This window comes from Ferrovibrio sp. GW821-FHT12B10, from assembly GCF_058807515.1.
This window is the reverse complement of the sequence record NZ_JBXAQT010000001.1, coordinates 2,553,662-2,776,907: the sequence shown is the minus strand read 5'-3', so window position 1 is coordinate 2,776,907 and position 223,246 is coordinate 2,553,662. Positions and strand designations below refer to the sequence as shown.

217 protein-coding genes, 3 tRNA genes, 1 other RNA gene and 1 riboswitch (2 of these 222 cut by a window edge) are annotated in these 223,246 nt (G+C 64.2%); of the genes, 108 read left to right on the top strand and 113 right to left on the bottom strand.

The window, feature by feature from the left end:
- Positions 1-75, top strand: the final stretch of a protein-coding gene (locus AC1RRT_RS14025; RefSeq protein WP_493014425.1) for an amidohydrolase family protein. The gene continues 774 nt to the left of window position 1, outside the view; only the last 75 of its 849 coding nucleotides appear in the window; its start codon lies off the left edge, out of view; the stop codon is at positions 73-75.
- Between the two features lie 266 nt (positions 76-341).
- On the top strand, positions 342-1,736 hold the full coding sequence (locus AC1RRT_RS14020; RefSeq protein ID WP_493014424.1) for a DEAD/DEAH box helicase: 1,395 nt from the start codon (positions 342-344) through the stop codon (positions 1,734-1,736).
- A 78-nt stretch (positions 1,737-1,814) separates the two neighbouring features.
- Here AC1RRT_RS14020 and pcaC read toward each other — a convergent pair whose 3' ends face one another.
- From pcaC to pcaH, 5 genes are read right to left on the bottom strand one after another with little or no spacing between them, the layout of a single operon-like run.
- Positions 1,815-2,210: a 4-carboxymuconolactone decarboxylase gene (gene pcaC / locus AC1RRT_RS14015; RefSeq protein ID WP_493014423.1), complete on the bottom strand. Its 396-nt coding sequence runs from the start codon at positions 2,208-2,210 to the stop codon at positions 1,815-1,817.
- A gap of 11 nt (positions 2,211-2,221) precedes the next feature.
- On the bottom strand, positions 2,222-3,004 hold the full coding sequence (gene pcaD / locus AC1RRT_RS14010; RefSeq protein WP_493014422.1) for a 3-oxoadipate enol-lactonase: 783 nt from the start codon (positions 3,002-3,004) through the stop codon (positions 2,222-2,224).
- A gap of 17 nt (positions 3,005-3,021) precedes the next feature.
- Positions 3,022-4,377: a 3-carboxy-cis,cis-muconate cycloisomerase gene (locus AC1RRT_RS14005; protein ID WP_493014421.1), complete on the bottom strand. Its 1,356-nt coding sequence runs from the start codon at positions 4,375-4,377 to the stop codon at positions 3,022-3,024.
- A gap of 28 nt (positions 4,378-4,405) precedes the next feature.
- Positions 4,406-4,978 (bottom strand): protocatechuate 3,4-dioxygenase subunit alpha, encoded by a 573-nt coding sequence (gene pcaG, locus AC1RRT_RS14000; protein ID WP_493014420.1) that lies wholly within the window; start codon positions 4,976-4,978, stop codon positions 4,406-4,408.
- 16 nt (positions 4,979-4,994) lie between these two features.
- Positions 4,995-5,699, bottom strand: a complete 705-nt coding sequence (gene pcaH / locus AC1RRT_RS13995) for a protocatechuate 3,4-dioxygenase subunit beta (RefSeq protein ID WP_493014419.1) — start codon at positions 5,697-5,699, stop codon at positions 4,995-4,997.
- 151 nt (positions 5,700-5,850) lie between these two features.
- Between pcaH and AC1RRT_RS13990 the strand changes: the two genes are divergently transcribed.
- Positions 5,851-6,618 carry an IclR family transcriptional regulator gene (locus tag AC1RRT_RS13990; protein ID WP_493014418.1) on the top strand — a complete coding sequence of 256 codons (768 nt, stop codon included), beginning with the start codon at positions 5,851-5,853 and terminating at the stop codon, positions 6,616-6,618.
- A gap of 57 nt (positions 6,619-6,675) precedes the next feature.
- A complete protein-coding gene (locus tag AC1RRT_RS13985) occupies positions 6,676-7,161 on the top strand; it encodes a MarR family winged helix-turn-helix transcriptional regulator (RefSeq protein ID WP_493014417.1) in 486 nt (161 codons plus the stop codon).
- Here the strand turns inward: AC1RRT_RS13985 and AC1RRT_RS13980 are convergent.
- From AC1RRT_RS13980 to AC1RRT_RS13960, 5 genes are all read right to left on the bottom strand, one after another.
- Positions 7,148-8,401 carry a thiolase family protein gene (locus tag AC1RRT_RS13980; RefSeq protein ID WP_493014416.1) on the bottom strand — a complete coding sequence of 418 codons (1,254 nt, stop codon included), beginning with the start codon at positions 8,399-8,401 and terminating at the stop codon, positions 7,148-7,150. The genes AC1RRT_RS13985 and AC1RRT_RS13980 overlap by 14 nt on opposite strands.
- Entirely contained in the window at positions 8,391-10,253 is a 1,863-nt protein-coding gene (locus AC1RRT_RS13975; protein WP_493014415.1) for a feruloyl-CoA synthase, read from the bottom strand. The genes AC1RRT_RS13980 and AC1RRT_RS13975 overlap by 11 nt, the downstream gene beginning before the upstream one ends.
- A gap of 109 nt (positions 10,254-10,362) precedes the next feature.
- The gene (locus AC1RRT_RS13970; RefSeq protein ID WP_493014414.1) at positions 10,363-11,178 is read right to left on the bottom strand and encodes a crotonase/enoyl-CoA hydratase family protein; all 816 of its coding nucleotides are present in this window, start codon (positions 11,176-11,178) and stop codon (positions 10,363-10,365) included.
- 326 nt (positions 11,179-11,504) lie between these two features.
- Positions 11,505-11,879, bottom strand: coding sequence for an HPF/RaiA family ribosome-associated protein (locus AC1RRT_RS13965; RefSeq protein WP_493014413.1), 375 nt, complete (start codon positions 11,877-11,879; stop codon positions 11,505-11,507).
- 2 nt (positions 11,880-11,881) lie between these two features.
- The gene (locus tag AC1RRT_RS13960; RefSeq protein WP_493014412.1) at positions 11,882-12,091 is read right to left on the bottom strand and encodes a hypothetical protein; all 210 of its coding nucleotides are present in this window, start codon (positions 12,089-12,091) and stop codon (positions 11,882-11,884) included.
- Positions 12,092-12,261: 170 nt separating this feature from the next.
- Here AC1RRT_RS13960 and AC1RRT_RS13955 point away from each other — a divergent pair, with 170 nt between their 5' ends.
- Positions 12,262-12,447 (top strand): CsbD family protein, encoded by a 186-nt coding sequence (locus AC1RRT_RS13955; protein WP_493014411.1) that lies wholly within the window; start codon positions 12,262-12,264, stop codon positions 12,445-12,447.
- Positions 12,448-12,520: 73 nt separating this feature from the next.
- Here AC1RRT_RS13955 and AC1RRT_RS13950 read toward each other — a convergent pair.
- Positions 12,521-12,607: transfer RNA gene (locus tag AC1RRT_RS13950), tRNA-Leu, on the bottom strand.
- Positions 12,608-12,777: 170 nt separating this feature from the next.
- On the opposite strand from AC1RRT_RS13950, the gene AC1RRT_RS13945 reads away from it, so the two are divergent.
- The 3 genes from AC1RRT_RS13945 to AC1RRT_RS13935 are packed head-to-tail and all read left to right on the top strand — an operon-like array spanning position 12,778 to position 14,394.
- Positions 12,778-13,359 carry a YqaA family protein gene (locus AC1RRT_RS13945; RefSeq protein ID WP_493014410.1) on the top strand — a complete coding sequence of 194 codons (582 nt, stop codon included), beginning with the start codon at positions 12,778-12,780 and terminating at the stop codon, positions 13,357-13,359.
- Between the two features lie 4 nt (positions 13,360-13,363).
- Positions 13,364-13,852, top strand: a complete 489-nt coding sequence (locus AC1RRT_RS13940) for a disulfide bond formation protein B (RefSeq protein ID WP_493014409.1) — start codon at positions 13,364-13,366, stop codon at positions 13,850-13,852.
- A complete protein-coding gene (locus AC1RRT_RS13935; RefSeq protein ID WP_493014408.1) occupies positions 13,852-14,394 on the top strand; it encodes a demethoxyubiquinone hydroxylase family protein in 543 nt (180 codons plus the stop codon). The genes AC1RRT_RS13940 and AC1RRT_RS13935 overlap by 1 nt, the downstream gene beginning before the upstream one ends.
- Before the next feature lie 11 nt (positions 14,395-14,405).
- Here AC1RRT_RS13935 and AC1RRT_RS13930 read toward each other — a convergent pair whose 3' ends face one another.
- The 3 genes from AC1RRT_RS13930 to AC1RRT_RS13920 form a co-directional block, all read right to left on the bottom strand.
- Positions 14,406-14,951, bottom strand: coding sequence for an HNH endonuclease (locus AC1RRT_RS13930; protein ID WP_492980330.1), 546 nt, complete (start codon positions 14,949-14,951; stop codon positions 14,406-14,408).
- Between the two features lie 111 nt (positions 14,952-15,062).
- Positions 15,063-15,773 (bottom strand): alpha/beta hydrolase, encoded by a 711-nt coding sequence (locus AC1RRT_RS13925; RefSeq protein ID WP_493014407.1) that lies wholly within the window; start codon positions 15,771-15,773, stop codon positions 15,063-15,065.
- Positions 15,770-16,465 (bottom strand): DNA-3-methyladenine glycosylase family protein, encoded by a 696-nt coding sequence (locus tag AC1RRT_RS13920; protein ID WP_493014406.1) that lies wholly within the window; start codon positions 16,463-16,465, stop codon positions 15,770-15,772. The genes AC1RRT_RS13925 and AC1RRT_RS13920 overlap by 4 nt, the downstream gene beginning before the upstream one ends.
- A 26-nt stretch (positions 16,466-16,491) precedes the next feature.
- On the opposite strand from AC1RRT_RS13920, the gene gluQRS reads away from it, so the two are divergent.
- A complete protein-coding gene (gene gluQRS, locus AC1RRT_RS13915; RefSeq protein WP_493014405.1) occupies positions 16,492-17,370 on the top strand; it encodes a tRNA glutamyl-Q(34) synthetase GluQRS in 879 nt (292 codons plus the stop codon).
- A gap of 60 nt (positions 17,371-17,430) precedes the next feature.
- Here gluQRS and AC1RRT_RS13910 read toward each other — a convergent pair whose 3' ends face one another.
- Positions 17,431-17,958, bottom strand: coding sequence for an acyloxyacyl hydrolase (locus tag AC1RRT_RS13910; protein ID WP_493014404.1), 528 nt, complete (start codon positions 17,956-17,958; stop codon positions 17,431-17,433).
- Positions 17,959-18,126: 168 nt separating this feature from the next.
- Between AC1RRT_RS13910 and AC1RRT_RS13905 the strand changes: the two genes are divergently transcribed.
- From AC1RRT_RS13905 to AC1RRT_RS13890, 4 genes are all read left to right on the top strand, one after another.
- A complete protein-coding gene (locus AC1RRT_RS13905; protein WP_493014403.1) occupies positions 18,127-18,828 on the top strand; it encodes a TIGR02117 family protein in 702 nt (233 codons plus the stop codon).
- 184 nt (positions 18,829-19,012) lie between these two features.
- On the top strand, positions 19,013-20,017 hold the full coding sequence (gene gap, locus AC1RRT_RS13900; protein WP_493014402.1) for a type I glyceraldehyde-3-phosphate dehydrogenase: 1,005 nt from the start codon (positions 19,013-19,015) through the stop codon (positions 20,015-20,017).
- Between the two features lie 13 nt (positions 20,018-20,030).
- Positions 20,031-21,239 (top strand): phosphoglycerate kinase, encoded by a 1,209-nt coding sequence (locus AC1RRT_RS13895; protein WP_493014401.1) that lies wholly within the window; start codon positions 20,031-20,033, stop codon positions 21,237-21,239.
- An 89-nt stretch (positions 21,240-21,328) separates the two neighbouring features.
- Positions 21,329-22,360: a class I fructose-bisphosphate aldolase gene (locus tag AC1RRT_RS13890; protein WP_493014400.1), complete on the top strand. Its 1,032-nt coding sequence runs from the start codon at positions 21,329-21,331 to the stop codon at positions 22,358-22,360.
- A 56-nt stretch (positions 22,361-22,416) separates the two neighbouring features.
- Here AC1RRT_RS13890 and AC1RRT_RS13885 read toward each other — a convergent pair whose 3' ends face one another.
- The 6 genes from AC1RRT_RS13885 to AC1RRT_RS13860 form a co-directional block, all read right to left on the bottom strand.
- Positions 22,417-23,553, bottom strand: a complete 1,137-nt coding sequence (locus AC1RRT_RS13885) for a M48 family metallopeptidase (protein WP_493014399.1) — start codon at positions 23,551-23,553, stop codon at positions 22,417-22,419.
- Complete coding sequence (locus tag AC1RRT_RS13880) at positions 23,546-24,820, bottom strand: DUF898 family protein (RefSeq protein WP_493014398.1); 1,275 nt, start codon at positions 24,818-24,820, stop codon at positions 23,546-23,548. The genes AC1RRT_RS13885 and AC1RRT_RS13880 overlap by 8 nt, the downstream gene beginning before the upstream one ends.
- Positions 24,821-24,956: 136 nt before the next feature.
- Positions 24,957-25,436: an Hsp20 family protein gene (locus AC1RRT_RS13875; RefSeq protein ID WP_493014397.1), complete on the bottom strand. Its 480-nt coding sequence runs from the start codon at positions 25,434-25,436 to the stop codon at positions 24,957-24,959.
- 216 nt (positions 25,437-25,652) lie between these two features.
- Positions 25,653-25,919, bottom strand: coding sequence for a hypothetical protein (locus tag AC1RRT_RS13870; RefSeq protein WP_493014396.1), 267 nt, complete (start codon positions 25,917-25,919; stop codon positions 25,653-25,655).
- 196 nt (positions 25,920-26,115) lie between these two features.
- Complete coding sequence (rpmE, locus tag AC1RRT_RS13865) at positions 26,116-26,343, bottom strand: 50S ribosomal protein L31 (RefSeq protein ID WP_493014395.1); 228 nt, start codon at positions 26,341-26,343, stop codon at positions 26,116-26,118.
- A gap of 141 nt (positions 26,344-26,484) precedes the next feature.
- The gene (locus tag AC1RRT_RS13860) at positions 26,485-27,882 is read right to left on the bottom strand and encodes a S1C family serine protease (protein ID WP_493014394.1); all 1,398 of its coding nucleotides are present in this window, start codon (positions 27,880-27,882) and stop codon (positions 26,485-26,487) included.
- Between the two features lie 193 nt (positions 27,883-28,075).
- Between AC1RRT_RS13860 and AC1RRT_RS13855 the strand changes: the two genes are divergently transcribed.
- Both AC1RRT_RS13855 and AC1RRT_RS13850 read left to right on the top strand, forming a co-directional pair.
- Positions 28,076-29,878 carry an ABC transporter transmembrane domain-containing protein gene (locus tag AC1RRT_RS13855; protein ID WP_493014393.1) on the top strand — a complete coding sequence of 601 codons (1,803 nt, stop codon included), beginning with the start codon at positions 28,076-28,078 and terminating at the stop codon, positions 29,876-29,878.
- On the top strand, positions 29,841-30,989 hold the full coding sequence (locus tag AC1RRT_RS13850; protein WP_493014392.1) for a hypothetical protein: 1,149 nt from the start codon (positions 29,841-29,843) through the stop codon (positions 30,987-30,989). Before AC1RRT_RS13855 ends, AC1RRT_RS13850 begins: the two co-directional genes overlap by 38 nt.
- Before the next feature lie 2 nt (positions 30,990-30,991).
- Here AC1RRT_RS13850 and AC1RRT_RS13845 read toward each other — a convergent pair whose 3' ends face one another.
- From AC1RRT_RS13845 to AC1RRT_RS13810, 8 genes are all read right to left on the bottom strand, one after another.
- Positions 30,992-31,468 (bottom strand): DUF3574 domain-containing protein, encoded by a 477-nt coding sequence (locus AC1RRT_RS13845; RefSeq protein WP_493014391.1) that lies wholly within the window; start codon positions 31,466-31,468, stop codon positions 30,992-30,994.
- 4 nt (positions 31,469-31,472) lie between these two features.
- The gene (locus AC1RRT_RS13840) at positions 31,473-32,543 is read right to left on the bottom strand and encodes a peptidoglycan -binding protein (protein ID WP_493014390.1); all 1,071 of its coding nucleotides are present in this window, start codon (positions 32,541-32,543) and stop codon (positions 31,473-31,475) included.
- Positions 32,544-32,550: 7 nt separating this feature from the next.
- Positions 32,551-33,699, bottom strand: coding sequence for a flagellar motor protein MotA (locus AC1RRT_RS13835; RefSeq protein WP_493014389.1), 1,149 nt, complete (start codon positions 33,697-33,699; stop codon positions 32,551-32,553).
- 168 nt (positions 33,700-33,867) lie between these two features.
- Complete coding sequence (locus tag AC1RRT_RS13830; RefSeq protein WP_493014388.1) at positions 33,868-34,863, bottom strand: OmpA family protein; 996 nt, start codon at positions 34,861-34,863, stop codon at positions 33,868-33,870.
- Positions 34,864-34,989: 126 nt separating this feature from the next.
- Positions 34,990-35,778: an inositol monophosphatase family protein gene (locus AC1RRT_RS13825; RefSeq protein ID WP_493014387.1), complete on the bottom strand. Its 789-nt coding sequence runs from the start codon at positions 35,776-35,778 to the stop codon at positions 34,990-34,992.
- Positions 35,779-35,810: 32 nt separating this feature from the next.
- Positions 35,811-36,482: a thiamine phosphate synthase gene (gene thiE, locus AC1RRT_RS13820; protein WP_493014386.1), complete on the bottom strand. Its 672-nt coding sequence runs from the start codon at positions 36,480-36,482 to the stop codon at positions 35,811-35,813.
- Between the two features lie 5 nt (positions 36,483-36,487).
- A complete protein-coding gene (locus tag AC1RRT_RS13815; protein ID WP_493014385.1) occupies positions 36,488-37,282 on the bottom strand; it encodes an alpha/beta fold hydrolase in 795 nt (264 codons plus the stop codon).
- Between the two features lie 11 nt (positions 37,283-37,293).
- Positions 37,294-38,607: an O-acetylhomoserine aminocarboxypropyltransferase gene (locus AC1RRT_RS13810; protein ID WP_493014384.1), complete on the bottom strand. Its 1,314-nt coding sequence runs from the start codon at positions 38,605-38,607 to the stop codon at positions 37,294-37,296.
- Positions 38,608-38,846: 239 nt separating this feature from the next.
- On the opposite strand from AC1RRT_RS13810, the gene AC1RRT_RS13805 reads away from it, so the two are divergent.
- Positions 38,847-39,479, top strand: coding sequence for a TetR/AcrR family transcriptional regulator (locus AC1RRT_RS13805; protein ID WP_493014383.1), 633 nt, complete (start codon positions 38,847-38,849; stop codon positions 39,477-39,479).
- A gap of 77 nt (positions 39,480-39,556) precedes the next feature.
- A complete protein-coding gene (locus tag AC1RRT_RS13800) occupies positions 39,557-40,006 on the top strand; it encodes a hypothetical protein (RefSeq protein ID WP_493014382.1) in 450 nt (149 codons plus the stop codon).
- Here the strand turns inward: AC1RRT_RS13800 and AC1RRT_RS13795 are convergent.
- Positions 39,996-40,172 (bottom strand): DUF1192 family protein, encoded by a 177-nt coding sequence (locus AC1RRT_RS13795; RefSeq protein WP_493014381.1) that lies wholly within the window; start codon positions 40,170-40,172, stop codon positions 39,996-39,998. The genes AC1RRT_RS13800 and AC1RRT_RS13795 overlap by 11 nt on opposite strands.
- Positions 40,173-40,321: 149 nt before the next feature.
- On the opposite strand from AC1RRT_RS13795, the gene AC1RRT_RS13790 reads away from it, so the two are divergent.
- The 8 genes from AC1RRT_RS13790 to AC1RRT_RS13755 all read left to right on the top strand — a co-directional run bounded on the left by AC1RRT_RS13790 (position 40,322) and on the right by AC1RRT_RS13755 (position 48,131).
- Positions 40,322-41,527: an MFS transporter gene (locus AC1RRT_RS13790; protein WP_493014380.1), complete on the top strand. Its 1,206-nt coding sequence runs from the start codon at positions 40,322-40,324 to the stop codon at positions 41,525-41,527.
- 72 nt (positions 41,528-41,599) lie between these two features.
- On the top strand, positions 41,600-42,595 hold the full coding sequence (locus AC1RRT_RS13785; protein WP_493014379.1) for an NAD(P)H-quinone oxidoreductase: 996 nt from the start codon (positions 41,600-41,602) through the stop codon (positions 42,593-42,595).
- Between the two features lie 152 nt (positions 42,596-42,747).
- A complete protein-coding gene (locus tag AC1RRT_RS13780) occupies positions 42,748-43,377 on the top strand; it encodes a cell cycle transcriptional regulator TrcR (protein WP_493014378.1) in 630 nt (209 codons plus the stop codon).
- 346 nt (positions 43,378-43,723) lie between these two features.
- Complete coding sequence (locus tag AC1RRT_RS13775) at positions 43,724-44,698, top strand: ABC transporter permease (protein ID WP_493014377.1); 975 nt, start codon at positions 43,724-43,726, stop codon at positions 44,696-44,698.
- The gene (locus AC1RRT_RS13770) at positions 44,695-45,630 is read left to right on the top strand and encodes an ABC transporter permease (protein WP_493014376.1); all 936 of its coding nucleotides are present in this window, start codon (positions 44,695-44,697) and stop codon (positions 45,628-45,630) included. Before AC1RRT_RS13775 ends, AC1RRT_RS13770 begins: the two co-directional genes overlap by 4 nt.
- Before the next feature lie 8 nt (positions 45,631-45,638).
- A complete protein-coding gene (locus AC1RRT_RS13765; protein ID WP_493014375.1) occupies positions 45,639-46,634 on the top strand; it encodes an ABC transporter ATP-binding protein in 996 nt (331 codons plus the stop codon).
- Positions 46,631-47,632 carry an ABC transporter ATP-binding protein gene (locus AC1RRT_RS13760; protein ID WP_493014374.1) on the top strand — a complete coding sequence of 334 codons (1,002 nt, stop codon included), beginning with the start codon at positions 46,631-46,633 and terminating at the stop codon, positions 47,630-47,632. The genes AC1RRT_RS13765 and AC1RRT_RS13760 overlap by 4 nt, the downstream gene beginning before the upstream one ends.
- 151 nt (positions 47,633-47,783) lie before the next feature.
- The gene (locus AC1RRT_RS13755) at positions 47,784-48,131 is read left to right on the top strand and encodes a hypothetical protein (RefSeq protein WP_493014373.1); all 348 of its coding nucleotides are present in this window, start codon (positions 47,784-47,786) and stop codon (positions 48,129-48,131) included.
- 4 nt (positions 48,132-48,135) lie between these two features.
- Here the strand turns inward: AC1RRT_RS13755 and AC1RRT_RS13750 are convergent, their stop codons facing one another.
- The 4 genes from AC1RRT_RS13750 to AC1RRT_RS13735 form a co-directional block, all read right to left on the bottom strand.
- Positions 48,136-51,222, bottom strand: a complete 3,087-nt coding sequence (locus AC1RRT_RS13750; protein WP_493014372.1) for an efflux RND transporter permease subunit — start codon at positions 51,220-51,222, stop codon at positions 48,136-48,138.
- The gene (locus AC1RRT_RS13745) at positions 51,219-52,364 is read right to left on the bottom strand and encodes an efflux RND transporter periplasmic adaptor subunit (RefSeq protein ID WP_493014371.1); all 1,146 of its coding nucleotides are present in this window, start codon (positions 52,362-52,364) and stop codon (positions 51,219-51,221) included. The genes AC1RRT_RS13750 and AC1RRT_RS13745 overlap by 4 nt, the downstream gene beginning before the upstream one ends.
- Before the next feature lie 75 nt (positions 52,365-52,439).
- On the bottom strand, positions 52,440-52,712 hold the full coding sequence (locus AC1RRT_RS13740) for a ribbon-helix-helix domain-containing protein (protein WP_493014370.1): 273 nt from the start codon (positions 52,710-52,712) through the stop codon (positions 52,440-52,442).
- 107 nt (positions 52,713-52,819) lie between these two features.
- Positions 52,820-54,022: a pyridoxal phosphate-dependent aminotransferase gene (locus AC1RRT_RS13735; RefSeq protein ID WP_493014369.1), complete on the bottom strand. Its 1,203-nt coding sequence runs from the start codon at positions 54,020-54,022 to the stop codon at positions 52,820-52,822.
- Between the two features lie 359 nt (positions 54,023-54,381).
- Between AC1RRT_RS13735 and AC1RRT_RS13730 the strand changes: the two genes are divergently transcribed.
- From AC1RRT_RS13730 to AC1RRT_RS13720, 3 genes are all read left to right on the top strand, one after another.
- Positions 54,382-55,419 (top strand): ABC transporter substrate-binding protein, encoded by a 1,038-nt coding sequence (locus AC1RRT_RS13730; RefSeq protein WP_493014368.1) that lies wholly within the window; start codon positions 54,382-54,384, stop codon positions 55,417-55,419.
- Between the two features lie 116 nt (positions 55,420-55,535).
- Positions 55,536-56,735, top strand: a complete 1,200-nt coding sequence (locus AC1RRT_RS13725) for an MFS transporter (RefSeq protein WP_493014367.1) — start codon at positions 55,536-55,538, stop codon at positions 56,733-56,735.
- On the top strand, positions 56,732-57,619 hold the full coding sequence (locus AC1RRT_RS13720; RefSeq protein WP_493014366.1) for a DMT family transporter: 888 nt from the start codon (positions 56,732-56,734) through the stop codon (positions 57,617-57,619). Before AC1RRT_RS13725 ends, AC1RRT_RS13720 begins: the two co-directional genes overlap by 4 nt.
- Positions 57,620-57,622: 3 nt before the next feature.
- Here the strand turns inward: AC1RRT_RS13720 and AC1RRT_RS13715 are convergent, their stop codons facing one another.
- The 3 genes from AC1RRT_RS13715 to AC1RRT_RS13705 form a co-directional block, all read right to left on the bottom strand.
- Positions 57,623-59,209, bottom strand: coding sequence for a class I SAM-dependent DNA methyltransferase (locus tag AC1RRT_RS13715; protein WP_493014365.1), 1,587 nt, complete (start codon positions 59,207-59,209; stop codon positions 57,623-57,625).
- Between the two features lie 20 nt (positions 59,210-59,229).
- Positions 59,230-60,912, bottom strand: coding sequence for an energy-dependent translational throttle protein EttA (ettA, locus tag AC1RRT_RS13710; RefSeq protein ID WP_493014364.1), 1,683 nt, complete (start codon positions 60,910-60,912; stop codon positions 59,230-59,232).
- A gap of 91 nt (positions 60,913-61,003) precedes the next feature.
- Positions 61,004-61,930 (bottom strand): histone deacetylase family protein, encoded by a 927-nt coding sequence (locus tag AC1RRT_RS13705; protein WP_493014363.1) that lies wholly within the window; start codon positions 61,928-61,930, stop codon positions 61,004-61,006.
- A gap of 217 nt (positions 61,931-62,147) precedes the next feature.
- Between AC1RRT_RS13705 and AC1RRT_RS13700 the strand changes: the two genes are divergently transcribed.
- The 3 genes from AC1RRT_RS13700 (at position 62,148) to AC1RRT_RS13690 (ending at position 66,966) form a co-directional block, all read left to right on the top strand.
- Positions 62,148-63,266, top strand: coding sequence for an efflux RND transporter periplasmic adaptor subunit (locus tag AC1RRT_RS13700; RefSeq protein ID WP_493014362.1), 1,119 nt, complete (start codon positions 62,148-62,150; stop codon positions 63,264-63,266).
- A gap of 24 nt (positions 63,267-63,290) precedes the next feature.
- Positions 63,291-66,428 carry an efflux RND transporter permease subunit gene (locus AC1RRT_RS13695; RefSeq protein WP_493014361.1) on the top strand — a complete coding sequence of 1,046 codons (3,138 nt, stop codon included), beginning with the start codon at positions 63,291-63,293 and terminating at the stop codon, positions 66,426-66,428.
- Positions 66,429-66,525: 97 nt separating this feature from the next.
- Positions 66,526-66,966 (top strand): hypothetical protein, encoded by a 441-nt coding sequence (locus AC1RRT_RS13690; RefSeq protein ID WP_493014360.1) that lies wholly within the window; start codon positions 66,526-66,528, stop codon positions 66,964-66,966.
- 3 nt (positions 66,967-66,969) lie between these two features.
- Here AC1RRT_RS13690 and AC1RRT_RS13685 read toward each other — a convergent pair whose 3' ends face one another.
- Positions 66,970-67,479: a response regulator gene (locus AC1RRT_RS13685; protein ID WP_493014359.1), complete on the bottom strand. Its 510-nt coding sequence runs from the start codon at positions 67,477-67,479 to the stop codon at positions 66,970-66,972.
- Between the two features lie 132 nt (positions 67,480-67,611).
- On the opposite strand from AC1RRT_RS13685, the gene AC1RRT_RS13680 reads away from it, so the two are divergent.
- The 5 genes from AC1RRT_RS13680 (at position 67,612) to AC1RRT_RS13660 (ending at position 71,571) form a co-directional block, all read left to right on the top strand.
- Positions 67,612-68,271: a flavin reductase family protein gene (locus tag AC1RRT_RS13680; protein ID WP_493014358.1), complete on the top strand. Its 660-nt coding sequence runs from the start codon at positions 67,612-67,614 to the stop codon at positions 68,269-68,271.
- A gap of 203 nt (positions 68,272-68,474) precedes the next feature.
- On the top strand, positions 68,475-69,689 hold the full coding sequence (hemA, locus tag AC1RRT_RS13675; protein WP_493014357.1) for a 5-aminolevulinate synthase: 1,215 nt from the start codon (positions 68,475-68,477) through the stop codon (positions 69,687-69,689).
- 100 nt (positions 69,690-69,789) lie between these two features.
- Entirely contained in the window at positions 69,790-70,281 is a 492-nt protein-coding gene (locus tag AC1RRT_RS13670) for a hypothetical protein (protein ID WP_493014356.1), read from the top strand.
- Between the two features lie 175 nt (positions 70,282-70,456).
- Positions 70,457-71,116 carry an OmpW/AlkL family protein gene (locus AC1RRT_RS13665; protein ID WP_493014355.1) on the top strand — a complete coding sequence of 220 codons (660 nt, stop codon included), beginning with the start codon at positions 70,457-70,459 and terminating at the stop codon, positions 71,114-71,116.
- Between the two features lie 146 nt (positions 71,117-71,262).
- Positions 71,263-71,571 (top strand): chorismate mutase, encoded by a 309-nt coding sequence (locus AC1RRT_RS13660; RefSeq protein ID WP_493014354.1) that lies wholly within the window; start codon positions 71,263-71,265, stop codon positions 71,569-71,571.
- Between the two features lie 58 nt (positions 71,572-71,629).
- On the opposite strand, the gene AC1RRT_RS13655 is transcribed toward AC1RRT_RS13660, so the two are convergent.
- The 8 genes from AC1RRT_RS13655 to AC1RRT_RS13620 all read right to left on the bottom strand — a co-directional run bounded on the left by AC1RRT_RS13655 (position 71,630) and on the right by AC1RRT_RS13620 (position 77,607).
- Positions 71,630-71,788, bottom strand: coding sequence for a DUF3309 family protein (locus tag AC1RRT_RS13655; protein WP_493014353.1), 159 nt, complete (start codon positions 71,786-71,788; stop codon positions 71,630-71,632).
- Between the two features lie 80 nt (positions 71,789-71,868).
- Entirely contained in the window at positions 71,869-72,078 is a 210-nt protein-coding gene (locus AC1RRT_RS13650) for a DUF3185 family protein (RefSeq protein ID WP_493014352.1), read from the bottom strand.
- 12 nt (positions 72,079-72,090) lie between these two features.
- The gene (locus AC1RRT_RS13645) at positions 72,091-72,414 is read right to left on the bottom strand and encodes a BON domain-containing protein (protein ID WP_492980274.1); all 324 of its coding nucleotides are present in this window, start codon (positions 72,412-72,414) and stop codon (positions 72,091-72,093) included.
- Positions 72,415-72,571: 157 nt separating this feature from the next.
- Positions 72,572-72,838 (bottom strand): YMGG-like glycine zipper-containing protein, encoded by a 267-nt coding sequence (locus tag AC1RRT_RS13640; protein ID WP_493014351.1) that lies wholly within the window; start codon positions 72,836-72,838, stop codon positions 72,572-72,574.
- 289 nt (positions 72,839-73,127) lie between these two features.
- Positions 73,128-73,970, bottom strand: coding sequence for an SDR family oxidoreductase (locus tag AC1RRT_RS13635; RefSeq protein ID WP_493014350.1), 843 nt, complete (start codon positions 73,968-73,970; stop codon positions 73,128-73,130).
- A gap of 69 nt (positions 73,971-74,039) precedes the next feature.
- Complete coding sequence (locus AC1RRT_RS13630) at positions 74,040-74,498, bottom strand: hypothetical protein (RefSeq protein ID WP_493014349.1); 459 nt, start codon at positions 74,496-74,498, stop codon at positions 74,040-74,042.
- Positions 74,499-74,566: 68 nt separating this feature from the next.
- On the bottom strand, positions 74,567-75,676 hold the full coding sequence (locus tag AC1RRT_RS13625; protein ID WP_493014348.1) for an MBL fold metallo-hydrolase: 1,110 nt from the start codon (positions 75,674-75,676) through the stop codon (positions 74,567-74,569).
- A gap of 137 nt (positions 75,677-75,813) precedes the next feature.
- Positions 75,814-77,607 carry an acyl-CoA dehydrogenase gene (locus tag AC1RRT_RS13620; RefSeq protein WP_493014347.1) on the bottom strand — a complete coding sequence of 598 codons (1,794 nt, stop codon included), beginning with the start codon at positions 77,605-77,607 and terminating at the stop codon, positions 75,814-75,816.
- A 99-nt stretch (positions 77,608-77,706) separates the two neighbouring features.
- On the opposite strand from AC1RRT_RS13620, the gene AC1RRT_RS13615 reads away from it, so the two are divergent.
- Positions 77,707-78,636 carry an L-threonylcarbamoyladenylate synthase gene (locus AC1RRT_RS13615; protein WP_493014346.1) on the top strand — a complete coding sequence of 310 codons (930 nt, stop codon included), beginning with the start codon at positions 77,707-77,709 and terminating at the stop codon, positions 78,634-78,636.
- A 40-nt stretch (positions 78,637-78,676) separates the two neighbouring features.
- On the top strand, positions 78,677-80,116 hold the full coding sequence (locus AC1RRT_RS13610; RefSeq protein WP_493014345.1) for an FAD-binding oxidoreductase: 1,440 nt from the start codon (positions 78,677-78,679) through the stop codon (positions 80,114-80,116).
- 18 nt (positions 80,117-80,134) lie between these two features.
- On the opposite strand, the gene AC1RRT_RS13605 is transcribed toward AC1RRT_RS13610, so the two are convergent.
- The 3 genes from AC1RRT_RS13605 to AC1RRT_RS13595 form a co-directional block, all read right to left on the bottom strand.
- Positions 80,135-81,997 (bottom strand): TRAP transporter permease, encoded by a 1,863-nt coding sequence (locus AC1RRT_RS13605; RefSeq protein WP_493014344.1) that lies wholly within the window; start codon positions 81,995-81,997, stop codon positions 80,135-80,137.
- An 81-nt stretch (positions 81,998-82,078) separates the two neighbouring features.
- Positions 82,079-83,032, bottom strand: coding sequence for a TAXI family TRAP transporter solute-binding subunit (locus tag AC1RRT_RS13600; protein WP_493014343.1), 954 nt, complete (start codon positions 83,030-83,032; stop codon positions 82,079-82,081).
- 69 nt (positions 83,033-83,101) lie between these two features.
- Entirely contained in the window at positions 83,102-83,563 is a 462-nt protein-coding gene (locus AC1RRT_RS13595; protein WP_493014342.1) for a DUF488 domain-containing protein, read from the bottom strand.
- 164 nt (positions 83,564-83,727) lie between these two features.
- Between AC1RRT_RS13595 and AC1RRT_RS13590 the strand changes: the two genes are divergently transcribed.
- The 3 genes from AC1RRT_RS13590 (at position 83,728) to AC1RRT_RS13580 (ending at position 89,265) form a co-directional block, all read left to right on the top strand.
- Positions 83,728-84,852, top strand: coding sequence for an efflux RND transporter periplasmic adaptor subunit (locus AC1RRT_RS13590; protein ID WP_493014341.1), 1,125 nt, complete (start codon positions 83,728-83,730; stop codon positions 84,850-84,852).
- A 21-nt stretch (positions 84,853-84,873) separates the two neighbouring features.
- The gene (locus AC1RRT_RS13585) at positions 84,874-88,017 is read left to right on the top strand and encodes an efflux RND transporter permease subunit (protein ID WP_493014340.1); all 3,144 of its coding nucleotides are present in this window, start codon (positions 84,874-84,876) and stop codon (positions 88,015-88,017) included.
- Positions 88,018-88,143: 126 nt separating this feature from the next.
- Positions 88,144-89,265: a DUF2855 family protein gene (locus tag AC1RRT_RS13580; RefSeq protein ID WP_493014339.1), complete on the top strand. Its 1,122-nt coding sequence runs from the start codon at positions 88,144-88,146 to the stop codon at positions 89,263-89,265.
- Positions 89,266-89,310: 45 nt separating this feature from the next.
- Here the strand turns inward: AC1RRT_RS13580 and hemW are convergent, their stop codons facing one another.
- From hemW to rph, 3 genes are read right to left on the bottom strand one after another with little or no spacing between them, the layout of a single operon-like run.
- A complete protein-coding gene (gene hemW / locus AC1RRT_RS13575; protein ID WP_493014338.1) occupies positions 89,311-90,498 on the bottom strand; it encodes a radical SAM family heme chaperone HemW in 1,188 nt (395 codons plus the stop codon).
- Entirely contained in the window at positions 90,482-91,096 is a 615-nt protein-coding gene (gene rdgB / locus AC1RRT_RS13570; RefSeq protein WP_493014337.1) for an RdgB/HAM1 family non-canonical purine NTP pyrophosphatase, read from the bottom strand. Before rdgB ends, hemW begins: the two co-directional genes overlap by 17 nt.
- A 2-nt stretch (positions 91,097-91,098) precedes the next feature.
- On the bottom strand, positions 91,099-91,815 hold the full coding sequence (gene rph / locus AC1RRT_RS13565; RefSeq protein ID WP_493014336.1) for a ribonuclease PH: 717 nt from the start codon (positions 91,813-91,815) through the stop codon (positions 91,099-91,101).
- A 169-nt stretch (positions 91,816-91,984) separates the two neighbouring features.
- Between rph and AC1RRT_RS13560 the strand changes: the two genes are divergently transcribed.
- Entirely contained in the window at positions 91,985-93,448 is a 1,464-nt protein-coding gene (locus AC1RRT_RS13560) for an alginate export family protein (RefSeq protein WP_493014335.1), read from the top strand.
- On the opposite strand, the gene ybaL is transcribed toward AC1RRT_RS13560, so the two are convergent.
- The 4 genes from ybaL to AC1RRT_RS13540 all read right to left on the bottom strand — a co-directional run bounded on the left by ybaL (position 93,439) and on the right by AC1RRT_RS13540 (position 98,369).
- Complete coding sequence (ybaL, locus tag AC1RRT_RS13555; protein ID WP_493014334.1) at positions 93,439-95,166, bottom strand: YbaL family putative K(+) efflux transporter; 1,728 nt, start codon at positions 95,164-95,166, stop codon at positions 93,439-93,441. The genes AC1RRT_RS13560 and ybaL overlap by 10 nt on opposite strands.
- A gap of 247 nt (positions 95,167-95,413) precedes the next feature.
- On the bottom strand, positions 95,414-95,899 hold the full coding sequence (locus tag AC1RRT_RS13550; RefSeq protein WP_493014332.1) for a P-loop nucleotide/nucleoside kinase family protein: 486 nt from the start codon (positions 95,897-95,899) through the stop codon (positions 95,414-95,416).
- A 7-nt stretch (positions 95,900-95,906) separates the two neighbouring features.
- The gene (gene thrS, locus AC1RRT_RS13545; protein WP_493014331.1) at positions 95,907-97,127 is read right to left on the bottom strand and encodes a threonine--tRNA ligase; all 1,221 of its coding nucleotides are present in this window, start codon (positions 97,125-97,127) and stop codon (positions 95,907-95,909) included.
- 342 nt (positions 97,128-97,469) lie between these two features.
- Positions 97,470-98,369, bottom strand: a complete 900-nt coding sequence (locus AC1RRT_RS13540; protein WP_493014330.1) for an AraC family transcriptional regulator — start codon at positions 98,367-98,369, stop codon at positions 97,470-97,472.
- Between the two features lie 115 nt (positions 98,370-98,484).
- On the opposite strand from AC1RRT_RS13540, the gene AC1RRT_RS13535 reads away from it, so the two are divergent.
- A complete protein-coding gene (locus AC1RRT_RS13535) occupies positions 98,485-98,847 on the top strand; it encodes a nuclear transport factor 2 family protein (protein WP_493014329.1) in 363 nt (120 codons plus the stop codon).
- 103 nt (positions 98,848-98,950) lie between these two features.
- On the opposite strand, the gene AC1RRT_RS13530 is transcribed toward AC1RRT_RS13535, so the two are convergent.
- The 3 genes from AC1RRT_RS13530 to AC1RRT_RS13520 form a co-directional block, all read right to left on the bottom strand.
- Positions 98,951-99,811 (bottom strand): alpha/beta fold hydrolase, encoded by an 861-nt coding sequence (locus AC1RRT_RS13530; protein WP_493014328.1) that lies wholly within the window; start codon positions 99,809-99,811, stop codon positions 98,951-98,953.
- 213 nt (positions 99,812-100,024) lie between these two features.
- Entirely contained in the window at positions 100,025-100,774 is a 750-nt protein-coding gene (locus AC1RRT_RS13525) for a substrate-binding domain-containing protein (RefSeq protein ID WP_493014327.1), read from the bottom strand.
- An 88-nt stretch (positions 100,775-100,862) separates the two neighbouring features.
- Positions 100,863-101,885 carry a polysaccharide deacetylase family protein gene (locus tag AC1RRT_RS13520; protein ID WP_493014326.1) on the bottom strand — a complete coding sequence of 341 codons (1,023 nt, stop codon included), beginning with the start codon at positions 101,883-101,885 and terminating at the stop codon, positions 100,863-100,865.
- Between the two features lie 95 nt (positions 101,886-101,980).
- Between AC1RRT_RS13520 and pyrF the strand changes: the two genes are divergently transcribed.
- From pyrF to AC1RRT_RS13490, 6 genes are read left to right on the top strand one after another with little or no spacing between them, the layout of a single operon-like run.
- The gene (pyrF, locus tag AC1RRT_RS13515; RefSeq protein ID WP_493014325.1) at positions 101,981-102,715 is read left to right on the top strand and encodes an orotidine-5'-phosphate decarboxylase; all 735 of its coding nucleotides are present in this window, start codon (positions 101,981-101,983) and stop codon (positions 102,713-102,715) included.
- A gap of 1 nt (position 102,716) precedes the next feature.
- A complete protein-coding gene (locus AC1RRT_RS13510; RefSeq protein ID WP_493014324.1) occupies positions 102,717-103,358 on the top strand; it encodes a phosphoribosylanthranilate isomerase in 642 nt (213 codons plus the stop codon).
- Positions 103,359-103,368: 10 nt separating this feature from the next.
- Positions 103,369-104,580, top strand: a complete 1,212-nt coding sequence (trpB, locus tag AC1RRT_RS13505; RefSeq protein WP_493014323.1) for a tryptophan synthase subunit beta — start codon at positions 103,369-103,371, stop codon at positions 104,578-104,580.
- The gene (gene trpA, locus AC1RRT_RS13500; protein WP_493014322.1) at positions 104,577-105,398 is read left to right on the top strand and encodes a tryptophan synthase subunit alpha; all 822 of its coding nucleotides are present in this window, start codon (positions 104,577-104,579) and stop codon (positions 105,396-105,398) included. Before trpB ends, trpA begins: the two co-directional genes overlap by 4 nt.
- A 14-nt stretch (positions 105,399-105,412) precedes the next feature.
- A complete protein-coding gene (gene accD, locus AC1RRT_RS13495) occupies positions 105,413-106,357 on the top strand; it encodes an acetyl-CoA carboxylase, carboxyltransferase subunit beta (RefSeq protein ID WP_493014321.1) in 945 nt (314 codons plus the stop codon).
- Positions 106,329-107,648 carry a bifunctional folylpolyglutamate synthase/dihydrofolate synthase gene (locus tag AC1RRT_RS13490; RefSeq protein ID WP_493014320.1) on the top strand — a complete coding sequence of 440 codons (1,320 nt, stop codon included), beginning with the start codon at positions 106,329-106,331 and terminating at the stop codon, positions 107,646-107,648. The genes accD and AC1RRT_RS13490 overlap by 29 nt, the downstream gene beginning before the upstream one ends.
- Here the strand turns inward: AC1RRT_RS13490 and trxA are convergent.
- Positions 107,645-107,968, bottom strand: coding sequence for a thioredoxin TrxA (trxA, locus tag AC1RRT_RS13485; RefSeq protein WP_144068820.1), 324 nt, complete (start codon positions 107,966-107,968; stop codon positions 107,645-107,647). The two genes, AC1RRT_RS13490 and trxA, sit on opposite strands and share 4 nt — an antisense overlap.
- A gap of 290 nt (positions 107,969-108,258) precedes the next feature.
- Here trxA and AC1RRT_RS13480 point away from each other — a divergent pair, with 290 nt between their 5' ends.
- Complete coding sequence (locus AC1RRT_RS13480; RefSeq protein ID WP_493014319.1) at positions 108,259-109,296, top strand: alpha/beta hydrolase family protein; 1,038 nt, start codon at positions 108,259-108,261, stop codon at positions 109,294-109,296.
- Positions 109,297-109,372: 76 nt separating this feature from the next.
- Here AC1RRT_RS13480 and AC1RRT_RS13475 read toward each other — a convergent pair whose 3' ends face one another.
- From AC1RRT_RS13475 to AC1RRT_RS13440, 8 genes are all read right to left on the bottom strand, one after another.
- Positions 109,373-109,879, bottom strand: coding sequence for a DUF4167 domain-containing protein (locus tag AC1RRT_RS13475; protein WP_493014318.1), 507 nt, complete (start codon positions 109,877-109,879; stop codon positions 109,373-109,375).
- Between the two features lie 269 nt (positions 109,880-110,148).
- Complete coding sequence (gene prmC / locus AC1RRT_RS13470; RefSeq protein ID WP_493014317.1) at positions 110,149-111,012, bottom strand: peptide chain release factor N(5)-glutamine methyltransferase; 864 nt, start codon at positions 111,010-111,012, stop codon at positions 110,149-110,151.
- The gene (gene prfA, locus AC1RRT_RS13465) at positions 111,005-112,096 is read right to left on the bottom strand and encodes a peptide chain release factor 1 (RefSeq protein ID WP_493014316.1); all 1,092 of its coding nucleotides are present in this window, start codon (positions 112,094-112,096) and stop codon (positions 111,005-111,007) included. The genes prmC and prfA overlap by 8 nt, the downstream gene beginning before the upstream one ends.
- 2 nt (positions 112,097-112,098) lie before the next feature.
- Positions 112,099-113,340 carry a histidine--tRNA ligase gene (gene hisS / locus AC1RRT_RS13460; RefSeq protein ID WP_493014315.1) on the bottom strand — a complete coding sequence of 414 codons (1,242 nt, stop codon included), beginning with the start codon at positions 113,338-113,340 and terminating at the stop codon, positions 112,099-112,101.
- 30 nt (positions 113,341-113,370) lie between these two features.
- Positions 113,371-114,504 (bottom strand): flavodoxin-dependent (E)-4-hydroxy-3-methylbut-2-enyl-diphosphate synthase, encoded by a 1,134-nt coding sequence (ispG, locus tag AC1RRT_RS13455; protein WP_493014314.1) that lies wholly within the window; start codon positions 114,502-114,504, stop codon positions 113,371-113,373.
- A gap of 105 nt (positions 114,505-114,609) precedes the next feature.
- Positions 114,610-115,689: a helix-turn-helix domain-containing protein gene (locus AC1RRT_RS13450; RefSeq protein ID WP_493014312.1), complete on the bottom strand. Its 1,080-nt coding sequence runs from the start codon at positions 115,687-115,689 to the stop codon at positions 114,610-114,612.
- A gap of 62 nt (positions 115,690-115,751) precedes the next feature.
- Positions 115,752-118,022, bottom strand: a complete 2,271-nt coding sequence (gene ptsP, locus AC1RRT_RS13445) for a phosphoenolpyruvate--protein phosphotransferase (RefSeq protein WP_493014310.1) — start codon at positions 118,020-118,022, stop codon at positions 115,752-115,754.
- A 66-nt stretch (positions 118,023-118,088) separates the two neighbouring features.
- Positions 118,089-119,309, bottom strand: a complete 1,221-nt coding sequence (locus AC1RRT_RS13440; RefSeq protein ID WP_493014309.1) for an aspartate kinase — start codon at positions 119,307-119,309, stop codon at positions 118,089-118,091.
- Between the two features lie 153 nt (positions 119,310-119,462).
- Between AC1RRT_RS13440 and ubiG the strand changes: the two genes are divergently transcribed.
- The gene (gene ubiG / locus AC1RRT_RS13435) at positions 119,463-120,206 is read left to right on the top strand and encodes a bifunctional 2-polyprenyl-6-hydroxyphenol methylase/3-demethylubiquinol 3-O-methyltransferase UbiG (protein ID WP_493014308.1); all 744 of its coding nucleotides are present in this window, start codon (positions 119,463-119,465) and stop codon (positions 120,204-120,206) included.
- Between the two features lie 8 nt (positions 120,207-120,214).
- On the opposite strand, the gene AC1RRT_RS13430 is transcribed toward ubiG, so the two are convergent.
- The gene (locus tag AC1RRT_RS13430; protein ID WP_493014307.1) at positions 120,215-120,634 is read right to left on the bottom strand and encodes a DUF1178 family protein; all 420 of its coding nucleotides are present in this window, start codon (positions 120,632-120,634) and stop codon (positions 120,215-120,217) included.
- Between the two features lie 157 nt (positions 120,635-120,791).
- Here AC1RRT_RS13430 and AC1RRT_RS13425 point away from each other — a divergent pair, with 157 nt between their 5' ends.
- From AC1RRT_RS13425 to AC1RRT_RS13415, 3 genes are all read left to right on the top strand, one after another.
- The gene (locus AC1RRT_RS13425; protein ID WP_493014306.1) at positions 120,792-121,229 is read left to right on the top strand and encodes a class I SAM-dependent methyltransferase; all 438 of its coding nucleotides are present in this window, start codon (positions 120,792-120,794) and stop codon (positions 121,227-121,229) included.
- Positions 121,226-121,780 (top strand): GNAT family N-acetyltransferase, encoded by a 555-nt coding sequence (locus AC1RRT_RS13420; protein WP_493014305.1) that lies wholly within the window; start codon positions 121,226-121,228, stop codon positions 121,778-121,780. Before AC1RRT_RS13425 ends, AC1RRT_RS13420 begins: the two co-directional genes overlap by 4 nt.
- Before the next feature lie 70 nt (positions 121,781-121,850).
- A complete protein-coding gene (locus AC1RRT_RS13415; RefSeq protein ID WP_493014304.1) occupies positions 121,851-122,681 on the top strand; it encodes an inositol monophosphatase family protein in 831 nt (276 codons plus the stop codon).
- Here AC1RRT_RS13415 and AC1RRT_RS13410 read toward each other — a convergent pair.
- From AC1RRT_RS13410 to AC1RRT_RS13400, 3 genes are read right to left on the bottom strand one after another with little or no spacing between them, the layout of a single operon-like run.
- Positions 122,639-123,490: a carbon-nitrogen hydrolase family protein gene (locus AC1RRT_RS13410; protein WP_493014303.1), complete on the bottom strand. Its 852-nt coding sequence runs from the start codon at positions 123,488-123,490 to the stop codon at positions 122,639-122,641. The genes AC1RRT_RS13415 and AC1RRT_RS13410 overlap by 43 nt on opposite strands.
- A 23-nt stretch (positions 123,491-123,513) precedes the next feature.
- Positions 123,514-123,771 carry a glutaredoxin 3 gene (gene grxC, locus AC1RRT_RS13405; protein WP_493014302.1) on the bottom strand — a complete coding sequence of 86 codons (258 nt, stop codon included), beginning with the start codon at positions 123,769-123,771 and terminating at the stop codon, positions 123,514-123,516.
- Between the two features lie 37 nt (positions 123,772-123,808).
- Positions 123,809-124,585: a double zinc ribbon domain-containing protein gene (locus AC1RRT_RS13400; RefSeq protein WP_493014301.1), complete on the bottom strand. Its 777-nt coding sequence runs from the start codon at positions 124,583-124,585 to the stop codon at positions 123,809-123,811.
- Between the two features lie 97 nt (positions 124,586-124,682).
- On the opposite strand from AC1RRT_RS13400, the gene AC1RRT_RS13395 reads away from it, so the two are divergent.
- The 5 genes from AC1RRT_RS13395 to AC1RRT_RS13375 all read left to right on the top strand — a co-directional run bounded on the left by AC1RRT_RS13395 (position 124,683) and on the right by AC1RRT_RS13375 (position 130,017).
- Positions 124,683-126,461 carry an acyclic terpene utilization AtuA family protein gene (locus tag AC1RRT_RS13395; protein WP_493014300.1) on the top strand — a complete coding sequence of 593 codons (1,779 nt, stop codon included), beginning with the start codon at positions 124,683-124,685 and terminating at the stop codon, positions 126,459-126,461.
- A 71-nt stretch (positions 126,462-126,532) separates the two neighbouring features.
- Positions 126,533-127,609 (top strand): bifunctional DNA-binding transcriptional regulator/O6-methylguanine-DNA methyltransferase Ada, encoded by a 1,077-nt coding sequence (gene ada / locus AC1RRT_RS13390; RefSeq protein ID WP_493014299.1) that lies wholly within the window; start codon positions 126,533-126,535, stop codon positions 127,607-127,609.
- Between the two features lie 153 nt (positions 127,610-127,762).
- Positions 127,763-128,242: a Dps family protein gene (locus AC1RRT_RS13385; RefSeq protein ID WP_492980217.1), complete on the top strand. Its 480-nt coding sequence runs from the start codon at positions 127,763-127,765 to the stop codon at positions 128,240-128,242.
- A gap of 131 nt (positions 128,243-128,373) precedes the next feature.
- The gene (msrP, locus tag AC1RRT_RS13380) at positions 128,374-129,339 is read left to right on the top strand and encodes a protein-methionine-sulfoxide reductase catalytic subunit MsrP (protein ID WP_493014298.1); all 966 of its coding nucleotides are present in this window, start codon (positions 128,374-128,376) and stop codon (positions 129,337-129,339) included.
- A 24-nt stretch (positions 129,340-129,363) separates the two neighbouring features.
- The gene (locus AC1RRT_RS13375; RefSeq protein WP_493014297.1) at positions 129,364-130,017 is read left to right on the top strand and encodes an HAD family hydrolase; all 654 of its coding nucleotides are present in this window, start codon (positions 129,364-129,366) and stop codon (positions 130,015-130,017) included.
- Between the two features lie 261 nt (positions 130,018-130,278).
- On the opposite strand, the gene AC1RRT_RS13370 is transcribed toward AC1RRT_RS13375, so the two are convergent.
- From AC1RRT_RS13370 to AC1RRT_RS13355, 4 genes are all read right to left on the bottom strand, one after another.
- Positions 130,279-132,468 (bottom strand): PAS domain-containing sensor histidine kinase, encoded by a 2,190-nt coding sequence (locus AC1RRT_RS13370; protein ID WP_493014296.1) that lies wholly within the window; start codon positions 132,466-132,468, stop codon positions 130,279-130,281.
- Positions 132,469-132,470: 2 nt separating this feature from the next.
- The gene (locus AC1RRT_RS13365; RefSeq protein WP_493014295.1) at positions 132,471-133,367 is read right to left on the bottom strand and encodes a LysR family transcriptional regulator; all 897 of its coding nucleotides are present in this window, start codon (positions 133,365-133,367) and stop codon (positions 132,471-132,473) included.
- Positions 133,368-133,408: 41 nt separating this feature from the next.
- Positions 133,409-134,374: a thioredoxin-disulfide reductase gene (trxB, locus tag AC1RRT_RS13360; protein WP_493014294.1), complete on the bottom strand. Its 966-nt coding sequence runs from the start codon at positions 134,372-134,374 to the stop codon at positions 133,409-133,411.
- Between the two features lie 204 nt (positions 134,375-134,578).
- Entirely contained in the window at positions 134,579-136,588 is a 2,010-nt protein-coding gene (locus tag AC1RRT_RS13355) for a hypothetical protein (protein ID WP_493014293.1), read from the bottom strand.
- 439 nt (positions 136,589-137,027) lie between these two features.
- Here AC1RRT_RS13355 and AC1RRT_RS13350 point away from each other — a divergent pair, with 439 nt between their 5' ends.
- Positions 137,028-137,525 (top strand): Lrp/AsnC family transcriptional regulator, encoded by a 498-nt coding sequence (locus AC1RRT_RS13350; protein ID WP_493014292.1) that lies wholly within the window; start codon positions 137,028-137,030, stop codon positions 137,523-137,525.
- A gap of 48 nt (positions 137,526-137,573) precedes the next feature.
- Here the strand turns inward: AC1RRT_RS13350 and AC1RRT_RS13345 are convergent.
- Positions 137,574-137,649, bottom strand: a tRNA-Glu gene (locus AC1RRT_RS13345).
- Between the two features lie 300 nt (positions 137,650-137,949).
- Between AC1RRT_RS13345 and AC1RRT_RS13340 the strand changes: the two genes are divergently transcribed.
- From AC1RRT_RS13340 to AC1RRT_RS13290, 11 genes are all read left to right on the top strand, one after another.
- Positions 137,950-138,024 (top strand) — tRNA-Gly (locus AC1RRT_RS13340).
- A 125-nt stretch (positions 138,025-138,149) separates the two neighbouring features.
- Complete coding sequence (locus AC1RRT_RS13335) at positions 138,150-138,989, top strand: transporter substrate-binding domain-containing protein (protein ID WP_493014291.1); 840 nt, start codon at positions 138,150-138,152, stop codon at positions 138,987-138,989.
- 2 nt (positions 138,990-138,991) lie between these two features.
- Positions 138,992-139,807: a transporter substrate-binding domain-containing protein gene (locus tag AC1RRT_RS13330; protein ID WP_493014290.1), complete on the top strand. Its 816-nt coding sequence runs from the start codon at positions 138,992-138,994 to the stop codon at positions 139,805-139,807.
- A 40-nt stretch (positions 139,808-139,847) separates the two neighbouring features.
- The gene (locus AC1RRT_RS13325; RefSeq protein ID WP_493014289.1) at positions 139,848-140,354 is read left to right on the top strand and encodes a TspO/MBR family protein; all 507 of its coding nucleotides are present in this window, start codon (positions 139,848-139,850) and stop codon (positions 140,352-140,354) included.
- A gap of 144 nt (positions 140,355-140,498) precedes the next feature.
- On the top strand, positions 140,499-141,671 hold the full coding sequence (locus AC1RRT_RS13320) for an extracellular solute-binding protein (protein ID WP_493014288.1): 1,173 nt from the start codon (positions 140,499-140,501) through the stop codon (positions 141,669-141,671).
- 60 nt (positions 141,672-141,731) lie between these two features.
- The gene (locus tag AC1RRT_RS13315; RefSeq protein ID WP_493014287.1) at positions 141,732-142,820 is read left to right on the top strand and encodes an ABC transporter ATP-binding protein; all 1,089 of its coding nucleotides are present in this window, start codon (positions 141,732-141,734) and stop codon (positions 142,818-142,820) included.
- 5 nt (positions 142,821-142,825) lie between these two features.
- Complete coding sequence (locus AC1RRT_RS13310; protein ID WP_493014286.1) at positions 142,826-143,845, top strand: ABC transporter permease; 1,020 nt, start codon at positions 142,826-142,828, stop codon at positions 143,843-143,845.
- On the top strand, positions 143,842-144,705 hold the full coding sequence (locus tag AC1RRT_RS13305) for an ABC transporter permease (RefSeq protein WP_493014285.1): 864 nt from the start codon (positions 143,842-143,844) through the stop codon (positions 144,703-144,705). The genes AC1RRT_RS13310 and AC1RRT_RS13305 overlap by 4 nt, the downstream gene beginning before the upstream one ends.
- Before the next feature lie 106 nt (positions 144,706-144,811).
- Positions 144,812-145,834: a heat-inducible transcriptional repressor HrcA gene (gene hrcA, locus AC1RRT_RS13300; protein ID WP_493014284.1), complete on the top strand. Its 1,023-nt coding sequence runs from the start codon at positions 144,812-144,814 to the stop codon at positions 145,832-145,834.
- Positions 145,835-145,932: 98 nt separating this feature from the next.
- The gene (grpE, locus tag AC1RRT_RS13295; protein ID WP_493014283.1) at positions 145,933-146,541 is read left to right on the top strand and encodes a nucleotide exchange factor GrpE; all 609 of its coding nucleotides are present in this window, start codon (positions 145,933-145,935) and stop codon (positions 146,539-146,541) included.
- A 163-nt stretch (positions 146,542-146,704) separates the two neighbouring features.
- Entirely contained in the window at positions 146,705-147,937 is a 1,233-nt protein-coding gene (locus tag AC1RRT_RS13290) for a sensor histidine kinase (RefSeq protein WP_493015176.1), read from the top strand.
- On the opposite strand, the gene AC1RRT_RS13285 is transcribed toward AC1RRT_RS13290, so the two are convergent.
- From AC1RRT_RS13285 to rarD, 3 genes are all read right to left on the bottom strand, one after another.
- Positions 147,891-148,523 (bottom strand): alpha-ketoglutarate-dependent dioxygenase AlkB family protein, encoded by a 633-nt coding sequence (locus AC1RRT_RS13285; protein WP_493014282.1) that lies wholly within the window; start codon positions 148,521-148,523, stop codon positions 147,891-147,893. The two genes, AC1RRT_RS13290 and AC1RRT_RS13285, sit on opposite strands and share 47 nt — an antisense overlap.
- 52 nt (positions 148,524-148,575) lie before the next feature.
- The gene (gene pncA / locus AC1RRT_RS13280) at positions 148,576-149,295 is read right to left on the bottom strand and encodes a bifunctional nicotinamidase/pyrazinamidase (protein ID WP_493014281.1); all 720 of its coding nucleotides are present in this window, start codon (positions 149,293-149,295) and stop codon (positions 148,576-148,578) included.
- 95 nt (positions 149,296-149,390) lie between these two features.
- Positions 149,391-150,365 carry an EamA family transporter RarD gene (rarD, locus tag AC1RRT_RS13275; RefSeq protein ID WP_493014280.1) on the bottom strand — a complete coding sequence of 325 codons (975 nt, stop codon included), beginning with the start codon at positions 150,363-150,365 and terminating at the stop codon, positions 149,391-149,393.
- A 208-nt stretch (positions 150,366-150,573) separates the two neighbouring features.
- Here rarD and dnaK point away from each other — a divergent pair, with 208 nt between their 5' ends.
- The 5 genes from dnaK to AC1RRT_RS13250 all read left to right on the top strand — a co-directional run bounded on the left by dnaK (position 150,574) and on the right by AC1RRT_RS13250 (position 156,078).
- Positions 150,574-152,523 carry a molecular chaperone DnaK gene (gene dnaK, locus AC1RRT_RS13270; RefSeq protein WP_493014279.1) on the top strand — a complete coding sequence of 650 codons (1,950 nt, stop codon included), beginning with the start codon at positions 150,574-150,576 and terminating at the stop codon, positions 152,521-152,523.
- Between the two features lie 105 nt (positions 152,524-152,628).
- Positions 152,629-153,783: a molecular chaperone DnaJ gene (gene dnaJ / locus AC1RRT_RS13265; protein ID WP_493014278.1), complete on the top strand. Its 1,155-nt coding sequence runs from the start codon at positions 152,629-152,631 to the stop codon at positions 153,781-153,783.
- 76 nt (positions 153,784-153,859) lie between these two features.
- Positions 153,860-154,672 carry a 4-hydroxy-tetrahydrodipicolinate reductase gene (gene dapB, locus AC1RRT_RS13260; protein WP_493014277.1) on the top strand — a complete coding sequence of 271 codons (813 nt, stop codon included), beginning with the start codon at positions 153,860-153,862 and terminating at the stop codon, positions 154,670-154,672.
- 90 nt (positions 154,673-154,762) lie between these two features.
- Positions 154,763-155,740, top strand: coding sequence for an alpha/beta hydrolase (locus AC1RRT_RS13255; RefSeq protein WP_493014276.1), 978 nt, complete (start codon positions 154,763-154,765; stop codon positions 155,738-155,740).
- Complete coding sequence (locus AC1RRT_RS13250; protein WP_493014275.1) at positions 155,737-156,078, top strand: antibiotic biosynthesis monooxygenase family protein; 342 nt, start codon at positions 155,737-155,739, stop codon at positions 156,076-156,078. The genes AC1RRT_RS13255 and AC1RRT_RS13250 overlap by 4 nt, the downstream gene beginning before the upstream one ends.
- A 1-nt stretch (position 156,079) precedes the next feature.
- On the opposite strand, the gene AC1RRT_RS13245 is transcribed toward AC1RRT_RS13250, so the two are convergent.
- Entirely contained in the window at positions 156,080-156,589 is a 510-nt protein-coding gene (locus AC1RRT_RS13245) for a DUF2244 domain-containing protein (protein WP_493014274.1), read from the bottom strand.
- Between the two features lie 133 nt (positions 156,590-156,722).
- Between AC1RRT_RS13245 and AC1RRT_RS13240 the strand changes: the two genes are divergently transcribed.
- From AC1RRT_RS13240 to AC1RRT_RS13230, 3 genes are all read left to right on the top strand, one after another.
- Positions 156,723-157,949 (top strand): threonine ammonia-lyase, encoded by a 1,227-nt coding sequence (locus AC1RRT_RS13240; RefSeq protein WP_493014273.1) that lies wholly within the window; start codon positions 156,723-156,725, stop codon positions 157,947-157,949.
- Positions 157,950-158,030: 81 nt separating this feature from the next.
- Complete coding sequence (locus AC1RRT_RS13235; RefSeq protein WP_493014272.1) at positions 158,031-158,792, top strand: glucose 1-dehydrogenase; 762 nt, start codon at positions 158,031-158,033, stop codon at positions 158,790-158,792.
- 97 nt (positions 158,793-158,889) lie between these two features.
- Positions 158,890-159,648: a glutamine amidotransferase-related protein gene (locus AC1RRT_RS13230; protein ID WP_493014271.1), complete on the top strand. Its 759-nt coding sequence runs from the start codon at positions 158,890-158,892 to the stop codon at positions 159,646-159,648.
- Here the strand turns inward: AC1RRT_RS13230 and AC1RRT_RS13225 are convergent.
- Positions 159,589-161,451, bottom strand: a complete 1,863-nt coding sequence (locus AC1RRT_RS13225; RefSeq protein WP_493014270.1) for an RsmB/NOP family class I SAM-dependent RNA methyltransferase — start codon at positions 161,449-161,451, stop codon at positions 159,589-159,591. The genes AC1RRT_RS13230 and AC1RRT_RS13225 overlap by 60 nt on opposite strands.
- Positions 161,452-161,583: 132 nt before the next feature.
- Here AC1RRT_RS13225 and AC1RRT_RS13220 point away from each other — a divergent pair, with 132 nt between their 5' ends.
- A complete protein-coding gene (locus AC1RRT_RS13220) occupies positions 161,584-162,366 on the top strand; it encodes a creatininase family protein (protein ID WP_493014269.1) in 783 nt (260 codons plus the stop codon).
- A 6-nt stretch (positions 162,367-162,372) separates the two neighbouring features.
- On the opposite strand, the gene AC1RRT_RS13215 is transcribed toward AC1RRT_RS13220, so the two are convergent.
- Positions 162,373-162,717, bottom strand: a complete 345-nt coding sequence (locus AC1RRT_RS13215; protein ID WP_493014268.1) for a hypothetical protein — start codon at positions 162,715-162,717, stop codon at positions 162,373-162,375.
- Between the two features lie 109 nt (positions 162,718-162,826).
- Positions 162,827-164,086 (bottom strand): imidazolonepropionase, encoded by a 1,260-nt coding sequence (gene hutI / locus AC1RRT_RS13210; protein ID WP_493014267.1) that lies wholly within the window; start codon positions 164,084-164,086, stop codon positions 162,827-162,829.
- Positions 164,087-164,157: 71 nt separating this feature from the next.
- On the opposite strand from hutI, the gene AC1RRT_RS13205 reads away from it, so the two are divergent.
- Positions 164,158-165,537, top strand: a complete 1,380-nt coding sequence (locus tag AC1RRT_RS13205) for a formimidoylglutamate deiminase (protein WP_493014266.1) — start codon at positions 164,158-164,160, stop codon at positions 165,535-165,537.
- On the opposite strand, the gene argE is transcribed toward AC1RRT_RS13205, so the two are convergent.
- From argE to epmA, 9 genes are all read right to left on the bottom strand, one after another.
- Entirely contained in the window at positions 165,514-166,719 is a 1,206-nt protein-coding gene (gene argE / locus AC1RRT_RS13200; RefSeq protein ID WP_493014265.1) for an acetylornithine deacetylase, read from the bottom strand. The two genes, AC1RRT_RS13205 and argE, sit on opposite strands and share 24 nt — an antisense overlap.
- A 69-nt stretch (positions 166,720-166,788) precedes the next feature.
- A complete protein-coding gene (folE, locus tag AC1RRT_RS13195) occupies positions 166,789-167,421 on the bottom strand; it encodes a GTP cyclohydrolase I FolE (protein ID WP_493014264.1) in 633 nt (210 codons plus the stop codon).
- An 18-nt stretch (positions 167,422-167,439) separates the two neighbouring features.
- On the bottom strand, positions 167,440-167,832 hold the full coding sequence (apaG, locus tag AC1RRT_RS13190; protein ID WP_492980183.1) for a Co2+/Mg2+ efflux protein ApaG: 393 nt from the start codon (positions 167,830-167,832) through the stop codon (positions 167,440-167,442).
- Between the two features lie 183 nt (positions 167,833-168,015).
- A complete protein-coding gene (locus AC1RRT_RS13185) occupies positions 168,016-169,050 on the bottom strand; it encodes an OmpA family protein (protein ID WP_493014263.1) in 1,035 nt (344 codons plus the stop codon).
- A gap of 160 nt (positions 169,051-169,210) precedes the next feature.
- Positions 169,211-170,425 carry an O-succinylhomoserine sulfhydrylase gene (gene metZ / locus AC1RRT_RS13180; RefSeq protein ID WP_493014262.1) on the bottom strand — a complete coding sequence of 405 codons (1,215 nt, stop codon included), beginning with the start codon at positions 170,423-170,425 and terminating at the stop codon, positions 169,211-169,213.
- Positions 170,426-170,505: 80 nt separating this feature from the next.
- A riboswitch (SAM riboswitch) is annotated at positions 170,506-170,587 on the bottom strand.
- A 111-nt stretch (positions 170,588-170,698) separates the two neighbouring features.
- Entirely contained in the window at positions 170,699-171,694 is a 996-nt protein-coding gene (locus tag AC1RRT_RS13175; protein ID WP_493014261.1) for a glycosyl hydrolase family 28-related protein, read from the bottom strand.
- A gap of 141 nt (positions 171,695-171,835) precedes the next feature.
- On the bottom strand, positions 171,836-173,170 hold the full coding sequence (locus AC1RRT_RS13170) for a Y-family DNA polymerase (protein WP_493014260.1): 1,335 nt from the start codon (positions 173,168-173,170) through the stop codon (positions 171,836-171,838).
- A 46-nt stretch (positions 173,171-173,216) separates the two neighbouring features.
- A complete protein-coding gene (locus AC1RRT_RS13165) occupies positions 173,217-173,885 on the bottom strand; it encodes an extensin-like domain-containing protein (protein ID WP_493014259.1) in 669 nt (222 codons plus the stop codon).
- Positions 173,864-174,928, bottom strand: a complete 1,065-nt coding sequence (gene epmA, locus AC1RRT_RS13160) for an EF-P lysine aminoacylase EpmA (RefSeq protein WP_493014258.1) — start codon at positions 174,926-174,928, stop codon at positions 173,864-173,866. Before epmA ends, AC1RRT_RS13165 begins: the two co-directional genes overlap by 22 nt.
- 150 nt (positions 174,929-175,078) lie before the next feature.
- On the opposite strand from epmA, the gene efp reads away from it, so the two are divergent.
- Together efp and AC1RRT_RS13150 are read left to right on the top strand one after the other, a co-directional pair.
- A complete protein-coding gene (gene efp / locus AC1RRT_RS13155) occupies positions 175,079-175,651 on the top strand; it encodes an elongation factor P (protein WP_493014257.1) in 573 nt (190 codons plus the stop codon).
- 232 nt (positions 175,652-175,883) lie between these two features.
- A complete protein-coding gene (locus AC1RRT_RS13150) occupies positions 175,884-176,366 on the top strand; it encodes a PAS domain-containing protein (protein WP_493014256.1) in 483 nt (160 codons plus the stop codon).
- A 4-nt stretch (positions 176,367-176,370) separates the two neighbouring features.
- Here the strand turns inward: AC1RRT_RS13150 and AC1RRT_RS13145 are convergent, their stop codons facing one another.
- Entirely contained in the window at positions 176,371-176,799 is a 429-nt protein-coding gene (locus AC1RRT_RS13145; protein ID WP_493014255.1) for a winged helix-turn-helix transcriptional regulator, read from the bottom strand.
- 309 nt (positions 176,800-177,108) lie between these two features.
- Between AC1RRT_RS13145 and AC1RRT_RS13140 the strand changes: the two genes are divergently transcribed.
- From AC1RRT_RS13140 to AC1RRT_RS13125, 4 genes are all read left to right on the top strand, one after another.
- Positions 177,109-177,570 carry a (2Fe-2S)-binding protein gene (locus AC1RRT_RS13140; protein WP_493014254.1) on the top strand — a complete coding sequence of 154 codons (462 nt, stop codon included), beginning with the start codon at positions 177,109-177,111 and terminating at the stop codon, positions 177,568-177,570.
- A gap of 2 nt (positions 177,571-177,572) precedes the next feature.
- Entirely contained in the window at positions 177,573-179,771 is a 2,199-nt protein-coding gene (locus AC1RRT_RS13135) for a xanthine dehydrogenase family protein molybdopterin-binding subunit (protein ID WP_493014253.1), read from the top strand.
- A gap of 144 nt (positions 179,772-179,915) precedes the next feature.
- A complete protein-coding gene (locus tag AC1RRT_RS13130) occupies positions 179,916-182,042 on the top strand; it encodes a TonB-dependent receptor family protein (RefSeq protein ID WP_493014252.1) in 2,127 nt (708 codons plus the stop codon).
- A 29-nt stretch (positions 182,043-182,071) separates the two neighbouring features.
- Positions 182,072-183,184, top strand: coding sequence for a PepSY-associated TM helix domain-containing protein (locus AC1RRT_RS13125; RefSeq protein ID WP_493014251.1), 1,113 nt, complete (start codon positions 182,072-182,074; stop codon positions 183,182-183,184).
- Here the strand turns inward: AC1RRT_RS13125 and AC1RRT_RS13120 are convergent.
- A complete protein-coding gene (locus AC1RRT_RS13120; RefSeq protein ID WP_493014250.1) occupies positions 183,171-185,432 on the bottom strand; it encodes a methyl-accepting chemotaxis protein in 2,262 nt (753 codons plus the stop codon). The genes AC1RRT_RS13125 and AC1RRT_RS13120 overlap by 14 nt on opposite strands.
- 277 nt (positions 185,433-185,709) lie before the next feature.
- Positions 185,710-186,915, bottom strand: coding sequence for an MFS transporter (locus tag AC1RRT_RS13115; protein WP_493014249.1), 1,206 nt, complete (start codon positions 186,913-186,915; stop codon positions 185,710-185,712).
- 205 nt (positions 186,916-187,120) lie between these two features.
- On the opposite strand from AC1RRT_RS13115, the gene AC1RRT_RS13110 reads away from it, so the two are divergent.
- From AC1RRT_RS13110 to xdhC, 5 genes are read left to right on the top strand one after another with little or no spacing between them, the layout of a single operon-like run.
- Entirely contained in the window at positions 187,121-187,915 is a 795-nt protein-coding gene (locus AC1RRT_RS13110) for an ABC transporter ATP-binding protein (protein WP_493014248.1), read from the top strand.
- Complete coding sequence (locus AC1RRT_RS13105) at positions 187,912-188,685, top strand: ABC transporter permease (protein WP_493014247.1); 774 nt, start codon at positions 187,912-187,914, stop codon at positions 188,683-188,685. Before AC1RRT_RS13110 ends, AC1RRT_RS13105 begins: the two co-directional genes overlap by 4 nt.
- Positions 188,686-188,723: 38 nt before the next feature.
- Positions 188,724-190,178, top strand: coding sequence for a xanthine dehydrogenase small subunit (gene xdhA / locus AC1RRT_RS13100; RefSeq protein WP_493014246.1), 1,455 nt, complete (start codon positions 188,724-188,726; stop codon positions 190,176-190,178).
- Positions 190,175-192,496 carry a xanthine dehydrogenase molybdopterin binding subunit gene (xdhB, locus tag AC1RRT_RS13095; RefSeq protein WP_493014245.1) on the top strand — a complete coding sequence of 774 codons (2,322 nt, stop codon included), beginning with the start codon at positions 190,175-190,177 and terminating at the stop codon, positions 192,494-192,496. The genes xdhA and xdhB overlap by 4 nt, the downstream gene beginning before the upstream one ends.
- Positions 192,493-193,293, top strand: coding sequence for a xanthine dehydrogenase accessory protein XdhC (gene xdhC, locus AC1RRT_RS13090; RefSeq protein WP_493014244.1), 801 nt, complete (start codon positions 192,493-192,495; stop codon positions 193,291-193,293). The genes xdhB and xdhC overlap by 4 nt, the downstream gene beginning before the upstream one ends.
- On the opposite strand, the gene AC1RRT_RS13085 is transcribed toward xdhC, so the two are convergent.
- Positions 193,290-194,552, bottom strand: a complete 1,263-nt coding sequence (locus AC1RRT_RS13085; RefSeq protein ID WP_493014243.1) for a DUF2336 domain-containing protein — start codon at positions 194,550-194,552, stop codon at positions 193,290-193,292. The two genes, xdhC and AC1RRT_RS13085, sit on opposite strands and share 4 nt — an antisense overlap.
- A complete protein-coding gene (locus AC1RRT_RS13080) occupies positions 194,549-195,823 on the bottom strand; it encodes a sensor domain-containing diguanylate cyclase (protein ID WP_493014242.1) in 1,275 nt (424 codons plus the stop codon). The genes AC1RRT_RS13085 and AC1RRT_RS13080 overlap by 4 nt, the downstream gene beginning before the upstream one ends.
- A gap of 166 nt (positions 195,824-195,989) precedes the next feature.
- Here AC1RRT_RS13080 and AC1RRT_RS13075 point away from each other — a divergent pair, with 166 nt between their 5' ends.
- From AC1RRT_RS13075 to AC1RRT_RS13035, 9 genes are all read left to right on the top strand, one after another.
- Positions 195,990-196,643, top strand: coding sequence for a pyrimidine 5'-nucleotidase (locus AC1RRT_RS13075; RefSeq protein ID WP_493014241.1), 654 nt, complete (start codon positions 195,990-195,992; stop codon positions 196,641-196,643).
- Positions 196,644-196,719: 76 nt separating this feature from the next.
- Entirely contained in the window at positions 196,720-197,574 is an 855-nt protein-coding gene (gene dapD, locus AC1RRT_RS13070) for a 2,3,4,5-tetrahydropyridine-2,6-dicarboxylate N-succinyltransferase (protein ID WP_493014240.1), read from the top strand.
- A 58-nt stretch (positions 197,575-197,632) separates the two neighbouring features.
- On the top strand, positions 197,633-198,229 hold the full coding sequence (locus AC1RRT_RS13065) for a response regulator transcription factor (protein WP_493014239.1): 597 nt from the start codon (positions 197,633-197,635) through the stop codon (positions 198,227-198,229).
- Between the two features lie 254 nt (positions 198,230-198,483).
- Entirely contained in the window at positions 198,484-199,083 is a 600-nt protein-coding gene (locus tag AC1RRT_RS13060) for a MarR family winged helix-turn-helix transcriptional regulator (protein WP_493014238.1), read from the top strand.
- A gap of 17 nt (positions 199,084-199,100) precedes the next feature.
- Positions 199,101-200,330 (top strand): ABC transporter substrate-binding protein, encoded by a 1,230-nt coding sequence (locus AC1RRT_RS13055; protein ID WP_493014237.1) that lies wholly within the window; start codon positions 199,101-199,103, stop codon positions 200,328-200,330.
- Between the two features lie 35 nt (positions 200,331-200,365).
- The gene (locus AC1RRT_RS13050) at positions 200,366-201,235 is read left to right on the top strand and encodes a branched-chain amino acid ABC transporter permease (protein WP_493014236.1); all 870 of its coding nucleotides are present in this window, start codon (positions 200,366-200,368) and stop codon (positions 201,233-201,235) included.
- A 13-nt stretch (positions 201,236-201,248) separates the two neighbouring features.
- Positions 201,249-202,250, top strand: coding sequence for a branched-chain amino acid ABC transporter permease (locus tag AC1RRT_RS13045; protein ID WP_493014235.1), 1,002 nt, complete (start codon positions 201,249-201,251; stop codon positions 202,248-202,250).
- Entirely contained in the window at positions 202,247-202,978 is a 732-nt protein-coding gene (locus tag AC1RRT_RS13040) for an ABC transporter ATP-binding protein (protein WP_493014234.1), read from the top strand. Before AC1RRT_RS13045 ends, AC1RRT_RS13040 begins: the two co-directional genes overlap by 4 nt.
- Positions 202,975-203,682: an ABC transporter ATP-binding protein gene (locus tag AC1RRT_RS13035; protein WP_493014233.1), complete on the top strand. Its 708-nt coding sequence runs from the start codon at positions 202,975-202,977 to the stop codon at positions 203,680-203,682. The genes AC1RRT_RS13040 and AC1RRT_RS13035 overlap by 4 nt, the downstream gene beginning before the upstream one ends.
- A gap of 62 nt (positions 203,683-203,744) precedes the next feature.
- Here the strand turns inward: AC1RRT_RS13035 and AC1RRT_RS13030 are convergent, their stop codons facing one another.
- The 3 genes from AC1RRT_RS13030 to ssrA form a co-directional block, all read right to left on the bottom strand.
- Positions 203,745-205,358, bottom strand: a complete 1,614-nt coding sequence (locus tag AC1RRT_RS13030; RefSeq protein WP_493014232.1) for a fumarate hydratase — start codon at positions 205,356-205,358, stop codon at positions 203,745-203,747.
- A 56-nt stretch (positions 205,359-205,414) separates the two neighbouring features.
- Positions 205,415-205,939 (bottom strand): SspB family protein, encoded by a 525-nt coding sequence (locus tag AC1RRT_RS13025; RefSeq protein ID WP_493014231.1) that lies wholly within the window; start codon positions 205,937-205,939, stop codon positions 205,415-205,417.
- Between the two features lie 132 nt (positions 205,940-206,071).
- Positions 206,072-206,430, bottom strand: a transfer-messenger RNA (tmRNA) gene (gene ssrA / locus AC1RRT_RS13020).
- Between the two features lie 130 nt (positions 206,431-206,560).
- Here ssrA and thyX point away from each other — a divergent pair.
- Complete coding sequence (gene thyX, locus AC1RRT_RS13015; protein WP_493014230.1) at positions 206,561-207,499, top strand: FAD-dependent thymidylate synthase; 939 nt, start codon at positions 206,561-206,563, stop codon at positions 207,497-207,499.
- A 13-nt stretch (positions 207,500-207,512) separates the two neighbouring features.
- Here thyX and AC1RRT_RS13010 read toward each other — a convergent pair whose 3' ends face one another.
- Positions 207,513-208,712, bottom strand: a complete 1,200-nt coding sequence (locus tag AC1RRT_RS13010; protein WP_493014229.1) for a Bcr/CflA family efflux MFS transporter — start codon at positions 208,710-208,712, stop codon at positions 207,513-207,515.
- A gap of 219 nt (positions 208,713-208,931) precedes the next feature.
- On the opposite strand from AC1RRT_RS13010, the gene AC1RRT_RS13005 reads away from it, so the two are divergent.
- The 5 genes from AC1RRT_RS13005 to ftsY all read left to right on the top strand — a co-directional run bounded on the left by AC1RRT_RS13005 (position 208,932) and on the right by ftsY (position 213,078).
- Positions 208,932-209,423, top strand: a complete 492-nt coding sequence (locus tag AC1RRT_RS13005; RefSeq protein ID WP_493014228.1) for a response regulator — start codon at positions 208,932-208,934, stop codon at positions 209,421-209,423.
- Between the two features lie 9 nt (positions 209,424-209,432).
- Entirely contained in the window at positions 209,433-209,933 is a 501-nt protein-coding gene (locus AC1RRT_RS13000; protein ID WP_493014227.1) for an Hpt domain-containing protein, read from the top strand.
- Between the two features lie 88 nt (positions 209,934-210,021).
- Complete coding sequence (gene dapF, locus AC1RRT_RS12995; RefSeq protein ID WP_493014226.1) at positions 210,022-210,876, top strand: diaminopimelate epimerase; 855 nt, start codon at positions 210,022-210,024, stop codon at positions 210,874-210,876.
- A gap of 4 nt (positions 210,877-210,880) precedes the next feature.
- Positions 210,881-212,146 (top strand): tRNA (N(6)-L-threonylcarbamoyladenosine(37)-C(2))-methylthiotransferase MtaB, encoded by a 1,266-nt coding sequence (gene mtaB, locus AC1RRT_RS12990; protein ID WP_493014225.1) that lies wholly within the window; start codon positions 210,881-210,883, stop codon positions 212,144-212,146.
- Positions 212,143-213,078, top strand: a complete 936-nt coding sequence (gene ftsY, locus AC1RRT_RS12985; RefSeq protein WP_493014224.1) for a signal recognition particle-docking protein FtsY — start codon at positions 212,143-212,145, stop codon at positions 213,076-213,078. The genes mtaB and ftsY overlap by 4 nt, the downstream gene beginning before the upstream one ends.
- Before the next feature lie 9 nt (positions 213,079-213,087).
- Here the strand turns inward: ftsY and AC1RRT_RS12980 are convergent, their stop codons facing one another.
- Entirely contained in the window at positions 213,088-213,627 is a 540-nt protein-coding gene (locus tag AC1RRT_RS12980; protein ID WP_493014223.1) for an NUDIX hydrolase, read from the bottom strand.
- 186 nt (positions 213,628-213,813) lie between these two features.
- On the opposite strand from AC1RRT_RS12980, the gene AC1RRT_RS12975 reads away from it, so the two are divergent.
- Positions 213,814-214,293, top strand: a complete 480-nt coding sequence (locus AC1RRT_RS12975) for a MarR family winged helix-turn-helix transcriptional regulator (RefSeq protein WP_493014222.1) — start codon at positions 213,814-213,816, stop codon at positions 214,291-214,293.
- Positions 214,294-214,306: 13 nt separating this feature from the next.
- Here AC1RRT_RS12975 and AC1RRT_RS12970 read toward each other — a convergent pair whose 3' ends face one another.
- The 10 genes from AC1RRT_RS12970 to ccmE all read right to left on the bottom strand — a co-directional run.
- Entirely contained in the window at positions 214,307-215,611 is a 1,305-nt protein-coding gene (locus tag AC1RRT_RS12970) for an FAD-dependent oxidoreductase (RefSeq protein WP_493014221.1), read from the bottom strand.
- 13 nt (positions 215,612-215,624) lie between these two features.
- A complete protein-coding gene (locus AC1RRT_RS12965) occupies positions 215,625-216,419 on the bottom strand; it encodes an ABC transporter permease (RefSeq protein ID WP_493014220.1) in 795 nt (264 codons plus the stop codon).
- On the bottom strand, positions 216,412-217,185 hold the full coding sequence (locus AC1RRT_RS12960; RefSeq protein WP_493014219.1) for an ABC transporter ATP-binding protein: 774 nt from the start codon (positions 217,183-217,185) through the stop codon (positions 216,412-216,414). Before AC1RRT_RS12960 ends, AC1RRT_RS12965 begins: the two co-directional genes overlap by 8 nt.
- A gap of 22 nt (positions 217,186-217,207) precedes the next feature.
- A complete protein-coding gene (locus tag AC1RRT_RS12955) occupies positions 217,208-218,242 on the bottom strand; it encodes an ABC transporter substrate-binding protein (protein WP_493014218.1) in 1,035 nt (344 codons plus the stop codon).
- A 123-nt stretch (positions 218,243-218,365) separates the two neighbouring features.
- Positions 218,366-218,653 carry a hypothetical protein gene (locus AC1RRT_RS12950; protein WP_493014217.1) on the bottom strand — a complete coding sequence of 96 codons (288 nt, stop codon included), beginning with the start codon at positions 218,651-218,653 and terminating at the stop codon, positions 218,366-218,368.
- Positions 218,654-218,765: 112 nt separating this feature from the next.
- Positions 218,766-220,148, bottom strand: a complete 1,383-nt coding sequence (gene ccmI, locus AC1RRT_RS12945) for a c-type cytochrome biogenesis protein CcmI (RefSeq protein WP_493014216.1) — start codon at positions 220,146-220,148, stop codon at positions 218,766-218,768.
- The gene (locus AC1RRT_RS12940) at positions 220,148-220,615 is read right to left on the bottom strand and encodes a cytochrome c-type biogenesis protein (protein ID WP_493014215.1); all 468 of its coding nucleotides are present in this window, start codon (positions 220,613-220,615) and stop codon (positions 220,148-220,150) included. The genes ccmI and AC1RRT_RS12940 overlap by 1 nt, the downstream gene beginning before the upstream one ends.
- Positions 220,609-221,163, bottom strand: a complete 555-nt coding sequence (locus tag AC1RRT_RS12935; protein ID WP_493014214.1) for a DsbE family thiol:disulfide interchange protein — start codon at positions 221,161-221,163, stop codon at positions 220,609-220,611. Before AC1RRT_RS12935 ends, AC1RRT_RS12940 begins: the two co-directional genes overlap by 7 nt.
- A 4-nt stretch (positions 221,164-221,167) precedes the next feature.
- Entirely contained in the window at positions 221,168-223,144 is a 1,977-nt protein-coding gene (locus AC1RRT_RS12930) for a heme lyase CcmF/NrfE family subunit (RefSeq protein WP_493014213.1), read from the bottom strand.
- Positions 223,141-223,246, bottom strand: partial view of a cytochrome c maturation protein CcmE gene (gene ccmE, locus AC1RRT_RS12925; protein ID WP_493014212.1) — the final stretch only. 371 nt of this gene lie beyond the right edge of the window; only the last 106 of its 477 coding nucleotides appear in the window; the start codon falls outside the window, past its right edge; the stop codon is at positions 223,141-223,143. Before ccmE ends, AC1RRT_RS12930 begins: the two co-directional genes overlap by 4 nt.

Here is a 223,246-nt window from a genome sequence, read left to right as displayed (position 1 = left end):
CTCGACTGGGCGCCCAATGAAGCCGACCGGAAGCGGATTTTCGTCGAGAATCCTGCTGAATTGTACGGTTTCTAGACATTATTGGTTATTTCCCTTGACGGCAGGCGCTGCAGACTCCATATAGCCCCTGCCGTTCGACCAATACTGCGTCGATAGCCTTTCGCGCCGGGCCGCGTGAACGAGGAGCGCTCCAACTGCTCTCTCGTCCTGCCAGCGCCTTCAGTTCTCTTCATATACGACCCAGGTCACGCGGGGCGTTTCATCGGTCCCCGCGTATGACCGTTGTGCTGCAGGCGATTCCCGCCCCGCGCCGTTGTACGCCTTGTTTCAAGGATTCTCCTTTGACTACTTTCAATGACCTTGGTCTCGACCAGGCCCTGCTCAACGCCATTGCCGCGGGCAAGTATACCCAGCCGACGCCGATCCAAGCGCAGGCCATTCCGCCGGTGATTGCCGGCCGCGACATTCTCGGCATCGCCCAGACCGGCACCGGCAAGACCGCTGCCTTCGCCCTGCCGATCCTGCAGCGCCTCGCTGCCGGCAACCGTCGTCCGGCACCCAAGACCTGCCGCGCCCTGATCCTCAGCCCCACCCGCGAGCTCGCCTCGCAGATCGCCGACAAGTTCCGCGCCTATGGCCGCGAGACCAAGCTGAATGTCGTTACCGTCTTCGGCGGCGTCGGCATGAACCCGCAGACCCAGGCGCTGGCGCGCGGCGTCGACATCCTCGTCGCCACGCCGGGCCGCCTGATCGACCACATGCAGCAGGGCAACCTGCGCCTCGACCAGGTCGAGACCGTGGTGCTGGACGAAGCCGACCAGATGCTGGATCTGGGCTTCGTGCATGCCATCAAGCGCATTTCGCAGGCCCTGCCGAAGGTGCGCCAGAGCCTGTTCTTCTCTGCCACCATGCCGCAGAACATCGCCCAGCTTGCCGCCGGCTTCCTGAAGGATCCGGTCAGGGTGGAAGTCACCCCAGTCGCCACCACGGCCGAGCGCGTCGAACAGCAGGTGATCTTCATCGAAGCCGAGCGCAAGCGCGCCCTGCTCGCCGAGATCATGGTTGATCCGGCCATCACCCGCGCCCTGGTCTTCACACGCACCAAGCATGGCGCCGACAAGGTCGCCCGCCATCTGGTCGGTAGCGGCGTGCCGGCCGCGGCCATCCATGGCAACAAGTCGCAGAGCCAGCGCGAGCGCGCCCTGGCCGATTTCAAGGCTGGCCGCGTCCGCGTCCTGGTCGCCACCGACATTGCCGCCCGCGGCATCGACGTCACCGGCGTCAGCCATGTGGTGAATTTCGAACTGCCGAATGTGCCGGAAAGCTATGTCCACCGCATCGGCCGCACCGCGCGCGCCGGCGCCGCCGGCCAGGCGATCTCGTTCTGTGCCCAGGACGAACGCCCTTACCTGCGCGACATCGAGCGCATCACCCGCCAGCGCATCGTCACGACCGATCGTCGTGGTGACGCCAAGCTGGGTGCGGCCACTGCTGCCGAACCAAAAGGCGAGAACCGCCCGCAGCAGCAGCGCCCGCATGGCCAGAACCGCAACAACCCGCGCGGCAACAACCAGCGTCGCAGCGAAGGCCAGCGTCACGGCGGCCAGCGCAGTGAGGGCGGCGGCGGTCAGCGCGACGGTCAGCGCCCGCAGCAGCAGAATCGCCCCAAGCAGGGCGGCCAGGGCCAGCGTCCCCGCCATAACGGCGGCCAGCAGGCCAAGGCGACCACGCACTGACCTCTGTTCGACATCCCTGATACGGAAACGGCGCCTTCATGGCGCCGTTTTCTTTTCCAGACCATGGAAGCGGCGCCCTCAGGTTTTCAGGCCGTCCTTCTCCATCTGGACGAAGACTTCCTCGGCCCAGTGGAAGGCGCTGTTGCCGGCCGGCACACCGCAATAGATCGCCGCCTGCATGATCACTTCCTTGATCTCGTCGCGCGTCATGCCGTTGTTGAACGCCGCCTTCACATGCAACTTGAACTCGTCGGGACGGTTCAACGCAATCATCATCGACAGCGTCATGCAGCTACGCGTCTTGCGCTCCAGACCCGGCCGGGTCCAGATCTCGCCCCAGGCATAACGGGTAATGAAATTCTGGAATTCCTCGTTGAAGGGCGTGATCTTGGCAATCGAACGGTCGACATGGGCATCGCCCAGAACCGAGCGTCGTACCTTCATGCCGGCGTCGTAACGCTGCTTGTCATCCATGGGGCATCTCCTCAGCCGGCCAGAAAGCCAGTCAGTTCCTTGGTGAAGTCGGCCACCACTTCCACATTGGACAGATGCGCGGCCGGCAGTTCGACATAACGGGCATTGGGAATCGTATCGGCCAGGATCTTGCCGTCGGCAGCCGGCGTCGGCACATCGTAAGTGCCGGCGATCACCAGCGTAGGCGCACGGATGGCGGCAACACTTTCACGCTGGTCCATGTCGCGCACCGCGCCACAGGCCAGACAATAGCCTTCCGGATCGGTGGACAGCAGCAGCGCCGAAACCTTTTCCACCACTGCAGGATTGGCCTTGATGAAAGGCTCGGTAAGCCAGCGCTGGATGCCGCCCGGCGTGATCGCGGCCATACCGCTCTTGCGCACCGTGGCGATGCGGTCATTCCAGACCTGCGACGTGCCGATCTTGGCCGCCGTGTTGCACAGCACCAGCTTGCTGAAGCGATCCGGCGCATGCACACCCAGCCACATGCCGGTCATGCCGCCCATCGACAAGCCACAGAACATCGCCTTCGGAATATCGAGATCGTCCATCAAAGCGATCACGTCCTTGCCCAGGCGATCCACCAGATACGGCGCCTTGGGGACCGAAGACTTACCATGGCCGCGCGTATCATAACGCAGCACGCGAAAGCGCTGCAGCAGCGCCGGCATTTGCGGATCCCACATGGTGTGATCTGTGCCGAGCGAATTCGACATCACCAGCACCGGCGCGTCCTCCGGGCCTTCCAGCCGGTAATGAATGGACACATCATCGTCGGTGGTGATCTGCGACATGGAACTCTCCTGAAACTTTACGGCTTGCGCGCCGCCAGCACGCGGTCGACCAGGCCGGTCGCGATACCGCTGTAGCCCAGCGGGTCGAACAGGCGGTCCAGCGCGGCGCGATCGATCTGCGCCATCACATCCTTGTCCTCGGCCAGCACATCACGCAGATGGCGCTTCGCGGACACAGCCTTCTTCGATGCAGCCTCGACCAGCTTATGTGCCTCGCCGCGACCAATCTTCACGCCCAGCGCCATGGTCACAGCCTCGGCCATGATCAGGCCATGGGTCGCATCCAGATTCTCGCGCATGCGCTCGGGCTGCACCTCCAAGCCGGCGATGGTGTCAGCCATCTGCTGCAAGGCGCCAGCCGTGATCTGTACCAGTTCCGGCAGCACGGTCCATTCCGCATGCCAGCCACCGAGGCCGCGCTCATGTTCCTGCGCCATGCCCGATAACAGGCTGCCGGCCAGATGCGGCGCACGGGTGGCGGCCGCCAGCACGCTGGCCGCCGTCACCGGGTTGCGCTTGTGCGGCATGGTCGACGAGCCGCCACGGCCCTCGCCGGCCGGCTCGAAAGCCTCGCCCACATCGGTCTGCATCAGCAGTGCGATATCGCGCGCCATCTTGCCCAATGTTCCAGTCAGCAGCGCCAGCACCGCTCCCAGTTCGACAATCCGGTCGCGCGCGCCATGCCAGGGCGCTGCCGGCAGGCCAAGCTTCAGATCGACAGCCAGAGCCTCGGCAACAACCAGGCCCTTATCGCCCAGCGCAGCCAACGTGCCGGCGGCGCCACCGAACTGCAGCACCAGCAGGCGCGGCTTCAATTCATTGAGGCGATCGCGGTGGCGCTCGACAGCGTCCAGCCAGCCTGCGGCCTTGAGGCCAAACGTGATAGGCAGTGCGTGCTGCAGCCAGGTGCGCCCCACCATCGGCGTTTCGCGGTGTTTCTTCACCAGAGCTGCCAGAGCAGCCGAAAGCCGCGCGAGATCGGCCTCGATCAGGCTGACGGCCTTGCGCAGCTGCAGTACCAGGCCGGTATCCATCGCATCCTGGCTGGTGGCACCCCAATGCACATAGCCTGCGGCATCCTTGTCCTTTGCCGCGACCTTCGCCGTCAGCGCCTTGACCAGGGGAATGGCAATATTGCCGGCACGGGCCGCAGCCTCTGCCAGGGCATCGAGATCATAAAGCCCGCCATCGCAGTGCGCCGCGATGGGTGCAGCCGCAGCCGCCGGGATCACGCCGGTCTGGGCCTCGGCACGCGCCAGCGCGGCCTCGAAATCCAGCATGCCCTGCAGATAGGCGCGGTCGGTGAAGACCGCGCCGATGGCCGTGCCGTGGAAAAGCGGACCCAGCAGGCCCGTCTTGCTGTTGTCTGTCATGGACGCATGTTGCTGAGCCGGAGCCAGATCAGCAATCGAAAAAGACGGTTTCCTGCGCACCCTGCATGTGAATGTCCCAGCGATACTCGGCCTTACCGGCGATTCGCTCGGCGACCAGGCTGGGCCGGCGGCCGGCATCCTCGATCAGGCCCAGCACCGGATCATTGGCATTGGCCGCCGTCTCATCCGAGAAATAGATGCGGGTATAGAGATGCCGCAGCATGCCACGCATGAACAGGCAGACCACGATATGCGGCGCCTGCTGACTGTTGCCGCCACCCGGCACGGTGCCCGGCTTCACGGTGGTGAAGCTGTAGCGGCCTTCCTTGTCGGTCGGCACGCGGCCAAAGCCGATGAACTTGCCGTCCAGCGACTTGGACTGGGTGTCTTCCGGATGGGCGTATTTTCCATCGGCATTGGCCTGCCAGAATTCCAGCAGGGCATCGGGGATCGGCTGGCCTTCGCCGTCGAAGACGCGGCCGGAAATCACGATCTTCTCACCCTTGGAAGCGTCCTTGGCGATATCAGCGATGGTAATGACGGTGAGGCCGAGATGCAGGTAAGGGCCGACCGTCTGTGAGGCAGTGGGAACGAGCGTCATTGAGGTTGGTCCGTGATCAGGCGTGGGCCGGCGTGGCGTCGCGGCCACGCAGAACGATATCCCAGCGATAGCCGAGGGCGAATTCGGGGATGGTGGTTTCCAAATCGAAGGTGGAAACCATGCTGTCGCGCGCGCGCTGGTCGGTCACGCAGTTGAAGATCGGATCGAGCGGCAGCAGCGGATCGCCCGGGAAATACATCTGCGTCACCAAGCGGGTCATGAAGCTGGGCCCGAACAGCGACAGATGGATATGCTGCGGACGCCAGGCATTGTGGTGATTGCGCCAGGGATAGGCGCCGGGCTTCACGGTGACGAAGCGGTAGCGGCCCTCGTCATCGGTGACGGTGCGGCCATAGCCAGTGAAATTCGGATCGAGCGGCGCATCATGCTGGTCCAGCGCATGGCGATAGCGGCCGCAGGCATTCGCCTGCCACAGTTCGATCAGCGTGCGCGGCACCGGCCTGCCAGCCTCATCCACAACCTTGCCCGACAGGATCATGCGCTCGCCCAGCGGCTCGGCGGCATGCTGTTTGGTCAGGTCATTGTCAGTCGGGCCGACCAGTTCATGGCCAAACAGCGGGCCAGTCACCTCGGAGAGGGTGTGCGGCAGCAGAATAAGCGGCTTGCCCGGGGCACGCTTGATCGAAGACTGATAGGGGGGATGCAGGTAATTGGGCTGGGTGCCGGCCGCCGGCCGCTTGTAGCCGTTGATCTGGGACATTCTGGTTTCCTCCTGACTCTTTGACCTTTTATAGCCGGTCGAGCCGCTTTTGGCGCTGACCCATGTCAAAGATTTCGACATTTCCTTGACTTAATGTGCGTATAACGCACAATAGTTTTATAAAGAAACATTACAGGGAGGTCGTTCAGCGATGTCAACGACCATCAATGCACGGGATTTTTCGACCTCGCTGGCGCGCGGCCTGCGGGTCATTACGGCGTTTGACCGCGACAATGACGAAATGACGCTCAGCGAAGTCGCCCGCCGTGCCGACATGACGCGTGCCGCCGCGCGCCGCTATCTGCTGACGCTGTGCGAACTCGGCTATGTCACCGGCGACGGCAAGTATTTCCGCCTCACCCCGCGCGTGCTGGAGCTCGGCTTCGCCTTCCTAACCTCAATGCATATCTGGGAACGCGCCCAGCCCTTCATGGAGCGGCTGACCGAGCAGGTGAACGAGTCCTGCTCGATCTCGGTGCTGGAAGGCAGCGACATCGTCTATGTAGCGCGCGTGCCGACCAAGCGCATCATGTCGGTGGCGCTGGGCATCGGCACTCGTCTGCCCGCCTACTGCACCTCGATGGGCCGCGTATTGCTGGCCGATCTGCGCCCCAGCGAGCTAGACCAGTATTTCACCGACACCACATTCGGCGCGCTGACACCACACACCATCATTGACCCGGAGCGCCTGCGCGCCGAAATCGGCGAAGCGCGTCGCGTCGGCTATGCCATGGTGGATCAGGAACTGGAGATCGGCCTGCGATCGATCGCCGTGCCGATTCGCAACCAGGCCGGCCGCGTGCTGGCGGCTATGAATGTCAGCGGCCATGCCACCCGCATCACGGCAGAGGAAATGCAGCAGCGCTACCTCTCGCCGCTGCTCTATGCCGCCGAGGGCATCCGGATGGCCCTGGCATGACAGACCGGCCCTGACCACAGCGATTGCCCCGGGCGATATTATTGTCTAAGCACAGATATGGCTTCGACCCGCCGCAAACCCGCGACCGTCCCGCTGCCGGCTGACACGGAGTCAGCCGTCGATCTTAGGTCGTTGCAGGACCTGCTCGGCTACCGTCTGCGGCGCGCCCAGCTTTCGGTGTTCCAGGATTTCCTGACCGTGATGAAGCCCTTCGACCTGCGGCCGGCGCAGTTCTCGGTACTGGCCATCATCGACGCCAATCCCGGCCTGAAGCAGTCACGCGTCAGCGAAGCGCTTGGGATCAACCGCGCCAATTTCGTCGCCCTGCTGGATGAGCTAGAGCAACGCAAGCTGGCCCGGCGCGAGCCGGCGCCTGATGACCGCCGCTCGAATGCGCTCTACCTGACACCGAAAGGCGAGACCTTCCTGAAGGACGCCTATCGTCGCCTGCTGACCCAGCACGAGAAGCGCATCGACGCCGTCCTCGGCGCCGATGACAAGCAACAGCTGCTCTCCCTGCTCGAAAAGCTCAGCGCGCTTTAGCGTCCGGATTCTCGATCAGCAGCGCAATGCCCTGGCCACCGCCGATGCAGGCGGATGCCACGCCGTAGCGCAGGCCCGAGCGTTTCAGTTCGCGTGCAACCGTCACCGAGAGACGAATGCCCGTAGCCGCAAGCGGATGCCCAATGGCGATGGCGCCGCCATTCACGTTCAGCTTCTCGCGTGGAATATTCAGCGCCCGCATGCAGGCCACCACCTGCGCGCCAAAGGCCTCGTTGATCTCGAAGCGGTCGATCTGATCGACGGTAATACCAGCCTTGGCGCAGAGCGCCTGGATCGCCGGCACCGGCCCGATGCCCATCACCTCGGGCTTCACGCCGATGCTGGCGCCCGCCACGATGCGGCCGAGCGGTGTCTTGCCCTTGGCCTTGAGATAACCGCCCGAGACCACGATGGCGGCGGCTGCGCCATCCACCACACCGGATGAATTGCCGCCAGTCTGCACGCCGCCGAAAGCCGGCCGGATCTTCGCCAGTGCCTCTACCGGCGAGGGGCGCACATGGGTGTCTTCGCTCACCTCGGGCGCCTTGCGGTTCATCTTGATGCCGCGGCTGTTGTAACCCGCCAGCGCGAATTCCTCGCTGCCGACGCTGGTGATCTCGCCCTTGAAGAATCCGTCTGTCTTCGCCTTCACGGCACGATCAAAGCTTTCGGCCGCATAGGCATCCACCTCTTCGCGGGTGATCTGGTATTCGCGCGCCAGATTCTCGGCTGTATCGCCCATCATGATGCCGGGTGCCGGATCGATCAGGGCTTCCCATAGGAAATCCTTGAATTCCACCTGCCCCATGCGGAAGCCATTGCGATGGGTGTAAGACGCCACTGGATTGCGGCTCATCGATTCCGCGCCAACCGCCAGGCCCGCGTCGGTCTGGCCCAGCATGATCTGGCCCGCCACCTGCATGATCGCCTCGATGCCGGTACCGCAGACCCGCTGCACCAGATGCGCCGGCACCTCGGTCGGCACGCCCGCGTAAAGCCCGATATGACGCGGCAGCATGTAGGCGTCGTAGGACGCCTGCGCCATGTTTCCAGCGACGACAGTGCCGATATCGGAAGCCGGCACATCGGCCTTCTTCAGGGCTTCGCGGGCAACCTTGATGCCCAGATCGATCGGCGAGATATCGGCCAGCGCGCCCATATAGTCGGCAAAGGGCGTGCGCACCCCATCCAGCAGCCAGATATCGGTGTAGCTTTGGGCAAGGCCGGGATTAGGCGACATGAGCGACTCTCTTGTTGGCAGTGATGACACGGTCTGAGGGGGAAGCGGCGTAAAGATCTTCGACCAGCGCCGCGCGATGGTTCAGCACGGCACGCTGATTGATTGAACCCTTGTCGGTGACTTCACCGACATCCAGCGAGGGCAGTTCGTCCAACAGCACCAAGCGCTCGATGCGGCTGGCGCTGCCGGTGGCCTGGGCGATGAAATCCGCCAGCAGGCGGGCGAAGGCCGCCCGCACCTGCGGCGCATGGGCCAGTTGCTCGACACCTGCATTGCCCGGCAGCTCCGGGCAGAGCGCGCGGCAGTTGTCGATATCGAGAATGACCAGCCCGGTCAGATGGTCGCGGTCATGGCCGGCGATCACTACGTCGCGCACATAAGGCGCGAAATGAGTGATGAATTTGCCGCGTAACGGTCCGACGCTGACCCAGGTGCCGCTGGTGAGCTTGAAGTCTTCCGAGATACGGCCATCGAACATGAGGCCCTTCTCGGGGATAGCCGGATCGAGGAAGCGCGCTGCGTCGCCCATCATGTAATAGCCGTCTTCGTCGAAAGCCTTGGCGCTGATCTCGGGCATATGCCAGTAGCCGGGAGTCACATTGGGTCCGCGCACCCGCACTTCCAGTTTCTGCCCGTTCGGCACCAGCTTGAGCTCCAGACCCGGCGCCGGCAGGCCGATGATCCCGGAACGATCGACCGGCCAGTTGGCGCAGAGCGCAAAGGGCGCGGTCTCGGTCGACCCCAGACCGCTGATGATCGGGATGCGCACGCCGATGGTCTCGACCGCAAGCTCTTCCAGCGCGGTCCAGACATGCTGCGGCAATGCAGCACCGGAGAAGAAGATCATTTGCAGTCGACTGAAAAACGTTTCGCGCAGCTGTCTGTCGGCGCGCAGGTATGGCACCAGCATCTCAAAGCCCTTAGGGACATTGAAATACACCGTGGGCGCGATCTCCTTGAGATTGCGCACCGTGCGCTCGATCAACGCTGGCACGGGCTTGCCGTCATCGATGTAGAGCGAGCCGCCGTTGTAAAGTGTAATACCGATATTGTGGTTGCCGCCGAAGGTGTGGTTCCAGGGCAGCCAGTCAATAAAGACCGGCTCGTCGGCAAAGACCGGGAGCGACTGCAGGATCATCTGCTGGTTGCTGCACAGCATGCGCTGAGTGTTGATCACACCCTTGGGCATGCCGGTAGAGCCGGAGGTGAACAGGAATTTCGCCACCGTATCGGGTCCGACCATATCATGCGCACGCTCGACGCCTTCCGTCGGCTCCACATTCAGCAGGCTTTCGAACATCGTGACCTTGCGGTCCGCAGGCTGATTGGCGGTGACCACAATCTCCACACCGGTCGGCACGGCGGAAGCCATCGCCTTGCCGAAACGCGCGCCATCCGCGGCAAAAACCAGACCCGGCTTCAGCAAATCAAGTACGTGGCGCAGCTTGGCGAAATCGGTCGAGACCAGCGCATAGGCCGGCGAGATCGCCGCCGAGGGCACGCCGACATATTGCGCGGCCAGCGCCAGTTGCAGATGCTCCAGATCATTGTCAGACAGAATGGCAATCGGGCGCTCAGCCGACAGGTTGCGGTCCAGCAGTGACTGCCCGATGGCGCGCACGCGATCAAGCAGATCGCCATAGGTCAGCCGGCGCCAGTCGCCATTGGCGTCACGCTGCGCCATGAAGGTGCGATCCGGCGCAACGCGAGCCCAATGCAGCAGCCGTTCGGTCAGCTTGTCGGGATAGGCATCCAGCGCTTCGGGCGAGCGCATCAGAATCGTGCCGTCAGGCAGGCGCGTCAGTTCGGTATCGGCGCGACCGTAGCGGACCTGACGATGCGGATGCGTCATACGCGTTCACTCCTCCCGAATGCCCCCTGCGAATGATGGCCGACCGCTTCCGGAAGCCGGCCCAGGGAATGGCCCGCTGCGGTACACGCAGTCGGGCCGGTCGTGATCTTCAGTCCTTACCGACCTTGCCGGCGCGCTTCTCCAGAAAATCCTTGATGCGCGCTTTCGCCTCCACATCGGCTTGGGCAATGGAAGAAATCATCGCCTCCATCATGTAGCCGGCCTCGGGCGAGCTGTCAGCGATACGCGGCAGCGCATGCATGACGGCAAAATTGGTCATCGGCGCATTGGCGGCGATCTTCCTCGCCAGATCCATCGCAGTCGCCATGCCCTGGCCTTCGCCGACTAGATAATGGGTCAGGCCGATACCGTGGCCTTCCTCGGCCTTGTAGACGCGGCCGGTCAGCATCATGTCCATCATGCGGGCCACGCCGATCAGCTTGGGGATGCGCACCGAGCCGCCGCCGCCGACGAAGATGCCGCGCTGGCCTTCCGGCAAGGCATAGAAAGTGCTGGGTTCGGCCACGCGGATATGGGTCGAGGCCGCCAGTTCGAGGCCGCCGCCGATCACTGCACCATGCAGCACCGAGATCACTGGCACCTTGCCGAACTGGATGTGGCGGAAAGCCTCATGCCACATGCGTGAATGGAACACGCCATCGGTGGATGACAGTTCCTGCGTCGCGCTCAGATCAAGGCCGGCCGAGAAATGCTCGCCCTCGCCGGCCAGCACCACGACCTTCACGCCATCCGGCGGACTGAGGAAAAAGGTCTGGAGCCCCAGAACCGTGGCGTTGTCCAAGGCGTTACGTTTTTCAGCCCGCTTCAAGGTCAGCACGGCGATATCGCCCTGCAGGCTCACACCCAGGGTGGGCGGCAGGCCGAATTCGGCAGTGGGACGACGGTCAACGGGATCGAGACGCATGGCGATTATCTTTTTTGTCCGGTCAAGAATTGTTATGAAGCATAACTATTTTACTTCCAATGGCAAGAGGAGTGAATCCCGGCCAGAAACCGTGCTGCCCCTGCGAAAGGCCCGGGCATGACCGTTCTGGGCACCGATATTCCCGGCCGGCTGGACAATCTGCGCTGGGGCCGTTTCCACACCCTGGTGGTCCTGGGCTGGGCATCACCTGGATTCTGGACGGGCTGGAAGTGAGACAGGCCGGCGCGATGCTGGTCGCCGGCATCGCGCCGGTGATCTAGGGTACGGCTGCGGAACGCAAGCCGTTGGAAGACGTGGCCCGGCCGCTAAGTGCTGTCGATTAGGCTGTTATCGGTCTGGGCCTTCACTGTGCCTTTCTGCACTGCCGCCGTCTCGCGCAACTGGCGCTCGACTGCACCGAAAACATGCGTGATGACGGCCCCCTGATCATGCTTGGCGTCACGCCGCGTTTCGCTGTCTTTCACGACAATGAGCGGACGACCGCCCACCTCGACCTCCACCGAGAGCGCAAGCGGCGGTTTGGCGCCACCCGCACTGCGATGCGGGATTTCAGCCACCACGCGGCAGCCGATGATGTTGGAATGAAACTGTTCAAGCCGGTTCAGGCGCTCAAGAATGGCACTCTCTAGCGCCGGTGAGCTGTCCATGTTGCGGAATACGATCTGCGGTGCGCGCTCCATGCTCAGCGATCCTGCTGGTAACCCTGATTATGCGTGTTCTGTCTGATATTGCCCTGTTGACCCACTTCGGAATGATCCTTCGCAGCCTGCGCTTTTTCCTGCTCTGCCAGATCATCCGAGCGACGACGACGGCGCAGGCGCGAATAATCGGTATCGGCGGATGACGAATCTTTTACGGACTGCGGTTTTCCGGGCTTAGCATGTTGTCCCATGACGCTCTCCTTTTCGTGTCATTAGGACAACCCGCAAAGAAAAGTGGAGTTCCAAAAACAAGATCGCAGAAAACAGCGGATAAGACCTGATGGCTGCGACAATCTGACCGGAACGCGCCCAGTGCGAGACCGTTGGTTATGGGTCACTGCAGCACATACAGGAGAGCATCATGGATAAGGATCGCATTGAAGGTACGGCCAAGCAGGTCAAGGGCGCTATCAAGGAAGGCGCTGGCAAACTGACCGGTGACGCCAAGCTGAAGACCGAAGGCAAGGTGGACCAGGTCGAAGGCAAGATCCAGAATGCCGTGGGCGGCGCGAAAGACGCGCTGCGCGACGCCAACAAGCGCCACTAAGCGCTGAATGCGAAAAAGCCGGGCACCCTTTCGGGTGTCCGGCTTTTTTCATGAGCGACTGCACGGATGAAGGTGGTGCCCCAGGCCGGACTTGAACCAGCACACCCTTGCGGATAACAGATTTTGAGTCTGTCGCGTCTACCAATTTCACCACTGGGGCCCGGCAGTCGGCGGCCGGATATTACCGAAGGCCCCGGCCGAATCAACCACCGGCCTGCCCGGAAAAATCCCCGAAAACATATCTTTGTCACGCAGTTGCGACCGGACAGCGCATGGACAAGGTGCGATGGCTCCGGCATACACGTAGCCCGTTCGGGAGAAATCCAAGCCGTGTTCCGCAGCCTTTATGACTGGACCATGCGTCAGGCCGCCCGCCCGCGGGCCGACCGCGCGCTGGCTGTGGTGTCCTTCCTGGAAAGCTCGATCTTTCCCATCCCGCCCGACGTGATGCTGATCCCGATGTGCCTGGCCAACCGCCAGCGCGCCTTCCAGTATGCGCTGATCTGCACCGTGGCCTCGGTGATCGGCGGCCTGTTCGGTTATGCCATCGGCTATTTCCTGATCGAGACGGTTGGCCGCTGGATCATCGATCTCTACGGCTATGGCGAAAAATGGCATGCCTTCGAAGCCGCCTATGACGAATGGGGCGTCTGGATCATCCTGATCAAGGGCCTGACCCCGATCCCTTACAAGATCGTCACCATCGCCAGTGGGGCAGCGCATTTCAGCTTGGGCGTCTTCATCATCGCCTCCATCATCACCCGCGGCATCCGGTTCTTCCTGGTTGCCGGCCTGCTGCGCCTCTATGGCGAGCCGATCCGGGATTTCATCGAGAGGCGCCTCAATATCCTCGGCATCATCTTTGTCGTTGTGTTGATTGGCGGCTTCGTCGTCGTACGCTATCTTTTCTGACACCATGATCCGCATTCTCGATCCGCTGCTTACCCCCGCTCGCTCCGGCCTGGTTGTCGCGCTGGCAGCCGGCGGCACGCTGGCGCTGGTCCTGGTTGCGCAGTACGGCTTCGGCCTGCCGCCCTGCGAGATGTGTCACTGGCAGCGCTGGCCGCATATCGCCGCCGTGGTTTTCGGCCTCGCCGCCCTGGTCCTGCCGCGCTGGCGTGTGCAGCTGCTGGCGCTGGCCGCCCTCAGCTTCACTATTACCGGCGGCATCGGCCTCTTCCATGCCGGCGTAGAATGGAAATGGTGGCAGGGCCTGACCAGTTGCAGCGGCGGCACCACCGCCACCTCGCTGGAAGACCTGCGCGCCCAGCTGCTGGCCGCACCGGTGGTGCGCTGCGACGAGGCGGCGATCCGCGTGCTCGGCCTCTCCATGGCCGGCTGGAATGCCCTGTGGTCGGCGGCCCTGGCCGTCTTCGCCCTGCTGGCCGTCAGGAGGGCTGCGTAATGCAGAAGCGACGCCTAGCCGGTGATCCCGATCCGCGCCAGCTGCTGGAACGCATCCTGCGTGTCGACCATGCCGGCGAATACGGCGCTAAGCGCATCTATGAAGGCCAGCTTTCGGTGCTGAAGGCGGCGCCGTCGACACCCACCATCCGCCATATGCTGGAGCAGGAGCTGACGCATCTGGATGCCTTCTCCCGCCTGCTGCCGCAGCGCCGCGTGCGCCCGACCCTACTCACACCGCTGTGGCATGTCGGCGGCTTCGCGCTGGGCGCCGCCACGGCCCTGATGGGTGAAAAGGCTGCTATGGCCTGCACCGAAGCGGTCGAGGAAGTGATCGACAGCCATTATGCGACACAGGTGGAAGCACTGGGCGAGGCTGAGCCCGAACTGCGCCAGACCATCGAGAAATTCCGCGCGGAGGAAATCGAGCATCGCGACACCGCGCGCGCCGAGGGCGCGGCCGAAGCGCCTGCCTATCCGTTGCTGTCGAAGGGCATCAAGGCGATCACCCGCGGCGCCATCTGGCTATCTGAGCGAGTTTAAACAGCGCGCCGTTACGGCTCCAGTTCGCTGTCCCAGTAGAGAAAATCGCGCCAGCTGTCGTGCAGGAAATTGGGTGGGAAGCCCCGCCCGTTGCGCTGCAACTCCTGTACCGTCGGCATATGCGGACGCATGCGCGGATGCATGTGGCAGTCATCGGGCATGCGCCCGCCCTTGGCCAGATTGCAGGGCGCGCAGGCCGCCACCACGTTGTCCCAGCGAGTCAAACCACCCCGCGAGCGCGGGACCACATGATCGAAAGTGAGTTCATGCCGGCTGCCGCAATACTGGCAGGAGAAGCGGTCACGCAAGAAAAGATTGAACCGGGTGAAGGCCGGCCGGCGCGCCGGCGCGATATAGCGCTTGAGCGCCACCACGCTGGGCAGGCGCATGCTGAAACTGGGAGAGCGGATTTCCTGTTCGTATTCCGACAGGATAGTGACACGGTCCATGCAGACCGCTTTGACCACTTCCTGCCACGGCCAGACCGATAGCGGGAAATATGAGAGCGGCTGGTAATCCGCATTCAGAACCAACGCTGGACAACTCTCTGGGGTCATCGTCTCCCTCAGGTCCGTACGCCGAATGTCATTACCATATGCGGGGTTACCGCATCATGACAACCACCTTATTTTGTAAGCCCGTCGGCCTATCCCCAGGGAACATGCCGATTACCTAGCGCCTGAAAAGCTTTCGGCGAGGAAGCGCCCGCCCAGGCCGAGGCCCTGCCCGTCGATGCCATGGCCCAGGCCGGGGCTGACATGGAAGCGGGCGGGACAGCCGGCATCACCCAGCGCCTTCAGCGCCGCGTGCATGGCCTCAATCGGCACGACCTCGTCGGCATCACCGTGAATCAACAGGATCGGCGGCCGGCCGCGAATCTGCTTCTCCAACCCCTCGCCGCCCAGCAGCGCGCCGGAATAGCCCAAGATTGCCGCCGGCGCCGGATCGCGGCGCAGGCCGACATGCAGCGCCATCATGGTGCCCTGGCTGAAGCCGACCAGCGCCAGATCGCCGGGCCCCAGATTATGCCGCTTCAGTTCGGCGTCCAGAAACTGCTCCAACGCCGGCGACGCCTGCTCCGCCGCCTTCTGCATGGTGGCGTAGATCCCGGCTGTGTATTTGGGATCGCGGCGCAGCAGGTTTGGATCGTAAGAGTCGAGCGCAAACCATTGCCGCCCGCCCATCATGCCGGGCGGAAAGCCTGGGATCATCGCCGGCGCATGCGGTGCGGCGAAAGCAACATCGGGCAGCAGGCCACTCCACTGCTTACCCAGATCGATCAGATCATTGCCATCGGCGCCATAGCCATGGATCAGCACGACCAGCTTGCGGGCTGGACCCTTGGCGGCTGGCAGGCGGGGGCCGTCAATCGTGGTCATGGCGGAGCCTTTGCGTTGACATGATCCGTGGTGAGGCGATTGCGCGCCACGGCATAATAGCGCCAGAGCAGGCGGGCGGCGACACCGCGATGCGGCCGCCAGTTCTCCGCCATGCGGTCCATCTTCTTCACATCCGGCCGTGTCTTCAGGCCAAAGACCTGCTTCACAGCTTCCTGCAACGCCACGTCATGGGCCGGCCAGATGTCCTCACGATCAAGTGCGAACATCAGGAAGATTTCCGCCGTCCATCGACCAATACCCTTCACTTCAGTCAGCATTGCCATCGCGGCATGATCATCGAGTTTCGGCAGCAGATCGAAATCGATGGCCTTGCTTTTCGCCGCCATCGCCATGTTGCGCACATACCGCACTTTGGGGCCGCTGAGGCCGCAGGCCCGGAGGCGCGCCTCGCTCAGCTTCAGCACGCGCTCGGCGCTGAACACGCCATTGGCGCGGCCCTGCACCACGGCCTCCAGCCGGCCCCAGACGGTATTGGCGGCCGCGACCGAAATCTGCTGCTCGATCACGATGCGGCACAGGGTGGCGAAATCGGCCGGCCTGCGCCGGTCGGTAATGAAACCGACCAGGGCATGCACATCCGTGAATTTCGGCTCGCGGGCGCAGAGCTGCGCCAGCGCCTGCTTGGTGCGCTTGCGGTTATCGGCCTTTGCGGCGGGGAGAGGCTTTGCCATAAGCTGCCTGCGGAGAGAATCGCTGCATGCAGTCTGACATCGTTACGCGCTGTGCGCCAAGCCCGACCGGCCATCTGCATCTTGGTCACGCCTATGCCGCCGGCATTGCCTTCCTGCGCGCGCAACAGGCGGGCGGACGCTTCCTGCTGCGCATCGAGGATATCGACGGCACGCGCTGCCGGCCGGAATTCACCGAGGCGATCCTGCAAGACCTGGCCTGGCTGGGCCTGCGCTGGGAACAGCCGGTCCGTCGACAGTCCCAGCATTTTGACGACTACGCCAGGGCACTCGATCAGTTGCGGACAGACAACCTGCTTTATCCCTGTTTCTGCACGCGCAAGCAGATCCAGGCCGAGATCAATGCAGCGGGCCAGGCGCCGCATGGTTTCGAGGGCGCGGTCTATCCCGGCACCTGCCGGCATCTTTCACCAGCCGAGCGAGAGGCGCGTATGGCGGCCGGCGCGGCCTATGCTCTGCGGTTGGACATGCAGGCTGCCTGTCGCCGCGCTGGACGCTGGCCACTGACCTGGCAGGACGAAACCGCCGGCGAGCAGATGGTGACGCCGGAGTTGCTGATCAACGGCTTTGGCGATGTGGTGCTGGCCCGCAAGGAGACCCCGGCCAGCTATCACCTTTGCGTCAGTCATGACGACGCACTGCAGAGCATTACGCTGGTCACGCGCGGCGAGGACCTGTTCGCCGCCACGCATCTGCACCGGCTGCTGCAGGCGCTGTTTGGCTGGCCGGTGCCGACCTATGCACATCATGCACTGCTGACCGATGACAGTGGCGAACGGCTGGCCAAGCGCAAGAACGCGCCCAGCCTTCGCGCGATGCGCGGCAGCGGCCTCAGCCCTGATGCGGTCTGGCGTCAGGCCGGCCTTGATCCGGCAGCTTTCACCTGAAAATAAAAAAAGGCGCGCCGGTCTACGGCACGCCCTGATCGTCGGCAGATGCCGAGAAGATTACTTCACGCCACCCAGCGGCAGCGAATAGGTGATGAAGGCCGTTTCGGTGCCAGGATTGCGGTCATAGATACTGGCATTCGACATGTGGCTGATGCCGATGCCAAGCCGCGACCGGTTGTCGAAGCGGTAGCTCAGTTCGAGCTGCGACTTGAATTCGATGGCGCCGCCCAGATCCTTGCCATCATCGCCCTTGTGATAGGCGCCCGGCGCAAAGCTGGGCGTCAGCACCCAGCGGCGGCCGAGATAGATATCGACCAGCACACCGGCATAACCGTACAGGGCACCTTCGCTGGTCCCCATCACGCCGATCAGCGGCTTGAAGATCCAGAACTTCTCGCCATGGCGATATTCGATCCGGCCCTCGAAGGCGTCGTGATCGTCGTGAAAATCATGATAGCCGGCGGTGAAGGTCAGGAAGGACGGATCACCGCTGCCCTCACCCGCCTGAACTGCGGACGAAGAAAACACCATCAGCGCGGCCACAAAGATGCCGGCCGCGAGCTGCAAGCACACAGAATGACGCATAATCCACATCCCCCGTCTGGCCGGCCGGATTGATCCGAACCTGGCAAAATTATCCTCTTCCACGGTCATACTAGCCAGAGAATCGTCGCATCGCCAAGGGGTTATCCGTCAAGGCCGGACCGCCGGGCATGCTGAATTCTCGCCACATTTCCAAGGCAAAAGACTGCCATGCGTTTCTTCCGCCGCCTCGCCGCCCTGTTCAGCCTGATCGTTCTCGCGGTGCCTGCCCTTTACGCCCTGGCCGTGCTGGGACTGGGGCTGTTGCCGGCGTCACATCGTGATCCCCTGCCCGACCAACCGAAGGTGCCGATCTATCTGGTATCCAACGGCTGGCATGTCTGGGTCGCCCTGCCGCTGCGGCAGGATGGTACCGACTGGAACGACTGGTTGGCATCCGATCAAGGCTCGGCAACCGACGGTGGGGTCGAGGCCCGGCACTATATCGCATTCGGCTGGGGTGACCGGGACTTCTATCTGAACACCCGGCGGCCGGTGGATTTCCGGCCCGACCTTGCCGCCGCCGCCCTTCTGGGCCGGGGCCCCGCCGCCATGCATGTCATGCGGATTGACCAGCCCGACATCGAATCGCCCCAGACCCGCCACCGCGTGCGCCGGCTGGAGGTCGATTCGCTGCAGTACCACGCCCTCGTCGCCTATATCCGGGCCGGCTTCAGCCCGGGGCCGGACGGCCGGCCGCGCCAGATTCCCGAGGCCGGTTTCGGCGCCGAGGATGCCTTTTACGAGGCCAGCGGCCGCTACAGTCCCTTCCGCACCTGCAACGAGTGGATCGGGGCCGGTTTACGCGCTGCCGGGCTCCCCACGGGCTGGTGGACGCCCCTACCCTTTGGCCTGATGCGGAGCCGGCCTTGACATCAAACTGTCACACTTCTCAACGACACCCGATTTTGCCTATTTCGGATGGGTTTTTGCCCCGTGATCAAGCCGTGCTCGCCTTGCGACTCAGCGTCAAAAACGGTAAACCCGGCCCCGAAAAAAGAGCGGTCGCGGGCACCCCGCCCGCCCCTCGTCACGCCATCCCACGGAGATCAGGAAAATGACGGTTCGGGTTGCGATTAACGGTTTCGGCCGCATCGGCCGCAATGTGCTGCGCGCGATTATCGAAAGCGGCCGCACGGATATCGAAGTGGTCGGCATCAACGACCTGGGTCCGGTGGAAACCAACGCCCACCTGTTCCGCTATGACAGCGTGCACGGCCGCTTCAACGGCAAGGTCACCGTCAACGGTGACAGCATCGATGTGGGCCGCGGCCCGATCAAGGTCAGCGCCGAGCGCGACCCGGCCAAGCTGCCATGGAAAGAGCTGAAGGTCGACATCGCGCTGGAATGCACCGGCATCTTCACCGACAAGGAAAAGGCCGCGCTGCATCTGACCGCCGGCGCCCGCAAGGTACTGGTCTCCGCGCCCGCGACCAATGCCGACCTCACCGTCGTCTACGGCGTGAACCACGACCAGCTCAAGCCCGAGCACACCATCGTTTCGAACGCCTCGTGCACCACCAACTGCCTGGCCCCTGTCGCCTTCGTGCTCGACGCCGCTGTCGGCATTGAGAAGGGCTACATGACCACGATCCACGCCTATACCGGCGACCAGCCGACGCTGGACACCATGCACAAGGATCTCTACCGCGGCCGCGCCGCGGCGCTGTCGATGATCCCGACCACCACCGGCGCCGCCAAGGCCGTCGGCCTGGTGCTGCCCCATCTGAAAGGCAAGCTGGACGGCTCGTCGATCCGCGTGCCGACCCCGAACGTGTCGCTGATCGACTTCAAGTTCATCGCCAAGAAGAACACCACGGTCGAAGAGATCAACGAAGCGGTCAAGCGCGCCGCGGGCAACCAGCTCAAGGGCATCCTCGACATCAACGACCAGCCGCTGGTCTCCAGCGACTTCAACCACAGCCCGGCCAGCTCGACCTTCGACCTGAAGCAGACCACGGTGATGGAAGGCAATCTGGTGCGCGTGCTGTCGTGGTACGACAACGAGTGGGGCTTCTCCAACCGCATGTCGGACACTGCGGTGGCGATGGCCAAGCTCTGAGCGGCCGCTAAGCATGCCGGAGTTCCGCACTCTCGATGACGTAAATGTCACCGGCAAGACCGTGCTGGTCCGCGTCGATCTGAACGTCCCGATGAAGGATGGCAAGATCACCGACGATCTGCGCATCAGCCGCATCCTGCCCACCCTGCACGAACTGTCGCGCAAGGGAGCCAAGGTTGTCGTGCTGTCGCATTTCGGTCGGCCCGACGGCAAGCCGGTGCCGGAAATGTCGCTCAAGCCGGTGGCGGCCGCACTCGCCACCGCGCTCGGCTCCTCGATCCCCTTTGCCGAAGACTGCGTCGGTGACAAGGCGAAGGAGGCGATCACCAGACTGAAGGCCGGCGGCGTCGTGCTGCTGGAGAATACCCGCTTCCATGCAGGCGAAGAGAAGAACGATCCGGCATTGGCCAAAGAAATGGCGGCGCTGGGCGACATTTATGTCAACGATGCCTTCTCCTGCGCCCATCGCGCCCATGTCTCGACCGAGGCATTGGCGCATCTGCTGCCAGCCTATGCCGGCCGCAACATGGAAGTGGAGCTGAAGCATCTGCAGGCCGCCCTGGAAAAGCCGGAGAAGCCGGTCGCCGCCGTGATCGGCGGCGCCAAGGTTTCGACCAAGCTGGAGCTGCTGGGCAACCTGCTAGGCAAGGTCGACAAGATCATCATCGGCGGCGGCATGGCGAACACCTTCCTGTTCGCCCAGGGCCGTGAAGTCGGTTCCAGCCTGTGCGAGAAGAACCTCGCCGACACCGCCCGCGACATCCTGCGCGATGCCGTGACGCGCGGCTGCGCCATCATCCTGCCCGATGACGTGGTGGTCGCGCGCGAATTCCGGCAGGGCGCCCCCAGCAAGGTGGTCCCGGCCGAACGCGTGCCGGCCGACCAGATGATCCTGGATATCGGCCCGGTGGCCGCGGCCCGCCTGGGCACCATCCTGGCCGATTGCAAAACATTGGTCTGGAATGGCCCGCTCGGCGCTTTTGAAACGCCGCCCTTCGATGCCGGCACCGTGACGGTGGCGCGTACCGCAGCGGCACTCACGGCATCGGGCCGCCTGCTCAGCGTGGCTGGCGGCGGCGACACCGTCGCGGCGCTCCGCCATGCCGGCGTGGCCGAGGAGTTTTCCTATGTTTCCACCGCCGGCGGCGCCTTCCTGGAATGGCTGGAAGGCAAGCCGCTGCCGGGCGTGGCCGCACTGTCGACCACGGTAGCCGCCAAGTGATTGCATGATAAAATCCGGCCCTGAGAACAACGGGGCCGGGTTTTTTCGTTTAAACGACCTGAAATTCAGACGTATCGGGAGCTGACACAATGAACCTCAAGGAACTCAACAAGATCGCCGTGGGCATGGTTGCGCCGGGCAAGGGCATCCTCGCCGCCGACGAAAGCACCAGCACGATCGAAAAGCGCCTCTCCAGCATCAACGTGCCGTCGACGGAAGAGAACCGTCGCGACTATCGCGAGATGCTGTTCACCACCGAGGGCGCCGAAAAGTACATCTCCGGCGTTATCCTCTATGACGAGACGCTGCGTCAGAAGGCCAAGGACGGCACGCCGCTGGTCGACATCCTGAACAAGCGCGGGGTCATCCCCGGCATCAAGGTCGACAAGGGCGTGCAGACGCTGGTCGGCAGCGATGGCGAAAAGATCACCGAAGGCCTGGATGGCCTGTCCAAGCGCATGGCCGAATACCACCAGCTCGGCGCCCGCTTCGCCAAGTGGCGCGCGGTGCTGAACATCGCCAACGGCAAGCCGAGCCGCCAGGCCCTGGTTGCCAATGCCGAGGCGCTGGCGCGCTATGCCGGCATCTGCCAGGCCAACAACATCGTGCCGATCGTCGAGCCGGAAATCCTGATGGATGGCGACCATGATCTGGCCACCAGCTTCGCCGCCAGCGAGCGCACCCTCCATACGGTGTTCGAATACCTTGCCATTCACAATGTACAGCTGGAAGGCATCATCCTGAAGCCGGGCATGGTGATCCAGGGCGAGCAGTGCAAGAAGGTGGCAAGCATCGACGAAGTCGCCGATGCCACCGTGCAGGTGCTCAAGCGCTGCGTGCCATCGGCCGTGCCGGGCATCGCTTTCCTCTCGGGCGGCCAGTCCGACGAGCTGGCCTCGGCGCATCTGGGCGCCATGAACGCCCGCCATCCGAACCTGCCTTGGGCGCTGACCTTCTCCTACGGCCGCGCTCTGCAGGCCTTCCCGCTGAAGCTCTGGGGCGGCAAGGCCGCCAACGTGCCGAACGCGCAGAAGGGCTATCTGCATCGCGCCCGCCTGAATGGCCTGGCCGCGCTAGGCAAGTACGAAGCCAAGCTTGAAAGCGAATTCAAGGCCGCTTAAGCAACCTCATCATTCCGCAGACGACGACGGCCCCGGTATCTCTACCGGGGCCGTTTTCATTTCCGGGCCGGTGCTGGCGTCCTGTGGACACCGCAGATGTCTTTCAGGGACTGCCACTGTGCCTTTGTCAGGACTGGCGCTGCCGGCCGTGCGGCGGCGGCGAAGGCGGTGGCGCGATCTGCGAGGGCCGGATGGGAACTGACAATGGCGAACAGCCTGTTCAGATCGCCTTTTTCCATCTCGGCCAGGCGGGCAAAGAAAGGCTGCGCGCCGGCAGGATCGACGTCGGCGCGCTGAAGCCGGTGAATGGCCAGCTGATCTGCCTGCCCCTCCATGTCACGAGTATAAACCGCATTCATCAAGCCTTCAGCCATGCCCACCGAGGCAAAACCTCCAACCGCATCTCCAAAGAACAGTCCGATTAGAAACCCCGCGGCACCGCGCTTCACCATGTCCGAAACATTATGCCGCGCCTCTATATGGCCGATCTCATGCGCAAGCGCGCCGGTCAACTCGCCTTCCCCTTCCACAAACTCGAGGAGGCCGCGCGTCACAATGATATACCCGCCCGGTAGCGCAAAGGCGTTGACCAGCGGAATATTCAGCACTTCCACTGTCAACGGCACCCGCACAGGCTGGGCTGCGGTCAGCCGCGTGACAATCTGGTCCAGGGCCACCTGGCCGGCGCTGGTGTTACAGACCAGCGGGCCATCTTCGGCTTTGCGGCCAATACCCAGCCATTGATGGACCGCCTGTTGGGTCTGCATCCCGAACTGCCGTTCCGACTCAACCGGTATATTCTCGGCAACGATATCAGCCGCCCATGGAATCAAGACAAACAGGCTAAGGGCAAACCCGATCACCGCCGCCACTGCCCAGGTCAGGACAGGACGAAGGCGCCAGCCATCATTCAGATCACGCTTTCTGAGATTGCCGCAACTAACCTCTACCGCGGCACGATGTTCCATCCCCAGCCGCAGACGCGCGAGTGAACCATCGTCGAGCCGCAGGCGGAAACTTCCATCGGGCGCCATCGACCCCAGACGCACCTGATCGCACGGCCAGCGCGCGACCAGCGTGCCGTCTTCTGCCAAGATATGCAGCGCGCGCGCATTGATATCAATCTCCACCCTGCGCGAGGAGGCCGTCTGACCGTCATTCCAGATGCCCTGCATCACGTTCAGCTCAGCCAATTCCGATATCGAAGCTGTCGGCCAACCCCTCACCCGATCTGTCGAGTCGCATGGCCGACTGCCGGACATCCCCCAGACGCTCCAGGCCAGATACCGATATGCCATCAATGATTCGGCGCAGGACTGGCACATGCACCAGCAACGTATTGAGCAGGCCGCTGGACATGTAAATCACGAGCATGACGGCGATCAAGGCAACGACTTTTCCGGTGCTGGGCGCTTCCTTCGGGAAACCCATTGCAAAACCAAGGGCGACAACAATGCCAATTAAGACAAGCAGCGCCAGCAGATAACTGAGGGCGATACGCCAGGTCAGTCGACCGGCCCGGAATGTCGCAGACAAATGAAGAAATCCGATGCTGGTCCCACCCACATACCAGCGCAGCCACCGGAAGCTGAAATAGATATATGCAATCGGCAACAGCAGCCATGGCAAGAGCACCAGAGTGGCGATGGCGATCCGGGCGCTGACTGAAAAGTCGCGTGTTGCCGCCGTAATCAATTCCCCGAAGTCGTTATCGATGCTGAATTCATTGCTGATGGCCCCCCTCACGCTGATCGCCAGCAGAACCAAAATCGGCACGGCATACGTCGCCCAGACGACCAGCCAGGGCGACAACAAGACTTTCGCCATGCCGTCAAATCGACCACGTTGATCGCCCCACAGGCTGTGCTCGATGCGATAGCGGGCAAGATTCTCCGAAGCCCAGGGGGCGCTCAGCCCTAGCGTCAGCAGAAAAATAACGGACCATACGGTATAACGGCCAACATAAACCCAGGTTGATCCATCCTGCGCCCCCCGGATACCGCGCCATACCGTGCGCGACAGGCGATACCGGCGGGCACGGTATTGTCCGGCCGCAATCAGCAGCGTAAGGGCAACGATATAAAAAACACTGAGCGTATTGAGCGCTGTTTCATTCCCAAGCAAAAAAGCCTGGGCGGCAGAGTAGACGATGGTAATTGGCACGAAGACCGCCATGACCACGAGAAAGCCGACAAACAGTTCGCTGCCTCGCCCGGTATATTCCAGCGGATCGTTATCGATGCTGACGGCAGACCAGAAATAGCGACGCAGGGCCGTACGCGCCCAGAATCGGTACAGACCCAGAGTAACCAGATTCAGCAAAGCATTCTTGATCAACAGCCAGGCTAGCCCGGCCTGCCCCTGGTACCGAAGCATCTGCGTGGCAGATGTGGAAGAAGAAACCGAATCAACCCACTCACCTTCCGCTATCCGCGGAAGGGACTCCACACCGCCTGTCATGCCAGCCCCCCAGAATCCCACCACTCGAATGCCAATATATTCCGTGGGAAATACCGCCCAGACAAGAAGAAAAGCCCGGACGGTTTCCCGTCCGGGCTTCTGTAGATTTCTATAGACGATGATGACTGCGGGACGGTTAGGCCGCCTTGGGCTGCGCCTCGATCACCGTACCGCTATTCGCAGCAGTGTTGATCTGGATCTGGCGCGGCTTCTTGGCTTCCGGCACCTCGCGCTTGAGCGCGATATGCAGCAGGCCGTCCTTCAGCTCGGCGCCGATCACCTTCACGGTATCGGCCAGCTCGAAACGGCGCTCGAAGGCCCGGCGTGCGATACCGCGATGCAGGTAGGAAATCTGCTCGCCTTCAGCCGATGGCTGTTCGCTCGCCTTGCCGGTGACGATCAGGCTGTTTTCCTTCGCCGTCACATCGAGTTCGTCCTGGCCGAAGCCGGCCACCGCCATGGTGATGCGGTAGGCGTCTTCGCCGCGCTTCTCGATATTGTACGGGGGATAGCTGGTCGCCGCCTCGTCGACGCGGTTGGCCAACTCGAACAGCCGGTTCACATGATCGAAACCGACACTGGAACGCAGCAGGGGGGAAAGATCGAAAGCACGCATGAGTCATCCTCCTTCAAGCGATGAGTCGTTTGCGCGGCCCGCCCAGAGGCAGGAGGCATTCCCGCGATAGCGCCGGGCCGCCGTGACGGCCGGACCTCATCCTTGAGCATCCGGCACGACGCAGAGGTAGGAAGCGCGCCGACACCGTTCAAGAGGATGGTGGAATGGAATTTTCAGGCCGGAAAACCGCCCAGGACTTTCTGGGGTGGCGCACAATTACCCGATAGAGATCGGATACCACTTGAAATCGCTCAGCGAGCGGCCGCGCAGGATATCGACCACATGCTTGGGGCCAACGAATTCCGGGGCCAGGCTGGGGCCCTGGGCGGCCAGGACCAGGGTGGAATTCTTAAACAGCGGTTTCATGGAGGCGAGCGACCGCCCCGCCATCTCGTCGGTGGCGATAGCCGAATAGGAGACATAGATCACTGTAATGATCTCGTCGCCGAGCTTGATCGAGGCAGATTGATAAACTTGGGCCATGGATGCGCTGTTATCGGGATGTTGGTTTCGCGCTTGATCAGCCTATAGGCGTAAGGCCTCCATGGTTAATGAAATATGGGGGTTCCTCAAATATGAGGCCGGCGCCCCGGAAAACCGCAGATACGAAAAAGGCGGCCTCGGGAAACCCGGGCCGCCTTCAGGCCGGATCGAAATCCGGCAAAAATCAGGATACGGCTTACTTCTTCAGGCCGAAGCTGCCGAACTTCTTCTTGAACTTGGCCACCTGACCGCCAGCCTCGTTCAGGCGGGCCGGGCCGCCGGTCCAGGCCGGATGTGAGGTCGAATCAATGTCGAGCATCAGGGTATCGCCGGGCTTACCCCAGGTCGAACGGGTGGTGTAGACGGTGCCGTCCGTCATCTGCACCTTGATCTCGTGGTAGTCGGGATGAATCTCGGCCTTCATGACAGTTCTCCTGGGCCTCCGCACGGAAAGCCCGCAAATTCCTCAATGGGCCGGCGTTATAACCAGAACCAGCCCCCCCTGCAAGCCTGAAGACCGGGCCGCCGAGACGTTAAAGAAAATATATATATAACAGTATGTTATCTACCGGTTAGCAGCGACCTTGCGGCGGCGCTCGAACTCGGCCGGATCGACGAGATCGAGTCCGAGTTTATCGAGCCCGTCCAGGATGGGGATAAACCCGTTCAGACTGGTGTTCAGCTTGTTCTCGTCGCCGGCCCAACCCAGCACCGCAATTCCCACTAGGTTACCTTGGCGGTCCAGCAGCGGCCCACCACTGTTGCCACCATGGATAGCGACATCAGCCTGGATCAGGTCATGCAGTTGGACCGGCGGACGCGCGGGACGGTAAGCGCTGATCACACCCCGCGTCACCGTCCAGCCAAGCTGTTTGGATTGCGGCGCACCGACGGCATAGACCTCTTCAGTCACCTTGGCTGGCGCCTCTCGGATCGGCAAAGCGGGATGTCGATCACCTTCGATCTTTATTAGCGCGACGTCGCGCGCGCCATGCCGCTGCAGCACTTCACCTGCTACAATCTGCCCTGACAGCATCCGTACCCGTACAAACCGTTCGGCGCCGACGACATGGCTGTTCGTCACAATCAGGCCATCTGCAGACACCAGGAAACCGGATCCATGTCCGCCGCTGTTCTCGATCAGCACCGTTGCATTGCGGATATGATCGATCCGTTGCGCGATAGGCTGATCGAAAAGCTTCTCCCGCAGCAGGCCGCGACGCGTGACCGATGAAACCGGGGCGCGCGATCCTGTCAGCGTTTCGCCGCGCCGCATAACCAGAGTGCGGAATTGTGGGTCCGCCGCGAGGCGATTCAAGGCATCGGCAAACACCAGCTGCATCGGTACGCCAGCGTCAACCGGCAGCACAACCTCGCTGTGATACAGCCCTTCGCCGACCCATTGTCCAATGATGGTCCGCCGCACCGGATCGTAAATCTGCCAATCTATGGTCATCCTTGCCGTTGCGCGCAGGCCAACCGTCTTTTCGGCGAACCGATCGCAGTTCAAGCGGCTTTCGAGATGAAAATCGACAATGCTTGCGCCGACCTGGATATCCGAACCGTTATCCTCCGCCTCCTGGAAAAGCCGGCCAGTCTCGTTCGGCACGCGATAGCCATGACCACTCATCACTTTTCGAAAAGTGTCCTGCCATTCGCGGGGACGATCCACATTCCTGCCGCCAGTGTGATAGACCGCGCCGCGCTTGATGTCGTGGCATGGACCATAACCGGTAGCGACACCGATTTCCTTCCCACGCGGAACATCAAACTGGATGCGCGTCAGCTGCAACAGAGGTTGGGAACCACCTCCATTCGCAGCGAAAGCCATTGGCTGCACGATTTCACCGCTTGCGAGGGTAACCGGCCTTGCTCCGATAACAGGTAGTTCGCCTGGTGGCGTGCTGGGTGAACAGCCCACGATCATGAGACTAAGTGCGGCAACGAAGGAAAACCGGTGCATTGCATGCCCCTGCTGCTACGGTGAATGCTGGCATAATAGAACATAAGTGGAAATTTAAAAGATCATATCAAGATCATACAAGTGCATGCGCCTGCGGCCCGTCACAAGGCTGCGCGGCGGTTCGGCACTCGCGTTGTGACGCGGGGAAGCGCCGTCTATAACCGACTGGTATCTCAAGCAAAGCGCAGAATCGATGTCGTCCTCCGCCACGTCCGACCCCAAGCGCGCCAACCTGAATGCGCTGGGACCGGTTTTCCGTTTCGTCGCGCCCTATCGCTGGATGGCCATCGGTGCCGTCGTCGCGCTTATTGTCGCGGCCGGTGCCGTGCTGGGCATAGGCCAGGCGATCCGCCGTGTGATCGATGTCGGCTTCGGCCATGGCAATGGCACTTATCTTGATCTCTATTTCGGCGCCCTCTTCGGTGTGGTGGCGGTTCTCGCGGTCGCCACCTTTGCGCGCTTCTACTGCGTCACCTGGCTGGGCGAACGCGTGGTGGCCGATATCCGCCGCGCCGTCTATGCCCATGTGCTGAAGCTGAGCCCGGCGTTCTTTGAATCGACCCGCACCGGCGAAGTGCTGTCGCGCCTGACCACCGATACCGAGCTGATCCAGTCGCTGATCGGCTCGTCGATCTCGGTGGCGCTGCGCAACCTGCTGCTGTTCCTGGGCAGCGCCGTGCTGCTGGTGATCACCTCGCCGCGCCTGACCATGCTGGTGGCGCTGGTGATTCCGCTGGTGGTCCTGCCGATCATCATTCTAGGCCGCCGTCTGCGTAAGCTGTCGCGTGAAAGTCAGGACCGCATCGCAGATCTCTCGGCCCAGGCCGGCGAAACGCTGAACGCCGTCACCACCGTGCAGGCCTATACCTACGAAAGCCGCGAGAGCGCCCGCTTTTCGGCCAACACTGAAGCCGCCTTCGCTACGGCTGCCCGCCGCATCCGGGCGCGAGCCTGGCTCACTGCGCTGGTGATGTTGCTGGTCTTCGGCGCAGTGAATGCCGTGATGTGGATCGGCGGCAAGGCCGTGTTCGCCGGCGAGATGTCGGGCGGCGAACTCAGCGCCTTTGTCTTCTATGCGATCATCGGCGCGTCCTCGGTGGGTGCGCTGTCGGAAATCTGGGGCGACGTACAGCGCGCAGCCGGTGCCGGGGAACGCCTCATGCAGCTGCTGGCCACCGAGCCGGGTATTCAGGCACCTGCCAATCCGCAACACTTGCCCGCCTTGCCGTCAGGCCGGCTGCAATTCGACGCCGTGCGTTTCCACTATCCCGCACGGCCGCAAACTCCGGCACTGGACGGCCTCAGCCTCGACATCAACGCTGGCGAAACCGTCGCCATCGTCGGACCGTCCGGCGCGGGCAAAACCACGCTGTTCCAGTTGCTGTTGCGCTTCTACGATCCCGATGCCGGCAAGATCCGCTTTGACGGCATCGACATCACCCAGCTCGATCCGGTGGCGCTGCGCCGCCATATCGGCCTGGTCGCGCAGGAGCCGGTGATCTTCGGCGCCAGCGTGGCCGAAAACATCCGCTACGGCCGACCGGAAGCCAGCGATGCCGACGTGCAGGCCGCCGCCGAGGCCGCCGCAGCCCATGGCTTCATCCAGGGGCTGCCGCAGGGGTACGACACTTACCTGGGTGAACGCGGCGTGCGGTTGTCGGGCGGCCAGCGCCAGCGCATCGCCATTGCGCGCGCGCTGCTGCGCGATCCGCCGGTGCTGCTACTGGACGAGGCGACCTCCTCGCTGGACGCGGAATCCGAACGCAAGGTGCAGACGGCGCTGGAGCGCCTGATGCAGGGCCGCACCACGCTGGTGATCGCGCATCGCCTGGCCACCGTGCAGAAGGCCGATCGCATCGTTGTCATGGACAATGGCCGCATCGTCGCCGCTGGCCGCCACGATACGCTGATGGCCGAGGATGGCCTCTATGCCCGCCTCGCCCGCCTGCAGTTCATGCATGGCCCAGATGCGGATGGAACTGCCGATGCCGCGTAGACGTCGCGACGAGAAACCGCTGCCAGGCCGCCTGCTGCGCTTCTGGTGGAAATTCGCGCTGGCCGGCCTGGTCGCCTATATCGGTTATACCGTCTGGATCGGCGGCGCATTTCGCAGCGCCGATGCCTTCACGGCCGGCCAGTGCCTCGCCGTCGACGCGCCACCGGGCCCCGAGGACATGGCCATGCTGCCGGGCGGCAGCGGCGTCATCGTCTCGAGTCAGGATCGTCGCGATCGCACGGCGCAGGGCGCGCTGTATCTCTATGATCTCGGTAGCCGTCCCGGGCGCTTCGTCAAGATCGACACGCCGCCCGCCATGCCCTTCCATCCGCATGGCCTCAGCCTGTTCGCCGCCGCCGACGGTCAGATGTTCCTGCAGGTGATCAACCATCGCAGCGCCGAGAAGCATACGGTGGAAATCTTCACCGTGCATGTGGTCGGTGCCGGCACGGCACCGGTCCTGCGGCATCGCGGCAGCGTGTCCAGCGACCTGTTCGTGCATCCCAATGGCATCGCCGCCACCGGTCCGGAAGCCTTCTATCTGACCAATGACCGCGGCACCGGCCCGCGCTGGATGCACATGGTGGAGAACCTGCTGCAGCTGGCGCGCTCCACCGTCGTCTATCACGATGGCCGTGGCGCGCGCGTGGTGGCCGATGGCATCGCCATGGCCAATGGCATCGAGGTGACGGCCGATGGCGGCACGGTGCTGGTCGGCTCGACCCTGTGGCGCATGGTACTCGCCTTCACCCGAGAGCCCAGCAGTGGCATGTTGCTGCGCAGCGGCAGCCTGGCTCTGCCCGGCGGCGCCGACAATATCCGCCGCGACGGCAACGGCGATCTCTGGGTCGCTGCCCACCCCAACGCCTTCGCCTTCATCGGCCACGCCATGAACGCCGAGAAGCAGAGCCCCAGCATGGTGCTGCGCCTGAGCCGTGATCCGCGCGGCATCGTGCGGACGGCGCAAGCCTTCGGCGATCCTGGCACACTGCTGTCAGGCGCCAGTGCAGCCGTGCAGCATGACGGCCGCCTGCTGATTGGCGCGATCTTCCAGCCGACGATCCTGGATTGCCAGCTGGATGCCGCGCAGCTGCGCGAGACGGAAGGTTGAGGCTAGAGTCGGAAGGCGCTGCACTGGTCGACGCGCAGCACACTCTCCTGGCGGAACCGGCTTTTGTAGTCGACGATGATATCGTGCAGCCTGCTGTTGCTCTCGCGGCTGCCGTGATGGGCGACGGTCAGGATATAGGCCGGCTCGCGCACCGTGTTGCCGTCCCGGGTTGAACGATAGAAGCCGTGACCGTCATGCACGGTGAAGCCGTCGGGAAAGCGCGAGATGATTGCGCTTTCGACAAAACCCTTCCATTCCGCCGCATCGACATGGGCGACATTGCCGTTCTCATTGATATGGGTGCCGAAATAAAGCTGCGAGGTCTGCTGGCGGCAGAGCGCCAACGGCGACAGCCAGACATAAATGCCGCCGGCGACAGTCACTGCCAGCGCCAGAATAGCGGCCGCCAGTGCGAAGATCGCCTTGGCCTGCAGCGCGCCCAGGCGTTCGCCGACTTTCAGGAAGGCTTCCTCGAACATCGGACTATCTTTCGGTCAGCTTCAACTCGATGCGTCGGTTGCGGCGGAAAGCGGTCTGGTCTTCGCGCGCATCCAGCGGCTGGAATTCGCCAAACCCCGTCGCAGCCAGACGTTCAACCGGAACGCCCTGGCTCGCCAGGAACTTCACCACCGAAATGGCGCGCGCGGCCGACAGTTCCCAATTGGAGGGGAACTGCGCTGTATTGATCGGCTGCTTGTCGGTATGACCGTCGACGCGCAGCACCCAGGGCAGGTCACCCGGAATCTTGCTGCTGATCTCGATCAGCGTCCTGGCCAGCTTGCCGATCTGCTCGCGGCCCTCAGGCTTCAGTTCGGCCGAACCGGAATCGAACAGCACTTCAGACTGAAACACGAAGCGATCGCCGACGATCTGGATGTCGCGCCGGTTGCCCAGCGCCTGACGCAGGCGGCCAAAGAACTCCGAACGATAGTTGGTCAGTTCGTCGACCTTGCGCGCCAGCGCGGCATTCAAGCGGCGGCCCAGATCGCTGACCTGCGCCTGATTGGCCTTATCCTTCTCTTCGCTTTCCTTGAGGATACGCTCGATCTGCGCCATCTGCTCACGCAGGGCCAGCAGCTGTCGGTTCAGCAGATCGACCTGGCTGCGCGCCTCGCTGGTCAGACGCTTTTCCTGGTCCAGCTGACCGGTGCTCGACACCAGCTTGCCCTGCAGGTCGACCACGATCTGCTGCTGCTCGGCCAGCTTCTTGTCGGCTTCGTCGGCGCGCGCCTGGCTGTCGGCCAGCACGGCAGCAAGCTGGTCGCGCTCCGCATTGGCGCTGGTCAATGTGGCCTGCAGGCTCGACAGGTCGAGCCGGAGCTGGGCGTTGTTGCGCTTCTCCAGCGAGAGCTGGTCGACCAAGCCCGCCAGTTCGCTGCGCAGGCCATCGATTGCCTTGTCGCGGCCGGAAATCGCATTGGCGAGGAAGAACTGCACCAGCATGAAGACCGCCAACACGAAGACGATGACCATCAGAAGTGTCGACAGGACATCGACATAGCCGGGCCATGGACCCGCGCTCTGGTGATCGTTGCGCCTGCGGCTGAGCGCCATGGCTCAATCAGCTCCGACGCTGGGTGTCGGCGGAGGCGGCAATCGTGCGCGACAGCAGCTTGATCTCCGAGCGCATCTCGTCGACCAGCTTGGCGCGGCCCTGGGCCGCATCATCGAGCAGGCGGCTGAGCAGGATGTCGATGTTGCGCAGATGGCCGCGGCTGGCGGAATCGAAGCCGCCGCTTTCAGTGCCCTGCGCCAGCTTGGCCATGATCGGCTTCATCTCAATCTGGTGTTCGGTCAGCTTGAGCAGCAGACCCTGCTCGGCCCGCATCTGCTCGGTCAGCAGGCTCAGCTTCTCGTTCAATTGCAGCAGCGCGGCGCCGCTCTGGCCGCGATTGTCTTCCGAGCGAGCCATTGTACGTTGAAGGTTGTCCAGGCTGTCGGCCGTCTGCTCGAGCAGCGCCTGCACATAGGCCGGCACCGACTGGTCGCCTTCCATCACCGCGCCGCCGCCGACGCGGGTGAAGCCGGCCAGCCATTCTTCCAGATCGTTGTAAAAGCGGTTCTGCGCCTGGCCGGCCTGCAGGTCGAGGAAGCCCAGCACCAGCGAACCGGCGAGGCCCAACATGGAGGCCGAGAAGGCCAGACCCATGCCGGTCAGCGGCGCTTCCAAGCCGCCCTTCAGTTTGCTGAACATCACATTGATGTCTTCACTGGCATTGAGCGACAGGCCATTGATGGTATCGCTGACGCCATTGATGGTTTCGAGCAGGCCCCAGAAGGTGCCGAGCAGGCCCAGGAACACCATCAGCCCGATGAAGTAGCGCGAGATGTCGCGTGATTCATCCAGACGCGAACCCACGGAATCCAGCAGCGCGCGCGTCGCCGCCGCCGATACCGAACTGCGCGGGCCGCGATTGGCCAACATACGCGACAGCGGCGCCAGAAGGTTGGAAGGCTCACCGATCTTGCCTGCGCCGGTGCCGCGCTGCGCCTGCTGCCAGGCTTCGACCCAGCTGGCTTCCTGACCGATCATCCAGACCTGACGGAAGGAATAAAGGATGCCCACCACCAGCACGAAGACGATCAGGCTGTTCAGCGCCAGATTGGCCATGAAGGCGCGCAGCAACGTGTTGTGCAGCAGCGCGATCACGACGCCGACGGCGACGAGGAACAGCATCATGCGAAACAGGAAACGGCCCGGCTTGGTCATGCAATCACCTTTCCGCATTTGCCGTATCGATGGAATACGGCATTTTCACGGCGTTCAGCGCGGAAATCGGCCACTCACCGCGAATCAAAACCCTGCCCTGCCATGATCGCCCAGGCTGAACAGCCGGATCAACCGCAGGATGGTGACGAAACTGGTTTTCAGGATGGCCTAGCGGCCGACCGATGAGACTTCGACCCGATCCGGCGAGCCGTCGCTGGGCGCGCCCAGGGCACGGACGTCGATGCGCGTCGAGCGGATGCCCTTGTCGATCAGATACTGCCGCACGGCCAGTGCGCGGGTGAGCGACAGGCGGCGCGCGCCGCTGCCGCCATCGCCGGCGCTGTTGGCCGCATAGGCGCGGATCTGCAGTCGGTCTTCGCCGGCGACATACTGCTGGGCCAGCGCATCGAGCCCCGCCAGGTTGGCGGGCAGGTCGCCTTGACCGGAGGCGAAGGCAATGGTGGTGACGCCGCCCGGCACGGTGCTGGGCGCAGGCGCCGGACGCGGCGCGACCGGTGCTGCGGCCATCTGCTGCGGAGCCGGGGCAGGCGCAGGCGGCGCAGCGGCAACCGGCGGTGGGGCCGGTGCGGGCGCAGGAACCGGTGTCGGAGCAGGCACGGGCGCTGCAGCCTGGGGTACGGGCGCGGGCGTCGGAGCAGGAGTCAGAGCCGGTGCAGCAGCCTGCGGAGCTGGCATCACTGGCAATGGCGCACCCGGCGCAGCGGCCTGCGGCATGACCGGAACCGCAGGAGCGGGAACAGGGACAGGAGCAGGCGCTGGCGCAGCGGCAACAGCAGCCGGCGGCGTTTCAGTCTTGGCGGCAGGCACCTTGGCGGCGGCCGCAACGGCCTGACGGGCCTGGGGCTTGCGCGGCTTGGCCGCCACGGCCTGACGGCCGGTCTCGCCGAGCAGCGGCTGCGGGCCAGACGGTTCGACGGGCAGCCGACGGGCCGTGGTCGCAGCAGCGCCGCGCGCGCCGGTCGCACCGAGCAACGGCGCGCCGCCGGGCGCAGCCATGCTACGGCTGCCGCCGAGCTGATCGAGAGCCTGAAGATTGATCTGGACGTTGCCGCTGCCGATCACGGTCTGCGCCTGAACAGGCACAGCCAGACCCAGAGCCAGCGAGACGGCAGCAAGCGAAAGCGGAACCGGCTTGGCGGCCATCGAATTATTCCCCCTAACCCCAGAGATGGCGGGAACGATAGCGGAGGCGGGCGAGTCCGACAACCCGGCAGTACACCCCGAAGGGGTATTTCACGGGGTTGGGAATGGTCCGGCCGACCGGACCGGTCAGGCCTTGATCAGCTTGCTGAGCGGGCCGTGCAGCACATCATTGGCAGCAACGATCCGGCCGGTCTCCAGCATCTTCTCGCCGCCAGTGAAATCGGTGACGGTGCCGCCAGCTTCACGCACCAACACGATGCCGGCCGCCATATCCCAGGGCTGCAGGCCGGTTTCCCAGAAGCCGTCGAAGCGGCCCGCGGCCACATAGGCGAGGTCCAGCGCGGCGGCGCCCATACGGCGGATACCGGCAACCTCGGCCATCACGGTGCCGACTTCCTTCAGGAAAGGCGCGTGGCCCGGCTTGCCGTGGAAGGGAATGCCGGTGCCGAACACGGCCTCGGGCAGCTTGCGACGCGCCGACACGCGGATGCGGCGCTCGTTCACATAGGCGCCCGCGCCCTTCTCGGCCCAGAAGAGTTCATCGCGCACGACATCGAGCACGATGCCGGCAATCAGTTCATCCTCGCGCTGCACGCCGATGGAGATGGCGAAATGCGGAATGCCGTGCAGGAAATTGGTGGTGCCGTCGAGCGGATCGATGATCCAGAAGCTCTTGCCGTCCTTGGCCTCGATGCGGCCGCCCTCTTCCATGACGAAGCCGAATTCAGGCCGCGCCTTGGCCAGCTCCTGCTGCAGAATCTTCTCGGCCTTGCGGTCGGCGGCGGACACGAAGTCAGCCGGACCCTTCTTCGAGACCTGCAGGTGCTCGACTTCGTTGAAATCGCGGGTCAGGCTGCGCTGCGCTTTACGCGCGGCGTTCGCCATCGCATTGATCAGGGCGGATCGCAGGGCCATGGGAAAGCTCTTTCGGAAAGGCGCGGAACCTATCAGCGGTTCCCGTGCTTGGCAATCGCTCCATTAAAGGCTTTCACAGCCGCCGCCGGGCCTTCCCGATGGCGCCAGACGCCCGCCGAAACCGCCAGGAAGTCAGCCCCGGCCTCGATTAACGGCGCGCAGTTCTCCACCGTGATGCCGCCGATGGCGACACAGGGGATTTCAAACAGTCCGGACCACCATTCCAGCAGTTCGGGCTCGGCCCGGGTCTTGGGCTGCTTGGTCTCGGTGGCATAGAAGGCACCGAAGGCGACGTAATCGGCTCCGGCCTCGCCGGCCTCCATCGCCAGATGCCGTGAATTGTGACAGGTTACGCCGACGATGCGATCCGGCCCCAGGATGCGGCGTGCCTCCTCATAGGGCGCGTCTTCCTGACCGACATGCACGCCATCGGCGCCCAGCTTGATCGCCAGATCCGGCCGATCGTTTATGAGCAAGGCGACATCATACTGATGACACACAGGCAGCAGCGCTTCCGCCGCATGGCGGAAGGCATGGTCGCCCGCCGTCTGCTCACCATCCTTCAGCCGCAGCTGCAGGCAGGCGACATCGCCGGCATCCAACGCCTTCTTCAGATCCTCGGCAAAGACCTTGGGTTCGATCACCGGCGGGGTGATCAGATACAGGCGCTGCACGGACGATGTGTTCTTTGGTGTTTTGGTCATTCCACTCAACCGGCAATAAAGCTTTTCAGGGCATCCAGCGTTTCGTCGGGACGCTCGCCCATCATCATATGGCCGCAGCCCGGCAGCACGTCGATGCGTCCCTGCTTGAATTCCTTGGCCCAGCCGCGAGCGGCGCGCAGCGGCGTCATCTGGTCGCGCTCGCCGGCAATGATCTGGGCCGGAAGATTGACGGCCGCGACCGCCTGCTTGCCGTTGTCATAGCCGTTGCAGACACGGAAGCCCAGCGCCAGCACATTGCGCGGCGCACGGTCGATTAGACGGATGCTGCCGCCCAGCAGATACGAACCCGGCACTTTGTTGCCGCCCATCTGGTTCTTCTTGGCGATCATCCAGTCATTCATCAGTTCCACGGCCGTGTAGGCCCCGCTGTCGGCCAGCGCCTGCAGGTCCGGATTGACCGTCATCGGATAGCCAAAGCCGAGCAGCGAAATCTTGCTGACGCGCGACGGATGGCGTGCAGCAGCTTCCAGTGAGATCAGCGCACCCATCGAATGACCCACCAGAGCCGCCTGCTGCACACCGGCCGCATCCAGCAGCTGCGGGATCCAGTCGGCGAAGGCGCCGACGCTGTCGGGCATCTCGCCTTCCGAGCGGCCGTTGCCCGGCAGGTCGATCGCCAGCACACCATAGCCGTGATAGGCGAACCAACGCGTCTGCAGCGCCCAGATCGTATGATCGCAGGCATTGCCGTGAATGAACACGACGCTGGGCTTGGTCTTGTCGAAATCCTTGCCACCGGTGGCAGCGAAAACCTTCTTGCCCGCTACATCAAGCCACATCGGTGCGCACCTTATTCCGCCGCCGCTTTCGCGGCCTTCTGAGCCGCGCGCAGTGCCTGGTTCAAATCGTCGATCAGGTCCTGGCTGTCTTCCAGACCGACCGACAGCCGCACCAGCTCCTCGCCGATGCCAGCGGCTTTCAGTTCGACAGCTGACATCTGCTGATGCGTGGTGCTGGCCGGATGGATCACCAGCGACTTGGCATCGCCGACATTGGCCAGATGCGAGAAGACCTGCAGCGCCTCGATCAGCACGCGACCGGCCTCGCGCCCGCCCTTCACGCCAAAGGAGAAGACCGCGCCGCAGCCCTTGGGCAGCAGCGTCTTCGCCAGCGCATGATCGGGATGCTCCGCCAGCTCCGGATACGAAACCCAGGCGACAGCCGGATGGCTTTTCAGGAAAGCCACCACCTTGCGGCTGTTCTCGACATGGCGCGCCATGCGCAGCGGCAGCGTCTCCACGCCCTGCAGCAGGTGGAAAGCATTGGTCGGCGACATGCAGGCGCCGAAATCGCGCAGACCCTCGGCCCGCGCCCGCATGATGAAGGCCGCCGGGCCGAACTCTTCGGCGAAATCGAGGCCGTGATAGCCGGCATAAGGCTCGGTCAGCGTCGGGAACTTGCCCGAGGCCTCCCAGTCGAAGCGGCCGGAATCGATCAGCGCGCCGCCGATGGCGACGCCATGCCCACCAAGGAACTTGGTCGCCGAATGCATGACCAGATCCGCGCCATGCTCAAAGCCCTTGAACAGGTACGGCGTGGCAAACGTGCAATCGAGCATCAGCGGCAAGCCCTCGTCATGCGCGATCTTCGCGACAGCCGGCACGTCGAGCACTTCCAGGCCCGGATTGCCGAGAATCTCGCCGAACACCAGCCGCGTCTCCGGCCTGATCGCGGCCTTCCATGCATTCATGTCGCGCGGATCGACGAAGGTCGTCGTGATGCCGAAGCGCGGCAGCGTATGGACGAGAATGTTGTAGCTGCCACCATAGATGTTGCGCGAGGCGACGATATGGCCGCCCTGCCCCATCAGCGTGGCGATGGCGAGATGCAGCGCCGCCTGGCCCGAACTGGTGCAGACCGCACCGACGCCGCCTTCCAGCGCAGCCAGACGCTCTTCCAGCACCGCAACGGTGGGATTGGAGATGCGAGAATAGATATGACCGCCGCGTTCGAGGTTGAACAGCGCGGCCGCATGGTCGGCATCGCGAAAAACGTAGGAGGTGGTCTGGTAGATCGGCACGGCGCGTGCGCCAGTGACCGGATCAGGCTGCTGGCCCGCATGCAGACTGAGGGTATCGAACCGCAGGAATTTCGCTTCCAGCATGGCGGCCTCCCGGGATTGTTATCTGTCCGGGTCCTTAATCCATGTGCGCCGGAGTGAAGTCAAGCCAGCCCCCCGGAAACCGCCAAATACGAAAAAAGAGGCCGCCGGACGGGCCGGCGGCCTGCAAAGTCATCAACAACAGGGAGGAAACTATGACCGGGACTAAATCCGACTGAGGCCAGTATGGCCGGGCCCACTTAAGATTTCATGAAGTGGCGGGCTTCCTGTATGGTCAGCCCATGACAAATCCCGCCGTCGTGTCACAGCCCCCGCCCGAGGCGGCTCCTGAAGGCCTGACCGGCCCCGTACAGGACCGGCTGCTGGACGCCGCGCTGACCTGTTTCCGGCGCCTGGGCGGCAAGCGAACCCGTATCGAAGACATCGCCGCCGAAGCCGGCATCGCCCGCACGGCGGTCTATCGCTACTACCCGAACAAGCGGGCCATCGTGGCCGCCCTAGCAACCCGCTGGCTGGCCGAGGACGAAACCCTGCTGGCTGCCATCGCGCGCGACCATGGACGTAGCCCGGCCGCGCGGCTGCAGGCTTTTCTGCTTGCCGACGCCGAATGCACGCGACGTTACTTAAGCGATCCCTGCCTGATCGAGGTGCTGGATGAAGTGGTGCTGCACCTGGGCGCGATCCTGCTGCAGCATCGCAATCACATCCGTCGTCATCTCACCGGCCTGCTGGCCGAAGGCAGCACCGCAGGCGCCTTCCGGGCCGAGCCGGCCGAGAAACTGGCCCTGGCCATCGACGACCTGATGAGCCGTTTCCACGACCCCCGTCTGGCCGCTGGGTTGGATAAAAGCGTATGGCGGGATCGGGCCACGGCGGCCGTCGACATGATCATGAGAACTGTCCGCGCACGCTGACCGGCTTTGACATATGACAATATATGTCATATGTCATTATTATGAACCCCATTCGGAAAATCATGATCCGTCGCGGCATGGCCATGCTGCTGGTCATCTCGGCTGCACTGGCCCGGCGCAGCGGGCTCAGGCTCCTGAGTTTTACCTGGTCGCGCCTGCTGGCCGCCCGGGCCATTGGCGCCAAGCGGATCGGGCCTGCCATCGACCTGCCCGGACTGGGGCTGGCCTGGCAGCGCGGCTTTCCGGCCGCCAAACAGGTCCCGGTCGAGCGGGTCACCACAGATACCGTCTATGCCCGGATCGAGACGCCCTGCCCGCTGCGCGGCAGCGGACAAACGGCGGCCTGTTGGCGGATGATGGAATACGACCGCGCGGTGGCCAAGGCGGCCGGCGGCCAGTTCATCGTACTGCAGAGCCAGGCCGAACCAGGCGTCACAACCTGTCGCGTCGCCCTGCGCTGGGCCGATGCGGCCAGCGAAGATCTGATGCCGGCGCATGTGCGCGCGCCGGAAAAACCTATTTCTTGAAAAAGGTATCGGCCGTCCCGCGCGCGGCCTGCTTTTGCTTGATCACACCACGGATGGTGACGATCTCGGCTTCCAGATCGGCGATGCGGCTTTCCAGGTCCTCGATCGACATGACATCGAATTTGGGCGGCGCCGGCTTGCGCGATTGTGCTTCATCCCAGTCCATGCCGTCCTCCCATACTGCGTCATGAAGGTCCACACAGTTTAAGGCTTTCTTGTCGCCGATCACAGTCTTGACCGGCAGGAACTGGATATACAGAACCCCTGTGCCGCCCTACTTATGGGCGACCTCCCCTTTATAAAAAAGCCTCCCCAATGACCGACTCCGCATTGTCTGCCCAGGTCAGGCCCGTGGCCATGACCGGCTTCCTGACGTTCATTTTCGCGGCCGGCACCGGCCTCACCGCCGCCAACCTGTATTACGCCCAGCCGCTGATCGGCCTGATTGCACCCGACATTGGCCTGAGCGACACCCTGGCCGGTTTCGTCGTCACCGTGACGCAGATCGGCTATGGCCTGGCGCTGCTGCTGATCGCGCCGCTGGGCGACAAACTGGAAAACCGCAGATTGGTGCTGGTCACCATGATCGCGGCAGCCATCGCGCTGACCGGCATGGCCTTCACCACCCATCCATTGCCGTTTCTCACCGCCGCGTTCCTCATCGGCCTGACATCCGTCGGTGCGCAGCTACTGGTCGCTTTCGCGGCGCAACTCGCCCCTGATCAGCGGCGTGGCCAGGTGATCGGCAACATCATGGCAGGTCTGATGCTGGGCATTCTGCTGGCGCGCCCGCTGTCGAGTACGCTGACCGATCTGTTCGGCTGGCGTGCCGTGTTCGAGATCATGGCCGCCGTCATGCTGCTGCTCGCGCTGCTGATGGCGTTGCTGCTGCCAAAGCGTCTGCCTTCCACGCATCTTTCGTATGGCGCGATCCTGCGTTCGATGATCGGACTGCTGCGCACCAACGCCGTGCTGCAGCGGCGCACCGCCTATCACATCCCGCTGTTCGCGGCCTTCAGCCTGTTCTGGACATCAGTCCCGCTATTGCTCGCTGGCCCGCAGTTCGGACTGAGCCAACAGGGCATTGCGCTCTTCGCGTTGTCGGGTGCGGCCGGCGCAATCGCCGCGCCGATTGCCGGACGCTGGGCCGATCGCGGCTGGATCCGCTTCTCCACTGGCTTCGCCATGACGCTGGTGCTGCTCAGCTTCCCGCTGGCCTGGTTCGCCGCAGAATGGCACTCGCTGCCGCTGCTGGCGATTGCCGGCGTGATGCTGGATTTCGGCGTACAGGCCAACCTCGTACCCGGCCAGCGGGCGCTGTTCTCGCAGGCGCCGGAAATCCGCAGCCGCCTGAACGGCCTGTTCATCGCCAGTTTCTTTTTCGGCGGCGCCGCCGGCTCGGTACTGGCCAGCGCCACCTATACCCATGGCGGCTGGCTCGGCACCATGGCCACCGGCGTGACGCTGCCGCTGCTATCGCTATTGTTCTTCGCTACCGAGTTTCGGCCGGGTAAGCGGTAAACCTGCGCACCGAGGACTCGACGGCGCGGCAGCATCGCCGTTAGATGACGCCAGCAAAAAAGAGGACTCGCCATGTTGCCGCAGCAGATGACCGTGATCGAGATCAGCCAGCCTGGCGGACCCGAGGTGCTGAAACCTGGGCAGCGTCCGCTGCCGCAAGTGGCGGCCGGCGAGGTTTTGATCAAGGTTGCGGCCGCCGGCGTGAATCGCCCCGACGTGCTGCAGCGCGCCGGCATGTATCCGCCGCCGCCCGGCGCGCCGGACTTCCCAGGCCTGGAAGTGGCGGGCGAGATCGCCGCTGTTGGAGCGGGCGTTCAGAGATGGAAGCTGGGCGACCAGGTCTGTGCGCTGGTGGCTGGCGGCGGCTATGCCACCTACTGCATCGCGCCGGCCGAGCAATGCCTGCCGGTGCCCAAAGGTCTCGACATGGCCGAGGCGGCTGCGCTGCCGGAGAACTGGTTCACCGTGTGGACCAACATCGCTGATCGCGGCCAACTCAAAGCCGGTGAAACCATCCTGATTCATGGCGGCGCGTCGGGCATCGGCGTCGCTGCGATCCAATTGGCGAAACTGTTGGGTGCGAAACGCATCTTCGCCACCGCTGGCACCGACGAGAAATGCCGCTTCTGCGAAAGCATTGGCGCCGAAAAGGCGATCAACTACAAAACCGAAGATTTCGCCACCCGCATCGGCGAACTCACTGACGGCAAGGGCGTCGACGTCATCCTCGACATGGTCGGCGGCAAGTATTTCGCCCCCAATGTGAAGAGCCTGGCCGAGGAAGGCCGGCTGGTGATCATCGCCGTGCAGGGCGGGCCCAAGGGCGAAGGCGACCTGAGCGTGCTGATGCGCAAACGCCTGACCGTTACCGGCTCGACACTGCGTCCCCGCCCGGTGGCCTTCAAGGGTGCCATCGCCCGGGCCCTGGAGGAGAAAGTCTGGCCGGCCTTCGCCGATGGCCGTCTGAAGGCCATCATTGACAGCCGCTTCCCCCTGGACCAGGCCGCCCAGGCCCATGCCCGGATCGACCATGGCGACCATGTCGGCAAAGTTTTGCTAACGATCTAATTAAAAACAATAACTTAGGTGGCATCGGGCGGTTGCACCGGCAAGCCGATGCACTATATTGTCGCGCGATTTCTTACAAAGCCCCGCGGGACGGGTCGCCCTGATCTTTTGCTGAATCGGGCGCGACCGCCCGGACCAATGAGGATTTAACCATGGCGTTGCCGTTGATGCCGAAAGCCACTGCCGTGTGGCTGATCGACAACACGAAGCTGACTTTCGACCAGATCGGCCGGTTCTGCGGCCTGCATCCTCTGGAAGTGAAGGGTATTGCCGACGGCGAAGTGGCGGTCGGCATCGTTGGCCTCGACCCGGTCGGCAACGGTCAGCTCGCGCCGGGCGAGATCGAGCGTTGCGAAGGCGATGCCTCCGCCGACCTGCGCCTGCTGGCACCGAGCGTGCCGCTGATGCGCCAGAAGACCAAGGGCGCGAAGTACACCCCGGTCTCCAAGCGCCAGGATCGCCCCGACGCCATCGCCTGGCTGCTCAAGTATCATCCGGAAGTGCCGACTGCGCAGATCCAGAAGCTGCTCGGCACCACCAAGGCGACGATCGATCGCGTGAAGAACCACACGCATCCGAATTACGCCAATATCAAGCCGCGCGATCCTGTCTATCTTGGCATCTGCAGCCAGACCGAGCTCGACCGTGTGCTGATCCTCGCGGCCAAGCGTCGCGACAACAAGGAAAAGCGCGAGGCGCGCGAAGCCCGGGCCAAGGCCCGCACCGAAGCGGCGCCCGCCGCCCCGCCGGAAGCGCCGGCGACCGGCACCAGCGACGAGTGAGATCAAAGGCTCTGGCATCCCCAGAGCCTTTTTCACATTGCCGTCAAGGCAACGCCGGGCGATAGGCTGCGAATCTGTCTGAACAGAGGGACGCCATCGCACCAAACCAATCCCGGCAATGGTCCGTGCGGCACAACCCATAATCTTTCTGCTTACTCGGCACGCAGCCTTTGCACGCTTGCCGGGCGGATCACCCGGGTCAGGGCATGTTGCCGCGTTATCGGGTCATTCACGCGAAAGCCTAGGCACTGAAACGGGATTCCGGTATAGGCTGACGTCAGGAGAGGCCGGAATAACGACCATGAATTGGCACCGGCAGAACAGGGTTTCGGGGCGTCTCTAACTCATGCTGGTTTTTATCATCAGACGACTGATGCAGGCGGCCCTCGTCATGGCCGTGATGTCGGTGCTGGTCTTCATCGGCATCTACATGATCGGTGATCCGCTCGCCATCCTGGTCAGCCCGGAAGCCACCGAGCTCGACAAGGAAGCCATCGCGCGCGCGCTCGGCCTCGACCGCCCCGTCTGGGAACAGTATCTCGCTTTCGTCTTCTCGGCGCTGAAGGGCGAATTCGGCAAATCCTTCGTCTTCGGCCAGCCCGCGATCAACCTGATCCTCGAGCGCCTGCCGGCGACGCTGGAACTCGCACTCATCGCCACTTTCCTCTCCGTCGTCATCGGTGTGCCGCTCGGCCTCTATGCCGGCTTGCGCCACCAGACCGTCACCGCTCGCGCCATCATGGCCGGTTCGGTGCTGGGCTTCTCGCTGCCGAACTTCTGGGTCGCGCTGATGCTGATCATGGTTTTCGCCGTGCAGTTCGGCTGGCTGCCGGCGTCCGGCCGCGGCCCCACCGTGGAAGTGCTGGGCATCCATGTCAGCTTCCTGACGCTGGCCGGTTGGAAATACCTGGCGCTGCCGGCACTGACGCTCGGCCTGTCGAAATGCGCGCTGATCATTCGCCTTGCCCGCGCTACCGCACGCGAGGTGATGCTGATGGATTACGTGAAATTCGCGCGCGCCAAGGGCTTGAACGAGACGCGCGTCATTGGCGTGCATATCCTGAAGAACATCATGGTGCCGATTGTCACCGTCACCGGCCTTGAACTCGGCAGCCTTATCGGCTTCGCCGTCATCACCGAGACGATCTTCTCCTGGCCCGGCACCGGCAAGTTGTTGATCGATTCCATCGTGCATCTCGACCGTCCGGTGGTCGTCGCCTACCTGATTGTCGTGGTCTTCCTGCTGGTGATGATCAGCCTGATCGTCGACATCCTCTACTCCGTGCTTGATCCGCGCGTGCGCCTGGGAGAGGTGAAATGAGCCAGGCTCCCGCCACTGCAACGCCAGTCACCGCCACGACCGGCGCGCCGCTCGCCAAGACCGAGGCGCCCTGGAAGCGCATCGTCGCCGACTTCGCCGAGAGCAAGCTGGCCATCCTGGGCCTGGTCCTGCTGGCCCTGTTCCTGCTCGCCGCCCTGCTGGCGCCGTACCTGTCGCCGCAGAACCCCTACGACCTCGCCATCCTCGACATCATGGATGCGCGCCAGCCGCCGGGCGAAAAGTCCGGCGACGGCTTTACCTTCATCCTGGGCAGCGACGGCCAGGGCCGCGACATGCTCAGCGCCATGCTCTACGGCCTGCGCATCAGCCTGGTCGTCGGCGTGGTCTCGGTGGTGGTCGCGCTCGCCATCGGCGCTGTCGCCGGCATGCTGGCCGCCTATAGCGGCGGCAAGATCGATGCCCTGATCATGCGCGTCGTCGACATCCAGCTGTCCTTCCCCGCCATCCTGATCGCGCTGATCCTGCTCGCGGTGCTGGGCAACGGCGTCGACAAGGTGATCATTGCGCTGATCGCCGTGCAGTGGGCCTATTTCGCTCGCGCCGCCCATGGCGCGGCGCTGGTCGAGCGCAACAAGGAATATATCGAGGCGGCGCGTTGCCTGGGTCTCAGCCGCACACGCATGCTGCTCAAGCACCTGCTGCCCAATTGCATGCCACCACTGATCGTCATCGCCACCATCAACATCGCCCGCGCCATCACGCTGGAAGCCACGCTGAGCTTCCTCGGCCTCGGTGTGCCGGTGACAGAACCCTCGCTCGGCATGCTGATCTCCAACGGCTTCGACTATCTGCTCAGCGGCGTCTACTGGATTTCGCTGTTCCCCGGCGTGGTACTCACGCTGGTCATCATCGCGATCAACCTGGTCGGTGACCAGCTGCGCGACGTGCTCAACCCCCGTCTCAAGCGCTGATCCAGTCCATGACCGCCACGCTCCAGGTCGAAAATCTCGAAACCCAGTTCCCGAGCCGTGACGGCATCGTCCGCGCAGTTGATGGCGTCAGCTTCTCTGTCGAGGCCGGTGAAATCCTCGGCCTGGTCGGCGAGTCCGGCTCCGGCAAGTCGATCACCGGCTTCTCGATCCTCGGCCTGATCGACCAGCCCGGCCGCATCGCCGCCGGCAGCATCAAGTTCAAGGGCGAGGAATTGACCACCGCCACGCCGGAGCGCCTGCGTGATCTGCGCGGCGCGCGCATCGCGATGATCTTCCAGGACCCGATGATGACGCTGAACCCGGTTCTGCGCGTCGACACCCAGATGATCGAGACCGTGCAAGCGCACGAGAAGGTCAGCGACAAGGCCGCCCGCGCCCGCTGCGTCGAGGCGCTGCAGGCCGTCGGCATCGCCGCGCCGGAAGATCGCCTGAAATCCTATCCGCACCAGTTCTCCGGCGGCATGCGCCAGCGTATCGCCATCGCGACCGCGCTGCTGCACAAGCCCGACCTGATCATCGCCGACGAACCGACCACGGCACTGGACGTCACCATCCAGGGGCAGATCCTCTACGAGATGCGCAAGCTCTGCCGCGATACCGGCACTGCGCTGGTCTGGATCACGCATGACCTCTCGGTCGTGGCCGGCCTGGCCGACCGCATCATGGTCATGTATGCCGGCAAGATTGTCGAAACCGGGCCGATCGCCACGGTAATCGAACGTCCGCAACATCCCTATACCCGCGGCCTGATCGGCTCGGTGCCCGGCGCGATGCCGCGCGGCAAGCGCCTGTTCCAGATCCCGGGCATGGCGCCCGCCCCGCTCAACCTGCCGCCGGGTTGCCGCTTCAAGGCCCGCTGCAGCCGCGCCGATGCGGTCTGCGACACCATGCCCGACCTCGTCGAGCTGCATCCGCAGCACAGCGCCCGCTGTCACCATCCCTTTGAAGCTAAGCCGCTGTCGCCGGCAGAGGTTGTGTCGTGAGCGCCGCCCCCATTCTCGAACTGAAAGCCGTCTCCAAGCGCTTCGTCTGGCGCCTGGATATCGCCGCCAAGATCGCCAACCTGTTCGGCGCCGGCATGAAGGAACGCGCCGTCCATGCGGTGAATCATGTCGACCTGTCCATCCAGGAAGGTGAGGTGGTCGGCTTGGTGGGCGAGAGCGGCTGCGGCAAGTCCACGCTCGGCCGCATTGTCGCCGGCATCCTGGACGCCACCGAGGGCACCATCAGCTATCGTGGCAAGGTCGTCGCTGACCGCAGCCAGGACGAGCAGCGCGCCTACAAGCTGGGTGTCCAGATGATCTTCCAGGACCCTTACGCTTCGCTCAACCCCCGCATGCGGGTGGAAGAGATCATCGGCGAGGCGCCGGTGGCGCACGGCCTGATCAAGCGCAACGAGATGGGCGCTTACGTCGAAAAGATCATGCTGCAGGTCGGTCTCGACCCACGCTATCGCCGCCGCTATCCGCACCAGTTCTCCGGCGGCCAGCGCCAGCGCATCGGCATCGCCCGCGCGCTCGCCGTGCAGCCGAAGTTCATTGTCTGCGATGAGGCCGTCGCCGCGCTCGACGTCTCGATCCAGGCACAGGTGCTGAACCTGTTCATGGACCTGCGCGAGCAGCTCGGCCTGACCTATCTGTTCATCAGCCACAATCTCTCGGTCGTCGAGCATATCTCCGACCGCGTGGTGATCATGTATCTGGGCCGCGTGGTGGAAAGCGCGCCGACCGAACAGCTGTTCGCCGCGCCGAACCATCCCTATACGCAGGCACTGCTGGCCGAGGCCCCCAAGCTGGTGGCTGAACGGCGCGACTACATGCCGGTGAAGGGCGAAATCCCCTCGCCGCTGAACCCGCCGCCGGGCTGCCATTTCCATCCGCGCTGCCCCCGGGCCTTCGACCGCTGCAGGACGGAAGTGCCTGCTTTGAAAGAGATTGCGCCCGGCCGCCTGTCGGCCTGCCATCTGAACGACGCCGCCTGACGGCCCGTTTTTTATCACGAGCCGGCCTTTTATCACGGCCGTGTCACGGCGGTTTATCGCCAAAAACGGAACTTTAAGACAAAGCCTCTAGTTTGGTCGTGTGAATGAAGCGTCTGCCCGACGCGGACGCGCACACCCAAAGGAGGCCGCCATGCGCAAGGCCGTCTTAACCAGTGCGTTCGTGTTCACAGCCACTCTGATCACCACCATGGCCGGCGCGCCGGCACAGGCACAGCAGCAGCCGATGCTTTGTGGCCTGCGTGACGAGATGGGCAAGATGCTGAACCAGCGGTTCGGCGAACAGCCGCAGGCTGCCGGCGTTGTCGGCGACCGCATCGTCGAGCTGCTGGTTTCGCAGACTGGCTCCTGGACGCTGCTGATCACCAGCACCGACGGCCGCGCCTGCGTGGTCACCGGCGGCGAGGATTGGACCGATCAGCCGGTCAACACGCCCAGCAAGGTGAAAGCCGATAAGGTCAACATCGAGTCGACCTTGTAAGCCTTCAGGCCTGAACCGGGCGCTTCACCCGGAACCAGGCGGCATAGAGCGCCGGCAGGAACAGCACCGTCAGCAACGTGGCGACCAACAGGCCGCCGATGATGGTGTAGGCCATCGGACCCCAGAAGTTGCTGGTCGACAGCGGAATCATGCCCAGGATGGCGGCCAGCGCCGTCAGGATGATCGGGCGGAAGCGGCGCAGGGTTGCATTGATAATCGCTTCCCACGGCGCCTCGCCCGCGCCGATATCCTGCTCGATCTGGTCCACCAGAATTACCGAGTTGCGCATGATCATGCCGGCGAGTGCGATGGCGCCCAGCATGGCGACGAAGCCGAAGGGCACGTGGAAGACCAGCAGGCCCAGCGTGACGCCGATCAGACCCAGCGGCGCGGTCAGCAGCACCAGCAGCATGCGCGACACCGATTGCAGCTGGATCATCAGCAGCGTCACCATGATCATGATCATCACCGGTACCACGGCGCCGATCGAGGCATTGGCCTTGGCGCTTTCCTCAATGGCACCCCCCATCGTGATGCGATAGTTCGGCGGCAGCTGCTTGCGCAACTCGTTCAGCTTCGGCTCGATCTGCAGCGACACCACCGGAGCCTGGATACCATCGACGATATCGGCACGCACCAGGATCACCGGCTGTCGGTCGCGCCGCCAGATGATGCCCTCTTCCAGCGCGTAGCGGATCTCGGCCACTTGGCTGAGCGGGACCGGGCGGGTGCTGTCGGCGCCGGCCACGTTCAGATCCTTGATACCAGTCAGGCTGAGGCGCTCGCCGGCCTCTGACCGTGCCACCACGTCGATCAGCTCGCGGCCTTCGCGGTACTGCGTCACGGTCATGCCGGAGACGATGGAGTTCATCGTGGTGGCCAGGTCCTGCGAGGAGATGCCCAGCAGGCGCGCCTTGGCCTGGTCGACATCCAGCAGAACCGCTTTCGACAGTTCGTTCCAGTCCAGATTGACGTCGCGCGTATTCGGATTGGTGCGCATCACGTCGGCGACCTGGAAGGCAATGCGGCGCACCTCCATCGGATCGGGGCCACTGACGCGGAACTGCACCGGGAAGCCGACCGGAGGACCGTTCTCCAGCCGGTTGACGCGACCGCGCAGCAGGGTGAAATCGTCCTGGAAAGCTTTGATCAGGCGGCTGCGCACGCGCTCGCGCTCTGGATCCCCCTTGGTCAGGATCACGACCTGGGCGAAATTCTCGTTGGGCAGCTGCACATCCAGCGGCAAGTAGAAACGCGGCGAGCCGCTGCCGATATAGGTCGTGTAATTCGCGATGTCCTTGTCGTCTTTCAACAGCGCTTCCAGTTTCAGCGCCTCCGTCTGGGTGGCGGCGATGGACGCGCCCTGCGGCAGGCGCAGGTCGACCATCAACTCGGGGCGGTTGGAAGACGGGAAGAACTGCTGCTGCACCAGGCCGAAACCGGCAACGCTGAACAGGAAGATTCCGGCCGTCGCGCCAATGACGATCCAGCGCCGCGCCACGCACCATTCCACCACCGGGCGGACGAAGCGGTAGACGCCGCGATGGTAGACATCCTCGCTATGGCCATGGCCGGCCTTCGGCGTCGGCAGCAGCGTATAGCCGATATAGGGCGTGAAGATCACCGCCACCACCCAGGAAACCAGCAACGAGATGGTGACTACGGCGAAGATCGAGAAAGTATATTCGCCGGCCGAAGATTTGGCGAAGCCGACCGGCACGAAACCGGCCGCCGTGATCAGGGTGCCGGTCAGCATCGGGAAGGCCGTGGTGGTATAGGCAAAGCTGGCGGCGCGGAAACGGTCGAAGCCCTGTTCCATCTTCACCTGCATCATCTCGACCGCGATGATGGCATCATCCACCAGCAGGCCGAGGGAGATGATCAGCGCGCCCAGCGAGATGCGGTGGAAGTCGATGCCGAATATCTGCATGCAGACAAAGGTGATCGCCAGCACCAGCGGAATGCAGAGCATGACCACCAGGCCGCTGCGCAGGCCGAGGCTGAGGAAGCTGACGCCCAAAACGATCACCACGGCTTCCAGCAGCACCTGCATGAATTCCGAGATCGAGCGCTGCACCACGGTCGGCTGGTCGGCCACCTTCTTCATCTCGATGCCGATCGGCATGTCGGCCTTGATCCGCGTCATGGCGGCATCGAGCTGCTTGCCCAGCTCGATCATGTTGCCGCCCTTGGCCATCGAGACCGAAAGCCCGATCACGTCCACGCCATTGAACCGCATATGCGCGGCAGGCGGATCGGCATAGTCGCGCTTGATCTCGGCGATATCGCCGAGCCGGATCAGCCGGCCATTGGCCTGGAAGGACAGCTCCTGCAGGGCACGCGCGGTCGAGAGATCGCCACTGACCCGGGTGGCGATGCGGTCGGATGCGGTCTGCACCACGCCCGACGCCGTCTGGCTGTTCTGCTGCTGGATCACACTGATGATCTGCTGCGGATTGATGCCCAGATTGGCCAGCTGCTTGTTCGAGAATTCGATGAAGATGCGTTCGGGCTGCACGCCCAGAAGGTCGGCCTTGCCCACGTCGCGGATGCGCAGCAGTTCCTCGCGCACGTCCTCCACATAGTCCTTCAACTCGCGATGGCTGAAGCCGTCGGCGCTGAAGGCATAGATAGTGCCGAAGGTGTCGCCGAATTCGTCGTTGAAATACGGGCCCTGCACGCCGGCCGGCAGGTTCTGCCGGATATCGCCGACCTTCTTGCGCACCTCATACCAGACACCGGCGACGGCCTTGGGCGGTGTGCTGTCGCGCAAGCTGACGAAAATGGTCGATTCCGCTGCCTTGGAATAGCTGCGCACATTGTCGAGATACGGCGTCTCCTGCAGCTTCTTCTCGATCTTGTCGGTGACCTGCTGCTCGACTTCGCGCGCCGTGGCACCCGGCCAGTTGGTGCGCACGATCATCACCTTGAAGGTGAAGTCCGGATCCTCGGCGCGGCCGAGCTGGACATAGGACATCGCGCCCGCCGCCAGCAACAGCACCATCAGGAACCCGATCAGGCTGCGATGGCGCAGCGCCCAGGCGGAAAGATTGAAACGGTCTTCCGGGCCGGCAGCCGCAGGCTGGCTCACGACTTGATCCCCGGCAGCATGTCCGCCGAAGAGGTTGCCTGCACCTCGGGCAGCAGACGCACGGTCTGGCCCGGGATCAGCTTGTGCACGCCAGCGGTGACCACCTTCTCGCCGGCCTTCAGGCCATCAGCCACCAGCACGGCCTTCTCGATATAGGCGGCGACGCGCACCGGGCGCAGCTCAACCTTACCCTGACCGCCATTGCCGTCGCTGCCGACATAGACCCAGACGGCCGGCTTGTCGCCATCCTGGTAGAGGGCGGCGAGCGGCAGTGCAACCACGCTGACATCGGCACGCCGCATGATCGCCACGGTCGCAGTCATGCCCAGCCGCATGCTGGGCGGCGCGGCCTGCACGCTCACCTTCACGGCATAGGTGCGGGTGGCTGGATCGGCGCCGGGCGCGATCTCGCGCACCACGCCGGTGTAATCCTTATCGGGCTGGGCCCAGAGGCTGATGGTGATTCCAGTGGCCTGACGCAATTCGTCCAGTCGGTTCTCGGCGACGTTGAACACCACTTCCTTCTCTTCCGGCCGCGCTAGCTTCATCACGGTCTGGCCCGAGGCCACCACCTGCCCGGACTCGACGCCGATCGCCGTGACGACGCCATCGGCATCGGCATGCAGCTCGGTGTAATCCATCTGGTTCTGCGCAACCCGCATCTGGGAACGCGCGCTGTCGAGCTGGGCTTCCGCAGTGTTGTAGGTGTTCTGGCGGCGATCCAGCTCGGCCTGGCTGATCACCTTGCTTTCGAACAGCTTCTTGTAGCGATTGAGTTCGGTCTGGGCCTGATTGAAGTTGGCTTGCGCGGCGCTCAGTTGGCCGCGGGCATTCTGGATGGCGAGGCGGGTATCTTCCGGATCGAGGCGGGCCAACACCGTGCCCTTCTTCACTTCCGAACCGATCTCGACATAGCGCGCGACGATTTTTCCACCGACGCGGAAGGCCATGTTGGTTTCGTAGCGGGCGCGGACTTCGCCGGTATAGCTCGAGCGGTTCTCGTAGATCTGCGGCGCGACGGTGGTGATGCGCACGGGGCGGATCGGTTCGGGCGGTGGCGCATCCTGACCGCAGGCGGCCAGCAGCAGCACGAGCACCAGGGCCGCAACCATGACCGAGAGTTTTGGGGAGTTCACACGCATCGCCGCCTCTTCTGCACACGGCCGGGCGGGAGTGCCTCTACACTGCGATGTCGATAGTCCCCCGAACGCCGTACGCTACTGTTCCTGCTTCCCTGCCGGCGGCACCGCTCTGTCGGCGGTATCCGTCGGTTTCAGCAGCCCGTCTTTCGCACGCTCCAGAACCCACACCCGGATCGCACTGGAAAGATTTCCGTTCCGCGCAGAGTCGATATCGCTGACCACCTGGTTGATGGTCTTGCCGTCGACGGCGGCCAGCACCTGTATCGCCTCCCAGAACGCCTGTTCCAGGGAGATGCTGGTGCGGTGTCCGCCAACTACGACGGAGCGTTTCTTTACCGTCGTCGGCATATCGAACCTGCCCGGCCGGAGGGCCGTGACCGAGGCTGCTTAGCATCGGGATATGTCCGCGCCAAGACAGCCTTCCCGGTCGGCGTGACGGCCGTCACCAGTTACCCTCAGGAAAGTTGGGCACAGAACTCCTGGATGCGGCCGCAGGCATCTTTCAGCGCTTCGGTTGACGTTGCGTAAGAGATGCGGAAATGCGGCGCCAGGCCGAAGGCTTCACCGAAGACGACGGCGACGCCCTTCTCTTCCAGCAGCGCATTGGCGAAATCGAGATCCGAGGTGATCTTCACGCCGCCCTTCGAGGTCTTGCCGATGGTACCGGCGCAGCTCGGGTAAACGTAGAAAGCACCTTCCGGCTTCGGGCAATGGATACCCTTGGCCTGGTTCAGCATGCTGACGACCAGGTCGCGGCGCTGCTTGAACACGGCGTTGTTCTTCGGGATGAAGTCCTGCGGACCGTTCAGCGCCTCGACGGCGGCAGCCTGGCTGATCGAGGACGGGTTCGAGGTCGACTGCGACTGCAGGTTCGACATCGCCTTGATCAGTTGCTGCGGACCAGCGGCATAGCCGATGCGCCAGCCGGTCATGCAATAGGCCTTTGACACGCCGTTCATGGTCAGCGTGCGCTCGTACAGCGCCGGCTCGACCTGGGCCGGGGTGGTGAAGACGAAATTGTCATAGACCAGATGCTCATACATGTCGTCGGTCAGGATCCAGACATGCGGATGGCGCACCAGCACATCGGTCAGCGCCTTCAGCTCGTCGCGCGTATAGGCGGCGCCCGAAGGATTGGACGGCGAGTTCAGGATTACCCACTTGGTCTTCGGCGTGATCGCCTTGTCCAGCGCTTCGGGGCGCAGCTTGAATCCGTCATCGGCCTTGCCGGTCACGAACACCGGCGTGCCGCCGGCGAAGTTGACGATATCGGGATAGCTGACCCAGTAGGGCGCCGGGATGATGACTTCATCGCCCGGATTCACAGTGGCCAGCAGCGCGTTGAACAGCACCTGCTTGCCGCCGGTGCCGACACTGACCTGCTCGGGCTTGTAGTCCAGGCTGTTTTCGCGCTTGAACTTGGCGACGATCGCCTGCTTCAGCGCCACGGTGCCGTCGACATCGGTATAGCGCGTCTCGCCGCGGTCGATCGCCGCCTTGGCGGCCTCGCGGATATTGGCCGGAGTCTCGAAATCGGGTTCGCCGGCGCCGAGGCCGATCACGTCGCGGCCGGCGGCCTTGAGCGCGCGGGCCTTCTGGGTGGCGGCAATGGTGGCGGACGGCTTGATGCGACCGAGAGCATCGGACAGGAACGGCATGACGATTGCGACTCCTAGGCGCGAAAACAGAGGGGAAAGGCGGGCGAACCATACGTCTGGCCTCTGGGCGGTGCAACATATCAACTTGTCACCAGACAATGTTTTGCCGCAAAACCGGGCAGCGCGGCGGCGGCTTGGGCAGCCAGCCTGCCCCTTCCCCCTGCGCATGGCTTTTCGAGCGGTTTTCGCCCCTGTCATCAGGACCTGTGGCTGGTCCCGGAATTGCATACAGATTGCCCTGGGCCTGTGTCCGATTCGCCCTTGGCGGGTGTGCAACCCAAGGCATAGACTGCCGGGCCTGCAACCGACCCGACTCGCAAAGATCGGCCAGGATTAACAGTTCTACGGGGAGACTACTGATGACCTTCGCGCGCAGCATGACCTTTGCGGCGGCCGGCCTTGCGCTGGCACTGGGAGCGACTGGGCTGGGGACCGCCGGCACGGCCGTGGCCCAGACCAAAGTGAAATTCACCCTCGATTGGGCCTTCCAGGGCCCGACCTCGGCCTTCCTGGTCGCCGAGCAGAAGGGGTACTACAAGGCCGAAGGCCTCGACATCACCATCGATGCGGGCCAGGGCTCGGCAGGCGCGCTGCAACGCGTCGCCACCGGCGCCTACGATATGGGCTTTGCCGATATCAACGCGCTGATCGAATACAACGTGAAGAACCCCGACGGCCAGGTGAAGGCCGTGATGATGGCCTATGATGCGCCGCCGTTCGGCGTCTATGCGCTGAAGTCGTCCGGTATCAAGTCGCCGAAGGACCTGGAAGGCAAGAAGCTCGGCGCGCCGGTCTTCGACGCCTCCTTCAAGCTCTTCCCGGCTTATGCCGCCAAGGTCGGCATCGACCGCAGCAAGGTGACCAACATCAATCTGACACCGCCGCTGCGCGAGCCCAGCCTGAAGAATGGCAGCGTCGACTTCATCAGCGGGCATTACTTCTCTTCGATCCTCGATCTGGAGAAGATCGGCGTGAAGGAAGACGAAATCATCGCCTTCCCCTATGCCGATGCCGGCATGGACTTCTATGGCAACGCCGTCGTGGCCTCGCCGAAGTTCATCAAGGAAAATCCGGCTGCCATAAAGGCGGTGGTCAAGGCGACCATCAAGGCCTGGAAGGAAATCGCCGCCGATCCGAACGTTGGCATCAAGGCGACCAAGACCCGCGACGGCCTGACCGACGAAGCGCTGGAAATGAAGCGCCTGAAGCTGTCGCTGGAGCGCAATGTCATCACCAAGTACGTCAAGGAGAACGGCTTCGGCGGCGTCGACATGGCCCGCCTGCAGCGCTCCTCCGATGCCGTGGCTGCGGCCACTGGCCTGGAGCGCGCGCCGAAGGCCAGCGAGCTGTTCGAGGAAGGCTTCCTACCGCCCAAGGCAGACCGCATGATGCCGTGATCGGCTGAGCAAAAGCTGATACAGTGAGGCGGCGGGGGAAACCCCGCCGCTTTCTTTTGTGCCCCGTCGACTCTGTATCCTTCTCGTCCGTCTTTCGCAGTTCGCCACTCATAACAATGACCGCATCCCCCCAGACCCGGACCAACTGGCAGGCGGTGTTCGCCGTTCTCGCAGCCGGCATCATCGTTTCCATGCAGATCGGCAAGCTGCCGCCGCTGCTGACCCAGCTACGCGCCGAATTCGGCCTTGATCTGGTTCTTGGCGGCCTGCTGGCCTCCTCTGTCAATCTGATCGGCGCCTCGCTCGGCATCATGGCCGGCTTCGCCAGCGACCGGATCGGCCGGCGCAGTGTCAGTCTTGGCCTGCTGATCGCAGCCTGCGGCAGCGTGCTGGGCGCTTTCGCGCCCGACGGTGCGGCCGGCACCATCCTGCTGCTCGTCGCCCGCCTGATCGAAGGCCTGGGCTTTGTGCTCACCGTGGTCTGCGGTCCTAGCCTGATCGCTGCCGCCAGTCTGCCGGCCCAGCGCAGCCTCGCGCTCGGCTTCTGGAGCAGCTACATGCCGCTCGGCGTGTCCGGCGGCCTGCTCGGCGCGCTGTTCGTCAATCTCGGTCTGGTCGACTGGCGCGGCCTGTGGCTAGTCATGGCCGGTATCCTCGTCATCGCCGCCATCGTCATCGACCGCCTCACCGTCGGCGCATCTCTCCCCAAGGGGCGCGGCTTCAGCGCGGCGGCAATCAAGCGCTCCGGCCCCTGGCTGCTGGCCGGCTGCTTTGCCTGCTACACCACGCAATGGTTCTCCATCGTCACCTGGATGCCGACCTACCTGCAGGATAGCGGCCTGATCGGCAGCACCGGCATCGCCATCGGCGTGGCCATGGTGGTGCTGGTCAATGCGGTCGGCACCACCACCTCGGCGGCACTGATGCATCGTGGCATGCCACACTGGGCCATTATCGCCACCGTCAGCCTCGGCATGGGCATCTTCGGCGTGCTGTGCTTCGCGCCCGACCTTCCGGTCCTGCTGCGCATCGCGCTCGCCATGGCCGCCAGCGGTTTCGGCGGCATGCTGCCGGCAGCCGTGCTGGCCAGCGTACCCGGACAGGCGCGCGAGCCAGGCGAGATCGCCACCGTGAACGGCATCGTCGTGCAGCTTCTCAATATCGGCTCTTTCATAGGCCCGCCGGCGCTGGCTGCCCTGGTCACCCATTTCGGCGGCTGGAGCGACGGGCGCTGGTTGCTGCTGGCGGCGGGCTGTATCGGCCTGCTGCTGGCGCTGGGCCTGCGCAGCCTGGACCGGCGAAAGGCCGTCGCATGAAAAGCAGGTTTGATCGCGGCGACGCCTATCTGCTGCTCACCGTCTTCATCTGGGGCAACACTTTCCCTACGGCGAAATACGTGCTGGGCGTCATGCCGCCCAACGTCTATGCCTCGACACGCTATATGCTGGCGGCATTGACGTTGATGGCGGTGCTGGCCTGGCGCGAAGGCATCAGGCTGCCGCAGCGCCGCGACCTGCTGGCGCTGATCGGCTTCGGCTTCCTCGGCATTACCCTGATGCAACTGCTGTGGACCAATGCGCTGTCACTCAGCACGGCCTCTAAAGGCGCCATTCTTGTTGCCACCTCCCCGATCTGGGCGATGATCTTCAGCAGCCTGCGCGGCCAGCGCCTGTCGCTGCTGGCCTGGGGTGGCGTGCTGCTGTCCTTCTGCGGCGTCTTCCTGGTGATCAACAACAGCCTGACCGCGATTACTGTCGGCGGTGGCCATGTCATCGGCGATCTGATGTTCGTGGTGGTCGCCTTCTGCTGGGCGCTCTATTCCGTGATGTCGCCACCCTATCTGGCGCGTCTGGGCGCGCTCTATGTCTCGGCCTGGTCGATGCTGTTCGGTGCGCTGCTGCTGATACCCACCATGGTCTGGGGCTGGAGCGACATGCGCTGGGACGCCTTGGGCACCGGCCATTGGGCCAGCTTCCTCTACACGGCAATCCTCGCCGGCGCGCTGGGCTATGTGTTCTGGTATGAGGGCATCCGGCGCATCGGCGTCGCCCGCTCGGTGGTCTATTCCTACCTGATCCCGGTCTTCGCCATGCTCAGCGCCGTGACATTCCTGGGAGAGCATATCTCAGCCGCGCAGCTGATCGGCGCGGCGGTGGTGATCACCGGCCTGGCGCTGACGCGGTTCAACGCAACGAAATAGAACTCAGCTCTCGGCCGCAAAGCAGAGCATCGCACTGCCGTCGGGCAGCGTCACGGCATCGACCGCCAGCACGAACAGACCTTCCGCCTTCGCCATCTCGCGCAGTTCGGCTTCCGTGCAGGCATTGGCCGGCAACAGGCCGATGAAGGCACCGGCCAGCGCCAGGGCGATCTTCACCGCCGAAAACAGCAGCGGCAGGTCGGACACCAGCGGCGCCAGGTCGGCTGCCAGGATCAGGTCGAAATGATCGGGACGGTTCTCGAGGAAGGGGATGATCTCTTCCGCATCGCTGTCATCGTAGATGCCGGCCTCGAAGGCGCGCCGACTGCGCGCCTCGTCGGGCGACACCATGTCCAGATGCTGCGCCATGCTGCGCAGGGTCAGGATATGCTGGCCCAGATGACCACCCAGATCGACAGCCCAGCCGACCGTGAAGCCCTCGCCGATGGTGCGTTGGGCGGCCGCCAGCACAGCTTCCGCCCCCGGTGAATCGAGGCCGGTGAGCAGCTGTTCGGTCGAAAGCGCGACTTCGGCGCCCGGCTCATTGGCAGCCAGCCGGCGTAGCGCGAAGACGAAGCCTTCGACCGGACGGTTCTCTTCCCGGCGCAGCACGGTCTCGTCCAGGCTGATCACGGCAAAGCCGGCTTCGGCGGCGCGTTTGCGCAGGTAAGCCTCGCCATGCTGGTAACGGCCGGTCTTGGTCGCGTGATAGCGCGCGCCGGTGCCGCGCTCGACGCTGGCGACGAAGAAGCCACCATCTTGCAGGCTGTCATGCACCGCGGTGAAGACCATGCGCAGATCACCGAAATACGACAGCACATCGGCCGCCAGAACCAGATCATAGGTCGCCTTGCGCTTTTGCAGCGTCGCGACGATCTCACCCACCATTAGAGTGTTGTAGCAGCCGCGCTCCCGCGCCTTCTCCACCATGCGCGAGGAGAGATCGACGCCATCCAGCCGCGCGCAGAGCTTGCGCACTTTAGGCCCTAGCAGGCCAGTGCCGCAGCCCAGATCGATGGCATGCTCCGCTATCGCCCCATCCAGCACGGCGCGCGTCGCCGCGGCCACCTGTTGCGGCGCCTTGTAGTCGAGCCAGTTGACCAGCTTGTCGTCGAAGCTGTCGGCGAAATTGTCGAACAGCTTTTCCACATAGGCCGCATCGGGCTGGTCGGGCGCAACGCCTGAGAGCACGGCGATCATGTGGCGAGCTTCGGCCTGCTCGGGCTGCACGGCCAACAGGCGGCGATAGGTCACCAGCGCATCGGCACGGCGGTCGAGCCGCACCTGCAGGCGCGCGACCGAATGCAGCAATGCAACGGAACCCGGATTGTCGTGGAGCGCCTGTTCCTGGCGCAGGAGCCGTGCGGCCAGGCTTTCATCCAGACGCAACTGCGCCAGCGCCGCATGCAACGGATCGACTGGCGCTTCGACCGCCACTGTCACAGGCTGCACCGGCACCTTCACGCCGCCCAGATGCATCAGCATGTCGCTGATGCCGCCAGCACCGGCGCGGGCGACCAGCGGCTGGCCCGCCGCCGGCGCGGCACCACCACCGGATTTTTTCTGGGCCCGTCGCTCTTTACGGTTCATGGCCGGTTCATCAAACCGGCTTAGCGCCGCTCGAGTGGCTTGTACTTGATACGGTGCGGCTGGTCGGCATCGGCGCCGAGGCGGCGCTTCTTGTCGGCCTCGTAATCCTGGTAGTTGCCCTCGAACCACTCGACGTGGCTGTCGCCTTCGAAGGCCATGATGTGGGTGGCGAGGCGATCGAGGAACCAGCGATCATGGCTGATGACGATGGCGCAGCCAGCAAAGGATTCCAGCGCCTCTTCCAGCGCACGCAGCGTATCGACATCGAGATCGTTGGTCGGTTCGTCGAGCAGCAGCACATTGGCGCCGGTCTTCAGCATCTTGGCCAGATGCAGACGGTTGCGCTCACCGCCCGACAGCATCCCGACCTTCTTCTGCTGGTCGGCGCCCTTGAAGTTGAACCACGAGCAGTAGGCACGGCTCGGCACGTCGCGCTTGCCCAGCGTGATCATGTCGTTGCCGTCGGAGATCTCCTCCCAGACGGTCTTCTTGTCATTCAGACTGTCACGGCTCTGGTCGACATAGCCGAGCTTGACGGATTCGCCCACGCGCAGTTCGCCCTGATCCGGCGGCTCACCACCAGTGAGCATGCGGAACAGCGTGGTCTTGCCGGCGCCGTTCGGGCCGATGATGCCGACGATGCCGCCCGGTGGCAGCTTGAAGTCGAGCTTGTCGATCAGCAGGCGGTCGCCAAAGCCCTTGGACAGGCCCTCTGCCTCGATCACCACATTGCCCAGGCGCGGACCAGCCGGGATGGTGATGGAAACGGCATCAGCAGCCTTGTCGTTCTGCTGCTGCAGCATCTCTTCATAGGCCTTGAGGCGGGCCTTGGATTTGGCCTGGCGCGCGCGCGGACTCTGGCGCACCCACTCCAGTTCCTGGGCCAGCGACTTGCGGCGGGAATCCTCTTCCTTGCCTTCCTGGGCCAGGCGCTTTTCCTTCTGCTCCAGCCAGGAAGAGTAATTGCCTTCCCACGGAATGCCCGAGCCACGATCGAGCTCGAGAATCCAGCCGGCGACATTGTCGAGGAAGTAGCGATCATGGGTGATCGCCACGACTGTGCCTTCGTATTCGTGCAGAAAGCGCTCGAGCCAGGCAACCGATTCCGCATCGAGATGGTTGGTCGGTTCGTCGAGCAGCAGCATGTCGGGCTTTGACAGCAGCAGACGGCACAGCGCCACGCGGCGCTTCTCACCGCCCGAGAGCTTGCTCACATCGGCGTCACCCGGCGGGCAGCGCAGCGCGTCCATGGCGATCTCGACATTGCGCTGGAGATCCCAGGCATTGGCGGCATCGATCTTTTCCTGCAGCTCCGCCTGCTCGGCGATCAGCGCATTCATTTCATCATCGTCGGTGACTTCGCCGAACTTCATCGAGACTTCCTCGAAGCGGTCCAGCAGCGCCTTGGTCTCGGCCACGCCTTCCATCACGTTGCCCAGCACATCCTTGGCCGGATCGAGCTGCGGCTCCTGCGGCAGGTAGCCGATCTTGACGCCATCGGCAGCCCAGGCCTCGCCGGTGAATTCCTTGTCCAGGCCCGCCATGATCTTCAGCAGGGTGGACTTGCCGGCGCCGTTGTTGCCCAGCACGCCGATCTTGGCGCCCGGCAGGAAGCTGAGCCAGATGCCCTTGAGGACCTGCTTGCCGCCCGGATAGGTCTTGGCCAGGTCCTTCATCACGTAAATGTACTGATACGACGCCATTTTTCGCTCCGGGCGTTGGAAGTCTAAATCCGGCCGAGTTGTACAGAAACGGGGCTGCCGGGGCAATCCCGGGGCCCCGCATAACAGGGGGTCAGGCCACCATCAGGGCCTTCACATGGGCCGCCGTGGCGCTGGCCAGCGCCCGCAGGTCGTAGCCGCCCTCCAGGGCCGACACCAGCCGACCTTTGGCCGTCCGGTCGGCCAGTGCCACGAGGCGTTCGGTTGCCCAGTAATAATCCTGGTCGGTGAATTGCAGCTGCGCCAGCGGATCCCTGACATGGGCATCGAAACCGGCCGAGATGATCACCAGCTCCGGCGCGAAAGCCTCCAGCTTCGACAGGATGCGTTCGAAGGCGATATGGAATTCACCCGAACCGGCGTAGGGCGGCAGCGGCACATTCACGATGTTGCCCGCCACGCCCTCCTCATGCGCCCGCCCAGTGCCTGGATAGAGCGGCATCTGATGCGTTGAGGCGTAAAAAAGATCGGGATCGGCAGCAAAAGCCGCCTGCGTGCCGTTGCCGTGATGTACGTCGAAATCGATCACCGCAATCCGCTTCAGACCCCAGCGGGCGCGCGCATGCAGAGCGCCGATGGCAACATTGTTGAAGAGACAGAAACCCATGGCCTGATCAGGTTCTGCATGGTGGCCCGGCGGGCGCACGGCGCAGAAGGCATTCCGCAGCTCGCCCTGCATCACCGCATCAATGGCGGCGCAGACGGCGCCGGCCGCCCGCAGCGCCGCCTCTCCCGAACCCGGCGAAACGATGGTATCGCCATCGATGGCGCTCAAGCCCCGTTCGGGGATGGCGCGCAGCAGACGGTCGACATAGTCGCCGGGATGGACACGCGCGATCTGCTCCGGCGTTGCTGGCGGCGCCTCGCGACGCTCCAGATAGGCAAACTCCTCCTCCTCCAGGCGCGACAGGATCATCTGCAGCCTTTCCGGGCATTCCGGATGGCCGTCTCCCGTATCATGGGAAAGGCAGGCGGCATGGGTGAACAGGCCGGTTACCAAATCAGCACCATGACCATCAATTCATCTCCTCCCAGCTGGCCCCGACACGACAATTTCAACTGAAACCGCAGGACCTTGCACCGACCCACGTATACAATAGATCATATGAGTGCCGAAATCAGCAGGACCGCCGTCAGGCGGCCCTGAAACGGCAGTTCCGGGGGATTTTACGGGGTGCGTCTGCAGGCGCCCCGTATGGACAGGGTGGTAGAGGGCAATGAAGCTTTGGGGTCAGGTCCTGGTGATCGGCGTGCTCGCGGCCGGCGGCGCGCTTGGTTATGCGTATCGTGACAGCCTGCCGTTCATCGGCGGGCAGGCGGCGCCCAAGGCGGCAGCCACCACACCGGCCATTCCGGTCGAGGCCGTGCCGGTCAGGCGCATGGACATCACCCGCACCATCGAGGCCGTGGGCACCGCCCAGGCCAATGAGGCGGTCGCCATCACCGCCAAGGCCACCGGCATGGTGGAGCGTCTGAACTTCCAGGAAGGCCAGCTTGTCAAGACCGGGGTCATCCTGGTCGAGCTGGAAGCAGCCGAAGGCGCCGCCAATATCGGCGCCCTGCGCGCTGCCCGTGACGGCGCCAAGCTGGCCTATGACCGCGCCAGGCAGTTGATCGAAACCAAGACCGTCGCCCAGGCCCGCCTGGACGAGTTGAGCAAGGCCTATGAGGGCGCCGAGGCCCGCCTGCGGGCCGAGCAGGCGAAATTCTCCGACAGCGTGATCAAGGCGCCGTTCGCCGGCAAGCTCGGCCTGCGCCGCGTCAGCCTCGGCGCGCTGGTGCGCCCGGGCGACATCATCACCACGCTGGACGACACCAGCGTGATCAAGCTGGAATTCGAAATTCCGGAAACTGTGCTGAGCGGCATCGCCATCGGCAACACGGTGAACGCCCGCGCCGCCGCCATGCCCGGCCGCAAGTTCGATGGTGTGGTCAGCACGGTGGACAGCCGCGTCGACCCCGCCACCCGAGCGGTACGCGTCCGTGCCCAGATCCCTAACGCTGACGACGTGCTGAAGCCCGGCATGTTCATGACCGTCTCGCTCAGCATGGGCAAAGTGCCCGACGCCATGATGGTGCCCGAGGAATCGCTGCTGGCCCAGGGCGGCGAACAGTTCGTCTTCATCATCCGCGACGGCAAGGCCACCCGCACCCGCGTCACCATCGGTCAGCGTCTGCCCGGTCTCGCCCAGATCACCAACGGCCTGCATGCCGATGACCAGGTCGCCGTCACCGGCCTGCAGCAGTTGCGCGACGGCTCGCGCGTGCGCCAGACCAATACGCAGTCGGGCGCTCCGCCGGTTTCCGGGGCCGCTCCCGCCAAATCCGCCAGCTAAGCCGCGCCGCACGGGAACGAAGCCATGGTCCTCTCCGACGTTTCGATCAAACGCCCGGTCTTCGCCACCGTGCTGTCGCTGGTGCTGGTGATCTTTGGCCTGTTCGCCCTGCGCGGCATGGCGGTGCGCGAATATCCCGATATCGATCCGCCGGCGGTGAACGTCACCACCATCTATCGCGGCGCCTCGGCCGAAATCATCGAAAGCAAGATCACCCAGGTGATCGAGGATTCGGTGGCCGGCATCGAGGGCATCCGTTCGATCACCTCGGCCAGTCGCGAGGAATCCAGCTCGATCAGCATCGAGTTCAACCTGACCCGCAATGTCGACGCCGCCGCCAACGACGTGCGCGACAAGGTCGGCCGCGTGCTCTCCAAACTGCCTGACGAAGCCGACCAGCCGATCATCGCCAAGACCGAGGCCGATGCCCGCCCGATCATCTACATCTCGCTGTTCTCTGAACGCCTGAACCTGCTTGAATTGACCGATTACGCCGACCGCTTCCTGGTCGACCAGATGTCGGTCATCGACGGCGTCGCCTCGGTGAACATCTACGGCGCACGCCGCTATTCCATGCGTGTTTATCTCGACCGCATGGCGATGGCCGCCCGCAACGTGACAGTGCAGGACATCGAAGAGGCGATCCGCCGCCAGAATGTCGAGCTGCCCTCGGGCCGCATCGAAAGCAACATGCGTGAGTTCACCGTGCGCGCCGAATCCGGCCTGCGCACCGCCGCCCAGTTCCGCAACATCGTGCTGCGCGAGCAGGACGGCTATCTGCTGCGCCTGGGCGAAGTAGCCAAGGTCGAACTCGGTGCCGAGGACGACCGCACCGAGCAGCGCGTCAACGGCACTACCGCCATTGGCCTTGGCATCATCCGCCAGTCCAAGGCCAATGCGATGGACATTTCCAACGGCGTCGCCGCCACCGTGGCGCGTCTGCAGGGCAGCCTGCCGACCGGCGTACGCATGGAAATGACTTACGACCAGTCGAAATTCATCAGCCAGTCGATCTACGAGGTGTTCCACGCCCTTACCGTCGCGCTGGCGCTGGTGATCGGCGTGATCTTCCTGTTCCTGCGCTCCTGGCGCGCCACGCTGATCCCGGCCGTCGCCATTCCGGTGTCGGTGATCGGCTCCTTCGTGGTGATCGGCGCGCTCGGCTATTCGATCAACGTGCTGACCCTGCTGGCGCTGGTGCTGGCCATCGGCCTGGTGGTCGACGACGCCATCGTGGTGCTGGAAAACATTCACCGCCGCATCGAGCTGGGCGAGCCGCCGCTCTTGGCCTCTTTACGCGGATCACGCCAGATCGGCTTCGCCGTCATCGCCACCACCGTGGTGCTGATCGCCGTCTTCGTGCCGATCTCGTTGATGGACGGCAATACCGGCCGCCTGTTCCGCGAATTCGGCATGTCCGTGGCTGCCGCCGTGCTGTTCTCGGGCTTCGTTGCGCTCACGCTGACGCCGATGATGTGTTCCAAGCTGCTGCATGACGCCAAGGAAGAAGGCCGATTCTATCATGTGACGGAGAAATTCTTCGTCGGCATGAGCAACGGCTACGGCCGCATCCTGCGCCTGTCGCTGGGCGCGCCGATGATGGTGCTGGCCATCGGCATCGCCGTGTCGGTCGCCGCTTTCCTGATGTTCAAGGTGCTGCCGCGCGAATTTGCGCCCACCGAAGACCGCGGTGTCTTCTTCGTCATCGTCGAAGGGCCCGAGGGCGCCTCCTACGACTATACCCGCAAGGCCGTGATCGCCATCGAACAGGCCCTCGACCCCTTCATCAAGTCCGGTGCGGTGACGGTCGTGCAGTCGAATGTCGCGCCGGCCTTCGGCGGCCGGCCCTCACCGGTCAATTCCGGCTTCATCGTCGTGCGCATGGCCGACTGGAACGACCGCAACGTCAAGCAGCAGGACGTCGCCCGCCAGGCCTTCCAGAAACTGCTGACCCTGACTTCCGTGCGCGCGGTCGTCGTCAATCCGCCCAGCCTCGGCCTGCCGGGTGCGCAGACCCCGGTGCGGTTCATCCTGGGCGGCGCCACCTATGCGCAGCTCGACGAATGGTCGGATCGCGTGATCGAGCGCGCCCTGCAGAACCCGAACCTGCTCGGCGTGAAGAAGAATTATCTGCCGACCCGTCCGGAGGTTCAGGTGCAGATCGACCGCGACCGCGCCGCCGATCTGGGCGTGCCGATTGAAACCGTCGGCCGCACCCTGGAAACCATGCTGGGTTCGCGCGAGGTGACCAACTTCCAGCGCGACGGCAAGCAGTACAAAGTGCTGGTGCAGGCGCCAGTAGAGCAGCGCGTCACGCCGAACGACATGAACAATATCTACGTGCGCGGCAGCAACACAGGTGGCAAGCTGGTGCCGCTGGCCAGCCTGGTGACGCTGAAGGAAGGCGCCAACGCGCGCGAGCTGAACCGCAATGACCGCCTGCGTTCGGTGATGATCGAGGCGTCCATGGTGCCCGGTTACACGCTGGGCCAGGCGCTGGACTATATGGACGGTGTCGCCGCCGAGGTGCTGCCGCCGGAGGTGCGCATTTCCTATGCCGGCCAGAGCCGCGAATACAAGGATTCCTCATCGGCCATCTTCGTCACCTTCGCGCTCGCGCTGATCGTGGTGTTCCTGGTACTGGCTGGCCAGTTCGAAAGCTGGATTCATCCGATCATCATTATCCTGTCGGTGCCGCTGGCGGTGACCGGTGCGTTGGCGGCCCTACTGCTGGCGGGCCAGACGCTGAATATCTACAGCCAGATCGGCATCATCATGCTGGTCGGCCTGATCGCCAAGAACGGCATCCTGATCGTGGAATTCGCCAACCAGCTGCGCGACGAGGGCCGCGATATCTACGAGGCCGCCGTCGAAGCCTCGATCGCCCGCCTGCGCCCGATTCTGATGACCACCATCGCCACCATCTTCGGTGCGGTGCCGCTGGCCTTCGCCCACGGCGCCGGTGCCGAGTCGCGCTCGGCGCTCGGCTGGGTCATCGTCGGCGGCATGACATTTGCCACGCTGCTCAGCCTGTTTGTGGTGCCGGTGCTGTATCTGCTGCTGGCGCGCTACACCAAGCCGGCCGGCTTCATTGCCCGCAAACTATCGGAGCTTGAGCAGCGTCCGGATGTGGATAACCCCAAGGCTTCCCCGGCGGAGTAACCCCCTCGTTAGGTCAGGTTATCAGTTGATAACCTAGACTCCGTGGGGGCGGGCCCTTCCTATACCGGGACCCGTTTCTTACCCGCCGCGACAGGCCATGAGCGATCTCGATTCTAAGAAAAGTACGTCCGATCAAGCATTTGGTGCGGCCGTCGCCAGCGCTCAGGCGGCTGTGGCCGGTCTGGCCGATCAGTATATCGGCTGGGTCACCGACGACCTGAAACGGTTGGATGTGGCCGTCGCCGCCGTCACCGATGGCCGCAACGAACCTGCGCTGCGCGAGGTTTATGGCGTCTCGCATGACATCAAGGGCCAGGGCAGCACCTTCGGCTATCCCCTGATCACCAATATCAGCCAACTCCTTTGCCGCTATGCCGAGGACGCGATCCATCACGGCAAGGTCGACCGCGATGTCATCGACGCCCATGTCGCTGCGCTGCGCACGGTGATCGACAATCGTATTCAGGGTCATGCTGGCGAGCTGGGCGAGGAAATCGTCGAGGCGCTGAAGGGCGCCGCCCAGAAGACCTTCGAGTAACTCTCAGCTCTTGTCCGCCGCGCGGCGGAACGGTCCGGCATAACCGGGGCGCAACTGCCGCCGCCGGTCAGGTCCGAAATAACGATCATTACGGATGAACTTGCGCGGTCGCTCGACGATCTCGCGCAGGCGTGTCTCCACCGCCTTGGGCGCCAGCGGCAGCACCAGGATTTCATGCACGCCGGCCTGCAGCGCCTGTCCCACGCGTTCCCGCGTGACGGTCTGCGTCACCAGTACGACCGGCAGGAAGGGACTGGGCGACGCGTCATCGCGCCGCAGACGCCGCACCAGGCTAAGGCCGTCTTCGCCCGCCAGCTCCCATCGGCACACCACGACATCGAAACCGGGCTCGTCCGGCTGCGCGCCGCTCAGCACCGTCCAGGCCTGCGTCACGCCCGGCACGAAACGGGCATCGCGGATTTTCAGGGTGGTCAGCAGACGCCGCCAGGTGATGATGACGGCGGGATCGGATTCGACGATCAACAGAGCCAGGCGGCTCAGGTCATACGGCATGCGATGATCACACGGCTGTAAACTTCACGCAGCATTGACGCCTTCTCTCTGGCCTGCCGATTGCCCCCGCACCGGCTTTGCATCACTCTATAGCGCACAATCCCCAGCCTGCGACAGAGCAGCGGAGCAGAAATGTCCACGACCACTCTTACCGGCACCGACATGCATTTCTACGATCCCGCCCTGGGACACGGGCTGGCGCATGATCCCTTCAAGGCTATCGTCGGACCGCGCCCGATCGGCTGGATTTCCTCGCGCGATGCGCAGGGTCGCGTCAATCTGGCACCCTACAGCTTTTTCAACGCGTTTTTCGATAAGCCGCCGATTGTCGCCTTCGGCAGCGCCGGCTGGAAGAACAGTGACAGCAACAAAGACAGCGTCAGCAATATCGAGGTGACCGGTGAATTCGTAGCCAACATGGTGACCAGGCCCCTGGCCGAAGCGATGAACAAGACCGCTGCCACGGTGCCGCATGACGTGGATGAATTCACCATCGCCGGCCTGACGCCCGCCCCTTGCCGGAAGGTGAAGGTCCCGCGTGTAGCCGAGAGCCCCACCGCACTGGAATGCAAACTGGTGCAGGTGCAGCAATTACAGGACCTGGATGGTAACAAGCTGGAAGGCTGGATGATTATCGGCCAGGTGGTCGGCGTGCATATCAACAAGGCCTATATCCGGGGTGACGGACTGTTCGACGCAGCTGCAGCACGGCCGATCATGCGATCGGGCTATATGGCCGATTACTTCGAAGCGACGCCGGACACGCTGTTCCGCATGACCCGCCCCAAATAAGGCCGGCTGAGGCAGCCTGAGAATCTGTCTCAGCTTCGCAATCCGGCCACTCAACTGACCGTGAACTGCGACAGCCTGCGACCCCTCGTCGCGCCCGGCCCCCTTCAGCCCCACTAGCCAGCCGGTCGGGCGAGACGCTAATATCCGGCATCAGCAACGATTTAGCCGGCAGGCTGTCCTTCCGGCGACCAGGCATCAGCCCCATGGATTACGAAGCCCTCTTCGGCCAGGCGGTCGAAACATTGCGCGCCGAGAAGCGCTATCGGGTGTTCACCGAACTGGCCCGCAACTGCGGCAGCTTCCCGGTGGCCGAGAACCATAGCGGCATCGGTCCGGCCAAGATCACCATGTGGTGCTCGAACGACTATCTCGCCATGGGCCAGAACCCGGTGGTGATCGAGGCCATGCAGCAAGCCGTCGCCCGCTTCGGCGCTGGCGCCGGCGGTACCCGCAACATCTCGGGCAACAGCCACGCCATCGTCGAGCTTGAGCACGAGCTCGCCGACCTGCACGGCAAGCAGGCCGCCCTGGTCTTCATGTCGGGCTATATCGCCAACCAGACATCACTGGCCACGCTGGCCAAGCTGATGCCCGGCTGCGTCATCCTCTCGGATGCCGACAACCACAATTCCATGATCGAAGGCATCCGCCATTCCGGCGTTGAGAAGAAGATCTGGCGCCATAACGATGTGGCGCATCTGGAAGAGCTGCTGGAAAGCATTCCGGCCGATCGGCCCAAGCTGATCGCCTTCGAGAGCGTCTACTCCATGGATGGCGACATCGCGCCCATCCATGCCATCTGCGACCTGGCCGACAAGTATAAGGCCATGACTTATCTGGACGAGGTTCATGCGGTCGGCCTGTACGGCAATCGCGGCGGCGGCATTGCCGACCGAGACGATGCCATGCACCGCATCCACATCATCCAGGGCACCCTGGGCAAGGCCTTCGGCGTCGTCGGCGGCTATATCGCTGGCAGCACCACCATGATCGATGCCGTGCGTTCCTATGCGCCCGGTTTCATCTTCTCCACCGCCATGCCGCCGGCTATCGCCGCCGCCGCTGCCGCCAGCGTGCGCTATCTCAAGCGCAGCCAGGTCGAACGCGCCCGTCACCAGGAACGCGCCGCCACACTGCGCCGCATGTTGATCAATGCCGGGCTGCCGGTGCTGGTCAACCAGAGTCATATTGTGCCGGTGATGATTGGCGATGCCGCCCTGTGCAAGGCGGCGTCCGACCTGCTGTTGTCCGAGCACGGCATCTATATCCAACCGATCAACTACCCGACCGTGCCGCGCGGCACTGAACGGCTGCGCATCACGCCGACACCGGTTCATACCGACGCCATGATGCAGGCGCTGACCACCGCCCTGCTCGATGTCTGGCAGCGTCTGGGGTTGCGCCGCCAGGCCGCCTGAACGATCCGCGGGTTTTTATCCCGGACTATCCCCCGATGTTACGGGATTTAAACCTTTATAAACGCTACCCCTATTAGTACCCATTCAGTACTAAAGGGCTATGACGCAGCAAATTTACAACCCACTGGCCGCCTTCGGCTTCACCGACCTCCATGTGCAGACATTGGCGGTGCGCTTGGCCGTGCCTCAATTCGTCTACGTCTCCGGCCCAGCCGGCGGCGGTAAGACCAAGGCGGCCCTGATGGTGGCGCTGACGTATTTCCAGGCGCAGAACCGCCCCTATCGCATCGATGGCCAGGACATGACCACGGCGCAGATCAAGCAGGCGGCGACCGAGCGCAACCACGGCATCATCTTCCATGACATGGCGTCGCCGCATGATTACATGCGGGCGGGCTATTGTGTCGACTGCCGCATGATCGCCATCGGCATCGCCTTTGACGGGCCGTCTGCCGGCGAAGCAGCCTATGCCCATCTGCTGGGCCACCTGCCCACACTGGTCATGCGCCAGGATGTCACCACGATCGGCGTCGACCGCATGGTGGATGACGCCGGTTACGAACGCTACAAAATCGACATCTACACCAGCTGAGCCGCGGCCGCCGGCCAGACTGCGCCCAGTTGTCGCAGGCAGGCCACATAACGGCCAGGTTTGATCCTGATCAACGGGCTTTGCGCTTCGGACTGTCACCATCCCGTCCACATCCTCCCCGGATGGGAACCGGCCTCGCTCCCGCGATGCCGTAGTGACAATGGAGCACAAGACCATGCCTATCGGCAAAACTCTCGCGACAGCGACCGCGACCTTTCTGATTCTCGCTGGCCTGGCTGCCACCGATGCCGCCGCCCAGCAACAGGGCAAGACCGCCGGCGACATCATGCTGCGCGGCCGGCTTATCAGCGTGGTGCCGGATGAAGATTCGACCGTCACCGTGATTGGCGGTAATGCCAATGCCAGCAATACCTGGACCGGCGAGGCCGACGTCTCATATTTCCTCACTGACAGCATTGCGCTGGAACTGATCGCAGCGACCACCAAGCACAAGATGTCAGTGCGCAACAGCAGTTCAGGTACCGTAGATCTGGGCGATGTGTGGCTGCTGCCGCCGACCCTGACCCTGCAATACCATTTCATGCCGAAGTCGGCGTTCAGCCCCTATGTGGGCGCCGGCGCCACCTATGCCGTCTTCTATAACGAGAAGACGGGGCCGGGCCTGCGCAGCGTCGAATATGACGACAGCTGGGGCTACGCCCTGCAGGCCGGTGTGGACTACAGCCTCGGCAATGGCTGGTACTTCAACGCCGATGTGAAAAAGATCTTCCTGAACACCGACGTCACGGTGCGCACCAATGCCGGCACGCTGATCAAGGCGGATGTCGATCTCGACCCCTGGGTCTTCGGCATCGGTGTGGGCTACAAGTTCTGAGACCGGAGGCTGCCGGGGCTCCCACCCTTACCCGGCAGATTCCCACCCCCGCCACACGGCGGGGGTTCTTTTTTGCGCCGATGCGGGTTGACCCGGGCGGGCACGGCAGCATCATGGGCCGGTCTCAGTCTTGGCAGGATCGCTTCATGTCGCCGTCTCCATCTCTCGCCGTGCATCCCGAACTGCAGCGCCTGCGCAACAGCATCGACAATATTGATGCCGCGCTGATCCATCTGCTGGCCGAGCGGTTCAACTGCACCCAGCAGGTCGGCCGCCTGAAAGCGACCGAGAAACTGCCGCCGGCCGATCCAGCCCGCGAGGCGCAGCAAATCGCACGCCTGCGCCAGCTGGCCGAAAGCGCCCGCCTCGATCCGGATTTCGCCGAGAAATTCCTCGCCTTCATCGTCAAGGAAGTGATCCGGCACCACGAGGCCATTGCCCAGGAGCATAAATAGCAAAACGGCGCGCAGCCTTCGCCGCGCGCCGTCTGTCAGGGCCAGGCTGTCAGGGCGGCTAGATGCGCCCCATCAGCAGCAATACGATCACGATGATCAAGACCAGGCCGATGCCGCCACTGGGGTAGTACCCCCAGCCGCTGCTGTGGGGCCATGTAGGCGCCGCGCCGATCAGCAGAATGATCAGGATGATAAGCAGAATGGTGCCAATGCCCATGAAGACCTCCAGTACGACTTAAAAACAAATGGATGAAATATGAACGCCGGGGCAGCGGACCGCCCCGGCGTTTTTCTTGATCAGGCCTTACGGCCCATCAGCAGCAGCACCAGGCCACCGAAAGCGGCGGCGCCGCCACCGACCAGGTACCACATGGTGCGGTCAGTATAGCGACCAGTGATAGTCTCGCTGATCTGATCCATCGGTGCATCGGACGCATTGAGTCCGAAACCCAGCAGGATCAGGCCGGCGATAAGCGCCATGGCGCCCAGGACACGTCCCATCGGCATGATGCGCAGCCTTTACTTCACAACCAGGTCGTTCTTCACCGCCTTCACGCCCTGCACGTTGCGGGCGATCTGTTCGGCGCGCGACTTGGAGGCGGCGGTATCGACGAAGCCGCTCAGCTGCACGGTGTCCTTGAAGGTCTCGACGCTGATCTGCGAGGCCTTGGTCACCGGATCATTGATCAGGTTGGCCTTCACCTTGGTGGTGATGGCGGCGGAATCGACATATTCGCCGGTCGATTCCTGCTTCGTGGTCGAGGAGCAGGCCGAGACGGCGACAGCGCCACCCAGCATCATCACGACGGCGAGGCTGCGGGAGAAATGCGAAAGCTTCAACATGGTGTCTTCCTTTTCTGCAATGAGACGGTGGTTAATAGAAATGGAGAAATATCAGCCAGTCAGAATCAGACCTGGGATGAGACCCGATCCGTCCGAAGCCATGACATCGACATCAGACGGACCGGGCGGCCTGCGGAGAAGTGACGGTGCGGCCCGTTTACTTCCACGCCGGCTTACCGAGATTGATCTGATCTTCATCGGTCAGTGCACCGGTGGCTGCACCGGCCGCGCCGCCGATCACGGCACCGCCCAGCGTATTGCCGGTCAGCGCGCCACCCACGGCACCCACGCCGGCACCGATGGCGCCGCCCGAAATGGCACGGTCAGACTTCGACTGACCGCAGGCGCCCAGCGCACCGCTGGCCGCGATCAACGCAACGGCCGCAGCCGCGCCCATAAGACGGTTCTTCGAGAGTTTGATCATGATTGCCTCCTTGGCATCGCCACAAGCACCGCAAGCGGAGCCATGCCGTGGCGTTTCCTAATAAACGGCTGGTTACGCGTGTGGTTCCGCCGTTACCGGATGCGAGCCATCCGATCAGTGCCATATGGGCGTCAAATGCGGCGACCAAGCGGTGAAAGCCGCTTAATCCCACAAATCTCACAGTGTGGGGCCCTGTTGCGAAAGGGCGTCACGAGTCGGCATCGGCAATCAGCCAAATCGGTGCGCCACCATGCAGCGCACCCTGCGTGACAAAAATGAAACTTAGTGCCTAAACGAAGAAATCGGGGATGAGGTCGGTCTCGGCGGTGCCCGGATAGCGATAACGCTCGAAATGCGTCAGGCCGGCGCCGCGCAGCACCTCGTCGTCGATGAAGAACTGCCCGGTCGCCTCGCGCGACGGCCTAGTCAGGATCACATGCGCCGCATCGGCCATGATCTCCACCTTGCGGCATTTCTTGCGCAGTTCCGGCCCGGTGATCACGTTCATCGCATCGGTGTCGATGGCGGTGCGCGGCCACAGCGCATTCACGGCAACGCCCTTCTTGCGGAATTCCCCGGCCATGCCCAGCACGCACATGCTCATGCCGAACTTGGCCATGGTGTAGGCCACATGCGGCTCGAACCAGCGCGCTTCCATGTTCAGCGGCGGCGACAGGTTGAGGATATGCGGATTGTCGGACTTGAACAGATACGGCAGTGCCTTCTGGCTGCACATGTAGGTGCCGCGGATATTGATCTGGTGCATCAGGTCGTAGCGCTTCATCGGCGTTTCCAGCGTGCCGGTGAGCGAGATGGCCGATGCGTTGTTGACCAGGATATCCAGCCCGCCGAAGGCCTCGGCCGCCTGCGCCATGGCCGCCTCGACCACCGCTTCCTCGCGCACGTCCACCACCAGCGGCAGCGCCCTACCACCGGCCTTCTCGATGGCCTCGGCGGCGGTATAGATGGTGCCGGCCAACTTGGGGTGGGGTTCGGTGGTCTTGGCCGCGATGGCGATGCTGGCGCCGTCCTTCGCCGCGCGGAGGGCGATGGCGAGGCCGATGCCGCGGCTGGCGCCGGTGATGAACAGCCGGCGGCCCTTGAGCGACCCGGTCTTGATGACTTCGGTCATGACGTCCCTCCCCTGAATTCTTTGCGCCATCCTAGCGCGATGGCGAACAGGGGCATAGACGGCTGCGGCTTAAGAGTTGGGCTTCTTCGCCGGGGTCTTCTTGGCTGCGACCCAGGTGCCGCCGCTGCGGGTGCACTGCTCGGCGATATTGGGCGCCGCGCCCTCATAGAAATAGGTCCTGATCGCGGCCTTTTCCGGAATCTGGCTCAGGTCGCCGGGCTCCTGGCCCTGCATGCGGCGGATATTGGCCTGGGCCGTGCGCAGCGTGGTGGTGCAGACGCCGACTTGGTTGGCCGGGCATTTCTGCAGCTTCTGCGGCGTGACGCTCATCTGTGAATTGGTGACGGGGCGGCACATGTTGTCCAGCGTGGACGTCGGCATCTCGGTCACCTCATGGCACTGCACCATCTTCGGGCCGCCCGAGGCGCTCAGGTCAATCGTCTGCTGGCAGGCCTGCGCCAGCACAGGAGATGACAAGGCGGCAAGGCCCAGGCCGATGATGACGGCCATGACGGAAACGGATTTCATACCGGATGTCCTTGAAATGAGAACGGGCGCTGAGCAAACCCTGACACTGAAATGCGGTGAATGTAAGGCTATTGCGCCGCTTCGGCGCTGGCATCCACCGTGTAGAACTCATACAGGCCGGCCGCATTCTCGCGGCGCTGGATGCGGCCGCTGCGCATCAGGTGATGCAGATGCGCCAGGGCTTCGCCGGCCGCCAGCGTCATATGGTCCTTCACATCGCGGCGGAACAGCAGCGGCAGCGTCTCGACCACCGTATGCGGCTTATTGGCCAGCGCCGTCACCAGCGCCTCCAGCCGCACGTCATGGTGCCTTTTGAGCATCGCCGTGCGCAGATGCACGCCGATGAAGGGATCGCCATGGGCGGGCAATACCAGCACATCGGCCGGCAGATGCGAGAACTTGTCGAGTGAGTCCAGATACTGGGTCAGCGGGCCGGCTTCCGGCTCGCCCGGATACACGCCGATATGCGGCGAGATGCGCGGCAGGATCTGGTCGCCCGAGATCAGGACATTCAGCGCCGGGCTGTAGAGGCAGGCATGTTCGGGCGAATGGCCGCGACCGACGATCACCTGCCAGTCATGGCCGCCGATCCGCAGCGGCTCGCCTTCCACGATGCGATGGAAGCTGCGCGGGATCGGCGACACCGCCTTGGCGAAGTTGCCAAAGCCGCGCGCCTTCAGCGCATCGAGCTGATCCTGGGTGAAGCCCAGCCGCTTGTAGAAGGCAATCACATCCTCGGGCACCTCGGGCGACTGCTCCAGCTCCAGCATGCGGCCAAAGCTCCACTCACCGAAGGTCATCCACAGCGGCGCATTGAAACGCTCATGCAGCCAGCCGGCCAGGCCCAGATGATCGGGATGGAAATGCGTGCAGAGCAGGCGCGTGATCGGCTTGCCCTTCAGATGGCTCTCCACCACCCGCTCCCAGATCGCCTGCAGCTTCGAGGAGCGCAGGCCGGTATCCACCAGGGTCCAGCCCTCGGTTTCCTCGATCAGCCAGAGATTGATGTAATCCAGACCCGGGATCGGCACCGGCATGCGCAGCCACAGCACACCGGGCCGCATCTCCATCACCTCGGCATCGCCCGGACGCCCGTTGCCCACGGCGGCAAAGGGGTAGGTCAGGCTGCCCTGATCGGAGACGGCGGTACCGTCGATATTAGGGGCGCTATCGGCCACGCGGCTGGTCCTGGTCTGGTATAGGGGGCTGTTTTCCCCAGTCTGCCGCTTACGTAAGCGGCAAACAAGCGAAGTCCAGCACTGACGTTACGTCAGCCCCGGATCAACACCGGTATCGGTGATGAATTAACAGTAACTTATGCCCGCAGCAGCTCCGGTGTCACCTCGGCCAGCACGGCACTGCCTTCGGTGGCGCCACGGCACAGGCCATCCACGCTGCTCAGCACTTGCTCCGCGAATAGCCGCGCCGAAACGATCTTGGCGGCATAGTAAGGATCGCTGCTGCCGCTCTTGATCTCGGCCTGCGCCGCCAGCGCCTGACGCGCCAGCAGCCACCCGCCCACCGTGGTGGCGAAGGCGCGCAGGAAGGGCGTGGCCCCGGCCAGCGCCGCCTCCGGGGTCTTGGCCACCTGGCCACCCATCCAGACGGATGCCTTGGTGAGCGACTTCAGCGCGCCATCGAGATTGGCCTGCATGCTGCCAAAGCTTTCGCCGGCCTTGGCAAGCTCGGTCACCGTGCCTGCGATCTGCGCGAACAGCGCCTTCACCGTCTCGCCGCCGTTCAGCGGCAGCTTGCGCATCACCAGGTCGATGGCCTGGATGCCGTTGGTGCCTTCGTAGATCGGCAGGATGCGGGCGTCGCGATAATGCTGGGCCGCACCGGTCTCCTCGATGAAGCCCATGCCGCCATGCAGCTGCAACCCCATCGAAGCGACTTCACAGCCGATATCCGTGGCCCAGGATTTCGACAGCGGTGTGAACAGCTCGACCATCGCCTTCCAGGCTTTGCGTTCGGCCTCGTCGGGATGGTGATGCGCGCGGTCGATGGCGGCGGCATTGAGGTAGATCAGGCCGCGGCAGGCCTCGGTCAGGCTGCGCATCAGCATCAGGGTGCGGCGCACGTCGGCATGCTCGATGATCGCCACATGCTGCTCGGCATTCATGCCGGGATGACGACCCTGCTTGCGCTGCTCGGCGTAATCCAGCGCCTGCTGGTAGGCACGCTCGGCGATCGCCAGGCCCTGGCAGCCCACCGAGAGGCGCGCGTTGTTCATCATGGTGAACATGCAGCGCATGCCCTGGTTTTCGGCGCCCAGCAGCCAGCCGACGCAGTCGTCATTGTCGCCGTAGCTCATGACGCAGGTCGGGCTGGCATGGATGCCCAGCTTGTGCTCCAGCGAGACGACGCGCAGGTCGTTGCGCTTGCCCGGCTTGCCATTGGCGTCGGGGATGAACTTGGGCACGATGAACAGCGAGATGCCCTTGGTGCCGGCCGGCGCATCCGGCAGGCGCGCCAGCACCAGATGCACGATGTTGTCGGCCATGTCGTGTTCGCCATAGGTGATGAAGATCTTCATCCCCTTGATCTTGTAGGTGCCGTCGCCCACCGGCACGGCCTTGGACTTCAACGCGCCGACATCCGAACCCGCCTGCGGCTCGGTCAGGTTCATCGAGCCGGTCCATTCGCCCGACACCATCTTGGGCAGATAGGTCGCTTTCTGCGCATCGGTGCCATGCGCGATGATCGCGTCGATGGCACCCTGCGTCAGCAAAGGGCACAGCGAGAATGACAGATTGGCCGCCTGCACCATCTCTTGCGCCGCCATGGTGACGGCCCAGGGCATGGCCCCGCCACCCATGTCTTCGGCAAACGGCATGCCGTTCCAGCCGCCATCCACGAATTTCTTGTAGGCATCGGCAAAACCCGGCGCGGTGCGCACCACGCCATTATCGACCTTGGCGCCATGCTGGTCGCCGCCGCGATTGAGCGGCGACAGCACGCCGGCGGCGAATTTCGCCGCCTCTTCCAGCACGGCCGCGACTGTCTCGCCATCGGCATTCTCCAGGCCAGGCAGCGTGGCCAGCTCGTCCAGGCCGGCGATCTGCTGCAGCGTGAAGCGCATGTCCTTGAGGGGGGCGGCGTAATCCATCTCGGGTCTCCCTGACCACACTGCTGTCGTTCTTACAGCAGGGATAATATGGTCCGGGATGCCTAGCAAGGCCGAGCCGCCTGCGCATAGACTATGCCCATGGTTGACATAACGATTTCAGAGGCTAGCGCGCGACTGCTGGCCGGCGAGGTGGTCGCGATCCCCACCGAAACCGTCTACGGACTGGCTGCCGACGCCACCAATGCGTCTGCGGTGGCGAAGATATTCGCCGCCAAGGGACGGCCGGATTTCAATCCGCTGATCAGCCATGTCGCCGATATCGCCCAGCTCGACGAACTTGTTCTGCTGGACGACCGCGCCCGCCTGCTGGCCAAAGCCTTCTGGCCCGGCGCGCTGACCCTGGTGCTGCCGCGCACGCCCAACTGCCCGGTCGCCGACAGCGTCTCGGCCGGCCTGCCCTCGCTGGCGCTGCGCATGCCGGCGCATCCACTGGCGCGCGACCTGCTGGCACGCGTCGCCCGTCCGGTCGCCGCACCGTCGGCGAACAAATCTGGCCATGTCTCACCCACCACGGCCCAGCATGTGCGCGACAGCCTCGGCCCGGAAATCGCGGTGCTGGATGGCGGCCCCTGCCCCATGGGTCTGGAATCCACCGTGGTCGGCCTGACCGGCCGCGAGGCCTTGCTGCTACGACCCGGCGGCGTGACGGCCGAGCAGATCGAGGCCGTGCTCGGTGAAAAGCTGGGCCTGCCGCAGGATGCGAAAATCCAGTCGCCCGGCATGCTGCTCAAGCATTACGCGCCGCGCCTGCCGGTGCGGCTGAATGCTGCCGCGCCGCAGGGCAAGGAAGGCCTGCTCAGCTTCGGCAGGCCGCCGGCCGGTTACGCCACGGTGTTCGCGTTGAGCGAAACCGGCGACCTGAATGAGGCCGCGGCCAAACTCTATGCGGGGTTGCATGCACTGGACCAGATCGCGGGACTGGAGGGCATTGCCGTGATGCCCATCCCACAGCACGGCCTCGGCCTTGCGATCAACGACCGCCTCGCCCGCGCCGCCAGAGGGCGGTAGAGGCGTGGACGCTGACTTTCAAAGCGCTAATATATTCGTCATGAACGCACCCATCGCCACCCCGCTTTCCGCCGCCCTGCTCGACCGCTTCAAGGCCATCGTCGGCCCCAAGGGCTGGGTCACCGATCCCGACATCCTGGCGCCGCATCTGCGCGAGCAGCGCGACCTCTATGTCGGCGCGTCGCCGATGCTGCTGCGTCCCGCCAATACGGAAGAAGTGGCCGCCATCATCAAGCTGGCGCGCGAGACCGGCACCAAACTGGTGCCGCAGGGCGGCAATACCGGCCTGGTCGGCGGCAACATCCCCTTCATGAGCAATGACGAGATCATCCTTTCATTGCAGCGCATGAACAAGATTCTCGCCATCGATCCGCTGAACGACACCATCACCGTGGAAGCAGGCTGCATCCTGAGCCAGGTGCAGCAGGCCGCCCGCGAGGTTGATCGCCTGTTCCCGCTCTCGATCGGGTCGGAAGGCAGTTGCACCATCGGCGGCAACCTATCCACCAATGCCGGCGGCAACGCGGTGCTGCGCTACGGCAACACGCGCGAACTGGCGCTGGGTCTGGAGGTCGTGCTGGCCGACGGGCAGATCTGGAACGGCCTCAAGGGCCTGCGCAAGGACAATACCGGTTATGCGCTGAAGGACCTGTTCATCGGCGGCGAAGGCACGCTCGGCATCATCACCGCCGCGGTGCTGAAGCTGCATCCCGCCCCCAAGGCGATGGCGACCTCCTTTACCGCCATTCCCAATCCCGCCGCCGCCATCGAGCTGCTGGCGATGTCCAAGTCCGCCACTGGCGGCCAGGTCACCGGCTTCGAGCTGATCTCGCGCATCTCACTGGACTTCGCGCTCAAGCACAATCCAGGTACCGTCGACCCGGTGGCCGAACGCCATCCCTGGTATGTGCTGATGGAATTCAGCTCGGGCCGCGATGACGGCACCATTGGCGAGACCATGGAAGCCATCCTGGCCGAAGGCTTTGAAAAGGGCCTGGTGCTGGATGCGGCGATTGCGCAATCCGATACCCAGCGCGCCGCCTTCTGGAAGCTGCGCGAGCTGCTGTCCAGTTCGCAGAAGCCTGAAGGCGGTTCGATCAAATGCGACATCTCGGTGCCGGTGTCGCTGATGCCGGAATTCATCGAGAAGGCCACGAAAGCCGTGGAGGCGCATCTCGACGGCATCCGCGTGGTAACCTTCGGCCATATCGGCGACGGCAACGTGCATTTCAATGCCTCGCAACCCGTCGGCTGGGACCGGCTTGAATACCTCAAGCACTGGGACGCCGTGCACACCATCGTGCATGACATCGCCACGGCGATGCGGGGTTCGATCTCGGCTGAACATGGCGTCGGACGCATGAAGATCGACGAGATTGTGCATTACAAATCACCGATAGAGATCGAGATGATGCGCAAGATCAAGCGCGCCTTCGACCCCGACAACATCCTGAATCCGGGCAAGGTGGTGAACCCGTAAAGGGTTCACCTGTCGCGTTTATTCGGTAGCCGGCGCCATCCGGTTGGGCTGCAGTTTCTGGCCGACCAGCACCACAACCAGTAACGCCACACCCACGGCATCGCCGATCCAGCCCGGCACCAGGGTCATCGCCAGCGCGCCGACGATCAGCATGACACGCTCGTAGCTGCGCAGATGCGTACGGAGAAAGCCGTGCAGGCCGGCCGCCAGCATGGCGATGCCGACCACCGCCGAAATGGTGGCATGCAGGATTTCAGTCCATTCGCCGATCATCAGCAGTGCCGGCTGGAACACGAACATGAACGGCACGATGAAGCCGGCGGCGCCGATCTTCACTGCCGCCCAGCCCGATTTCCACAAGTCGGATTTCGCCAGGCTCGCTGCGGCGTAGACCGCCAGCGCCACCGGCGGCGTGATGGCTGACAGGATGGCGAAGTAGAAGGCGAACATATGTGCGGCTGGCTCGATCACGCCCAACTTCATGATCGCCGGCACCATCAGCGATACCATGACGATATAAGCCGGCGTGGTCGGCATGCCCATGCCAAGAATGATTCCGGCCACGGCGGTGAGCACCAGCGCCAGCAGCAGGCTGTTCTGTGACAAGCCGATCAGCCAGTTGGTGAAGGTGAGGCCCAGTCCGGTCAGGGTGATCGAGCCGATCACCAGGCCGGCGCAGGCGCAAGCCATCGCCACGGACAGTGTATTGCGCGCACCGTCTTCCAACGCCTCGGGGATCAGGCCCCAATGCAGGCCTTCACGGGTGCTTGCGCGCAGCAGAGCGACGGGGAAGCAGGCCAGCGTGCCGGCCAGCGCGCAATAGGGCGCGGAATAGCCGGCGATCATGCCGCCCAGGATGATGGCGACCGGGATGAACAGATGGCCGCGCTCTTTCAGCACATTGAGCAAACGCGGCACTTCATGCTTGGGCAGGCCGACCAGGCCCTGCCGCTTGGCCTCAAAATGCACCGCGCCGAAGCAGGCGACGTAATAGAGGATCGACGGGATCAGCGCCCAGACCGTGACCTGGAAATAGCTGACCGCCAGAAACTCCGCCATCACGAAGGCGGCGGCGCCCATGATCGGCGGCATGATCTGGCCGCCGGTGGACGCCACGGCCTCGACGCCGGCGGCGAAATGCTTGGTGAAGCCCGAACGCTTCATAAGCGGAATGGTGATCGGCCCGTCGACCATCACATTGGCGACGGCAGAGCCCGAAATGGTGCCGAACAGCGAGGAAGACACCACCGAGACCTTGCCCGGTCCGCCCGCCTGCCGCCCGGTCAGCGCCAGTGCGAAGTCCATGAACAGCTTGCCGGTGCCGGTGCGCTCCATGACGCTGCCGAACACCACGAAGATCGTCACATAGGCGGCCGAGACCGCCAGCGTCGAGCCGAAGACGCCTTCCGTGGTCATGTAGAGCTGATCGAGCAGCGTCAGCGGATCGACCCGGGTGACGAACAGGGCGTGCCCCATGAAGACCAGCGCGGTGATCGGCAATGCCCAGCCGATGACGCGACGGGTGGCGTCCAGCACCACGATCACCAGTGCCAGGCCGGCAATGATATCGAGCGGCTTGAGATCGTCGATATAGATGATGCGGTTGATGAAATAGTCGTAGTCGATGAACAGATGTCCGAGCGCCAGTGTACCGCCAGCGAAGAACAGCGCATCCAGCCAGATGAAGCGCCGCTTGCCGTCTTTCACCTCGACAAAGGGATAGAGCAGGTAGACCAGCACCATGGCGAAGGCCAGATGGGTGCCGCGGAAGATCAGCGCCTGGGGCGGCCCCATGGCGATCACCCACATATGATACAGCGCCATGGTCACGCCGATCGGCATCACGATACGCCCGATCAGGGTCTGGGTCCTGCCGTCCATCTCACGTTCCCCCCGGAACACAAAAAAAGCACCGACGTTGCCTGTTGCGACAGGCAACGTCGGTCAGTCGCCTCAAAACAGTTACTTCAGCGCACCGACTTCGCGGTAATACTTGGCCGCGCCAGGATGGAAGGGCACGCCGATATCCTCGGCCATGTCTTTCACCGTCATCTTGGCCATCGCTTTGTTGATCGCCACCATGTCGGCCATCTGCGTCGCCATTGCCTTGGTGATGGCGTAGATCTTGTCCTCAGGCAGCTTGCACGACGCAATGAAATGCGCCGAATAGGCAATCGCCGGTACGTCCTTGTCCTGCTTGGGATAGGTGTTGGCGGGGATGGTGCCCTTCACATAGCCGGCATTGATTTTCTTCATCGCCGCGACTTCCGCATCCGACACCGGCACCAGCTTGACGCCACGTGAGGACGCCAGATCCATCACCGAGGCGGCTGGAATGGTGGTGCCCAGCGTGAAGATTTGAGCATGCCCGTCCTGCAGCAGGGCGGCTGCATCGTTATAGGAGGCCATGAAGTTGACCTTCGCCATGTCGGTATAGGACAGGCTGTTGGCCTTCAGGATATCCGCCGAGATGGCTTCCGCCGTATTGCCGCGGGTCTGCACCGCGATGCTCTTGCCCTTGGCATCCGCCACCTTATCGACCTTGGCATCAGCCAGCGCGACGATCTGGAAATACTGTGGATAGAGATTGGCGATCTGGCAGACATTGGTCGCCTTCTTGTCGAAAGGCGCACGGCCCTCCAGTGCGTCCACGGTGGAGGTCGAGTTGCCGAAGCCGAACTCGGCCTTGTTTTCCTCGATGCCCTTCACATTGGCGATACCCGCGCCCGGCAGGGTCTGCACGGTGCTGCCCGGCAATGCTTTTTCGAACATCGCCTTGAAGGTGCCGCCCATGGGCACCCAGACGCCGCCCTGCGGGCCAGTCATCAGTTTGTAGGTCTGGGCCTGCGCCCCGAAAGCCAGAACGCTCAGAACGGTCGCAACGCCAACGGCGCGCGTGAAGCTGCCATACTGCATGTGATCCTCCCTTTATGTAATTTTTATACGGGAAGTCTGCGTATGCGTTGTCCCAACGTCAAGCAGAGATCAGAACAGGCTGCCCTGTTTCGGATCCTGCTTCTGGAGCTGTTGCAGCGCGTCATGCGGCAGCAGCGCGCCGTCGCCCAGGATATGCGCAACATTCGCACCGCGCTGCAGCAGGGCCGGCGTCACCAGATGGGTGCGATGACATTGCCGCGGATCGCGCTCGGCGCACATCATCGCGATGGGCCGGGTCGCAGCCAGATCAAGGAGTTCGCCGATACCCGCGGCGAAAACCGGCTCCGGCGCCCGCGGCTTGCCGCCCAGCGCCGCCCCCAGCCAGCGATACTCGATCGCCGCCGCCTCCAGGCTGCGCCGCAGCGCCGCGCGGTTGAATTGCGAGGCGAAGCGCGAGGCCGGGGCCGAGCGGATATCGGCCAGCAACTCGATGCCATGTTGCTGCAGCAGGGCCACAAACTGCTCTGCCGTCTGGTTGGAATGACCGATGCTGAAGACCGTCAGGGCCAAGGCACGCTCTTGTGAGGGGTTACGAGAGTTTTTGTGATCAAAATTACAGTTACCTAAGGGTAACTACAGCATGGTTGGACGGGGGTGATCCGTTTTAATATATACGGGCCGGCCCCAAGGACAGAGCTGTGGGACAATCGCCGCCGGGGCCGTGGGGGATACAGATGAAGCGTAGCGTCAAGATTGGTGTCTCGGTCCTGGTGCTGGCCGTGCTGGCCGGGGGCGGCCTCTATGTTCTGAAGGGGCGCCAGCCGGCCAAGGCCGTGGCGACCGCCGAAACCGCCAGATTCGATGGCCTGGAATTCTCGCCCGCCGATCTGGTGCAGGCCAACCGCGCCAACCTGCGCCAGGTGGTGCGCCTGAGCGGCAGTCTGCAGCCGCTGAACCAGAGCATCGTGCGCGCTGAAGTCGCCGCCGTGGTGCAGGAGATCACCGTGCGGCGTGGCGAGCGCGTGAAGAAGGGCCAGCTGCTGGCCCGGCTCGACACCGCCGATCTCGCCGCCCGCCTGCGTGAAAAGCAGAGCAATCTCGACAGCGCAAAATCCGCGCTCAACCTCGCACAGATCAATCACCAGAAGACGGTCACGCTGACCCAGCGCGGCATCAAGTCGCAAACCGCGATGGACGAAGCCGAGAACACCCTGCGCAACACCCGCGCCACCGTTGCCGCCCAGGAGCAGCAGCTCACCATGGCGCGCAAGGCCGTGAACGACGCCGCCATCTACGCCCCCATCGACGGCCTGGTGGCCGACCGCCTGGTCAATCCGGGCGAGCGTGTTGCCGTCGACGGCAAGCTCTTCGCCATCGCCGACCTCGACAGCATCGAGGTGGAAGCGCTGGTGCCCGCGCGCGACGTGCCGCAACTCAAAGTGGGCCAGAAAGTGGCCCTGCATGTCGAAGGCTTCGGTGACCGCGTCTTCGAGGGGCAGATCGACCGCATCAATCCCACGGCGCAGACCGGCTCGCGTTCGATCGCGGTCTTCGTCCTGCTGCCCAATCCCAATCATGTGCTGCGCGGCGGCATGTTCGGCGCCGGCGATGCTGTGCTGGCCGAAGCCACCGGCATTGTCGCTCTGCCGCAGGAAGCCGTGCGCCAGGAAAACGGCGCCGCCGTCGTCTATGTGCTGAAGGACGGCCGCCTGCAGCGCCGCGCCGTCACCGTGGGGATCAGCGGCACCGCCGAAGGCCGTGTCGGCATTTCGTCGGGCGTCGAAGATGGTGAAACGGTGGTGGCAACCCCCGGCCTGCGCCTGAACGACGGGCTCGCCGCCCGTATTGCCGGCCGGTAAGCCAGAAAGAGGAGCCGCGCCATGTGGCTGACCCGCATCAGCGTCAACAATCCGGTCTTCGCCACCATGATGATGGCGTCGCTGCTGGTGGTAGGCCTGTTCGCCTATGTCAAACTCAGCGTCGAGCAGTTCCCCGACGTCGAATTCCCCATCGTCGTGGTCAGCACCGCCTATCCCGGCGCCACGCCCGAAAGCGTGGAAAGCGAAGTCTCCCGCCCCATCGAGGATGCGGTCAACACCATCAGCGGTGTCCGCACGCTGACCTCGCGCTCGCTGGAAGGCCGATCCAGCGTCATCATCGAGTTCGAGTTGACCGTGAACGCCATCGCGGCCGTGCAGGACGTGCGCGAAAAGATCGCGCAGGTCACCCCGCGCTTCCGCGACGAGATCAAGACGCCGGAAATCACCCGCTTCTCGCCCGACAGCCAGCCGGTTGCCTCGATCACCGTGCGCAGCGAGCGCCGCGACCTGCGCGAACTTACCACGCTGGCCGACCAGGTGGTGCTCAAGCGCCTGCAGACCGTGCGCGGCGTCGGCCAGGCTTTCATCGTCGGCGGCGTGAAGCGCCGCATCAACATCCTGCCCAATCCGGAAAAAATGCAGGCCTACGGCGTCGGGCTGGACCAGCTCGTCGCCGTGCTGAAGGCCGAGAACCAGCAGATCCCGCTGGGCACTCTGACCCGCCCGCAGACCGAAATGATCGTGCAGATCGAGGGCCGCGTCATCGATCCGCGCCGCTTGGGCGAACTGGTGATTGCCCGCCGGGGCAATACCTCGGTCACCGTTGCCGACATCGCTGTCGTGGAAGACGGCTCCGAGGAAAAGGATGCCGTCGCCATGTTCAACGGCGACCGCCAGCTGTCGATCAGCTTCATCAAGGTCCAGGGCTCCAACACGCTGGAAGTCATCACCGGCCTGAAGAAGGCCATGAAAGACCTGCAGGCCGACCTGCCGTCCGATATTTCCATGCAATTCATGCGCGATGACAGCCGCGCCATCCTGTCCTCGGTCAATGGCGTGCAGCGCACCCTGATCGAAGGCGCCATCCTCACCGTGCTGATCGTCTTCCTGTTCCTGAATTCCTGGCGCAGCACGGTGATCACCGGCCTCACATTGCCGATCGCTGTCATCGGTACGCTGGCGGCCGTGCATGCCGCCGGCTTCACGCTCAACAAGCTGACCTTGATGGCACTGTCGCTGGCCATCGGCATCCTGATCGACGATGCGATCGTCGTCCGGGAGAATATTACAAGACACGTCGCCATGGGCAAAAGCCACCGCCAGGCGGCACTGGACGGCACCAACGAGATCGGGCTGGCCGTGCTGGCCACCACCTTCTGCATCGTCGCCGTCTTCCTGCCCGTCGCCTTCATGGGCGGCATCATCGGCCGCTTCTTCCTGCAGTTCGGGATCACCGTCACGGTTGCGGTTCTGATCTCGCTGTTCGTATCCTTCACGCTCGACCCGATGCTCTCCAGCGTCTGGCACGACCCCGACAGCCAGCCCGACGCCAAGCGCGGACCGGTCGGTCGCATGGTCGGCCTGGTCGACAAGGGCATGGAGCGACTCGGCCGCGTCTATCGCCGCATCCTGGGCTGGAGCTTGCGCTGGCGCTGGGCCGTACTTGTGATCGCCGCCGTCAGCTTCTTCGGCAGTTTCGCGCTGTTGTCCAAGCTCGGCACCGAATTCCTGCCTGAACCGGACCTGTCGGAAATCCTGATCGAAATCACCACGCCGCCCGGCGCCGCGATCGAGTACAGCGAAGCCAAGCTGCGACAGGCGCAGGACGCGCTGAAGGAATTTCCCGAGGTCGAATATTCCTTCGGCTCGCTGAATGCCGGGCCGTTCTCGCGCCGTAATGTCGCCACGCTCTATGTGCGCTTCATCCCGATCGACCAGCGCAGCGTCACGCCGCAGCAGATGGCTGTGCAGTTCCGCAAACGCCTGGGGCAGATCGCCGGTATCGACAATATCAATATCGGCCTGCCCAATCTGGGCGGCGGCCTGAACAAGCCGATCATGATTGCGCTCAAGGGCCAGGACATCGCCCAGCTCGACAAGCTGTCGCAGGAAGCCATGGCGATCATGCGCACCGTGCCCGGTGTCGTCGATCTGGAATCCAGCCTGAAGGCCAACAAGCCCACCGTGGCGCTGGATGTCGATCGCGCACTGGCCGCCGATCTGGGCGTCAGCACCACTGCCATCGCCGCCACGCTGCGGCCGCTGCTGGCCGGCGAGGAAGCCGGCACCTGGAAGGCGCCGGATTCGGAAGACTACAACGTCTTTGTGCGCCTGCCGCGTGACGACCGCACCGGCATGCCGGACCTGAATCGCATCTATGTCGCCTCCACGCAGATGAATGCCGATGGCAACCCGAAGATGGTGGCGCTGTCGCAAGTTGTGAAGATCACGCCCTCGACGGGCTCGACCCAGATCAATCGCCGCGACCTGGCACGCGAGGTGCTGCTCACCGCAGCAACCGATGGCCGTCCGGTGGGCGAGGTCAGCCGCACCATCCAGGCCAAATTGGAAGAAATGACAATGCCGCCGGGCTACCGCTTCTGGTTCGGCGGCGCATCCAAGGACATGAAGGAATCGGCCGGCTACGCGGCAGCGGCCCTGCTTCTGGCGGTCATCTTCATCTACCTGATTCTCGCCTCGCAGTTCGGCAGCTTCCTCCAGCCTATCGCCATCATGGTGTCGCTGCCGCTGTCGCTGATCGGCGTGATTCTCGGCCTCTGGGCCTGGGGCTCGACGCTCAACATGTTCGCCATTATCGGCTTCATCATGCTGATGGGCCTGGTGACCAAGAACGCGATCCTGCTGATCGACTTCGTCAACCACGCCCGTCGCGAGGGGCTGTCGCGCACCGACGCCATCCTGGAGGCCGGCGAGATCCGCCTTCGCCCGATTATGATGACCACGCTGGCCATGATCTTCGGCATGCTGCCGCTGGCTTTCGCCATCGGCGAAGGCGCCAAGCAGACCGCCGGCATGGCCCATGCGGTGATCGGCGGCCTGATCTCGTCCACCCTGCTGACCCTGATAGTCACGCCGGTGATCTTCACCTATCTAGACGATCTCGGTGCCTGGGCCAATCGCAAGCTGAAATCCAGTCATGCCGATGTCGTTGATGACGCTGGGGTAAAGCATCCCGCCGAATAATCTGGCCGAGTAATCGGTCTAAAAACCGAACCTGAACCAGGCCTTCAGGTGCTTGTCACATACCCGTCGCCTGTCCATATCATGATTGGTCATATCATCATGGATCGATGAAAACGGGAGGACAGCATGGCGCAGACCACTGCCGCGACAAAAGCCGAAACCACCATCACCGTCTTCGAGGTCAACAAGCAGGACCTGACGAAGACCCGCACGGTCACCACCCGCCTCCGGCCCGATGACCTGAAGCCCGGCGAGATCCTCCTGAAGGTCGATAGCTTCGCCTTCACCACCAACAACATCACCTATGCCGGCCTGGGCGATAAAATGTCCTACTGGGGCTTCTTCCCTACCGGCGACGATGCCTGGGGCGTCATTCCGGTCTGGGGCTTTGGCGATGTGATCGCCTCCAATGCCGATGGTATCGCCGTGGATGAACGCATCTACGGCTATTTCCCCATGGCCAGCCATGCGGTGATGCAGCCGGCCAAGATCACCGACAACGCCTTCCGTGAATCCGCGCCGCATCGGCTCAAGCTGCCACCAGCCTACAACCACTATATGCGCGTCACCCGCGATCCGGCTTTTGCCGAGGATTTCGCAGCGCTCCAGGCCCTGCTGCGGCCACTGTATTTCACCTCCTTCCTGATCGACGACTTCCTCACTGAACAGCAGTTCTTTGGCGCGAAAACCCTGGTGATCTCCAGCGCCTCGGCCAAGACCGCATATGGCCTCGCTCATGAAGTCCACAAGCGCAAAACCGTCGAGGTGATCGGGTTGACCTCGGCTGGCAACCGCGCCTTCGTCGAAAGCCTGGGCTGCTATGACCGTGTGGTCGGCTATGAAGATCTCGCCAGCCTGCCGAAACAGCCAACCGTCTATGTCGATTTCGCCGGCAGCGGCGAGCTACGCCGCGCCGTGCACGAGCATTACGGCGACGACCTGACATACAGCTGCGCCGTCGGTCTGTCGCATGGCGATATGAATCCGCCCGGCGGCAAGGACCTGCCCGGTGCGAAGCCGATCTTCTTCTTCGCTCCCGACCAGGCCATCAAGCGCAGCAAGGAATGGGGCCCCGGCGGGCTGGAGATGAAGATGGCCTCGGCCTGGACCGATTTCCTGCCACTACTGCAGAGGAATCTCACCGTGCATCGCGGCAACAGCCTGTCCAATGTGGAAGCTGTCTACGCCACCATGCTGGCCGGCAAGGTCAACCCCAATGAAGGCCACATGCTGAGCCTGTGGGAGTGAGACCTCCTCCGTCATACCCGTGAAAGCGGGCATGACGATGATTGTTTACGCCAGCAGCTTTGCCAGCAATCCGTCGAGCACGGCGCGGCCGTCTTTCGTCGCGACGATCTTCTCTGGTGTGCGCTCCAACAGGCCGGCCTTTACCAGCGGCGCGCTGCGCTCAGCCGGCACCACTGCATCCAGATCGAGGCCGGTGGCGGCGCGGAAATTCTTGGCATAAACACCTTCGCTTAAACGCAACCCCATCATCAGGGCTTCCTCGGCGCGTTCGGCCTGGCTGACCGGCGTCTCGCTTTCGCGGCCATGACCGAGGCTTTCCACCTGTTCCAGCCAGGTCTCGGGCTTGCGTCGCGTCGTCGTGCCAGCCCAGTGTCCATGACGGAGAATGCGGCCATGGGCGCCCGGCCCGACGCCGATGTAATAGCCGCTGCGCCAATAGACCAGATTGTGCCGGCTCTCGCCGCCTGGTCTGGCATGATTGGAAATCTCATAGGCCGGCATGCCGGCGTCTTCCATGATCGCCTGCGTCACGTCATACAGCGCTGCCTGCGCATCGGCTTCCATCGGATGCAGCACGCCGCGCGCGACCGAGCCGGCAAAACCGGTATTGGGCTCGATGGTCAACGTGTAGAGCGAGAGATGGTCGCCGGCCAGCTTCAATGCCTCGGTCAGTTCGGCGCGCCAGCTTGCTTCGTCCTGCTCAGGCCGGGCATAGATCAGGTCGAAGCTGTAGCGCGGCACGGCCTTCTGCGCAGCCTCGATGGCGCGGCGCGCCTCGCCCGCATCATGGGCGCGGCCGAGGAATTTCAGCGCGGCGGCGTCGAAGCTCTGCACGCCAATCGACAGCCGGTTGATACCGGCCTGCGCGAAAGCGGCGAACTTGCCGGCCTCGGCCGAATTCGGATTGGCCTCCAGCGTGACTTCGGCGCCGGGCAATACCGTCCAGTGCCGCGCGATGCGCTCCAGGATCGCCGCCGCCGTCTCCGGCGGCATCAGCGAGGGCGTGCCGCCGCCGAAGAAGATGGAGGTGACAGTTTCGCCCCGGCCGATGCCAGCCTCGGCATAATGATCGAGCTCGGCCAAGTAGGCCGCCTGCCAGCGCTTCGCATCCACCTGCTCGCGCACATGGCTGTTGAAGTCGCAATAGGGACATTTCGAGACGCAGAAGGGCCAGTGCACATATAGGCCAAAGCCGCGCGGCGGAACCTGCGTGATGTCAGCCGAAGCAGGCATCGATCAGCTGCCGGAAGGCCAGCGCGCGATGACTGATCGCATGCTTCTCGGCCGCTGGCATCTCGCCGAAGGTGCGGGTCTCGTCGTCGCTGACGCGCGGCAGGAACATCGGATCGTAGCCAAAGCCATGCAGGCCGCGCGGCGGCCAGACCAGCTTGCCCTGGATGATGCCTTCAAAGCTTTCGACATGGCCATCGGGCCAGGCCAGGCTGAGCGCGCAGACGAACTGCGCCCCGAACGGCGGCTCGGCGCCCTTGTCCTGCACCGCGTTCCACACCTTTTCCATCGCCTTGCCGAAGTCTTTCGACGCCCCGGCCCAGCGCGCGGAGTAAATCCCCGGCGCGCCATCCAGCGCATCGACGCTCATGCCCGAGTCATCCGCCAAGGCGGGAAGCTGCGCGGCCGTCGCGGCCGCCAGCGCTTTAAGCTCGGCATTGGCAATAAACGTATCGCCGGTTTCTTCCGGTTCGGGCAGGCCCAGTTCGCCGGCCGAGATGGCGCGCACCCTGTAGGGCGCGATCAGGTCGCCGATCTCGCGCACCTTGCCCTGGTTATGGCTGGCGATGACCAGCGTGTCCCCAGAGAAACGGCGACGCATGCTTACTTCCCCACCGCCTGGCGCTGCAGGATCATGAGCTCGGCGACGCCCTTCTTGGCGAGCTGCAGCATCGACGTGAATTCGGCTTCCGAGAAGGGATGCTTCTCGGCGGTGCCCTGCACTTCGACGATGGCAGCTGTATCGGTCAGCACGAAATTGGCATCGGCCTGCGCCGTGCTGTCTTCCGGGTAATCCAGATCGAGTACCGGCACGCCATCGCACAGGCCGCAACTCACGGCGGCGACCTGGCCAATGAGGGGGATCTTGGGGATGGCGCCGTCCTTCAGAAGCTTGGCGAAGGCGAAATGCAGCGCCACCCAGCTGCCGGTGATGGCCGCGGTGCGCGTGCCGCCATCGGCCTGCAGCACGTCGCAGTCGAGACGGATCTGGCGTTCGCCAAAGCCGCTGAGATCGGTGACGGCGCGCAAGGAGCGGCCGACCAGGCGCTGGATTTCCTGGGTGCGGCCCGATTGCTTGCCGCGCGAGGCTTCACGGTCGGTGCGGGTATGGGTCGAGCGCGGCAGCATGCCGTATTCCGCCGTCACCCAGCCGCGGCCGGTGTTGCGCAGGAAGGGCGGCACCTTTTCCTCGACCGTGGCGGCGCACAGCACATGGGTCTCGCCGAACTTGATCAGGCAGGAGCCCTCGGCATATTTGGCAAAGCCCGCTTCGAGACGGACGGGGCGCAGCTGATCGGCGGTGCGGCCACTCGGGCGCATGGCGGTATTCCTTCGCGAATGACTCTGAAAAGCAGCGGCTTTTCTAGTGGAAATCAGGGTAGCCTACAAGCCATGCGCTTGAGCGGGCCGGCCCGATGCAATATCACCGAAGCATAACCGATGGTGCCCTGCCGGACCAGCAACCGGCCGCCGGAGGGGGGATTATCACATGCAGCACCCGCTTCGCCTGTTTACCGCAGCTTTGCTCTGTCTCGCCGCGCCCGCCGCCTGGGCGGCCGAGGATGACGCGCATGACAAGCCCGGCAAGACCTATGCGGTCGGCGATCTCGACATCACACTCAACCTGGATGCCGCCTTCGGGCTGTTCTCGGTCGCCAATGCGCAGAACGGTCTGGGCAGCCTGGGGCCGGGCGGCGGCAAGCGCCGCGGCGGCCGCGACTGGGCAGAAGGCTTCATCGCGCCCGGGCTGGCGCTCGACTATCACCTGAACGACACGACCTTCTACGGCAACCTGAAGCTGCTCGGCTCGGCCACGCGCGGCGAGGGCGAGGCGCAGCGCACCAGCGTGACCAGCCGCCGGCCCGAGGCACTCGCGCTGGATGAAGCCTATCTCGGCTGGAAGTCCGGCCTGGCCTTTGCCGCGCTCGGCGAGGATGCGGTCGATGTCTCGGCCGGTCGCCAGGGCTTCGTGGTCGGCGACGGCTTCCTCATTGCCGATGGCACGCTCGACAGCTTCCGGCGCGGCAATTACGTGATCGGCCCGCGCGCCGGCTTCGACCGCACGGCGATCGCGCGGCTGAACACCGAACCGGTGCGCGCCGATGTCTTCCGCCTGCGCAACGGCAGCGACCAGGATTTCCTGCGCGGTCAGGACGACGCCGCCACCAGCCTCTACGGCGGCAACGTCGAATGGTTCGGGTCGGCACACAAGGACCACGGCCGCGCCGAATACACCGAGCGGCTCTGGTATCTCGGCGCCACCGCGCTGAAGATCGACGATGCCGACCGTGCCGTGAACGCCAACCGCGATGGGCTCAATGTCTGGTCGGTGCGCTCGGGCGGCACGGTGCTGGCGCCGGTCAGCGACCTGTTCAAGGATGTCTCGCTTTACAGCGAATATGCGCGGCAGACGAACGATGTCGGCGCCACGAAAACCCGCGCCAATGCCTGGTATGTCGAACCGCAGTATCGCTTTGGCGATCTGCCGTGGACGCCACGCGTCAGCTATCGCTATGCGCATTTCAGCGGCGACGCCAACACAACTGATAACCGCAACACCGCCTGGGACACGCTGTTCATGGCCGGCGGCCCGCGCGGCTATGGCAGCTGGGACCAGGGCGAGATCTACCAGCGCTATGTCGGCACCAACACCAACCTCAACACCCATATGGTGCAGCTGAAACTGCAGCCGGCCGACGACCTCAGCCTCGGCGCGATCTACTACCGCCATTCCTACGACAAGCCCGATGGCGCCAACGGCGTCACCAGCGACCGCCTGCTGAACGAGATCGACGTCTTTGCCGTCTGGGATACGCCGTTGAAGGGCCTGAGCGTCAATGCCGTGCTGGGCGCGGCCAAGGCCGGCGACGGCCGCCGCCAGGCGCAGGGCACCACGGATGCCACCGACCGCACCACCTGGCTCGGTCAGTTCATTCTCGCCTATCAGTTCTGAGCGGGCGCCGGCAGCGTCTCGATCATTGCGCGCGCGATCTCGCGCTCGCCCATGATCACCGTACCGGCGCCATGTTCGACCAGATGATCGACCTCGGCATCGGCATGGGCGCGCGCCACGATACTTAAGGACGGATTCTCCGCCCGCGCCGCCTGCACGATGCGACCGGCCTCGAAGACATTGGGAATGGCGAGGATCAGTTGCCGGGCCTGCGCCAAATTGGCCGCCGCCAACATGTCGGCACGTGCCGCGTTGCCGACGATGACCTCGACGCCCTGCTTGTTCAGGGCACGCACCAGCGTCTCGGAATCCTCGATCACCAAGAAGGGCAGCTTGCGCTGCTGCAGCGCCGCGCCCACCAGGCTGCCGACCCGGCCATAGCCGATCAGCACCACATGGCCGGTCAGCGTCGTCTTCACCGGCACGATATCGGGATCGGCCGAGACCGCCGATGCCGTCACCTGCGGCGCGGCTGCCGTCTTGCCGCCATCCCTGCCCAGCTTCTGCTCCAGCCGGGGCTTGAGCTTGTCCAGCATCACGAAAAGCAGCGGGTTGAGCAGGATCGACAGGATGGCGCCGGCCAGGATCAGATCGCGGCCCTCTTCCGGCAGCAGCTTCAGCTCGGTGCCCAGTGCGGCCAGAATGAAGGAGAATTCGCCGATCTGCGCCAATGATGCCGAGATCAGCAGCGCCGTGCCCATCGGATGGCGGAAAGCCAGCACGATGAAAAAGGCCGCCAGTGACTTGCCGATCACGATGATCGCCACCGTGGCCAGCACCGGCAGCGGGTTGTGCAGCAGGATCGCCGGATCGAACAGCATGCCGACCGAGACGAAGAACAGCACGGCAAAAGCATCGCGCAAGGGCAGCGATTCATTCGCGGCCTCATGGCTGAGCGGCGACTCGCTCATCATCATGCCGGCGAAGAATGCGCCCAGCGCAAAGGACACGCCGAACAGCTTGGCGGCGCCGAAGGCGACACCGAGTGCGATCGCCAGCACGGCGAGGCGGAACAGTTCGCGCGAGCCGGTATGCACGATGTAATGCAATACCCAGGGAATGACGCGGCGGCCGACCACCACCATCAGCACCACGAAGGCCGCGACCTTGGCCAGCGTGACGCCGACCGTCTTCAGGATGTCGGCGGTCTGCGGTGCTGCCTGTCCTGCGCCCGCCGTTCCGGCATCTGGCATCATCAGACCGCTGAGCGCCGGCAGCAGCACCAGCGCCAGTACCATGGCCAGGTCTTCCACGATCAGCCAGCCGACGGCGATGCGTCCGCGATCGGTTTCCACCAGCCGGCGCTCCTGCATGGCGCGCAGCAGCACGACTGTCGATGCGACGGAGAGCGCTAGACCAAAAATGAAGCCGCCGCCCATGCCCCATCCCATCACCCAGGCGAGGCCCATGCCGAGCAGCGTGGCGACACCGATCTGCACCACCGCGCCGGGGATGGCGATCGCCTTCACCGACAGCAGGTCTTTCAGCGAGAAATGCAGGCCGACGCCGAACATCAGCAGAATGACGCCGATCTCCGCCAGCTCGTTGGCCAGGCCCTGATCGGCGACGAAGCCCGGGGTGAAGGGGCCGACGAACACACCCGCCAGCAGATAGCCCACCAGCGGAGAGACCCGCAGGCGATTGGCGATGGCGCCGAAGATGAAGGCGAGCACCAGGCCCATCACGATGGTGGCAATCAGCGGTGTGTGATGCGGCATCCTTCGGGAGCCCCCCTCATTTGATTATGACCTCTGCTCCTAAACTATGGCGCGCATCCCCGCAGTTCAACCGAACGTGCATGCGTTTATCGCGACGATCCACGCGAAAGCTGCGAACATCGCGGAACATTCACAATAAACGTCATCCCGGCTGAGCGTATGCGAGACCCGGGATCCCATTGCCTCTCGTCAAAAAATGAGACCCCGGATCAAGTCCGGGGGTGACGCCTTTTTTTGTGAATGCACTTCAGCTCGCGTGATACTTCACATCGAATCCTTCATCCGGCTGCGGCGCGAGGAAATGCGATGTGATCGCATCGAACTCGGCATCGTTTGCAGCGAAATCATGCTGGCCCGTGGCATTGCGCTGGCGCAGCCGCGCGCGGCAGACCTCGTCTGGCACATCGAGCACATGCAGCCGGTGTTGAGCGCCGCTGCGGTCGATGATCTCGCGCATCCAGGTCCGGCTGCTGCGGGTATTGGCGGGGAAATCGAGCACCACCGACAGGCCCGCTTGCAGCAGGGTCTCCACATGAGGCGCCATCACGGCGCGCAGTTGGCCGGCGCAGCGGACATAATCCGCCACGGTCCGGATCTCGCCCGGATACAACCGGGCCAGCCACCAGTCCTCGGCAATCGTCACCGTATCCGGCGCCGCGCCAAGCGTGGCCGCCAGCGTCGATTTGCCGGCAGCGATCTTGCCGCACAGGAGATGCAGGACGGGTGCAGACATCACTGCCTCACTTCACCGCATCGGGCCGCAGCCGGCGCGCCACGTCGTTGAGCGCCATCTCCTCCTGCTTGCCGCCACGCCAGCGCAGGAACACCGTGCCGCGCTCCATCTCGCGTTCACCAACCACGCCGACCAGCGGCACGCCCTGGTCATGCGCCTCGGCGATCTTGCGACCCAGCCGCTCCTGTCGGCTGTCGGCGACCGCGCGCAGGCCCTCGCGGCCCAGCGCCGCCACCGCCTTGCGGGCATAGCCTTCCTGCGCCGAGGTGACATTGGCGATCACGATCTGCTCGGGCGCCAGCCACAGCGGCAGCGCGCCGCGGTAATGCTCCAGCAGCATGCCGATGAAACGCTCCATGCTGCCCAGCACGGCGTGATGGATCAGCACGGGGCGCCTGCGGCTGCCGTCGCTGGCCACATAGCTGACATCCAGCCTTTCGGGCAGCACGAAGTCGAGTTGCACCGTACCGCACTGCCAGGAGCGGTCATGGCTGTCGCGCAGGTGGAATTCCAGCTTCGGGCCATAGAAGGCGCCCTCGCCGCTCTTGATGGCGAAATCCAGGCCCGCGCGGCGCGCCGCCATGGCGAGGCCGGCCTCGGCGCGGTCCCAGGTCGCATCGTCGCCGGCGCGCTTGGCCGGTCGCGTGGCGAAGAAGACCAGCGGCGCACCGAAGCCGAAGTCGCTGTAGATGCCGCGCAGCAGCTCGCAGAAACGCTGCACCTCCTGCTCGACCTGCTCCTCCGTGCAGAAGATATGCGCATCGTCCTGCGTGAAGCTGCGCGTGCGCATCAGCCCCTGCAGCGCGCCCGAGGGTTCGTCGCGATGACAGGCGCCGAATTCGCAATAGCGCATCGGCAGATCATGCACCGACCGCAGCGTCTTGCCGAACACCTGGGCATGGCCCGGGCAGCTCATCGGCTTCAGCGCAAAGGGCCGGTTCCCGCTGCTGAGCCGGTACATTTCATTGGCGAACTTCTCGGCATGGCCGCTCTGCTCCCACAGGCTGTAGGACAGGAGCTGCGGCGTGCGGATTTCGGCGAATCCCGCCTCGCGCATGCGGCGGCGGATGTAATCCTCCACCACACGATAAAGCGCGAAGCCGCGCGGGTGCCAGAAGACCATGCCCGGCCCCTCCTCCTGCTGGTGGAAGAGGTCCAGCCGCGTGCCCAGCACCTGGTGGTCGTAGGCGTCCATCTCCGAAAATCGTCCTGGATTCAGGCTGTTCATCTTGGGTCTCCATCGTGGAAGAGACCTGCCGGTGATGAACGGGACCCCAGAAACACCGAGGCCCCGTCCGTCGCCGGCGGGGCCTCTGGGTTTCAGTGCTTGTGCGTTTATCTCTTCACGCGCAACGACCCAGGGCACCGCCGGTGGCGGTAACCTTAATGGTAGCTACGGTGAGAATAATGCTCTGCATGGTGCGCGGACGGTAAGCGCAGATGGAGAAAGCGTCAAGCAAGAAAATGACGCCGCACCCCTTACTCGTCATGCCGGCCTTGAGCCGGCATCCCATTTTTTAATGGGACCCCGGGTCAAGCCCGGGGTGACGACTATGCAACAGCACGGCCGTCACTTCAGCGGCAGACAGATATCGGTCAGCAGATCGGTCGGTGGCACCTCGCGCGGATTGTTGAGGTAATCCTCGAAAACCGGCGCATCGGCGGCCTCGCGGCCTGACTTCACCAGCCATTCGCCATAGAGCCAGTCATAGGCCGCCTTCATATCCGAGTAAGGCCCCTTGTGGCGCAGCACGGCATAGTCGCCGCCACGCAGATCGGCGCGCTCCAGCGGCGGTTCCACCGGAAAGGCGGCATCGGGAATGAGAATCCCGGCGGCCGAACGCAGCTCGGCCTCCGGCACCGATGTGGGATCGGAATAGAACAGCCCCTTCATGCACAAAGACTGACCTTGGCCCGGCCGCAGCAGGTTGCGCGCCGCCAGCGTGCCGAACAGTGTCTCGAATGCCCGCCCGATCTCCATGTAGGAGCCCTTATGCGGGATCACGGCCAGTGTGGCAGGTGGCAAGGTCTTGATGGCAACGTCGCGCATGGCGGAGACTCCCTTCGGCGAGGACGGTATGGTGAAGCGGGTATGGCTGCCGCGCTTGCGGTATTCCGCCGGCGGCATCTGATAGGCATCCTTGAAGCTGCGGCTGAAGGCAGCGAGGCTGCCATAGCCGGCGCGCGGCCAGATCTCGTCCAGGGCCATCTGCGTCTGCGCCAGATCGGCGGCGGCACGCTGCAGCCGCAGGCGCTTCACGGTGGCCGCCACCGTTTCGCCATAAACCGCCTGCCAGATGCGGTGCCAGTGCCAGGGCGACAGCGCAGCCACATCGGCCAGCGTGTTGAGGTCCAGCTCGGCATCCAGGTTGGCGTAGATATATTCCGTGACGCGGGTGAAGCGCCGGATATAGCTGGCCTGCCCTGGTGAGTCGGAATTGGCGGAATCGGTGGTGGCGAAATCGGTCATATCAGTTCTTCCTGTCTGATGCAGAAACGCTAGCACGGGCGCGTTTGATAAATCTTGCGGAGATGCTGCCGCCTGCAACAGGAGGCCGGCACAAAGAAACAGGGGGCCTTGAATCATGGCGACTGACCACGACACGCTGTACAGCCTGAACGAAAACTACATCCGCAGCGTGGCCGAGTCCGACACCGCCTGGTTCGAGAAAAACCTCTCTGCCGATTTCCTGAATTCCAATCCCGACGGCACGCTGGCCGACCGCGCCGGTTTCCTGGCGCAGATCGCCAAGCCCTCGGCGGCGAAGAACCTGCGTTGCGAGGATGTGCGCATCCGCATCATCGGCGCCACCGCGTTGATCCATGCGCGCACGGCCTATACCAAGCCCGATGGCAGCGCCGGCCAGGGCCGCTATACCGATATCTGGATGAAGCAGGCCGGCAGCAACACCTGGCTCTGCGTCGCCGCGCATGTGACGCGGGGGTGACGTATCCTCTAGAATTATAGACGTGGATGGCCGGAATAAGTCCGGCCATGACAATAAAATCGGTGTCATGCCCGGGCTTGGCCCGGGCATCCACGCGTTGTTTTCAATACTGCGCCAGGAACGCCAGTACCGCCTCGTTGAACGCCTCGGGGCGCTGCTCGTACATCGGATGGGTGGCGTTCGCGATGGTGATGCGCCGCACGTCGGGCATCAGCCGCTCCATCGCATCCAGCACCTTGGGGAAGTGTCCCCTGGTCAGGCCGCCGCCGACCAGCAGCACCGGCACGGCGATCGACTGGATATCGTCCTTCATGAAGGGCAGGCGCGGCTCACGATACTGGCCCACCAGCGTATAGGCGTTGTCGCGCGCCATCGCCTTGAAACGCGCCGGCGCGTATTTCCAGGCCAGCGGCCCACCAACAGCGGTGACGAACTTTTCCAATCCCGCATCGACCTCGCCGCGCGCGATCAGTGCGGCGCTCTCGCCGAACATCGCGTTCAGCCCCGCACCCGCCGGCGGCGCGCCAGGATCGCTCAGGGTTTCGTCGAGCTGGCCGCCGGGCTCAGCCAGCACGGCACTGCGCAGCAGCTCCGGATGACGCTGCGCCAGGCGGAAGCCGACATGGCCGCCGCGCGAATGGCCGACCAGATGCACCGGGCCGGCGCCCAGATCGGCAATCAGCGCCGCGAGATCGTCGGCATGGCCCTGGATATCATAGCCCTCGCCCTCGCCGTTCCACTGTTCGGGCCAGCAGCGCCGCAGGCTGAGCGCCAGCACGCGATAGGTTTGCGCAAACGGCGCCATCTGCGCCGCCCAGATGCGCTGGTCGCAGAGCGAGCCATGCACCAGCAGCAGCGGCGTGGCATGGGCGTCACCGGCTTCCAGATACGACAGGTCATAGCCGTTGATGCGGCGGCTGCGCTGGACGGAGCCGGCAGCCGCGTCGGAGGTCTGGGTGCTCATCCGGGCTTTTTAACAAAACCGTTCCCCCGAGACCACGATTAATGTACACTATATGTTCTAATTGTAGTTACATATGTATGCAGATTTGAGATCATGAACCGGAATTCGACGAGATTCGACGGCTACAGCATCAAATTCGACGCCTACAGCAGCGGATTTGACGGCTACAGCCCAGAATTCGACGCTCAGAGCCCTGACTGAGCCGCAAAAGCCTTACGGCGTTTGCATGCCCTTCTCGACCAGGATTTTCGCCGTCTGCGGTCCGGCCAGATAATCCAGCAGTGCCTTGGCCGCCACCGGCTGCACCGCCTTGGCACTCAGGCCGGCGGTGTAGGTCGTGTAGCTCTGGATGTCGGCGGGCAGCGGACCGGCCAGCACCACGCCCTTCACCGGCAGGATTTCGCTGATCTGCTGGATCGCCACCTCGGCTTCGCCGGTGACGATCTTCTCGGCCGAGTAGCCGCCCGGGACCAGGACTGACTTGGGCGCAAGCTGCTCGGCGATGCCCCATTGCTTGAACAGGTTGGCCAGATAGATGCCGCTGGTGCCGCCCGAGGCCGGATCGACATAGGTGATGCCCCTGGCCTTCAGCACCAGGTGTTTGAATGCTTCGGCATTGGAGAGATCGGGCTTGGGCGCGCCCTCCTTGATGCCGACGCCGATGCCGACGCGGGCCAGGTTGGTCCTGCTGTCGGCGCGGACCAGGCCCTTGGCGATCACGCCCTCGATAGTGGCCGGCGTCATCACCACCAGATCGAACACCGCCCCGCCTTCGATGCGGCGCGCCAGGCCGCCGGCGGTGTCGCCATCGACGATCACCTTATGGCCGCTCTGCGCCTCGAAGCCGGGCAGCGCGGCGAGCAGCACCTGCTTGAAGGCGCCGGCGGTCAGCATGGAGATGTCGACGGCCTGTGCCGGCAAGGCGACAAGCGCCAGCAGCAGGATGGACAGAATGCGAGTCACGGCGAGCCTCCCGGTTTTATCTGGAAGGCTGTTGTACGCCCGCCCGCGGAAGCGACGGCATCACGTCGCTGTGATTTTTACGCGGGTGTTATTTTACAACGGTGAACTGGATGCCGAACCAGCGGAAGCGGCCCTGTTCACTGCTCGGCACGCTGCAGGAAATGCGGTCGCGCGGCGGCTTCAGCGCATCGGGTGCATGCAGTTCGTAGCGGCGCTCGGCGATGGCTTTCGGCTGGATCGACTTGCCCTCGCCGGTATAGCAGACCATCTGGTTCAACCGTTCGATGCCCGGCGCCACGGTGAAACGCAGGGTCGGCGGGTTTTGCGTCTGGCCCAGCTTCACCAGCACGTCCGTCGGCTCGACGTCACTGACTGGCAGCGGTAGCGCATTCAGCGCCTGACGCACGCGGTCGACAGAGCCGAAATGCTCGTTCATGGGAAAGCGCGGCAGCCAGAACATGTCATGCTTGCTGTGCGCCACGCCCGAATGCTGGCCGAAGGCGACGCTGTAGCCGATGTCTTTCGCCAGCTTCAGGGTCTTGGCGTCCCACTCGCCGAAGGGATAGGCGAACAGCGTCGGCTTCTCGCCCAGTTCCTTCTCGAACAGCGCCATGGAGGTTTCGAGATCCTCGCGCGCCTTTTCCGGCGTCAGCGCCGGCAACGACGGATGACGATGGCTGTGCGCGCCGATGGTGACGCCTTCCGCCTTCATCTGCCGGATCTGATCCCAGGTCAGGTAGCCCTTCAGTTTCGAGGTCACCGGCTCGGTGGCGACAAACAGCGTGAACGGGATGCCGGCCTTCTTCATCCGCGGCCAGCCTTCGGTGAAGGCGGAGATATAGGCATCGTCAGCGGTGACAGCGACCGCGCGGTCGGGCAGCGCCTCGCCCGACTTCAGCCGGTGCACGATCTCGGGCAGTCCCATGACCTTGTAGGGGCCGGACTTAAGCTCGGCGATATGGGCGTCGAACTGCTCCAGCCGGATGTTGGTGCTGGGCACCGTATTCTCGCCGAAGCGGTGGTACATCAGGATGCTGGCATGGTCGGCGGCCAGCAGGGGGCCGGCGGCCAGGGCGGCCAGAGTCGCAGCGAAAAGAGGGGCGGTTTTCATGGCCGGGACTGTAACCCCATCAGGGACCTCGGGGGAGGGCTAGACGGGGGTCTGAGGGGAGACTCTCCGGGGTATTTCCGTTATAAGCCCGCCCCATGAACGCCCTCGCGAAAAACCCGGCGCCGGTCTTCTGCGCCATCGACACCGTGGACATGGATTTTGCCGCCCGCTGCGCCCGCGCCGCCTCTGCCGCCGGCTTCGGGGTCAAGCTCGGCAAGGAGTTCTTCACCGCCCGCGGCCCGGCCGACGTGCGCGCCGTGGTTCCGGCCGGCACGCCGCTGTTCCTGGACCTGAAATTCCATGATATCCCCAACACCGTGGCCGGCGCGGTGCGCTCCGCCGCCGCCGCCATGGGGCCGATGATGCTGACCGTGCATGCCTCGGGCGGCCCGGCGATGATCCGCGCCGCCGTCGAGGCCGCCAAGTCGGTCCCCGCCTCGGGCACCGCCCCGCGCCCGCTGATCCTGGCCGTCACCGTCCTGACCTCGCTGGATGCCGCCGACCTTGCCGCCATCGGGGTCACCGGCGATGTCAGCCAGCATGTGATCCGCCTCGCCCGCCTGGCCCAGCATAACGGCGCCGACGGCGTGATCTGCGCCGCCACCGAAATCTCGCTGCTGCGCCAGAACTGCGGCCCGAACTTCAAGCTGGTCGTGCCCGGCATCCGCCCCAAGGGCGCGGCCGCCGGCGACCAGAAGCGCGTGATGACGCCCGCCGAGGCAATGACGCTGGGTGCCGACCATCTGGTGATCGGCCGCCCGATCACGGAAAGCCCGGATCCGGAAGCCAGTGCGCGCGCCATCGCGCAGGAACTGGTCGAGGCAGCCTGACATGGCGCTGTTCACCAAGATCTGCGGCCTGAACGACGAAACGGCGCTCGCCACCGCGGTGGATCATGGCGCCGACATGCTGGGCTTCATCTTCTTCCCGCCCTCGCCGCGCAATCTGTCGGCCGAACAGGCGGAGGCCCTGCTCAACCTGGTGCCCAGCGGCATCGACCGTGTCGGGGTCTTCGTCGACCCGGAAACCGATTTCCTCGACACTATCCTGGCCAAGGCGCGCCTGGACCTGCTGCAGCTGCATGGCGACGAAAGCCCTGAGCGCTGCCGCGCCATCAGCGTCTATTTCGGCCTGCCGATCATCAAGGCGATCAAGGTCTCGACCAAGGCCGACCTGAAGAAAGCCAAGGATTACGAGGATTGCGTCGACTGGCTGATGTTTGATGCCCAGCCGCCCAAGGATGCCAAGCTGCCCGGCGGCAACGGCGTCGCCTTTGACTGGACCATCATGAAGAGCGCGGAATTCAAGCGGCCGTGGATTCTGTCCGGCGGCCTGACACCCGACAATTTACCGCAGGCGATCCAGCAATCCGGCGCCAAGGCTGTCGATGTATCCTCCGGCGTGGAAAGCGCCCCCGGCCGGAAAGACCCGAAAAAGATCGAAGCCTTCCTGGCCGCTGCCAAACGTTTGTAAGAGGTATCCGATGACCGCGATCAATTCCTATCGCACCGGCCCCGACGAGGCGGGCCATTTCGGCAAGTTCGGCGGGCGTTTCGTGGCCGAGACACTGATGCCGCTGATCCTTGATCTGGAGCGGCATTATAAAGAGGCTAAGGCCGATCCCGCCTTCAAGGCCGAGATGGATTACTTCCTGAAGGATTACGTCGGGCGCCCCAGCCCGCTGTATTACGCCGAGCCGATGACCAAGAAGCTGGGCGGCGCCAAGATCTATTTCAAACGCGATGAGCTGAACCATACCGGCGCGCACAAGATCAACAACTGCATCGGCCAGATCCTGCTGGCCAAGCGCATGGGCAAGAAGCGCATCATCGCTGAGACCGGCGCAGGCCAGCATGGCGTGGCGACGGCCACGGTGGCCGCGCGCTTCGGCCTGCCCTGCGTGATCTACATGGGTGAAGTCGATATCGAGCGCCAGCAGCCCAATGTGTTTCGCATGCGCCTGCTTGGCGCCGAAGTTCGTGCGGTGAAGTCGGGCTCGAAGACCCTGAAGGACGCGATGAACGAAGCCCTGCGCGACTGGGTCACCAACGTGCATGACACTTTCTACATCATCGGCACCGCCGCCGGCCCGCATCCCTATCCGATGCTAGTGCGTGACTTCCAGTCGATCATTGGCCTCGAGGCACGCGAGCAGATCATTGAACGCGAAGGGCGCCTGCCCGACAGCCTGGTCGCCTGCATTGGTGGCGGCTCGAACGCCATCGGTCTGTTTCACCCCTTCCTTGACGACACCGATGTGAAAATCCACGCCGTCGAAGCTGCTGGCGAAGGCCTCGATACCGGCAAGCATGCGGCGTCGCTGGCAAAGGGCGTACCCGGCGTGCTGCACGGCAACCGTACCTACCTGCTGCAGGACGAGGACGGCCAGATCACCGAGGCACATTCGATTTCCGCCGGCCTGGATTACCCCGGTATCGGCCCGGAGCATGCCTGGCTGCATGATATCGGCCGCGTCAACTACGTTTCGGTGACCGATCAGGAGGCGCTGGACGCCTTCCAGTTCTGCTCGCGTGTCGAAGGTATCATCCCGGCGTTGGAGCCGAGTCATGCGCTGGCTTATGTCATGAAATTGGCGCCGACCCTGCCCAAGGACCACCTGATGATCATGAATCTTTGTGGGCGCGGCGATAAGGACGTGTTCAACGTCGCTCGCGCCTTGGGGGTGCAACTGTGAGCCGCATCGAGAAGCGTTTCGCCGACCTGAAAAGCCAGGGCCGCGCCGGCCTGGTTACCTTCATCACTGCCGGCGACCCGGATCACAACACCTGCGCCCGCCTGCTGGCCGGGCTGCCGGATGCCGGCGCCGATGTGATCGAACTCGGCATGCCGTTTTCCGATCCGATGGCCGATGGCCCGTCCATCGAGGCCGCCGGCCTGCGCGCGCTGGCCAATGGCGCCAGCATGAAGACAACGCTGAAGCTGGTCACCGACTTCCGCAAGAAGGACGACGCCACACCGATCGTGCTGATGGGCTACTTCAACCCGATCTCGGCCTATGGCGTCGACAAGTTCCTGGTGGACGCCAAGGCTGCCGGCGTGGATGGCCTGATCATTGTCGACTTGCCGCCGGAAGAAGACAGCGAACTCTGCCTGCCAGCCGTGAAGGCCGGCATCCACTTCATCCGCCTGGCGACGCCGACCACCGACGCGGCCCGTTTGCCCGCCGTGCTGGCGAATACCTCGGGCTTCCTCTACTACGTCTCCATCGCCGGCATCACCGGCGCGGCGGCAGCCGATCCGACTGCGGTTGGCCAGGCGGTGGCGCGAATCAAGCAGCACACGAAAATCCCGGTGGCCGTCGGCTTCGGTATCCGCGATGGCAAACGTGCCGCCGAAATCGCCGCGGTGGCCGATGCCGCCGTGGTGGGCACGGCCCTTGTGGAACGAGTGGCCGAGGCCCAGATTAAGAAAATCGATCCGGCCAAGCATGTGCTGGACCTGGTACGCGAACTGAGCACAGCCGTACGCGGCGTCGCCAAGGTCGCGGCTTAAGAAGGAAGATTGCGATGAACTGGCTGACCCGCACCGTCCTGCCGAAGATCCGCGAATTCACCGCGAAGAAGGACACGCCGGACAATCTGTGGCGCAAATGCCCGAACTGCCAGCAGATGATCTATGCCAAGGAGCTGGAAGAGAACCAGCATGTCTGCCCGAAATGCGATCACCATATGCGCGTCGGGCCGAAGGAGCGTTTCGCCGCTCTGTTCGACAAGAGTGAATACCAGACCATCGAACTGCCTGACGTGGTGCAGGACCCGCTACACTTCCGCGATTCCAAGAAGTATCCCGACCGCCTCAAGGATGCACGCAGCAAGACCGGGCAGAAGGATGCCTTCGCCGTCGCCCATGGCACACTGACCGGCCAGGACGTCGTCATCGCCGTGCAGAACTTCGCGTTCATGGGCGGCTCGATGGGCATGGCCACCGGCGAGGCGCTGATTGCCGCCTCCACGCTGGCGATCAACCAGAATGCAGCCCTGATCCTGTTCGCCGCCGCCGGCGGCGCGCGCATGCAGGAAGGCATCCTCAGCCTGATGCAGATGCCGCGCACGGTGATCGCCGTGCAGCGCCTGCGTGAGGCGCATCTGCCCTTCATCGTCGTGCTGACCGATCCGACCACCGGCGGTGTGACCGCCTCATACGCCATGTTGGGCGATATCCAGGTCGCCGAGCCGGGCGCGCTGATCGGCTTCGCCGGCCCGCGCGTGATCGAGCAGACCATCCGCGAAACTCTGCCGACCGGCTTCCAGCGCGCCGAATACCTGCTGGAGCACGGCATGCTGGACATGGTGGTCCATCGCCGCGACCTGCGCGAGACGCTGGGCCGCATCGTCGCCCTGCTGCTCGACCCGCAGCCGAAGGCCGATGTGGTGGCGCTGCCGCGTCCGGGCCTGGAGATTCCGCCGACTGGCGAGATTCCGCATGGCTCCGCCGGCAAGCGCGCCCGCTAAACTAGACCTGATCCTGCAGCGCCTGATGGCGCTGCATCCCAAGGCGATCGACCTGTCGCTGGACCGCATCCGCACGCTGCTGGATCGGCTGGGCAATCCGCATCTGAAACTGCCGCCGGTCTTCCATGTCGCCGGCAGCAAGGGCAAGGGTTCGACCACCGCCTTCCTGCGCGCCATGACGGAGGCCGCCGGTTACCGCGTGCATGCCTATACCTCGCCGCATCTGGTGCGCTTCAACGAGCGCATCCGGCTGGCCGGCCAGCTGATCGAGGACGACCGGCTGCTCGCGCTGCTGGAGCAGTGCGAAACCGTCAATGCCGGCATGCCGATCACCTTCTTCGAAATCACCACGGCTGCCGCCTATCTTGCCTTCGCTTCAGAGCCTGCCGATCTGGTGCTGCTGGAAACCGGCCTGGGCGGCATCGCCGACACCACCAATGTCATCCCGCAACCGGCGCTGACTGCTCTGACACCCATCGGCATCGATCACGTCGCCTTCCTCGGCGATACGGTTGCCAAGATTGCCGCCAACAAGGCCGGCATCCTGAAGCCGGGCGTGCCCTGCGTGGTCGGCCCGCAGCCATCCGAAGCCATCGCCGTGATCGCGGCGCGCGCCGCCGAAACCGGTTCGGCGCTGTTCCGCCATGGTCGCGACTGGACGGTGCGCGAAACCACCGACGGTCTGATCTGGCGCGACAGCATGGTGGAGCTGACCCTGCCCCGCCCGGCCCTGCTGGGCGCGCATCAGGTGGTCAATGCGGGCGTCGCGATTGCCTGCGCGCGGCACCTTCCCGGGTTCACCGTCTCCCCGGACGCCATCGCCGCCGGCCTGCGCCAGGTCGACTGGCCGGCCCGCATGCAGCGACTGACCAAGGGGCCTCTGGTGAGCCTGCTGCCGCCCGGCACCGAGCTGTGGCTGGATGGCGCGCATAACGCCATGGCAGGCGAGGCGCTGGCCGAGACCCTGAAACAGTTGCCGCCGCGACCAACCTGGCTGCTGGCCGGCATGCTGAACACCAAGGATGCGGCGGGCTTCCTCCGCCCGCTGGCACCCGGCCTGCAAGGCGCGCGCTGCATCGCCATTCCGGGCGAGGCCAACAGCCTGTCGGCCGAGGAGCTGGCCGAAGCTGCCCGCAGCGTCGGCCTGACGGCAGAGCCCGCAGCCAGCGCCACCGCCGCCATCCGGCAGATCGCACAAACGATACGGGCCGATGCTGCGTCAGCACCGGCCCGTGTGATTATTTCCGGCTCGCTATACCTGGCGGGCCGGATCCTTGGCGAAAACGCTTAGATCGCCGAATTGATCCACTCGACGATGCGGCTCTTCGGCATCGAGCCAACCTTGGTCGAGACCGGCTTGCCATCCTTGAACAGGATCAGGGTCGGGATGCCGCGCACGCCGAACTTCGACGGCGTCATCGGGTTCTCGTCGATGTTGACCTTGGCGATGGTCAGCTTGCCGGCCATCTCGCTGGCAATCTCATCCAGCGCCGGGGCGATCTGCTTGCACGGGCCGCACCATTCGGCCCAGAAGTCGACGAGCACGGCGTCGGAAGACTTCAGGACGTCGCTCTCGAAGGAGGCGTCGGTAACTTTGGTCGGCGCGGACATGGGGAACCTCTTTGGAGTGGTTGGGCCAGAGTCGCCGCACACGACGAATCCGACCATCGAAGGTTAAAAGTAAGTAGGCCCCTCGGGAGCGTCAAGCTGACGCCCATCACAGCTCCGAGGCCGGGGACTCACTCGGCAAATTTTGCCCAACCCCATGATATTACTGGAAAAGCAGGGAAATTTAGAGAAAATCAAGGGTGGACAAGGCGCGTTTAGGGTTGTTACAACTGGTTACAGTCCAACGGGCCGGGGCCCGTTTTTGTTAATAATTGTCGAGTCACGGGGGAAGCATGACAGGGGGATACGCTCGGCCGCTGCGCCAGTTCCGCAGCCTCTGCCGAATTTCCGCTCTTGCGCTGCTTTTGGGCAGTGTCGCCGCCTATGCGCCGACCGCTGAAGCCCAGCCGCGCGCCGGCCAGACCAAATCCTCCGTTGCTCCCAAGCCCGATGCCAAGCCCACCAAGGCGACCGCGCCGCGCAAGCTGAAGTCCGCCGAGCCCGCCCGCCGCGCCGCCGAGGCCGACAGCACCGGCTTCACCATCGACGGCCGCCGCGTGCGCGTCGACATCATCAAGGCCGAGACCGACATGCTGGGTCCAGACGGGAAGACCCCGGCCGTGCTGATCCTGCACGGCGCCCATGGCCTGGGCGACGGCTCGCTGTTCTATCCGCAGGCCAAGGCGCTGGCCGAAAAGGGCATCACCGCCTTCGTCATCCATTACTTCGACGGCATTCCGCAGGCCCGCAAGGCCGCCCCGACGCTGCATGACGAGCGCGAACGGGTGATCGCCGAGGCCGTGTCCTATGTGTCGAAGCAGGCCTATGTCGACCCGGAGCGCATCGGCGTCTTCGGCCTGTCGCTGGGCGGCTTCCATGCCCTGGCACTGGGCAGCCGCGATCCGCGTATCCAGGCCGTGGTCAACGTCGTCGGCGCCATGCCGTCGGAAGTGCAGCGCCGCGGCGTGCATCGCATGCCACCGACCCTGGTGCTGCATGGCGACAAGGATGCCACCGTGCCGGTGCGCCGCGCCTATGAGCTGGCCAACCTGCTGGGCGAAGTCGGCGCCGAACACGAAGTCATGATCTACAAGGGCCAGGGCCACACCTTCCGTGGCGATGCCCAGACCGACAGCATCACCCGCACCGTCGGCTTCTTCGAGCGCTACCTCGGCACCGACCGTGGCCTGCTCGACAAGGAATTGGAAATCGACATCGCGCTGGCGCCGGTGGTGCCGGAAGCCGAGATGCTGCCGATCCGCGCGCTCACCATCGCCGACGAGGCGCTGTGGGCCCAGGCTGAACAGGGCAGCGCGGCCGCCACCAACTAAGCCGCAGCCATTCCCATGCATTAAAAAAGGCCGCTGTTACCAGCGGCCTTTTTTTGTTGTTCGGATTGCGCCGGCTTTACGCCGCATTGGCTTCGTCGCGCTCGGCGGCGGCCTTGGCTTCCGGGTCGAGAACCGCTTCCAGCTCGCGCTCCAGGCTCGGCTGCTCGCCGTTACCATTGCCATTGCCGTCGGCAGCATTGCCGTCGGCGGCCGGCTGCTGGGCCTGCTGGCCGCCCGGCTGGGGCTGCTGCTGGTTGCCGTTCTGCTGCTGGTTGGCGGCGCGCTGCATCGGCGTCACGCCCTGGGCCAGCATGATGCGGTAGTAGTGCTCCGCATGCTGGAGGTAATTCTCGGCGGCGACGCGATCACCCGAAGCATTGGCGTCGCGGGCAAGCTGACAGTAGCGCTCGAAGATATTCGTGGCCGTGCCACGCACCTTCACTTCGGGGCCGTTGGAGTCGAAGTTGCGGTGGGAATTGTTCATTCCGCTATTGTTACCGCCGCCGCCTCCACCACCGCCGCCACCACCATGCGGCCTCCGGCCCTGAGGACGGCCGCCACGCTGACGATTCTTATTGTTCACGGGTCATCTCACTTGTTTTCAGTAAATTGCGCGGTCAGGCATCATGCGCACACACATTGCGTCGCTACCGCGCGCCATGCGGTCGGCCTCTCGATGAAACTCAGTCGAAGAGGCGATGACGCTGCCTGCCTTATTCGCCCCTGGTTAACACCCGAAGGCGGGTTCCTTGGGACCGCGTCATCCCGAATCCCAAGATAAGCGTGGGCAGGGGCCGTGCCAACCCTTTTTTCTGGGAATTTCCGAGGCTTCGCTGTTTTTGGGGCAGGAATTCAGGCCGGTTTGCGGGCGGTAACGATGCGTCCGATGCCGGACAGATCGGGCAGGACCGCGATTTCGGCAAAACCCGCCCGGGCCAGCAGGTCGCTCACTGCGGCATCTTGTCCCATGCCGACCTCCAAGGCGACAAAGCCCTCCGGCGCAGCCAGCCGCACCAGATCTGGCATCAGCCGCCGATAGGCCTCCAGGCCGTCGGCGCCGCCATCCAGCGCCAAGTGGGGATCATACTGCACCACCTCCGGCTCCAGGGTCGGCACCACCGCGCTTTCGATATAGGGCGGATTGCTGATCAGGATGTCGAAGGCGCCGTCCAGCCCCTCGCCCCAGCTTCCTTGCCTGAAAGCGGCGCGCGCGGAGAGGCCGAGACGGGCGGCATTGTCCTGCGCAATGCTGAGCGCCGCCGGCGACAGATCGACGCCAAGGCCCCTGGCATTGCGCAACTCGTGCAGCAGGCTCAGCAGCAGGCAGCCCGAACCGGTGCCGAAATCGACCAGGCGCAGTGCCGCCTGTCTGTCCGGCACGGCCGCCAGAACACCGGCGACCAGGGTTTCGGAATCGGGGCGCGGATCGAGCACGTCATGGCTGGTGCGGAACTCCAGACTCCAGAACTCGCGGCGGCCGATGATCTTGCTGACCGGTTCGCGCGCCAGCCGGCGCAGCAGCAGCGCCTCGAAGTCTGCGACGGCCTCGGCGGAGATCATGACATCGGGATCGAGCCGGATGCGGTCGGCGCTCAACCCGCTCGCCTGCTCCAGCAGCAGGATGGCATCGAGGCGCGGCGTCTCGGCCACATCGGCCTGCTTCAGACGCTCCGTGGCATCCTTCAACACTGCGCTGATGGCCGCCGTATCAGGCATTATTGAGTTCGGCCAGGCGGCTGGCCTGATCCTCGGCAATCAGCGCCTCGATCACGTCGTCCAGCGCCTCGCCCGTCATCACGTGTTCAATCTTGTACAGCGTGAGATTGATGCGGTGATCGGTGACGCGCCCCTGCGGGAAGTTGTAGGTGCGGATGCGCTCGGAGCGATCGCCCGAGCCGACCTGACCCTTGCGATCGGCAGCACGCGTGGAGGCCAGGCGCTCGCGCTCGGCCTCGTACATCTTGGCGCGCAGCAGCTTCATCGCCTTGGCCTTGTTCTTGTGCTGTGACCGCTCAGTCTGCTGCGCCACCACGATGCCCGTGGGGATATGGGTAATGCGCACGGCCGAGTCCGTCGTGTTTACATGCTGGCCGCCGGCGCCCGAGGAGCGATAGACGTCGATGCGCAGGTCATTCTCGTTGATGTCGATGTCGACATCCTCGGCCTCGGGCAGCACGGCAACAGTCGCGGCCGAGGTATGGATGCGGCCCTGCGTTTCGGTATCGGGCACGCGCTGCACCCGGTGGACGCCGGATTCGAACTTCATGCGGGCGAAGACACTGCGGCCGGAGATCGTGGCCACCGCCTCGCGGAAGCCGCCGAGCTCGGTATCGGCGATGCTTTCGACCTCGAAGCGCCAGCCATGCTTGGCGGCATAGCCGCGATACATCTCGAACAGGTCACGTGCGAACAGCGCTGCCTCGTCGCCGCCGGTGCCGGCGCGCACTTCCAGGATGGCGTTCTTCTCGTCCGCCTCGTCCTTGGGCAGCAGCATGATCAGCACGCGGCGTTCGGCCTCGGGCAAGGCCGCCTGGGCAGTCTTCCACTCGGCCTCGGCCAGGCTGCGCATCTCGGAATCAGACGACGGATCATCGCGCATGACCAGCAGGTCGGCGACCTCCTGCCGCAGCCGGCGCCAGTCGGCAATCGCCTGCACCAGCGGCTCGATCTCGGCATATTCCTTCGACAGCTTGACGAAAGCCTCGGCCGCGAGACCACCGCCGGCCATCTGGGCCTGCAGCATCTCGTAGCGCTCGATCACCTTGTCGAGCTTGGCCTCCGGCAGGCCGGCAGCGTCCATGATCAGGCCTTCAGTTTCGTAGCCAGATCGGACAGCGGAACTTCGGTCTCAGTGCCGCTCTTCAGGTCCTTCAGCTTCGCCACGCCCTTGGCCAACTCGTCGTCGCCGATCACCACGGCCTGGGCACAGCCCATCTTGTCAGCGCGCTTGAAACGTTTGCCAGCGTTGCCTTTATAGGCCAACTCCACGGCAATATCCGCGCGGCGCAGCTCGGCCGCGATCTTCACGGCCTCGACTTCCGCCTTGTCGCCGATCGGAATGATGGCAACCGTATCGGCCAGCACCGGCTTGGGGTCGCTCAACATCACCAGACGCTCGATGCCACCGGCCCAGCCGATGCCCGGCGTCGGCTTGCCGCCCAGTTGCTCGACCAGACCGTCATAGCGCCCGCCCGCGAGAACCGTCCCCTGCGCGCCCAGCATGTCGGTGGTGAATTCGAACGCCGTATGCGTGTAGTAGTCCAGACCGCGCACCAGACGCGGGCTGACCTTGAATGGCACGCCGTTGCCGGTGAGGCCGTCCTGCACGGCCTTGAAGAACTCAGCGGCGGCCGGCGTCAGGTAATCCTGGATCAGCGGCGCGTTGGCCACGAGCGCACGATCCCCTTCGTCCTTGGAATCAAGGATGCGCAGCGGATTTTTCTCCAGGCGCTTGCGGCTGTCTTCCGACAGCTTGTCGACATGGCCGCCGAAATATTTCACCAGCGCGTCGCGATAGCCCACCCGGCTTTCCGGATCGCCCAGCGTGTTCAGCTCCAGCACGCATTTGTCGAGGATGCCGAGGCGGCGCAGGATTTCAGCAGCCACCGAGATCACTTCCACATCGGCCTGCGGCTCCGGTGCGCCGATCACCTCGACGTCGATCTGGTGGAACTGGCGCTGACGGCCTTTCTGTGGCCGCTCGAAGCGGAACATCGGACCCCAGCCGAAAGCCTTGAACGGCACATGCTGCAGCAGGCCATTCGAGATGAAGGCGCGGCAGATGCCGGCGGTGTATTCCGGCCGCAAGGTCAGGCCTTCGCCACCCTTGTCGGTGAAGGAATACATTTCCTTGGAGACGACATCCGAGGTCTCGCCCATCGAGCGGGCGAAGACGTCGGTGAATTCGAAGATCGGCGTCGCCATCTCGCGATAGCCGAACAGGAAAGCCGCCTTCCGCGCCGTGTCCACCACATGGCGGAAACGGTCGTACTCGTCGGGCAGAATGTCATGCGTACCGCGCACGGGCTGCAGCTGCTGGGCCACGGCGTGTCTCCGTCTTTGAAAGGTGGGTATCTAAGACGCGGCGTCGGCCGCGTCTTCGGATTGCTTCTTGGCGACTTCGATCTCGCGCGCCTTGTTCTCGACCAGCTTGACCAGATGCGCGACGATATCCTCGTTCTGCAGCCGGTGCGCCGGCTGGCCCGCGAGATAGACCTGGTGTGTATTCTTGCCGCCGCCGGTAAAGCCGATATCGGTCTCGCGCGCCTCGCCCGGACCGTTGACCACGCAGCCGATCACGCTGAGCGTCATCGGCGTGGTGATGTGACCAAGGCGCTGTTCCAGAACCTCGACCGTCTTGATCACATCGAAGTTCTGGCGCGCGCAGGACGGGCAGGAAATCACATTCACGCCGCGATGGCGCAGGTTCATCGACTTCAGCATGTCGAAGCCGACGCGCACTTCCTCTTCCGGTGCGGCCGAGAGCGACACACGCAGCGTATCGCCGATGCCCGACCACAGCAGCATGCCGAGCCCGATGGAGGACTTCACCGTGCCGATGCGCTGGCCGCCGGCTTCGGTCACGCCGATATGCAGCGGATAGTCGCAAGCCTCGGCCAAACCCTGATAAGCGGCGACGGCGAGGAAGACATCGGAGGCCTTCACGCTGATCTTGAACTCACGGAAGTCGTGGTCTTCCAGAATGCGCGCATGATCCATGGCGCTTTCCACCATGGCTTCCGGGCAGGGCTCGCCGTATTTCTCGAGCAGGTGCTTTTCCAGCGAACCGGCATTGACGCCGATGCGCATGGAGCAGCCGTGATCCTTGGCGGCCTTCACCACCTCGCGCACGCGGTCGGCGCTGCCGATATTGCCGGGATTGATGCGCAGGCAGGCGGCGCCGGCCTCGGCGGCCTCGATGGCGCGCTTATAGTGGAAATGGATGTCGGCGATGATCGGCACCTTGGACTGGCGCACGATCTCCTTCAGGGCCCTGGTCGAGTCTTCGTCGGGGCAGGAGATGCGCACGATATCGGCGCCGGCCTCTTCGCAGCGGCGGATCTGGTCCACCGTGGCGGCCACATCGCTGGTCAGCGTGTTCGTCATGGTCTGCACGGTGATCGGCGCGTCGCCGCCCACCGGCACCTTGCCGACGAAAATCTGCCGCGATTTGCGGCGCTGAATATCGCGATAGGGTCGGATGCTCATGGTCTGGTTTCCGTCCGGCTCAGCCTGGCCTTACGAGGTGCCTGCGGACGCGGCGTAACATGGCGTCTTTACCGGGTGATGGCAAGGCAGCCACCCCCGAACGGGCTATCCCTGACGCTCGCCGCCCGGGTTCTTCAGGCGCTCTGGGTCCAGCGAAATACCGCGCTTCACCTCGCCCTCGTTGCCCAGCGGGGCCATAGTCTGGCCATCCACCACAATCCGCACGCCGCCGGCATTGCCGGTCAGCAGCGTCAGGCCGGCACGGTCGGGCACCTGATAGCGTTCGCCGGCATTCAGCAGCCGGGTGAAAACCTGTTCGTTATTCGGCCCGCGCACCTGGATCCAGGACGGGGCGACGGCCTCAAGACGGATGCGGGTCGAGGCATCGGTGGCGCCATAGCTGCTGCTCGTCACTGGTGCAGGCGCCGCGGCAACGGCCGGTGCCGCCGGGGTGGCCGGCATCTGGGCAGCGGGTGCCGGTGTCGGTGCGGACGGCGTTTGAGGCACGACTGCCGGCGGCGCGGCAGCCACGAGCGGCGGCGATGCGGCGGCCGGCGGCGGTGTCACAGTCTGGGCGACCGGCGGCAAAGCCAGGGGCGGCGCAGGTGATGGCGATGGCGGCGCAACAGCCACGGGCGGCGCTGCCGGCTGCGGCGCGGGCAGCACCACCGGCGCAGACGGCGCAATCGGCTGCGGGCTGGGCACCAGATCAGCCAGTCGCGACGGCACGGCCTCGATCAGCTCATGACCGATGCGCAGGGCCTCCTGATGGCGATACCACAGGCCGTAGGCAACGGCGGCGATCACCAGCGCCCCGACCACCAGCCAGAGGCGCGGCGTGCGCTCTTCGGGACGCGGCAGCGGGAAGTTCAGCACGGTGCGCTGCACGGTGCCATCCGCCTCACCCTGATAGGTCTTGAGGACCTGCTCCGGATCGAGGCCGAGGAATTCTGCATACTGGCGCAGGAAGCCACTGACATAGACCGCGCCCGGCAATTCGGCGAAGCGGCCTTCCTCGATGGCTTCCAGATAGGGACGACGAATGCGCAGGCGCGCGGACACATCGGCCAGGGCGAGGCCCCGCCGCTCGCGCACAACCTTCAGGCTATGGCCGACCCCCTCGTAACGTCCCCCGACACCGAGGGCGTCCGCTACGGCCGACTGTTCGCCGGACTGGCTATTCATTGTTTTCGCCCGCATTGTTCGTCTGGCCATTTTACGGCAATTGGGTAATGAAGCCAGCTATTTCAAACAATTACGCCATTTTCCCGGGCAAATTCTTCCAGGGCGGCCCGCATACTACGCTCGGGTGAGCCATAGTGCTTAGCCATAAAATCAGCCAAACGGGGAACATCCAGGCTACGGAGCATTTCCTTGACCGGACCAATGGCATTGGCCGGCATGGAGAGGCGGCGGAAGCCCAGCCCCAACAAGGCCATGGCCTCCAGCGGCCGGCTGCCCATCTCGCCGCACATGGTGACCGGCTTGTCGGCCGCATGGCACTGCTGCACCACCCAGTGCAGGAAGCCGAGCATGGCCGGGCTTAACGGGTCGTAGCGATCGGCCAGCTTGGGATTGCCGCGGTCGGCGGCGAACATGAACTGCATCAGGTCATTCGACCCGACCGAGATGAAATCGACCAGCGGCAGCAGCGCCGGCAACTGCCAGGCGAGCGCCGGGACTTCCAGCATGGTGCCAACCGAAACCTTGAGCGGCACGGTCTTGCGCAGATTGACCAGACGCTGCACCTCGCGGTCCAGCAGGCGCCGGGCGCGACGGAATTCATCCACCTCGGCGATCATCGGGAACATCACATGCAGGTTGCGACCGGCCGCCGCTTCCAGCATCGCGCGCAACTGCACCTTGAGCAGCGCCGGCCGATCCATGGCCAGACGGATGGCACGCCAGCCCATCGCCGGATTCTCTTCCGGATACTTCACCAGATAGGGCAGCACCTTGTCGCCGCCGATATCCAGCGTGCGGAACACCACCGGGCGATCGCCCGCATGTTCGATGACGCGGCGATAGATCGCGGTCTGCGCCTCGGCCTTGGGCAGCGTCGGCCGCACCATGAACTGCAGCTCGGTGCGATAGAGCCCGATGCCATCGGCATTGGTCTCGTCCAGGTGGCTGAGATCGATCAGCAGGCCCGCATTGACCAGCATGGCGACGCGCATGCCGTCGCGGGTGACCGGCGGATCCTCGCGCTGGGCGGCGTATTTCGCCAGCCGCGCCTTGCGCAGTGAAACGCTCTGGTGGAAGGCGTTGACGACGTCGGAAACCGGACGGACGAAGACCTGGGCATGGTCGCCGTCGACCACGACGGTATCGCCCGGCTCGACCTTGGCGATCACGCCCTCAACGCCGCCCAACACCGGAATGGACAGCGCACGCGCGACGATGGCCACATGGCTGACGCTGGAGCCTTCTTCCAGCACCACTCCCTGCAGCTTGCGACGGTCGTAATCCAGCAGTTCGGCTGGACCCATCTGGCGGGCGAACAGAATCGCGTTGTCAGGCAGGTTCTCGGCGGCCGAATGCTGCGGCTTGCCGGTCAGATGCAGCAGCAGGCGGTTGGCCAGATCGTCGAGATCGGCCAGACGCTCACGCAGGTAAGGATCCGTGATCGCCTGCATGCGATGGCGCGTATCGCCCTGCACGCGCAGGACGGCGGCCTCTGCCGTCAGGCCCGATTCCACCGCCTGATGCAGCTTGGACAGCCAGCCGGTGTCATGGGCGAACATCTTGTAGGTTTCGAGGATGTCGCGGCTCTCGCCGACAATGTCGCTGTCGGGCGCATCCAGCATCTTGTTGACCTGGTCCCGCATCGAGGTGACGGCTGCATCCAGCCGGTCCTTCTCGAACGGGATGTCGTCCGCCATCGTCTTTTCGATATGGATGCGCGGCTCGTGCAGCACGGCGACGCCGATGGCCAGGCCCTCCGACAGTACGCGGCCATCGGCGCGGAACGGCATGGTGGATGTGCGGTTGGTGGCCGCGATATCCTCGCCACCCGACAGTTGGCCCGAGGAGACCATCTCGGCCAGCACCATGGCGATGGTTTCCAGCGCCTCGGTTTCCTCATCCGCATACTGGCGGCGCGTCTGGTTCTGCACGACCAGCACGCCGATGACGCGGTTATCGCGCAACAGCGGCACGCCGAGCAGCGAGTGATAGATTTCTTCGCCGGTTTCCGGCTTGTAGGCAAATTGCGGATGGTTCTGCGCATCCGCCAGCGCCAGCGGGCGCGCATGCGCTGCGATATCGCCGACCAGACCCTCGCCCACCCGCAGGCGGGTCTTGTGCACGGCGTCGGGGTTCAGACCCTCGGTGGCATAGAGTTCGAGTTCATCGTTGCGGAGCAGATAGACCGAGCAGACTTCGGCCACCATGTTGGCGCCGATGTTACGCACGACACGCGCCAGACGCTCCTCGACGGTGCCGGCTTCCGCCATCACCTCGCGCAGGCGGCGCAGCAGGCCACGCGGGCCGGGTGCTGATGCCCGTCCCGGCGTCACAGCCCTTCTCCGCTCTTTACCGGAGAGGCTGGTCTGGTCTGCCCTCCCCGCATCGGCCCTCCGGGGTCATTCGGCGTCGAGGCCGAAGGCGGTGTGCAGAGCGCGCACCGCAAGTTCAGTGTAGTCGGCGCTGATCAGGACGCTGACCTTGATTTCAGACGTGGTGATGGCCTGGATGTTGATGTTCTTCTCGGCCAGCGCCTTGAACATGATATGCGCGACGCCCGCATGGCTGCGCATGCCGACGCCGACGACCGACACCTTGATGACGTTCTTGTCGGGGATCAGCTTGGCCCAGCCCAGGCTCTTCTCCTGCTTCTCCAGGATCTGCACCGCGCGATCGAGATCGCTGCGACCCATGGTGAAGGTCATGTCGGTCTTCTTGCCATCCTCGGAGATGTTCTGGACGATCATGTCGACGTTGATGCCGGCATCCGACAGTGGGCCGAAGATGCCAGCCGCGATGCCCGGACGATCGGCCACGCCGATCAGGGTGACCTTGGCTTCGTCGGCGGAATAGGTGACACCCGAAACGATCTGCTTTTCCACGATCTCTTCCTCATCGACAACCAGCGTGCCGGCAACATCGGCGAAACTCGACAGAACCTGGGTGCGCACCCGGTGGTTCATCGCCATTTCCACCGAGCGGGTCTGCAGCACCTTGGCACCCAGCGAGGCCAGCTCCAGCATCTCCTCGTAGGTGATCTTATCCAGCTTGCGGGCTTTTTTCACGATGCGCGGATCGGCTGTGTATACACCGTCCACGTCCGTATAAATGTCGCACCGGTCGGCCTTCAGCGCCGCGGCCAGCGCCACGGCCGAGGTATCCGAGCCGCCGCGGCCCAGCGTGGCGATCCGCTCGCCCGGGCCAACGCCCTGGAAGCCCGCCACCACCGGCACCACACCAGCCGTCATGTCCTTGATCATGGCCGAACCGTCGATCTCCTCGATGCGGGCGCGGCCATGCATGTCGTTGGTTCGGATCGGCACCTGCCAGCCCTGCCAGGAGCGGGCTTTCAGGCCGGCCGCCTGCAGGGCGATGGAGACCAGACCGGTGGTCACCTGCTCGCCGGCGGCCACCACCGTGTCATATTCCTTCTGGTCGTGGACCGGGTCGATCTGCTTGCACAGGTCGACCAGGCGGTTGGTCTCGCCGGACATGGCTGAGACCACCACGGCAACCTGGTTGCCGGCGTCCACTTCCCGTTTCACCTTGGCGGCCACGTTCTTGATCCGGTCGACCGAACCAACCGATGTGCCGCCGAATTTCATCACCAAGCGCGCCATGTCGCTCGATCCCGTTTCACGATACGTTGTCGATAGCTGACCGGCGGAACCTTGCCGGTAAAAAGGCGGGTCCTTAATACTCTTGGGGCCGGCCGGGAGCAAGCCGACCAAACGTAAAAATCCCCTGTTTTTGCCTGATCTTGCCGGACCCTCATGACCCAGACCGCCGCCAGTATCGACCCCGCTGAAATCGCGCGTTTTTCCGCCCTCGCCGCCGAGTGGTGGGACCCGCAGGGCAAGTTCCGCCCGCTGCATAAATTCAACCCCGTCCGGCTGGGTTTTATCCGCGACCGAGTCGCAGCACATTTCGGCCGGGACGTTGCGTCAGATGGCCCGCTGACCGGCCTGCGCCTGCTCGATATCGGCTGTGGCGGCGGCCTGGTTTCCGAACCCATGGCCCGGCTGGGAGCCACGGTCATCGGGGCTGACGCTGGGGAACGCAACATCGGGGTGGCCAGCCTGCATGCGGCCGAGGCCGGGGTGGCGGTCGACTACCGCTGCACCAGCGCCGAGGATCTGGCGGCGGCCGGCGAGCGCTTCGACGTGGTGCTGGCGCTGGAGGTGGTGGAGCATGTGGCCGACTTGGCCGGATTCCTGGCCGCCTGCGGGCAGATGGTGAAGCCCGGCGGCCTGCTGATCGCCGCCACGCTGAACCGCACGCCGAAATCCTTCGCGCTGGGTATCGTGGCGGCGGAATACATCCTGGGTTGGGTGCCGCGCGGCACGCATGACTGGAAGAAGTTCCTCAAGCCCCATGAACTGGCCGGCGGCCTGCGCCATGGCGGCCTGACCCTGAAGGAGGTCGCGGGCGTGAACTACGATCTGCTCAACGACCGCTGGAGCATCGGCCGCGATACGAGTGTGAATTACATGCTGGTGGCGGTGAAGGACGCTTAAGCGCCAGATCAGGCGTCAGAGCGCGGCAGCCAGGGGATCATGGCGACGTCGACACCCTCCTCCACCAGCTCTTTCGCTTCTTCCTTGGTCGCTTCGCCGTAGATGTTGCGCTTGTCGGTTTCACCGTAGTGGATCTTGCGCGCCTCTTCGGCGAACTGGTTGCCGACGTAATCGGCGTTCTTCTCAACATGATCACGGATTTCGGTGAGCGCCTGGCGCATCATCGCCACTTCCCTGGCCTCGGCCGCCGCCTTCTCGCCCTTCGACTTGCCGATGCGCGGCGCCATCGGCGCCTTGCTCACCTTGCGCGAGTTGCAGACCGGACAGACAACCTTGCCCGACGCCGCCTGCTCATCGTAGGTGGCGCTGTCATGGAACCAGCCTTCGAAGACATGGTCCTTGCGGCATTTGAGTTCGTATTTGATCATCGCAACGGCAAGATTGGGTGATTCGGCTCTGCGCCAAGTCTCTCAATGGGTGTAACAGGTTATACATGGGGCAGTCATAGCCGTGCAACAAGGGGGCATCTCGGCGCCATCGGCGTGGGTCCGGCGGTTCGCACCGCAGGTTGCGGCCGGCGGCAACGTGCTCGACGTCGCCTGCGGCGGCGGCCGTCATGGCCGGCTGTTCCTGGAGCGCGGTTGCCCGGTTGTATTCCTTGATCGCGACCTGCGCGGCGTCACTGATCTCCAGAATGAATCCCGCGCCGAGCTGATCGAAGCCGATATCGAGGCCGGCCCCTGGCCACTGAAAGACCGTCAGTTCGCCGCCGTCGTTGTGACCAACTATCTGTGGCGACCGCTCTTCCCCATGCTGTTGGCAGCCGTGCGGTCCGGGGGGATGCTGATCTACGAGACCTTCATGCAGGGCAACGAACGCTTCGGCAAACCAAGTAATCCGGACTTCCTGCTCAAACCCGATGAACTTGCGGATGTCTGCAAGACCGGTTTCGACGTCATCGCCTTCGAACAGGGCGAAGAAGCGGACAGCGTGCGCCAGCGGATCTGCGCGGTGAAGCTGTGAGTCTGGAGATCGAGACCGGACGCCTGCGGCTGCGCCGTTTCAATGGCACCGACTGGCAGGGGCTGGCGCGTTTCTATGCCGACGACCAGGTGATGCGCCACATGCAGCCCGGCCGTGGCCTGACGCGTGAACAGGCGCAGGAGCGCGCCAAGAGCAACATCCACAATTTCAATGATCACTGGGACCGGCGCGGCTACGGCGTCTGGGCGGTGACCGATCGCGCCAGCGGGCGGCTGCTCGGCCAGTGCGGGTTGCGCTGGATCCCGGAAGCCGAAGCGACAGAACTGCTGTACCTTTTCAACAAGACCGTCTGGGGCCGTGGCCTTGCCACCGAGGCCGGCCGCGCTGTCCTTGGTTACGCTTTCGAGACGGCGCAGCTCACCACCGTGATCGCGCTGACCGCGCCGGAAAATCGCGGTTCGCAACGCGTTCTGACCAAACTGGGCTTTGCCTATACAGGCGAGCAGCCACTGTGGGAACGCATCGTCAGCTGGTTCAGCCTGCCGCGTGAAAGCTGGAACACACCGCAACCGCAAAGCGCGGGGCCGTGATTTTGTAACAACGCGTGATTTTCTGAAATTTGCTGTTGGGGCCTGTCCGCGCGAGGCGTAGCATCCGCTCATGACGATCGACATCGACCACCGCCTGCAGCATGCCATCCAGGTGATCCGCGAAGCCGGAAAGCTGGCGCGCGGCTTCTATGACAACCGCAAGCAACTGGTGGTCCAGTTGAAGGGCGTACAGGATTTTGTCAGCCAGGCCGATTCAGAAACCGAAGACCTGATCACCTCGCGGCTGCTTTCGGCTTTTCCGCATGACGGCATCCTGGGCGAGGAGCGCGGCCGGCGCGGCGGTGAGACCGATGCGCTCTGGGTCATCGATCCCATCGACGGCACGGCGAATTACGTGCGCGGCCTGCCGTATTGGTGCATCGCCATCGCACTGGTGGTGCGCGACACGCTGGAGCTGGGCCTGATCTACGACGTGATGAGCGACCGGCTTTACACCGCGCGCCGCGGCCATGGCGCCTTCTGCAACGGCGAGCCGATCATGGTGAGCGATACCCAGCAGATCGAACGCGCCTGCATCGGCGTCGGCTACGGCCATGGCGAGCCGGCCGACATCCATGCCGCCATCATCGACAGGCTGCTGCGCGCGCATTGCCAGTATCGCCGGCTGGGCAGTGGCCTTCTGCTGATGGCGCTGGCCGCCGAGGGCGCGCTGGATGGTTTCTATGAGGCGCGGATGAAGCCCTGGGATGCGCTGGCCGGCCTGCTGATGGTGCGCGAAGCCGGGGGCATCACCAACGACTACGACTTCGACGGCCAGACCAGGGCCGAGCCGGTGCTGGCGCTCAACGGCGCATTGTGGGCGCCGTTCGCGGCGGCGATGAAGGTATCCCTGCCCGCCTATTCGGCGGCGCGGCCCGAAAGGCGCGTCGGCAAGGCATAGGATGGGTCGTGATTCCAGGCCGGAATCTGCGCCCGCGCTTTGGCCACTTCCGACAGGTCGATCTCCACCACCTCGGCGCCGACACCCTCGCCCATATCGGCGAGCACGCGGCCCCAGGGATCGACCACCAGCGAATGACCATACGTCTGGCGATTGCCCGGATGATCGCCCCACATCGCCGGCGCGATCACAAACGTACCCGTCTCGATGGCGCGCGCCCGCATCAGCACATGCCAGTGCGCCTTGCCGGTCGTGCGCGTGAAGGCGGCGGGAATGGTGATCACCTCGGCGCCGGCCTGCGCCAGGCCGCGATAGAGGCCGGGGAAACGCAGGTCGTAGCAGACCGACATGCCGAGCGTGGCGAAGGGCAGCGGTGCCACGACGCCTTCGGCGCCCGGCGCGATCGAGTTGGACTCGCGATAGGTTTCGCCCGACGGCAGATCGACATCGAAGAGATGGATCTTGTCGTAGCGCGCAGCGATCTGCCCCTCAGGGTCGAGCAGATACGAGCGGTTGAAGTTGCGGTTGGCGCCTTCAGGCTTGATCGCGAGTGAACCAACCAGCAGCCAGGTCTTCAGCTCGGCCGACAGCGCGCGGAAAGCCTGCAGGGCCGGATGACTTTCCTCCGGTTTGCCGGCGGCGACGCTGGCGGCAGCATTCAATCCCATGAAGCCGGAATTCTCCGGCGTGGCGATGAACTCCGCGCCGCCATCTTTCGCCTGGCGCACCAGGGCCGAGACATGCGCAATATTCGCGCTCATGTCGTCCCAGATATTGGGCTGCACCAGACCGATCTTGACCTTCGTCATCGCAGCCCCCCGCTGTTGTTCGTTCAAGCCGCCAGCATGGCGTCGAGCTTGCCGGCGCGCTCCAGCTCATGCAGGTCGTCGCTGCCACCCACATGCTGGCCGTTGATCCAGATCTGCGGCACCGTGTGGCGACCGCCGGCCTTCTTGGTCATCTCGTCGCGCTTGGCGGCATCGTAGGAGACGTCGATCTCCTCGTAGCTCTGCCCCTTCTTCTCGAGCAACGCCTTGGCGCGCGCGCAATAGGGGCACATGAAGGTGGTGTAAATCACGATATCGGCCATGACGTCCTCGTTGGAAGCCCCTCAGCTTCTGACCTGATTATATGGTGCCCTGTTCGGCCCGAACAACCCGCGCCAGCGTCAGCACATCCACCGCCGCCGCCCCACCCCGGCGCAAAGCCCGACAGCAGGCGGAAACCGTTGCCCCGGTGGTGAAAACGTCGTCGATCAGCAGCACGCGTTGCCCCTGGACGACATCGTTGGCACCTGGTCCGGGCTGGATCGCCCCGGCCAGCACCCGTCGCCGTTCAGCGCGGCTGAGCCGGCCCAGGCTGCGGGTTGGCCGAGGCCGCACCAGCAGGTCGAAACGCACAGGCTTCCCCGTCAGCCGGCCGAGCTGCGCGGCCAGCAGCGCCGACTGGTTGAACCGCCGCCGCCACAGCCGCCAGCGATGCAGCGGCACCGGCACGATCAGGTCGCAATCCTGCAGCAGTCCCGCGCCTGCGGTCTGCATCAGTGCGGCCAGGCCCGGCGCCAGATCGGTCCGGTCGCCGCGCTTGAAGCGCAGCACCAGGTCGCGCCCGCCGCCGGCATAAGTGAAGACCGACCGTGCCCGGTCGAAGCGCGGCGGCGTTTGCAGGCAGGCGGCGCAGACCAAGCCTTCGGGCACCGGTATCGCATACGGGATGCCGCAGGTGGGACAGCAGGGTTCGGCGATGAAGCCGACATCGGGCCAGCATTGCGCACAGAGCCGGCCGGGCTGATCGACGGTCGCGGTGCAGAGCATGCATTGCGGCGGCAGCAACGTATCGACCGCGCCGCGCCAGAGCTGGCGCAGCACCCGCATGGGCAGCAAGGGGTTTTCGATCTGCAGCATTTCAGTATGACGCAACGGAAGACCGGCATAAGGATGCATGACGCGCGTCGCCGGCCCCAGTATGGTGGCAGAAAAGCAGTGCGGAGGAAATGAAAGCATGAACAGCAGGACCATTCGCATCGGCGGCGCATCGGCCTTCTGGGGCGACAGCATGGTCGCCGCACCGCAGCTGCTGGCGTCTGGCCAGGTCGATTACCTGATCTTCGACTATCTGGCCGAGATCACCATGTCGATCATGGCGCGCATGCGCGCGAAAGACCCGACACAGGGTTACGCCACCGATTTCGTCGCAGTCACCATGAAGCGCCTGCTGCCCGAGCTGGCGCGACGCAAGGTGAAGGTCGTGGCCAATGCCGGCGGCGTCAATCCCGCCGCCTGCGCGGCCGCCATCCGCGCCTTGATCGCTGAAGCCGGACTGTCGCTGAAGGTCGGCGTGGTGCTGGGCGACGATCTGCTGCCTGAGATCGACCGGCTTAAGCCGCAGCTTGAGCCCATGGACAAGGGCGCGGTTGCGCCCGAGCGCTTCATGTCGGCCAATGCCTACCTGGGCGCCGCGCCGATTGCCGCCGCGCTGAAGGCCGGTGCCGATATCGTGGTCACCGGTCGTTGCGTCGACTCAGCGCTTTGTCTTGGCCCGCTGCTGCATGAATTCGGCTGGGACCTGAGGGATTTCGACCGCCTCGCCGCCGGGAGTCTCGCCGGTCATATCATCGAATGCGGCGCACAGGCCTCGGGCGGGCTGTTCACCGACTGGCAGAGCGTGCCTGACTGGGACAACATCGGCTATCCCATCGCGGAAATTTCCGAAGACGGCAGCTTTGTCGTTACCAAGCCCAAGGACACCGGCGGCCTGGTCAGCATCGGCACGGTGGCCGAGCAGTTGGTCTACGAAATCGGCGATCCGGCCTGCTACATGCTGCCCGATGTCACCTGTGACTTCACGGCCGTGACCATCGAACAGATCGGGGAACACCGCGTGCGCGTCTCCGGCGCGAAGGGCCGGCCGCCATCGGATCGCTACAAGGTATCCGCCACTTATATGGATAGCTTCCGCGCCGTCGCCCATATGACCATCGGCGGCATCGATGCGCGCGCCAAGGCCGAACGCTCGGCCGAAGCAATCCTGAAGCGCACGCGGCGCATCTTCACGCAGCTCAATCTTGGCGACTATCGCGGCACCTCGATTGAAATCCTCGGCGCCGAAGCAATGTATGGCCCGCAGGCGGCTGCTGGCGTGAAAGCCACGCGTGAGGTGGTGATGAAGCTGGCGGTCAGCCATGAGAACAAGACCGCGCTGGAAATCTTCAGCCGCGAGATCGCACCGGCGGGCACATCGTTTTCGCCCGGGACCACCGGCTTCTTCGGCGGCCGGCCGAGCCCGCAGCCGATTGTGAAGCTGTTCTCCTGCTTCATCGCCAAGTCTGCGCTGCCGCTGGCGCTGGATACGGCCGGCACGGCTGAAGCCCTGAGCGTCCCGCTGATCAGTGGCGACACCCGCGGCGCGCCTGCCGGCAAACCGGTACCAGCCACGCTGCCCGCCACCACAACCAGCGTGCCGCTGATCCGGCTGGCCTGGGCGCGCTCGGGCGACAAGGGCAATGACAGCAATATCGGCGTGATCGCCCGCAGGGCCGACTACCTGCCGGCCATCCGCGCGGCGCTGACCGAGGCAGCCGTCGCCGGGTATTTCAGCCATCTCGTTGAAGGCCCGGTCGAGCGGTTTGAATGGCCCGGCATCAACGGCCTGAATTTCCTGATGCATGGTGCGCTGGGCGGCGGCGGGATCGCGTCCTTGCGCAACGACCCCCAGGGCAAGGCCTTTGCCCAGTTGCTGCTGGATTTCCCGGTGCCCGTTCCGGCCTCCTGGAATCTGTAAGAGTTGGGGGGCTGTAATGGCTGCGCAAAAGGCGGATAGTGGTGGTGGACCGGACGCCCTATCCTTGCAGCATGACAAAGACACAGCGACTGCCCACCGATTCTGAATTCGCAGCGATCCGCGGCAACGACGCGAGCGCTGACGGCAAATTCTTCTATGGCGTCAGCAGCACGAAGATCGTCTGCCGTCCCTCCTGCGTCAGCCGCGCACCCAAGCGCGAGAATGTGCGCATCTTCGATACCACTGACGCCGCAGTTGAGGCCGGTTTCCGCCCCTGCAAGCGCTGTCGCCCGGATCAACTGCCCAAGGCCGATGCCCGGCTGGAACGCGCCCGCGCCCTGATCGACCGTCGCCTTGCCGCCGGCGAGGCCACGCCGACGCTGACCGAACTGTCGAAGGAAGCGCATATGGGCGCGACGCATCTGCAGCGCCGCTTCGCAGCCACCTACGGCCTCAGCCCGCGTGCCTATGCCGAGGCACAGCGCGTGAACAACCTGAAGCAGGAACTGCGCCAGGGCAGCGGCGTGACCGATGCGATCTACGGCGCTGGCTTCGGCGCGGCCAGCCGCGTCTATGAAAAGGCCGATCGCTGGCTTGGCATGACGCCGGCCGACTATCGTCGAGGCGGCGAAGGACTGACATTGGAAGTCGCAATACGCCGCACCGCGATGGGTCCGACCCTGGTGGCCGAAAGCCCGCGCGGCATCGCAGCACTGTTGTTTGGCCAGGGCGACAAGGCCATGCTGGCCGAACTGCGCGGCGAATTCCCTGCCGCCGAGATTCGCCGCAACGACAAGGCCGGTGCCGCCGCATTCGCGGCGCTGGACGCCATTCTTGCCGGCAAGCCCGCCCCGCGCAGCCTGCGGCTCGACCTGCGCGGCACGCCGTTCCAGATCCGGGTCTGGACCGCCCTGCAGGCCATCCCGGCTGGCGAGACCCGCAGCTATCAGCAGATTGCCGCCGCCCTGGGCGCACCCAAGGCCTCGCGCGCCGTCGGCTCGGCCTGCGGCAATAATATCCTGGGCGTGCTGGTGCCGTGCCATCGGGCACTGCGCAGCGACGGTAGCCTGGGTGGCTATCGCTGGGGGCTGGACCGTAAGGAAAAGCTGCTCAGCACCGAAGGTGTCGAACTCGAACCGGCCGAGTAAACCGCCCATCGCATTTCCGAAGTCACAATTGGGGTATATCCTTGCCGAGGCGCCCTGCCGGCCATGCAGCCCTTGCATCGCCGGGCGCTTGCAGTCGGTTAGAATAGTTCTAAATTAATAATCCAGACCCGGAAAACCAGGAAGGAGTGCCCCATGGCTGTCGCTATCGACATCGGCATCGCCGATAAGGAACGCAAGAAAATCGCCGATGGCCTGTCGCGCCTTCTGGCCGACACCTACACGCTTTACCTCAAGACCCATAACTACCACTGGAATGTCGAAGGCCCGATGTTCCAGACGCTGCACACCATGTTCGAGGTGCAGTACACCGAACTCGCCCTCGCCGTGGACCTGATCGCCGAACGTATCCGCGCGCTCGGCCACTATGCGCCGGGTTCCTATGCGCAATACGCCAAGCTGTCCTCCATCAAGGAGGAAACCAGCGTTCCGGCGGCGCAGGACATGATCAAGGACCTGGTCAAGGGCAACGAAGCCGTCAGCAAGACCGCGCGGGCCATCTTCCCAGTTGTGGAAAAGTCGTCCGACGAACCGACCGCCGACTTGCTGACCCAGCGCATGCAGATCCATGAGAAGACCGCCTGGATGCTGCGCAGCCTGCTGGAAAAGAAGTAAGCGCCAAAAATACCTTGGTGCCCCTGTAACGTTTCGCCTTGTCTCACCGAAGCTTGATTGGAAGCCGGCCCGTGACCCATTAGGTTCCTCCTGTGGTCATGGGCCGGCCACTATCAGAGCGGAGTGGAAAGATGCTGATCAAGCGACGTCGCGGCTGGGAACTGCCGGAATCGATGGCCACGCCGGAGGCGCTGTTCCTCGACCGCCGCAAGCTGCTGCTGGGCTTAAGCGCGGCCGGCCTGATTGGCGCCACCGGTCTCAAGGGCGCCTATGCCCAGGACGCGACCACGACCGCCGCCGACCTCTACCCGCCCAAGCGCCTCGATGCCTACAAGCTGGATCGCGAGATCACCGAGGAAAAGGTCGCCACGACCTACAACAATTTCTACGAATTCGGCACCAGCAAGAACATCGTCAAGCCGGCGCAGGCGCTGACCATCAAGCCCTGGCAGGTGAAGATTGACGGCATGGTCGCCAAGGAAATGACCGTCGATGCGGAAGACCTGATCCGCAAGATGCCGCTGGACGAACGCCTGTACCGTCATCGTTGCGTTGAGGCCTGGGGCATGGCGGTGCCGTGGAGCGGCTTCCCGCTGAAGGCGCTGGTCGATTACGCGCAGCCGACCTCGGGCGCGAAATATCTCAAGATGGAGACCTTCTCGCGCCCGCAGGAAGCCAGCGGCCAGAAGCAGTTCTGGTATCCCTGGCCCTATGTCGAGGCCGTGACCATCGAGGAAGCGCGCAACGAACTCGCCTATATCGCCACTGGCGTCTACGGCAAGCCGCTGCCCAAGCAGATGGGCGCGCCGCTGCGCCTGGCGCTGCCATGGAAATACGGTTTCAAGTCGGTGAAGTCGATCGTGCGCTTCACCTTCACCGACCAGCGCCCCAAGACCTTCTGGGAAGCGCTGGGCCCCAGCGAATACGGCTTCTGGGCCAATGTGAATCCGATGGTGGCGCATCCGCGCTGGAGCCAGGCCAGCGAGGAGCTGATCGGCACCGGCAAGCGCGTGCCGACACAGCTCTACAACGGTTACGGCGAGCAGGTGGCCGATCTCTACAAGAATGCCGGGCCCGGCGAGAAGCTGTTCATGTGATTTGTCATGGGCTATCCATGACGGATGGCCCATGACCTCATCATCTTCGATCTCGACGGCACGCTGGTCGATTCCGAAACCCTCGCCAACCGCGTCTTCTATGACAAACTCGTGGCGCTCGGCCTGGATGCCGCCTTCGACCTGAAACGCGTCACCCGCGATTTCACCGGCCTCACCGTGCGCAACTGCCTGGCCCTGGCCTACAAGACCTACGGCCTTGCCCCGGTGCCCGAGAGCTTCAATGCCGAGCTGCGAGACGCCACCTATGCCAGCTACCGCGAGCAGCTGGTACCGATCCCCGGCGTGCCGGAGATGCTGCCGCAGCTGCACCAGCCCAAATGCGTCGCCTCGTCGTCCGCGCCCGACAAGATTGCCTACAGCCTGGAGCTGACCGGCCTGACATCGCATTTCGGCGCCAACCTGTTCAGCGTGCATCACGTGGCCGAGCCCAAACCGGCGCCGGATGTTTATCTCTTTGCTGCCGAGAAGATGGGCCATGCGCCGGCGCGCTGCGCCGCCATCGAGGACAGCCTGCCGGGCGCGACCGCCGGCATCCGGGCCGGCATGACGGTCTATGCTTATCGTCCGGAGAATGACACAGAGAGCGACGCGGCCTTTCGCGCGCTGGGCTGCCGCATCTTCCGTGACATGACAGAGCTGCCGGCGCTGCTGGCCTGAAGGCAAAAAAAAGCCGGCCTGGGTTACCAGGCCGGCAAAGTCTTAACAGGGAGGCTCCGCGCGAGACGCGCGGACGGCCGAAACAGCGGGGGAGCTGTCGCGGCCAAGTTTCTGGCCGAAGCCAAAAACCGGGAGATGCTGCGACGCAACATCTGACAGCCAATGATTTACGCCCTGTCGCCCCCTTTGAGTATCCAGAGAAATGGCAACTCAGCTATGCGGCGCGCGCATAACTAACTGGTGAATTAAAGCGTAATTGAATCAGCGGATTACTGCGCTCGGGCCTGGGGGGAAATGCAGGCGGACCGTGGTGCCGCGACCCGGCGCGCTGTCGATTTCCAGGCTGCCGCCATGCAATTCGATCAGGGCTTTGACCAGAGGCAAACCCAGGCCCGTGCCGCGCATCTGTGACACCAGCGCCGAATCGATGCGCCCGAAGGGCTCCAGCGCCTTCTGGATATCGGCCTCGTCCATGCCGACGCCGGTATCCGTCACCGCGACCACGGCCGCGCCATTGGCGGCGATGGTGATCCCGAAGCGGATCTGGCCGCCCGAGGGCGTGTATTTGACGGCGTTGGACAGCAGGTTGACCAGCATCTGCTTGGCCAGCCGCTCGTCGGCGAACAACGCGGCATTCTCGGGAGCCGGATCGGCCTGCAAGGTCACTAGCCGATCGGCGGCCATGGGCCGCAGCAGCGTGGTGCAGTCTTCCACCAGCCGCGACCAGCTCATCGATTCCGGCACCAGCTTCATTTTGCCGGCCTCGACCTTGGAAAGATCGAGGATGTCGTCGATCACCGCCAACAGATGGCGACCGGCGGCCAGGATGTCGTTGGAATAGCGGTCATACTGCGGCACGCCCGAGGCGCCGAGGAGCTGCAGCGACATGATCTCGGAAAAACCGATGATGGCATTCAGCGGCGTGCGCAGCTCGTGGCTCATATGGGCCAGGAACTGGCTCTTGGCGCGATTGGCGTATTCGGCATCCTGATGCGCCTTGATCGCGGCAGTGCGCGCCGCCTCCAGCGTCTCGGTGCGGGCCGCCAGGCTGTCATTGGCCTCGCGCAGCTCACGCTCGCTGCGCTTCAGCGGGCTGATGTCGGTGATCAGCGACGCCGTGCCGCCCGAGGCCAGCCGGAACTCTCGAATCTGCAGCCAGCGCTTGTCGCGCGTGTCGTAGAAGATATGCGGCTCGGCGCGCGCCGCATTGAAGATGCGCATGCGCGTCGCCGCCCAGTCTTCGTAATCGGTGTAGACGCCGGCCATGGCAGGCGCCGGCCGCGTTGCGATCGAAGCGCGGCAGATCTCCTCATGCGACAGGCCGTTGATGCTGGCCAGCGGCATGCCGATGATATCGGCATAGGCCTTGTTGCAGATCACCAGGCGGGCCGCCTCGTCGAACAGCGCCACGCCATCGGGGCCGACGGCGAGCGCGTCGCTCAAACGCTGCTCGGCCTCGCGCAGCTTCTGCTCCGAAGCCTTGCGCTCGGTGATGTCGTTCACCACCACCAGCGCGGCATCCTCGTCGATATAGCGCATCGGCACCGCGGCCATGGTCGCCCAGATCACATTGCCCTGCGCGGTGGCGACCTGCACTTCTTCCGCCGGCTGCGCCGGTTCGGCGAAAATGCGGCCCCGATGGGCAGGATCAAGCACATAGCGGGGCGTCGACGATGACACGCCGCCATCCTCGATGCCGAATAGCTCGGCCGCCGGCCGGTTGCTGTAGAGGAAGGCGCCGTCATTGCGCCGCGCCACCACGATGGGGAATGGCGCGGTATCAAGAATCGAGCGCAGCCGGCGCTGGGCCTCCTCGGCGTTGGCGCTGACCCGGGTACGGTCCTGTAGCATGGTGCGCAAACGCGCCACCATATCGGTGGTACGGCGAAAATACCGGTTCAGACGCAGTGAGAAACTGAGTAGCAGCAGGATGCCGACCAGGCCGGTGCAGCCCAGCAAGATGTCATCACCGCTGGGGCCAAACAGCAGCAGGACGCTGCCCGGCAGCACAGACAGGATGATGATGGTGGCCGAGATCGTGAACTGCACCGACACGGTGAGGCTGAGCGAAGCGACACTGCAGATCAGGCAGACCAGCGCCAGCATCGGCGCCGGCTCGGCCGGCAACTGCACCACGAAGGCCATCATCGTACCGAGCACCACGCCGTTCAGGGCATAGACGGCGAGTAGACGTCGGCGCCAGATATCAGGGACTACGCGGCGGCGGCGATCGGCCTGGAACCAGCGATGCGTCAGATACTGCAAGCCGACCGCGCAGACGGTGGCGGCAAGATAGGCGATACGGCCGGTCTGGCTGACATAGCCCTGCAGCAGGAAAACCACGGCGATGGCCACCGCCAGCTGCGCCAACATGTCGACGGGCCGGCGAACGCGGATCAGCAGCTCATTGCGGCCTGAGCGGCCGATGCCCGGATCGGATTGCCACGGCATGGTCAGTAGCGCCAGTCCGCCACCTTGCGCAGCAGGAAGTCGCGGAAGACCGCCAGCCGCTTGGTGTTGCGCAGCTCCTCCGGATACACGAGATAGGTGTCGAAGCTGGGGCCATCGATATTGGGCATGACGCGCACGATGCGCGGATTACCCTCGACCATGTAGTCGGGCAGGGCCGCGATGCCGAGGCCGCTGGCCACCGACTGCATCACGCCATAGACGTTGTTGACAGTCAGGATCGGGTCGCGCGGCGCCACCGGGTCGCCGACTTTGAGTAGCCAGTTGATGTTGTTGAAATGCGCCGGCGCCTCTTCGCCATAGACGATCAGGTGATGGCGGTCGAGATCGTCGATGGTCTGCGGCGCGCCATGGCGGGTGACGTAATCCACCGCGGCATAGACGTGGTTGTGCACGGTCAGCAGCTTGCGGTGGATCAGGTCGACCTGGGTCGGCTTCCACATGCGGATCGCCACATCGGCCTCGCGCATGGAGAGGTCGAGCTCGCGGTCGTCCACCACCATCTCGATGCGGATATCGGGATAGAGGTCCATGAACTCTTTCAGCCGCGGCGCCAGCCAGACGGTGCCGAACGCCACCGTGGTGGTGACGCAGAGCTCGCCCGAAGGCTTGTCCTTGGCATCGGCGATCATCGCTTCGGTGACAGCCAGGCGGGCGAAAATCTCGCGCGCGGTGCGATACAGCAGCTCGCCCTGCTCGGTCAGGATCAGGCCACGGGCATGGCGATGGAACAGCGTGGCGTTGAGCTGGCTTTCGAGCGCGCCGATCTGGCGACTGACCGCCGACTGGCTCAGGCCGAGGGACTCGCCCGCATGCGTCAGGCTGCCAGCCTCGGCCACAGCATGAAAGATGCGCAGCTTGTCCCAATCAAGCGCCGACATAAGCCCCCCTCAATAACCGGCCCCCGCCCGAACGAGCGGCGTCAATCCGCCGCTTCGGCCGCCGGCTGCGCGTGATGCGCGATGAACTTTTCCGCCTCCAGCGCGGCCATGCAGCCGGTGCCGGCGGCCGTGACGGCCTGGCGGTAAATCTTGTCAGCCACGTCACCGGCGGCGAACACGCCAGCGATGCTGGTCTGCGCCGTGCCGGGCTTGGTGGTGAGATAGCCTTCGGAGTCCAGCGGCAACTGGCCCTTGAACAGCTCGGTATTCGGCGTATGGCCAATGGCGACGAAGAAGCCGTCGGTGGCGATCTCCTGCGTGGCGCCGGTCTTGACGTTTTTGAGGCGCACGCCGGTGACGCCCTGGCCTTCGGCGCCAAGAATCTCATCGGTCGCATGGTCCCAGATCACCTTGATCTTGGGATGCTTGAACAGCCGCTCCTGCAGGATCTTTTCCGCGCGCAGACTGTCGCGGCGATGCACCAGCACAACCTCGGTGGCGTGGTTGGTCAGATACAGCGCCTCTTCCACGGCGGTGTTGCCGCCGCCGACCACGACGACCTTCTTGCCGCGATAGAAGAAGCCGTCGCAGGTGGCGCAGGCCGACACGCCGAAGCCCTGGAATGCCTGCTCGCTCGGCAGGCCCAGCCATTTGGCCTGGGCGCCGGTGGCGATGATCAGTGTCTCGGCGATATACGTGTCGCCGCCATCGCCCTTGGCGACGAAGGGCCGCTTGGAGAGATCGACCGACACGATGTAGTCGTTGAGGATGGTGGTGCCGACATGCTTGGCCTGCGCCTCCATCTGCTCCATCAGCCAGGGGCCCTGGATGGTCTGGGCGAAGCCGGGGTAATTCTCGACATCGGTGGTGATGGTGAGCTGGCCGCCCGGCTGCAGGCCGTGCACCAGGATCGGCTGCAGCGAGGCGCGCGCGGCGTAGATCGCCGCCGTCAGGCCGGCCGGGCCGGAGCCGAGAATAAGGACCTTGGTGCGATGGGTCGTGGCCATGTGAAGTCGGACTCCAGACTCGATGTTTTTCAGGCGCTAAAACGGCGGTTTGCCGATTATGGCAGCCGTGCGGGCCAGCGCCAAGGGGAAGCCCGGCAAGTGGCTGGGAATGCGGCTTTTTCGCCCATCCGGATGACCGGGATATGACGTGCTTCCCGCGACTCGCGAAGACCGATATAGGGCGGCCGGCCGGAGGTTGCCGGCCTAAAAGCCGAACATGTGATCGATGCAGAAACTTTCGGCGCCGTTCTGCAGGCCATGGAAGCCGAACAGCCGGCAACTGGCGTCGCGCACCTGCACCCAGGCGCCCACCCCCGCCGCCTGGCGGTCGGCGGCCGTGAAGGTTTCCGAGACCCGGAAGAAGCGCGAGCCGCCATAGGGGATGGCGAGCGGGCGCTCGGCGATCTTCTCGGCCTTGCCGTTGAACAGCGTCAGCGTGGTCTGCGACGTCTCCTGGCCATAGGCCGCCTTGGGCAGCGAGGCCGGATAGACCAGATGGCAGATGGCATCGAAGCGCGCCTCGCCCAAGCGCAGGAACAGCCGCGTGGTCAGGCCCGGCGGGCGATGGGTGTAGCTCTGCGGCTCGTCGCGATAGGTGATCGGCATGTTGTAGATATGCGCGCCGAAAATCGTCTCGGCCGCATGGCCGGAGCTGCGCTGCTCATAAAGCCCCAGCGCATGCAGCCAGCCATCGGCCTCGCCGCCGTCGCGGAAGTCATAGAGATATTCGATATGGCCATAGCCGGAGCGCAGCGCGGCGCTGGCCTCTTTCAGCCAGGCATCGGTATCGACCGGATGGGACTCGCGGCGCGCCAGCCGGCCCATATACTTTTCGGCCGCCACGCTGCCATCGGCATCATAGAGCACGACGCGCAGCGGCAGTTCATGCTGCGTGGTCGCCATCGGCGTGGGCAGCGTGACCGTCTTCCAGTCCTGCAGCGGCAACACCGGCAGCGGCATGATGTAGCCCTTGCCTAGCAGCGCTTCGAGGCCGGGCAGGTTCGGATCGGGCTTCAGATCGGTGCGCTCGACATTGGCATGCGCGATGCGGCGCCTGCCCGCCAGCTTCGATCCCGTCTGGCCATTGCCCTTCTGCACGATCTCGTAGCGCGGACGGATCAGGTAGCGTCCGGCCTGCAGCTCGATCTGGTCGGGGAATGTCGCATTGGGCAGCAGCTTGCCCAGATCGACGGCGGTGGTACCGAACGGCGGCACCGCGTCGCCATGCCAGGCGGTATCCTGCGAGCCGACGATATTGACGCCGAGCGCGCCGGCGGGGATCGCCACCGGATGGCTGTTCTGCACCCAGAGTAACAAGCGCTCGCCATCCTTCGGCGAGGGGATGCCGGCATAGAAATCGGCCGGCCAGGCATTGGCGTCGTGGCTGCAGCTTAACTGCCGCCCGGAGTCCGAGATGCAGTCGAGCGCGTATTTCACCACATCATGGCCCTTGATGCGGATAGCATGGATGAACAGCGAGCCGGCGAAGTCATCCAGCCCGAAGCGCTGGCGCACCGCGCGGCTGTCGATCACCACCGAATGAAACGCGCCGGACAATGGCTCGGTCCATTCCGCCAGCACGCTGCCATCGGGCGCGAACAGGCAGAGCCACAGCGCCGGATCGGCGGCGCCGTAGCCGCTCCAGTAATTGCCGGTCACCACTTGGGTGTGCAGCACATCGCTGCCGTCGTCATCCAGACCATCGCGCAGGAAGGCGAAGTTGGTGGCGAAGTTCAGCGGATCGAGATAGCGGCCGGGATTGGACAGCCATTCCTTTGGCAGCCGCATCGCGTCCAGGGTAAAGACCTTGCAGCCCTGAGGCAGCAGGCGCGCGATCTGCGCCTTGTGGATCTCGGCATCGAAAGCAGTGATCAGCACGGCATCGGGCTTGAGCGCGGCGATGGCGAGGATCGGCTGCACGGCCTGGCCGAGCCGGGTCTGGCCCAGGTCTTCCACGCGCTGCACGAAAACGCCGGCAAGATTGGCGCGCGGGACCGGGAAGAAGGTGTCGAAATGCTCGGCCACCGGCTGCGGCTCGGGGTCGTAGACGGCGAGGCGGGCAAACGGCGCGAGATCGGCGACCAGTTGACGGGCCTGCGCGGCGGTCTTCGGGTGACCCAGCGCCTTGAACAGGCTGTGGCCGCCGAAATTGTTGCCCGGCCGCCAGCCGCCCTTGGCGTCATTGTTGGTGAAGGTCTCGATCTTGAGCGCCATCTGGCCCCGTCACTGAATTTTGATTTGGCACTGGTCCTCCGGCGCCCCCGCCCCGGCCTCACGGGCAGCTTTAGCACCTGAGGGCGGCGGTTGGAATCGGCTTGGGCCACCTCTTTGTGGCCCGGTTTGATCCAGGTCAGGCCGGCCCACTCCGGTTCGTTTTGCTTCCTTTGGCTTCGTTTGCCGTCCCGCGCGTTCGTTTCGCTTCGTTTGGCTTCGTTTGCGTTCGTTTTGCTTCGTTTCGGTTCGTTTCGGTTCGTTTCGGTTCGTCCGGCTTCGCCTGGATCGGGTTAAAGCCCTGAATAAGAACATATAATGTACATTATATAGGACTAAAGTCAAATTCCGCAGCCGGATAATTTTATGTCGACGCTCACCCTTGGATTCTTGCGCGTTTTTATAATATTATTGCGCAAACCTCCCAAACCGAGAAAATTCCATGCAACGCGTCAAACTTGACCTGATTGACCGCAAGATTCTGACGGACCTGCAGGCCGACGGCCGCATGACCAACGTCGAACTGGCGCAGCGGGTCGGCATCTCCGCACCCCCCTGTTTGCGCCGCGTCCGCGCGCTGGAGGAGGCCGGGTATATCAAGGGCTACCATGCCGACCTGAACCCGCAGCTGCTGGGCTACGGCGTCACGGTTTTCGCGATGGTGGGCCTGAACAGCCAGGCCGAGCATGACCTCGTCGCCTTCGAGCAGACGGTGGCCGGCTGGGCCCAGGTGCGCGAGTGCTTCATGCTCGCCGGCGAGAATGATTTCATCCTGAAGATCGTGGCCCGCGACTGGGACGCCTACCAGACCTTCCTGACCAAGGAACTGACGGCGCTGACCAATGTCGCGCATGTCAAAACCGCGCTGACCATCCGCTGCTCCAAGAGCGAACCCGGCGTGCCGGTCGACATGCCGGTGGAAGAAGACGCGGCGGAGTGAGGCTGCGCTTTAAGCGCAGCATCCACATCGGATTATCCTGGAAGAAGTTGGCGTCCCCACGGGGATTCGAACCCCGGTTTGCGCCGTGAGAGGGCGCCGTCCTGGGCCTCTAGACGATGGGGACCCATAAGCCGCGGCGGGCGAAGCCCACGCGAGGCGCACCAGATACAGGAGCCTCCCCCAGCGCGCAAGGGGTTTCCCCCTTCCGCCACGCGAATAACCCCAGTCCGGCCAGCGGTTTGCCGGCCATGCCCAGCGTGCCGGAAGTCCTTGGCCCGGCGCTTTATTTTGTTAAACGAGACGCTTGCATCGGGGTTTTGGCTGGGTATAGTGCGCGCCTGCAACCGGCACCCCGCCGGTTGACCGGTCTTTAGGGATCGGCCGGGTTTTCCCGGACATATACACCGGCTTTGCCGGACGCCGAGCGGGCGTAGCTCAGGGGTAGAGCACAACCTTGCCAAGGTTGGGGTCGAGGGTTCGAATCCCTTCGCCCGCTCCAAATTTCCAAAAACCGAACCTTGCCGCACGCAGCCGTGACACGGCCGCAGGCGATTTGTCTTGGCCTGTGCGGCGCACCCTCGCCTAGACTTCTCCAAACGGCGCTCAAGCCGGCTGGAGGAAACGATGCGTGCGATGCTGATGCGAGCTGCCCTGATGGCTGCGCTGTTCTGGACCGCCGATGCCTGTGCGCAGGCTGCGCCGCCCCAGACTGCTCCCCTGGCCGAGCTGGCGCCGAAAGGCCCGCTGCGCGTCGCCATTGCCATCTCGCCGGCCCCATCCGCGCTGTACGCGATCAAGACTCCCGACGGCAGCTTCAAGGGCGTGACCGTCGATCTGGGGAATGCGCTGGCGAAAAAGATCGGCCGGCCGGTGCAGTTCGTGCCCTATCTGGCATCGGGCGAGATCACGGCGGCCGGCGATAGTGACGCCTGGGATGTCACCTTCATGCCCTATGACGCCACGCGCGGCAAAGCGGTGGATTTCGGCAGCGCCTATCACCTGCTGCAGAGCACCTATCTCGTCACCGCCAAGAGCGGCATCAAGACCATGGCCGAGGTGGATCGCCCTGAGGTGCGCATCGCCGGCGTGGACGGCACGGCGACCGGCCGCGCGGCGGCAGCCTCGATCAAGCAGGCGAAAATCGTGACCATCCCCGGCGTCGATGCCGGCGTGGCGATGCTGAATGCCGGCAATGCTGAAGCCATCGCGCTGTCGCGGGAGTCGCTGACCGGGCTGCTCGACAAGATTCCGGGCTCGCGCATTCTGGATGGCGGCTTCCTGAATTCCACCACCGCCGTCGCCGTGCCCAAGGGCAAGGCGGCGTCGCTCGGCTATGTCAGCGCCTTTGTCGAAGAGGAAAAGGCCAACGGCAATGTGCGCAGGTCACTGGACGCCATGGGGCTGACCAGCTCGCAGGTGGCCCCGCCTAACATGATGGCAACTGGCGGCATGAAACCGCAATAAGGATGCTACGCAGCGCCGTCATCGCCGTCACTGTTGCGCTGCTCGCCGGTACAGCCAGCGCGCAGCCGTATGACGAGCTGACGCCGACAGGACCCTTGCGCGTCGCCATCGCCGTCTCGCCCGCGGCGTCCGCGCTCTACGCCGTGCAGGACCCGAACGGGCAATACAAAGGCGTCACCGTCGATCTGGGCCAAGCGTTGGCGGCGCAGATCGGCCGCCCGCTGCGCTTCGTGGCCTATCCGGCCACCGCCGAGATCGTGAGCGCCGGCGCCGCCAACGCCTGGGATGTCACTTTCATGCCGTATGAGGCGCAGCGTGCGCGCGTCATCGATTTCGGCGCCGCCTATCACCTGCAGCAGAGCACCTTTCTGATGACGACGCAGAGCGGCATCACGCGGCTGGCCGATGTCGACCGCCCCGGCATCCGCATTGCCGGCGTCGAGGGCGCGGCGACGGCGCGCGCGGCCGCGCTGCATCTCCAGCAGGCGACATTCAGTCCGCAGCGCGGCGTGGCCGAGGCTGTTGCGTTGCTGAAAGACGGCAGGGCCGAGGGCATCGCGCTGGGCCGGGAGTCGCTGCTCGGCCTGCAGGCGCAACTGCAAAAGGACGGGCTTGGCACGCGCGTGCTGGAAGAAAGCTTCCTCGAAACGCCGACGGCAGCGGCCGTGCCGAAAGGCCGCGCGAAAGCGCTGGCCTATGTCAGCGCCTTCATCGAAGCGCAGAAAGCCAATGGCGACGTGCGCCGCGCGCTGGATGCCATGGGATTGCAGGGTTCAACCGTCGCGCCCGCAGGGATGACCGCAGGACTGAACCCATGACGGGTCTTGCCAGACGGTCTGCGCCCGCTATCTATCCAGCATGACCCGCTATCACCATCCCCCGCTGCTCTCGCCGCGCAGCCTGCTCGCGCTGCTGCTGTCGTTTGCCACCTGCTTTGCGATCTCGGGCCTTGGCGGCGCGATCACCGCCGGGCCGGTGAAGAGCTGGTATCCGGGTCTTGCCAAATCGGCGCTCAATCCGCCCGACATCGCCTTCCCCATCGTCTGGACCCTGCTGTTCATCATGATGGCGATCAGCGCCTGGCGCGTGTGGCGCGCGGCAGGGTGGGACAGGGCACGCGGCGCGCTGGCGCTGTTCGGCCTGCAGCTGCTGCTGAACCTCGCCTGGTCGGGGCTGTTCTTCGGGCTGCAGCGGCCCGACCTCGCGCTGGCCGAGATCGTCCTGCTGTGGCTGGCGATCGCCGCCACCATCCGCGCCTTCGACCGGCTCGACCGCCCGGCCGCCCTGCTGCTGCTGCCCTATCTCGGCTGGGTCAGCTTCGCCATGTATCTCAACCTCGCGGTCTGGCAGCTCAATCCGACTTGACCGGACTGCCCCGATTCCGAGCAATCCGTATCCGTCCTGCTCCCGGGAGAAGCAGGGTCACCGGCTATTGCCGGTCTGTTCGCGAGTCCGGCATGGCATGAATCCTGCTGATCCATCTCGGCATATCAGAGGAGGATCACGGCCATGACCAGTAAGCGTCCCCCTGTTTCATCGGCGACCGCGACGGTGCGCGCCGTCCGCAGTTTCACCCGCCGCACACTTTTGAAATCCACCGTTGCAGCCGGCGGGATCGCCGCGATGGGGCCCTGGATCGTGCAGGACGCCCTGTCATCCTCGGGCAGCCTCAACCTGCTGCATTGGGATGACGAACTGCCCGATCCGGTGATCCCCGATTTCGAGAAGAAGACCGGCATCAAGATCAACAAGACGCCGTTCTCGCAGAACGAGGAACAGATCAACAAGCTGCAGGCCACCGCCGGCATGGGCTTTGACCTCTGCCAGCCGACGCGCGACCGCTCGCCGCAGTTCAAGGACCTCGGCCTGCTGCAGCCCTTCGACACCAACAAGATGAAGCTGGACGGCCTGCTGCCGGCGATGCTGGACGGCTCGACCAGCGTGTGGACCTGGGACGGCAAGCTCTATCACGTGCCGCATTGCTGGGGCAGCGAGGCGATCAGCTGGCGCACCGACCTGGCCAAGCTCGATTACAAGACGCTCTCCTACGGCACGCTGTGGGAGGATGAATACAAGGGCAAGGTGCAGGGCCGGCCGCATTCGCTGCTGCTCAGCATCGGCCTGTGGTGGGACCGCACCGGCAAGCTGCCGAGCAACCGCATGATGGACGCCTTCAAGGACGAGGCGAGCATGAAGAAGATCTACGACCAGATCCTGGTCTTCGCCATCAGCAAGAAACCGTGGATCAAGCAGTTCTGGGATTCGGCCGACAACACCAAGTCGGGCTTCATGGAAAACGGTGTCGTCATCGGCCAGACCTGGGATGGCCCGGCGCTGTCGCTGAAAAAGCAGGGCAAGCCGGTGTCCTACATGGCGCCGCAAGAAGGCGCGATCGCCTGGCTCGACGGCTGGGCCATGCCGACCGGCGCCAAGAACATCGCCCAGGCCTATGAGTGGATCAATTACCTGCATGCGCCCGAGGTCTCGGCCAAGGTGGCCGACGGCTCGGGCTACAATCCGGTGGCCAAGGGCGCCGACGCCCTGCTCTCGGATGTGGCGAAGAAGAACTTCACCGAGGCCTTCCCCGACGACGCCACCACCAAGCTGTGGCATCGCCCGCCGGAGCCATCCTGGTTCGCCGAGCTGCGCACGCAGTATGCCGAGAAGTTCAAGGCCGCCTGACGCCGGTCGCTGGCGCCGGCCGCAAGCCGGCGCCATTTTCCCCTCATTCTCCAGTCTCGCATGACCGCAGCCATAACCCTGGACCATGTCAGCGTCCGTTTCGGCGACTTCACCGCCGTCGACGACGCGACGCTGGAGATCGCGCCCGGCGAATTCTTCTCCTTTCTCGGCCCCTCGGGCTGCGGCAAGACCACATTGCTGCGCACCATCTCGGGCTTCATCGAGCCGACCCAGGGCCGCGTGCTGCTGGGCGGCCGCGACATGCAGGGCATCGGCCCGAACAAGCGCCCCACCGCGCTGATCTTCCAGAACCTGGCGCTGTTCCCGATGATGAGCGTCGCCGACAACATCGCCTACGGCCTGCGGGTGCGGAACCTGCCGCGCCGCGCCCGCATGAAAAAGGTGGAGGCGCTGCTCGACCTGATCGCGCTGCCGGATCAGGGCGGCAAGCGCGTCGACGAACTGTCCGGCGGCCAGAAGCAGCGCGTGGCGATTGCCCGCGCGCTGGCGGTCGAGCCGCAGGTGCTGCTGCTCGACGAGCCGCTGTCGGCACTTGACCTGAAGCTGCGCCAGCATATGCGCAACGAGCTGCGCGCCATCCAGCGTCGCGTCGGCATCACCTTCATCTACATCACCCATGACCAAGGCGAGGCGCTGACCATGTCAGACCGCATCGCCGTGATGGATCGCGGCGTGATCCAGCAGGTGGGCGACGGGCGCAGCGTCTACGAAACCCCGCGCACGGCCTTTGTGGCCAGCTTCGTCGGCGAGAACAACGCCTTCATCGGCAAGGTCGTGTCCAGCGAGAACGGCATCGCCATGCTGGACACGCCGGCGGGGCGGCTTGGCGGCCGCAACATGCGCGGGCTGGTCAACGGCTCAGATGCCGTGCTGTTCGTGCGGCCGGAAATCCTGCGCCCCGATGCCGCAGCGCAGCTCCAGCCGCTGGCCGGCACCGTCACCGAAGTGGCCTACGAGGGCAATCTCACCCATGTCGCCATCGCCACCGCCGCCGGCGGCAGCCGCGTGGCGATGACGCTGGGCCGCGCCGATGCCGCCACGCTGCCGGCGATTGGCGCAGCCGTCACCATCGGCTATGCGCCGGCAGAGGCCCAGGTGCTGCCGCGCGAGGGTTTCGGGCAGGGATAGCCGCCATGCACAGCTCGGTCGGCCATAGCCTGATCCTGGCGCTGCCGCTGGTGGTGATGGCCGCCTTCGTCTTCATGGCCATGCTGGAGCGGCGGCGGCTGGGCGCGCTGGCGCCGCCATCCTTCTGGCGCCGCAATGGCATTGCCGTCTCGCTGTATCTGACGCTGGCCGTCGGGCTGTGGACGGTGATCATGATCGTGCTGCCGCAGCTCTACATGATCGACCTGTCGCTGCGACCCAAGCTGCCGCCGCCGCAGATCGGCGGGCCGAAGGACGTCTACACGCTGGAGAACTACCACTACTTCCTCTACGGCTCGACCACCTCCTCGGCCAGCTGGAACACCACCCATATCAAGGCCTTCTTCCTCACCATCGGCGCCAGCGTCGCGGTGACGGTGCTGAATTTCGCGCTGTGCTACCCGCTCGCCTTCTACATGGCGCAGGTGAGCGCGAAGGCGCGCGTTCGGCTATTCATGCTGTTGCTGATCACGCCCTACTGGGTCAACGAAGTGCTGCGCGCCTTCGCCTTCCGTGTGCTGCTGGGCAGCCAGGGCGCCATCAACACAGCGCTGCTCAAGCTCGGCCTGATCGACCAGCCGGTGGACTTCCTCGGCCTCGATGTCGGACTCTATGCCGGCCTCGCTTATGCCTATCTGCTGATGATGATGTTCTCGCTCTACAACGCGATCGAGAGCCTGGACAGGAACCAGATCGAGGCCGCCCGCGATCTGGGCGCGCCCTGGTGGTACATCCACTGGTCGGTGGTGCTGCCGCATGCCAAGCCGGGCATCGCGTCGGGCGCCACGCTGGTCTTCATGCTGAATGCCGGGGCGCTGGCGGCGCCGCTGGTGCTGGGCGGACCGCGCACGCTGTGGTTCACGCCGATCGTCTACGACCGCTTCTATCAGGCCTTCAACTGGCAGCAGGGTGCCGCCTATGCCTTCATCCTGCTGCTCGCCTGCATCGCCTTCGTGCTGCTGGTGCTGCGCGTGTTCAAGGTAGGCCTGGGCGAGATCGCACGATGACCAGCAGCCGCATCATCCGTTTTTCCACCTGGCTCTATATCGGGCTGTTCTTTCTCTACCTGTTCGGTCCGCTGGCGGTGATGGGTGTCACCGCCTTCAACAGCTCGTCCTATCCGCAGATCTATCCTTTCGAGGGCTTCACGCTGAAATGGTTCTCCGGCCTGCTCAGCGATGCCGATATCATGTACGGCCTGCGCAACTCGCTGTGGATCGGCCTGCTGGTGGTTCTGGTCTCGGTGCCGGTCGGCCTGGCCGGTGCCATCATGATGACCCAGGTCTATGCCCGGGCGCGCTCGTTCTACTACCTGATCGTGGTGTCCCCGGTGCTGACGCCCGGCGTGATCATCGGCATCTCCACCGTGATCTTCTGGCGCGAGATGACCGGCGCCACCGGCACGCGCTTCCTCTATGACGGCACGCTGATGACGGTGGTGGCGCAGGCGAGCTTCATCTCGGCTTATACGATGCTGATCTTCCTGGCCCGGCTGCAGCGCTTTGACCGCGCGCAGGAGGAAGCGGCGCTTGATCTGGGCGCCAGCCATCCGCAGGTGTTTGCGCATATCCTGCTGCCCTTCCTGCGGCCGGCGATCCTGTCCGCGTCGGCGCTGGCCTTCCTGTCCTCCTTCGAGAACTACAACACCACCACCTTTTCCATCCTGGCCGACAAGACGCTGACCACCGTGCTGGCCGGCCGCGTGCGCCAGGGCACCACCCCGGCAATCAGCGCCCTGGCGGTGGTGATCATCGGGGTAACCCTGGTCTGCGCCATCGCCTATGAGCTGGTGAAGCGCCGGGAGGAGGCCGCCAAGGCCCGGCGCCTGCGGCTGGCCCAGCAGGCCGACGAGCGCGGATTGGCCTGAAAAGGCCCGCCAGGGCCGCTTCGGCCCCGCCGGACGCCCCTGCAGCGCCCCGGCGGCATTGACGGGGCTTCCCCACCTTCTTAAGTCTGGTGTCATGATCCAGGAGATGAGCCAGCGCAGCCGCGACATCCTGCGGCTTGTGGTCGAGACCTACATGACGACCGGCGAGCCGGTCGGCTCGCGTTTCCTGTCGAAAAAACTGGAACACCGGCTGTCGCCGGCCAGCATCCGCAACACCATGGCCGATCTGGAAGAGGCCGGCCTGCTCTATGCCCCGCATACATCGGCAGGCCGCCTGCCGACCGAAAGCGGCCTGCGGCTGTTCGTCGATGGCCTGCTGCAGATGGGCGACCTGACCCAGGATGAGCGCAGCTCGATCGAGGGCCGCTGCATGTCCTCGGGCCGCGGCTTCCAGGATGTGCTGACCGAGGCGACCACGGTGCTGTCGGGCCTGTCGGGCCATGCCGGCATGGTGGTGGCGCCAAAGGTGGACGTGCCGCTGCGCCATGTCGAATTCGTGCCGCTGGGCCCGGGCAAGGCGCTGGTGGTGATGGTGTCGGAATCCGGCCAGGTCGAGAACCGCATGCTGGACATCCCGACCGGCTTCACCGCCGAAGCGCTGGCCGAGGCCGGGCAGTTCATGTCGCAGCGCCTGAAAGGCCGTACCGTGGCGGTCGGCCGCGCCGAGATCCTGCGCGAGCTGGAGCAGCGCCGCGCCGAGCTGAACCAGCTGTCGGCGCGCGTGGTGGAGGCCGGCATGGCGGTCTGGGGCGGCGAACCTGATCGCGGCACGCTGATCGTGCGCGGCAGCGCCAACCTGCTGGATGACGTGGCGGCGATCGCCGACCTGGAACGCATCCGCAATCTGATGGAAGAGCTTGAGAACACGGAAGAGATGCTGCGGCTGATCGAGCTGACCCAGGGCGGCGAAGGCGTGCGCATCTTCATCGGTTCGGAAAACACCCTCTTCCGCCGCGCCGGCTGTTCGCTGATCGTGGCGCCGCTGCAGAACCAGCAACAGCGCATCGTCGGCGCCATCGGCGTGATCGGGCCGACCCGCATGAATTATGCCCGCGTCGTTCCCATGGTGGATTTCACCGCCCAGGTGGTCGGCCGCCTGCTGGGGTAACCGTAACGCGTATTTTTGATGGCGGATGTTCCGCTCCCCCCTTTTAAACCGGCCCGGCTCTCCGTATATGCAGGGGCCTGTAAAGAGACCCGAAGATCATGACCCAGAACGACAACGACCGCATCGAACCCACCTTCTCCGCTGCCCAGCAGACCGAGCCCCAGCCGCAGGCCGCACCCGCCGATGATGCCCTGGCCCAGAGCCTCTCCCGGGCGCAGGCCGAGGCGGCCGAGCTGAAGGACCGCCTGCTGCGTCAGGCCGCCGAAGCCGAGAACCTGCGCAAGCGCCTCGACCGCGAGAAGGAAGACGCGGTCAAGTTCGCGTCCGGCAAGTTCGCCAAGGACGTGCTGAGCGTGGCGGACAACCTGCGTCGCGCCCTGGAGAACGTGCCCAAGGAAGACGCGGCCAGCGAGCCGGTGCAGAATCTGGTGGCCGGCATCGAGGCGACCGAGCGCGAGCTGCTGTCGGTGTTCGAACGTCACGGCATCGTGCGCGTCGACCCCAAGGGCCAGCGTTTCGATCCCAACCTGCATCAGGCGATGTTCGAGATCGAGGATCCGACCGTCGCCACCGGCACCGTGCTGCAGGTGATCGCGGCCGGCTATGTGCAGCAGGGCCGCCTGCTGCGCGCCGCCATGGTGGGCGTGTCCAAGGGTGGGCCGCAGCCCGATGCCCAGGCCGGCCAGACCATCAATACCCAAGTCTGAATACAGTGATCTGAATCGATGGGTCAGCCACACGCTGAAGTGTACGGGAATTGCAACTCCCGTCACACACCCGGATGAATCAACGCAAACATCCGCCTTTGTCAAAAAAGCGCAATCTGTCTGACCGATAGTCCCCTCGAACGACGGGGGATCACCGGTGGACATGATGACAGCCGAGGCGCTCGAGACGATCGGGACGGTGGCAGTACCGCTGCCGCCGGTGCCCGCCACCATGCGCTGCGAGGATGTCGACCGCCGGTTCCAGGCCGATCCCGATCTCGGCGCGCTGGCAGTGGTGGACGGCGCGCGACCCGTGGGCCTGATCAACCGCTATGACCTGATCACGCAGCTCTCCCGCGACTATGGCCGCGCGCTCTATGCCAAGAAGCCGGTCGGCCATCTGATGGACCGCACACCGCTCATCGTCGATGCCAGCATCAGCGTCGACAAGCTGGAAAGCCTGATCGCCGACGAGCACCAGAGCGCGCTCTTGCGTGGCTTCATCGTCACCCGCGGCGACCGCTATTATGGCGTCGGCACGGCGCTCTCGCTGCTGCAGCTGGGCATGGCGCGCAGCGAACGGCGCAACCGCGCGCTCGACCGCGCCCGCCAGCAAGCCGAGGAAGCCTCTTTAAGCAAGACGCGCTTCCTGGCCAACATGAGCCACGAACTGCGCACCCCGCTGAACGCCATCATCGGGTTTGCCGAGATCATCCAGAAGGAAATCTTCGGGCCGCTGGGCAACGACCGCTATGTCGAATACGTCAACGACATCCAGGCCAGCGGCCAGCATCTGCTGGGCCTGATCAACAACATCCTCGACATGTCGAAGATCGAGAGCGGCAGTTGGCGCATCCAGCCCGAGATGACCGACCCGGCCGAGATCATGGAAGCCTGCATCCGCACCTTCCGCGAACGCGCCGAAGGACGTGGCGTCTTCATCACCATGATGGTGGATGCGCGACTGTTCGAAGGCTTCGTCGACCGCCAGGCCCTGCGGCAGATCCTGCTCAACCTGGTCTCCAATGCCGTGAAGTTCACACCGCCCGGTGGCCGCATCGAGGTGGGCGCCACGCCCGATGACGAGGGCGGCTTCACCACCTGGGTCACAGATACCGGCATCGGCATCGCGCCCGAGCATATCCCGATCGTGCTGGCACCCTTCGGCCAGGTGGAGAACGATCTGACGCGCCAGTATGAAGGCACCGGCCTGGGCGTGCCGCTGGTGAAGTCGCTGGTGGAGATGCATGGCGGCCGTTTCGAGATCCACTCGGTGCCGGGCGAAGGCACCACCATGCGCGCGTGGTTCCCGCCGCCGCCCGGAAAGAACCTGGGCGGCAATCAGTCGGTCATCGCGGCGCTGACGGGCGCGTCACCCGCCGCAGCGTCAGGTTGATACGGCCGCCGCCGGGAATCAGCCGGCTGGTGCCCTCCATCACGCGGTCGATGCCGTGATAGGCCAGCCGCGCCTTGCCGCTCAGCACCAGCACGTCGCCGGATGCCAGCTTGAAGGAGCGCGTCGGATCCTTGCGCGCCGTGCCGCCGATGCGGAACAGCGCGTCGTCGCCCAGCGAAACCGACACCACCGGCGCGGTCATATCGATCTCGTCGCGATCCTGGTGCAGACCCATCTTGGCCTTTGAATCATAGCGGTTGATCAGGCAGCATTCGGGCAGATGGTCGTAATCGGCCACAGACCACCAGACCGACAGCAGGGACTCCGGGATCGGCGGCCAGGCCAGGCCGGTTTCGGGATGTTCGGCGACATAGCGATAGCCGCCGTCGCGGTCGGAATACCAGCCCAGCGACCCGGCATTGCTCATCGCCACGCTCATGCGCTTGCCGGTTTTCGGCATCGTGGCGTGATAGGGCGGCGCGGCTTCCAGCAGGGTCAGCACCGTCTGCGCCAGCGCACGCTGACGTTCCCGGTCGAGCAGACCAGGGAAAATACGGAACCCATCAAGAGACTCGCGCGACGGCATGACACCAATGTGGCGCGCTGCCGCCGGCTGTCCAGCCTCGACTCCGGCGCCTTCAAGCGATGGTGAGGTCGCCCGACTGGATGCGCTTGACGCCGGCCGCCTTCATCGAGGCCCAGGATTTCGCCAGCGAGCCCTGCGCGTCGATGCCACGGCAGGCATCCTCGATCACGAAGGTCTCAAAGGCCTGCTTGCGCGCATCCATCGCCGTCCAGGCAACGCAGAAATCGGTGGCCAGGCCGACGACGAAGACGCGCTTGATGTTGCGCTGCTTGAGGTAGCCGCCCAGACCGGTCGAGGTCTTGCCATCGGCCTCCATGAAGGCCGAGTAGCTGTCGACATTCTTGTGGTAGCCCTTGCGGATCACCAGCTGGGCATGCGGGATGCTGAGGTCCTTGACCAGAGACGCGCCATCGGTGCCCTGAACGCAATGGTCGGGCCACAGCACCTGATTGCCATAGGGCAGCTTCACGGCTTCAAACGGCTTCTTGCCGCTATGCTGGGAAGCAAAGGACACATGATCGGGTGTATGCCAGTCCTGCGTCAGCACCACATTCTCGAAGCCCTTGGCGATCCTGTTGATCAGCGGGACGATGACATCACCCTCCTTCACGGCCAGGCTGCCGCCGGGCACGAAGCAGTTCTGCACATCGACCACGATCAGCACGCTGCCGGCGCCGGGCTTGATCTTGCCCGCCGCGAAAACCCCGTTCGACAGGCCGAGCGACACAGCGCCCGCCCCCAGACCCATCATCATGTGACGCCGGTTGATCATGAAATATCCCCGCTGTTGCTGAATAACCGGGACCAAGCAAACGCCCTTTGTTTCCGGGCGTCCAATGCTTTTTTACGGCTTTCGATCCGGGCCTACTATTCAGGCAGCGTGGCGGCCGGTTTGCGGGCAGCCTGCCAGGAATGCGCGCTGTAGATCAGCAGCGCGCCCCAGATGCAGCCAAAGGCCACGGCATGGATGGCGGTGAAGGCCTCGCCCCATAGCAGCACCGCCAGCAGGAACTGCAGGCTGGGCGACAGATACTGCAGCAGGCTCATGGTCGCGACTCGCAGCCGCCGCCAGCCGGCGGCGAACAGCACCAGCGGCGCGGCGGTGACCGGCCCGGCCAGCAGCAGCAGGACATGGGTCCAGCCATCGGCTTGGCCGAAAACGCCTGTGCCCTGACCGCCCAGCCACAGCAGGTAGCCCAGCGCAAAGGGCAGCAGCACCATGGTCTCGATGGTCAGGCCGATCAGGCTGTCGACGGGGTGGCGCTTGCGCAGCAGGCCGTAGAAGCCCCAGGTGATCGCGATCAGCAGCGAAAGGTAGAAGCCGTCATCGGCGGTGCCGGCCAGCAGCACCAGCACGCCGATGCCGGCCAGGCCGAAGGCGCCCCATTGCACGGGGCTGACGCGCTCCTTGAGCACCAGGCGGCCCAGCAGCACGGCGAACAGCGGGTTGATGTAATAGCCCAGGCTGCAGGCCATGACCTGGTTGCGGTCGATGGCCCAGACAAAGGTCAGCCAGTTGATCACCAGAAAGACCGCCGTGCCGGCCAGCACCAGGCGCAGGCGGGGATTGTTCAGGACGGCCCACCATTCGCGCCGCTTGCCGAAGGCCAGGACCAGCCCGAGGCAGAGCAGGCAGGACCACAGGATGCGATGGGCGTTCAGCTCCAGGGTCGGGATTCCGGCCGCCCCGGTGGCCTTGAAATAGATCGGTGAAATTCCCCATAGAAAATAACCACCTAGACCAAGGGCAATGCCCGACCAGGGCAGGCCGGCGGGGACTGAGGCGGAATGACTGGGGCCGGCCGGGCGAGTCGGGGCCGACGGGGGGACGCTCTCGGACATCGGATTCCTCAAACCACGGACCAGGGATGGGCTGGGGGATGGGGCGATTTGCCCGTATGGCCCGCTTTTCTGGACATTTTTTTGACCCACCCGTTGCGGGACGGGGGGCCTCCTCTTACATACCCCGCGAACGCTTGAACCAAAAGGGGTCCGCCCCGGCGCTTCCTGCCGAAGGCCGTCTCGGATCGCCGCAAAAAGGAGTGAGATTATGGCCAAAGTCATTGGCATCGACCTGGGTACCACGAATTCCTGCATCGCCATCATGGATGGCAAGACCCCGAAGGTGATCGAGAACGCCGAAGGCGCGCGCACCACGCCGTCGATGGTCGCTTTCAGCAAGGATGGCGAACGCCTCGTCGGCCAGCCGGCCAAGCGCCAGGCCGTCACCAATCCGGAAAACACACTGTTCGCCGTGAAGCGCCTGATCGGCCGCGCCTATACCGATGACGCGACCCGCCGCTTCACCGAGATGGTCCCCTACAAGGTGGCCAAGGGCGACAACGGCGACGCCTGGGTCGAAGTCCAGGACAAGAAATACAGCCCGAGCCAGGTTTCGGCTTTCATCCTGCAGAAGATGAAGGAAACCGCCGAGAGCTTCCTGGGCGAACCCGTGACGCAGGCCGTGATCACCGTGCCGGCCTACTTCAACGACGCCCAGCGCCAGGCCACCAAGGATGCCGGGCGTATCGCGGGCCTTGAAGTGCTGCGCATCATCAACGAGCCGACCGCGGCCGCGCTGGCTTACGGCCTCGACAAGACCAGCGACGGCAAGAAGATCGCCGTCTACGATCTTGGCGGCGGCACCTTCGACGTCTCGATCCTCGAGATCGGCGACGGCGTGTTCGAAGTGCGCTCGACCAACGGCGACACCTTCCTCGGCGGCGAAGATTTCGATCTGCGCATCGTCGACTATCTGGCGACCGAATTCAAAAAGGAGCAGGGCATCGACCTGCGCAGCGACCGTCTGGCGCTGCAGCGCCTGAAGGAAGCCGGTGAAAAGGCCAAGATCGAGCTGTCGTCGGCGACGCAGACCGAAATCAACCTGCCCTTCATCACCGCCGATGCCTCGGGTCCGAAGCATCTGGTAATGAAGCTGACCCGCGCCAAGCTGGAAGCCCTGGTCGACGACCTGATCCAGCGCACGATGGAACCGTGCAAGAAGGCGCTGAAGGATGCCGACCTGACGGCCGGCGACATCGACGAGGTGGTTCTGGTCGGCGGCATGACCCGCATGCCCAAGGTCATCGAATTGGTGAAGCAGCTGTTCGGCCGCGAGCCGCACAAGGGCGTCAACCCCGATGAAGTCGTGGCCATCGGCGCCGCCATCCAGGCCGGCGTGTTGCAGGGCGATGTCAAGGACGTGCTGCTGCTCGACGTGACCCCGCTGTCGCTGGGCATCGAGACGCTGGGTGGCGTGTTCACCAAGTTGATCGAACGCAACACCACGATCCCGACCAAGAAGAGCCAGGTCTTCTCGACCGCCGAGGATAATCAGGGCGCGGTGACCATCCGCGTCTTCCAGGGCGAGCGCGAGATGGCGGCCGACAACAAGCTGCTGGGCCAGTTCGACCTGGTCGGCATCCCGTCGGCGCCGCGCGGCGTGCCGCAGATCGAGGTCACCTTCGACATCGACGCGAACGGCATCGTGCATGTCTCGGCCAAGGACAAGGGCACCGGCAAGGAACAGCAGATCCGCATCCAGGCCTCGGGCGGCCTCTCGGAAGACGACATCAAGAAGATGGTTCGCGACGCCGAGGAGAATGCCGCCGAGGACAAGAAGCGGCGCGAGGCTGTGGAGGTGAAGAACCAGGCCGAAGCCCTGATCCATGCCACCGAGAAGACCATCGCCGATCTGGGCGACAAGGCTCCGGCGGCCGAGAAGGCGGAAGCCGAGGCCGGCATCACCGAGCTGAAGGCGGCGATCGAGTCCAACGACAGCGACGCGATCAAGGCCAAGGCGACGAGCCTGAGCCAGATCGCCATGAAGCTGGGCGAAGCGCTCTACAAGACTCAAGGTGAGGCGGCCGGCGCTGAAGGCGCTGCGGCTGGCGGCGACCAGGCAGCCGGCGGCGGAGCCTCCGGCGGTGGTGAGAAGAAGAACGACAATGTTGTCGACGCCGACTTCGAAGAAGTGAAAGACGACAAGAAAAAGAAGTAAGCGCCGGGTAACCGGCCAGCCCGGGCGCCGCGAAACCAAGCGGCGCCCGGTTTTGCTTGGGGCAAGTGTTTTTGAATTTGGGGCGTGGCGCCCGGGACTGACGTGATGGCGACCAAACGCGATTATTACGAGATTCTAGGGGTGGCCAAGAACGCCAATGCGGAAGACCTGAAAAAGGCTTTCCGCAAGCTGGCGATGCAGCATCATCCCGACAAGAATCCGGGCGACAAGGATGCCGAACGCAAGTTCAAGGAACTGAGCGAAGCCTATGAAGTCCTGAAGGACGATCAGAAGCGCGCCGCCTATGACCAGTATGGCCATGCGGCCTTCGAGGGCGGCATGGGCGGCGGCCGCGGCGGGCCGGGCGGCTTTGACTTCACCTCCTTCTCCGACATCTTCGACGACCTGTTCGGCGAGTTCATGGGCGGCGGCGGTGCGCGCGGCGGGCGTGGCAGCGCCAATCGCGGCTCCGACCTGCGCTACAATCTCGAGATCAGCCTTGAAGACTGCTACAGCGGCAAGGCGGCGACGATCCGCGTGCCGACCTCGATTGCCTGCGAGGCCTGCGACGGCTCGGGCGCCGAGGCCGGTGCCCAGCCGATCGCCTGTCCGACCTGCAAGGGCCACGGCAAAGTGCGGGCGCAGCAGGGCTTCTTCACCATCGAACGCGCCTGCCCGACCTGCGGCGGCGCCGGCCGCGTGATCGAGAAGCCGTGCAAGGTCTGCGGCGGCGCCGGTCGCGTGCACAAGGAAAAGACCTTGAGCGTCGACATCCCGCCAGGCGTCGATGAAGGCAACCGCATCCGGCTTTCCGGCGAGGGCGAGGCCGGCATCCGCGGCGGCGCGGCGGGCGACCTTTATGTCTTCCTGAGCGTGAAGCCGCACCGGCTGTTCCGCCGCGAAGGCCAGCATCTGCATTGCCGCGTGCCGGTTTCTATGACCACGGCGGCGCTGGGCGGCAGCGTGGAAGTGCCGACGCTGGACGGCGGCAAGGCGCGCATCACCATCCCCGAGGGCAGCCAGACCGGCAAGCAGTTCCGCCTGCGCGGCAAGGGCATGCCCTCCCTGCAGCAGTCGGGCTTCGGCGCCGGCAATGGCGATCTCTACATCCAGGTGATGGTCGAGACGCCGGTCAAGCTCTCCAAGCGCCAGCGCGAGCTGCTGGAGGAATTCGCCCAGCTCGACGGCGAGGAAAGCAGCCCGGAAAGCACCGGCTTCTTCGACAAGGTCAAGGAGATGCTCGGCGGCAAGGCCGAGTAGTCCGCGCACACTCTTCTCTCTCCCCCGCCCGCCCTGCTAGACTGCCGGACTGTTTCGTCCGTCCAGGGGTAAAGTCATGTCCGCAGTTCGCATCGGCATCGTCGGCATCGCCGGCCGCATGGGCCAGGCGCTGGTGCGCGAGATCGCCAACACGCCCGGCGCCGCCGTCGGCGGCGGCACCGAACGTCCCGGCTCGGAATTCCTCGGCAAGGATCCCGGCCTGCTGGCCGGCGTGGCTGCGACCGGCGTGGCCATCATCGACGACCCGGCCGTGATGTTCGGCAATGTCGATGCCGTGCTGGATTTCACCGTGCCCGCCCTGCTGCCGCAGCATGCAGCGCTCGCGGCCCAGGGCCGCACCGCCTACATCGTCGGCACGACCGGCCTGGAGGCAGACCATTTCGCAGCGCTGGAAAAGGCCTCGCATCACTGCGCCGTGGTGCAGGGTTACAACATGAGCCTGGGCGTCAACCTGCTGGCCGGGTTGACTCGGCAGGTGGCCGCCTCCCTTGGCGAAGACTGGGATATCGAGATCGTCGAGATGCATCACCGCATGAAGGTGGATGCGCCGAGCGGCACTGCCATTCTGCTGGGCGAGATGGCGGCGCTGGGCCGCGGCAAGCCGCTGGACAAGATTTCGGATCGCGGCCGCGACGGCATCACTGGCGCCCGCAAGAAGGGCGATATCGGCTTTGCCGCCCTGCGCGGCGGCAATGTGGCGGGCGAGCACAGCGTGATCTTCGCCGCTGACAACGAGCGCATCGAACTGACCCACAAGGCAACCGACCGCAGCATCTTCGCGCGCGGCGCGGTGCGCGCCGCAGTCTGGACCCATGGCAAGCTGCCGGGACTCTACCGCATGGCCGATGTGCTGGGCCTGAACGGTTGATGTTCCCGTGATGCTTCGGCCTTGACCGTAGTATCACGGGATGAAACCTGACGCGGGCAAATCTACCTTCTGCGCGAAGGAGATTCGCTTATGTTGCACAACACCCCTGACCTTAGCGCACTCATCAGCGGCCAAACCGAAATACTATCGGGCTCGAATGGCGCACCAGACCTGCTTCTGCGGCATCTGCCGCCTGCCGGCGGCCGTGGCGCACCCGTGCTCTATGTGCACGGCGCCACCTTCCCTTCAGCCCTGTCCGTCGGCTTCCGTTTCAGAGGTTATTCGTGGCTCGAAGCGCTTAGTAGTGCTGGTTTTGATGCATGGAGCTTCGATTTCGCCGGTTTCGGCGGTTCAACACGCCTTCCCGGCATGGACGAGGTCGCGACAGGTCATCCGCCACTCGGCCGCGCAACCGTGGCTGCACCGCAGATTGCCCGCGTGGCCCGCGAAATCTCGGCGCGCCATGGCGGCCGCCCGGTCAACATCATTGCACATTCCTGGGGGTCTATTGCCGCCGGACTATTCGCCACCCAATGCCCCGACCTGGTCGAGAAGCTGGTGTTCTTCGGGCCGATCCTGCAGCGGCAGATGCAGAACCTGCCGTCACCGGAAAGCATCGGTGCCTGGCGTCTGCTTACGGTTCAGGCGCAGTACGAGCGCTTTATCGAAGATGTGCCGGCCGGCGAAACGCCGGTACTGGAATCCGAAGACTTCGATGCTTGGGCTGCTGCCTATCTCGCCAGCGATAAGGAAGCCGGAACACGGCAGCCACCGGCGGTGAAGATACCAAACGGGCCAGCCGCCGATATCCTCGCCGCGTGGCAGGGTAACCTTGCCTATGATCCGGGCCTGATCCACTCACCACTACTAATCGTGCGCGGCAGTTGGGACAGCCTGACCACGGCCATTGATACGGCCTGGCTGCTTCGCCACTTAACCAGTGCGCCACGTAAGCTGGATCGTGAAATCCCACGTGCCACGCACCTTATGCATCTCGAAAAGGCGCGTCACCAGCTGTATCGTCTAACGGCGGACTTCCTGGCGGACATGATCGGAGCCGAACTATGATTGCCGTCATCTTCGAAGTCTGGCCTGCTGCTGGCGCAGGCCGCGCGGCCTATCTGGAAATCGCGGCCGGGCTGAAGCCTGAACTGGAAAAAATGGACGGCTTCATCAGCGTCGAGCGATTCACCTCGCTCGTCGACCAGGACAAAATTCTGTCGCTGTCCTTCTGGCGTGATGACGCTGCCGTGAAGGGCTGGCGCAATCAGGTGGAGCACCGGACCGCGCAAGCTAAAGGTCGAGGCGGGATATTCAGCAATTATCGGTTGCGCGTTGCGACAGTCATGCGTGACTACGGCCTTGACGAGCGCCGCGAACAAGCGCCGCATGAATTTCCGCGCTGACTCAAACCGTTTCCAGATCGCGGATGCCGGCGTCGGGTGGCTGCCGCCAGCGCCACAGCGCCTCGCGTAGCGCCTCGGCCAGCACGCGGCGCTCGTCGGGGCTAAGGAAAGCGCCCAATGTGAGCGCCCGGCCATGACTCCAGATGCGCAGGCGCGCGGAGTCATCCTCCTCCTCGCACTCCACCCGTAGCCAGTAGGGCTGCAACCGCCAGACCTTCTCTCGGCCATACAGATCGACGCGGCGCACCACCAGTGCTTCGCGTTCCAGCCGGATGTATTCGCGCGCCCGGGCCTGACGGTAACTGTATTTGAAGGCGAGCCAGAGCAGCGCGACATCGGCGCCGCAGAAGAAGAACACCGGCCAGGCGCCGAGCAGCCAGAAGGCCATGCCGGCGGCGAAGTTCACCAACACGACGACAATCATCAGGATAATGAAGCCGCGCGGCCCCAGCGAGCGATGCGGCTTCAGCATGATCTCGAAGACCGGCGGCTGAACAGGCGTCGTTTCCATGACAAGCAGGCTAATCCGGCCGGACCAATCCGCCAAGCGGAAGCGAACCACCCGGGGGCCCATCAAATCGCCGTGACCCCCACGACAGCCTCGATTATACTCATATAATCAAAGCCTTCAGGACACCCGTTCGATGACCAGTCTCGCCCCCACCATTACCCTGAGCGACGTGCGCGCCGCTGCCGACCGTATCCGTGGCGCGGTCGCCGAGACCCCCTGCCTGCATTCGCGCACCCTGTCGGACCTGACCGGTGCGCAGGTCTGGCTGAAATTCGAGAACCACCAGTTCACGGCGAGCTTCAAGGAGCGCGGCGCGCTGAACAAGCTGCTGCAGCTGAGCGAGTCAGAGCGCAAGCGCGGCGTCATCGCCATGTCGGCAGGCAACCATGCGCAGGGCGTCGCCTATCACGCCGGGCGGCTGGGCATTCCCGCCACCATCGTGATGCCGAAGATCACGCCGTTTGTGAAGATCCGCCATGTGCGCGCCTTTGGCGCCCAGGTGGTGCTGGAAGGCGAGACGCTGGCTGAATCCGCCACCATCGCGCACAAGCTGGCGGCCGAACAGAATCTGGTCTTCGTGCATCCCTATGACGACCCGGCCATTATCGCCGGCCAGGGCACAGCGGTGCTGGAGATGCTGAGCCAGGCGCCCAGCATTCAGGACCTGCTGGTGCCGGTCGGCGGCGGCGGGCTGATCGCCGGCATCGCCACCGCCGCCAAGTCGCTGAAACCCGACCTGCGCATCTTCGGCGTCGAGGGCGAACTTTACACCGCGATGTATCAGCAGATGCACAATCTGCCGGTCAATGTGGGCGGCATCTCGATTGCCGAAGGCATCAGCGTGCGTGATATCGGCCTGGCGCCGATGGATGTGGCGCGCCGGCTGGTGGATGACGTGCTGATCGCGCGCGAAGCCGATATCGAGCGCGCCATCGTGGCGCTGGTGGAAATCGAGAAGACCGTCGCCGAGGGCGCGGGTGCTGCCGGCCTGGCCGCGCTGATGACCCAGCCCGAGCGCTTCAAGGACCGCCATGTCGGCATCGTGATCACCGGCGGCAATATCGACACTCGCCTGCTCGCCAGCGTGCTGATGCGCGGCCTGGTGCGCGACGGCCGGCTGGCTCGCGTGATCGTCACCACCGATGATGCGCCGGGCCGCCTGGCCAAGGCGTCGGGCGTGATCGGGGCGGCCGGCGTCAACATCGTGGAGGTGGCGCATCAGCGCCTGTTCACGCTGGCCTCGGCGAAATCCACCGAGATCGAATTCGTGGTCGAGGCCCGCGACCGGGCCCATCTGAACGATCTGCTGAAAGCCCTGGGCGAGGCCGGCCTGCCGGCCAAGATCGAGGAAGCCGACTAACCCACGGAAACTTCCCCTAGGGCAGGTTTGCGGCCCGGCTGGAAAGCCGGTTATCCTGCGGCAAAGACGCAGGAGGAAATCATGGGCCGCGTAGCCAATAAAGTCGCGCTGATCACTGGCGGAGCCTCGGGGCTCGGCAAAGCCACCGCCATCATGCTGGCCAAGGAAGGCGCGAAAGTCGCCGTCGCCGACCGCAACCTGGACGGTGCGCGCGCCGTCGCCGACGAGATCGGCAAGGCCGCCATCGCCATCAGCCTGGATGTCACCAGCGAGCAGCAATGGATCGCCGCGCTCGACGTGGTGGACGCCGCTTTCGGCAAGCTGAACGTGATGGTGCATTCCGCCGGCGTCGGCGTGATGAAAAGCGTGGAAGACATCAGCGTCGAGGAATGGCACTTCGTCCACAACGTGAACCTGCACGGCCCTTTCCTCGGCATCAAGCACGGCCTGCCGCGCATGAAGGCCCATGCGCCGGGCTCGATCATCATCATCTCGTCGGTCTCAGGCATCATCGCCGGCCACAACATGTCGGCCTACAACACCTCCAAGGCCGGCGCGCGCATGCTTGCCAAAACCACGGCGCTGCATTGCGCCAAGCGCGGCTACAACATCCGCTGCAATTCGGTGCACCCCACCTTCATCGACACGCCGATGGTGCAGGGCATGATCCATGCCGGCGGCGATCCGGCCGAGCGCCGGCGCAAGCTGGAGGCGCAGGTGCCGCTCGGCCGCCTGGGCGAGCCAGACGACGTGGCCAACTGCATCCTGTACCTGTCGTCGGATGAGTCGAAATTCGTCACCGGCACGGAATTCGTGCTGGATGGCGGCATTACCGCCCAGTAACTACTGGTCGCTGTAATACCGATCACGCAGAACCATCTGGTCAGTGCCCCGATGGCCGGGCATAGTGGAGACACCTGTTTCGGGAGTCTCTTCGCGTATGAGTCAGCCCGCCATCCTGGTCATCGTGCACCAGGAAAGCTCAGACCCCGGCCGCATCGGCGAGAAGCTGCGCGGCCTCGGCTACCATCTCGACATCCGCCGGCCCTGCCTGGGACAGGACCTGCCGGCCAGTATGGATGAGCATGCCGGCTGTGTGATCTTCGGCGGACCGATGTCGGCCAATGACGATCATCTGGATTTCATCCGCCGCGAAATCGATTTCATTCCCAAGGCTGTCGCCAGTGGCAAGCCGTATCTGGGCGTCTGCCTCGGCGCGCAGCTGCTGGCACGCGCCGGCGGCGCCAAGGTCTCGCCGCATCCCGATGGCTGGCACGAGATCGGCTATTATACCGTCAAGCCCACTGCGCGCGGCCGCGCCTATATCCCCGACCCCTTGCCGATCTTCCAGTGGCATGGCGAGGGCTTCGATCTGCCGCGCGGCGCCGTCAGATTGGCCTCGACCGGCTGGTTCCCCAACCAAGCCATGCGCATCGGCAAGACCGTCTTCGGCCTGCAGTTCCATCCGGAAGTGACGCAGGCGATGATGGAGCGCTGGGCGCGCGGCGCCGGCCACCGACTGGTGCTGCCCGGCGCGCAGGCGCGCGATCAGCTCCGCGCCAACTGCGCCAAGTATGACGCCGGCATCAGCAACTGGCTCGACGGATTCCTGGCGCGCTGGCTCGAGACCGGCCCGGCCTCAGGCGTCGCGCTGCAGGATCGCCGCGAAGAAGCCATCGGTGCCATGGCGGCCGGGTGACAGGCTCAAGAACGGCCCCGGCACCGGGCAGGCGCTGCCCAGCAGTTTCGCCCAGACCTCGTTGACCGCCACGATCCGGAATTCCGGATTGCGCTTCATGAAAGCCTCGACCTGCTCTTCATTCTCCTGACGGAGCACCGAGCAGGTGACGTAAACCAGACGGCCGCCATCGCGCACCAGCTTTGCCGCGCGATCGAGGATTTCGGCCTGACGCGGCACCAGCTCGTTCAGGTCGCGCTGCTCCAGACGCCACTTGGCATCAGGCTTGCGCCGCCAGGTGCCCGTGCCGGTGCAGGGCGCGTCGACCAGCACGCGGTCGGCCTTGCCGGCATGGCGCTTCACCCATTTGCCTTCAAGTTCGCGCGTCTCGGCATTGTGCACGCCGGCGCGACGCAGCCGCAGCTTGGCCTGATTGAGCCGCCCGACATTCACATCCATCGCGACCAGGCGGCCGTTATTCCCCATGGCGGCGGCCAGCACCAATGTCTTGCCGCCAGCGCCAGCGCAGTAATCGACCACGAATTTTGCGCCCTTGGCATCGACCAGCTGGGCGGCAAGCTGCGAACCCTCGTCCTGCGGTTCGACCAGGCCGTCGGCATAGGCCTGCGTGTTGTTGGCATAGGCACGCGGCGACAGCCGCAGGCCGACCGGCGAATAGGGCGCATGCTGGCTGGACAGGCCTTCGGACTGCAATGCGGCCGTGGCGGCCTGCCGCGTGGTCTTCAACGTATTGACGCGCAGGTCGAGCGGCGCCGGTCGCAGCATGGCGGCAAGTTCCAGCTCGATATCGGCACCGAAGCGCTGCTTGAACAGCGGCAGGATCCACTCGGGCACGCTGAGCCGCGCCGATAGCGGCATGTCGGGATGGTCCAGCGTATGGCCTTCGAGCCGGCGCAACAGTGCCTCGATGGCGTCATCTGCAACGAACATCTGCAGCAGGCCATCGGCCTTGGCACCCATCTGCAGGATGCGATAGGTTGCCAACCGCAGGCGATTGTCGGGCGGCAGCGCGGTCTTGCCCTGCGTGATCCACCAATCGATGCGGCCGCGCAGGCGCAGCACCTCTTCCGACAACTGGATCAACGCATCGCGTTCGGCCTCGTCGAAGCCGCGATGATGGTCGCGCATCCATTTGTGGCGCACGCGGTCGGCTGGCTCGCGGCTCGACGAGATGGCATCCAGCAGCGCAATCGCGCCTTCGGAAACCTTGCGGCTGCCCATCGGGCGCAGATGGCTCGGGCGGCGATCCTTCAGGCCGTTTCCGCCCTTCATGGTGCGGCTGTCGCGCTCGGGGCGATCGGGACGGAAGGCCGACCGCTCCTCCCGGTCCGCCCGGTCATTACGAGGGCGATCATCACGGGAGCGCTCGCCCCGGTCCTCACGGGATGCGCGGACCGGCTTGCCGCCGAAGCGGTTACCCGGATGGCGGTCGTCGGGATGGCGGGTATCGGGCTTGGGCGGCCTGCGCGTGCGATCCGTGCGGTGGCCGTCGGTGCGCGGCTCCTCCACCGGACGCTCCGCGCGGCGGTCGGCCCGGAACTCAGCCCGGGGTTCAGCCCGGCGGTCGGCTTTCTGGCCCGGCCTGGCCCCAGTCTTGGAAGGAGCCTTGAAGGCGGGCTTGCCAGCCGGCTTGGGCGCCCCTGCCCGCGCGGCATCGGGTTTGCCACGTGCGGGCTTGTTGCCCGGCGGCTTGCCACCAGCCTTGGCCGATGACGGGCGGCCGGGGGACGGCTTGCCCGCGGAGGGGCGGCCGGAAGACGGGCGATCAGAGGATGGGCGACGGCCGGAGGGCGGGCGGGGCACGGCAGGCTCGTTGGTTTGGGGAAATATGGCCCTGTCATAGGCCCCACAGAGCCCCGGAACAAGCATCTGGCCTGCCCCGCGCCCCATGCTAAGCTTGCCGCAACCAACCCCGAGAGACTGCGTTAATCCATCGTGACCGCTTCTCCCCGCCCGCGCTCCGGCTACCGCCTGGCCGACCTGACCTGGACCGAAGCCGCCGACCTGCTCGGCGACGACCTGCCGGTCATCCTGCCCATCGGAGCCGCCAGCCGCGCCCATGGCCCGCATCTGCCGCTCGGCACCGACCGGCTGATCGTCGAGGCCGTGGCCGAACGCCTGCTGGCCAGCCTTCCGGTGCTGGTCGCACCCACCATCAACCAGGGCTTTCACCCGGCCTTCATGGATTACCCAGGCAGCCAGCATATCGAGGCTGATACCTTCCAGGCCGTGGTGACCGAGATCGCGGAAGGCTATCTGCGCCACGGCGCCGAACGCATCCTGATCCTGAACAACGCCATCTCGACCGAAGCGCCGCTGAAACTGGCGGCCCAGGCCATCCTGCATCAGCATGGCATCCGCATCGCCACCGCCGACCTGCCGCGGCTCGGCACCACGGTTGGATCGAGCGATGACCTGGATGAACGGCAGACCTCACTGCTACTGGCGATCCAGCCAGCGCTGGTGCGGCTCGACCGCCTGCGCCAGGCCGATACTGACGAAGACGACGACGAACCCTATGAAGGCGACGAGCCGCAACTGCTGAGCCTGCGCCTGCCGATGCGCTTCACGCCGGAGGAACGCCCGGGTGGCCTGCTGAATCGCAGTGGCACCACGGGCGATGCATCCGGTGCGACGGCGGAAAAGGGAGAGAAGATCCTGTCGGCAATCGTCGACGAGATCACCGCCGACCTGCGGCAGCTCTGGCCAGATCTTTAAAAGAGATCAGACGATGCGGAGGTTGCGCGTGTTGTTGCGCAGCTTGAGGTCGTTGACTGCTACTTCCAGAACATTGATGGCGCGCTTCACTTCGTCGAGCTGGGCCTTCACCTCGGCGATCTCGCTCTTGATGTCGCCCAGCTCGCCATATGTGAGCTGCGCGGCGCGCTCGTTGTCGGCGAAGAATTTGTTGTAGGCGGCGAACTGCTTCTCGATGCCGCCCATGCGGGTTTCAAGCGTGATACGAATCTGGCTGATGCGCTGCTCGAAGTTGCCCAGATGCAAAAGCAGCCATGATCCCAGCCAAAGCAGGATGATGCCGCCACCCATCACATAGAACCAGTCGCTCATACATCACCTTCCGACATCGGCATTCTACCATGTCCGGACTTGCCGCGTTATCACGACATAAACAGGATATAGGGGGAAAAGGTTTCCGTGCAATCACGCCTTTGCGTGGTTAACGGCCGATCCCGCCCACCGGACGGCCGCCGAAGACGACCTGGCGAATCGGGTTGAGGCCGACCTGATAGGCCAGCGCCGCCGGCCGTTCGACATCCCAGACTACGAAATCGGCCATTTTCCCGGCCTCTAGTGTCCCGACCGACTCGCCCAGCCCGAGCGCCCGGGCCGCCTGCCGCGTCACCCCGGCAAAGGCCTCGGCCGGGGTCAGGCGGAAGAGCGTGCAGGCCATGCTGAGCATCAGCAGCAAGGACGTGACCGGCGAGGTGCCCGGGTTGCAGTCGGTGGAGATGGCGATCCCGACGCCATGGCGGCGCAGCAGATCGATCGGCGGCAGCTTCGTCTCGCGCAGGATGTAATAGGCGCCGGGCAGCAGCACGGCGACCGTGCCAGCCTGCGCCATCGCCTGCACGCCAGCCTCGTCCAGATGCTCCAGATGATCGGCTGACAAGGCCTGGAAGCCGGCGGCGAGCGCCGCGCCATTCTGGTTGCTCAACTGCTCGGCGTGCAGCTTCACCGGCAGGCCGGCGGCCTTCGCCGCCTCGAACACGCGCCGCGTCTGCGCCGGCGTGAAGCCGATGGTTTCGCAGAAGGCATCGACCGCATCGGCAAGGCCGGCCTGTTTCGCGGCCGGAATGATCCGGTCGCAGACCAAGTCGATATAGCCATCGGCATTGCCGGCATATTCCGGTGGCAGCGCATGCGCAGCCAGCAGCGTCGTGGCGATGCGCACCGGATGGGTCTCACCCATGCGACGCGCCACGCGCAGGCTCTTCAGCTCATTCTCGAGATCGAGGCCATAACCCGACTTGATCTCGAGCGTCGTCACGCCTTCGGCCAGCAGCGCCTTCAAGCGTGGCAGGCTCTGCTTCAACAGGGCGTCTTCATCGGCGTTGCGCGTCGCCGTCACGGTGGAGCGGATGCCGCCACCAGCGTGCGCGATCTCTTCATAGGACGCGCCGTTCAGCCGCAGTTCGAATTCATGAGCGCGGTTGCCGCCATAGACCAGATGCGTGTGGCAGTCGATAAGCCCCGGCGTGATCCAACCGCCGCCCACATCATGCACAGCGGTATGCGGCCCGATGCCATCCTGAGGCAGATCGGCGGCGGGGCCGATCCAGGCAATGCGACCGTCCTTCAGCGCAAGCGCGCCTTTGGCGATCGTGCCGAAGCCATCTGCGCTGCTGTCGGCCCCACTCTCGCCGGCCATGGTGGCCAGATCGGCACCGCGCCAGACGCTGTCCCAGAACTCGGGCATCCCTCGCCTCTATGCCTTTCGTGATCCTGCGGTTTCTGCCAACTTATATATACAAGTTGGGAGACCCCGTCATGCCTCGCCTCCTGCTGCGTCAGGCCCTGCTCTCCGATGGCTGGCACAAGGATGTGCTAGTCACCGTCGATGCCGCCGGCATGATCGCGGCCGTCACGCCGAATGCCTCACCTGACGGCGCCTCGGTTCTGGATGGCCCGGTGCTGCCGGGGCTGGCCAACCTGCACAGCCATGCCTTTCAGCGCGCCATGGCGGGCCTGGCCGAGCGCGCCGGCCCGGGTAACGACAGCTTCTGGACCTGGCGCGAGCTGATGTACCGCTTCGCATCCAAGCTGGCGCCGGAGGATGTTGAGGCCATCGCGACGCAGCTCTACGCCGAGATGCTGGAAGCTGGCTATACGGCGGTGGCGGAATTCCATTACCTGCACCATCAGCCCGGCGGTCAGCCTTATGCCGATCCGGCCGAGCTGAGCCGCCGCGTGCTGGCCGCCGCCGACAGCACCGGCATCGGCTATACGCATCTGCCGGTGCTGTATCGCTATGGTGGCTTCGGCATGAAGGAGACGCAGGAGCGCCAGCGCCGTTTCCTGCATGACAGCGATGCTTATGCGCGGCTTCTGGATATTTTAGCACCTGTATTCCGAAACCGCGCCGACCGCCGCCTCGGCATCGCGCCGCACAGCTTGCGCGCCGTGTCGCCCGAGATGCTGCATGAGGCCATCGCGGCACTGAACCGCATCGATGCCGGTGCGCCGATCCATATCCATATCGCCGAACAGACCGCCGAGGTGGATGACTGCCTGGCCTGGTGCGGCAAGCGCCCGGTGGAATGGTTGCTGGATCAGGGCATCGTCGATGCGCGCTGGTGCCTGGTGCATGCCACGCATCTGACGCCGGACGAAACGCGGCGGCTGGCTGCCTCGAAAGCGGTGGCCGGCCTTTGCCCGACCACGGAAGCCAATCTCGGCGACGGCCTGTTTCCCGCTGTCGACTATCTGGCCGCCCAGGGCCGTATCGGCATCGGCTCGGACAGCCATATCAGCGTGCATGCGGCGGAAGAGCTGCGCATCCTGGAATATGGTCAGCGTCTGGTCTCGCGCAGCCGCAACCTGCTGGCCGGCGGTGCGGATCGCTCGACCGGACGCCGCCTGTTCGATGCCGTCGCCAGCGGCGGCGCGCAGGCGGTCGGCCAGCCGATGGGCATGATCAGCGTGGGCCGACGCGCCGATTTCGTGTTGCTGGACAAAACCGCGGCGGTTTTGGCCGGCAAAGAAGGGGATGCCATCCTGGATGCTTGGATCTTCGCCAGCCAGGTGCATTCGCCGATTGCGGAGGTCTATGTTGCCGGCCGCCGCGTCGTCGAGGGCGGCCGCCATATCCGCGGCGAAGCCTCTGCCGCGGCGTACAGGAAGGCCTTAGCCCGCCTGGTCGAGGAATGAGCGGCTGCCCGGATCGCGACAGAAGGCGATCAGGCGGCGCAGGAAGGCTTCGCCCTCGGCAACCTGGCTGAGCTCGATATATTCGTCGGGCTTGTGCGCCTCGCGGATATTGCCCGGACCGCAGACCACCGCCGGCACGCCCCCGACCTGGAAGATGCCGGCCTCGGTGCCATAAGACACCGCATGGGTCTGGTTCTGGCCTGCCAGCTTCAGCGCCACGGTCTCGGCCGGATTGACACCCATCGGCAGGAACGGCGGCACATAGGCCACCATCTGCGTATCGACCCTGGCGCCGGCATGAATGCGTTTCATCGCCGGCTCGAGCTTTTCGGTGCCGTAGCGCTTCACGGCATCCAGGATGGCCTCGTCATGCTCGGGCTTCACCGAGCGGATATCCCAGACGACCTTGCAATCCTTGGCCAGGATATTGCGCGCCGTGCCCCCATGGATCTCGCCCACCGTGATGGTGGTGTAAGGCGGCTGGAAGCGCGTGTCCTGATGTTCGGGCTTCTGGTATTCGACCTGGATGCGGTTCAGCTCGGCGATCAGCTCGGCCGCCACCTGTATGGCGTTGACGCCCTGATGGGTGGCCGAGGAATGCGCCTCCAGGCCATGCACCGTGGTGTTGCAGGCGCAGACGCTCTTATGCGCATTGACCACCTGCATGTCGGTCGGCTCGCCGATGATGGCGAGCCTGGGCGCGGGGCCGCCGCGCTTGATGAACTCGACAATGCCGTGCACGCCGAGGCAGCCGACCTCCTCGTCATAGGAGAAGGCGAAATGCAGCGGCACACTGAGCGGCTTGGCCAGCATCTCGGGCAGCAGCGCCAGACAGAGCGCAATGAAGGATTTCATGTCAGACGTGCCACGGCCAAACAGCTTGCCGTCGCGTTCGACCACGGTGAAGGGATCGGTGGACCAGGCCTGGCCATCGACCGGCACGACATCGGTATGGCCCGACAGCACGATACCGCCGACATCGGTCGGGCCGATGGTGGCATAGAGATTGGCCTTCTTGCCGCTCTCGTCGAAAATCTTGTCGCAGGCGACGCCGTGCTGCGCCAAGTAGTCGGCGATGCAGTCGATCAGGTCCAGATTGGACAGCCGGCTCGTTGTGTCGAAGCCGATCAGACGCGCAATCCAGTCGAGCGAGGCCTGGGAGGCCGGCGGTGTGTTGGTCATAAACCCGGTTTAGGAGCGGATCGGGCCCGGGTCAACGATTACCGTACCCGGACCACAACGAACCATCCCTTACTCATCGCGGAGGTTGCGGCCGCTGCTGCCGATCATGGAGAGGAATTCCTGCCGAGTGCGGGAATCGTCCCGGAAGGCGCCCAGCATGTGGCTGGTCACCATGGTGACGCCGTGCTTGTGGACGCCACGGGTGGTCATGCACTGGTGGCCAGCCTCGATCACCACGGCCACGCCGCGCGGCTGCAGCACCTCGTGGAAGGTGTTGGCGATCTGGGCGGTCAGCTTTTCCTGGATCTGCAGCCGCTTGGCATAGACCTCGACAACGCGGGCGAGCTTGGAGATGCCGACGACACGCTTCTGCGGCAGGTAGGCAACATGGGCCTTGCCGATGATCGGCACCATGTGATGCTCGCAATGGCTTTCAAGGCGGATGTCGCGCAGGACCACCATCTCGTCATAGCCCTCGATCTCCTCGAAGGTGCGCTCCAGCAGCGACTTCGGGTCCTCACGATAGCCGGCGAAGAACTCCTCATAGGAGCGTACGACACGATCGGGCGTGCCGCGCAGGCCTTCGCGCGTCGCATCATCGCCAGCCCAGCGGATCAGCGTACGCACGGCCTCTTCGGCTTCGGCGCGGCTCGGCCGCGCATCATCATTGGCCTTGTTCAGGGACTTCGGCGCACTGCTCACGATGGCTACTCCGGTGGATCAGTTGACCCGACGCGCCTCATGTGGGCTGTCGAGGGAAAAGGCGGGAATGGCAACGTCGAACTGCTCTCCGCTATCACTGACCATCTGGTAGGTACCCACCATGAAGCCCGACGAGGTCGGCAGCGGCGTGCCGCTGGTGTATTCAAAGCTGTCGCCCGGGGCCAACACGGGCTGTTCTCCGACGACACCCGGACCGCGCACTTCCTGCACGCGCCCCTGGGCATCGGTAATCTTCCAGTAGCGGCTGCGCAGCTGGACGGTCTCCGGACCGCTATTCTCGATTTTCACGTTGTAGGCCCACACATAGTAATTCTCTTCCGGCGAGGACTGCTCGTCCAGATAGATGGGCTGCACGGTAACCGAGATATGATGTGTGGTCTGATTATACATGAGTTCGGGCATCCCGGACGCGCCGGCGGCGAGACGCAGCCATGGCGACGCCATTGGTAAAAATATTAGGGGGGCAAGCCGGAATGTCCAGCCGGGCGGGCGTTCAATTACCCTTGAAACGGCCCTGAAACAGCAACGGCCGCCCCGTGAGGGGCGGCCGCGCCGTTAAGCGTGAACCGAGACTTACTTGCGCAGGTAGATCTGCGCGTTGCGGTTCTCGTCGTTGCGGACGCCGTCGGCAGTCGGGACGCGCGGCTTCTCTTCGCCGTTGGCAACCGTCTGGATGGCGTTCTGGGCAATGCCCTTCGAGCTCAGGTAGGAAGCGACCGCAGCAGCGCGACGCTGCGACAGACGCTGGTTGTAGGCGTTGCCGCCCGAACGGTCAGCGTTGCCTTCGATGCGCACGTTGGTCGAACCGGTGGCGCGGTAATCAGCGATGGCGCGATCAAGCACCTGCGCCGCAACCGGGCTGATGTCCGACTTATCGAACGCGAAGAACACGATGTAGGTCTCAGGCGCGCGCGGCGCCGGAGCCGGAGCAGCAGCGGCCGGAGCCGGGGCAGGCGCCGGAGCGGCAACCGGCATCGGCTTCGGGGCCGGAGCACCGAACTTGTAGGTCAGGCCCAGCATGACGGTGTGGACCTGGTTGCCGAGGTCGTAGTTCGGCGCACCGCTGGTCGCGAGGTTCACGTCACCATGGTACTGGTAGCGATAGTCGGCGCTGATCAGCCAATTCTGGTCCAGAGCGAACCAGGCACCGGCGATGCCCTGCACGGCCCAGGTGTTTTCCTGGTCGTCGCTGGCGGTCGTACCGACGCGGAGGTTGTCAGCCGAGAAGCGGGCCATACCGACACCGGCGCCCAGGTAGGGGCTCCAGCTGTTGTTCGGCATGAAGTCGTACAGACCGTTCAGGAACAGGGTGTACATGCGGAGGTCGCCGCCGGAGGCCGCACCGCCGTTCACGCCGTCGACTTCAAAGCCGCGCCAGCCGAGCTCGCCTTCAGCGCGCCAGCCGCCACCGAAATCGTAGCCGCCCTTGATCAGCGCGGCCGGACCATAGTCGAATTCCATATTGTTGGTGGCACCGGCACCACGGACGTCGGCGTCTTCGATCATCGACGCGCCAGCGCCAATGCCGAGATAGGGCTGCGCCATGGCCGGAGCGGAAGCCAACGCAACCAGCGCGGCACCAGCCAGCAGAGCGACACGAATGTTCATCGAGAGTCTCCTCAAGAAAAAATGATTGGAGGCCGTCATCAGGACGATCTCCGGTAACGCCTCATCCCCAACGGACTATAGCAGCAGGCGTGCCAACCGGAAAAAGCCTTAGCCCTCAGAGTCTTGCGAATCCCGACCGCTGTTGCATTCCGGCAACAGATCAGCCCACCTTTTCAAGGGCATCCGTCAGGTCCTCAATCAAGTCCTGCGGGTCTTCCAAGCCAACCGAGAGGCGCAGCAGGTCATCTCCGATGCCCAGCCGGCCTCGCTCCTCGGCGCTCAACCTCTGGTGCGTCGTGGTCGCCGGATGGGTGATCAGGCTTTTCGAGTCACCCAGATTATTCGAGATATCCACCAAATTAAGAGCATTCAAGAACCGGAAGGCGCCGGCCTTCCCGCCCCTGATCCGCAGTGCCAGCATGTTACCGCCAGCCTTCATCTGCTGTTTGACCAGGCCGGCCTGAGGATGGTCGGCCCGGCCCGGATAGAGCAGCGCCGGGACATTGGTCGCCGGGGCCAGGCCGGGGTGGCCGGCCAGAGCATCCGCCAGCCGCGCGGCCGAATCGACATGCCGGGCTATGCGGAGCTCCAGGGTTTCAAGGCCTTTCAGCATGACCCAGGCGTTGAACGGGCTCAGCGCCGGGCCGGTATGGCGCAGATAGGGGGTCAGTTCGTCATTCACGAACGCCTGGCCGCCCAGGATCACACCGCCCAGGCAGCGACCCTGCCCATCGATATGCTTGGTGGCTGAATAGACGACGATATCGGCACCCAGCTGTAGAGGTTTCTGCAGCACCGGAGTGGCAAAGACATTGTCGACCACCACGCGGGCGCCATGCTTGTGGGCCAGCGCCGCCACGGCCGGCAGGTCGATCACTTCCAGGGTCGGATTGGCCGGCGTCTCCAGGAACACCACCCGGGTCTTCGGATTGATGGCCCGTTCCCAAGCTGTGAGGTCGGTGCCGTCGACCAGATGGGTCTTCACGCCAAAGCGCGGCAGCAGCTCCTCGACGATATAACGGCAGGAGCCGAAGACCGCCCTGGCCGAGACTACTTCGTCGCCGGTCTTGAGCTGGCACATCAGCGCAGCATTCACCGCCGCCATGCCGGTGGCCGTGGCGCGCGCGGCATCGGCGCCTTCCAGCAATGCCATGCGCTGTTCGAACATCTCGACCGTGGGGTTGCCGAAGCGGCTGTAGACGAAGCCGGGCTCCTCGTTCTTGAAGCGGCGTTCGGCAGCCTCGGCGCTGTCATAGCGGAAGCCCGAGGTCATGAAGATCGGTTCGGAGGTCTCGCCAAAGCTGGTGCGCATCAGGCCGCCGCGCACCATCTGGGTCGCCGGCCGCCAGTTTTTCTCACGCTCGTTCTTGCTCATCGTCTTGCCTCTTTCCCACGTCCTGGCCCGCCACTCCCGCGGACAACAAAAAACCCCGGCACCATTATGAGGCCCGGGGTTTTTGAAACCGCCCGACCTCTTTAGCGGTTTGTTTCACGTGGTCCGCAAGCCGGTCGGCTCCAAATCACCACGACGCCCGACCCTTGGGCGTGGCAAGCGTGATACGGCCTGCGCCCGCGCCCGTCAAGCCCGAATGCCGGCCGGAAGGCGCCGGCAGGGCGGAAGCGGCCCCGCCGGCGTTAATCATTCCCGTCAGGGTATGCAGGCCAGTTCGGTCGTCCGGACCTGGAAGCCGTCCCGATAGTCCCGTTCGCCGTTGCAGCCGATGATACTGGCCTTGGCCCCGGGCGTGCCGCTCAGCACGGAAAGATGCATGGTGCCGGCGGTCTCGACCCCGGAGCGGAAGCAGCCGTTCATCGAGAAAATGCTGGTGACATAGCCGCGCACCAAGTGGGTCTGGTAATGCCGCGAGGTGGCACTGCAGGCGACCATATTGCCGAAATTCTGGAAACCGACGGCGGCATTGCCGGCACCGAAGCTGCCCGCCGACATCCAGTTATTCTCGAAGCCGCAGTTCGACATCAGCGTGAAGCCATTCGAACAGTTGGCGCCCCAAGTGCCGTTCTCGAGGAAATAGCAGCCGTGGAATCCGGCATCAGTGGCGTCGTTGACCAGCTGGCAGCCGATCTGGCGGTTCTGCCCGAAGACGCAGCCATAGAGATGCATGGCCGACAGAATGCCGCCGCTGGGCGAGTTGCCCATGCTGAGGCCGTTCTCGTTCTGGCGGAAAAAGCTGTTGTCAATCTGCGATTCAAAGATGTTGCCGATCATCTGGCAGCCATCGCCGCCGCAGCCTTCGATGAAAATGTCGCGCAGGCAGATGTTATAGAGGAAGACTGCCTGGTTGTCGGCGCGCAGCATCAGGCCATGACCTTCCTGACCGTTGCCCCTGATCTGCAAGCCCTCAATCAGGAAGAAACGCACCACCGCGTTGCTGACCACCTGCAGCACCGGCGTGCCGTTGGTGATGGCCGAGAGCAGCGTCGCGCCATGGGCGATGATGCCGACATGTGCGGCGGAATCGCGGGCGAAGGCGATATTGAGCGTGGCTGTAATCTTGTATGTGCCGGGCGGGATATCGACGAAGGTGCCGGGATCGGTGGAAATCCGATCCAACACAGCCTGGATAGCTGCGGTGTCATCGGCGATACCGTCACCGACCGCACCGAAATCGACCGCGGACAACATACGTTTAACAGGAGCAAGCAGCGCCATGACATCCTCCATGAGTGGCGTGGAGAATCGAAAACACGGCGTCGCAGGGTTAGTTTCGCGCCTTACAAACGGTCACAGGTGGCTGCACAAAATAGCGATTACAGAGTAATCGCATCACTCTTTGAACTCTTCCTTTTTTGGAATGCGATTGAAGGCAATCTTGGCGCCCATGAAATCGGAACGATGCTTGGGCAAGGGGCCGATACGGACAGTGTCCTTCTTGTCGTATTTCTGATTCAGCTTGTCCATCGCGCTCCATAGCTTGGCGCGCTTGGCCGCGGCTTCGGCATCGTCTTCCTCCAGCCCGGAGGCACCACCGAACAGGTCAAGCGTCACTTCATCCTGCGGCACCAGCCCGCTGAGCCACATCCCCACCTTCATGTAGCGCCCGCGCGGTTTTTTCGTCTCGCGCAGCATCTGCTCCCACAGCCGCGCGACGGCATCAAGGATGACAAAGCTGTCCTGCGTCTGGGTCAGGCGGAAATCAGCCACCCAGCGCGTACCGTCGTCGAACCGCACTTTGGCGCCGAGGCTGCTGGCGACAAAGCCCAAGCGCCGCAGCCGCGCGCCGCCCTTCACGCCAAGGCGCCGCAGGATCAGATATGCGGATTCGGCATCGCGGAACTGCGGCGGCAACACATGCTCGTGGCTGATAGTGCGCGTGGCATTCGATTGCTCGTAATCGCCGATGCCGCGCATGCGCTGCACGAAAGCCGGGCCTTCCTTACTGCCCCAGATGCGGCGCGCCTCGTCGGGCTTCATGTCCCAGAGCTGCTGGATACTGTCAACGCCGGCATCGAGCAGGCGCTGCTCCATATTCGCGCCGATGCCGGGCAGGTCGCGCAGGACCAGCGGCAGGATGCGGCCGGGCAGTTCGTGGCTCTCGATGATGGTCAGCCCGTCGGGCTTCTGCATGTCGGAGGCCAGCTTGGCCAAGAACTGGTTCGGCGCGATGCCGATGGAGCAGCGGATGCATTCGCCCAGTTTCTCGTTGTCGCGCAGGCCTGCCCGGATCCGGTGCGACAGCGCGATAGCATTCGCCTTCAGGCGCTGCGGCCCCATCAGCTCGCAGGAGACTTCATCGATCGACCAGGTCTTGTAGACCGGGATATGGCGGTCGATCTCTTCCTCCACCAGATGATGCACCTCGACATAACGGTCATGCCGCGCATTGACGATGCCGATGCCGGGATACTTCTGCTTCGCCTCCCAGACCGGCGTACCGGTCTTGATGCCGAACTGCTTGGCCTCGATGGAGGCGGCGATGGCCGAAGTGGTATCGCTCATCACCGGCACCACGATGATCGGACGGTTACGCAGGTCCGGATTGTCCTGCTGCTCGACGCTGGCGAAGAAGCTGTTCAGGTCGAGATAGAGGAAGCGCAGCGACGAGGCGTCCCAGGCCTTTCGCGCGGCGACATCGGACTCTGAACGGGGCGGCATGGTCATGCCGGGAATTTAGCGCGGCGCGACGCAATCCTGAATAGGAAGGTAATCAGGCGCCACAGCGATTGAACGGACCGATATCCCAGTGAAAGCTCTTGGCATGGGCCGCATCGGCATTGGGGCCGAGCACCACCGAGAAATAGCGGCAGGCGGCGCGATTGACGTCACGCAGATACTGCCCTTCCCTGCCGCGCGCCCGGAAATGCTGGTCCACCGAGATGCGAGTGCCGTCGCGCAGGAAGAAACCCCAAATGTCGATGGCCTGACCGTGACCATGCTCGCTGATCCGGCCGCTGTTGCCGGTCATGCGTTTGCAGGTAAAGGCACCGGCATGGTTGATCTGCTTCAGGGGCTGATTGAAGACGCGCTGGGCTTCGGGGATCAGCACTTCCTTTTCAAACTGCACCAGCCGCACCGCCATCGGGCAGGTCATCTCGGCCGGGCGCACCAGCTCGACCGTGGTGCTGATGAGGCGCACGCCGTTGTTGAGCGTGCAGCCGTCCTTGCCGGCCTCGGCCTGGGCGATCAGCTCGAACTTCGCGCCGGTGGCGACCAGATCATTCAGGCAGGCAGCCTGGATCACATCGCGGCCGATCCATTGCGCACTGGCCGGCGGCTGGGTCGGCTGCGGCAACGGCGCCCGGGTCGAGGAGCGCGGCGCACAGGCGGTGGCCAGCAGCAGGAGGCAGAGCACGGTTACACGGAGACGGGTAGCCACAGGACCTCCTCGATCCGGGCGGCGCCGGTCAGCAGCATGACGAGACGGTCGATGCCCAGCGCGATGCCGGCGCAATCGGGCAGGCCATGGGCAAGCGCGGCCAGGAAATCCTCGTCGATCGGATAGTCGTAGCCGTAGAGCCGCTTCTTCAGCGCCATGTCAGCCTCGAAGCGGCGGCGTTGCTCGGCCGCATCGGTCAGTTCGGAAAAGGCATTGGCCAGCTCCATGCCGCAGGCATAGAGCTCGAAGCGCTCCGCCAGATGCGACGCGTCCTTCTTGGGGCGGCTCAGCGCCGCCATATGGATCGGGTAATCATGCAGGATGCAGGGCGCATCCAGACCCAGCATGGGCTCAACCCTCTCCAGCGCCACGCGGAAATAAAGGTCATCCCAGCTGTCGCCCGAATCGACGCGGATACCGATGCGGGCGCAGGCCTCGCGCATACGGGCGAGGTCGGGCCGGTGCGGATCGCCGCCGATGCAGGCCGCCAGGTCCAGTTTCGCATGGCGCTCGAAAGCCTGACTTACGGTGAGATACTGCCAAGGCAGCATGATATCCGCGACATGGGAATTCCATTGCAGCCGCGACCGGCCGGTGACGGCGGCGACATGGCGCAGCAGCGTTTCGCAGTCCCGCATGATGGCGTGGTAGTCGGCGCCGGCGCGATACCACTCCAGCATCAGGAAGGCCGGATGATGGGTGGCGGCCCGTTCGCCGTTGCGGAAGACCGGTGCGAACTGGAATAGCCGCGTCTCCCCTGCCACCAGCAGCTTCTTCATGGCAAATTCGGGCGAGGTGTGCAGATAGAGAACTCGGGTGCCGCCGTCGGGGTGCTCTAGCCGGGTCTCGAAGGCCTTCAGATGCGGCTCCAGGCCAGGCGAGACCTGCAGGACCGGCGTCTCGGCTTCGACAAAATCCAGGTCGGTGAAGGCCTCCCGCAGCGCCCGCAGGACCGCCTGCCGGACCAGCAGATGGGGCCGCCGCCGGGCGTAAAGGGCCGGATGCCACCAGTTCGGGGCGGAAGATGGGGCCTGTTCGTCCACGGGGCCTGCTGTTCCAAAGCTGTCTGAAGTGCGACTTTTCGCGGCGACTCGGGTTGAGAAGGGAGTCTCAACCTGATAGTTTCCGCGCGGTTTTTTCGCAAGCGGGTCCTTGCACCGGACCCGCTGTTCGTTTTTCGGAGATACGCTTCCATGCCCAAGGTAAATGCCAACCAGCTCCGCAAGGGCAACGTGGTCGAGATCAACGGCAAGCTGCTGGCCGTGATCACCGCGCAGAACATCCAGCCCGGCAAGGGCACCCCGGTGATGCAGCTCGACCTGCGCGACCTGTCGAGTGGCATCAAGACCACCGAACGCTACCGCACCACGGAATCGGTTGAGCGCGTCTTCATCGACACCCGCGAATTCAGCTTTCTGTTCTCCGAAGGCGACATGTACACCTTCATGGATGTCGAGAATTACGAGCAGGTCGGGGTGCCGGCCGAAGTGGTGGGCGAACAGGCGGTGTGGCTGCAGGAAGGCATGAAGGTCGATATCGCACTGTATGACGGCAAGCCGGTGTCGGTCTCGCTGCCGCAGACCGTGATCATGGAAATCACCGAGACCGAACCGACCGTGAAAGGCCAGACCGCGTCGTCGTCCTACAAGCCGGCGATCGTCGAGAACGGCCAGCGCGTGATGGTACCGCCGCATGTGTCATCGGGCGTGCGCATCGTGATCAATATCAGCGAAGGCGCCACCTATATGGAACGCGCCAAGGACTGATCGCAGACAAAACTGTTGCAGTTGCAATAAACCCCGTCGCAGCAATGCGGCGGGGTTTTTGTTTGCATGCATGCCTTCTGTGACCGGCGGCACAGCCATCCGGCCGGCCGCGACCTATAACGCAGCCACACAATCATTCACCTGCTTTCCGAACAGCCCACAGCTTTTCCGCCCACCATTGGCCTGCCTCTGCGCGTTATGCAGCCAGGCCGCATGAAGGGAGTGCCGCGTTATGTCACCTTGCCCGGAAGAACTGATCTCGCTCACAGCATACTGGACCACACAGCGGGACAGCCGCGGCGCCCCGCCCGCGCGCGCCGCCTTCGCACCCGAGCATCTGCGACCCTGGCTGGGCAATATCGGCCTTGTTGTGGTTGAACGCGAGGCCGAAACCTTGCGGTTCCGCGTCGTGTTGTCGGGCACGCGACTGGACGAATATCGCGGCCACAGTATCACCGGCCGCTACATCGACGAGAGTTGCCACAACATCGCCGCCACCACGCCGCACTACCAGACCTGCGTCGCCACCGGCAGGCCGGTGCATTTCCTGCATGACAACTCGCCCAACAGCGCCATCTACAAGGCGATGGGCAAATTGCTGCTGCCGCTCAGCGAAGACGGCATCACCGTCGACCGCATCCTGGTAGCGATCTATCCACTGCAGGCCACCAACGACATGAGCGACGCTATCGGCAGTTACGCGCTGGCCGGCTGACGCCTCAGCCCTCCTGCCGCGGCGGCTTTACCTGGGCGTCAAAGGCCAGGCGCGCCGCATCGACCAGGGCGACATTGTTGATCGCCCATTCCCAGACACCACAGAGCGCCTCGGCCAGCGCGATGCCAGCCGGCGTCAGTTCGTAATCGACGCGCGGCGGCACTTCGGCATAGACGCGACGCGCGACGACGCCATCGCGCTCGAGCTGGCGCAGCGTCTGCGTCAGCATCTTCTGGCTGATGCCGGGCAGATGATCGCGCAGGCGCGAAAAGCGCAAGGCGCCACGCTCATAGAGTTCGTCCATCGCCCGCATACTCCACTTGTCGCCAAAGCGCACCAGCAGATCGCGCACCAGCGTTTCGGCTTCCGGCGAAACGACGCAGGCGCCGTCGCAAACCGCAGAGGCTGCTGCCGGCGATGCCATGGTGGGCATGGTTTCCGCCAGGTGCCTATCAGTCGATTCAAGTGCCTTATTGCTCATGGAAACCGGGGTTTTATATGATTGCGTCATGCAGACAGATAATCGCATGACGACGGCCGTGACCACCGGTTTTTCGTCCATCCATGTTATGATCCTTGTCTGCGATCACAAACTTCAGTCAAAAAATCACGAGGCCAGCGACACCCGCTGCATTATACTGCGCTGACCAGCAGGGGGCCGCCCGAATGCCCCGTTTTCAAAATTCATCACCGCGGACCGATGTCCGCCCCTCTCTCCTCACCGCTCCAGTGGAGGAACACCATGGCTATTGCATTCACCCTTAATGGACGTCCCGTCAGCCTCGATGTCGATCCCGACATGCCGCTGCTCTGGGCCGTCCGCGACGAAATCGGCCTGACCGGCAGCAAGTTCGGCTGCGGCATGGCGCAATGCGGCGCCTGCACCATGCATGTGGAAGGCCAGCCGGTGCGCGCCTGCTCCACGCCGCTTTCAGCCATCGAAGGCCAGAAAGTCACCACCATCGAAGGCCTCAACGGCAAGATCGCCCAGGCCGTGCAGACCGCCTGGGTCAAGCATGAGGTCGCGCAATGCGGCTATTGCCAGTCGGGCCAGATCATGTCGGCCGTGGCGCTGCTGAGCGAGACGCCGAAGCCGAACGACGCACAGATCGACGAGGCCATGCAAGGCAACATCTGCCGCTGCGCGACCTATGTGCGCATCCGCGCCGCCATCCATGATGCCGCCAAGACCGTGAGGGCCTGATCATGACTGACCAGAGCAAGATCAAACTCCCCCAAGAGACTCTCGTGGCCTCGCGCCGCCGTTTCCTGCAAGGCGCCGCCGCTGCTGGCGCCGGCCTCGTCGTCGGCTTCCACTGGGTGCCGCGCAATGCGCTGGCCCAGGCGAAAGCTGGCGCTCAGCCGCAGATGATCAACGCCTTCATCCGCATCGCACCGGACAACACCGTCACCGTACTGTCCAAGCATGTGGAAATGGGCCAGGGCACCTATACGGGCCTTGCCACCATCGTGGCCGAGGAACTGGATGCCGACTGGACCCAGATGCGCACCGAGGGTGCGCCGGCCGATGCCAAGCTCTATGCCAACCTGGCCTTCGGCATGCAGGGCACCGGTGGCAGCACCGCGATGGCCAACTCCTGGGACCAGCTGCGCAAGGCGGGCGCCACCGCCCGCGCCATGCTAGTGACCGCCGCCGCCGAACAGTGGAAGGTGCCGGCAAAGGAGATCACCGTATCGAAAGGCGTGGTGAGCCATGCCAGCGGCAAGAAGGCCACCTTCGGCCAGTTGGCCGAAAAGGCCGCGCTGGTGACACCGCCGGCGGATGTACCGCTGAAGGACCCGGCGAAGTTCAGCCTGATCGGCAAGAAGACGCCGCGCCTGGACGCCAAAGCCAAGAGCAATGGCACCGCGCAATACACCATTGACGTCAAGCTGCCTGGCATGCTGACGACGGTGCTGCAGCGTGCGCCGCTGTTTGGCGCCACGGTGAAAAGCTTTGACGCCAGCAAGGCCAAGGCCGTACCGGGCGTGGTGGACGTCGTGCAGATTTCCAACGGCGTCGCCGTGGTGGCGAAGAACTTCTGGTCTGCCAAGCAGGGCCGCGAGGCGCTGGAAGTGGTCTGGGACGATACCAATGCCGAGAAGCGCGGCTCCGACCAGATCCTGGCCGAATACAAGGAGCTGGCCAAAAAGCCCGGCCTGCCGGCCCGCAAGGACGGTAATGTCGACGAAGCCTTTGCCAAGGCGGCGAAGGTGATCGAGGCGACCTACGACTTCCCCTATCTGGTGCACGCGCCGATGGAGCCGCTGGACTGCGTGGTCAAGATCGACGCAAACGGCTGTGAAATCTGGGCCGGCGATCAGTTCCAGACGCCCGACCAGATGAACGCCGCCAAGGTGCTGGGGATCAAGCCCGAACAGGTGAAGATCAACACGCTGTATGCCGGCGGCAGTTTCGGCCGCCGCGCAACGCCGAACTCGGACTATATCGTCGAAGGCGTGGAGATCGCCAAGGCGATCGATGGCAAGGCACCGGTGCGACTGATCTGGACGCGTGAGGACGATATCCGCGGCGGCAAATACCGCCCGATGTATCACCACACGCTGAAGGCGGGCCTCGACGACAAGGGCAACATCACCGCCTGGCAGCACCGTATCGTGGGTCAGTCGATCATCGCCGGCACGTCGTTTGAACCCTTCATGGTCAAGGACGGCATTGATGCCACCTCGGTCGAAGGCGCCGCCAATCTGCCCTACGCCATCCCCAATATGAGCGTAGAGCTACACACCACCAAGGTGGGCGTGCCGGTACTGTGGTGGCGGTCGGTGGGCAGCACGCATACCGCGTTTGCCACCGAGGTCTTCCTCGACGAGATCGCGGCGGCGACGAGCCAGGACCCGCTGGCGCTGCGCCGCAAGCTACTGACCAAGCATCCGCGTCATCTCGGCGTACTGAACCTCGCCGCCGAGAAGGCCGGCTGGGGCAAGCCCCTTCCTAAAGGCCGGATGCGCGGCATCGCCGTGCATGAAAGCTTCTCGTCCTATGTGGCGGAAGTGGCCGAGGTGTCGCTCAAGCCTGATGGCACCTGGAAGGTCGAAAAGATCGTCGCCGCCGTTGACTGCGGCATCGCGATCAACCCCGACATCGTCCGGGCGCAGATGGAAAGCGGTATTGGCTATGGCCTCTCGGCCACTATCAAGCCCGGCGTCAGCCTGAAGAATGGCGAGGTCGAGCAATCGAACTTCCATGACTACGAGGTGCTGCGAATCCACGAGATGCCGCAGGTCGAGGTGCATATCGTGCCGTCGAAGGAAAAGCCGACAGGTGTCGGCGAACCCGGGACGCCGCCGGTAGCCCCGGCAGTGGCCAATGCACTCATGTCAGGCACCAGGCAGGTCTTCCGGGCTCTGCCCCTGCCGGGCGAGGGCGTCAAATCAGCGTGACCCCACTCATATAACGCTTTGAAAAGCCCGCAGGAATTGCGGGCTTTTCTTTTTTCAGCCCGGCCAGATACGGGCAAGCCAGTCTTGACACACAGCTGTAATCGGGGGAAAGAAAGACTTCTGATAATAATAATGAGTCTCACAATGAATAAGGTTTTTGGGGGTACGGCCACTGCACTTGGCCTCCTGCTGGCATTGCCGGCTTTCGCTCAGGATAACCAGCCCGTCCAGCTCCAGGCCCTGCAGGTGGCCGGCGACTGGCTCGGCGACGCCAACGAGGAGGTCGTGCGGACCCATGCGGGTGGCCGCAACGTGGTGCGTCAGGACCAGTTCGAGCAGAGCGGCGCCGCCACGGTGACCGATGCGATCCGCGCGATCCCTGGCGTGCAGACTCCGCCGCCCAACGGCAGCGGCGGCGGCGATTACGCCCTCAATATCGGCATCCGCGGCATGACCTCGCGGCTCAGCGCCGGCGCCACCATCCTGATGGACGGCATCCCGCTGGCCAATGCGCTATACGGCCAGCCGGAAACCTCGCTGGGCGCGGTGTCGCTCGGCATGCTGAAGGCCATCGACGTGGTCAAGGGCGGCGGCTCCGTCCGCTATGGGCCCGGCACCTCGGGCGGCGTGGTCAATTTCGTCACCAAGGACATCCCGAACGCCGCTTACGGCGGCGAAGTCAGCCTGCGCGGCGACAGCACTGCGACCGACCGCAATAACGGCCGCCAGGTCGGCAAGGCCGACCTGATGGTTGGCGGCTCGCTGCAGAACGGCAGCGGCATGGCCCTGTTCTATTCGGGCAACCATGGCGACAACTATCGCGACAACGCCAAGCAGGACATCGATGACTTCATGCTGAAGGGTCGCTTCGCGCTGACCGAGAATAGCCGGATCGAGACGCGCCTGCGTCACTACTATGCCGATGCCAGCACGCCTGGCCCACTGACCCAGGCGGCTTACAGCGCCAGCAACTATCAGTCGACGCATTCCTACGAACGCTTCAAGGGCGAGCGTGACGAATACGTCGTGAAATACGTGAACGAGTTCAATGGCGACTATCGCCTGGAAACCACGGGCTTCCACACCCAGGCATTCCGCGAGCTAACCATCGCCTCCGCAGCGGCGGCGTCCGTGAATGGCGGCAGCAACAGTTCGCTGACCTTCCTCGACCGGTTACCGCGCAATTACAGCGTCTACGGCTTCGAACCGCGCTTTACGGCGTTGCTCGACACCGGCATGGTCAAGCATGCCGCCTCGGTCGGTTACCGCTACATGACTGAGTCGACTGACGAAAAACGCTTCCGCCGCAACGGCACCCCTGGCTTCCCGGCTGGTGCCAATCCGTTCGCCTTCGCTGAAATCGCGAACCGCTACACGGATGGTTCAACCGAGGCGCATGCCGTCTATGTCGACGACGCCATGAAGATCGGCTCCGTCACGGTGACGCCCGGCATCCGCTTCGAGAAGGTGGAAGTCGACCGCACCAACATGCTGACCGGCTATCAGGACATCCAGCAGTATAACGAGCCACTGCCGTCGCTGAGCATTGGCTGGGAAATCACCAACCAGCTGTTCGGCTATGCCAACTACTCGACCTCGTTCAACCCAGTGACGCATCTGGCGCTGGGCGAGACCCCGGCAGGCGGCGCCAGCAGCCTGAACCCGGAGCGCGCCCGGACGTATGAGATCGGCACGCGCTACAAGGCTGGCCCGCTATCGCTGGAAGGCGGCCTCTTCTGGATCGACTTCGACGACCAGATCGAGAGCGTCAACAGCGTTAATATCAATACGGGCGCGACCCGCCATCGCGGCATCGAGACGGCAGCCGAATATGATCTCGGCGCGCTGAACGCCGCAATGAAGGGCCTGAGCGTCTATGGCACCTATGCCTTCACCAAGGCAGAGCGCATGCAGGGCGCCAACAAGGGTAACGACCTGCAGCTCTATTCCCCGCATGTCGCCACCTTGGGCGCCCGCTACCGCGTTCAGGAATGGACCTTCAATGTGAACGCCTATGGCCAGTCCAAGCAGTATGCCGACGACGCCAACACCGAAGCTGCCAGCGCCAATGGCAAGTTCGGCCGCATCCCCGGCTATGTGCTCTGGAACGGCCAGGCGGCCTATGACTTCGCCAATGGCCCGACCGTGGCCTTCGGCGTGGCCAATATCTTTGATCAGCCCTACTACACCCGGGCATCGATCGAGGCGAACGGCGGCATCTTTGCCGGCGCGCCGCGTACCGCTTATATTCAGACCAAGTTCGTGTTCTGATATAGGCATCCCGAGACAAGGCGGCGCCAGTGACTGTTCGACAATTCTGGCGCCGCCTTCATCTCTGGGTCGGCCTGGGTGCAGGCCTGATCTTCGTGCTGCTCGGCCTGACCGGCAGCGCTCTCGTCTACCAAGACGAGATTGTCGACCTGCTTTACCCCGCGCTGATGCATGTGGACCCGCAGGGTCCCATGGCCCAGCCGTCACAGATCATTGCCATCGCGCAGCAGCAATCGGGGGGCCGCGTGACGCAGCTCCGCTATGCCGAGACCGCCAGCCATCCGGTTCTGGCCGTCGTCACATTGCCTAGCGGTGGGCGCGAAACCCTGCTGGTCGATCCCTATCGTGTGGCAGTGCTCGGCACCGAGCCGGCACCCTTCTTCACCCTCATGTTCGATCTCCATAGTAAGCTGCTTCTGGACCGCAAGGGCCGCGAGGTTGTCGGCTGGTTTGGCCTCATCTTCGCCATCAGCGCCGTGAGCGGCATTATCCTCTGGTGGCCGCTGCATCCGCGACGGTGGCACGCCTGGAAACAGGCCTTGAGCATGCGCTGGCACAACATGTCCTGGTTCCGCCGCAGCTTCGACCTGCACAAGGTCGGTGGCGCCGCCACGGCCATACCGCTGCTGCTGCTGGCGATCAGCGGCAGCGCCATCAGCTTCCGCGAGGCGCTGGTCCCTGCCATGCAGGCGATGGGCGGCCAGCCGCAGGCACGGCCGCAGCAGGCCACTCATGCCGGGCCCATCGTGCCGCTGGACGAGCTGGCGGCGGAAGCGCTACGCCTGATGCCCGGCGCCCGGCTCGTCTTCATCTCGCCCCCGGCACGTCCCGGTGCGGCCACGCGCATCCGGCTGCGCCAGCCTGGCGAGATTCACCAGAACGGCCGCAGTTATGTGCTATTCGATGCCGGCGGCAAGGTACTGGACATCCAGCGCGCGCGCGACCTGCCGGCTGCCAACCTGGTATTCGACCAACTGCCCTATCCGTTGCATACCGGTTATCTGTTCGGCGAGATCGGGCGGTTGATTATATTCATCAGCGGCCTGCTGCCGGCACTGCTGTTCGTCACCGGCATTGTGCTCTGGCTCAAGCGCACGCCGCCCCGCCCCCGTCAGCCCGACGGCATTTTCAGGCGCGTTTGAAGAAACCGACGAGGCGCGCCAGTTCCTGCGCCTGACCGGCGAGCGCCTGGGCCGAAGCCGAGGTCTCTTCGACCAGGGCGCCGTTGCGCTGGGTCATTTCATCCATATTGCCAACAGCAGTGTTGACCTGATCAAGGCCGGTGGCCTGCTCTTTCGACGCGGCCGCGATCTCGGCCACGATATCGGTCACCTTCTTCACTGCGGCCACGATATCGACCAGCGAGGTGCCGGTCTGGTTCACCAGATCGGCACCCGTCTTCACCTGAGCGTTTGATTCAGAGATCAGCGCCTTGATGTCCTTGGATGCATTGGCCGAGCGCTGGGCCAGCGCCCGCACTTCCTGCGCCACGACGGCAAAGCCCTTGCCGGCCTCGCCGGCGCGTGCAGCTTCCACCGAAGCATTCAGCGCCAGCAGGTTGGTCTGGAAGGCGATCTCGTCGATTAGGCCGACAATGTCGCTGATCTTCTGCGCACTGCCCTCGATCTGACTGACCGCCTTCACAGCCTCAGCCACCACGCTGCCGCCCTTTTCGGCGGTGTCGCGCGCCGCCGTGGCGAGCTGATTGGCAGCCTGGGCATTATCGGCATTCTGGCGCACGGTGGTGGTAATTTCGTGCATCGAAGCAGCAGTCTCTTCAATCGATGCGGCCTGGCTTTCCGTGCGGCCGGCCAGGTCCTGGCTACCGGTCGAGATTTCGGACGCCGCCGCATGGACAGCATCGGCGCTGATCGCAAGCCGGCTGGCGAAATCCTGCAGCCGCTCCCCCATGCGGTTGGTGTTGTCCTTCAGCTCGCCGAACACACCGGCGTAATCGCCCTGCACGCTTTTGCGCAGATCGCCATCGGCGAGTGCCGCCATTACGCCGGCCATATTGCCGACAATATCCTGCAGCATTTCAGCCAGACGGTTGAGGCGCTGGCTCACCTCCAGGAAGAAGCCCTCCTTGCCTTGCTCCTCCAGCCGGGTCGACAGATTACCCGACAGGATGCCATTGACCAGTGCACCGATTTCCGCTGCCGCCGCCTGCTCGCGGACATCACGCATGCCGCGTACACGCTCGGCTTCGCTGCGCTGGGCGGCCGCACCGGCTTCCAGCGCCTGCTTTTCCTGGGCATTGGCGCGAAATGTTTCATAGGCCTCGACCAGATCGCCGATCTGATCCTTGCGCGCTTTCGCCGCAATGGTCACGCCGGTGTCGCCACCGGCCAGGCGACTCATGGCACCGACCACAGCCGCCAGCGGCACAGTGATGCCGCGAATAATCAGACCGCTCAGCAGGGCTGCGACGAGCAGCAGCGCCAGCACAATGACCGCCTCGGTGCTCAGCGTACCGCGTTCGGCGCTGCGGATCTGCGCGCAGAGCGCCAGCAGATCGTTGCCCAGCCGGTCTTCCAGCAGCTTGAGCTGGTCGATGCGTTGCGTGGTGGTCTGGAACCAGTAGGGTCCGGCGATGTCGCCGGTACTGGCGGTGGCGATAAAGTCGTAGCCGATCTTGCGCAAGCGCTGCACCTCGGCGAAAGAGGCATGCGTCTGAATCTGTTTGTAATAGGCAATCTGCTCCGGCTTCGCCCGCTCGAAGAAATCGGCAAAATCGGCCTCCTGGGTCAAGCCCAGGCCGACGAAGCGCTGATAGACATCGGGGTCGAATTTCTTCGCGGCGAAAGCGCCGGCGCCGGTGGCACGTTCCTGGCCGGCCTTTTCCTTGCCCTCGAGCACGGCGAGATAAGCGCCCAGCGCGGCGGTGAGATCAGGGTGGCGCGTCACATCCGACAGTCCGTGGATGCCGACCAGCGCCGTGCGGATCGTCTGCGTGTAGCCGGCAAAGGACTGCGGACCCGGCAAGGTAAGCGCATCGATCTGACTGCGCCGCGACGACAGCGCTTCCAGCACCTGTACGGTCTTGTCGCCCAGCAGGCCAAGCGCCTGCAGGCTGGCCGTCTGCTTCAGACGCTGCAGCGCCGCGGCGAAGCCGGCCGCAGCCTTGTCGGTATCGGCGCGTTGGGTTTTCAGTTCGGTGCCGAACTGCGCGCCGCGCGCCCCGATGAACAAGGCGCTGGCACCCCGTTCCTTTTGCAACTCATGCACCAACCCGCTGCTGGCGACGGCATAGGCGAAAGCCTGCTCGGTCGCTTCCACTTCGCGCAGAACCCGCCAGCGCTCATACACTGATATGGCCGACATGCCGATGAAGCCCAGCGCCGGAATGGCGACCGCGATGATGATTTTTGCAGCGATGCCCAGGCGCATCAGGTTCCCCCATTCCCGTAATTCAATTTTACCGCGTGCCGCATGTTATGATTCTTCGCCACACGGCCATGCGTTCTTTCAGTTCGTCGCTTTATTGCGGAAATTTTAGGCTGCGCGCCGCTTTAACCCGCGAAAGCAGCATGCTGTGCATGACTGATACAGTCGCGCACAACTACAAGGCACCTCAATAGCCCCAGAGGGCGGGATTCCAGAAGCAACTGCCGCAAAACAGCGATCACGACTGCAAAACTGCAACAAACCGGCAAAGGTGGGCCCGCTACGAAACCACACCGATACCAGTGAAACGCAGATCGTTGCGCCGACGCCATAGCAGCAGGGCACAGAAACCGCCGGCCAGCGATAGCGGCAACATCGCCAGGTAGGTAAGGCCGTCGGCCTGCGGGAACAGCGGACCGATCAGCAGGGTGACGGTGGCCAGCACCGAGGCATTGGCGGCGGTGTAGAGCGTCTGCGCCGTGGCCGAGGCCTGCGGATCGATGCCCTCGGCCAGCAACCGCATGGCACCGAGGTGGGCGCAGCCGAAGGTCGCTGCATGCAGAAGATTGAGCAACACCAGCCAAGTGAAGTCGCCGGTCAGGCCGGTGAGGCTCCAGCGCAATGCGCCGCCCAGGCAGGCCAGCAGCAGCAGGCCGACGCCGCCCATCTTCAGCACGACACGCTGGCCGACCGCGAACAGGATCACTTCAGCCAACACGCCCTCGGCCCAGAGGAAACCGATCTGCGCATCGCTCAGTCCTGCATTGCGCCATTGCAGCGTGCCGAAGGTGTACAGCATCGCATGACTGGACTGCAGGCAGGCATTGGCGCCAAGGAAGGCGAGGAACAGGCGGTTGCCCAGCAGCAGCCGCATCGGCGCGCCAGCAAGTTTCGGCCGGTCGAGCGGCAGGCGCAGGTCGGGCAACAGATGGCTGCCCAGCGCCAGACACGCCATGGCGAACAGCAGCAGGCCGTAGATCCAGTCGCCGTCGCGCCCCTTCAGCCACAGGCCAGCAGCATAAGCGGTAACCAGGAAGCTGAGGCTACCCCAGAGACGGATGCGGCCGTATTGCAGGCCGTAGCGGCCCGCCGCCAGCACCGCCACATTCTCGCTGAAGGGCGTGATCGGCGACCAGGCGATCGCATAGGCGATGGCGAGCAGGAAGATCGCCCAGAAGCCATGGGCCCACCAGAAGAAGGCAAACAGCACGAGGCAGGCCCAGGACAGCAGGATGATCGCCTGCCGCCGCGCACCGCTGCGGTCGACCAGATGCGCCGCCATCGGACCCGCGAACAGCCGCACCCAGATGCCGCTCGACACCACTGCCGAAATTTCCAGCGCACTCAACCCACGCGACTCGAGCCAGACCGGCCAGAACGGCAGCCAAACGCCGGGGCCGAGGAAAAGGATCGCGAAATACAGGCTGGTGCGCCATGAAAACGCACGGCGGTCCCGTATCGCGGCGATTGCCGTATTGTCGCTCATCAAGCGCTCCGGTTGCCGCAGAATCGGGCGGGGGAAAACTGTTTACAATTGCGCGACAACAGTGTTTACAATCCCTTTAGGCGCGATGCACGCATCAGCGCGATGGGGGCAAATCCGACAGGATTTCGACAGGGGGCAAATCGCAGATGCAGGCGATGACAGTCTTACACGGCCACAGTACTGGCAACAGCCAGGAGCAGCCGTGATGCAGGGTCCCGCTTTCGTCAAAATCAGCGAAGTCAGCCTCGTCTATCAGCAGGCCGAAGAGCAGACGCTGGCCGTCGAAGGCCTCAATATTGCCATCCAGGAAGGCGAGTTCGTCGCCGTGGTCGGTCCCTCGGGCTGTGGTAAGTCGACCCTGATGAAGCTGGTGACCGGACTGCTCAACTGCACCAATGGCAGCATCACCATCGGCGGCAAGCCGGTGAACGGTCCGGTGCAGGGCGTGGGCATGGCCTTCCAGAATTCCACCCTGCTGCCCTGGCGCACCACGCTGGACAACGTGATGCTGCCGCTCGAGATCGTCGAGCCGCACAAGCGCCTGCTGCGCAAGCAGAAGAAGATATATGTCGAAAAGGCGATGGACCTGCTCGGCACCGTCGGCCTGCGCGACTTCGCCGACAAGTTCCCCTGGCAGCTCTCCGGCGGTATGCAGCAGCGCGCTAATGTCTGCCGTTCGATCATCCATGAGCCGCGCCTGCTGATGCTGGACGAGCCTTTCGGCGCACTCGACGCCTTCACGCGCGAGGAGCTGTGGGGCGTGATGCAGACGCTTTGGATGAAAAAGCGCTTCACCGCCATCCTGATCACCCATGACCTGCGCGAAGCCACCTACCTGGCCGACCGTGTTTTCGTGATGAGCAAGCGGCCCGGCAAGATCATCCTGTCCAAGGAGATCGACATTCCGCGTCCGCGCACGTTGGACACCACCTTCGAGCCGCATTTCGGCGAGATCGTGCATGAGCTGCGCGAGCATATCCATTCGGTGCGCGAATCATGATGAATGAGAAAAATCTGATCCGGGCTATGCCCTGGCTGGTGACCATCGGCCTGTTCGTCATCTGGGAAGCCATCTGCGTGATCACCCGCGTGGAGACCTTCATCCTGCCCAGACCCACTGTGGTCTTTGAGGCGATGGTGAAATTTGCCCCACAGATCGCGCATCATTCGTTGCAGACCCTAATGACCACCACGGCGGGCTTTGTGCTCGGCGTGATCGGTGGCGGCCTGCTCGGTGTCTTTATCGGCGCCTCGCGCCTTGTCTATGTAGGGCTCTACCCCGTGCTGGTCGGCTTCAACTCGATCCCAAAGGTGGCGCTGGTGCCGGTGCTGGTGATCTGGTTCGGCATTGGCACCGTGCCGGCGATCATCACCGCCTTCGTCATCTCCTTCTTCCCCATCGTGGTGAACGTAGCCACTGGCCTCGCCACCATCGAGCCGGAGCTGCGCGATGTGCTGCGTTCGCTGGGCGCCTCCAAGACGGAAATCCTGACCAAGGTCGGCCTGCCACGCGCCATGCCCTACCTGTTCGCGTCGCTGAAAATCGCCATCACGCTGGCCTTCGTCGGGTCGGTGATCGCCGAAACCGTCGCCTCCAACGAGGGCATCGGCTACCTGATGCTGTCGGCCTCCTCCAGCTACAACGTGCCGCTGGTCTTCGCCGGACTGATCGTGGTCGCGGTGATGGGCGTGCTGATGTATGCTGTGGCAGTCTGGTTCGAGCGCCGCATGACCGGTTGGGCCTTCCGCGGCAGCGACCTGATGAGCTGATCCCCGCCCGTTGCGGCGGCTGATAGACCGGAGGCAGCATGTCCGAACCCGTGAGGTTCGTATCGCGCGGCCAGGTGGTGACGGTGGAACCCGATATTCCCCACACCATGACGGTCCTGGAGTATCTGCGCATCCGCCTGCGCCGCACCGGATCGAAAGAAGGCTGTGCCGAAGGCGACTGCGGTGCCTGCACCGTGGTGGTGGCCGAGGCCGCCGAAGACGGCAAGCTCAAGCATCGCGCTGTCAATGCCTGCATCCTGTTTGTGCATCAGCTCGACGGCAAAGCGCTGTTCACCGTCGATGACCTGGCAGACGGTGATCATCTGCACCCCGTGCAGCAGGCCATGGTCGACACCCATGGCTCGCAATGCGGCTTCTGCACGCCCGGCTTCGTCATGGCGCTGTTCGGGTATTACAAGACCCACGACAGGGCTGATGACACCAGCCTGAAGGATGCTTTGGCCGGCAATCTTTGCCGCTGCACCGGCTATCGTCCAATCCTTGAGGCCGGGCAGCGTATGTTCGAGGCCGGCAACGACCGTTTCGCACCGCAGGAAGCCGCATTGGTCGCGCAGCTTGGCAGCCTCAAACGCGAGCGCATGCTGCGCCATGCCACGCCGCAGGGCGATTTCCTCAGTCCGCGTAGCGCCGATGAGCTGGCGCAGACCCTGGCCATGCTGCCCGAGGGCGAAAGCTGGATCCTGGCCGGCGGCACCGATGTCGGACTGTGGGTCACCAAGCAGCAGCGCGTGCCGCGCAGCATTATCCATATCGGCCAGGTGGCCGAACTGAAGCGCATCACCGATCACGGTGCGGCCATCGAGATCGGTGCCGGCGTCACCTACAGCGATGCGTTTTCCGCCATCGAGAGCCTGCATCCGGATTTCGCCCGCATGGTTCGCCGATTGGGTTCGGTGCAGATCCGTAATTCCGGCACCATGGGCGGCAATATCGCCAATGGCAGTCCGATCGGCGACAGCATGCCAACGCTCATCGCTCTCGGCGCCACGCTGAAGCTGCGCTCGATAGCCGGCAGCCGCAACTTGCCGCTGGAGGACTTCTTCCTCGCCTATCGCAAGACGGCGCTCAAGGCGGGAGAGTTCGTGGAAAGCGTCACAGTGCAGAAGCCCGGACGGGACAGTCGCTTCACCGTCTACAAGCTGTCCAAGCGTTTCGACCAGGATATCTCGGCCGTACTGGCGGCCTTCCATGTGACGCTGGACGGCGAGATCGTGAAGGCTGCAAGGTTGGCCTTCGGCGGTATGGCCGGCACTCCGGCCCGCGCTGGCCGCGCTGAAGCGGCCCTGACCGGCAGACATTTCACGCCGGCCGATATCGAACCGGCGGTTGCCGCGCTGGCCGAGGATTTCCAGCCGATGAGCGACATGCGCGCCTCGGCGGAATACCGCTTGTTGGCGGCGCAGAACCTGCTGCGCAAATTCTGTCTCGAGATCAGCAGCGGCAAGACGATCTGTGTCGAGGCTGCCCAATGACCGCTGTCATCCACAAGCCAGTGAAGCATGACAGTGCCGCCAAGCATGTGGCCGGCACCGCGCGCTATATCGACGACCTACCCGAGCCCGAAGGCCTGCTGCATGTCGCCTTGCACCTGAGCGAGCGCACGCATGCGAAAATCCTGTCCGTTGACCTGACGGCTGCGTGCGCGCTGCCTGGCGTGATCGCGGTGATCACTGTGGCCGATGTACCCGGCAATGCCGATATCGCGCCGGTCGTCGGCCCAGAACCGGTGCTGGCAGATGGCGTGGTGGAATTCCACGGTCAACCGGTGGCCGCCATCGCCGCCGTCGATCTGGCCACTGCCCGTCGTGCCGCCAGGCTGGTGCGCGTAACCTATGAGGACCTGCCGGCGATCCTAGGCATCGCGGAGGCCATCGAAAAGAATGCGCTGCTGCTGCCGCCGCTGGGCCTGAAGCGCGGCGATGCTGCTGGCGCCATTGCCAGAGCGCCTCATCGCCTGCAGGGCGAATTGTATATCGGCGGGCAGGACCATTTCTATCTGGAAGGCCAGGTCAGCCAGGCCGAACCGCGCGAAGACGGAGACATGATGGTGCGCTGCTCGACGCAGCATCCCTCCGAAGTGCAGAAACTCGTTGCGCGCGTCCTCGACATACCCTTGCACGGCGTCACCGTGGAATGCCGGCGCATGGGCGGCGGCTTCGGTGGCAAAGAGACGCAGGCCGCGCAATTCGCCTGCCTCGCTGCGTTGCTGGCGGCGAAGACCGGCCACCCGGTAAAGCTGCGGCTCGACCGCGACGAGGATATGGCGATCACCGGCAAACGCCATGATTTCCTCAGCCGCTATGCCGTCGGCTTTGACGAGGATGGCCGCATTCTGGGCTACGACGTGACACTGGCTGGCCGCGGCGGCTGGGCTGCTGATCTCACCGGAGCCGTCGTGGATCGCGCCGTCTTCCATGCCGATTCCAGCTACTGGCTGCCCGATGTCACCATCACTGGCCTGTGCTGCAAGACCAATACGGTTTCCAATACGGCCTTCCGCGGCTTTGGCGGGCCGCAGGGCATGGCGACGACGGAGTATGTGATAGACGAGATCGCACGCCATCTGCAGCGCGACCCGCTGGAGATACGGCTAGCCAACCTCTACGGCACGACAAACAACAATGTCACGCCGTATTTCCAGACGATCAAGGATAACATCCTGCCCGACCTGATCGGCGAGCTGCTCGCCAGCAGCGACTACAAGACGCGCCGGCAACAGATCGACGCCTTCAATGCGCAGACTCCGCATCTCAAGAAGGGGCTGGCGCTGACCCCGGTGAAGTTCGGCATTTCCTTCACCACGACCTTCCTCAACCAGGCCGGAGCTCTGGTGCTGGTCTATGAGGATGGCTCGGTGCAGTTGAACCATGGCGGCACCGAGATGGGCCAGGGCCTCTATATCAAGGTGGCACAGGTGGTCGCCGAGACCTTCGGCATCGGGCTTGACCAGATTCGCATTACCGCCACCCGCACCGACAAGGTGCCGAACACCTCGGCCACCGCCGCCTCGGCCGGCGCCGACCTGAACGGCAAGGCAGCCGAGGCCGCCGCGCTGGAGATTCGCGGCCGCTTGGCCGCCGTCGCCGCACCGATCCTGGGCGTGCCGACAGAGCAGGTGGTCTTTGCCGACGGGCAAGCAAAGGGTGGGGGGAAATCAATTGCCTTCGCCGAGCTGGCCCACAAGGCCTGGATGAACCGCGTGCAACTCTCGGCATCTGGCTTCTACGCCACACCGGATATCCATTTCGACCGCGCCAGCGGGCGCGGCCAGCCGTTCTATTATTTCGCTTATGGCGTCGCAGTGACCGAGGTGCTGCTCGATACCTTCACGGGCGAATACCGCTTCACCCGTGCCGATCTGCTGCATGACTGCGGCAGCTCGCTCAATCCCGCCATCGATCGGGGCCAGGTGGAGGGCGGCTATCTACAGGGTCTGGGCTGGCTCACCATGGAAGAACTATGGTGGGACGACAAAGGCCGGCTGCGGACGCATGCACCCAGCACCTACAAGATTCCGACCGCGCGCGACCTGCCGGAAGATTTCCGCGTGCAACTGGTGTCGGGCCGCGCCAATCCGGCCGATACGGTGTTTCGCTCCAAGGCCGTGGGCGAGCCGCCGCTGATGCTCGGCATCTCAGCCTGGCTGGCCCTGAAGGACGCCGCCATCGCAGCGGCTGGCACAGCCAGCCTGCATCTGGATGCGCCGGCAACGCCCGAACGCGTGCTGCTGGCGATCGCGGCCGCGCGCAGGCAAATTGTGTCGGGCAGCAACAGCATGGCGGCGAAATGACCAATTGGCTCAATGCACTCGGCGACCTGGACCGGCGCGGCATCCCCGTCGTGCTAGTCACTGTGGCCGCCACCGACGGCTCGGCGCCGCGCGAAGCCGGCACCAAGATGGTGGTAACGCCCGACGAGACCATCGGGACCATCGGCGGGGGCACGCTGGAATTCCGAGCGATCGAGATTGCACGCCAGATGCTGGCTACCAGGCGCGGCCCGGACCTGCGCAAGTTTCCGCTCGGGCCATCGCTTGGCCAGTGCTGCGGCGGCTCAATGACCCTGCTGTTCGAGCCGCAGCGACCAGATCTGTTCACAGTGGCGCTGTTCGGCGCCGGTCATGTCGGCAAAGCCATTGTCCAGGTACTTTCGGCTCTGCCCTGCCGCATTCGCTGGTTCGACCCTCGCCCTGACGAATTTCCTGATCACGTACCACCTGGCGTCAGCATCGAGATCACCAATGCGCCCGAACGCGACGTCACCGTCCTCCCCGACGATGCCTGGCTGCTGATCATGAGCCACAGCCATGCACTCGATCTGGGCATCGCAGCCAAGGCCCTGCAGGAAGACCGCTTCGCCTATGTGGGCCTGATCGGCTCGGAAACCAAGCGCGCCCGCTTTCTCAAGCGTTTCCGCGAACTCGGCCTCACCGAGCAGCAGATCGCCCGCCTCACCTGCCCCATCGGCATCGATGGCGTGAACGGCAAGCATCCCGGGGAGATCGCCATCAGTACGGCGGCGCAACTGCTGCAATTGCGGGAAACCCGACGGCAGGGCTTACACGTCGTCGACGATAGCGCCGCTTAAAGGCCGAGAATCTTCAGCTGCTCTTCCAGCTCGCCCTGGCTCAACGGATAATCCGTGCCGTTACGGGCATTCAACATCATGCGTGGCGGCACACGGGCGATGTCGCGCTGCATCATCACCGCCGTGCGCATGGAGAATTTGGCGCGCCAGACTAGTGCCGTGATCAGGCGGCCGTTGCGCGCCTCCAGAGCCTTCTGGATCACCGACAGCGGGATGCGGCCATTCTGCACCAGCGATTGCAGCACGAAGTTGCGGTCGTTGCGCTCGATGGCATCCTGTACCGCGTCATTGTCGAGTTGCTTGGCCTTGATCAGCTTCTTCACCTGGGCTTCGGCATCCGACATCGAGGACTGGCTTTCCTCTTCCGCCGCCTCCTCATCTTCTTCCGCCGCCTCTTCCTCGAGTTTCACATCGAGGCGCTTTTCCATCACCTCGCGCACGGCCGCCAGCGCATCGGCCGGCAAATCCTTGCGACTGGCCAGCAGGCTGAGCAATGACGACGCGACAAAGCCGGCAATCCGCTTGGCCGCCTTACCCGGCAGATTGGGCCGCTGCACCAGTGGCTCATGCCAAGCCTCAACACTGGGGGCGGCATCGAGAATGAGATCAAGCGTCTCTTCTCGGATCTGGGCCGAATCGTTGGCCAGCAGCGCCGTCACCGCAGACACATCGCGCGTCGCAGCGATTACATCCGACACACCCGAGGAAAGACCGACGCGACGAGCAATCGCAGTCAATGCGCCCGACTGCGCCGAGGAGGCGACGATCTCGCGCAGGTCATCGTCGGTCAACAGCGGCGAGAATTGCAGCACCGGGGCCGAGACGATCAACTCGACATCCTGCGCCAGCTGCCGGATCAGGCGATGCGGGACATCAGTGGCGGACTTCAGTGCTTCCGACAGCACGGCGCGGATGCGCGCCAGTTCATCCATTGCCAGAAGTTCCAGCGTCTGGATCGCCAGTTCGCGCGCCTTGCCGGCTTCGTCCGCCGGCATGTCGGGCAACAGGCGCGTCACCTTTTCGGCCAGACGCTGGCGCACTTCGACTGATGAATCATTGGCGAGTAACAAATGGGCTTGTGCCGGCGTCGCCTCATTCTCGGCGATAGCGCGGCGCACCGACTCCACTTCGTCATTGGCGAGGTAATACAGGATCTCGGGCTGGGTGTCGGCGCGTTGCGCCAGCTTCAGCCGCTGGGCCTTGTCGCTCGACGCGGCCAGCGCCTTGGCCTTGTCGTATTCAATCCCCTTGCCGCTCACGATGACGCCCCCAAATCCGGTGGCAGCGCGATATGGCTGCGACCCTTGCCGCCTTTCTTGGCGGTATACATGGCCTCGTCGGCCCGCGCGATCAATGCCTCGGTGGTTTCCGGACCATCCAGCCGCGAGAAGACCGCACCGATCGAAAAGCCCAGCGGCGTACCCTCGACGCCGAAATCACGGTCCAGATCCCGCACGGCTTCATGCAGGCGCGTGGTGATAGGCTCGGCGCGATCGCGATCTACTTCTTCAAGCCAAAGCAGGAATTCGTCGCCGCCGATGCGCGACGCGAGATCGACGCCGCGCAGCAGTCGCCGGGTGATATCGGCCACGCCTTTCAGGACTGCATCGCCGGCCTGATGACCGCGCACGTCGTTGACCTTCTTGAAATTGTCCAGATCGAAATAGATCAACGTGCCGCGCTTGCCATTATGCAGATGCCGGCTCAGCCGCTTCTCCAGCTCAGCCAGGAAGGCACGACGGTTCAGCATGCCGGTAAGACCATCGGTGCTGGCCAGCTTGTCGAGCTGTTTGTGCGCGCGACGCAGCGCCTCGACCCGCTCCCGCGCCTCGGTCACATCGCGGGCGACGCCGCGTGTGCCGGTCCAGGCACCCTTGGCATCGCGTACCGGCAGGCAGGCCACCTCGAAGCAGCCGACACTGCCGTCCTTGCGCTGCAGGAAGACCTCGGCGGCATCCAGCGCATCCTGCGCCTCGAATGGCCAGGCCGACGGCATCGGCGTGCCCGGCGTGTCTTCGGCGACGAACTCACGCGCACTGCGCCCTTCCAGTTCGCGGGCGCTGTAGCCCAGTGCGCCGCGCGGCGAGACAAAACCGAACTTCCCGTCATCCTTGGTTTCCCAGGCAAAGTCGGTGGAGCAGGTGACCAGATCCTTGAAGAGCTGGCGCGACTGCATCAGCGCCTGGATCAGGTTGCGCTCCAGGGTGGCGTCGCGGCCCAGCAGCAGCAGGCGGCGCGCTTTCGCATCGCCCAGGGCGATCAGTGTCATCTGCAGCGCCGTGCCGCCGCGCATGCCGGGAACATCGGCGCGATCCTGTCGCGTCCTGCCATCCTTGAGGCAGGTATCGATCAGGGTGGCGAGATTGGGCAGTTGTCCGGCTCCCAGCGCCTCCAGCAGGGCCGCGGCGGATTCGTTGGCCTGCTGCACGCGTCCGGCATGATCGAATACGGCGGCAGGGCCGGGAAACTGCGGCACCAGGCTTTCGGGATCGAACCCGGAGCCGTCTATTGCTACGCTGTTTCCGCCCACTCTGGCTTCCCTCCCTGCGGACCGCCGCGATGCGGATGGCGACCCGGATACTCGCCATTTTAACCGGAACCGCCTATGGTGCGAAACCGTGATCTCCCCTGCCGCAGAACCCGATTCCACCCCTGTCGCCGCCCCACTCACTTGGCGGCCGCTCACAGGTTCGTCATTGCGCGGTGCCGCCACCTGGGTCTTCGATCTCGACAACACGCTCTATCCGGCGCATTGCAACCTGTTCGACCAGGTGTCGCGCCGCATGGGTGAGTTCATCGCCCGCACCTTCTCGGTCGACCTCGACGAAGCGCGCCGCCGACAGAAGCAGTTCTTCCATACCCATGGCACAACCCTGCGCGGCCTGATGGTCGAGCACCAGATCGAACCCGCCACCTTTCTGGATTACGTGCACGACATCGACCTCAGCGTGATTGCCGCCATGCCTGATCTGGGTGCGGCGCTGGATCGCCTGCCCGGCCGCAAACTGGTTTACACCAATGGCACGGTCGCCCATGCCGACCGCATCCTGGCAAAACTGGGCATCCGTGATCGCTTCGAGGCGACCTTCGATATCGTCGCCTCCGACTATCTGCCCAAGCCCGACATTGCGCCTTACCGCGTGATGCTGCAGCGCCACGACGTTGACCCCGCCCGGGCGGTGATGGTGGAAGATATGGCCCGCAACCTGATGCCTGCCGCCGCGCTTGGGATGACCACGGTCTGGGTCCCAACCACGGAAACCTGGTCGCAGCCGGCCGAGGATGATCGCAGCCATATCCACCATACCGCGCCCGACCTGACCGCCTTCCTGGCCGGCCTGCCGGACTGACCGGCGGGTTGACTCACCGGTCTTGGCGGCTATTGTCTCGCGATCCCACCAGACCGCTATTTCTCGAGGAATTTCCATGTCCGACGCCGTTCTCGCCAAGCAGCTTCAACCCGTCATCGACGCCGCCTGGGAAACCCGCGACCAGGTCAATTTCCAGACCAAGGGCGAGGTCCGCGACGCGGTGGAAGCCACACTGAATGCGCTGGACGACGGCAAGCTGCGCGTGGCCGAAAAGATCGACGGCAAGTGGACTGTGCACCAGTGGGCCAAGAAGGCGGTGCTGCTGAGCTTCCGCCTCACCGACAACATGCTGATCTCGGACGCCCCGGGTGGCGCCAACTGGTTCGACAAGGTGCCGTCGAAGTTTGCCGGCTGGAACGAGCAGCGTTTCCGCGCTGCCGGCTTCCGCGCCGTGCCGGGCGCCGTCGCCCGCCGGGCCGCGTATATCGCGCCGGGCGTGATCCTGATGCCGAGCTTTGTGAACCTCGGCGCCTACGTCGACAGCGGCACCATGGTCGACACCTGGGCCACCGTCGGCTCCTGCGCACAGATCGGCAAGAATGTGCATCTGTCGGGCGGCGTCGGCATCGGCGGTGTGCTGGAACCGCTGCAGGGCAATCCGGTCATCATTGAGGACAACTGCTTCATTGGCGCTCGGTCGGAAGTCGTGGAAGGCGTGATCGTCGAAGAAGGCGCCGTCCTGTCCATGGGCGTCTACCTCGGCGCGACGACCAAGATCATTGATCGCGCCACAGGCGAAGTCTTCGTCGGCCGTGTGCCGGCCTATTCGGTGGTGGTCTCGGGCAATATTCCCGGCAAACCGCTGCCCAATGGCCAGCCGGGCCCGTCGCTGTATTGCGCCGTGATCGTCAAGCGCGTCGATGCGCAGACTCGCTCCAAGACCTCCATCAACGATCTGCTTCGCGACTAAAACCATTCATTAACGCAGCGCGGCGAGACTGCAGGCTCGATTCCATTTGAGTCAGGCCATGTCAGAGATTCTCGCCAAGCCGCGCCGCATCGATCCGAACGCCTTTCGTCACGCGACCATCCTGGTCGCGGAAGGTGACCGCGCCCTGCGCCGCACACTGCGCGATGTCCTGTTAGGCATGGGCTTTCCGTCCATCCTTCTCGCCGGCACCTCGGCCGAGGCCATGCGCCAGATCGTGGAGCAGCGACCGAGCGTGGTGTTGCTGGACCACAAGCTACCCGGCAGCAACAGCGGCGACGGCCTGACGTTAACGCGCCGCCTGCGTCGCGACAGCGATGACCTGCCGATCATCCTGATGGCCCAGTCGCCTGATGCTGCCCTGGTGGCAGCGGCGCGCGATGCCGGCGTGAACGAGATAGTGATCAAGCCACTGGCAATGGGGGCGCTGGTGTTGCGGCTGATGCACGTGCTGAAGTCGCCGCGCCCCTTCATCCGCAGCCCGGGCTATCTGGGTCCTGACCGGCGCCGCCTCGCCGAACGCCGGTGCGCCGATCGCCGCATGATCGGCCTGCTGGATATCGAGCCTGAGCGGCGTGAAGTAGTCGGCCGCCGCAGCGGCGGCGAACGCCGGCGCAGCCGCAAATCCACGCCCTGACATCCGCTCAAAAAAAAGCCGGCCGAGGCGGGGACATCGAGCCGGCTGGACGCCGCAACGAGCGCCAAGTCCCCGCAGCTTAGCTGCCGCCCATGACTCTGGCGTGACGCTCCAGGCTTTGCTGTAATTGCCCGCCTGTCGACCTGGCAGGCGATTTAGTTTGCTTGCATTACTGTCACGCATAGCTACAATCCTGCGCAAACACGGGCCGGCCACGCAGCCGGCCCGGACATGACCGTGGGAGGGACTGCATCGTGGCGACATCCGCTGCGCGCACTGGAGCGAAAAGCGAGCGCCGCACGGCCCCCGCTCCCCGCATCGATTACGGCAGCCTGCCCCATCATGTCGGTTACCTGCTGCGGCTGGCCCAACTGCGGGTCTGGGAAGATTTCTATGGCCGGCTGGGCGAAACCGGAATCAGCCCGGCGCTGTTTTCAGCGCTGATGCTGGTCGAGCGCAACCCCGGCCTGCAGCAGAGCCGCCTGGGCGAGGCGCTCGGCGTGGCCCGCTCCGGCGCCATGACCATGGTCGATCGCCTCGAGCGTCTGGGCCTGGTCGAGCGGCGCGCCGATCCCAACGACCGCCGTGCCTATGGCCTGTTCCTGACCGTTCCGGGCGAACGCCGGGTGCAGGATTTGATTGCCAGGGTGAAGGTGCACGACACCTTGATCAACGCCGTATTATCGCCGGACGAGCATCGCACCCTGATGCAGCTCCTGCGCAAATTCGTCGCCGCGCCGGCGCCGATCGCTAAAGAGAAGCCCGGCGCAACGCTTTCCGACAACGAAAGCGATCCTGTAGCATCGCGTACCAAGCGGGCCGCCCAGGGTGGGCGACGCCCTCATCAATCTTAAAAACGGGAGGAATCACCATGAGCGTCAAAGTCACGCGCCGCCAGTTCACCGCCACCGCCGCCGGCGCAGCCCTGCTCGCCAGCACCGCACCCTTCAATATCGGTCGGGCGCAGAGCAGCACTCTGAAGATCGGTTCGATCCATCCGCGTTCGGGCTTCCAGGCCCAGCTCGGCATCGCCTGCCAGCGCGGCATCGACCTGGCGCCGCGCGTGCTCAAGAGCATGGGCATCGACGCCAATGTCGAGATCATGAATGCCGATACCGAATCCAACGTCGACGTGGCCCGCAGCCGCGCCGAGAAACTGATCAATGACGGCGCCAATGTGCTGATCGGCGCCTTCGACAGCGGCCAGTCCGCCGCCATCGCCCAGGTCGCCGAGCAGAAGGGCGTGCCCTACATCATCAACGTGGCTGCTGCCCCGCAGATCACCGAGCAGGGTTACAAGTTCGTCTTCCGCAACTTCCCCACCGCGCCGATGCTGGTGGGTGACGGCCTGAACCTGATGAAGGGCGTGTTCGAGAAGAGCGGCATCACGCCGAAGACTGCCGTGTTCATGCATGTGAACGATACCTTCGGCCAGTCGATGGCCGGTGCCATCAAGGCAATGGCGCCGCGCTTCAACCTGCCGTTCCAGGTGGTGGAAACCATCTCCTACGATCCGCAAGCCAAGGACCTGTCGGTGGAAATCGCCAAGGCCAAGGCCACCGGTGCCGACATGCTGATGCCGGTCACCCGCCTGAACGACGCCATCCTGATGATCCGCGAGATGGTGAAACAGCGCTGGGAGCCGCAGATCGTGATGAGCCCCGGCGCTCCGGGCTTCTACGAGGGCCAATTCTACAAGACGCTGGGCAAGTTCTCAAACTACCTGCTGACCAACGTGCCCTGGTACAATCCACGCTCGTCGATCACCCAGAAGCTGCTCGACGAGTTCACCAAGAGCTACAAGGGCGAGTTGTTCGAGCTCAATGTCGGCTTCTCGTTTGAAGCCGTCATGATCGCGGTGAATGCCTTCAACGCGGCCAAGAGTACGAACGGCACGGCGCTGGCCGATGCAATCCGTAAGACCAACATCACCGACCACGTGATGGCGGGCGGCCCGCTGCAGTTCGACGCCAAGGGCCAGAACGTCAACATCAAGTCGGTGACACTGCAGAATCTGGAACAACGCCCGAAAGTGGTGCTGCCACTGGATATCGGCGAAGACAACCTGACCCTGCCGATGCCCAGCTGGACCAAGCGGTAACATGATCCTGACCACGCGTACCCGCCGGAGCACCGATGCCTGCTGAGCTTGTTTTCAATGTAGCCATCCAGGGCATATTGACCGGATTGGTCTATGGCCTGATGGCACTCGGCCTATCGGTAATCTTCGGTGTGGTGCGCGTGGTCAACTTCGCCCATGGCGAAATGATGACGATCGCCGCCTATGCGGCAATCATCGCTTTCGGCGCGTGGAATATCGATCCGCTGGTGGCGATGGTGCCGATCGCGGTCATCCTCTTCGCGCTTGGCTATGCGATGCAGGCGGTCCTGATCAACCCCTTCATCAACCGGCCCGAACACAGCCAGTTCATGCTGCTGGCCGCCGTGGCCCTGATCATGGTCAACGGCCTGCTGATGATCTTCGGGCCGGATGCTCGCAATGTGCTGGTCGATTACGCGCTTGATTCGATCGAGATCGGCCCGCTGCTGATCGACAAGGTTCGCGTGATCACCGCCGTGCTGGCTCTGGCAATCACCGCCGGGCTTTTCGCCTTCTTCAAGCTCAGTCGCACGGGTAAGGCGATTCGCGCCTGCGCCGACAACCACATGGGCGCGCTGGTCGTCGGCCTGAATGTCAAGCGGCTCTATGCGCTGACCTTCGGCCTCGGCTCGGCCTGTGTGGGCGCCGCCGGAGCCATGATGACGCTGCTGATCGACACCACACCCAATATCGGACCGGCTTTTACGCTGCAGGCCTTCGTCATCGTCATCGTCGGCGGCCTGGGTTCCATGCCCGGCGCGCTACTCGGTGGACTGTTGATCGGCTTGTCGGAAGCCATGGCCGGGCTGTTCTTCGCGCCGTCGGCCAAAAGCATGTTCGGCATCGCTATCCTGATCCTGGTGCTGCTGTTCCGGCCTCAGGGCCTGCTGGGGCGCCGGGTTTAATGAGAAATCGGGCATGATTGCAAGACTGACCAACGGCGTGCCGCGGCGCGCCCTCATCCTGCTTGGCCTGCTGCTGGCCGTGCTGGCACTCGCGCCACTCTTCATCGGCAGCTACGGCCTCTCGATCCTGATCCTGGTACTGTATTTTGCCTATACCGGCCAAGCCTGGAACGTGATGATGGGCTTTGCAGGACAGCTCAGCCTCGGGCACTCGCTCTATGTCGGGCTTTCCGCCTATACCGCCGCGGCCCTCTATGTGCATTTCGGCATCGGACCGTGGGCCGGCGTCTGGGTCGCCATCATCGTGAGCATGGCGGCCGGCCTAATCATCGGCTTCCTTGCCTTCCGCTTCGGCATCGGTGGCGTCTATTTCGCCCTGCTGACCATCGCGTTTTCCGAATTCACCCGCGTCGGCTTCGACCATTTCACCTGGGTCAACGGATCCGGCGGCTTCTTCCTGCCGGTGGCGCAGTACAGCGTCAACGATCCCTTGAACCTGCGCGGATCACCGGTGATGTTCTATTATATCCTGCTCGCCATCACGGCGCTGGCCTTCATCTTCTGCCGCTGGCTGCTCACCGGTCGGATCGGTTATTATTGGCTGGCGATCCGCGAAGAGCCAGAAGCGGCCCAGACGCTGGGCATCAACATCTTCCGTTACAAGATGATCGCCGTGGCGATCTCCTCGGGCATGACTGCGCTCAGCGGCGTGTTCTTCGCCTTCTATTACAACAACCTGTTCCCCGAGCAGATTTTCAGCATGAACCGCTCGATCGAGCTGATCCTTGGCCCGATCATCGGCGGCGTCGGCTCGCTGTTCGGCCCGATCCTCGGCGCCTTCGTGCTGACCGCGCTGGCGGACGGCCTGAACGAGGTCATGGCGCATTTCGGCTATGAGGTCCCCGGCGTGAAGCTGGTCTTCTATGGCCTCTGCCTCGCCGCCGTGATCATGTGGCTGCCCAACGGCATCTGGCCGCCACTGCGCAAGAAGCTCGGCCTGGGAGAGCGGCTATGACCGAACCCCTGCTTCGCGTCGACGGCATCACGAAGAGCTTCCGCGGCCTGCGCGCCGTGCATCAGGCCTCGCTGGCCGTGCCCGTAGGCGGCATTGTCAGCCTGATCGGCCCGAACGGCGCCGGCAAGACCACCTGCTTCAACATGATCGCCGGCGTCTTCGCACCCGACGAGGGCCGCATCAGCTTTGCCGGCGGTAGCATCGCCGGACTACGTCCGGACCAGATCTGCCACGCCGGCATCGGCCGCACCTTCCAGATCGTGAAGCCCTTCAAAGACCTCACCGCGCTGGAGAATGTCATGGTCGGCGCGCTGCTGCGCGAAACCAGTACCAGCATTGCTCGCAAAAAGTCGGAAGGCGTGCTCGATCAGCTCGGCATGCTGGACAAGCGCGACCAGCCGGCCGCACAGCTCACCCTGCCCGAGCGCAAACGCCTTGAAGTGGCGCGTGCCCTTGCCACCGACCCTAAACTGCTGCTGCTGGATGAAGTGATGGCCGGGCTCCGGCCGACCGAGACCGACCAGATGGTCAACGTTTTCCGCGACCTGAACAGAAAGCACGGCATGACCATCCTGCTGATCGAGCATGTGATGCGCGCCGTGATGGCGCTGTCGCAGCAGGTGGTCGTGCTGCACCATGGCGAAGTGATTGCCCGCGGCGAGCCGGAGCAGGTGGTGCGCGACCCGGCCGTGCTGGAATGCTATCTGGGTGAGGAGGCCGTGGCATGAGCCTGAGCCTCAACAAACTCGACGTCTTTTACGGCGACGCACAGGCGCTGGATGGCGTCTCGCTCACCGTGCCCCAGGGCAGCATTGTCGCCATCATCGGCGCCAATGGCGCCGGCAAGTCGACCTTGATTCGTACCATTGCAGGCATCGAACGGCCGCGTGCCGGCACGATCCGCTACAACGACGCCGAGATCGGCGGGATGCCGAGCTACAAGGTCTGCAATCTCGGCATCGGCCAGGTCGCCGAGGGTCGTCAGATTTTCCCCAGCTTGAGCGTGCTGGAGAACCTGCAGATGGGCGCATTGCTGCCGCGCGCGCGCGGCAAGGAAAAACCCACACTCGACGAAGTCTTTTCCCTCTTCCCGCGCCTGGCCGAACGGCGCGACCAGCTCGCCGGCACCATGTCGGGCGGCGAGCAGCAGATGCTGGCCATCGGCCGCTGCCTGATGGGCCAGCCGGAACTGATCATGTTCGACGAGCCGTCGCTGGGTCTAGCTCCGGCCGTGGTGCAAGAGGTTTTCCGCATCATCAAGCTGCTGCACGAGCGCGGCATGACGGTGATCCTGGTCGAGCAGAATGTCGCCGTGTCACTCAAGCTGGCAGACCATGCCTACGTTCTGGAAAACGGCCGTATCGTCATGGAAGGCAGCGGCGAACAGCTGCTGCATGACGACCGCGTGCGACAAGCCTATCTGGGCCTCTGACCGCACAAAAAAGGCCGCCAGATAAACCGGCGGCCTTTTTTTCATGCCTGCACTTTTCGCCGTTATTTGATCGTGGCGAAAAAGTCGTTGCCCTTGTCGTCCACGATGATGAAGGCGGGGAAATTCTCGACCTGGATGCGCCATACCGCCTCCATGCCGAGCTCCGGGTATTCCAGCGTCTCGATATGCTTGATCGAGTTCTTGGCCAGGATGGCGGCAGGACCGCCAATCGAGCCGAGATAGAAGCCGCCATATTCCTTGCAGGCATCGGTCACCTGCTTGGAACGGTTGCCCTTGGCCAGGCTGATGAAGCCGCCGCCGTTTTTCATCAGCTCGCCCACATAAGAATCCATGCGGCCGGCCGTGGTCGGGCCGAACGAGCCCGAGGCATAGCCTTCCGGCGTCTTGGCCGGACCGGCGTAATAGATCATGTGGTTCTTCACATAGTCCGGCAGCCCCTCGCCACGCTCGATGCGTTCGGCGAACTTGGCATGGGCCAGATCACGGGCCACGATGAGCGTGCCGGTGAGCGACAGCCGCGTCTTCACCGGATACTGCGACAGCTGCTTACGGATCGCGTCCATCGGCTGGTTGAGATCGACCTTGACCACTTCGGCCGAGAGCTTGTCCTCATGTTCGGGCAGATATTGCGCAGGATTGGTTTCCAGCTGTTCGAGGAACACGCCGTCGCGGGTGATCTTGCCCAGAATCTGACGATCGGCCGAGCAGGACACCGCCATGCCGATCGGCACGCTGGCGCCATGGCGCGGCATGCGGATCACGCGCACATCGTGGCAGAAATACTTGCCGCCGAACTGCGCGCCGATGCCGTTGACCCGGGTCAGTTCAAGAATCTTCTGCTCGAATTCCACATCGCGGAAAGCGTGACCCGAGGGACTGCCCTTGGTCGGCAGATTGTCGAGATAGCGCGCCGAAGCGAGCTTGGCGGTCTTGAGGTTGAGCTCCGCCGACAGGCCGCCGATCACGATGGCCAAGTGATAGGGCGGGCAAGCGGCGGTGCCCAGCGTCTTGATCTGGGTGTCGAGGAACTTCAGCAGCGCGTCGCCGCGCAGCACGGCGGGGGTCTGCTGGAACAGATAGGTCTTGTTGGCCGAGCCGCCGCCCTTGGCCATGAACAGGAACTTGTAGGCATCACCATCGGTGGCATAGAGCTCGATCTGTGCCGGCAAGTTCGTACCGGTGTTCTTTTCCTCAAACATCGTCAACGGCGCGAGCTGCGAGTAGCGCAGGTTGGTCTCGGTATAGGTGCGATAGATACCGCGGCTCAGCGCTTCCTCGTCCTTGCCCGAGGTCCAGACATACTGGCCCTTCTTGCCGATCACGATGGCGGTGCCGGTATCCTGGCAGCTCGGCAGAATCATGCCAGCCGAGATATTGGCGTTCTTCAGCAGCTCCAGCGCCACGAAATGGTCGTTCGGCGAAGCATCCTTGTCGTCCAGGATGGCGCGCAGCTGCGCCAGATGGCCGGGGCGGAACAGATGCGCGATATCACGCATGGCATGGAAGGTCAGGTCGCCGAGCGCCTTGTCGCTGACCTGAAGCACCTCGCGGTCGCCGACCTTGATCACCTTCACCTCATCCGTATCGATCTTGCGATAGGGCGTGGTTGTGTCAGGGCCAAGCGGAAGCAGGTCCTCGTAACCGAACTCGGGCATTGGGGTCTCCGGGGCTTATGCTGGTGGGCCCGCGTGACGGCAGGCCGGACGGAAAATCAGGTCTTCTTTTTGCGGAAGGCGTCTAGGGCCACGACTTCGCCGGTCTTGGGCTCGGCATCGCCATCGGCTGCCGCCGTGCCAGCGCCGGCCGGGGCGTCGCTGTCGGCTGCATTGCCAATTGCAGCCGGCGCAACGACGCCGCTGCGCGCCGGCGCATCGGCATTGGGCGCCACGCGGAACTGCAGGCCGAACTGCACGCTGGGATCGGCGAAGGCCGTGATCGCGGCATAGGCGATGATCAGGCGCTCAGGCACCTTGTTGAAGCTGAGCGTGACCTGGAAGGCGTCCTCGCCCGGCTCCAGGCCCCAATACTGATGCTGCAGCACGATGGTCATCTCTTCCGGATAACGCTCATGCAGATAGTCGGGCAGCTGCACGCCGGGCTGGTCGGTGCGGAAGGTGATGTAGAAATGATGGTTGCCGGGCAGGCCGAATTCGGAGGCGCGCTTGATCGCCTCGCGGACGGCGCCGCGCAGGGCGTTCTCCACCATCTGGTTGTAATCGAGCAGCTTGCCGGCCATGCCTAATCTTCTCGGGAGCTCAATGCGGTCATTACTCTTACGCCTATTTTACGCTTCGGAGCCGGGCCATTCAATTCCAAGCCGCCCATCCGGACCGGTCATCCACAGATAAGCACTGATTTTGCGGTATTAAGTGGGGGGCTTCTGTTGCCCGGCGCCCCCCGAGCCGCGCTTACCTATTAGGCAGCGAGTGCAACGCTATTGTCGTTGGCACTTAGAGATTGACCCGATAACGGCGGTATCATGCCGGGCAAAAGCTGGACCTTTACTACGCATGTCAAATCTATTCGCCCCCATCATCAACCCAGCAGCCAGGGACCTAAATCCATAGCCGAAAGGCCGTTTCCCGCCTTTATCCACAGGCTGGGCTCATGGTGGAGGCGCCGGGTACTGCCCCCGGGTCCATTACGCTTATTCTGAACAGCGTTTATCGCCATAGTCGGTTACCCGACAGGACTAACTTAGGGTGTCCGGGGCGGTTTTTGAAGCCCTCCCGCTTGGCTATCGCCGGAGGGTATTTCCGGGCCCGGCCGGGGCTTTTGGGGACTCGGCCAGCCGGTCTATAACCACCTGCCTTTCGCCCGGCGGCCCGAGTCGCCGGAATGTGCCGGAGATTGCCGTATGACCATGACGCCGGAGCAGGCCGCCGAGATTGCGGCCCTGCGCAGCCAGAGCCAGACCACCCGTCGCGCCACCGTGCCGGCGCTGGAGGAAATCCTCTACGAACCGCTGCCGCTGCTCGATCATGGCTTCGTCCGCGTCATCGACTATATGGGTGATGACGCCGCCGTTGTGCAGGCCGCCCGTGTGTCCTACGGCCGCGGCACCAAGAAGGTCAGCGAGGATCGCGGCCTGATCAACTATCTGATGCGGCACCGGCATAGCACGCCGTTCGAGATGTGCGAAATCAAGTACCATGTGAAGCTGCCGATCTTCGTCGCGCGCCAGTGGATCCGCCATCGCACCGCCAACGTCAACGAATACTCGGCGCGCTACTCGATCCTGGACAACGAGTTCTACATCCCCGCGCCCGACCAGCTTGCCTCGCAGTCGAGTTCGAACCGCCAGGGCCGCGGTGACGTACTGACCGGCCCGGAAGCCGCCCGCGTGCTGGAACTGCTGAAGCGCGACGCCAGCCAGAGCTATGCCTCTTATGAGGAAATGCTCAATGAGGGTCCCGATGGCAGCAAGCGCGATGAGGGTCGTGAAGGCCTGGCGCGCGAGCTGGCCCGCATGAATCTGACGGTGAACTTCTATACCCAGTGGTACTGGAAGACCGACCTGCTCAACCTGCTGCATTTCCTCAGCCTGCGCGCCGACAGCCACGCCCAGTATGAAATCCGCGTTTATGCGGAAGCCATGCTGGAAACCGTGAAGCGCTGGGTGCCGGCCTGCTACGACGCCTTCATGGAGTACCGCATCGGCGGTGCCAGCCTGTCGGCCACGGCCCTGAAGATCGTGCGACGCATGCTGAACGGCGAAACCGTCGACCAAGCCTCGTCGGGCCTGAGCGCGCGCGAATGGCGCGAACTGATGGCCGTGCTGAAGCCGGAAAGCTGAGACGGTTACGGCGTCAGAGCATCGCGCGGCCGGCATCGGCGCGGTTCATCCACCACACCACGGCCCCGAACAGGGCCGTGCCAGCGAAGACCAGACCCAGCGACAGTGCATCGCCGGCCGGCACAAGGGCATTCACCGCCGAACCCATGCCGCCACCGGCAGTCTGCAGAAAACCCGACAGGGCCGAGCCGGCGCCGATGGTGGCCGGATTGACGCCCACCGCGGAGACGACCGAATTCGGCAGCGCCAGCCCCATGCCGACCGCCCACAGCATCCGCATCGTCACGATGGCGGCGACATCGGCGCCGAACAGTTCGATATAGATCGCCAGTCCGGCCGCACCAGCCAGCATGCAGAGCACGCCAGCATCGACCAGGCACAGCATACCGATACGACCACCCAGCCGTGACGACAGCATCGCGCCGATAAAAAAGCCGCCGCTGCCCAGCGCGATCAGGATGCCGTAGGTGACTGGCGCCAGCCCCATGCTGCCAATCAGCACCGAGGGCGCGCCGGCATTGAAACTGTGCAGCCCGGCGAAGATTCCCAGATTGAGCAGGCCGAAGGTGAGAAAGGCGCGGTTGGTCAGCAGGAAACCGTAGGCGCGCATGATGCCGCGCAGCAAAGGTCCGGTCTCGCCGGTGGGCGGATGGGTTTCCGGCAGGCGCAACAGCAGGGTCAGCATGACCCCCAGGGTGATCGCTCCGCTGATCCAGAAGGTGGCCTGCCAGCCCAGATACTGCTCGACCAACCCGCCCAGCACCGGGGCAATGATGGGGGCGATGGCCAGGGCTGCGCTGACCGTCGAGGTGGCCCGGGCGGCGGCCGGCCGGTCGTAGACATCGTTGATGATCGCCCGGCCCGTGGCCATGGCGCTGGCCGCACCCAGCCCCTGCAGCGCCCGGCTCCAAAGCAGGTCGTCCAGGCTGTCAGCCAGGGCGCAGGCCGCGGATCCCACGACCATAACCGCCAGACCGCCCAGCAGCAGGCGCCGGCGGCCGTAACGGTCGCTCAACGGTCCATAGACCAGCTGCCCACCGGCAAAAGTGATGAAATACACCGCAAGGGTGAGGGGCAGGGCATCGGCAGATATGCCAAGCTGACGCCCGATCGCCGGCAGCGACGGTAAATACATGGTGGCCGCCAGAATCCCGTTGGCAAACAGGATAGTCAGCAGCGGCAGCAGACCGGCAGGGGGTGGCGGTTTCGGCATGGGCGGATAGGGCAGAGCCAGGGGTAGAATGACGAGTCGGCCAATCCCATTCCCGGTGTCACGGATCGGTTGGCTTCGCTCCACCGCCAGTATATATATGATCGCGCAAGTATTTCTATGATTCTCGAGAGGCTCGGCGCCATTGCCGGCCACCGGGCAGCGCCACTGGAACTAGGGGAAAATCCTCAGTCAGGCGGCAGGGGGCAGTCGGAATACGGGATGTCGGAAAAAATCGATTTCAGCCACGTCCGTTTCCTCGTCGTGGATACCAACAAACTGATGTGCCAGATCATCAAGGACATCCTGATGATGCTGGGCGCAACACAGGTGATGACCGCCCGCGACAGCGAGAAGGCGATCGCCAGCATGCGTTCCGGCGGCGTTGACGTTCTGATCAGCGAATGGAACCTGAAGCCGCGTACCGGCCTCGAACTGCTCGACTGGGTGCGCACCGACGGCACCTCGCCCGACCGCATGATGCCGGTGATCATGCTGACCGCCAATTCCGAGGTTGAATACGTGATTGAGTCACGCGACAAGGGCGTGACCGAATTCCTCGCCAAACCTTTCACGGCCGACGGCGTCTATCGCCGCCTGGTCTCGGTGATCGCCCGACCGCGTGATTTCGTCAGTGTAAAGGGCTATTTCGGCCCGGATCGCCGGCGTCAGCAGATCCCGTTTGAAGGCCCCGATCGCCGGAAATTGGATTAGGCCATCAGCATGCGTCGGAACATCATCCCCAATCGCGGCGACCTGAAACGCAAGGCGGTCAATTACAAGACCGGCCTGAGCCTGAAGCTCGACGACGAAACGCTGAAAAAGATGGAAGACCTGCTGGAGAAATCCTCGGGCCATTTCCTTGATGAGACCGCCGAAGTCCTCAAGACCCTGCGCGAGCAACTGAGCCGTGCCGCCGCCGATCCTTCAAGCCGCGCCGAGGTGCTGGAGCATATCCGCGAGGAGGCTTTCCAGATCAAGGGCATGGGCGGCGTGTTCGGCTATCCGCTGCTGACCGAGTTCTCCAAATCGCTGCATGATTTCATGAAGGAACTCACTGTTCTGGACGAACTGCAGCAGGAGATTGTGAGTATCCATATCGATACCCTCTATGTGGTGGTGTCGCACCGGATCAAGGGCTCAGGCGGCCCGCTGGAGGCCCAGCTGCGCGCCTCCCTGAAAGCCGCCATCGACAAGGCCAAACCGGCCGCCGCCAAGATCTGACCGGCCGTTCGGGGCGGAACGTCCCCGGCAGGCCCCGGTGTGACGGCCTTCTCTGGACACTCCCCCGCCCCCGCCCTATAACCCCCGCATGCACCCGGCAAGCCCCCTTCCCTTCGTCAAGATGCACGGTCTCGGCAACGATTTCGTCGTGCTGGATGCGCGCGCGCATGCCCTGCCGCTCGATCTGGCGGCGGTGAAGCTGCTGGCCGACCGCAAGCGGGGCGTCGGCTTCGACCAGCTCATCACACTGGAGCGGTCGACCAAGGCCGACGTGCTGATGCGCATCCATAACGCCGATGGTGGCGAGGTCGAATCCTGCGGCAATGCTGCACGCTGTGTCGCCACGCTGCTGATGCGCGAGAACGGCCGCGACGCCGTCACTATCGATACCGCCGGCGGCTGGCTGCAGGCCAAGAGCGGCGCCAGCGGCCTGGTCACCGTAGACATGGGCGAGCCGACCTTCGACTGGCAGGGCATTCCGCTCGCCCGCGAGATGAACACCATGAACATGGCCTACAGCCATGCCGGCTATGACAAGCCTGGCGCGGTGAATGTCGGCAACCCGCATGTGGTCTTCTTCGTCGGCGACGCCGAGGCCGTGCCGGTGGCCGAGATCGGCCCCAAGATCGAACATGATCCATTGTTCCCCCAGCGCATCAATGTCGAGTTCGCGCAGGTGATCGACCGCCGCCAGATCCGCATGCGGGTCTGGGAACGCGGCGTCGGCGTCACGCGCGCCTGCGGCACGGGCGCCTGCGCCACTCTGGTGGCTGCTGCCCGCCGCGACCTGACCGAGCGCAAGGCCGACATCGTGCTGGACGGTGGCGTGCTGACCATCGAATGGGCTGCCGACAACCATATCTACATGACCGGTCCGGCCACCGAGGCCTTCCGGGGCGAAGTGCCGCCGAGCTTCTGGACCGCGCTGAACGACGCGGCGTGATCCGATGACGGATGCCACGCGTGAAACCGCAGATGTCCTGAATTTCGGCTGCCGCCTCAACGCCTATGAAGGTGAGGCGATCCGCGCATCCCTGGCCAGGCATGGCCGCGACGACATCGTGGTGATCAACACCTGCGCGGTGACGGCGGAAGCCGAGAAGCAGGCGCGCCAGGCGATCCGCCGCCTGCGCCGCGACCGCCCCGATGTCCGCATCGTCGTCACCGGCTGCGCCGCCCAGGTCAATCCGCAGGCCTTTGCCGCCATGACCGAAGTCGATCATGTGATCGGCAATCGCGAGAAACTGGACGAAGACCTGTGGCGCGGCATTGCCGCCGCCAGCCCGCGTATCAGCGTGGGCGACATCCTGACCGATGCGCCAGCCGCGCTGCCCGCGGTCAGCCACTTTCCCGGCCGGCCGCGCGCCTATCTCGAAATCCAGCAGGGCTGCGATCATCGTTGCACCTTCTGCATCATTCCCTACGGCCGCGGCCCCAGCCGCTCGCTGCCGCTGGGCGCCGTGGTGGAACAGGCGCGCGCCATGACCGCGCGCGGCTACCGTGAATTCGTGCTGACCGGCGTGGATATCACCTCCTATGGTCACGACCTGCCCGGCCAACCGACGCTGGGGTCTGCCGTGCAGCGGCTGCTGGATCTGGTGCCGCAGATCGAACGGTTGCGCTTTTCCTCGCTCGATCCCGCCGAGATCGATGATGACCTCTATCGCCTCTATGCCGATGAACCGCGCGTGATGCCGCATGCGCATTTGAGCATCCAGGCCGGCGACGACCTGATCCTCAAACGCATGAAACGCCGGCACAGCCGCCAGCAAGCCCTCGATGTGGCCGCGCGACTGCGGCAGCTGCGGCCCGGCATCGCGCTAGGCGCCGACCTGATCGCCGGCTTCCCCACCGAAAGCGACGCCGCCTTCGAGCAGAGCCGCAGCCTGATCGAGGAAGCAAATCTCGCCTTTGTGCATGTCTTTCCTTACTCCCCGCGCCCCGGCACGCCGGCCGCGCGCATGCCGCAGTTGGCGGTCGAGTTGCGCCGCAGTCGCGCCGCGATCCTGCGCGAAACGGCGATGCAGGCGATGAACCGTTTTCTGCAGAACCGTATCGGCGTCGAAGCCAGCATCCTGGTCGAACAGAAAGGCCTGGGCCGCGACGAGACCTATGCCCCCGTCGCCCTGCCCGCCCACCTGGCGAAGGGCGACATCATTGCCGCACGCATTGCGGCCGCGCGCGACGGCAAGCTGTGGCTGGAGGCTGCATGAGTGAGTCAGACAAGAAGACCGGCTGGTTCGGCCGCCTCAAGGCCGGGCTTTCGCGATCGGCCGGGCAGCTAGGCGAGCAGATCGGCGCACTGTTCACCAAGCGCAAGCTGGATCAGGACGCACTCGATGAACTCGAAGAGACCCTGATCGGCGCCGATCTGGGCGTCGCCACCGCGGGCAAGATCGTCAAGGCCATCGCCAAGGACCGTTTTGACAAGGACATCACATCGGAGGAAATCCGCGCAGCGCTGGCCGAGTCTGTGACCGGCCTGTTGCAGCCGGTCGAAAAACCGCTGGAGCTGTCTGGCGAAAAACCGCAGGTGGTTCTGGTCGTCGGCGTCAACGGCGTGGGCAAGACAACCACGATCGGCAAGATCGCGACGCGCCTGCGCGACGAAGGCAAGAGCGTGATACTGGCAGCCGGCGACACCTTCCGTGCCGCCGCCATCGAGCAGCTGAAAATCTGGGGCGAGCGCGCTGGCGTGCCGGTGCTGGCCAGCGAAACCGGCGGCGATGCCGCCAGCCTGGCCTTCGACGCCCTTACACAGGCACGCGCACAGAGCCGCGACGTGCTGATGATCGACACCGCTGGCCGCCTGCAGAACAAGGCCGACCTGATGGCCGAGCTGGCCAAGATCGTGCGCGTGCTGAAAAAGCAGGTGCCGGATGCGCCGCATCACGTGCTGCTGGTGCTGGACGCCACCACGGGCCAGAACGCGGTGAACCAGGTCGCCACCTTCAAGGAAATCTGCGCCGTCAGTGGACTCATCGTTACCAAGCTGGATGGCACGGCGCGCGGCGGCGTCCTGGTGGCGATTGCCGATCGCTTCGGCCTGCCCGTGCATTTCGTCGGCGTCGGCGAACAGGCTGCTGACCTGCAGCCCTTCTCGGCCCGGGCCTTTGCCCGCGCTCTAGCCGGCCTCGACCAGTAAAGACCGGGATCAGTAGTTTCCCAATTCGCCCAGCGGATTGGTGAAAGTAGGGAAGCTCTGCTGACCTATCACCTCCTGGTACTGCTTCAGTGCCCAGTGCACCGAAGGGAAAGCGAGTTCGGCCCAGGGGATATCGGCCCACTTAAACAGCTTCACCTCCAGCGATTCCGGCCCGGCAGTGAAATCGGGGCTGACCAGCGTGGCGCGGTAGATCAGCTGCACTTGGCTGATGCGCGGAATGTTGTAAACCGCCAATAGCGCATCAATGAGTATCTCGGCGCAGGCCTCTTCCCTGGCCTCACGCATAGCGCCGGCTTCCGAGGTTTCCCGCTCTTCCATGTAACCGGCCGGTATCGTCCAGAACCCCTGGCGCGGCTCGATCGCCCGGCGGCATAAAAGAATATCCCCCTGATGGGTAACGACAGCACCCACCACAATCTTGGGGTTGATGTAGTGAATCCAGCCGCAATCGCCGCAAACCAGTCGCTCGCGATTATCATCCGCAGGCACCTGCTTGGAAAAACGGAAGTCTTTGGGGTTCTGCTGCATATCGGACCGATGCTTGCACTCTCAAGGAACGATGGTAACGAGTTTTCCCCAGCCTCCGCAAATTGTTGCGGGTTCCTCTGGACGAGAGGCCGTCGAATAGCGTTTTATCAGTGGACTGAGAAGCAGGGGTAACTCCTGCCCAGTAACAGGTAGGCTTGGATAAAAACATAAGAAAGGGGAGGTTCAATGTCGGGGGACAAAGCCGCCCATAATGCCGCCGGGGACACGCTCGGGGTATTCACGCTGCAGGATGCGCCGGGGCATCTGCTGCGACGCTGCCAGCAGCTTGCAGTCGATCTCTATACGGCTGAAGTCGGCAGTAACGGGCTCACGCCACGGCAATTCGCACTGCTGCTCGCGATTTACCAGAAGGCCGGCATCAGCCAGGTCGATCTGGTGCGCCAGACCGGCATCGATCGCTCGACCGTCGCCGAGATGGTGGCGCGCCTGATCAAGCGCGGCCTTCTGCTGCGACAACGTACCGAGGCCGATCGGCGCACCAACGCGCTGGCGCTGACGCCGGAAGGCGAGCGGCAGTTGCGCGCGGCCCAGCCAGGCGTCGCGCGAGCGCAGGATCGGATACTCGATCCGATCCCGAGCGCCAAGCGGGCCGAGTTCATCGCGCTGCTGCGTCAGTTGGTCGATAATCTGGAGGCGCGCGGCTAACAGCCGCCACTTTTCAGGGCTTGTCGCAACGCTGCAGGTTGTCGCTGAGCCGCGCCTGCAGCGCTGAGACATCGATCTGACGCACCGAGCCGGCGCCAGCCAGGTCAAGCGCCTGCGCCGCCGCCGCGCCCATGGCCACGCATGGCCCCATCACGCGCACCGAACTGAGCGCGGCAGGATCGCCGTCGATGCATCGGCCGGCCGCGACCAGATTATCTGCGCCCTCTGGCACCATGGCGCGGAACGGCACGTAATGCAGATGATCGTCGCCGAACTCTTCCCAATGCACATCCTCGGGCCGGTCATGCAGTTCGACCGGCCAGGAGCAGCGCAGGATGGCGTCGTCTGGCCTGCTGCCGTTGCGGATATCGGCGATGACGATGCTGTGCTGGCCGACGATCCAGCGCGTCTGGCGGATGCCAAGGAAGCCATACTGGCGCACGCGCGCGTCTGAAAAGACCACGGGGTATTCACCGCGCAGGAAATCAACCACACGGTCGGCCTGCGCGCGCCCTTCAGCCTGGGATGCCGCATAGCCTTCGGCATCCAGCGGCGTTTCCACATGTGTCATATTCACGGTCGCATGACCCTTACCCGGGAAGGCGAAAACAAAACCGTCCCGCCGCACCAAGCCGTATTTTTCACCCTGCTCGCCCAGCCGCTTCTGCACTGCCCAGCGATCGAGCTTCAGTGCCGCAGCCTCGTCAAAACCTTCCAGCGTGAACATCAGCGTGCCCATGATCGGGCTGACCGGCTCGCGGCAGGCAAATCCGGCAAGATAGCTGAGCGCGGCGTCGCCCGAGGCATCGACGAAGCCCTGCCCGTGCAGATTCACTGGACCGAAGCGGGTAGCAAGATCAAGCGCCGTGATGCGACCGCCATCGCGGCGCACCTGCAGCAGCGTCGCGCCAAGCAATACCTGGATGCCGGCGGCATGCACCGCCTGTTCTATCCAGCGTACCAGTGCCTGCTCCTGATAGAGCGGAATATAGGTATTGCGGCCCCGGCGCAGATGGAAAGCGCCGGCCTTTTTCAGGTGATCGAACATGTCGTCCACGATGCCGTAGACGACCTGATAGGGTTCGGGGCCGTTGGAATAGAAGCCGCAGAAGGTTCCGAGCATGGAGCCGGTCGACTGCCCGCCAAGCTGCTGCCCTGCATCGACCAGCGCCACCTTGCGGCCGGTCTTTGCCGCTTCCAGGGCTGCCGAGATGCCGCTGATGCCGGCGCCAACTACCACGATCTCGGCCTCCACCACCCGTGGCGCGACAGCGGCGTGGCGGACGATACGGGTTGCCGGGATCGGATAGTCATTCATCGCAGGAAATCCTTTACCGCCAGCGCAGCACGATCTTCTCGGTTAGGCTGAGCAATGCACTGACCGCGAGACCCAACAACGACAGCAGCACCACGCCGGCGACCAGCTGGTCGATCTGCATCAGGTTGCCCGCGGCCAGCACGAAAGCGCCGATACCAACCTGCGCGCCGATCATCTCGGCCGAGACAACCAGGATCAATGCAATCGAAGATGTAATGCGGAAACCGGCGAGGATGCCGGGCATGGCACCAGGCAGGATCACCTTGAAGACGATCATGCGGGTGGATAGCCCGAAGCTCTGTGCCATGCGGATCAGGTTGCGCGGCACATTGTCGACAGCTGAGAAGGCACTGACCACGGTGGGGAAGAAGACGCCCAGGCCAATAGTGGCGATCTTAGACGGCTCACCGATGCCGAACCACAGAATGAACAGCGGCAGCAGCGCGATCTTGGGGATCGGGAACAGCGCCGAGACGATGGGCAGGCCAACCGAACGCGCGACCACGAAAATGCCCATAGCAAAACCGATGGCGACACCAGTGATGCTGCCCAGAATCCAGCCCGAGACAATGCGCTTGAGCGACGCAGTGACATGGGCGACCAGCTTGCCATCGACCAGCAGCGCATGCAGCGCCTGCACAACGTCGCTGGGCGCCGGCATGAACAGCGGCGGCAGCCAGCCAAGCCGGCAGGCTGCCTCCCAGCAGCCAATGATCAACGCAAAGGCCAGCCAGGGCGCCCATCGTGCGGTGCCTGGCACGAAGCCAGCCCCACGGAAGGCAACGGCGTTGCGCGGTGCCTCAGGCATCCTGCATCTCCCGCTCGGCCACCTGAGCCTCCGCCTTGATCAGGCCCCAGAGTTCGTCATGCAGGCTGGCCAGCATGCCCGCATGTTCAGACTTCTGGCGTTCGGCCACCGGCACCGGCACCGAGACGATGCGCTTGATGCGGCCGGGTCGGCGTGACAGCACAACCACCTTGTCAGCCAACCGCACAGCCTCGTTCAGGTTATGCGTCACATAGAGCGTGGTGGTGCGTTCGCGCGCCCAGATCCGTATTAAATCTTCCATCAGCAGTTCGCGCGTCTGCGCATCCAGTGCCGACAGCGGCTCGTCCATCAGCATGACGGCCGGCTTCACGGCAATGGCGCGGGCGATACCCACGCGCTGGCGCATGCCGCCCGACAACTGCTTGGGCAGCGCACCGGCAAAATCGCTGAGACCGCAGAGTCGCAGCACTTCGGCAATCCGCGCTTCACGATCGGCTTTGCCGATCTTCTGGTGCTCCAGCGCCAGTGCGACATTGCCGGCCACGCTACGCCAGGGCAGCAGGGCGAAGTCCTGGAAAACGAAGGTGAGCGGATTGAGGCAGCCGGCCGGTGCATCACCCATGGTGGCGATGCGGCCCACCTGCTGCGGCAGCAGGCCGCCAACCAAATTGAGCAAGGTGGATTTGCCGCAGCCCGACGGCCCGATCAGGGCCGCGGTCTCGCCTTCGGCTACCGAAAAGCTGATGCCGTCAAGGACGGGCAGGTCGCCATAGGCGTAGCCGACATCCTCCAGAACCACCTGCATGACTGAAAGCCTGCTGCTGCGATTACTTCGGCAGGTCGAGATGACCCTTGACGAAGCTCAGGTCGATGAAGTCTTCCGCCTTGACCGATTTGTCGACCAGACCCTGCGCCTGCCCCCAGGCAACCTGGTCATAGATATTCTTCACCAGCAGGCGACCCTGCGGATCCATGTAATTGGCGGCCACTTTCACGGTATCGATGCTCGGCTTGGGCTCGACCCACTTTTCCAGGATCGGCATCACGGCCAGCGCTTTCTCACCGATCATACGGTTGCCCTGCGCATCCTTGGCCAGGAAGGCGGCGGCATAATCGGCCAGGCCCTTCTGGTAGGCGCGCACGAAGCGCTCGACCAGCGGGCGTTTCTCCTTGACGATCTTCGACGAGGCGAACAGCGCGCCAAGCTGCCAAGGCGTATGCTCATGTACCCAGCCGATGATCACGCCTGCGCCATCGTCCTGCAGCTTGATGGCATTGTTGGCAGGCAGGATCGTGGCATCGACCTGACCGCCGGCCAGCGCAGCCATCATGTTGGGGATCGACTGCACCGGCTTCATCTGCACAGAATCGAGCTTGAAGCCGTATTTGTCGGCCAGCATGCCGAGATTGTAGTGAAAGCTGGAGCCAACCGTGGTGACAGCCACACTCTTGCCAGCGAAATCCTTGGGCGAGCGGAAGCCAGCCTCATAAGCCTTCTTGCCAGCCACATAGGCAACGAAGTTGTAGCCCGGCTCCTCGCGGCTCTGGGCAGCGACCACCTTGAGCGCACCCTTGCCGGCCAGATTGAAGAAACCGCCGGTGAAGGCCGTCACGCCGAAATCGGCATCGTTGGAAGCGACAGCGACAGCCACTGCCTGCGCGGCATTGAAAATCTTGATATCGAGCTCGATGCCCTCGGCATCGAAATAGCCACGCTCCTTGGCGATAAAGACTGGCGCGGTGGAAATGAAGGGCAGCGCCGAGATCGTGACCTTGTCTTTCGGCTGCGCCAGCGCAAGGCCGGGCAGAACAAGAATGGCAGCGATGGCAATGGCGGTACGACGCGTAAAGCGCTTCAGCATGACGTTTCCCCGGATCGTTCGTATACGACGTTGGGCGCCAAGCTAGACGCCGGCTGAAACGGCGTCAATCAGAGCGGCCGTGATAAGCGGCCGCAGCAGGAATGCGGGGAAAATCGTCCGGGATCAGACGACGATATTGACGTGCTGGCCGAGATAGCCGCCGCGGGTCGGGATGGGGCGAGGCTGCGTCGGCGAGAAGGTCTGGGGCGCCAGCGGACGTTGCTCCGCGACCTGGGTGCGGATGGCGTTGTCGGTGTTGGCGAGCTGGGCGGCGAAGCTGTTCTTGACCGGGGCGGCGCCACCAACAGGAGCCTGCTGGGGAGCCTGGGGCCGGGCCGGAGCGACCGGACGCGTGCCGCCCTGCAGCTGCGAAAGAGCAGAGAGAAGATTATTGCTCGGAGCGATTGCCATGCCACCCAACCTGCGGACCGGAATGGTCCCTCAAACCCGAGGGCGATTACGCGCAGGACTCTCTTAAACAGGTGTTAACAGCACGGCCGGGTTATCGCCTGTTAAGCGGAATCTATCGGTTCAGGCTCGCCAGCCGCTCAGTCAGTTCCCGAGCCTCAGCCGAGTCGGGCGGCAGCAGAGCCAGCAGGCGTTTCCAGCGGCTGGCGGCAGCCGCCTTGTCGCCGGCCTCGTAAGCGCCCCGGCCGGTGAACCACAGCGCCTGGGGATGGTCCGGCGCACGCTCCAGAATCGCGCCGAATTCCGCCACCGCTTCGACCGGCAAGGGGGTCGTGCTGGTCACTGTGCCGCCGGCCAGGTTGAAGGCCAGGGCGAGGCGGGCGTCGATCCGGTCGGGCGCGGCAGCCACCGCGCGGCGTAGCGCCTCGCGGGCGGCATCGCCCTCGCCCAGCACCTCGCGCGCCCGGGCCAGCCGCAGCCAGCCGTCTACGTCGCCCGGATGGTCCTGGAGGCGCGTCGCCAAGCTATCGACCATGCCGCGGATCATGGCATTGCGGTCGTCCGCCGACATCTGCTGGGCGGCCTCGGCCTGCTCCCGCGTCGGGCCTATAGCAACAGGCGCGGGTTTGGGCGCAGGTACGGCCTGGGCCAGCGGAATACCCAGCCTCGGAGCCAGTTCGCGCAGACGGCCCTGCACGGTTTCAAGCCAGGGCGCATCGGCGGTGGCGTCAGCGGCGAGGCCGTACCAGTCGTCATAGGCGCCGCGGGTATCACCCTCCTGCAAGCGGGCAAGGCCCAGATAGTAGCGCGCGCCGGGATGCTGCGGGTCATGCTCCAGTACGGTGCGGAAATCGCGCTGCGCCGGCTGCGTCACGGAACCATCAGCCGCGAGCGTCAGCGCCTCGGCGCGATAGGCATAGGCCTCGGCGTCATTCGGATCGAGTTCAATCACCCGGGTGAATGCTTCGACGGCCTCGTCGGGCCGATCGGTCATCAGCAGGGAACGCCCCAGCAGCAGCCAGCCATCGGCGCGTTTCGGTTCCGCTGCCAGGCGCTCGCGCAACTGGAGGATCATCCGCTCGGTATTCTGGCGTATCTGTTCATTGCGCTCGGTCTGGGCGCGCGCCTCTTCCTGATTGATGAAGGCGGCCTCGGGCCGGCCCAGCATCAGATACAATCCGCCGCCCAGCGCCGGTACCAGCAGCATCACTGCGAGCAGTCCCGCCGTCGTACCGCCGGCCTTCGCGGGTCCCGCATCGACAACAGCATCGGCACGCAGCAGGCGGCGCTGGATTTCCAGTCTGGCCGCGCCGGCTTCGGCCTCAGTCAGCGCGCCACGCGCCAGCTCCTCGGCAATCTCGCTGAGTTGCGCCTTGTAGACGGCGATGTCATGCGCCTTGCGATCCGACTGCTCAGTCTGCTGCCGACGCAGCAGCGGCCAGAGCAGGATCACCAGCGCAAGAACAACCAGCAGTGCAAAGCCAAGCCAGAGCAGCATCAGCGCGGCTCCTCGTTCTTCAGCAGGGCCGCCAGCCGCTTCTGCTCGGCAGCATCCAGCGCCACGGCAGCAGGCGCCGGCGCCCGGCGCTGCCGCCGGTACATCATGGCAATCACGCCGCCACCGACCAGCAACAGGACTGCCGGCCCGAGCCAGAGCAACCAGGTCTGCATGGTGAAACGGGGCTTGAGCAGCACCCATTCGCCGTAGCGGGTGACCAGGAAATCAAGGATGGCAGAGTCACTGTCTCCGGCTTCCACGCGCTCGCGCACGATGCGGCGCAGGTCGCGCGCCAGCGGTGCATTGGAATCCTCGATCGACTGGTTCTGGCAGACCAGGCAGCGTAACTCCCGCGACAGCTCACGAGCCCGCAGCTCCTGTGCCGGATCGGCCAGACGGTCATCCAGATGCTGGGCTGTTGCCGGTAGAGCGATCAGCAACAGGACAAAGACAAGCGCTTTCAGCATTTCACCTTGCTCGGCCGGCCGGCCTTAAGGTCGCGCAGCAGCGGCCGGATCTTGTTGTCAAGGTCATATTCCATCAGCGGGCCGACATGCTTGCACACGATCTGGCCTTCGCCATCAACCACGAAGGTCTCCGGAACGCCATAGACACCCCAGTCGATGCCGACGCGACCGCTGCGGTCGGCGCCGGTGCGCGTGAAGGGATCGCCCAGCTGGTCGAGCCATTTGGCGACATCCGCCGGGTCGTCCTTGTAATTCAGGCCATGGATCGCGGCGAGATCATCGCGTTTCAACGCCATCAGCAGCGGATGCTCGACCCGGCAGGGCACGCACCAGGAGGCGAAGACATTCACCACCTGCGGCTGGCCGGATTTCAGATCGGCAGTCGACAGTCCCTGCGTGCGCCCCTGCACTGGCGGCAGGTCGAACTGCGGCACCGGCTTGCCGATCAGGGCGGAGGGAATCTCACGCGGATTGAGCGTCAGGCCAACGGCAAGGCCGAGGCCAATCAGCAAAAACAATCCGAGCGGAACCAGATAGGACAGACGCATTGACCTACTCCGCCACCCCTGCCGTCGCACGGCGACGCAGCGGCGCACCGACACGCAGGCGACGGTCGCTCAAGGACAGGAACCCGCCCAGAGCCATGATGAGCGCGCCGAGCCATATCCACGAAACCAGCGGCTTCCAGTACAGACGCACAGCCCAGCCCCGCGCCGCATCGCCCTCACCCACCACGGCATAGAGATCGGCCAGCGGTGAGGAATGAATAGCAGCCTCGGTGGTTTCCATCGGCGGCTGCTGGTAGCGGCGCTGGGCCGGCAGCATCTCACGCACGACGACACCGCCTTCGATCACCTCGAAACGGCCCTGCATGGCGGTATAGTTCGGGCCTTTCAAGGGTGTCACGCCATGAAAGCGGTACTGCACAGGGCCGACGCTGACGACATCGCCGGGCTTCATCACCTGTTGCACTTCCACCTGCCAGGTCTCGGATACCGTGATGCCGAGCACCAGCAGCGCCACGCCCAGATGCGCCACCGTCATGCCCCAGGCGGCACGCGGCAGGCCGCGGGCACGCTGTAGGCTATCGGCAAACGGCGCTGCAAAAAGCCTGACGCGCAACGCCAGCTCGCAAAGCACGCCAAGCCCGAGCCAGGCGACAAGACTCAGGCCGAGCAGCGCCATGAAACTGCGACCATCTAGCATCAGCAGTCCAATGCAGAGCGCCACGATCACGGCAACGGCAGCTGGCAGCAGCCGAACAAGCGCAGCGGTTAGATCTCCACGCTTCCAGGCCAGCAGCGGGCCGATCGCCACGGCAGCGACTAGTGGCGTCATCAGCGGCACAAACACCGCATTGAAATATTGCGGTCCGACAGAAACCTTGGCGCCGTTAATGGCATCCAGCGCCAGCGGATAAAGTGTGCCGAGCAACACTGCGGCGCAGGCCACCGCCAGCAGCAGGTTATTCAGGATCAATGCGCCTTCACGGCTGAGCGGGGCAAAGACTCCAACGGCCTGCAACTCAGGCCCGCGCCACGCATACAGCACAAGACTTCCACCGACGACCAGCGCGAGGAAAGCGAGAATAAAAACGCCCCGCGTTGGATCGCTGGCAAAGGCATGCACCGAATTGATAACCCCCGAACGCACCAGGAAGGTGCCAAGCAGGCTGAGGGAGAAAGTCAGAATAGCCAGCAGCACGGTCCAGCTTTTCAGAGTGTCGCGCTTTTCCACCACGATGGCGGAATGCAGCAAGGCCGTGCCGGCGAGCCAAGGCATGAACGAGGCGTTTTCCACGGGGTCCCAGAACCACCAGCCGCCCCAGCCCAGTTCGTAATAGGCCCACCATGAGCCGAGCGCGATGCCGATGGTGAGGAAGCACCAGGCCGCCAGCGTCCAGGGCCGCACCCAGCGCGCCCAGGCCGGATCGACGCGCCCCTCGATCAGGGCGGCGACGGCGAATGAAAACGCCACCGAGAAACCGACATAGCCGAGATAGAGAAACGGCGGATGAAAAGCGAGGCCAGGATCCTGTAGCAACGGATTGAGGCCGCGACCTTCCAATGGCGCCGGCAGCAGGCGCGCGAAGGGATTGGAAGTGAAAAGGATGAAGCTCAGGAATCCGACGCCGATCAGACCCTGGATACCCAGCACGCGCGCCTTCAGTGTCGCCGGCAGATTGCCACCGAACAGCGCAACCGCGGCGCTGAAGATTACCAGGATCAGGATCCACAGCAGCAGCGACCCTTCATGATTGCCCCAAACGCCGCTGATTTTATAAAGTATTGGCTTCAGGGTGTGAGAGTTCTCGGCCACATTCAGTACCGAGAAATCCGAGGTCACATAGGCATAGGTCATGCAGCCGAAGGCGAAAGCGACCAGCACTGCCTGGCCCATGGCCGCCTGCGGCGCCATCGCGATCCAGCTCTGGATACCGCGCGCCGCGCCGATCAACGGCAGCAGTCCCTGCACCAGCGCGAGACAGAGCGCCAGGATCAGCGCGATATGACCAAGCTCAGGAATCATGATCCGGGCTTGCGGTCTGGCGCCTTGCCGTCGTTATGCCCCTGCCCTTCATTCCATTGTCCGGATTTCTTCAGGGCATCGGCCACTTCTGGCGGCATGTAT

What these genes read in the sequence shown, in the direction of transcription:
- pcaC (WP_493014423.1), bottom strand. Translation starts at nt 2,210, where the DNA reads ATGGATGACAAGCAGCGTTACGACGCCGGCATGAAGGTACGACGCTCG.
- pcaD (WP_493014422.1), bottom strand. Translation starts at nt 3,004, where the DNA reads ATGTCGCAGATCACCACCGACGATGATGTGTCCATTCATTACCGGCTG.
- AC1RRT_RS14005 (WP_493014421.1), bottom strand. Translation starts at nt 4,377, where the DNA reads ATGACAGACAACAGCAAGACGGGCCTGCTGGGTCCGCTTTTCCACGGC.
- pcaG (WP_493014420.1), bottom strand. Translation starts at nt 4,978, where the DNA reads ATGACGCTCGTTCCCACTGCCTCACAGACGGTCGGCCCTTACCTGCAT.
- pcaH (WP_493014419.1), bottom strand. Translation starts at nt 5,699, where the DNA reads ATGTCCCAGATCAACGGCTACAAGCGGCCGGCGGCCGGCACCCAGCCC.
- AC1RRT_RS13990 (WP_493014418.1), top strand. Translation starts at nt 5,851, where the DNA reads ATGTCAACGACCATCAATGCACGGGATTTTTCGACCTCGCTGGCGCGC.
- AC1RRT_RS13985 (WP_493014417.1), top strand. Translation starts at nt 6,676, where the DNA reads ATGGCTTCGACCCGCCGCAAACCCGCGACCGTCCCGCTGCCGGCTGAC.
- AC1RRT_RS13980 (WP_493014416.1), bottom strand. Translation starts at nt 8,401, where the DNA reads ATGTCGCCTAATCCCGGCCTTGCCCAAAGCTACACCGATATCTGGCTG.
- AC1RRT_RS13975 (WP_493014415.1), bottom strand. Translation starts at nt 10,253, where the DNA reads ATGACGCATCCGCATCGTCAGGTCCGCTACGGTCGCGCCGATACCGAA.
- AC1RRT_RS13970 (WP_493014414.1), bottom strand. Translation starts at nt 11,178, where the DNA reads ATGCGTCTCGATCCCGTTGACCGTCGTCCCACTGCCGAATTCGGCCTG.
- AC1RRT_RS13965 (WP_493014413.1), bottom strand. Translation starts at nt 11,879, where the DNA reads ATGGAGCGCGCACCGCAGATCGTATTCCGCAACATGGACAGCTCACCG.
- AC1RRT_RS13960 (WP_493014412.1), bottom strand. Translation starts at nt 12,091, where the DNA reads ATGGGACAACATGCTAAGCCCGGAAAACCGCAGTCCGTAAAAGATTCG.
- AC1RRT_RS13955 (WP_493014411.1), top strand. Translation starts at nt 12,262, where the DNA reads ATGGATAAGGATCGCATTGAAGGTACGGCCAAGCAGGTCAAGGGCGCT.
- AC1RRT_RS13940 (WP_493014409.1), top strand. Translation starts at nt 13,364, where the DNA reads ATGATCCGCATTCTCGATCCGCTGCTTACCCCCGCTCGCTCCGGCCTG.
- AC1RRT_RS13935 (WP_493014408.1), top strand. Translation starts at nt 13,852, where the DNA reads ATGCAGAAGCGACGCCTAGCCGGTGATCCCGATCCGCGCCAGCTGCTG.
- AC1RRT_RS13930 (WP_492980330.1), bottom strand. Translation starts at nt 14,951, where the DNA reads ATGACCCCAGAGAGTTGTCCAGCGTTGGTTCTGAATGCGGATTACCAG.
- AC1RRT_RS13925 (WP_493014407.1), bottom strand. Translation starts at nt 15,773, where the DNA reads ATGACCACGATTGACGGCCCCCGCCTGCCAGCCGCCAAGGGTCCAGCC.
- AC1RRT_RS13920 (WP_493014406.1), bottom strand. Translation starts at nt 16,465, where the DNA reads ATGGCAAAGCCTCTCCCCGCCGCAAAGGCCGATAACCGCAAGCGCACC.
- gluQRS (WP_493014405.1), top strand. Translation starts at nt 16,492, where the DNA reads ATGCAGTCTGACATCGTTACGCGCTGTGCGCCAAGCCCGACCGGCCAT.
- AC1RRT_RS13910 (WP_493014404.1), bottom strand. Translation starts at nt 17,958, where the DNA reads ATGCGTCATTCTGTGTGCTTGCAGCTCGCGGCCGGCATCTTTGTGGCC.
- AC1RRT_RS13905 (WP_493014403.1), top strand. Translation starts at nt 18,127, where the DNA reads ATGCGTTTCTTCCGCCGCCTCGCCGCCCTGTTCAGCCTGATCGTTCTC.
- gap (WP_493014402.1), top strand. Translation starts at nt 19,013, where the DNA reads ATGACGGTTCGGGTTGCGATTAACGGTTTCGGCCGCATCGGCCGCAAT.
- AC1RRT_RS13895 (WP_493014401.1), top strand. Translation starts at nt 20,031, where the DNA reads ATGCCGGAGTTCCGCACTCTCGATGACGTAAATGTCACCGGCAAGACC.
- AC1RRT_RS13890 (WP_493014400.1), top strand. Translation starts at nt 21,329, where the DNA reads ATGAACCTCAAGGAACTCAACAAGATCGCCGTGGGCATGGTTGCGCCG.
- AC1RRT_RS13880 (WP_493014398.1), bottom strand. Translation starts at nt 24,820, where the DNA reads ATGACAGGCGGTGTGGAGTCCCTTCCGCGGATAGCGGAAGGTGAGTGG.
- AC1RRT_RS13875 (WP_493014397.1), bottom strand. Translation starts at nt 25,436, where the DNA reads ATGCGTGCTTTCGATCTTTCCCCCCTGCTGCGTTCCAGTGTCGGTTTC.
- AC1RRT_RS13870 (WP_493014396.1), bottom strand. Translation starts at nt 25,919, where the DNA reads ATGGCCCAAGTTTATCAATCTGCCTCGATCAAGCTCGGCGACGAGATC.
- rpmE (WP_493014395.1), bottom strand. Translation starts at nt 26,343, where the DNA reads ATGAAGGCCGAGATTCATCCCGACTACCACGAGATCAAGGTGCAGATG.
- AC1RRT_RS13860 (WP_493014394.1), bottom strand. Translation starts at nt 27,882, where the DNA reads ATGCACCGGTTTTCCTTCGTTGCCGCACTTAGTCTCATGATCGTGGGC.
- AC1RRT_RS13855 (WP_493014393.1), top strand. Translation starts at nt 28,076, where the DNA reads ATGTCGTCCTCCGCCACGTCCGACCCCAAGCGCGCCAACCTGAATGCG.
- AC1RRT_RS13850 (WP_493014392.1), top strand. Translation starts at nt 29,841, where the DNA reads ATGGCCCAGATGCGGATGGAACTGCCGATGCCGCGTAGACGTCGCGAC.
- AC1RRT_RS13845 (WP_493014391.1), bottom strand. Translation starts at nt 31,468, where the DNA reads ATGTTCGAGGAAGCCTTCCTGAAAGTCGGCGAACGCCTGGGCGCGCTG.
- AC1RRT_RS13840 (WP_493014390.1), bottom strand. Translation starts at nt 32,543, where the DNA reads ATGGCGCTCAGCCGCAGGCGCAACGATCACCAGAGCGCGGGTCCATGG.
- AC1RRT_RS13835 (WP_493014389.1), bottom strand. Translation starts at nt 33,699, where the DNA reads ATGACCAAGCCGGGCCGTTTCCTGTTTCGCATGATGCTGTTCCTCGTC.
- AC1RRT_RS13830 (WP_493014388.1), bottom strand. Translation starts at nt 34,863, where the DNA reads ATGGCCGCCAAGCCGGTTCCGCTTTCGCTTGCTGCCGTCTCGCTGGCT.
- AC1RRT_RS13825 (WP_493014387.1), bottom strand. Translation starts at nt 35,778, where the DNA reads ATGGCCCTGCGATCCGCCCTGATCAATGCGATGGCGAACGCCGCGCGT.
- thiE (WP_493014386.1), bottom strand. Translation starts at nt 36,482, where the DNA reads ATGACCAAAACACCAAAGAACACATCGTCCGTGCAGCGCCTGTATCTG.
- AC1RRT_RS13815 (WP_493014385.1), bottom strand. Translation starts at nt 37,282, where the DNA reads ATGTGGCTTGATGTAGCGGGCAAGAAGGTTTTCGCTGCCACCGGTGGC.
- AC1RRT_RS13810 (WP_493014384.1), bottom strand. Translation starts at nt 38,607, where the DNA reads ATGCTGGAAGCGAAATTCCTGCGGTTCGATACCCTCAGTCTGCATGCG.
- AC1RRT_RS13805 (WP_493014383.1), top strand. Translation starts at nt 38,847, where the DNA reads ATGACAAATCCCGCCGTCGTGTCACAGCCCCCGCCCGAGGCGGCTCCT.
- AC1RRT_RS13800 (WP_493014382.1), top strand. Translation starts at nt 39,557, where the DNA reads ATGGCCATGCTGCTGGTCATCTCGGCTGCACTGGCCCGGCGCAGCGGG.
- AC1RRT_RS13795 (WP_493014381.1), bottom strand. Translation starts at nt 40,172, where the DNA reads ATGGACTGGGATGAAGCACAATCGCGCAAGCCGGCGCCGCCCAAATTC.
- AC1RRT_RS13790 (WP_493014380.1), top strand. Translation starts at nt 40,322, where the DNA reads ATGACCGACTCCGCATTGTCTGCCCAGGTCAGGCCCGTGGCCATGACC.
- AC1RRT_RS13785 (WP_493014379.1), top strand. Translation starts at nt 41,600, where the DNA reads ATGTTGCCGCAGCAGATGACCGTGATCGAGATCAGCCAGCCTGGCGGA.
- AC1RRT_RS13780 (WP_493014378.1), top strand. Translation starts at nt 42,748, where the DNA reads ATGGCGTTGCCGTTGATGCCGAAAGCCACTGCCGTGTGGCTGATCGAC.
- AC1RRT_RS13775 (WP_493014377.1), top strand. Translation starts at nt 43,724, where the DNA reads ATGCTGGTTTTTATCATCAGACGACTGATGCAGGCGGCCCTCGTCATG.
- AC1RRT_RS13770 (WP_493014376.1), top strand. Translation starts at nt 44,695, where the DNA reads ATGAGCCAGGCTCCCGCCACTGCAACGCCAGTCACCGCCACGACCGGC.
- AC1RRT_RS13765 (WP_493014375.1), top strand. Translation starts at nt 45,639, where the DNA reads ATGACCGCCACGCTCCAGGTCGAAAATCTCGAAACCCAGTTCCCGAGC.
- AC1RRT_RS13755 (WP_493014373.1), top strand. Translation starts at nt 47,784, where the DNA reads ATGCGCAAGGCCGTCTTAACCAGTGCGTTCGTGTTCACAGCCACTCTG.
- AC1RRT_RS13745 (WP_493014371.1), bottom strand. Translation starts at nt 52,364, where the DNA reads ATGCGTGTGAACTCCCCAAAACTCTCGGTCATGGTTGCGGCCCTGGTG.
- AC1RRT_RS13740 (WP_493014370.1), bottom strand. Translation starts at nt 52,712, where the DNA reads ATGCCGACGACGGTAAAGAAACGCTCCGTCGTAGTTGGCGGACACCGC.
- AC1RRT_RS13735 (WP_493014369.1), bottom strand. Translation starts at nt 54,022, where the DNA reads ATGCCGTTCCTGTCCGATGCTCTCGGTCGCATCAAGCCGTCCGCCACC.
- AC1RRT_RS13730 (WP_493014368.1), top strand. Translation starts at nt 54,382, where the DNA reads ATGACCTTCGCGCGCAGCATGACCTTTGCGGCGGCCGGCCTTGCGCTG.
- AC1RRT_RS13725 (WP_493014367.1), top strand. Translation starts at nt 55,536, where the DNA reads ATGACCGCATCCCCCCAGACCCGGACCAACTGGCAGGCGGTGTTCGCC.
- AC1RRT_RS13720 (WP_493014366.1), top strand. Translation starts at nt 56,732, where the DNA reads ATGAAAAGCAGGTTTGATCGCGGCGACGCCTATCTGCTGCTCACCGTC.
- AC1RRT_RS13715 (WP_493014365.1), bottom strand. Translation starts at nt 59,209, where the DNA reads ATGAACCGTAAAGAGCGACGGGCCCAGAAAAAATCCGGTGGTGGTGCC.
- ettA (WP_493014364.1), bottom strand. Translation starts at nt 60,912, where the DNA reads ATGGCGTCGTATCAGTACATTTACGTGATGAAGGACCTGGCCAAGACC.
- AC1RRT_RS13700 (WP_493014362.1), top strand. Translation starts at nt 62,148, where the DNA reads ATGAAGCTTTGGGGTCAGGTCCTGGTGATCGGCGTGCTCGCGGCCGGC.
- AC1RRT_RS13695 (WP_493014361.1), top strand. Translation starts at nt 63,291, where the DNA reads ATGGTCCTCTCCGACGTTTCGATCAAACGCCCGGTCTTCGCCACCGTG.
- AC1RRT_RS13690 (WP_493014360.1), top strand. Translation starts at nt 66,526, where the DNA reads ATGAGCGATCTCGATTCTAAGAAAAGTACGTCCGATCAAGCATTTGGT.
- AC1RRT_RS13685 (WP_493014359.1), bottom strand. Translation starts at nt 67,479, where the DNA reads ATGCCGTATGACCTGAGCCGCCTGGCTCTGTTGATCGTCGAATCCGAT.
- AC1RRT_RS13680 (WP_493014358.1), top strand. Translation starts at nt 67,612, where the DNA reads ATGTCCACGACCACTCTTACCGGCACCGACATGCATTTCTACGATCCC.
- hemA (WP_493014357.1), top strand. Translation starts at nt 68,475, where the DNA reads ATGGATTACGAAGCCCTCTTCGGCCAGGCGGTCGAAACATTGCGCGCC.
- AC1RRT_RS13670 (WP_493014356.1), top strand. Translation starts at nt 69,790, where the DNA reads ATGACGCAGCAAATTTACAACCCACTGGCCGCCTTCGGCTTCACCGAC.
- AC1RRT_RS13665 (WP_493014355.1), top strand. Translation starts at nt 70,457, where the DNA reads ATGCCTATCGGCAAAACTCTCGCGACAGCGACCGCGACCTTTCTGATT.
- AC1RRT_RS13660 (WP_493014354.1), top strand. Translation starts at nt 71,263, where the DNA reads ATGTCGCCGTCTCCATCTCTCGCCGTGCATCCCGAACTGCAGCGCCTG.
- AC1RRT_RS13655 (WP_493014353.1), bottom strand. Translation starts at nt 71,788, where the DNA reads ATGGGCATTGGCACCATTCTGCTTATCATCCTGATCATTCTGCTGATC.
- AC1RRT_RS13650 (WP_493014352.1), bottom strand. Translation starts at nt 72,078, where the DNA reads ATGCCGATGGGACGTGTCCTGGGCGCCATGGCGCTTATCGCCGGCCTG.
- AC1RRT_RS13645 (WP_492980274.1), bottom strand. Translation starts at nt 72,414, where the DNA reads ATGTTGAAGCTTTCGCATTTCTCCCGCAGCCTCGCCGTCGTGATGATG.
- AC1RRT_RS13640 (WP_493014351.1), bottom strand. Translation starts at nt 72,838, where the DNA reads ATGATCAAACTCTCGAAGAACCGTCTTATGGGCGCGGCTGCGGCCGTT.
- AC1RRT_RS13635 (WP_493014350.1), bottom strand. Translation starts at nt 73,970, where the DNA reads ATGACCGAAGTCATCAAGACCGGGTCGCTCAAGGGCCGCCGGCTGTTC.
- AC1RRT_RS13630 (WP_493014349.1), bottom strand. Translation starts at nt 74,498, where the DNA reads ATGAAATCCGTTTCCGTCATGGCCGTCATCATCGGCCTGGGCCTTGCC.
- AC1RRT_RS13620 (WP_493014347.1), bottom strand. Translation starts at nt 77,607, where the DNA reads ATGGATTACGCCGCCCCCCTCAAGGACATGCGCTTCACGCTGCAGCAG.
- AC1RRT_RS13615 (WP_493014346.1), top strand. Translation starts at nt 77,707, where the DNA reads ATGGTTGACATAACGATTTCAGAGGCTAGCGCGCGACTGCTGGCCGGC.
- AC1RRT_RS13610 (WP_493014345.1), top strand. Translation starts at nt 78,677, where the DNA reads ATGAACGCACCCATCGCCACCCCGCTTTCCGCCGCCCTGCTCGACCGC.
- AC1RRT_RS13605 (WP_493014344.1), bottom strand. Translation starts at nt 81,997, where the DNA reads ATGGACGGCAGGACCCAGACCCTGATCGGGCGTATCGTGATGCCGATC.
- AC1RRT_RS13600 (WP_493014343.1), bottom strand. Translation starts at nt 83,032, where the DNA reads ATGCAGTATGGCAGCTTCACGCGCGCCGTTGGCGTTGCGACCGTTCTG.
- AC1RRT_RS13590 (WP_493014341.1), top strand. Translation starts at nt 83,728, where the DNA reads ATGAAGCGTAGCGTCAAGATTGGTGTCTCGGTCCTGGTGCTGGCCGTG.
- AC1RRT_RS13585 (WP_493014340.1), top strand. Translation starts at nt 84,874, where the DNA reads ATGTGGCTGACCCGCATCAGCGTCAACAATCCGGTCTTCGCCACCATG.
- AC1RRT_RS13580 (WP_493014339.1), top strand. Translation starts at nt 88,144, where the DNA reads ATGGCGCAGACCACTGCCGCGACAAAAGCCGAAACCACCATCACCGTC.
- hemW (WP_493014338.1), bottom strand. Translation starts at nt 90,498, where the DNA reads ATGCCTGCTTCGGCTGACATCACGCAGGTTCCGCCGCGCGGCTTTGGC.
- rdgB (WP_493014337.1), bottom strand. Translation starts at nt 91,096, where the DNA reads ATGCGTCGCCGTTTCTCTGGGGACACGCTGGTCATCGCCAGCCATAAC.
- rph (WP_493014336.1), bottom strand. Translation starts at nt 91,815, where the DNA reads ATGCGCCCGAGTGGCCGCACCGCCGATCAGCTGCGCCCCGTCCGTCTC.
- AC1RRT_RS13560 (WP_493014335.1), top strand. Translation starts at nt 91,985, where the DNA reads ATGCAGCACCCGCTTCGCCTGTTTACCGCAGCTTTGCTCTGTCTCGCC.
- ybaL (WP_493014334.1), bottom strand. Translation starts at nt 95,166, where the DNA reads ATGCCGCATCACACACCGCTGATTGCCACCATCGTGATGGGCCTGGTG.
- AC1RRT_RS13550 (WP_493014332.1), bottom strand. Translation starts at nt 95,899, where the DNA reads ATGTCTGCACCCGTCCTGCATCTCCTGTGCGGCAAGATCGCTGCCGGC.
- thrS (WP_493014331.1), bottom strand. Translation starts at nt 97,127, where the DNA reads ATGAACAGCCTGAATCCAGGACGATTTTCGGAGATGGACGCCTACGAC.
- AC1RRT_RS13540 (WP_493014330.1), bottom strand. Translation starts at nt 98,369, where the DNA reads ATGACCGATTTCGCCACCACCGATTCCGCCAATTCCGACTCACCAGGG.
- AC1RRT_RS13535 (WP_493014329.1), top strand. Translation starts at nt 98,485, where the DNA reads ATGGCGACTGACCACGACACGCTGTACAGCCTGAACGAAAACTACATC.
- AC1RRT_RS13530 (WP_493014328.1), bottom strand. Translation starts at nt 99,811, where the DNA reads ATGAGCACCCAGACCTCCGACGCGGCTGCCGGCTCCGTCCAGCGCAGC.
- AC1RRT_RS13520 (WP_493014326.1), bottom strand. Translation starts at nt 101,885, where the DNA reads ATGAAAACCGCCCCTCTTTTCGCTGCGACTCTGGCCGCCCTGGCCGCC.
- pyrF (WP_493014325.1), top strand. Translation starts at nt 101,981, where the DNA reads ATGAACGCCCTCGCGAAAAACCCGGCGCCGGTCTTCTGCGCCATCGAC.
- AC1RRT_RS13510 (WP_493014324.1), top strand. Translation starts at nt 102,717, where the DNA reads ATGGCGCTGTTCACCAAGATCTGCGGCCTGAACGACGAAACGGCGCTC.
- trpB (WP_493014323.1), top strand. Translation starts at nt 103,369, where the DNA reads ATGACCGCGATCAATTCCTATCGCACCGGCCCCGACGAGGCGGGCCAT.
- accD (WP_493014321.1), top strand. Translation starts at nt 105,413, where the DNA reads ATGAACTGGCTGACCCGCACCGTCCTGCCGAAGATCCGCGAATTCACC.
- AC1RRT_RS13490 (WP_493014320.1), top strand. Translation starts at nt 106,329, where the DNA reads ATGGCTCCGCCGGCAAGCGCGCCCGCTAAACTAGACCTGATCCTGCAG.
- trxA (WP_144068820.1), bottom strand. Translation starts at nt 107,968, where the DNA reads ATGTCCGCGCCGACCAAAGTTACCGACGCCTCCTTCGAGAGCGACGTC.
- AC1RRT_RS13480 (WP_493014319.1), top strand. Translation starts at nt 108,259, where the DNA reads ATGACAGGGGGATACGCTCGGCCGCTGCGCCAGTTCCGCAGCCTCTGC.
- prmC (WP_493014317.1), bottom strand. Translation starts at nt 111,012, where the DNA reads ATGCCTGATACGGCGGCCATCAGCGCAGTGTTGAAGGATGCCACGGAG.
- prfA (WP_493014316.1), bottom strand. Translation starts at nt 112,096, where the DNA reads ATGGACGCTGCCGGCCTGCCGGAGGCCAAGCTCGACAAGGTGATCGAG.
- ispG (WP_493014314.1), bottom strand. Translation starts at nt 114,504, where the DNA reads ATGAGCATCCGACCCTATCGCGATATTCAGCGCCGCAAATCGCGGCAG.
- AC1RRT_RS13450 (WP_493014312.1), bottom strand. Translation starts at nt 115,689, where the DNA reads ATGAATAGCCAGTCCGGCGAACAGTCGGCCGTAGCGGACGCCCTCGGT.
- AC1RRT_RS13440 (WP_493014309.1), bottom strand. Translation starts at nt 119,309, where the DNA reads ATGGCGCGCTTGGTGATGAAATTCGGCGGCACATCGGTTGGTTCGGTC.
- ubiG (WP_493014308.1), top strand. Translation starts at nt 119,463, where the DNA reads ATGACCCAGACCGCCGCCAGTATCGACCCCGCTGAAATCGCGCGTTTT.
- AC1RRT_RS13430 (WP_493014307.1), bottom strand. Translation starts at nt 120,634, where the DNA reads ATGATCAAATACGAACTCAAATGCCGCAAGGACCATGTCTTCGAAGGC.
- AC1RRT_RS13415 (WP_493014304.1), top strand. Translation starts at nt 121,851, where the DNA reads ATGACGATCGACATCGACCACCGCCTGCAGCATGCCATCCAGGTGATC.
- AC1RRT_RS13410 (WP_493014303.1), bottom strand. Translation starts at nt 123,490, where the DNA reads ATGACGAAGGTCAAGATCGGTCTGGTGCAGCCCAATATCTGGGACGAC.
- grxC (WP_493014302.1), bottom strand. Translation starts at nt 123,771, where the DNA reads ATGGCCGATATCGTGATTTACACCACCTTCATGTGCCCCTATTGCGCG.
- AC1RRT_RS13400 (WP_493014301.1), bottom strand. Translation starts at nt 124,585, where the DNA reads ATGCTGCAGATCGAAAACCCCTTGCTGCCCATGCGGGTGCTGCGCCAG.
- AC1RRT_RS13395 (WP_493014300.1), top strand. Translation starts at nt 124,683, where the DNA reads ATGAACAGCAGGACCATTCGCATCGGCGGCGCATCGGCCTTCTGGGGC.
- ada (WP_493014299.1), top strand. Translation starts at nt 126,533, where the DNA reads ATGACAAAGACACAGCGACTGCCCACCGATTCTGAATTCGCAGCGATC.
- AC1RRT_RS13385 (WP_492980217.1), top strand. Translation starts at nt 127,763, where the DNA reads ATGGCTGTCGCTATCGACATCGGCATCGCCGATAAGGAACGCAAGAAA.
- msrP (WP_493014298.1), top strand. Translation starts at nt 128,374, where the DNA reads ATGCTGATCAAGCGACGTCGCGGCTGGGAACTGCCGGAATCGATGGCC.
- AC1RRT_RS13375 (WP_493014297.1), top strand. Translation starts at nt 129,364, where the DNA reads ATGGCCCATGACCTCATCATCTTCGATCTCGACGGCACGCTGGTCGAT.
- AC1RRT_RS13370 (WP_493014296.1), bottom strand. Translation starts at nt 132,468, where the DNA reads ATGCCGTGGCAATCCGATCCGGGCATCGGCCGCTCAGGCCGCAATGAG.
- AC1RRT_RS13365 (WP_493014295.1), bottom strand. Translation starts at nt 133,367, where the DNA reads ATGTCGGCGCTTGATTGGGACAAGCTGCGCATCTTTCATGCTGTGGCC.
- trxB (WP_493014294.1), bottom strand. Translation starts at nt 134,374, where the DNA reads ATGGCCACGACCCATCGCACCAAGGTCCTTATTCTCGGCTCCGGCCCG.
- AC1RRT_RS13355 (WP_493014293.1), bottom strand. Translation starts at nt 136,588, where the DNA reads ATGGCGCTCAAGATCGAGACCTTCACCAACAATGACGCCAAGGGCGGC.
- AC1RRT_RS13350 (WP_493014292.1), top strand. Translation starts at nt 137,028, where the DNA reads ATGCAACGCGTCAAACTTGACCTGATTGACCGCAAGATTCTGACGGAC.
- AC1RRT_RS13335 (WP_493014291.1), top strand. Translation starts at nt 138,150, where the DNA reads ATGCGTGCGATGCTGATGCGAGCTGCCCTGATGGCTGCGCTGTTCTGG.
- AC1RRT_RS13330 (WP_493014290.1), top strand. Translation starts at nt 138,992, where the DNA reads ATGCTACGCAGCGCCGTCATCGCCGTCACTGTTGCGCTGCTCGCCGGT.
- AC1RRT_RS13325 (WP_493014289.1), top strand. Translation starts at nt 139,848, where the DNA reads ATGACCCGCTATCACCATCCCCCGCTGCTCTCGCCGCGCAGCCTGCTC.
- AC1RRT_RS13320 (WP_493014288.1), top strand. Translation starts at nt 140,499, where the DNA reads ATGACCAGTAAGCGTCCCCCTGTTTCATCGGCGACCGCGACGGTGCGC.
- AC1RRT_RS13315 (WP_493014287.1), top strand. Translation starts at nt 141,732, where the DNA reads ATGACCGCAGCCATAACCCTGGACCATGTCAGCGTCCGTTTCGGCGAC.
- AC1RRT_RS13310 (WP_493014286.1), top strand. Translation starts at nt 142,826, where the DNA reads ATGCACAGCTCGGTCGGCCATAGCCTGATCCTGGCGCTGCCGCTGGTG.
- AC1RRT_RS13305 (WP_493014285.1), top strand. Translation starts at nt 143,842, where the DNA reads ATGACCAGCAGCCGCATCATCCGTTTTTCCACCTGGCTCTATATCGGG.
- hrcA (WP_493014284.1), top strand. Translation starts at nt 144,812, where the DNA reads ATGAGCCAGCGCAGCCGCGACATCCTGCGGCTTGTGGTCGAGACCTAC.
- grpE (WP_493014283.1), top strand. Translation starts at nt 145,933, where the DNA reads ATGACCCAGAACGACAACGACCGCATCGAACCCACCTTCTCCGCTGCC.
- AC1RRT_RS13290 (WP_493015176.1), top strand. Translation starts at nt 146,705, where the DNA reads ATGATGACAGCCGAGGCGCTCGAGACGATCGGGACGGTGGCAGTACCG.
- AC1RRT_RS13285 (WP_493014282.1), bottom strand. Translation starts at nt 148,523, where the DNA reads ATGCCGTCGCGCGAGTCTCTTGATGGGTTCCGTATTTTCCCTGGTCTG.
- pncA (WP_493014281.1), bottom strand. Translation starts at nt 149,295, where the DNA reads ATGATCAACCGGCGTCACATGATGATGGGTCTGGGGGCGGGCGCTGTG.
- rarD (WP_493014280.1), bottom strand. Translation starts at nt 150,365, where the DNA reads ATGTCCGAGAGCGTCCCCCCGTCGGCCCCGACTCGCCCGGCCGGCCCC.
- dnaK (WP_493014279.1), top strand. Translation starts at nt 150,574, where the DNA reads ATGGCCAAAGTCATTGGCATCGACCTGGGTACCACGAATTCCTGCATC.
- dnaJ (WP_493014278.1), top strand. Translation starts at nt 152,629, where the DNA reads ATGGCGACCAAACGCGATTATTACGAGATTCTAGGGGTGGCCAAGAAC.
- dapB (WP_493014277.1), top strand. Translation starts at nt 153,860, where the DNA reads ATGTCCGCAGTTCGCATCGGCATCGTCGGCATCGCCGGCCGCATGGGC.
- AC1RRT_RS13255 (WP_493014276.1), top strand. Translation starts at nt 154,763, where the DNA reads ATGTTGCACAACACCCCTGACCTTAGCGCACTCATCAGCGGCCAAACC.
- AC1RRT_RS13250 (WP_493014275.1), top strand. Translation starts at nt 155,737, where the DNA reads ATGATTGCCGTCATCTTCGAAGTCTGGCCTGCTGCTGGCGCAGGCCGC.
- AC1RRT_RS13245 (WP_493014274.1), bottom strand. Translation starts at nt 156,589, where the DNA reads ATGGAAACGACGCCTGTTCAGCCGCCGGTCTTCGAGATCATGCTGAAG.
- AC1RRT_RS13240 (WP_493014273.1), top strand. Translation starts at nt 156,723, where the DNA reads ATGACCAGTCTCGCCCCCACCATTACCCTGAGCGACGTGCGCGCCGCT.
- AC1RRT_RS13235 (WP_493014272.1), top strand. Translation starts at nt 158,031, where the DNA reads ATGGGCCGCGTAGCCAATAAAGTCGCGCTGATCACTGGCGGAGCCTCG.
- AC1RRT_RS13230 (WP_493014271.1), top strand. Translation starts at nt 158,890, where the DNA reads ATGAGTCAGCCCGCCATCCTGGTCATCGTGCACCAGGAAAGCTCAGAC.
- AC1RRT_RS13215 (WP_493014268.1), bottom strand. Translation starts at nt 162,717, where the DNA reads ATGAGCGACTGGTTCTATGTGATGGGTGGCGGCATCATCCTGCTTTGG.
- hutI (WP_493014267.1), bottom strand. Translation starts at nt 164,086, where the DNA reads ATGCCCGAGTTCTGGGACAGCGTCTGGCGCGGTGCCGATCTGGCCACC.
- AC1RRT_RS13205 (WP_493014266.1), top strand. Translation starts at nt 164,158, where the DNA reads ATGCCTCGCCTCCTGCTGCGTCAGGCCCTGCTCTCCGATGGCTGGCAC.
- argE (WP_493014265.1), bottom strand. Translation starts at nt 166,719, where the DNA reads ATGACCAACACACCGCCGGCCTCCCAGGCCTCGCTCGACTGGATTGCG.
- apaG (WP_492980183.1), bottom strand. Translation starts at nt 167,832, where the DNA reads ATGTATAATCAGACCACACATCATATCTCGGTTACCGTGCAGCCCATC.
- AC1RRT_RS13185 (WP_493014263.1), bottom strand. Translation starts at nt 169,050, where the DNA reads ATGAACATTCGTGTCGCTCTGCTGGCTGGTGCCGCGCTGGTTGCGTTG.
- metZ (WP_493014262.1), bottom strand. Translation starts at nt 170,425, where the DNA reads ATGAGCAAGAACGAGCGTGAGAAAAACTGGCGGCCGGCGACCCAGATG.
- AC1RRT_RS13175 (WP_493014261.1), bottom strand. Translation starts at nt 171,694, where the DNA reads ATGTTGTCCGCGGTCGATTTCGGTGCGGTCGGTGACGGTATCGCCGAT.
- AC1RRT_RS13170 (WP_493014260.1), bottom strand. Translation starts at nt 173,170, where the DNA reads ATGACCATGCCGCCCCGTTCAGAGTCCGATGTCGCCGCGCGAAAGGCC.
- efp (WP_493014257.1), top strand. Translation starts at nt 175,079, where the DNA reads ATGCCCAAGGTAAATGCCAACCAGCTCCGCAAGGGCAACGTGGTCGAG.
- AC1RRT_RS13150 (WP_493014256.1), top strand. Translation starts at nt 175,884, where the DNA reads ATGTCACCTTGCCCGGAAGAACTGATCTCGCTCACAGCATACTGGACC.
- AC1RRT_RS13145 (WP_493014255.1), bottom strand. Translation starts at nt 176,799, where the DNA reads ATGCCCACCATGGCATCGCCGGCAGCAGCCTCTGCGGTTTGCGACGGC.
- AC1RRT_RS13140 (WP_493014254.1), top strand. Translation starts at nt 177,109, where the DNA reads ATGGCTATTGCATTCACCCTTAATGGACGTCCCGTCAGCCTCGATGTC.
- AC1RRT_RS13135 (WP_493014253.1), top strand. Translation starts at nt 177,573, where the DNA reads ATGACTGACCAGAGCAAGATCAAACTCCCCCAAGAGACTCTCGTGGCC.
- AC1RRT_RS13130 (WP_493014252.1), top strand. Translation starts at nt 179,916, where the DNA reads ATGAATAAGGTTTTTGGGGGTACGGCCACTGCACTTGGCCTCCTGCTG.
- AC1RRT_RS13120 (WP_493014250.1), bottom strand. Translation starts at nt 185,432, where the DNA reads ATGCGCCTGGGCATCGCTGCAAAAATCATCATCGCGGTCGCCATTCCG.
- AC1RRT_RS13115 (WP_493014249.1), bottom strand. Translation starts at nt 186,915, where the DNA reads ATGAGCGACAATACGGCAATCGCCGCGATACGGGACCGCCGTGCGTTT.
- AC1RRT_RS13110 (WP_493014248.1), top strand. Translation starts at nt 187,121, where the DNA reads ATGCAGGGTCCCGCTTTCGTCAAAATCAGCGAAGTCAGCCTCGTCTAT.
- AC1RRT_RS13105 (WP_493014247.1), top strand. Translation starts at nt 187,912, where the DNA reads ATGATGAATGAGAAAAATCTGATCCGGGCTATGCCCTGGCTGGTGACC.
- xdhA (WP_493014246.1), top strand. Translation starts at nt 188,724, where the DNA reads ATGTCCGAACCCGTGAGGTTCGTATCGCGCGGCCAGGTGGTGACGGTG.
- xdhB (WP_493014245.1), top strand. Translation starts at nt 190,175, where the DNA reads ATGACCGCTGTCATCCACAAGCCAGTGAAGCATGACAGTGCCGCCAAG.
- xdhC (WP_493014244.1), top strand. Translation starts at nt 192,493, where the DNA reads ATGACCAATTGGCTCAATGCACTCGGCGACCTGGACCGGCGCGGCATC.
- dapD (WP_493014240.1), top strand. Translation starts at nt 196,720, where the DNA reads ATGTCCGACGCCGTTCTCGCCAAGCAGCTTCAACCCGTCATCGACGCC.
- AC1RRT_RS13065 (WP_493014239.1), top strand. Translation starts at nt 197,633, where the DNA reads ATGTCAGAGATTCTCGCCAAGCCGCGCCGCATCGATCCGAACGCCTTT.
- AC1RRT_RS13055 (WP_493014237.1), top strand. Translation starts at nt 199,101, where the DNA reads ATGAGCGTCAAAGTCACGCGCCGCCAGTTCACCGCCACCGCCGCCGGC.
- AC1RRT_RS13050 (WP_493014236.1), top strand. Translation starts at nt 200,366, where the DNA reads ATGCCTGCTGAGCTTGTTTTCAATGTAGCCATCCAGGGCATATTGACC.
- AC1RRT_RS13045 (WP_493014235.1), top strand. Translation starts at nt 201,249, where the DNA reads ATGATTGCAAGACTGACCAACGGCGTGCCGCGGCGCGCCCTCATCCTG.
- AC1RRT_RS13040 (WP_493014234.1), top strand. Translation starts at nt 202,247, where the DNA reads ATGACCGAACCCCTGCTTCGCGTCGACGGCATCACGAAGAGCTTCCGC.
- AC1RRT_RS13035 (WP_493014233.1), top strand. Translation starts at nt 202,975, where the DNA reads ATGAGCCTGAGCCTCAACAAACTCGACGTCTTTTACGGCGACGCACAG.
- AC1RRT_RS13030 (WP_493014232.1), bottom strand. Translation starts at nt 205,358, where the DNA reads ATGCCCGAGTTCGGTTACGAGGACCTGCTTCCGCTTGGCCCTGACACA.
- AC1RRT_RS13025 (WP_493014231.1), bottom strand. Translation starts at nt 205,939, where the DNA reads ATGGCCGGCAAGCTGCTCGATTACAACCAGATGGTGGAGAACGCCCTG.
- thyX (WP_493014230.1), top strand. Translation starts at nt 206,561, where the DNA reads ATGACCATGACGCCGGAGCAGGCCGCCGAGATTGCGGCCCTGCGCAGC.
- AC1RRT_RS13010 (WP_493014229.1), bottom strand. Translation starts at nt 208,712, where the DNA reads ATGCCGAAACCGCCACCCCCTGCCGGTCTGCTGCCGCTGCTGACTATC.
- AC1RRT_RS13005 (WP_493014228.1), top strand. Translation starts at nt 208,932, where the DNA reads ATGTCGGAAAAAATCGATTTCAGCCACGTCCGTTTCCTCGTCGTGGAT.
- AC1RRT_RS13000 (WP_493014227.1), top strand. Translation starts at nt 209,433, where the DNA reads ATGCGTCGGAACATCATCCCCAATCGCGGCGACCTGAAACGCAAGGCG.
- dapF (WP_493014226.1), top strand. Translation starts at nt 210,022, where the DNA reads ATGCACCCGGCAAGCCCCCTTCCCTTCGTCAAGATGCACGGTCTCGGC.
- mtaB (WP_493014225.1), top strand. Translation starts at nt 210,881, where the DNA reads ATGACGGATGCCACGCGTGAAACCGCAGATGTCCTGAATTTCGGCTGC.
- ftsY (WP_493014224.1), top strand. Translation starts at nt 212,143, where the DNA reads ATGAGTGAGTCAGACAAGAAGACCGGCTGGTTCGGCCGCCTCAAGGCC.
- AC1RRT_RS12980 (WP_493014223.1), bottom strand. Translation starts at nt 213,627, where the DNA reads ATGCAGCAGAACCCCAAAGACTTCCGTTTTTCCAAGCAGGTGCCTGCG.
- AC1RRT_RS12975 (WP_493014222.1), top strand. Translation starts at nt 213,814, where the DNA reads ATGTCGGGGGACAAAGCCGCCCATAATGCCGCCGGGGACACGCTCGGG.
- AC1RRT_RS12970 (WP_493014221.1), bottom strand. Translation starts at nt 215,611, where the DNA reads ATGAATGACTATCCGATCCCGGCAACCCGTATCGTCCGCCACGCCGCT.
- AC1RRT_RS12965 (WP_493014220.1), bottom strand. Translation starts at nt 216,419, where the DNA reads ATGCCTGAGGCACCGCGCAACGCCGTTGCCTTCCGTGGGGCTGGCTTC.
- AC1RRT_RS12960 (WP_493014219.1), bottom strand. Translation starts at nt 217,185, where the DNA reads ATGCAGGTGGTTCTGGAGGATGTCGGCTACGCCTATGGCGACCTGCCC.
- AC1RRT_RS12955 (WP_493014218.1), bottom strand. Translation starts at nt 218,242, where the DNA reads ATGCTGAAGCGCTTTACGCGTCGTACCGCCATTGCCATCGCTGCCATT.
- AC1RRT_RS12950 (WP_493014217.1), bottom strand. Translation starts at nt 218,653, where the DNA reads ATGGCAATCGCTCCGAGCAATAATCTTCTCTCTGCTCTTTCGCAGCTG.
- ccmI (WP_493014216.1), bottom strand. Translation starts at nt 220,148, where the DNA reads ATGCTGCTCTGGCTTGGCTTTGCACTGCTGGTTGTTCTTGCGCTGGTG.
- AC1RRT_RS12940 (WP_493014215.1), bottom strand. Translation starts at nt 220,615, where the DNA reads ATGCTGAAAGCGCTTGTCTTTGTCCTGTTGCTGATCGCTCTACCGGCA.
- AC1RRT_RS12935 (WP_493014214.1), bottom strand. Translation starts at nt 221,163, where the DNA reads ATGCGTCTGTCCTATCTGGTTCCGCTCGGATTGTTTTTGCTGATTGGC.
- AC1RRT_RS12930 (WP_493014213.1), bottom strand. Translation starts at nt 223,144, where the DNA reads ATGATTCCTGAGCTTGGTCATATCGCGCTGATCCTGGCGCTCTGTCTC.